This is a genomic window from Dokdonia sp. Asnod1-B02 (genome assembly GCF_045063955.1).
GTDB lineage: Bacteria > Bacteroidota > Bacteroidia > Flavobacteriales > Flavobacteriaceae > Dokdonia.
In genome coordinates, this window is record NZ_JBEFNW010000002.1 from 2,589,603 (window position 1) to 2,820,288 (window position 230,686).

195 protein-coding genes and 1 other RNA gene (2 of these 196 only partly in view) are annotated in these 230,686 nt (G+C 36.7%); 107 read left to right on the forward strand and 89 right to left on the reverse strand.

The window, feature by feature from the left end:
- The 8 genes from ACJJVU_RS11750 to ACJJVU_RS11785 all read left to right on the forward strand — a co-directional run.
- A protein-coding gene (locus ACJJVU_RS11750) for a M23 family metallopeptidase (protein WP_405225632.1) crosses the window boundary here: on the forward strand, nucleotides 1-665 show its 3' portion. The gene continues 13 nt to the left of window position 1, outside the view; the window shows 665 of its 678 coding nt (coding positions 14-678); the start codon falls outside the window, past its left edge; it ends in the stop codon at nucleotides 663-665.
- A gap of 80 nt (nucleotides 666-745) precedes the next feature.
- A complete protein-coding gene (locus ACJJVU_RS11755; protein WP_405225635.1) occupies nucleotides 746-2,407 on the forward strand; it encodes a S41 family peptidase in 1,662 nt (553 codons plus the stop codon).
- Between the two features lie 66 nt (nucleotides 2,408-2,473).
- Nucleotides 2,474-3,265 (forward strand): hypothetical protein, encoded by a 792-nt coding sequence (locus ACJJVU_RS11760; RefSeq protein ID WP_405225638.1) that lies wholly within the window; start codon nucleotides 2,474-2,476, stop codon nucleotides 3,263-3,265.
- Nucleotides 3,266-3,348: 83 nt separating this feature from the next.
- Nucleotides 3,349-3,858 carry a DMP19 family protein gene (locus ACJJVU_RS11765; RefSeq protein WP_405225641.1) on the forward strand — a complete coding sequence of 170 codons (510 nt, stop codon included), beginning with the start codon at nucleotides 3,349-3,351 and terminating at the stop codon, nucleotides 3,856-3,858.
- A 117-nt stretch (nucleotides 3,859-3,975) separates the two neighbouring features.
- Nucleotides 3,976-4,305 carry a DUF1963 domain-containing protein gene (locus ACJJVU_RS11770; RefSeq protein ID WP_405225644.1) on the forward strand — a complete coding sequence of 110 codons (330 nt, stop codon included), beginning with the start codon at nucleotides 3,976-3,978 and terminating at the stop codon, nucleotides 4,303-4,305.
- Between the two features lie 33 nt (nucleotides 4,306-4,338).
- Complete coding sequence (locus tag ACJJVU_RS11775; protein WP_405225647.1) at nucleotides 4,339-4,755, forward strand: DUF1963 domain-containing protein; 417 nt, start codon at nucleotides 4,339-4,341, stop codon at nucleotides 4,753-4,755.
- Nucleotides 4,756-4,994: 239 nt separating this feature from the next.
- Complete coding sequence (locus tag ACJJVU_RS11780; protein ID WP_405225650.1) at nucleotides 4,995-6,836, forward strand: CocE/NonD family hydrolase; 1,842 nt, start codon at nucleotides 4,995-4,997, stop codon at nucleotides 6,834-6,836.
- A gap of 357 nt (nucleotides 6,837-7,193) precedes the next feature.
- Nucleotides 7,194-9,023, forward strand: a complete 1,830-nt coding sequence (locus ACJJVU_RS11785; RefSeq protein ID WP_405225653.1) for a cystathionine beta-synthase — start codon at nucleotides 7,194-7,196, stop codon at nucleotides 9,021-9,023.
- Nucleotides 9,024-9,107: 84 nt separating this feature from the next.
- Here ACJJVU_RS11785 and ACJJVU_RS11790 read toward each other — a convergent pair whose 3' ends face one another.
- From ACJJVU_RS11790 to ACJJVU_RS11825, 8 genes are all read right to left on the reverse strand, one after another.
- Nucleotides 9,108-9,560, reverse strand: a complete 453-nt coding sequence (locus ACJJVU_RS11790) for a peroxiredoxin (protein ID WP_405225656.1) — start codon at nucleotides 9,558-9,560, stop codon at nucleotides 9,108-9,110.
- 2 nt (nucleotides 9,561-9,562) lie between these two features.
- Nucleotides 9,563-9,973, reverse strand: a complete 411-nt coding sequence (locus ACJJVU_RS11795) for a 6-carboxytetrahydropterin synthase (protein ID WP_013749607.1) — start codon at nucleotides 9,971-9,973, stop codon at nucleotides 9,563-9,565.
- Nucleotides 9,970-10,488: an isopentenyl-diphosphate Delta-isomerase gene (idi, locus tag ACJJVU_RS11800; RefSeq protein ID WP_013749608.1), complete on the reverse strand. Its 519-nt coding sequence runs from the start codon at nucleotides 10,486-10,488 to the stop codon at nucleotides 9,970-9,972. The genes ACJJVU_RS11795 and idi overlap by 4 nt, the downstream gene beginning before the upstream one ends.
- An 82-nt stretch (nucleotides 10,489-10,570) precedes the next feature.
- Nucleotides 10,571-12,517, reverse strand: a complete 1,947-nt coding sequence (locus ACJJVU_RS11805; RefSeq protein ID WP_405225661.1) for an OmpA family protein — start codon at nucleotides 12,515-12,517, stop codon at nucleotides 10,571-10,573.
- 12 nt (nucleotides 12,518-12,529) lie between these two features.
- Entirely contained in the window at nucleotides 12,530-13,474 is a 945-nt protein-coding gene (locus ACJJVU_RS11810) for a type IX secretion system membrane protein PorP/SprF (RefSeq protein ID WP_405225663.1), read from the reverse strand.
- Nucleotides 13,475-13,683: 209 nt separating this feature from the next.
- On the reverse strand, nucleotides 13,684-20,898 hold the full coding sequence (locus ACJJVU_RS11815) for a gliding motility-associated C-terminal domain-containing protein (protein WP_405225666.1): 7,215 nt from the start codon (nucleotides 20,896-20,898) through the stop codon (nucleotides 13,684-13,686).
- Between the two features lie 42 nt (nucleotides 20,899-20,940).
- Nucleotides 20,941-24,357, reverse strand: coding sequence for a beta strand repeat-containing protein (locus ACJJVU_RS11820; protein ID WP_405225669.1), 3,417 nt, complete (start codon nucleotides 24,355-24,357; stop codon nucleotides 20,941-20,943).
- A gap of 49 nt (nucleotides 24,358-24,406) precedes the next feature.
- Nucleotides 24,407-32,731, reverse strand: a complete 8,325-nt coding sequence (locus tag ACJJVU_RS11825) for an Ig-like domain-containing protein (protein WP_405225671.1) — start codon at nucleotides 32,729-32,731, stop codon at nucleotides 24,407-24,409.
- Nucleotides 32,732-33,289: 558 nt separating this feature from the next.
- On the opposite strand from ACJJVU_RS11825, the gene ACJJVU_RS11830 reads away from it, so the two are divergent.
- Nucleotides 33,290-34,882 carry a peptide chain release factor 3 gene (locus tag ACJJVU_RS11830; protein WP_298325510.1) on the forward strand — a complete coding sequence of 531 codons (1,593 nt, stop codon included), beginning with the start codon at nucleotides 33,290-33,292 and terminating at the stop codon, nucleotides 34,880-34,882.
- A gap of 272 nt (nucleotides 34,883-35,154) precedes the next feature.
- On the opposite strand, the gene ACJJVU_RS11835 is transcribed toward ACJJVU_RS11830, so the two are convergent.
- Together ACJJVU_RS11835 and ACJJVU_RS11840 are read right to left on the reverse strand one after the other, a co-directional pair.
- Nucleotides 35,155-36,429, reverse strand: a complete 1,275-nt coding sequence (locus ACJJVU_RS11835; protein WP_405225675.1) for a DUF2851 family protein — start codon at nucleotides 36,427-36,429, stop codon at nucleotides 35,155-35,157.
- Between the two features lie 141 nt (nucleotides 36,430-36,570).
- Nucleotides 36,571-37,935 carry a pyridoxal-phosphate dependent enzyme gene (locus tag ACJJVU_RS11840; RefSeq protein WP_405225678.1) on the reverse strand — a complete coding sequence of 455 codons (1,365 nt, stop codon included), beginning with the start codon at nucleotides 37,933-37,935 and terminating at the stop codon, nucleotides 36,571-36,573.
- 714 nt (nucleotides 37,936-38,649) lie between these two features.
- Here ACJJVU_RS11840 and ACJJVU_RS11845 point away from each other — a divergent pair.
- The 6 genes from ACJJVU_RS11845 to ACJJVU_RS11870 all read left to right on the forward strand — a co-directional run bounded on the left by ACJJVU_RS11845 (nucleotide 38,650) and on the right by ACJJVU_RS11870 (nucleotide 45,035).
- On the forward strand, nucleotides 38,650-39,849 hold the full coding sequence (locus ACJJVU_RS11845) for an alanine dehydrogenase (RefSeq protein ID WP_013749615.1): 1,200 nt from the start codon (nucleotides 38,650-38,652) through the stop codon (nucleotides 39,847-39,849).
- Between the two features lie 7 nt (nucleotides 39,850-39,856).
- Complete coding sequence (locus tag ACJJVU_RS11850) at nucleotides 39,857-40,237, forward strand: hypothetical protein (RefSeq protein ID WP_405225681.1); 381 nt, start codon at nucleotides 39,857-39,859, stop codon at nucleotides 40,235-40,237.
- A gap of 712 nt (nucleotides 40,238-40,949) precedes the next feature.
- Nucleotides 40,950-41,537: a hypothetical protein gene (locus ACJJVU_RS11855; RefSeq protein WP_405225684.1), complete on the forward strand. Its 588-nt coding sequence runs from the start codon at nucleotides 40,950-40,952 to the stop codon at nucleotides 41,535-41,537.
- A gap of 1 nt (nucleotide 41,538) precedes the next feature.
- A complete protein-coding gene (locus ACJJVU_RS11860) occupies nucleotides 41,539-42,234 on the forward strand; it encodes a class I SAM-dependent methyltransferase (RefSeq protein WP_405225687.1) in 696 nt (231 codons plus the stop codon).
- Nucleotides 42,235-42,857: 623 nt separating this feature from the next.
- On the forward strand, nucleotides 42,858-43,676 hold the full coding sequence (locus ACJJVU_RS11865; protein WP_405225690.1) for a tetratricopeptide repeat protein: 819 nt from the start codon (nucleotides 42,858-42,860) through the stop codon (nucleotides 43,674-43,676).
- 591 nt (nucleotides 43,677-44,267) lie between these two features.
- Complete coding sequence (locus tag ACJJVU_RS11870; RefSeq protein ID WP_405225693.1) at nucleotides 44,268-45,035, forward strand: hypothetical protein; 768 nt, start codon at nucleotides 44,268-44,270, stop codon at nucleotides 45,033-45,035.
- Between the two features lie 655 nt (nucleotides 45,036-45,690).
- Here ACJJVU_RS11870 and ACJJVU_RS11875 read toward each other — a convergent pair.
- Nucleotides 45,691-46,146, reverse strand: a complete 456-nt coding sequence (locus ACJJVU_RS11875; protein ID WP_405225696.1) for a winged helix-turn-helix transcriptional regulator — start codon at nucleotides 46,144-46,146, stop codon at nucleotides 45,691-45,693.
- Nucleotides 46,147-46,272: 126 nt separating this feature from the next.
- On the opposite strand from ACJJVU_RS11875, the gene ACJJVU_RS11880 reads away from it, so the two are divergent.
- The 17 genes from ACJJVU_RS11880 (at nucleotide 46,273) to ACJJVU_RS11960 (ending at nucleotide 61,724) form a co-directional block, all read left to right on the forward strand.
- Nucleotides 46,273-47,142, forward strand: a complete 870-nt coding sequence (locus ACJJVU_RS11880; RefSeq protein WP_405225699.1) for an SDR family oxidoreductase — start codon at nucleotides 46,273-46,275, stop codon at nucleotides 47,140-47,142.
- A 1-nt stretch (nucleotide 47,143) separates the two neighbouring features.
- Nucleotides 47,144-47,884: an SDR family oxidoreductase gene (locus tag ACJJVU_RS11885; protein ID WP_405225702.1), complete on the forward strand. Its 741-nt coding sequence runs from the start codon at nucleotides 47,144-47,146 to the stop codon at nucleotides 47,882-47,884.
- Nucleotides 47,885-47,895: 11 nt separating this feature from the next.
- On the forward strand, nucleotides 47,896-48,261 hold the full coding sequence (locus tag ACJJVU_RS11890) for a nuclear transport factor 2 family protein (RefSeq protein ID WP_405225705.1): 366 nt from the start codon (nucleotides 47,896-47,898) through the stop codon (nucleotides 48,259-48,261).
- A gap of 761 nt (nucleotides 48,262-49,022) precedes the next feature.
- Complete coding sequence (locus tag ACJJVU_RS11895; protein WP_405225708.1) at nucleotides 49,023-49,454, forward strand: hypothetical protein; 432 nt, start codon at nucleotides 49,023-49,025, stop codon at nucleotides 49,452-49,454.
- A 573-nt stretch (nucleotides 49,455-50,027) separates the two neighbouring features.
- Nucleotides 50,028-50,795, forward strand: a complete 768-nt coding sequence (locus ACJJVU_RS11900) for a hypothetical protein (protein WP_405225711.1) — start codon at nucleotides 50,028-50,030, stop codon at nucleotides 50,793-50,795.
- Between the two features lie 426 nt (nucleotides 50,796-51,221).
- Nucleotides 51,222-51,614 carry a hypothetical protein gene (locus tag ACJJVU_RS11905; RefSeq protein ID WP_405225714.1) on the forward strand — a complete coding sequence of 131 codons (393 nt, stop codon included), beginning with the start codon at nucleotides 51,222-51,224 and terminating at the stop codon, nucleotides 51,612-51,614.
- Nucleotides 51,615-52,285: 671 nt separating this feature from the next.
- Nucleotides 52,286-52,630, forward strand: a complete 345-nt coding sequence (locus ACJJVU_RS11910) for a hypothetical protein (RefSeq protein ID WP_405225717.1) — start codon at nucleotides 52,286-52,288, stop codon at nucleotides 52,628-52,630.
- A 42-nt stretch (nucleotides 52,631-52,672) separates the two neighbouring features.
- Nucleotides 52,673-52,858, forward strand: coding sequence for a hypothetical protein (locus tag ACJJVU_RS11915; protein WP_405225720.1), 186 nt, complete (start codon nucleotides 52,673-52,675; stop codon nucleotides 52,856-52,858).
- A gap of 150 nt (nucleotides 52,859-53,008) precedes the next feature.
- On the forward strand, nucleotides 53,009-53,845 hold the full coding sequence (locus tag ACJJVU_RS11920; RefSeq protein WP_405225722.1) for a LytR/AlgR family response regulator transcription factor: 837 nt from the start codon (nucleotides 53,009-53,011) through the stop codon (nucleotides 53,843-53,845).
- A 122-nt stretch (nucleotides 53,846-53,967) separates the two neighbouring features.
- Nucleotides 53,968-54,630: a CPBP family intramembrane glutamic endopeptidase gene (locus tag ACJJVU_RS11925; RefSeq protein WP_405225728.1), complete on the forward strand. Its 663-nt coding sequence runs from the start codon at nucleotides 53,968-53,970 to the stop codon at nucleotides 54,628-54,630.
- A gap of 130 nt (nucleotides 54,631-54,760) precedes the next feature.
- Nucleotides 54,761-55,057 carry a hypothetical protein gene (locus ACJJVU_RS11930; protein WP_405225731.1) on the forward strand — a complete coding sequence of 99 codons (297 nt, stop codon included), beginning with the start codon at nucleotides 54,761-54,763 and terminating at the stop codon, nucleotides 55,055-55,057.
- A 506-nt stretch (nucleotides 55,058-55,563) separates the two neighbouring features.
- Nucleotides 55,564-55,926 carry a hypothetical protein gene (locus ACJJVU_RS11935; protein WP_298325559.1) on the forward strand — a complete coding sequence of 121 codons (363 nt, stop codon included), beginning with the start codon at nucleotides 55,564-55,566 and terminating at the stop codon, nucleotides 55,924-55,926.
- A gap of 406 nt (nucleotides 55,927-56,332) precedes the next feature.
- Entirely contained in the window at nucleotides 56,333-57,352 is a 1,020-nt protein-coding gene (locus tag ACJJVU_RS11940; protein ID WP_405225734.1) for a hypothetical protein, read from the forward strand.
- 617 nt (nucleotides 57,353-57,969) lie between these two features.
- A complete protein-coding gene (locus ACJJVU_RS11945; RefSeq protein ID WP_405225737.1) occupies nucleotides 57,970-59,103 on the forward strand; it encodes an aspartyl protease family protein in 1,134 nt (377 codons plus the stop codon).
- Between the two features lie 388 nt (nucleotides 59,104-59,491).
- Nucleotides 59,492-60,130 carry a hypothetical protein gene (locus tag ACJJVU_RS11950; RefSeq protein WP_405225740.1) on the forward strand — a complete coding sequence of 213 codons (639 nt, stop codon included), beginning with the start codon at nucleotides 59,492-59,494 and terminating at the stop codon, nucleotides 60,128-60,130.
- Between the two features lie 142 nt (nucleotides 60,131-60,272).
- Entirely contained in the window at nucleotides 60,273-60,470 is a 198-nt protein-coding gene (locus ACJJVU_RS11955; protein WP_339848520.1) for a hypothetical protein, read from the forward strand.
- Nucleotides 60,471-60,617: 147 nt separating this feature from the next.
- Nucleotides 60,618-61,724 (forward strand): two-component regulator propeller domain-containing protein, encoded by a 1,107-nt coding sequence (locus ACJJVU_RS11960; protein WP_405225743.1) that lies wholly within the window; start codon nucleotides 60,618-60,620, stop codon nucleotides 61,722-61,724.
- A gap of 65 nt (nucleotides 61,725-61,789) precedes the next feature.
- Here ACJJVU_RS11960 and ACJJVU_RS11965 read toward each other — a convergent pair whose 3' ends face one another.
- On the reverse strand, nucleotides 61,790-65,215 hold the full coding sequence (locus ACJJVU_RS11965) for a methylmalonyl-CoA mutase family protein (RefSeq protein ID WP_405225746.1): 3,426 nt from the start codon (nucleotides 65,213-65,215) through the stop codon (nucleotides 61,790-61,792).
- Between the two features lie 144 nt (nucleotides 65,216-65,359).
- Between ACJJVU_RS11965 and purU the strand changes: the two genes are divergently transcribed.
- The 3 genes from purU (at nucleotide 65,360) to ACJJVU_RS11980 (ending at nucleotide 67,293) form a co-directional block, all read left to right on the forward strand.
- Entirely contained in the window at nucleotides 65,360-66,214 is an 855-nt protein-coding gene (gene purU / locus ACJJVU_RS11970; RefSeq protein WP_339848514.1) for a formyltetrahydrofolate deformylase, read from the forward strand.
- Nucleotides 66,215-66,294: 80 nt separating this feature from the next.
- Nucleotides 66,295-67,005, forward strand: a complete 711-nt coding sequence (locus ACJJVU_RS11975; RefSeq protein WP_405225750.1) for a DUF4197 domain-containing protein — start codon at nucleotides 66,295-66,297, stop codon at nucleotides 67,003-67,005.
- Between the two features lie 120 nt (nucleotides 67,006-67,125).
- Nucleotides 67,126-67,293, forward strand: a complete 168-nt coding sequence (locus tag ACJJVU_RS11980) for a Lacal_2735 family protein (protein ID WP_013749631.1) — start codon at nucleotides 67,126-67,128, stop codon at nucleotides 67,291-67,293.
- On the opposite strand, the gene ACJJVU_RS11985 is transcribed toward ACJJVU_RS11980, so the two are convergent.
- The 6 genes from ACJJVU_RS11985 to ACJJVU_RS12010 all read right to left on the reverse strand — a co-directional run bounded on the left by ACJJVU_RS11985 (nucleotide 67,273) and on the right by ACJJVU_RS12010 (nucleotide 73,272).
- Nucleotides 67,273-68,070: an ABC transporter substrate-binding protein gene (locus tag ACJJVU_RS11985; protein ID WP_405225753.1), complete on the reverse strand. Its 798-nt coding sequence runs from the start codon at nucleotides 68,068-68,070 to the stop codon at nucleotides 67,273-67,275. The two genes, ACJJVU_RS11980 and ACJJVU_RS11985, sit on opposite strands and share 21 nt — an antisense overlap.
- 1 nt (nucleotide 68,071) lies before the next feature.
- Nucleotides 68,072-68,893, reverse strand: a complete 822-nt coding sequence (gene pyrF / locus ACJJVU_RS11990; protein ID WP_405225756.1) for an orotidine-5'-phosphate decarboxylase — start codon at nucleotides 68,891-68,893, stop codon at nucleotides 68,072-68,074.
- 42 nt (nucleotides 68,894-68,935) lie between these two features.
- Nucleotides 68,936-70,015 carry a peptide chain release factor 1 gene (gene prfA / locus ACJJVU_RS11995; RefSeq protein WP_298325592.1) on the reverse strand — a complete coding sequence of 360 codons (1,080 nt, stop codon included), beginning with the start codon at nucleotides 70,013-70,015 and terminating at the stop codon, nucleotides 68,936-68,938.
- A gap of 104 nt (nucleotides 70,016-70,119) precedes the next feature.
- Entirely contained in the window at nucleotides 70,120-70,662 is a 543-nt protein-coding gene (locus ACJJVU_RS12000) for a hypothetical protein (protein WP_405225760.1), read from the reverse strand.
- A gap of 434 nt (nucleotides 70,663-71,096) precedes the next feature.
- Nucleotides 71,097-71,822, reverse strand: coding sequence for a hypothetical protein (locus ACJJVU_RS12005; RefSeq protein WP_339848506.1), 726 nt, complete (start codon nucleotides 71,820-71,822; stop codon nucleotides 71,097-71,099).
- 268 nt (nucleotides 71,823-72,090) lie between these two features.
- The gene (locus ACJJVU_RS12010) at nucleotides 72,091-73,272 is read right to left on the reverse strand and encodes an AIR synthase related protein (protein ID WP_405225763.1); all 1,182 of its coding nucleotides are present in this window, start codon (nucleotides 73,270-73,272) and stop codon (nucleotides 72,091-72,093) included.
- Nucleotides 73,273-73,597: 325 nt separating this feature from the next.
- Here ACJJVU_RS12010 and ACJJVU_RS12015 point away from each other — a divergent pair, with 325 nt between their 5' ends.
- Entirely contained in the window at nucleotides 73,598-76,933 is a 3,336-nt protein-coding gene (locus tag ACJJVU_RS12015; protein WP_405225766.1) for an ankyrin repeat domain-containing protein, read from the forward strand.
- Between the two features lie 121 nt (nucleotides 76,934-77,054).
- Here ACJJVU_RS12015 and ACJJVU_RS12020 read toward each other — a convergent pair whose 3' ends face one another.
- The 7 genes from ACJJVU_RS12020 to ACJJVU_RS12050 form a co-directional block, all read right to left on the reverse strand.
- Nucleotides 77,055-78,569, reverse strand: coding sequence for a carboxypeptidase regulatory-like domain-containing protein (locus tag ACJJVU_RS12020; RefSeq protein WP_405225769.1), 1,515 nt, complete (start codon nucleotides 78,567-78,569; stop codon nucleotides 77,055-77,057).
- Between the two features lie 20 nt (nucleotides 78,570-78,589).
- A complete protein-coding gene (locus tag ACJJVU_RS12025) occupies nucleotides 78,590-80,014 on the reverse strand; it encodes a CsgG/HfaB family protein (RefSeq protein WP_405225772.1) in 1,425 nt (474 codons plus the stop codon).
- Between the two features lie 16 nt (nucleotides 80,015-80,030).
- Nucleotides 80,031-80,435, reverse strand: a complete 405-nt coding sequence (locus ACJJVU_RS12030; RefSeq protein ID WP_298325611.1) for a curli assembly protein CsgF — start codon at nucleotides 80,433-80,435, stop codon at nucleotides 80,031-80,033.
- Between the two features lies 1 nt (nucleotide 80,436).
- Entirely contained in the window at nucleotides 80,437-81,180 is a 744-nt protein-coding gene (locus ACJJVU_RS12035; protein WP_405225775.1) for a CsgE family curli-type amyloid fiber assembly protein, read from the reverse strand.
- A 43-nt stretch (nucleotides 81,181-81,223) separates the two neighbouring features.
- On the reverse strand, nucleotides 81,224-81,775 hold the full coding sequence (locus tag ACJJVU_RS12040; RefSeq protein ID WP_405225778.1) for a hypothetical protein: 552 nt from the start codon (nucleotides 81,773-81,775) through the stop codon (nucleotides 81,224-81,226).
- 148 nt (nucleotides 81,776-81,923) lie between these two features.
- Nucleotides 81,924-83,453 (reverse strand): hypothetical protein, encoded by a 1,530-nt coding sequence (locus ACJJVU_RS12045; RefSeq protein ID WP_298325619.1) that lies wholly within the window; start codon nucleotides 83,451-83,453, stop codon nucleotides 81,924-81,926.
- 410 nt (nucleotides 83,454-83,863) lie between these two features.
- Complete coding sequence (locus ACJJVU_RS12050) at nucleotides 83,864-86,047, reverse strand: glutamine synthetase III (RefSeq protein ID WP_405225781.1); 2,184 nt, start codon at nucleotides 86,045-86,047, stop codon at nucleotides 83,864-83,866.
- 309 nt (nucleotides 86,048-86,356) lie between these two features.
- Between ACJJVU_RS12050 and ACJJVU_RS12055 the strand changes: the two genes are divergently transcribed.
- Nucleotides 86,357-87,367 carry a glutamine synthetase beta-grasp domain-containing protein gene (locus ACJJVU_RS12055; RefSeq protein WP_405225784.1) on the forward strand — a complete coding sequence of 337 codons (1,011 nt, stop codon included), beginning with the start codon at nucleotides 86,357-86,359 and terminating at the stop codon, nucleotides 87,365-87,367.
- A 154-nt stretch (nucleotides 87,368-87,521) separates the two neighbouring features.
- Here ACJJVU_RS12055 and ACJJVU_RS12060 read toward each other — a convergent pair whose 3' ends face one another.
- Complete coding sequence (locus ACJJVU_RS12060; RefSeq protein ID WP_405225787.1) at nucleotides 87,522-88,472, reverse strand: calcium/sodium antiporter; 951 nt, start codon at nucleotides 88,470-88,472, stop codon at nucleotides 87,522-87,524.
- Nucleotides 88,473-88,686: 214 nt separating this feature from the next.
- On the opposite strand from ACJJVU_RS12060, the gene ACJJVU_RS12065 reads away from it, so the two are divergent.
- The 5 genes from ACJJVU_RS12065 to ACJJVU_RS12085 all read left to right on the forward strand — a co-directional run bounded on the left by ACJJVU_RS12065 (nucleotide 88,687) and on the right by ACJJVU_RS12085 (nucleotide 95,574).
- Nucleotides 88,687-90,897 carry a RelA/SpoT family protein gene (locus ACJJVU_RS12065; RefSeq protein ID WP_405225790.1) on the forward strand — a complete coding sequence of 737 codons (2,211 nt, stop codon included), beginning with the start codon at nucleotides 88,687-88,689 and terminating at the stop codon, nucleotides 90,895-90,897.
- A 29-nt stretch (nucleotides 90,898-90,926) separates the two neighbouring features.
- On the forward strand, nucleotides 90,927-91,382 hold the full coding sequence (locus ACJJVU_RS12070; protein WP_035333992.1) for a Fur family transcriptional regulator: 456 nt from the start codon (nucleotides 90,927-90,929) through the stop codon (nucleotides 91,380-91,382).
- Nucleotides 91,383-91,389: 7 nt separating this feature from the next.
- On the forward strand, nucleotides 91,390-92,664 hold the full coding sequence (locus ACJJVU_RS12075) for an adenylosuccinate synthase (protein ID WP_013749650.1): 1,275 nt from the start codon (nucleotides 91,390-91,392) through the stop codon (nucleotides 92,662-92,664).
- A gap of 180 nt (nucleotides 92,665-92,844) precedes the next feature.
- A complete protein-coding gene (locus ACJJVU_RS12080; RefSeq protein ID WP_298325634.1) occupies nucleotides 92,845-94,671 on the forward strand; it encodes an OstA-like protein in 1,827 nt (608 codons plus the stop codon).
- Nucleotides 94,672-94,881: 210 nt separating this feature from the next.
- On the forward strand, nucleotides 94,882-95,574 hold the full coding sequence (locus ACJJVU_RS12085) for a redoxin domain-containing protein (protein ID WP_405225795.1): 693 nt from the start codon (nucleotides 94,882-94,884) through the stop codon (nucleotides 95,572-95,574).
- A gap of 3 nt (nucleotides 95,575-95,577) precedes the next feature.
- Here ACJJVU_RS12085 and ACJJVU_RS12090 read toward each other — a convergent pair whose 3' ends face one another.
- From ACJJVU_RS12090 to ACJJVU_RS12100, 3 genes are all read right to left on the reverse strand, one after another.
- Nucleotides 95,578-95,946: a sulfite exporter TauE/SafE family protein gene (locus ACJJVU_RS12090; RefSeq protein ID WP_298325638.1), complete on the reverse strand. Its 369-nt coding sequence runs from the start codon at nucleotides 95,944-95,946 to the stop codon at nucleotides 95,578-95,580.
- Nucleotides 95,947-96,059: 113 nt separating this feature from the next.
- Nucleotides 96,060-97,022, reverse strand: a complete 963-nt coding sequence (locus tag ACJJVU_RS12095) for a lytic transglycosylase domain-containing protein (RefSeq protein ID WP_405227514.1) — start codon at nucleotides 97,020-97,022, stop codon at nucleotides 96,060-96,062.
- An 8-nt stretch (nucleotides 97,023-97,030) separates the two neighbouring features.
- Nucleotides 97,031-97,699, reverse strand: a complete 669-nt coding sequence (locus ACJJVU_RS12100; protein ID WP_405225799.1) for an alpha/beta fold hydrolase — start codon at nucleotides 97,697-97,699, stop codon at nucleotides 97,031-97,033.
- Nucleotides 97,700-97,900: 201 nt separating this feature from the next.
- Here ACJJVU_RS12100 and ACJJVU_RS12105 point away from each other — a divergent pair, with 201 nt between their 5' ends.
- Both ACJJVU_RS12105 and ACJJVU_RS12110 read left to right on the forward strand, forming a co-directional pair.
- Nucleotides 97,901-98,200, forward strand: a complete 300-nt coding sequence (locus tag ACJJVU_RS12105; RefSeq protein ID WP_013749656.1) for a hypothetical protein — start codon at nucleotides 97,901-97,903, stop codon at nucleotides 98,198-98,200.
- Between the two features lie 102 nt (nucleotides 98,201-98,302).
- The gene (locus tag ACJJVU_RS12110; RefSeq protein WP_405225802.1) at nucleotides 98,303-98,962 is read left to right on the forward strand and encodes an alpha/beta hydrolase; all 660 of its coding nucleotides are present in this window, start codon (nucleotides 98,303-98,305) and stop codon (nucleotides 98,960-98,962) included.
- A 96-nt stretch (nucleotides 98,963-99,058) separates the two neighbouring features.
- Here the strand turns inward: ACJJVU_RS12110 and ACJJVU_RS12115 are convergent, their stop codons facing one another.
- The 4 genes from ACJJVU_RS12115 to dnaK form a co-directional block, all read right to left on the reverse strand.
- The gene (locus tag ACJJVU_RS12115; RefSeq protein ID WP_405225805.1) at nucleotides 99,059-101,083 is read right to left on the reverse strand and encodes an OmpA family protein; all 2,025 of its coding nucleotides are present in this window, start codon (nucleotides 101,081-101,083) and stop codon (nucleotides 99,059-99,061) included.
- 1 nt (nucleotide 101,084) lies between these two features.
- A complete protein-coding gene (locus tag ACJJVU_RS12120) occupies nucleotides 101,085-102,005 on the reverse strand; it encodes a type IX secretion system membrane protein PorP/SprF (protein ID WP_405225808.1) in 921 nt (306 codons plus the stop codon).
- 15 nt (nucleotides 102,006-102,020) lie between these two features.
- Nucleotides 102,021-105,824 carry a gliding motility-associated C-terminal domain-containing protein gene (locus tag ACJJVU_RS12125; RefSeq protein ID WP_405225811.1) on the reverse strand — a complete coding sequence of 1,268 codons (3,804 nt, stop codon included), beginning with the start codon at nucleotides 105,822-105,824 and terminating at the stop codon, nucleotides 102,021-102,023.
- A 419-nt stretch (nucleotides 105,825-106,243) separates the two neighbouring features.
- Nucleotides 106,244-108,148 carry a molecular chaperone DnaK gene (gene dnaK, locus ACJJVU_RS12130; RefSeq protein ID WP_405225814.1) on the reverse strand — a complete coding sequence of 635 codons (1,905 nt, stop codon included), beginning with the start codon at nucleotides 108,146-108,148 and terminating at the stop codon, nucleotides 106,244-106,246.
- Between the two features lie 315 nt (nucleotides 108,149-108,463).
- On the opposite strand from dnaK, the gene ACJJVU_RS12135 reads away from it, so the two are divergent.
- The 3 genes from ACJJVU_RS12135 (at nucleotide 108,464) to ACJJVU_RS12145 (ending at nucleotide 111,794) form a co-directional block, all read left to right on the forward strand.
- Nucleotides 108,464-109,156 (forward strand): TetR family transcriptional regulator C-terminal domain-containing protein, encoded by a 693-nt coding sequence (locus ACJJVU_RS12135; RefSeq protein ID WP_379953042.1) that lies wholly within the window; start codon nucleotides 108,464-108,466, stop codon nucleotides 109,154-109,156.
- 55 nt (nucleotides 109,157-109,211) lie between these two features.
- A complete protein-coding gene (locus ACJJVU_RS12140; RefSeq protein WP_405225817.1) occupies nucleotides 109,212-110,537 on the forward strand; it encodes an ABC1 kinase family protein in 1,326 nt (441 codons plus the stop codon).
- A 249-nt stretch (nucleotides 110,538-110,786) separates the two neighbouring features.
- The gene (locus tag ACJJVU_RS12145; RefSeq protein ID WP_405225820.1) at nucleotides 110,787-111,794 is read left to right on the forward strand and encodes a 3-oxoacyl-ACP synthase III family protein; all 1,008 of its coding nucleotides are present in this window, start codon (nucleotides 110,787-110,789) and stop codon (nucleotides 111,792-111,794) included.
- Nucleotides 111,795-111,876: 82 nt separating this feature from the next.
- Here the strand turns inward: ACJJVU_RS12145 and ACJJVU_RS12150 are convergent, their stop codons facing one another.
- The 3 genes from ACJJVU_RS12150 to ACJJVU_RS12160 form a co-directional block, all read right to left on the reverse strand.
- The gene (locus ACJJVU_RS12150; RefSeq protein ID WP_405225823.1) at nucleotides 111,877-112,404 is read right to left on the reverse strand and encodes a YfiT family bacillithiol transferase; all 528 of its coding nucleotides are present in this window, start codon (nucleotides 112,402-112,404) and stop codon (nucleotides 111,877-111,879) included.
- Nucleotides 112,405-112,509: 105 nt separating this feature from the next.
- Complete coding sequence (locus ACJJVU_RS12155; protein ID WP_405225826.1) at nucleotides 112,510-113,442, reverse strand: peptidylprolyl isomerase; 933 nt, start codon at nucleotides 113,440-113,442, stop codon at nucleotides 112,510-112,512.
- A 159-nt stretch (nucleotides 113,443-113,601) separates the two neighbouring features.
- Nucleotides 113,602-114,093 (reverse strand): metallophosphoesterase family protein, encoded by a 492-nt coding sequence (locus tag ACJJVU_RS12160; RefSeq protein WP_405225829.1) that lies wholly within the window; start codon nucleotides 114,091-114,093, stop codon nucleotides 113,602-113,604.
- Between the two features lie 49 nt (nucleotides 114,094-114,142).
- On the opposite strand from ACJJVU_RS12160, the gene truA reads away from it, so the two are divergent.
- Nucleotides 114,143-114,916 (forward strand): tRNA pseudouridine(38-40) synthase TruA, encoded by a 774-nt coding sequence (gene truA / locus ACJJVU_RS12165; RefSeq protein WP_405225832.1) that lies wholly within the window; start codon nucleotides 114,143-114,145, stop codon nucleotides 114,914-114,916.
- Complete coding sequence (locus ACJJVU_RS12170) at nucleotides 114,903-116,669, forward strand: ABC transporter ATP-binding protein (protein WP_405225835.1); 1,767 nt, start codon at nucleotides 114,903-114,905, stop codon at nucleotides 116,667-116,669. The genes truA and ACJJVU_RS12170 overlap by 14 nt, the downstream gene beginning before the upstream one ends.
- Before the next feature lie 57 nt (nucleotides 116,670-116,726).
- Here the strand turns inward: ACJJVU_RS12170 and ACJJVU_RS12175 are convergent, their stop codons facing one another.
- The 11 genes from ACJJVU_RS12175 to dapF all read right to left on the reverse strand — a co-directional run bounded on the left by ACJJVU_RS12175 (nucleotide 116,727) and on the right by dapF (nucleotide 128,187).
- On the reverse strand, nucleotides 116,727-117,845 hold the full coding sequence (locus ACJJVU_RS12175) for an adenylate/guanylate cyclase domain-containing protein (RefSeq protein WP_405225838.1): 1,119 nt from the start codon (nucleotides 117,843-117,845) through the stop codon (nucleotides 116,727-116,729).
- Between the two features lie 115 nt (nucleotides 117,846-117,960).
- Complete coding sequence (locus ACJJVU_RS12180) at nucleotides 117,961-118,974, reverse strand: DUF3667 domain-containing protein (RefSeq protein WP_405225841.1); 1,014 nt, start codon at nucleotides 118,972-118,974, stop codon at nucleotides 117,961-117,963.
- Nucleotides 118,975-118,998: 24 nt separating this feature from the next.
- Nucleotides 118,999-119,994: a DUF3667 domain-containing protein gene (locus ACJJVU_RS12185; RefSeq protein WP_405225843.1), complete on the reverse strand. Its 996-nt coding sequence runs from the start codon at nucleotides 119,992-119,994 to the stop codon at nucleotides 118,999-119,001.
- A 4-nt stretch (nucleotides 119,995-119,998) separates the two neighbouring features.
- On the reverse strand, nucleotides 119,999-120,772 hold the full coding sequence (locus ACJJVU_RS12190; protein WP_298325686.1) for a diadenylate cyclase: 774 nt from the start codon (nucleotides 120,770-120,772) through the stop codon (nucleotides 119,999-120,001).
- Nucleotides 120,773-120,986: 214 nt separating this feature from the next.
- The gene (locus ACJJVU_RS12195; RefSeq protein ID WP_339848456.1) at nucleotides 120,987-121,544 is read right to left on the reverse strand and encodes a thioredoxin family protein; all 558 of its coding nucleotides are present in this window, start codon (nucleotides 121,542-121,544) and stop codon (nucleotides 120,987-120,989) included.
- A gap of 187 nt (nucleotides 121,545-121,731) precedes the next feature.
- A complete protein-coding gene (htpG, locus tag ACJJVU_RS12200; protein ID WP_405225847.1) occupies nucleotides 121,732-123,621 on the reverse strand; it encodes a molecular chaperone HtpG in 1,890 nt (629 codons plus the stop codon).
- 249 nt (nucleotides 123,622-123,870) lie between these two features.
- Nucleotides 123,871-124,530, reverse strand: coding sequence for a peptidoglycan-binding protein LysM (locus ACJJVU_RS12205; protein WP_405225850.1), 660 nt, complete (start codon nucleotides 124,528-124,530; stop codon nucleotides 123,871-123,873).
- A 399-nt stretch (nucleotides 124,531-124,929) separates the two neighbouring features.
- Nucleotides 124,930-125,580: a peptidoglycan-binding protein LysM gene (locus ACJJVU_RS12210; protein WP_405225852.1), complete on the reverse strand. Its 651-nt coding sequence runs from the start codon at nucleotides 125,578-125,580 to the stop codon at nucleotides 124,930-124,932.
- A gap of 247 nt (nucleotides 125,581-125,827) precedes the next feature.
- The gene (mltG, locus tag ACJJVU_RS12215) at nucleotides 125,828-126,871 is read right to left on the reverse strand and encodes an endolytic transglycosylase MltG (protein WP_405225855.1); all 1,044 of its coding nucleotides are present in this window, start codon (nucleotides 126,869-126,871) and stop codon (nucleotides 125,828-125,830) included.
- Nucleotides 126,872-127,414 carry a GNAT family N-acetyltransferase gene (locus tag ACJJVU_RS12220; protein ID WP_013749679.1) on the reverse strand — a complete coding sequence of 181 codons (543 nt, stop codon included), beginning with the start codon at nucleotides 127,412-127,414 and terminating at the stop codon, nucleotides 126,872-126,874.
- Nucleotides 127,411-128,187: a diaminopimelate epimerase gene (dapF, locus tag ACJJVU_RS12225; protein WP_405225859.1), complete on the reverse strand. Its 777-nt coding sequence runs from the start codon at nucleotides 128,185-128,187 to the stop codon at nucleotides 127,411-127,413. Before dapF ends, ACJJVU_RS12220 begins: the two co-directional genes overlap by 4 nt.
- Nucleotides 128,188-128,316: 129 nt before the next feature.
- Between dapF and ACJJVU_RS12230 the strand changes: the two genes are divergently transcribed.
- The 7 genes from ACJJVU_RS12230 to prfB all read left to right on the forward strand — a co-directional run bounded on the left by ACJJVU_RS12230 (nucleotide 128,317) and on the right by prfB (nucleotide 135,874).
- A complete protein-coding gene (locus ACJJVU_RS12230; protein ID WP_405225862.1) occupies nucleotides 128,317-129,723 on the forward strand; it encodes a trypsin-like peptidase domain-containing protein in 1,407 nt (468 codons plus the stop codon).
- A 170-nt stretch (nucleotides 129,724-129,893) separates the two neighbouring features.
- Complete coding sequence (locus ACJJVU_RS12235) at nucleotides 129,894-131,336, forward strand: glyceraldehyde-3-phosphate dehydrogenase (protein ID WP_405225865.1); 1,443 nt, start codon at nucleotides 129,894-129,896, stop codon at nucleotides 131,334-131,336.
- 166 nt (nucleotides 131,337-131,502) lie between these two features.
- Nucleotides 131,503-132,735, forward strand: a complete 1,233-nt coding sequence (locus ACJJVU_RS12240; protein ID WP_405225868.1) for a DUF748 domain-containing protein — start codon at nucleotides 131,503-131,505, stop codon at nucleotides 132,733-132,735.
- A 125-nt stretch (nucleotides 132,736-132,860) separates the two neighbouring features.
- A complete protein-coding gene (locus ACJJVU_RS12245) occupies nucleotides 132,861-133,448 on the forward strand; it encodes a hypothetical protein (RefSeq protein WP_298325716.1) in 588 nt (195 codons plus the stop codon).
- A gap of 56 nt (nucleotides 133,449-133,504) precedes the next feature.
- Nucleotides 133,505-133,948 (forward strand): GNAT family N-acetyltransferase, encoded by a 444-nt coding sequence (locus ACJJVU_RS12250; protein WP_405225872.1) that lies wholly within the window; start codon nucleotides 133,505-133,507, stop codon nucleotides 133,946-133,948.
- A gap of 40 nt (nucleotides 133,949-133,988) precedes the next feature.
- Nucleotides 133,989-134,666, forward strand: a complete 678-nt coding sequence (trmD, locus tag ACJJVU_RS12255; protein ID WP_298325723.1) for a tRNA (guanosine(37)-N1)-methyltransferase TrmD — start codon at nucleotides 133,989-133,991, stop codon at nucleotides 134,664-134,666.
- A 100-nt stretch (nucleotides 134,667-134,766) separates the two neighbouring features.
- Nucleotides 134,767-135,874, forward strand: a protein-coding gene (gene prfB / locus ACJJVU_RS12260; protein WP_405225875.1) for a peptide chain release factor 2 whose coding sequence is annotated in 2 segments (ribosomal slippage) — nucleotides 134,767-134,829 and nucleotides 134,831-135,874 — 1,107 coding nt in all. Because the reading frame shifts where the segments join, the coding sequence is not laid out codon by codon here.
- A 69-nt stretch (nucleotides 135,875-135,943) separates the two neighbouring features.
- Here the strand turns inward: prfB and ACJJVU_RS12265 are convergent.
- The gene (locus ACJJVU_RS12265) at nucleotides 135,944-136,582 is read right to left on the reverse strand and encodes a CPBP family intramembrane glutamic endopeptidase (protein WP_405225878.1); all 639 of its coding nucleotides are present in this window, start codon (nucleotides 136,580-136,582) and stop codon (nucleotides 135,944-135,946) included.
- A complete protein-coding gene (locus ACJJVU_RS12270) occupies nucleotides 136,582-137,040 on the reverse strand; it encodes an Lrp/AsnC family transcriptional regulator (RefSeq protein WP_298325732.1) in 459 nt (152 codons plus the stop codon). Before ACJJVU_RS12270 ends, ACJJVU_RS12265 begins: the two co-directional genes overlap by 1 nt.
- A gap of 259 nt (nucleotides 137,041-137,299) precedes the next feature.
- Between ACJJVU_RS12270 and ACJJVU_RS12275 the strand changes: the two genes are divergently transcribed.
- From ACJJVU_RS12275 to ACJJVU_RS12350, 16 genes are all read left to right on the forward strand, one after another.
- Nucleotides 137,300-138,514, forward strand: coding sequence for an aminotransferase class I/II-fold pyridoxal phosphate-dependent enzyme (locus ACJJVU_RS12275; protein ID WP_405225881.1), 1,215 nt, complete (start codon nucleotides 137,300-137,302; stop codon nucleotides 138,512-138,514).
- Between the two features lie 239 nt (nucleotides 138,515-138,753).
- Nucleotides 138,754-140,220, forward strand: a complete 1,467-nt coding sequence (locus tag ACJJVU_RS12280; protein ID WP_405225884.1) for a Na+/H+ antiporter NhaC family protein — start codon at nucleotides 138,754-138,756, stop codon at nucleotides 140,218-140,220.
- A 240-nt stretch (nucleotides 140,221-140,460) separates the two neighbouring features.
- Nucleotides 140,461-140,676 carry a hypothetical protein gene (locus ACJJVU_RS12285; protein WP_405225887.1) on the forward strand — a complete coding sequence of 72 codons (216 nt, stop codon included), beginning with the start codon at nucleotides 140,461-140,463 and terminating at the stop codon, nucleotides 140,674-140,676.
- 158 nt (nucleotides 140,677-140,834) lie between these two features.
- Entirely contained in the window at nucleotides 140,835-141,479 is a 645-nt protein-coding gene (locus ACJJVU_RS12290) for a peroxiredoxin (protein ID WP_339848432.1), read from the forward strand.
- Between the two features lie 14 nt (nucleotides 141,480-141,493).
- Nucleotides 141,494-141,808 (forward strand): co-chaperone YbbN, encoded by a 315-nt coding sequence (locus ACJJVU_RS12295; protein WP_108878340.1) that lies wholly within the window; start codon nucleotides 141,494-141,496, stop codon nucleotides 141,806-141,808.
- Complete coding sequence (locus ACJJVU_RS12300) at nucleotides 141,789-142,046, forward strand: DUF6952 family protein (RefSeq protein ID WP_405225891.1); 258 nt, start codon at nucleotides 141,789-141,791, stop codon at nucleotides 142,044-142,046. The genes ACJJVU_RS12295 and ACJJVU_RS12300 overlap by 20 nt, the downstream gene beginning before the upstream one ends.
- Nucleotides 142,047-142,138: 92 nt before the next feature.
- The gene (locus tag ACJJVU_RS12305) at nucleotides 142,139-142,693 is read left to right on the forward strand and encodes a DUF427 domain-containing protein (protein WP_405225894.1); all 555 of its coding nucleotides are present in this window, start codon (nucleotides 142,139-142,141) and stop codon (nucleotides 142,691-142,693) included.
- A 90-nt stretch (nucleotides 142,694-142,783) separates the two neighbouring features.
- Nucleotides 142,784-143,284, forward strand: coding sequence for a thiol peroxidase (gene tpx, locus ACJJVU_RS12310; protein ID WP_405225897.1), 501 nt, complete (start codon nucleotides 142,784-142,786; stop codon nucleotides 143,282-143,284).
- A gap of 112 nt (nucleotides 143,285-143,396) precedes the next feature.
- Entirely contained in the window at nucleotides 143,397-143,723 is a 327-nt protein-coding gene (locus ACJJVU_RS12315) for a diacylglycerol kinase (protein ID WP_051583939.1), read from the forward strand.
- Between the two features lie 271 nt (nucleotides 143,724-143,994).
- A complete protein-coding gene (locus tag ACJJVU_RS12320; RefSeq protein WP_405225900.1) occupies nucleotides 143,995-144,489 on the forward strand; it encodes a hypothetical protein in 495 nt (164 codons plus the stop codon).
- 13 nt (nucleotides 144,490-144,502) lie between these two features.
- Nucleotides 144,503-145,237 carry a hypothetical protein gene (locus ACJJVU_RS12325; RefSeq protein WP_405225903.1) on the forward strand — a complete coding sequence of 245 codons (735 nt, stop codon included), beginning with the start codon at nucleotides 144,503-144,505 and terminating at the stop codon, nucleotides 145,235-145,237.
- A gap of 209 nt (nucleotides 145,238-145,446) precedes the next feature.
- Nucleotides 145,447-147,897 carry a DNA translocase FtsK 4TM domain-containing protein gene (locus ACJJVU_RS12330; RefSeq protein ID WP_405225906.1) on the forward strand — a complete coding sequence of 817 codons (2,451 nt, stop codon included), beginning with the start codon at nucleotides 145,447-145,449 and terminating at the stop codon, nucleotides 147,895-147,897.
- 6 nt (nucleotides 147,898-147,903) lie between these two features.
- Nucleotides 147,904-148,623, forward strand: coding sequence for an outer membrane lipoprotein carrier protein LolA (locus ACJJVU_RS12335; protein ID WP_013749707.1), 720 nt, complete (start codon nucleotides 147,904-147,906; stop codon nucleotides 148,621-148,623).
- Between the two features lie 63 nt (nucleotides 148,624-148,686).
- Complete coding sequence (locus ACJJVU_RS12340) at nucleotides 148,687-150,342, forward strand: LptF/LptG family permease (protein ID WP_405225909.1); 1,656 nt, start codon at nucleotides 148,687-148,689, stop codon at nucleotides 150,340-150,342.
- A 66-nt stretch (nucleotides 150,343-150,408) separates the two neighbouring features.
- Entirely contained in the window at nucleotides 150,409-151,551 is a 1,143-nt protein-coding gene (gene ribB / locus ACJJVU_RS12345; protein ID WP_013749709.1) for a 3,4-dihydroxy-2-butanone-4-phosphate synthase, read from the forward strand.
- 11 nt (nucleotides 151,552-151,562) lie between these two features.
- Complete coding sequence (locus tag ACJJVU_RS12350; RefSeq protein WP_405225913.1) at nucleotides 151,563-152,147, forward strand: hypothetical protein; 585 nt, start codon at nucleotides 151,563-151,565, stop codon at nucleotides 152,145-152,147.
- Between the two features lie 184 nt (nucleotides 152,148-152,331).
- On the opposite strand, the gene ffs is transcribed toward ACJJVU_RS12350, so the two are convergent.
- An RNA gene (gene ffs, locus ACJJVU_RS12355) (signal recognition particle sRNA small type) lies at nucleotides 152,332-152,430 on the reverse strand.
- 84 nt (nucleotides 152,431-152,514) lie between these two features.
- Here ffs and ACJJVU_RS12360 point away from each other — a divergent pair.
- The 3 genes from ACJJVU_RS12360 to ACJJVU_RS12370 all read left to right on the forward strand — a co-directional run bounded on the left by ACJJVU_RS12360 (nucleotide 152,515) and on the right by ACJJVU_RS12370 (nucleotide 156,016).
- Nucleotides 152,515-153,576, forward strand: a complete 1,062-nt coding sequence (locus tag ACJJVU_RS12360; RefSeq protein WP_405225916.1) for a glutaminyl-peptide cyclotransferase — start codon at nucleotides 152,515-152,517, stop codon at nucleotides 153,574-153,576.
- A gap of 91 nt (nucleotides 153,577-153,667) precedes the next feature.
- Nucleotides 153,668-154,414 (forward strand): carboxypeptidase-like regulatory domain-containing protein, encoded by a 747-nt coding sequence (locus tag ACJJVU_RS12365; protein WP_405225919.1) that lies wholly within the window; start codon nucleotides 153,668-153,670, stop codon nucleotides 154,412-154,414.
- Nucleotides 154,415-154,459: 45 nt separating this feature from the next.
- Nucleotides 154,460-156,016, forward strand: coding sequence for a hypothetical protein (locus ACJJVU_RS12370; protein WP_405225922.1), 1,557 nt, complete (start codon nucleotides 154,460-154,462; stop codon nucleotides 156,014-156,016).
- A gap of 4 nt (nucleotides 156,017-156,020) precedes the next feature.
- Here ACJJVU_RS12370 and ACJJVU_RS12375 read toward each other — a convergent pair whose 3' ends face one another.
- The 3 genes from ACJJVU_RS12375 to smpB form a co-directional block, all read right to left on the reverse strand.
- Nucleotides 156,021-158,498: a DUF5686 and carboxypeptidase regulatory-like domain-containing protein gene (locus tag ACJJVU_RS12375; RefSeq protein ID WP_405225925.1), complete on the reverse strand. Its 2,478-nt coding sequence runs from the start codon at nucleotides 158,496-158,498 to the stop codon at nucleotides 156,021-156,023.
- A 22-nt stretch (nucleotides 158,499-158,520) separates the two neighbouring features.
- Nucleotides 158,521-159,255, reverse strand: a complete 735-nt coding sequence (locus tag ACJJVU_RS12380; protein WP_405225928.1) for a hypothetical protein — start codon at nucleotides 159,253-159,255, stop codon at nucleotides 158,521-158,523.
- Nucleotides 159,256-159,333: 78 nt separating this feature from the next.
- Nucleotides 159,334-159,795 (reverse strand): SsrA-binding protein SmpB, encoded by a 462-nt coding sequence (gene smpB / locus ACJJVU_RS12385; RefSeq protein ID WP_405225931.1) that lies wholly within the window; start codon nucleotides 159,793-159,795, stop codon nucleotides 159,334-159,336.
- Nucleotides 159,796-159,978: 183 nt separating this feature from the next.
- Between smpB and ACJJVU_RS12390 the strand changes: the two genes are divergently transcribed.
- Entirely contained in the window at nucleotides 159,979-160,731 is a 753-nt protein-coding gene (locus tag ACJJVU_RS12390; RefSeq protein WP_405225934.1) for a DUF6503 family protein, read from the forward strand.
- Here ACJJVU_RS12390 and ACJJVU_RS12395 read toward each other — a convergent pair.
- The 7 genes from ACJJVU_RS12395 to ACJJVU_RS12425 form a co-directional block, all read right to left on the reverse strand.
- Nucleotides 160,728-161,273 (reverse strand): SixA phosphatase family protein, encoded by a 546-nt coding sequence (locus ACJJVU_RS12395; RefSeq protein WP_405225937.1) that lies wholly within the window; start codon nucleotides 161,271-161,273, stop codon nucleotides 160,728-160,730. The two genes, ACJJVU_RS12390 and ACJJVU_RS12395, sit on opposite strands and share 4 nt — an antisense overlap.
- A 227-nt stretch (nucleotides 161,274-161,500) precedes the next feature.
- Nucleotides 161,501-161,632, reverse strand: coding sequence for a hypothetical protein (locus ACJJVU_RS12400; RefSeq protein WP_405225940.1), 132 nt, complete (start codon nucleotides 161,630-161,632; stop codon nucleotides 161,501-161,503).
- 62 nt (nucleotides 161,633-161,694) lie between these two features.
- Nucleotides 161,695-163,713, reverse strand: a complete 2,019-nt coding sequence (locus tag ACJJVU_RS12405) for a DUF349 domain-containing protein (protein ID WP_405227517.1) — start codon at nucleotides 163,711-163,713, stop codon at nucleotides 161,695-161,697.
- Between the two features lie 78 nt (nucleotides 163,714-163,791).
- Nucleotides 163,792-164,580, reverse strand: a complete 789-nt coding sequence (locus tag ACJJVU_RS12410) for a shikimate dehydrogenase family protein (RefSeq protein ID WP_379953037.1) — start codon at nucleotides 164,578-164,580, stop codon at nucleotides 163,792-163,794.
- Nucleotides 164,552-165,574, reverse strand: a complete 1,023-nt coding sequence (locus tag ACJJVU_RS12415) for a DUF368 domain-containing protein (RefSeq protein ID WP_405225943.1) — start codon at nucleotides 165,572-165,574, stop codon at nucleotides 164,552-164,554. Before ACJJVU_RS12415 ends, ACJJVU_RS12410 begins: the two co-directional genes overlap by 29 nt.
- On the reverse strand, nucleotides 165,564-166,538 hold the full coding sequence (locus ACJJVU_RS12420; protein ID WP_405225946.1) for a DUF368 domain-containing protein: 975 nt from the start codon (nucleotides 166,536-166,538) through the stop codon (nucleotides 165,564-165,566). Before ACJJVU_RS12420 ends, ACJJVU_RS12415 begins: the two co-directional genes overlap by 11 nt.
- A gap of 79 nt (nucleotides 166,539-166,617) precedes the next feature.
- A complete protein-coding gene (locus tag ACJJVU_RS12425; protein ID WP_013749724.1) occupies nucleotides 166,618-168,006 on the reverse strand; it encodes a tetratricopeptide repeat protein in 1,389 nt (462 codons plus the stop codon).
- Nucleotides 168,007-168,257: 251 nt separating this feature from the next.
- Between ACJJVU_RS12425 and ACJJVU_RS12430 the strand changes: the two genes are divergently transcribed.
- A complete protein-coding gene (locus ACJJVU_RS12430) occupies nucleotides 168,258-168,731 on the forward strand; it encodes a hypothetical protein (RefSeq protein ID WP_405225951.1) in 474 nt (157 codons plus the stop codon).
- Here ACJJVU_RS12430 and ACJJVU_RS12435 read toward each other — a convergent pair.
- Nucleotides 168,718-170,085: a hypothetical protein gene (locus ACJJVU_RS12435; protein ID WP_405225954.1), complete on the reverse strand. Its 1,368-nt coding sequence runs from the start codon at nucleotides 170,083-170,085 to the stop codon at nucleotides 168,718-168,720. The two genes, ACJJVU_RS12430 and ACJJVU_RS12435, sit on opposite strands and share 14 nt — an antisense overlap.
- A 130-nt stretch (nucleotides 170,086-170,215) precedes the next feature.
- Between ACJJVU_RS12435 and ACJJVU_RS12440 the strand changes: the two genes are divergently transcribed.
- On the forward strand, nucleotides 170,216-172,753 hold the full coding sequence (locus ACJJVU_RS12440) for a M14 family zinc carboxypeptidase (RefSeq protein ID WP_405225957.1): 2,538 nt from the start codon (nucleotides 170,216-170,218) through the stop codon (nucleotides 172,751-172,753).
- A 357-nt stretch (nucleotides 172,754-173,110) separates the two neighbouring features.
- Here the strand turns inward: ACJJVU_RS12440 and ettA are convergent, their stop codons facing one another.
- From ettA to pabB, 3 genes are all read right to left on the reverse strand, one after another.
- Entirely contained in the window at nucleotides 173,111-174,805 is a 1,695-nt protein-coding gene (gene ettA, locus ACJJVU_RS12445; RefSeq protein WP_108878318.1) for an energy-dependent translational throttle protein EttA, read from the reverse strand.
- A 119-nt stretch (nucleotides 174,806-174,924) separates the two neighbouring features.
- Nucleotides 174,925-175,341 (reverse strand): hypothetical protein, encoded by a 417-nt coding sequence (locus tag ACJJVU_RS12450; RefSeq protein ID WP_405225960.1) that lies wholly within the window; start codon nucleotides 175,339-175,341, stop codon nucleotides 174,925-174,927.
- A 20-nt stretch (nucleotides 175,342-175,361) separates the two neighbouring features.
- Complete coding sequence (gene pabB, locus ACJJVU_RS12455) at nucleotides 175,362-176,663, reverse strand: aminodeoxychorismate synthase component I (RefSeq protein WP_405225963.1); 1,302 nt, start codon at nucleotides 176,661-176,663, stop codon at nucleotides 175,362-175,364.
- 128 nt (nucleotides 176,664-176,791) lie between these two features.
- Here pabB and ACJJVU_RS12460 point away from each other — a divergent pair, with 128 nt between their 5' ends.
- Both ACJJVU_RS12460 and ACJJVU_RS12465 read left to right on the forward strand, forming a co-directional pair.
- Nucleotides 176,792-178,402 (forward strand): class I SAM-dependent methyltransferase, encoded by a 1,611-nt coding sequence (locus tag ACJJVU_RS12460; RefSeq protein WP_405225966.1) that lies wholly within the window; start codon nucleotides 176,792-176,794, stop codon nucleotides 178,400-178,402.
- 21 nt (nucleotides 178,403-178,423) lie between these two features.
- Entirely contained in the window at nucleotides 178,424-178,645 is a 222-nt protein-coding gene (locus tag ACJJVU_RS12465) for a VF530 family DNA-binding protein (protein WP_013749732.1), read from the forward strand.
- 57 nt (nucleotides 178,646-178,702) lie between these two features.
- Here the strand turns inward: ACJJVU_RS12465 and ACJJVU_RS12470 are convergent, their stop codons facing one another.
- The 5 genes from ACJJVU_RS12470 to ruvX form a co-directional block, all read right to left on the reverse strand.
- The gene (locus tag ACJJVU_RS12470) at nucleotides 178,703-180,157 is read right to left on the reverse strand and encodes a carboxypeptidase-like regulatory domain-containing protein (protein ID WP_405225970.1); all 1,455 of its coding nucleotides are present in this window, start codon (nucleotides 180,155-180,157) and stop codon (nucleotides 178,703-178,705) included.
- A 223-nt stretch (nucleotides 180,158-180,380) separates the two neighbouring features.
- The gene (mazG, locus tag ACJJVU_RS12475) at nucleotides 180,381-181,154 is read right to left on the reverse strand and encodes a nucleoside triphosphate pyrophosphohydrolase (RefSeq protein WP_405225973.1); all 774 of its coding nucleotides are present in this window, start codon (nucleotides 181,152-181,154) and stop codon (nucleotides 180,381-180,383) included.
- A gap of 170 nt (nucleotides 181,155-181,324) precedes the next feature.
- Nucleotides 181,325-181,741, reverse strand: a complete 417-nt coding sequence (locus ACJJVU_RS12480; RefSeq protein WP_405225976.1) for a DUF5606 domain-containing protein — start codon at nucleotides 181,739-181,741, stop codon at nucleotides 181,325-181,327.
- Between the two features lie 97 nt (nucleotides 181,742-181,838).
- Nucleotides 181,839-182,429, reverse strand: a complete 591-nt coding sequence (def, locus tag ACJJVU_RS12485; protein WP_405225979.1) for a peptide deformylase — start codon at nucleotides 182,427-182,429, stop codon at nucleotides 181,839-181,841.
- A 2-nt stretch (nucleotides 182,430-182,431) separates the two neighbouring features.
- Nucleotides 182,432-182,842: a Holliday junction resolvase RuvX gene (ruvX, locus tag ACJJVU_RS12490; RefSeq protein ID WP_013749737.1), complete on the reverse strand. Its 411-nt coding sequence runs from the start codon at nucleotides 182,840-182,842 to the stop codon at nucleotides 182,432-182,434.
- A 322-nt stretch (nucleotides 182,843-183,164) separates the two neighbouring features.
- On the opposite strand from ruvX, the gene ACJJVU_RS12495 reads away from it, so the two are divergent.
- From ACJJVU_RS12495 to ACJJVU_RS12505, 3 genes are read left to right on the forward strand one after another with little or no spacing between them, the layout of a single operon-like run.
- Nucleotides 183,165-183,980, forward strand: a complete 816-nt coding sequence (locus ACJJVU_RS12495; RefSeq protein ID WP_013749738.1) for a 2,3,4,5-tetrahydropyridine-2,6-dicarboxylate N-succinyltransferase — start codon at nucleotides 183,165-183,167, stop codon at nucleotides 183,978-183,980.
- Nucleotide 183,981: 1 nt separating this feature from the next.
- On the forward strand, nucleotides 183,982-184,974 hold the full coding sequence (locus ACJJVU_RS12500) for a Stealth CR1 domain-containing protein (RefSeq protein WP_405225984.1): 993 nt from the start codon (nucleotides 183,982-183,984) through the stop codon (nucleotides 184,972-184,974).
- Between the two features lies 1 nt (nucleotide 184,975).
- Nucleotides 184,976-186,049 (forward strand): CDP-glycerol glycerophosphotransferase family protein, encoded by a 1,074-nt coding sequence (locus ACJJVU_RS12505; protein WP_405225987.1) that lies wholly within the window; start codon nucleotides 184,976-184,978, stop codon nucleotides 186,047-186,049.
- 263 nt (nucleotides 186,050-186,312) lie between these two features.
- On the opposite strand, the gene rpsA is transcribed toward ACJJVU_RS12505, so the two are convergent.
- Nucleotides 186,313-188,145, reverse strand: a complete 1,833-nt coding sequence (gene rpsA, locus ACJJVU_RS12510; RefSeq protein ID WP_108878307.1) for a 30S ribosomal protein S1 — start codon at nucleotides 188,143-188,145, stop codon at nucleotides 186,313-186,315.
- 586 nt (nucleotides 188,146-188,731) lie between these two features.
- On the opposite strand from rpsA, the gene ACJJVU_RS12515 reads away from it, so the two are divergent.
- The 6 genes from ACJJVU_RS12515 to ACJJVU_RS12540 all read left to right on the forward strand — a co-directional run bounded on the left by ACJJVU_RS12515 (nucleotide 188,732) and on the right by ACJJVU_RS12540 (nucleotide 193,335).
- Complete coding sequence (locus tag ACJJVU_RS12515; protein WP_405225990.1) at nucleotides 188,732-189,295, forward strand: hypothetical protein; 564 nt, start codon at nucleotides 188,732-188,734, stop codon at nucleotides 189,293-189,295.
- Nucleotides 189,296-189,527: 232 nt separating this feature from the next.
- Nucleotides 189,528-189,863 carry a hypothetical protein gene (locus ACJJVU_RS12520; RefSeq protein WP_405225993.1) on the forward strand — a complete coding sequence of 112 codons (336 nt, stop codon included), beginning with the start codon at nucleotides 189,528-189,530 and terminating at the stop codon, nucleotides 189,861-189,863.
- Between the two features lie 345 nt (nucleotides 189,864-190,208).
- A complete protein-coding gene (locus ACJJVU_RS12525; RefSeq protein ID WP_405225996.1) occupies nucleotides 190,209-190,859 on the forward strand; it encodes a peroxiredoxin-like family protein in 651 nt (216 codons plus the stop codon).
- A gap of 46 nt (nucleotides 190,860-190,905) precedes the next feature.
- Nucleotides 190,906-191,442, forward strand: a complete 537-nt coding sequence (locus tag ACJJVU_RS12530; RefSeq protein WP_405225999.1) for a hypothetical protein — start codon at nucleotides 190,906-190,908, stop codon at nucleotides 191,440-191,442.
- Between the two features lie 63 nt (nucleotides 191,443-191,505).
- On the forward strand, nucleotides 191,506-192,495 hold the full coding sequence (locus ACJJVU_RS12535) for a hypothetical protein (protein ID WP_405226002.1): 990 nt from the start codon (nucleotides 191,506-191,508) through the stop codon (nucleotides 192,493-192,495).
- A gap of 243 nt (nucleotides 192,496-192,738) precedes the next feature.
- Complete coding sequence (locus ACJJVU_RS12540; protein WP_405226005.1) at nucleotides 192,739-193,335, forward strand: hypothetical protein; 597 nt, start codon at nucleotides 192,739-192,741, stop codon at nucleotides 193,333-193,335.
- Nucleotides 193,336-193,618: 283 nt separating this feature from the next.
- On the opposite strand, the gene ACJJVU_RS12545 is transcribed toward ACJJVU_RS12540, so the two are convergent.
- The 7 genes from ACJJVU_RS12545 to ACJJVU_RS12575 form a co-directional block, all read right to left on the reverse strand.
- On the reverse strand, nucleotides 193,619-195,112 hold the full coding sequence (locus ACJJVU_RS12545) for a M48 family metalloprotease (RefSeq protein ID WP_405226008.1): 1,494 nt from the start codon (nucleotides 195,110-195,112) through the stop codon (nucleotides 193,619-193,621).
- Nucleotides 195,113-195,116: 4 nt separating this feature from the next.
- The gene (locus ACJJVU_RS12550) at nucleotides 195,117-196,286 is read right to left on the reverse strand and encodes a DUF6882 domain-containing protein (protein ID WP_405226011.1); all 1,170 of its coding nucleotides are present in this window, start codon (nucleotides 196,284-196,286) and stop codon (nucleotides 195,117-195,119) included.
- A 33-nt stretch (nucleotides 196,287-196,319) separates the two neighbouring features.
- Nucleotides 196,320-196,976, reverse strand: coding sequence for a hypothetical protein (locus tag ACJJVU_RS12555; protein ID WP_405226014.1), 657 nt, complete (start codon nucleotides 196,974-196,976; stop codon nucleotides 196,320-196,322).
- Between the two features lie 13 nt (nucleotides 196,977-196,989).
- Nucleotides 196,990-197,961, reverse strand: a complete 972-nt coding sequence (locus ACJJVU_RS12560; protein WP_405226017.1) for a hypothetical protein — start codon at nucleotides 197,959-197,961, stop codon at nucleotides 196,990-196,992.
- Nucleotides 197,962-198,002: 41 nt separating this feature from the next.
- Entirely contained in the window at nucleotides 198,003-198,413 is a 411-nt protein-coding gene (locus ACJJVU_RS12565; protein WP_405226020.1) for a hypothetical protein, read from the reverse strand.
- A gap of 103 nt (nucleotides 198,414-198,516) precedes the next feature.
- Entirely contained in the window at nucleotides 198,517-199,254 is a 738-nt protein-coding gene (locus tag ACJJVU_RS12570) for a LytTR family DNA-binding domain-containing protein (protein WP_298325893.1), read from the reverse strand.
- Nucleotides 199,254-200,984, reverse strand: a complete 1,731-nt coding sequence (locus ACJJVU_RS12575; RefSeq protein ID WP_405226024.1) for a histidine kinase — start codon at nucleotides 200,982-200,984, stop codon at nucleotides 199,254-199,256. The genes ACJJVU_RS12570 and ACJJVU_RS12575 overlap by 1 nt, the downstream gene beginning before the upstream one ends.
- A gap of 389 nt (nucleotides 200,985-201,373) precedes the next feature.
- On the opposite strand from ACJJVU_RS12575, the gene ACJJVU_RS12580 reads away from it, so the two are divergent.
- The 6 genes from ACJJVU_RS12580 (at nucleotide 201,374) to ACJJVU_RS12605 (ending at nucleotide 205,488) form a co-directional block, all read left to right on the forward strand.
- Nucleotides 201,374-201,937, forward strand: coding sequence for a TetR/AcrR family transcriptional regulator (locus ACJJVU_RS12580; protein WP_405226027.1), 564 nt, complete (start codon nucleotides 201,374-201,376; stop codon nucleotides 201,935-201,937).
- A 69-nt stretch (nucleotides 201,938-202,006) separates the two neighbouring features.
- Nucleotides 202,007-202,753 carry an SDR family NAD(P)-dependent oxidoreductase gene (locus ACJJVU_RS12585; RefSeq protein ID WP_405226030.1) on the forward strand — a complete coding sequence of 249 codons (747 nt, stop codon included), beginning with the start codon at nucleotides 202,007-202,009 and terminating at the stop codon, nucleotides 202,751-202,753.
- Between the two features lie 257 nt (nucleotides 202,754-203,010).
- Nucleotides 203,011-203,658, forward strand: a complete 648-nt coding sequence (locus ACJJVU_RS12590) for a hypothetical protein (RefSeq protein WP_405226032.1) — start codon at nucleotides 203,011-203,013, stop codon at nucleotides 203,656-203,658.
- An 89-nt stretch (nucleotides 203,659-203,747) separates the two neighbouring features.
- A complete protein-coding gene (locus ACJJVU_RS12595) occupies nucleotides 203,748-204,245 on the forward strand; it encodes a hypothetical protein (protein ID WP_405226035.1) in 498 nt (165 codons plus the stop codon).
- 92 nt (nucleotides 204,246-204,337) lie between these two features.
- The gene (locus tag ACJJVU_RS12600; protein WP_013749750.1) at nucleotides 204,338-204,619 is read left to right on the forward strand and encodes a 4a-hydroxytetrahydrobiopterin dehydratase; all 282 of its coding nucleotides are present in this window, start codon (nucleotides 204,338-204,340) and stop codon (nucleotides 204,617-204,619) included.
- 140 nt (nucleotides 204,620-204,759) lie between these two features.
- Nucleotides 204,760-205,488 carry a YebC/PmpR family DNA-binding transcriptional regulator gene (locus ACJJVU_RS12605; protein WP_013749751.1) on the forward strand — a complete coding sequence of 243 codons (729 nt, stop codon included), beginning with the start codon at nucleotides 204,760-204,762 and terminating at the stop codon, nucleotides 205,486-205,488.
- 68 nt (nucleotides 205,489-205,556) lie between these two features.
- Here ACJJVU_RS12605 and ACJJVU_RS12610 read toward each other — a convergent pair whose 3' ends face one another.
- Nucleotides 205,557-206,582 carry a hypothetical protein gene (locus ACJJVU_RS12610; RefSeq protein WP_405226039.1) on the reverse strand — a complete coding sequence of 342 codons (1,026 nt, stop codon included), beginning with the start codon at nucleotides 206,580-206,582 and terminating at the stop codon, nucleotides 205,557-205,559.
- 600 nt (nucleotides 206,583-207,182) lie between these two features.
- Here ACJJVU_RS12610 and ACJJVU_RS12615 point away from each other — a divergent pair.
- From ACJJVU_RS12615 to ACJJVU_RS12650, 8 genes are all read left to right on the forward strand, one after another.
- Nucleotides 207,183-208,574: an arginine decarboxylase gene (locus ACJJVU_RS12615; RefSeq protein ID WP_339847290.1), complete on the forward strand. Its 1,392-nt coding sequence runs from the start codon at nucleotides 207,183-207,185 to the stop codon at nucleotides 208,572-208,574.
- 113 nt (nucleotides 208,575-208,687) lie between these two features.
- Nucleotides 208,688-209,617, forward strand: coding sequence for an agmatinase (speB, locus tag ACJJVU_RS12620; protein ID WP_405226042.1), 930 nt, complete (start codon nucleotides 208,688-208,690; stop codon nucleotides 209,615-209,617).
- Nucleotides 209,610-210,584 (forward strand): deoxyhypusine synthase family protein, encoded by a 975-nt coding sequence (locus tag ACJJVU_RS12625; RefSeq protein ID WP_013749755.1) that lies wholly within the window; start codon nucleotides 209,610-209,612, stop codon nucleotides 210,582-210,584. Before speB ends, ACJJVU_RS12625 begins: the two co-directional genes overlap by 8 nt.
- A gap of 38 nt (nucleotides 210,585-210,622) precedes the next feature.
- A complete protein-coding gene (locus ACJJVU_RS12630; RefSeq protein WP_013749756.1) occupies nucleotides 210,623-210,940 on the forward strand; it encodes a hypothetical protein in 318 nt (105 codons plus the stop codon).
- A gap of 162 nt (nucleotides 210,941-211,102) precedes the next feature.
- Complete coding sequence (locus ACJJVU_RS12635) at nucleotides 211,103-211,405, forward strand: hypothetical protein (protein ID WP_405226046.1); 303 nt, start codon at nucleotides 211,103-211,105, stop codon at nucleotides 211,403-211,405.
- 133 nt (nucleotides 211,406-211,538) lie between these two features.
- Nucleotides 211,539-212,600, forward strand: coding sequence for a pyridoxal-phosphate dependent enzyme (locus ACJJVU_RS12640; protein WP_405226049.1), 1,062 nt, complete (start codon nucleotides 211,539-211,541; stop codon nucleotides 212,598-212,600).
- Nucleotides 212,601-212,660: 60 nt separating this feature from the next.
- Nucleotides 212,661-213,734, forward strand: a complete 1,074-nt coding sequence (locus ACJJVU_RS12645; protein WP_405226052.1) for a DUF1611 domain-containing protein — start codon at nucleotides 212,661-212,663, stop codon at nucleotides 213,732-213,734.
- Nucleotides 213,735-213,737: 3 nt separating this feature from the next.
- Nucleotides 213,738-214,799, forward strand: coding sequence for a mandelate racemase/muconate lactonizing enzyme family protein (locus tag ACJJVU_RS12650; RefSeq protein WP_405226055.1), 1,062 nt, complete (start codon nucleotides 213,738-213,740; stop codon nucleotides 214,797-214,799).
- 424 nt (nucleotides 214,800-215,223) lie between these two features.
- Here ACJJVU_RS12650 and ACJJVU_RS12655 read toward each other — a convergent pair whose 3' ends face one another.
- The 5 genes from ACJJVU_RS12655 to lon all read right to left on the reverse strand — a co-directional run bounded on the left by ACJJVU_RS12655 (nucleotide 215,224) and on the right by lon (nucleotide 220,790).
- Nucleotides 215,224-215,835, reverse strand: coding sequence for a hypothetical protein (locus ACJJVU_RS12655; protein ID WP_405226058.1), 612 nt, complete (start codon nucleotides 215,833-215,835; stop codon nucleotides 215,224-215,226).
- On the reverse strand, nucleotides 215,819-216,208 hold the full coding sequence (locus tag ACJJVU_RS12660) for a DUF4345 domain-containing protein (protein WP_405226061.1): 390 nt from the start codon (nucleotides 216,206-216,208) through the stop codon (nucleotides 215,819-215,821). The genes ACJJVU_RS12655 and ACJJVU_RS12660 overlap by 17 nt, the downstream gene beginning before the upstream one ends.
- A 6-nt stretch (nucleotides 216,209-216,214) precedes the next feature.
- Nucleotides 216,215-216,910 (reverse strand): (d)CMP kinase, encoded by a 696-nt coding sequence (gene cmk / locus ACJJVU_RS12665; RefSeq protein ID WP_405226064.1) that lies wholly within the window; start codon nucleotides 216,908-216,910, stop codon nucleotides 216,215-216,217.
- A 251-nt stretch (nucleotides 216,911-217,161) separates the two neighbouring features.
- Entirely contained in the window at nucleotides 217,162-218,178 is a 1,017-nt protein-coding gene (porQ, locus tag ACJJVU_RS12670) for a type IX secretion system protein PorQ (RefSeq protein WP_405226067.1), read from the reverse strand.
- A gap of 158 nt (nucleotides 218,179-218,336) precedes the next feature.
- Nucleotides 218,337-220,790 (reverse strand): endopeptidase La, encoded by a 2,454-nt coding sequence (lon, locus tag ACJJVU_RS12675; RefSeq protein WP_405226070.1) that lies wholly within the window; start codon nucleotides 220,788-220,790, stop codon nucleotides 218,337-218,339.
- Between the two features lie 383 nt (nucleotides 220,791-221,173).
- Here lon and ACJJVU_RS12680 point away from each other — a divergent pair, with 383 nt between their 5' ends.
- From ACJJVU_RS12680 to ACJJVU_RS12695, 4 genes are read left to right on the forward strand one after another with little or no spacing between them, the layout of a single operon-like run.
- On the forward strand, nucleotides 221,174-221,683 hold the full coding sequence (locus ACJJVU_RS12680) for an RNA polymerase sigma factor (protein ID WP_081804612.1): 510 nt from the start codon (nucleotides 221,174-221,176) through the stop codon (nucleotides 221,681-221,683).
- Nucleotides 221,652-222,212, forward strand: a complete 561-nt coding sequence (locus tag ACJJVU_RS12685) for a hypothetical protein (protein WP_405226073.1) — start codon at nucleotides 221,652-221,654, stop codon at nucleotides 222,210-222,212. Before ACJJVU_RS12680 ends, ACJJVU_RS12685 begins: the two co-directional genes overlap by 32 nt.
- A 19-nt stretch (nucleotides 222,213-222,231) precedes the next feature.
- Entirely contained in the window at nucleotides 222,232-223,320 is a 1,089-nt protein-coding gene (locus tag ACJJVU_RS12690) for a hypothetical protein (RefSeq protein WP_405226076.1), read from the forward strand.
- 26 nt (nucleotides 223,321-223,346) lie between these two features.
- The gene (locus tag ACJJVU_RS12695) at nucleotides 223,347-224,072 is read left to right on the forward strand and encodes a head GIN domain-containing protein (protein ID WP_405226079.1); all 726 of its coding nucleotides are present in this window, start codon (nucleotides 223,347-223,349) and stop codon (nucleotides 224,070-224,072) included.
- Between the two features lie 80 nt (nucleotides 224,073-224,152).
- On the opposite strand, the gene ACJJVU_RS12700 is transcribed toward ACJJVU_RS12695, so the two are convergent.
- The 6 genes from ACJJVU_RS12700 to ACJJVU_RS12725 all read right to left on the reverse strand — a co-directional run.
- A complete protein-coding gene (locus ACJJVU_RS12700; RefSeq protein ID WP_405226082.1) occupies nucleotides 224,153-224,989 on the reverse strand; it encodes a GIN domain-containing protein in 837 nt (278 codons plus the stop codon).
- Between the two features lie 97 nt (nucleotides 224,990-225,086).
- Nucleotides 225,087-226,145 (reverse strand): hypothetical protein, encoded by a 1,059-nt coding sequence (locus ACJJVU_RS12705; RefSeq protein ID WP_405226085.1) that lies wholly within the window; start codon nucleotides 226,143-226,145, stop codon nucleotides 225,087-225,089.
- A gap of 66 nt (nucleotides 226,146-226,211) precedes the next feature.
- Nucleotides 226,212-226,646 (reverse strand): large-conductance mechanosensitive channel protein MscL, encoded by a 435-nt coding sequence (gene mscL, locus ACJJVU_RS12710; RefSeq protein WP_108878271.1) that lies wholly within the window; start codon nucleotides 226,644-226,646, stop codon nucleotides 226,212-226,214.
- A gap of 113 nt (nucleotides 226,647-226,759) precedes the next feature.
- Nucleotides 226,760-228,076: an MFS transporter gene (locus ACJJVU_RS12715; protein WP_405226088.1), complete on the reverse strand. Its 1,317-nt coding sequence runs from the start codon at nucleotides 228,074-228,076 to the stop codon at nucleotides 226,760-226,762.
- A gap of 64 nt (nucleotides 228,077-228,140) precedes the next feature.
- Nucleotides 228,141-228,962 carry a M48 family metallopeptidase gene (locus ACJJVU_RS12720; RefSeq protein ID WP_298325984.1) on the reverse strand — a complete coding sequence of 274 codons (822 nt, stop codon included), beginning with the start codon at nucleotides 228,960-228,962 and terminating at the stop codon, nucleotides 228,141-228,143.
- 39 nt (nucleotides 228,963-229,001) lie between these two features.
- Nucleotides 229,002-230,686, reverse strand: the 3' portion of a protein-coding gene (locus ACJJVU_RS12725) for a glycoside hydrolase family 31 protein (protein ID WP_405226091.1). It continues 718 nt past the right edge of the window; the window shows 1,685 of its 2,403 coding nt (coding positions 719-2,403); the start codon falls outside the window, past its right edge; it ends in the stop codon at nucleotides 229,002-229,004.

Consider the following 230,686-nt stretch of genomic DNA (forward strand, 5'->3'; position numbering starts at 1 on the left):
TTGTTGAAGATCCTGCGAATCCTGACCTAGCAACTCTTTTCGGGCAGGTAACCCTAAGTAAACTGCAAGACACCATCATTAAGATTCATTATCCAGATGTACAATCTACTGTAACACCAAAATACAGCATTAAATATGGAGATTTACAGCGTAAAATCAATAAAAGCAGCATAGGATTACCATTTCCAAAAGGCAAACAATACAAAATCATACAGGGATTTAAAGCAAGGTTTTCTCATAACACAGTCTATAGTAGATATGCAATTGATTTTGATCTCAGCATAGGAGATACCATCGTAAGTGTAGATGATGGATATGTGGTAGGCTTGATTGAGGAATACAAAGATCATGGCACAAGCCAGCAATGGAGGGACAATGATAGAAGTAATTTCCTAACCGTTTACCATCCTGACAGCGGTTTGTACGCTCAATATGTACACTTAAATTATGATGGAGCCATAGTTGAGCTTGGTGATTATGTGGAGAAAGGGCAACCCATCGCGATTAGCGGAATGACGGGTTTTACCACCGTTGAGCATCTGCATTTTAACGTTAAAATTCCATCTGCAACTAATGGCCTCATATCTACCGAGTATACATTTGACAATGCAATAGATGCAAGTACATTAAAAAAAGGTGATGTAGTGAGAAATTACAATGAATAGAAAAATGTCTACCCATTTACTTAATACGGTTTGAGTAATTACGCTTTCGCGAAAGCGTGCCTGAAACAATTAATACCTTCATGAAACAAATTTTAGTACTCCTACTCTGCTTACATCTTACCAGTTCATTTAGTCAAATAGAGGAACATGAAAAAGAGGAGCATTTTATTAAAATCTGGGGCTTACTAAAATATTACCACCCAGATATAAGTAACGGCGCCCATAATATCAATGAAGAATTTATTAAAGAGTATCAAAAACTAGCGTCCATAGACACAAGGGAAGCTTTTGAAAAGGAAATGATTACTTGGATAGAAAGTTATGGGACCTCTAGTTTTGACATAAAAGAGGACTTTAAACAAGAGCTTTTTGCCAAAAATCAGAATTTCAAGTGGATTCTTGAGTCTGGATATAGTGTGCAGCTATCGCAACTACTAAGCGACTTAAAAAATAATGCCAACTATAAAAATCATTATGCTGACATCAAAAAACTAAGCAGTTCTATTGATTTAAGTAATGACGCTGCTCTAGCAGATTTTGATTACACTAATGATGCACATAGATTGCTCTTTCTTGCTTCGTTCTGGAATACGATGAATTACTGGAATGTGAATTTATACCTAGCCGATACACCGTGGGAACAAACTCTTAGCAAACTAATACCAGCTTTTAGCGCTGAAGGAAAGGAGAGTTTTGAAAAAGCTAAGGAGTATTTATTTAGTAAGCTCAACGATTCACATTCCAATTATCAATATAGCTACACGCTAGATTCATTAGACAAGTTCCCGAACTTTGGCGGGAGAATCATTAATGATTCCTTAGTGATTACATCTGTGTACAATACAAAGATATTTCAAGAGGACTCATTAACTAAAGGCGACGTAATTTATGCCGTGGAGGGCGTTAAGCTTGAAACCTATTATAACGCCAAGTTTTCTAAGGTAATAAGCGCTTCAAATAAGAATTATCTAAGACGCGCTATTGAAAAAACCTATTTACTAGCCTCGACTAAAGATTCGGTTCTTGTCAGTATTTTAAAAACAAATGGTCAGAACAAAGAGCAGTATATCCAACTAAGCCCTTTAGCATATCCCTACCAAAAGTATGAACGCTTAAAGCCTACTGAAAGCAAGGACTGGAAAGAAATAACTGATAAGATTGGATATATAAATCTAAATAAGATTGATAAAAACCAACTGAAAGAAGCTTTTCGCGATTTTGAGCATTTTAAAGGTGTCATCATAGATCTACGTAACTATCCGAGGAATATAAGTACTGCAGATATAGCAAAGTATCTGTATCCAGAGAGAACAACATTTTTAAAAACGTTAACCACTGTAAAACCTGCTTATGCCAACTATGGAGTAAATGCCGCGACAAGTTTTATCATGGATCCATTTAAAGCGGGAAAGAAAAACAAGAACTACTTTAAAGGAAAAGTGATTTTACTAGTAGACAGAACAACAGCAAGCATGGCAGAATGGATGGGAATGGCTATCCAAGCATCACCTAACTGCATTACCATAGGCGAGCAAACCTTTGGCGCCGTTATGAATAGAAATGAAGTACCACTCATAGACGGTACTAAAATTGACTTTACAGCAGTGGGTGCTTTCTATCCAAATGATGAAGGTGTGCAACGTAAAGGCTTACGACTAGATCATGACATAAAAGAGAGTGCGCTACACTATGATAGTGAACTATTTATTAAGAAAGCAATAGGATTAATTAGGGAGGAGTAAGAAATTTGAATGAAGTAATTTTAATAATTGAGCTTCCTATTCAAGATAAGATTGATATCAATAATTATGGAAAACGCATTCGACAGAAATAAGCTTTGTTATATATATGATGTTGAAGGTGCAGATGACGAGCAATTATCATGTCAAGAGATTCCTGACAATATTCATGATTATAAAAATCTACATATTTCGACTTTGGCAATGGATTTTCCAGCTACGATATCAAAAAAGCATAGAGCGGAACTAGAGAAGAATTGGATTCAAATACTTCCCACATTAGATAACATAACTACCTTGTCCATTAGACATAAAGTGAATCAAGAATATTTTGAGGCAATTTGCGAAATGAAAAATCTCAAAACACTCTTTTTTTGGTCATCTACTGTAGAGGACATACGTTGTATTTCGAATCTTAAAAATCTATCCTCTTTATCTCTCAATTCTTTTAGTAAACTCAAAGATGTAACGCCTCTAAAATCATTAAAAAAACTGAGAAGGCTGAGTGTTGAAAATTATTTTAGTATTGAAAATTATGATGTTATTGGTGATTTAACTTCATTGACGGGATTATGCATTGGAGGAAATTTTAGTGCACCAAAAAACTTGATCCTTGAAAGTTTAATACCGTTTAGTAATCTCAAATCTTTGAAACATCTTGACATGTCTACAGCTTCCATAAGAGACAAATCATATCATGTGATTTTAAAAATGGATAATTTAGAAAGACTAGATGCTCACTGGAGAATGCCAGATGATAAACGAACGGCTCTCAAGAAAAATCATCCAAATCTAAAAGCTGGCTTTTTTGTAGATTATGACTTCGTAAAAAATGAATTTTATGAAGGGAAAGAATGGTAAAAAGCCTTCACAATTAAATGCATGACTTAAGAATGAAGTCTAATTTAAAATAGCTAGTCAGAAAAAATTGTAGCGATAAAACTATGGGTATTTTCAATTTCTTTAAGAAAAAGAACAAAACAATAATTGTTCAAAATGAGATTCAAATCAAAGAACCGTTTGAAATTATCATGGAAATTGATGAGCACCTCAATAAAATCTCCAACTATGGCAGAGATTTATCCAAATTGAATTCTTCTCAACAACTTGTCTTAATAATTGGGAATCTAGTTCGAGAAATTAACAATGGTGGTTTCAACCAATTCTACTTTAACTCGAGTGGTGCATATGCTCAAATCACTTCTGATTATTTAAGAAAAATCAAAGCAATCAAGACTGCATGTTTAGTAAAAAAAGCCAATCTTGAATGGCCAGAAAACAAGGTGCCATTTGAGCAAAAAGAAAGGCAGGCAATATTATCTATTATAGAAAATAAAGCAGAACATATCTGGGAAGATTGCGACCAGCAATTTTACAAATGTGAAGATGACTTAGAACGTTTATTAGTCGATTTTGTAAATGATAACCGGGCAGATTTTGATACTCATCGATGATTAATTCTCATTATTCATTTAACTATCTGATTTTATTATACACACTTTCTACATTGAGAAGACATTATGAATTTCTGGAAAAAACTATTTAAAAGCAAAGAGAACAAACCCAAAGCTATGTCACATTTTGATACGTATCGCGAGGATCTAAATGATCTTGACTTAAAAACATTTACTGATTTAGAAAACCTTGTAAAGCCTTTAATAGAAAAGGCTACAAAACTAGAGATATTGCCAGCTTCTAGACCACCAGAAAACTCTCAAATGCTCTCACATTTTGGGGGACACCCATATTTTGAAAAGGGAGAATCATGGCCAAAAACTAACAAAGGAGATCATCTAGCCTTTATCTTCCAAATTTTCAACACTCCAGAATTGGAACTTCCAGAAAATATTGCATTAATTCAATTCTATTACGATTGGGAAGAGTTTCCTTGGGAAACATAAAGTGACGGATGGTTAGTCAAAATCTATAAAAAAGTGAACCAAGATAAACTAGAATTTATTGTGACACCCAGCACCTTAGAAACGTCTAGGTATTGCTTGATAAATTGTAGCGCTACAAATTCTCTCCCTGATTGGGAAGGTATAGATCTACACAGTCCAACGGCTTCTAAACTATCTTGTGTTCTTGACGAAAATGAGCCTTGGGATAGTTATGATCAAGTTGTTGAAAAGCTGATAGGAGAACAAGATTATTTGAGTCAGCTGGGAGGTTATCCAAAATGGGTACAAGGTGAAGAAACACCTACTGACGGCGATGGAAACCCAATGAAGCTTCTATTCCAGATAGACTCCGAAGATAATGCCGGATTGATGTGGGGAGATGTAGGGCTGATTTATGTTTTTTATGATGAATCTTCTGAAAAGATAGAGTTCACCTTGCAGTGCCACTAGACTTTGCACTAAATCCCAAAGTTGTTTGATGTCATTATATACATAATTGCAATTAACTCCCAACACCTATACATCTCAAAACTAAACACTTGTTACCACAAAAATTATAAGTACTAGTAAATTCATTGTATATTTAGAATCATATTTATTGATTAATTATTGTAATACATATTACAATCTAATATCCCTATACGATGAAGAAAATTACGTTTCTTTTGTTTCTATCGCTTCTGATGTCTATGATATCGATCAACACTCTTTACGCACAAAACGATGTACTCGCCGAACTTGAGCAAATAGCTATTGTAGATCAAAAGGTCATGATGCCTATGCGTGATGGCATACGCCTCGCTACAGATATTTATAGACCAAAGACGAGTGGTAAGGTTCCTATTATATTCTCGCGAACTCCTTATAATTTTAATTCTTGGGGAGATGGGAAACAAAGAACAAGAACAGCCGAAAGAGCGCTAGAAGCTGTAAAAAGAGGATATGCCTACGTAGTGCAAAACGAAAGAGGAAGATACTACTCTGAAGGTGAATGGGATATTCTAGGCGTACCGCTCACAGATGGATATGACGCATTTACATGGATGAAAAATCAATCCTGGTCTAATGGTAAAATAGGCACTTTAGGGTGCTCCTCTACTGCAGAGTGGCAGATGGCAGTTGCAGCTTTAGATCATCCTTCTCATGCAGCTATGGTGCCGCAAGGCTATGGAGCTGGCGTAGGAAGAATAGGTGATATTCAAGAACAAGGAAACTGGTATCGTGGTGGTGTTGAGCAAATGCTCTTTTTCTCCTGGTTGTATGGCGTAGAGCATGATAAATTTAAACCTCGTATTCCTGCAGGAGCGACACAAGAGGATTTAATAAGAATTTCACGATTTTATGATTTAGCACCAGAAAATCCGCCAGTTGATATGGCAGAGGCTTTGAAGCACTTGCCTATTCAAGATATTTTGAAAAACATCAACGGTAAGAACGAGATTTTTGACAAAATGATACGTCGTAAACCTAACGACAAGGCATGGTTTGAAGGAGGAATCTATCATGACAACAAAGATATTGGTGTCCCTAGTTTCTGGTTTGCCTCTTGGTATGATGTTTCTATCACTCCTAACCTAGCCTTATTTAACCACGTAAGAAATAATACTAAGGATGAGAGCATAAGGGATAATCAATATCTCGTAATCGCTCCTACCCTACACTGTGCATACACAAGAGCAACTGAAATTACTATTGTGGGTGAGCGCAGCGTAGGTGATGCAACACTCAATTATGAAGAGCAGATTTATGGTTGGTTTGATTTATGGCTCAAGGGCGAAAAGAATGACTTTAAGGAAAAAACACCTAGGGTTCAGTACTATACCATGGGTAGTAATAAGTGGCAAGCTGCCGAAACCTGGCCACCTAAAAAAGCAGAACCTACCACCTATTATTTAAATAGTAATGGAAATGCCAATAGCCGTTTTGGAGACGGAACGTTATCCACCAGCAAAGCTACTGCAGATAATGCAGACGGTTTTACCTATGATCCAATGCAACCGGTTCCTTCTTATGGTGGTAATGTATGTTGTACAGGTAACGCCGTTCAAGGTGGCGCTTTTGATCAACAACAAATGGAAACCAGAAACGATATCTTAGTGTATACCACAGATCCGTTAGAAGAAGGTGTAGAAGTGTCTGGTTTTATAAATAGCACCTTATACGTATCATCTGATGTGAAAGACACCGACTTTACTATCAAGCTGATTGATGTGTACCCTGACGGTACAGCTTACAACCTGGATGAAACGATACAGCGTGCAAGATACCGAGAAGGATATGACAAAGAGGTATTTATGAAGGAGGGCGAAGTTTACAAACTAGACCTCACACCGATGTCTACTAGTAATTATTTCAAAAAAGGACATCGCATTCGTGTAGAAATCTCAAGTAGTAACTTCCCACGTTTTGCTCGCAATCTAAATACTGGGGGAAATAATTATGATGAAAAAGAAGGTATTGTAGCGCATAATAGCGTGCATCATTCGGCGGTGCATGCTTCATCTATCGAACTCCCTATGATTAAAGATTAGATTACAACCATCATTGTAAGTTTTCAATGTATGAAAGCTTGTCTATTTACTAGCTGAGTCGTTTCATTGTTAAACCTTCATTAAAAAAGAATAATTCACAGTGCGAGTCTTTGCTATTGCAAATGACTCGCATACTTTTGTAATATCGTTTTATCTGCTCATACTTTCCTTGAATTTTTAAGTAAATTAATGGTTTACATTACTTGTAATTAGCCACATTTAAACTAATTGAAATAAGTACTATTTGAGAGTATTTACTGTTAGGAATAGCCGAAAAAAGCGTCTAAAAATCACCTTTAAAAAAATTAATATTCAAGGTGTCTTTATGTGATGAAGACACACTTTTAAAACTTATAAATGTTACACTACATCAAAGAAGTAATCGATAATATGCCCAACGACTGGATAGGTCTCACCACCCACCGATTGGATATTTATAATGAACAGCTTGCAAAATCTGAGTTTTTAGATGAATTTGAAGCTTTATACAACGAGAAAAATGCAACTACTACTGCTCTAGCAAATCTCCCTACAGCTTATGATTACATAAGGTTAGGCCACCCACTTTCTAGTATTCTAGAATGGAGCGTTGCGAGATTGCTGGACCTAGAATCAGATAGCGTTATTAGCTTTGACTCTATTACCGTTCCAGTACTTGCCGTACTGAGAAAAAATTTACTAGACGGTAAAAAAACACAAATCAACTACACAGGGCAACTTCCTGCTATTTTTGATGCAGAAGCCTTGAAAAACGTTTACGGATACCACTTCGAACTTAATCAAGTGGACAGCCCAGAAGATATTTCGGCTTTTGACGGGAGTACTGTTTATCTCTCGCAAGAGAACCAAATAAAAGCGGAACCTATTGCAAACAACGTTGATTTTCACGTAAGTGTATATGAAAATATAGGTAGTCTACTCGTTATAAATGGTGAGAAGAACGCACACTATGTTTCAGATATCCAACATGTGCGCAGAAGGGAGACTATCGCCATGACACCTTCAAATTCTTTAGTAGCATTAAAATCATTGGTAAACAATGCTCCTATAGATTACACGGCTGGTGATGTTGCAAAAGATAAAGCGCGTGTACACGAACTAATTAAAGAAGTAAATGGAACCGATACAGAGCCTCTAGTAGCTTCTAGCGGACTTTCTATACAATATGCTATCATGATGGGGTTAGTAGACGATGCTATCAATAAACACCCTGGAAAGGCGATTAAATTTATTGTTCCTCCTAACTGTTATGGAGGTACAAATGATCAGGCTAGACGTGTTGCTGCTTGCCTTGATAATGTAGAAGTTGTAGATCTACCGGTAGATGGTGATAATGATATGGTGCAAAGCGTTGACACTGTGCTTACCAAAATAGCCGCAGAGGACGCAGTACCCTATATTATTGCAGAAATACCAACGAACCCAAGAGTAGAAGTTCCAGATCTTTTACAACTAAAAGAGGCGCTTAGTAAAAAGCGCACTACGCCTACTGGAGCAACGGCAATAGACCCTGTTTTTATTCTTGACCAAACATTTTGCCCTAATGTTCATTTCTTAGGAGAAGATAAAATACTATCTACGGTACGCACCATTTCTTATGCCAGCGGATCAAAATTTCCAAGTGGTGGTAAATGTACTGCAGGCTATTGTGTAGTAAATAATAAAGCAGAAGACCTTATTAAGAGCATTTCTTTTCACCTTGAGCTTTGTGATAACGAGGCTACAGATTTACAATATGAGATACTAGCCGCACAGTTACCTTCTATGAACGAGCGTATTGCAGCAGCTTATATAAACACGCGTGAGTTTGTGACCTTTATAGAAAAAGAACTTCCCGGTGCTAAAATTAATTTTGTCTCAGAAGAGCTAGCAGCACAAGGATTTACTCCTTCAGTATTTTCTCTAGATTTACCAACTAAAGGAGCTAATGATGTAGAAAGAGAGCAATACAAAAGAGCTCTCAATCTTAAGCTCATTAATTTAATGATTACAGAGATTCCTAATGAAAGTAAATTTTGTGTGAGCTACGGCCAGCTTAAAGGCTGTTACTGGACTATTCCTGCTACCTCCACACAAGGAACTACAAAGGAAGGTGATAAAGACTATATCGTGAGAGCTTCTCTCTCACCAGATTTAGATCTGGATTTACATAAAAAGGTATTTCTAGATTTTGTAAAATCTATATAATATAAAAAGGGAGATGCTAAGCATCTCCCTTTTATTTTTGTGGTAATAATTAATAGTTACGCTTTCGCGAAAATGTACTTTGCTTTACAATCCTTTAATGACTGAAAGTGCTTTAGGAATATGCTTTGCAGCCATCATACTGTTGAAACGCATCTTTATAATTCCGCTCGCGTCTACTACGAAAGTTTCTCTACCAGGTAGTATTCCCAAAAGTTCATTCTTAACACCATATTTTTTACGCACCTTATTACTTGCATCTGAAAGTGTGTCAAATGGCAAATTATGCTTTGCTCTAAAACGTTTGTGGCTTTCTACAGTATCTGCGCTTATACCAAATACTTTTGCTCCTGCATCTGTAAAATCTTGGTATTGATCTCTAAAACTGCAAGCCTGAGCTGTACATCCAGGTGTGAAGTTTTTAGGGTAGAAATAAATTACCACAGGCACTTTCCCTATCAATTCATCTACTAATACTGCTACGTTATCCTGATTATTAAGTGTAAAACCAGGTGCTTTATCTCCTATTTTTAATGCCATAACTACTCGCCTTTATAGGTTACAAAGTTACGAGGCGTCTCATATAAGGTGATCTCTAGATCAAATTTAGGATCTAAAACCGCTTTAATCTTTTTATGAATAACAACAGCAATATTTTCTGCAGTAGGATTAAGCGTTTTAAACTCAGGAACCTCAAGATTAAGGTTTTTGTGGTCTAAATAATCCTCTACCTCTGCCTTTATAATATCTTTTAAAATCTTAAGGTCAATGAGAAATCCTGTTTCTGGATCAATTTCTCCACTTACACTAACCGTAAGGTCATAATTATGACCATGAAAATTAGGGTTACTACACTTCCCAAAGATTTGCATATTCTTTGCATCATCCCAGTCTGCTCTATAAAGTCTGTGAGCAGCATTAAAATGCGCTTTTCTATGTGCAGTTATTCTCATCTTTTAATGTGGGTATAAAATTTATCAAAAATGATTTTAAACCACTCTGTATATAGTTCTGGATGATTTGCGATATCAGTTTTCACATTTTCTAGATCCATCCATTTCCAAGCCGCAACTTCGTCTTCATTGATAGCCGGAGATTGTTCAGAATGACCTATTAGAATATGATCAAGCTCATGTTCTGTAAGACCATTATCAAAAGGAGCTTTGTAAATAAATGAAATCGTCTCTTCTAAAGGTACCGAGAAACCCATTTCTTCTTGTAGACGTCGCATACCAGCTTCTATATTACTTTCACCTTCACGCTGGTGACTGCAGCAAGTATTAGTCCAGAGTCCTGGACTATGGTATTTGTGTAATGCTCGTTGCTGTAACATAAGTTCATTCTTACTGTTAAAAACAAACACTGAAAAAGCTCTGTGTAACACAGCTTTTTCATGAGCTTCCATTTTGGGCATAAGCCCTATTTGATTGTCATTTTCATCCACAAGGATGACTAATTCTTCTTTCATAAGCTTTGTAAAAATACAAATAACTCATAAAAAAAGCGCCTCAATTGAGGCGCTCTTATTATTAATATATGAGATTCTAGTACTAATTGCTTACCACTATAAATTCACTACGTCTATTTAATTGATGTTGCTCCTTACTACAACGTACACCATTACCACAGTCGTTAACAAGCTGTGTCTCTCCATATCCCTTTCCGGTTAGTCTTGATGCACTTATTCCTTTTGAAATAAGCCAGTCTCTAGTAGAAACATTTCTGTTTTGTGATAAATTAAGGTTATACGCATCTCTACCTCTACTATCTGTGTGAGATCTTACGTCTATGCGCACAGAAGGGTAAGTTTCCATATATACTAATACCTTAGCAAGCTCTACTTCTGCATCAGGGCGTATATCATACTTATCAAAATTGAAGTATATAGGATTAAGATCTAATATTTTTGCAATATCATCTCCAGGAACCACTGGTTTTAATGTTTTTTCAAGTTGTAATATCTCTTCAATTTCAGAGGAAACATTAGGGGTAGTTACCATTTTCTCCGAAGTATTGTATCCTTCCTTCTCTGCTCTGATGAGGAAAATCTTATCACAATCAGGAATAAAAGCAAAAGCTGCAGACGCTCCAGTAACAACAGATTTAAACAAATTATTATTGGTGTCATACAAACTTACTGTAGCACCCTCAAGATAAGCTCCTGTATTTTTATCTGTAACAATACCTGATAATAAAATATCACAAGGTGCAGAAGGTTTCTTTATTTGCTTAAGCATATAAATATCATCATCTATTCCTCTGTTACCACGATTAGATGATAAAAACCCTGTATTAGACTCACTATTTATTACAAAGGCAAAATCATCCTTTGAGGTATTTGCAGGCTCTCCTAAGTTAAGTATTTCTGCAGTTTCTCCATTTTTACCCAATGCAGTAACAAATAAATCTAAACCTCCCAATCCAGGGTGACCGTCTGATGCAAAGTAAATATCATTTTCCGAACTTATAAAAGGAAATGACTCTCTACCTTCCGTGTTAATATCGCTACCTAAATTTACAGGCGTTCCATAAGTCTCATCATCATTTATAGATACATACCATAAATCAGAAAGTCCAAAAGTTCCGGGCATATCTGATGAAAAATATAAACGTTTACCGTCCACGCTTAAAGCTGGATGAGCCACTGTGTATTCATCACTATTGAATGGAAGCTCTTGAGAATCTGTCCATTTACCATTTACTAATGATGCTTTGTAAAGTTTAAGTTTATTTGTTCCATCGTTATCTTCTCTATACTTCCCGTTATTATAATTATTACGAGTAAAGTACACAGTTTTGCCATCTTCTGTAAATACAGGAGTACTCTCATGGTACTGTGTATTTAAATAGGCACTAAACTTTTCAACATATCTATTACCAGCATCTTGATCAACTTTATTCAAACTCACTTGGTATAAGTTCAAAAATGGTTGTCCATTCCACTTATGTATACGCTTTGTAAAAGATCCTGTATCTCTGTTTGAAGCAAAAATAAGTTTGTCCTTATATAGCATAGGACCAAAATCTGAATAACCAGAATTAATCTTTGTTTTTGAAACTTCGTAAGAACCTTTTTGGTAATCTATTTCCCTTAAGTAATCTGGAGTTTCCTTGAATAAAACTGCTCTTTTATCATCTTCCTTGATGTCAAAGAATCTAGACATCATTCTGTCTGATAATGCATAATCTTTTGTTGCTCTTAAAGAAAGTGCATATCTAAAGTAAGCTTCTGCTTCTGCTGCTTCAGGGAATTGCTCTATCAGCTTACCGAAGTAAATAGAAGCCTTGTCATAACGTGCATTTAGATAATAAGAATCTCCTAACCTTTTGAACAAATCTGCAGACTCATATCCTTTATCTGCTACTTTTTGGTAGATTACTTGTGCATCTACAAAATCATATTGATTGAAATTCTTTGTACCTCTCTCTATTTTTCCTTCTTGTGCGTTTCCTACAATTGTAGTCAACAAAAGGAGTGCAATAGTAATATATTTCATAGTAGACTTTTATTAAAAGAATCTCGGGGTTAACATTCTGTCATACTCATTGAAAAGTTCAAAACGTAAGAACACTTCAAAACTTCCATCATTATAAACTGTATTTCCTAAATCAGTGCTTTCTCTATCGTAAGCAAGACCTATAAGCATACTATCTGAAACTTGGAAACCAACTAGACCACTCAAGGCTGCACTCCATCTATATGCTGCTCCCAAGTGCAGTTTTTCCATTACTAGAAAATTTGCGGTAAGGTCAACTTGCAACGGTGCTCCAGATACAAGCTTCACTAAAGTACTAGGCTTAAATTTAAGCTGATCACTAATATCAAAAGTATATCCCATGATACCATAGTAATTAATACGTTCTTCGGCTATAAAACTAGCCGAGTTGCTATTATTACTTTCGTCAAAATGCTCTGTTTGAATAAGGTTAGGCGCACTTAATCCAGCATAGAATCTGTCAGTATGATAATAAAGTCCTGCTCCAATAACCGGTGAAATTTTATTATCTATATTTTGAGAAAAGCGAGGATCAGAAACATCAAAGAGCGTAAGCTTTGAGAAATCAACATCAAGGACGTGTCCTCCTGCTTTTAATCCAAAACTAAGTTTACCACTATTTGAGGTATTAATCGTATAACTAAAATCTGCACCTATATACGTTTCTTGTGCAGGTCCTAATGCGTCGTTAACAATTGATAAACCAAGTCCAACTTTACCTTCACCTATAGGAGAATGTATACTTAAACTTTGTGTGCGAGGCGCTCCTTCAAGCCCTACCCATTGACTTCTATGTAATCCCACGATGCTAGTAACACCTCTGTTACCTGCATATGCCGGATTTATAGCTACAGTATTATACATGTATTGTGTATACTGTGGGTCTTGCTGCGCACTTACTTCTGTAAGACTCAAACCCGTAATAACTAATAGGACTATAAGATGTAGTTGTTTCATTCTAACTTTATTTGTTGCACTTGTAATAAGTGACTTTTTGGTAAAAATAGTTTAATTTGAATAATTTGTAATTTCAGAGTTGGCGCACATGCTCTAAGTGTACTTCATCTAGAAATTTGATTATTTTATCCTAATCTCATTAAAATTTCAAAAAGTCAAATATTATTTATGATAGTTGTTATAACGCTTTCGCGAAAGCGTGATTCATATTAACGATTAATGTATAAATATCCACTCTTTCTCTTCAGACCATCTGGTGTCTGATATGTAATAAGATAGAAATATGTTCCAGCTGGTAATCCATCATCTGTTCCTATGGTCGCTCTACCTTCAGAGATACCTTTAAAACCAGTACTTGGATCATTTGTATAGCCATCTTGTTCAAAAACTTGAACACCCCATCTATTAAATATCTGAACATTATTATCTGGGAATGCATCTATTCCTTCTATAATAAAGAAGTCATTCACTCCATCACCATCTGGTGAGATTCCGTTGAACACTTCAACATCAAAGATATTAAGAACACCTTCAAAAGTAGTAAGTGTTGGATCATCCGGGTTACCATCCATATTAGGGTCAACATTTTCATCGTTGTTAGGGTCATCAGATAAATCTGTTACACTTTCACCGTTTGAGTTTGTTGCATCTACTATAGCTTGATTTAGTACAAATCCATTTGCTATATCAAAAGGAGTAACAATGTAAGTTGCCGTAAATGTTGTACTATCTGATTCACCTGGTAATAATGATATAGGTCCTCCATCAACTGTTACTAGTGGGTCAGTTATCATAATGTTATCCAGTGGAAGTGATCCTGTATTAGTCACAGTAAATGTGTACTGAATTACTTCTCCATCTTGAATTAAACCATCACCATCAATATCGAGAGTTGTTCCTACTTTCTCTAAAGCTATTGAACTTTCGATTGGAAGATTAGTAACTGTTTCATCATCTTCGACACTGTTATTATCGTCTGAAATATCAACAACATCATTACCATCAGGATCTTGCCCTGTTGCAATCGCTTGATTAGTTACAAAACCTTCATCTATATCACTTTGAACTATAGTATAAACGGCAATAAATGTAGTACTATCTGTTTCACCTGGTTCTAAATCTATCGGTCCGCCAGTTACAGCTACTAATGGATCTTCAATGATAATGTTTGTAACCGTTACATTTCCAGTGTTTGTTACTGTAAAGTTATATGTAATGGTTTCACCTACTTGTGCAAATCCGTCACCATCTACATCATTAAATACAGCTGTTTTGATCAAACTTATGCTAGCTCCTTGCGGTAAGTCTGTTACAGTAATGTCATCTTCAAGGTTACTATCATCATCAGAAGTATCCGTTACAGTATCACCATCAGGATTCTGTCCTGTAGCAAGTGCTTGGTTTGTTACTCCACCTGCATCCACATCTGCTTGAGTTAAGGTATAAACAGCAGTAAAAGTATCAGTATCAATTTCTCCAGCTGATAAATCTATTGGTCCACCAGTTACAGTTACCATTGGATCTGTGATTACAATATTTGTAATTGTTACGTTTCCAGTGTTTGTTACTGTGAAGTTATATGTTACCGTCTCTCCTACTTGCGCAAATCCATCTCCACTTTCATCATTAAAGAATCCAGTCTTTATCAATGCAATTGTTCCTTCGTCTGTTGGAAAAGTAGTAACTGTTTCATCATCCTCAAGGTTACTGTCATCATCAGAAGTATCCGTTACAGTATCACCATCAGGATTCTGTCCTGTAGCAAGTGCTTGGTTTGTTACTCCACCTGCATCAACGTCTGCTTGAGTAATAGTGTAAACAGCACTGAAGGTCGTAGCATCTGAAGCGCCAGCAACTAAATCAATAGGTCCGCCAGTTACAGTTACCATTGGATCCGTGATTACAATATTCGTAATCGTTACGTTTCCAGTGTTCGTTACTGTGAAGTTATATGTTACCGTCTCTCCCGCTTGAGCGAAACCATCTCCGTTTACATCATTAAATGTTCCTGTCTTGATTAATGCAATCGCTCCTTCGTCTGTTGGGAAAGTAGTAACTGTTTCATCATCCTCAAGGTTACTATCATCATCAGAAGTATCTGTTACAGTATCACCATCAGGATTCTGTCCTGTAGCAAGTGCTTGGTTTGTTACACCTCCGTTATCGATATCTGCTTGTGTGATAGTATAAATAGCACTGAAGGTCGTAGCATCTGAAGCGCCAGCAACTAAATCAATAGGTCCGCCAGTTACAGTTACCATTGGATCCGTGATTACAATATTCGTAATCGTTACGTTTCCAGTGTTCGTTACTGTGAAGTTATATGTTACCGTCTCTCCCGCTTGAGCGAAACCATCTCCGTTTACATCATTAAATGTTCCTGTCTTGATTAATGCAATCGCTCCTTCGTCTGTTGGGAAAGTAGTAACTGTTTCATCATCCTCAAGGTTACTATCATCATCAGAAGTATCTGTTACAGTATCACCATCAGGATTCTGTCCTGTAGCAAGTGCTTGGTTTGTTACACCTCCGTTATCGATATCTGCTTGTGTGATAGTATAAATAGCACTGAAGGTCGTAGCATCTGAAGCGCCAGCAACTAAATCAATAGGTCCGCCAGTTACAGTTACCATTGGATCCGTGATTACAATATTTGTAATCGTTACGTTTCCAGTGTTCGTTACTGTGAAATTATACGTTACAGTCTCTCCCGCTTGAGCGAAACCATCCCCGTTTACATCATTAAATGTTCCTATCTTGATTAATGCAATCGCTCCTTCGTCTGTTGGGAAAGTCGTGATTGTTTCATCATCCTCAAGGTTACTATCATCATCAGAAGTATCCGTTACAGTATCACCATCAGGATTCTGTCCTGTAGCAAGTGCTTGGTTTGTTACTCCACCTGCATCAACGTCTGTCTGTGTAATAGTATAAACAGCACTGAAGGTCGTAGCATCTGAAGCGCCAGCAACTAAATCAATAGGTCCGCCAGTTACAGTTACCATTGGATCCGTGATTACAATATTTGTAATCGTTACGTTTCCAGTGTTCGTTACTGTGAAATTATACGTTACAGTCTCTCCCGCTTGAGCGAAACCATCCCCGTTTACATCATTAAATGTTCCTATCTTGATTAATGCAATCGCTCCTTCGTCTGTTGGGAAAGTCGTGATTGTTTCATCATCCTCAAGGTTACTATCATCATCAGAAGTATCCGTTACAGTATCACCATCAGGATTCTGTCCTGTAGCAAGTGCTTGGTTTGTTACTCCACCTGCATCAACGTCTGTCTGTGTAATAGTATAAATAGCACTGAAGGTTGAAGCATCTGAAGCGCCAGCAACTAAATCAATAGGTCCGCCAGTTACAGTTACCATTGGATCCGTGATTACAATATTCGTAATCGTTACGTTTCCAGTGTTTGTTACTGTGAAGTTATACGTTACAGTCTCTCCCGCTTGAGCGAAGCCATCTCCGTTCACATCATTAAATGTTCCTGTCTTGATTAATGCAATCGCTCCTTCGTCTGTTGGGAAAGTCGTGATTGTTTCATCATCCTCAAGATTACTGTCATCATCAGAAGTATCTGTTACATCATCGCCATCAGGATTCTGTCCTGTAGCAAGTGCTTGGTTTGTTACACCTCCGTTATCGATATCTGCTTGTGTAATAGTGTAAACAGCACTGAAGGTTGAAGCATCTGAAGCGCCAGCAACTAAATCAATAGGTCCGCCAATTACAGTTACCATTGGATCTGTAATTACAATATTTGTAATTGTTACGTTTCCAGTGTTTGTTACTGTGAAGTTATATGTTACCGTCTCTCCCGCTTGCGCGAAACCATCTCCGTTTACATCATTAAATGTTCCAGTCTTGATTAATGCAATCGCTCCTTCCTCTGTTGGGAAAGTTGTGATAGTATCATCATCCTCAAGATTACTGTCATCATCAGAAGTATCTGTTATATCATCGCCATCAGGATTCTGTCCTGTAGCAAGTGCTTGGTTTGTTACTCCACCTGCATCAACGTCTGCTTGTGTTATTGTGTACACCGCACTGAATGTATCTGTGTCAACGCCACCAACTATTAAATCAATTGGTCCACCAGTTACAGTTACTAATTCATCAGTGATAACAATATTTGTAATTGTTACGTTTCCAGTGTTCGTTACTGTAAAGTTATACGTTACAGTCTCTCCCGCTTGAGCGAAACCATCTCCGTTTACATCATTAAATGTTCCTGTCTTGATTAATGCAATCGCTCCTTCGTCTGTTGGGAAAGTAGTAACTGTTTCATCATCCTCAAGATTACTGTCATCATCAGAAGTATCTGTTACATCATCGCCATCAGGATTCTGTCCTGTTGCTAGTGCTTGGTTTGTCACTCCACCTGCATCAACGTCTGCTTGTGTGATTGTGTACACCGCACTGAATGTATCTGTGTCAACGCCACCAACTATTAAATCAATTGGTCCACCAGTTACAGTTACTAATTCATCAGTGATAACAATATTTGTAATCGTTACGTTTCCAGTATTTGTTACGGTGAAGTTATACGTTACAGTCTCTCCCGCTTGTGCAAAACCATCACCATTTACATCATTAAATGTTCCGGTCTTGATTAATGCAATCGCTCCTTCATCTGTTGGGAAGGTTGTGATAGTATCATCATCCTCAAGATTACTGTCATCATCAGAAGTATCTGTTACATCATCGCCATCAGGATTCTGTCCTGTAGCAAGTGCTTGGTTTGTTACACCTCCGTTATCGATATCTGCTTGTGTAATAGTGTAAACAGCACTGAAGGTTGAAGCATCTGAAGCGCCAGCAACTAAATCAATAGGTCCGCCAATTACAGTTACCATTGGATCTGTAATTACAATATTTGTAATTGTTACGTTTCCAGTGTTTGTTACTGTGAAGTTATATGTTACCGTCTCTCCCGCTTGCGCGAAACCATCTCCGTTTACATCATTAAATGTTCCAGTCTTGATTAATGCAATCGCTCCTTCCTCTGTTGGGAAAGTTGTGATAGTATCATCATCCTCAAGATTACTGTCATCATCAGAAGTATCTGTTATATCATCGCCATCAGGATTCTGTCCTGTAGCAAGTGCTTGGTTTGTTACTCCACCTGCATCAACGTCTGCTTGTGTTATTGTGTACACCGCACTGAATGTATCTGTGTCAACGCCACCAACTATTAAATCAATTGGTCCACCAGTTACAGTTACTAATTCATCAGTGATAACAATATTTGTAATTGTTACGTTTCCAGTGTTCGTTACTGTAAAGTTATACGTTACAGTCTCTCCCGCTTGAGCGAAACCATCTCCGTTTACATCATTAAATGTTCCTGTCTTGATTAATGCAATCGCTCCTTCGTCTGTTGGGAAAGTAGTAACTGTTTCATCATCCTCAAGATTACTGTCATCATCAGAAGTATCTGTTACATCATCGCCATCAGGATTCTGTCCTGTTGCTAGTGCTTGGTTTGTCACTCCACCTGCATCAACGTCTGCTTGTGTGATTGTGTACACCGCACTGAATGTATCTGTGTCAACGCCACCAACTATTAAATCAATTGGTCCACCAGTTACCGTTACTAATTCATCAGTGATAACAATATTCGTAATCGTTACGTTTCCAGTGTTTGTTACTGTGAAGTTATATGTTACCGTTTCTCCTGCTTGCGCGAAACCGTCTCCGTTCACATCATTAAAATTACCTTCCTTTATTAATGCAATCGCTCCTTCGTCTGTTGGGAAGGTTGTGATAGTATCATCATCCTCAAGATTACTGTCATCATCAGAAGTATCTGTTACATCATCTCCATCAGGATTCTGTCCTGTAGCAAGTGCTTGATTTGTTACTCCGCCAGCATCAATATCTGCTTGTGTTATTGTATAGACTGCACTGAATGTATCTGTGTCAACGCCACCGACTGTCAAATCAATTGGTCCGCCAGTTACAGTTACTAACTCATCTGTGATAACAATATTTGTAATCGTTACGTTTCCAATATTTGTTACGGTGAAGTTATACGTTACTGTTTCTCCTGCTTGCGCGAAACCATCACCATTTACATCATTAAATGTTCCAGTCTTGATTAATGCAATCGCTCCTTCATCTGTTGGGAATTCTGTGATTGTTTCATCATCCTCAAGATTACTGTCATCATCCGAAGTATCTGTTACGTCGTCACCGTCAGGATTCTGTCCTATTGCTAATGCTTGGTTAGTGACACCTCCAGCATCAATATCCGCTTGGGTTATTGTATAAACAGCACTAAATGTGTCTGTATCAACAACACCGACTGCTAAATCGATTGGTCCACCAGTTACAGTTACTAATTCATCTGTAACTAAAATATTAGTAAGAGTGCTTGTTCCCGTATTCGTTACTGTAAAATTATATGTTACTGTTTCTCCCGCTTGAGCGAAACCATCTCCATTAACGTCATTAAATGTTCCTTCTTTAATTAGTGCAATCAAATCAGATCTTTCTATGTCAGTAACTGTAGGATCATCAGTCAAATCACTATTAATAGAGCCATCTCCATTTGGAGTTTCAATTGTTTCAGGATTTAGGATTTCTAGCCCGTTTACATCTGTTCCAGCATCTGAAATATCTGTCACATCGTTAACACCAATTGGACTACTTCCAATGGCAGATGCACTGTTTTCTAAATAGCCTAAATCAACGTCGGCCTGAGTAATCTGATGTTCTGCTACCACAGTTACACTATCACCTGGTGCCAATTCAGCAATAGGATTTCCAGAAATAATAGTGGCATTATCATCTGTGACAATAATATCAGTAAGGTTTGTATTACCTGAATTTGTTACTACAATATCATAAGTAATAATGTCATTTAAAATACCTGAAGCACTTGTCTGACTTTTTATAAGGCTCAAATTATTATCTGCTGTATACGTGAATATACTTGAACTTCCTCCAGCAAATGTGTTTTTATCTGATGCAGATAAAACAGTTTGAAAGCCATTATTAGCATCTTCTTGACTCGAGTTTTCAATAACTGTTATTGGAAATGTTAAAGATCCAAAATCGTCACCCGCAATTATAGCATATTGGCTTAAAGTCAGCACATTACTGACAGCATCATAAGATGGAGTAAAATAATTCAAAAGCGTACCAGTTATTGCACTAGTATCGCCATCTGTTAATTCCACCAATTGAAATATAACTTCAATCTTAACATTAGGCAAACCTGTATCTGGATCCATAGCAGGAACCTCTAAACCAGACGACTCTGCCAATATAAAGCTCCCGGTACCTGTACCATTCAGTTCAAGAGTCTCTAGTGGAGCAGGGTTTATGTTTGCTTCCGGAATTGAAACAGATTGACCAAAGCTCGTTAGGCTCAAAATAAAAATGATTACTATTATTAAAATTTTCTTCATCTTATGAATTTTCTACGTAAATAATAAGGATACTTTTAACTACTAGTTATTGTTATACTCTATGTAATCAAAATCATCATTATTTGAATTATTAACCTCTCCGCCAGAAAAATAGCGAACAGTTGCCTGAATCGGGAATATACCGTTCGTATTTGGTGATGGATTATAAACAGCATTAATACCAACTATAGATGCCGTCAGACCTTCAAAAACACCTCCATTACCTACATAAATAAATTTATATAATACTGGACTAGAGTCATCAAATATCCAATCAGCATTACTAACTGGTGCTCCATTTAGTGTTGTAAGGCTTGAATCATAGGTAAGAATAAATGCAGAGTTTTTAGGTATTCTCAACTCGACAGCATCAGTACCATTAGATTGTCTATCATTATATTCAGCTACAAAAACTCTAAAGTCAACATTACCAGAATCACCTGCAACAGTTGTTGTACCTGTGAAAATCACTGGACCAAAATCTGGTAAATTACCTACCGTATTTGTATCTGTTATAGCATCCGGATCAGCACCTATTGCATCAAACTCATCATCATATGTTACAGTAACTGTATCGCCAGACTGGGTATTGAATATACCATCATTGTCAGTACCAGCTATTACGCCGTACTCCGTATCTACAGTACCCGTAAAAATTCCGGTATCAGGACCAGTTTCTGTTAATGTTATAGTTTCAGATTCACCAGTAATATCATTTTCAACAACTACATCTATAACTTCTACTACTGAAGGGTCTTGATTTAAATCATTGTCCGTAACAATAATATCTAAAGTATCTCCTGGAATTGAAAGATCTGTAATATCGACAGTTCCAGTCACACCACCAAGTACTGTATCCACATCTGAAACAGGAGTAGGATTACTTCCTGTCACGTCTAATACATCATCATAAGTTACCGTTACAGTATCACCAGCTTGTGTATTAAACATTCCGTCATTGTCTGTGCCAGCAATTATACCTGACACTGTTTCTACAGTACCTTCAAATACACCTGTGTCAGCACCTGTTTCAGTTAAAGTAATTATTTCCGACTCTCCAGTATTATCATTAATAACAATAACTTCTATAGTTTCGATTGCAGTAATATCTTCATTCAAATCATTATCAGTAACAGATATATCTAATGTATCTCCTGGAACTGATGTATCAGTAATATCTACAACTCCAGTAACCCCTCCTAGTACATTATCGGTATCAGTAATTGGATCTGGATTATTACCATTGCTATCTAATTCATCATCATAAGTTACAGTTACAGTATCACCAGCTTGAGTGTTGAAAATTCCGTCGTTATCTGTACCGGCTATATCACCAAATACGGTATCAACAGTTCCTTCAAACACACCTGTATCCACTCCTGTCTCTGTCAAAGTGATTGTTTCTGTTTCACCAGTTTGATTGTTTATAACAACAACATCAATTGTGTCAACACTAGTAATGTCTAGATTCAAATCATTATCAGTTACAATAATATTCAATGTATCTCCTGGTATTGACGTTTCTGTTATTTCAACCTTACCTGTTACTCCTCCGATTACGGTGTCTGTATCTGAAACAGCTGTTGGATCATTACCTAAAGTATCTAACTCATCATCATAAGTTACCGTTACAGTATCTCCAGCTTGAGTGTTGAAAATCCCATCGTTATCTGTACCAGCGTTATCACCAAATACGGTATCAACAGTTCCTTCAAACACACCTGTATCAACTCCTGTCTCTGTCAAAGTGATTGTTTCTGTTTCACCAGTTTGATCGTTAATAACAACGACATCGATTGTGTCAACACTAGTAATGTCTAGATTTAAATCGTTATCAGTTACAAAGATGTCCAGCGTGTCTCCTGGTATTGAAGTTTCAGTAATAGTTACTTCACCAGTTACTCCACCAATAACATTATCAGTATCTGTTACAGGAGCAGGATTATCACCTGTATTATCAAGCTCGTCGTCGTATGTTACGGTTACAGTATTTCCAGCTTGAGTGTTCAATGTTCCATCATCATTTGTACCAGCCATCTCACCAAATACAGTATCAACTGTACCAGCAAAAACACCTGTGTCAGGTCCGGTTTCCGTTAAAGTCACAACTTCAGATTCACCAGTCTGATCGTTTACAACAACCACATCAATTGTATCTATAATATTGACATCTAGATTCAAATCATTATCAGTCACAACAACATCTAAAGTGTCCCCTGGAATTGAAGTATCTGTTATAGTAACTTCACCAGTAACTCCACCAAGAACTAGATCTGTATCTGTGATTGGTCCTGGATTGCTCCCAACTTCATCAAGCTCATCGTCATAAGTAACAGTTACCGAATCACCTGCTTGTGTATTAAATACACCGTCATTATCTACTCCAGCAACTACACCATAAATAGTATCAACTGTACCTGCAAAAATACCTGTGTCAGGTCCGGTTTCAGTTAAAGTCACAACTTCAGATTCACCAGTCTCTTCGTTTACAACAACAACATTCAAAGTTTCAGCTACTGAAGGGTTTTCATTGAGATCTCCATCTGTAACAACCACATCTAAAGTATCACCAGGAATTGATGTATCAGTTATATCTACTATTCCAGTTATTCCACCCAATACATTATCAATATCTGTCAGTACCGTTAGTGTTCCGTTCTCATCTAATTGATCATTATAGAAAATAGTAACTGTATCACCAACTTGGGTGTTAATTAGTCCATCATTATTAGCACCCGCAGATACTCCATATATAGTATCGACAGTTCCTGTAAATACACCTGTATTTGGACCTGTCTCTGTTAGTATAATCACCTCTGATTCACCTGTAATATCATTTTTCACAATCACGTTGACAGTTTCTGCAACTGAAGGATCTTCATTCAAATCAGCATCTGACACAGATAGATCCAAAGTGTCCCCAGGAAAAGAGGTATCAGTTATATCTACATCTGCTAAAACACCTCTAGTATGTGTAAAGAATGCTGTACTTCCAGGAGCATCAGTTGGACCATCAATTGCTGCTATATTCACGTTAAATCCATTAAAACTCTGATTCTCAGTTGAGTTTTGAGTGACAGTTAAAGGCATAGAAATATTTCCTGAAAAATTAGCAGGAATTTCAGATGATTGTTGAAAAACTAGAACATTATTCCCAGCGTCATAACTAACTGTAAAATAAGAAAGCACAGTTCCTGTTATCCCCGCCACATCAGCATCAGTTAATTCTACATATTGTAAACTAATACTAATTGTAACATTGGGCATTCCAAATGCTGAAGCAGGAGCAGCTACACCATCATTTTCTGTAAAAGTAAATGTACCTATACCCTCTCCATTTAAGGATATACCATCAAGAGGATCTGGAGTAATATTTGCTCCAGTAACTGTAACGGTCTGACCATATGCTACTAGCGAACATAGGAAGGTAAAAATAAGTGGAAGTAGAATTTTTTTCATTGCAGGTATTTAAGGTTGTTGAGATTGTAAATTCTTTAAAGTAAATATATTAATCATCATCATCGTCATCATCATCGTCATCATCATCGTCATCATCATCATCATCAAGTATGTCGTTATCGAATTCAACATAATCCACATCATTATTATTAGAATTATTAGTTTCACCTCCAGAGTTGAATTTGACTGTAACTTGTAAAGGAAACTCTCCTTCTGTACTAATAAGTGGTAAATAAACAGCATTTAAACCAATCATTGACGCGCTATTTGCTGGAAAGATACCGTTATTCCCAATATATATGAATTTATAAAGCGTAGGACTAGAATTATCAAACAACCAATCGGTGTTTGACACAGGAAAGCCGTTAACCAACACAGCTGTAGGGTCAAATGTTATTAATAAATCATCACTTTTGACTATCCTAAGTTCAACTGGTGTAATACCATTAGAATTTTGACCTGCAAATTCAGCCACTAGCACTCTAAAATCAATAACTCCAGTATTACCTACAATAGTAGTAACTCCAGTAAACAATGTTGGCCCGTAATCTGGAATTAATTGCATGCCTACTGTAAGATATACAGTTGCAGTATCAGTTGCACCTTGAGTATCCGTCACCTGATATATAAAGGAATCTGGACCTATATAGTCCAAATTAGGCGTATATGTAAAAGTACCATCATCATCTAAAATTACTGTTCCATTTGTAGGATCAGATACTAACAATGTTGTCTGAGCATCTCCCTCAGGATCTGTATCATTATCTAAAACATCTCCTAGAATATCAGTATTTGAAACCCCATTATAAGCATCATCATTTGCTACTGTAATGTTTTTAGTATCAGGAATTACTTGAATAGTAACTGTTGCTGTATCACATTCAGCTGGAGTAGCATTATCACATATAGTATATGTAAATGTATCCTCACCAACAAAATCAGTATTAGGTGTATAAACAAATGATCCGTTAGGCACTACTAATACCAATCCGTTAGCTGGCTCTGTATTTCCAGTAACAGTAAGTGGATCTCCATCTGGATCATAATCATTAGGCAAAACATTTCCTGTCAACGGTGTATTAACCTCTGTAATACCTGAATCCGCATTAGCAATAGGTGCCTCATTATCAGGTCCGCTTATTGGTAACACTTCTAAGTAAACAATAGCAGTATCACAAGCTTGTGGATTACCATCATCACACACTGTGTATGTAAAGGTATCCTCTCCTACGAAATCAGTATTTGGCGTGTACTCATAAGTGCCATCAGGATTAATCACGAGTGTTCCACTAGCAGGCTCTGTATTTGAACTTACTGTTTGTGTATCTCCTTCTGCATCATCATCATTCGTTAATACATTACCAGTTACAGCGGTATTTATAAACGTATCATTGATATCATCTATAGCTGTTGTTGTATTACTAATAGGCGCTATTACTAATGAAACCGTAGCAGTGTCTGTCGCTCCTTGAGCGTCAGTTACTGTGTAAGTAAACTCATCTGGTCCAGTATAACCAGAATCAGGTGTGTAAGTGAAAGTTCCATCTGAATTTAAAACAACACTTCCGTTTGATGGAGCAGTTGCTAAAGATGCTGTTTGAGCATCTCCTTCTGGATCCGTATCGTTATCCAATACATTTCCTAATACATCGGTATCAATTGAACCAAGGTAAGCATCATCATTTGCCACTGTGATGTTTGCAGTATCAGGAATCACTTGAATAGTCACAGTTGCAGTATCACATTCAGCTGGAGTAGCATTATCACATATAGTATATGTAAATGTATCCTCTCCTACGAAATCAGTGTTTGGCGTGTACTCGAACGTTCCATCAGGATTCATTACTAATACTCCATTAGATGGATCTGAATTTGCAGTCACCGTTATTGGATCTCCGTCTGGATCAAAGTCATTAGAAAGTACACTTCCTTCAATAGGTGTGTTGATTTCTGTTACTCCAGTATCAGCATTTGCTACTGGCGGATCATTCTTACTTGTAGGTTCTGGCAATACTTCTAAGTAAACAATAGCAGTATCACAAGCTTGTGGATTACCATTATCACACACTGTGTACGTAAAAGTATCCTCTCCAACAAAATCAGTATTTGGTGTATACTCGTAAGTTCCATCAGGATTCATTACTAATACTCCATTAGATGGATCTGAATTTGAACTTACTGTTTGTGTATCTCCTTCTGCATCATCATCATTCGTTAATACGTTACCAGTTACAGCAGTATTTACAAACGTATCATTGATATCATCTATAGCTGTTGTTGTATTACTAACAGGCGCTATTACTAATGAAACCGTAGCAGTATCTGTCGCTCCTTGAGCGTCAGTTACTGTGTAAGTAAACTCATCTGGTCCAGTATAACCAGAATCAGGTGTGTAAGTGAAAGTTCCATCTGAATTTAAAACAACACTTCCGTTTGATGGAGCAGTTGCTAAAGATGCTGTTTGAGCATCTCCTTCTGGATCCGTATCGTTATCCAATACATTTCCTAATACATCGGTATCAATTGAACCAAGGTAAGCATCATCATTTGCCACTGTGATGTTTGCAGTATCAGGAATCACTTGAATAGTCACTGTTGCAGTATCACATTCAGCTGGAGTAGCATTATCACATATAGTATATGTAAATGTATCCTCTCCTACGAAATCAGTATTTGGTGTGTACTCGAACGTTCCATCAGGATTGATTACTAATACTCCATTAGATGGATCTGTATTTGCAGTCACTGTTATTGGATCTCCGTCTGGATCAAAGTCATTAGAAAGTACACTTCCTTCAATAGGTGTGTTGATTTCTGTTACTCCAGTATCAGCATTTGCTACTGGCGGATCATTTTTACTTGTAGGCTCTGGCAATACTTCTAAGTAAACAACAGCAGTATCACAAGCTTGTGGATTACCATCATCACACACTGTGTATGTAAAGATATCCTCTCCTACAAAATCAGTGTTTGGTGTGTATTCGTAAGTGCCATCAGGATTAATCACGAGTGTTCCACTAGCAGGTTCTGTATTTGAACTTACTGTTTGTGTATCTCCTTCTGCATCATCATCATTCGTTAATACATTACCAGTTACAGCGGTATTTATAAACGTATCATTAATATCATCTATAGCTGTTGTTGTATTACTAATAGGCGCTATTACTAATGAAACCGTAGCAGTGTCTGTCGCTCCTTGAGCGTCAGTTACTGTGTAAGTAAACTCATCTGGTCCAGTATAACCAGAATCAGGTGTGTAAGTGAAAGTTCCATCTGAATTTAAAACAACACTTCCGTTTGATGGAGCAGTTGCTAAAGATGCTGTTTGAGCATCTCCTTCTGGATCCGTATCGTTATCCAATACATTTCCTAAGATATCTGTATCAATTGAACCAAGGTAAGCATCATCATTTGCTACTGTAATGTTTGCAGTATCAGGGATCACTTGAATAGTCACTGTTGCAGTATCACATTCAGCTGGAGTAGCATTATCACATATAGTATATGTAAATGTATCCTCTCCTACGAAATCAGTGTTTGGTGTGTACTCGAACGTTCCATCAGGATTGATTACTAATACTCCATTAGATGGATCTGTATTTGCAGTCACCGTTATTGGATCTCCGTCTGGATCAAAGTCATTAGAAAGTACACTTCCTTCAATAGGTGTGTTGATTTCTGTTACTCCAGTATCAGCATTTGCCACTGGTGGATCATTCTTACTTGTAGGTTCTGGCAATACTTCTAAGTAAACAATAGCAGTATCACAAGCTTGTGGATTACCATCATCACAAACTGTGTACGTAAAAGTATCCTCTCCTACAAAATCAGTATTTGGTGTGTATTCGTAAGTTCCATCAGGATTAATCACGAGTGTTCCACTAGCAGGTTCTGTATTTGAACTTACTGTTTGTGTATCTCCTTCTGCATCATCATCATTCGTTAATACGTTACCAGTTACAGCAGTATTTACAAACGTATCATTGATATCATCTATAGCTGTTGTTGTATTACTAACAGGTGCTATTACTAATGAAACCGTAGCAGTGTCTGTAGCTCCTTGAGCGTCAGTTACTGTGTAAGTAAACTCATCTGGTCCAGTATAACCTGAATCAGGTGTGTAAGTGAAAGTTCCATCTGAATTTAAAACAACACTTCCGTTTGATGGAGCAGTTGCTAAAGATGCTGTTTGAGCATCTCCTTCTGGATCCGTATCGTTATCCAATACATTTCCTAATACATCGGTATCAATTGAACCAAGGTAAGCATCATCATTTGCTACTGTAATGTTTGCAAAATCAGGAATCACTTGAATAATCACCGTTGCTGTATCACATTCAGCTGGAGTAGCATTATCACATATAGTATATGTAAATGTATCCTCTCCTACGAAATCAGTATTTGGCGTGTATTCAAAAGTTCCATCAGGATTGATTACTAATACTCCATTAGATGGATTTGTATTTGCAGTTACCGTTATTGGATCTCCGTCCGGATCAAAGTCATTAGAAAGTACACTTCCTTCAATAGGCGTGTTGATTTCTGTTACTCCAGTATCAGCATTTGCTACTGGCGGATCATTCTTACTTGTTGTAGGAACCACTTCAACGTATACAGTTGCAGTATCACACGCTTGTGGATTACCATTATCACAAACTGTATAAGTAAAGGCATCTGAACCTACATAGTCAGCTGGAGGGTTATATGAATAAGAACCATCTGGTGCTATATTCACAACAACACCTTGAGTAGATGTCACATTAGACGAAGTAACTGTTTGAGCATCTCCTTGAGCATCAAAATCATTAGTTAATACATTACCATCTACAGGTGTATTTACAAAAGTATTCTCAATATCATCAACCGCAGTTGTATTGATAAGAGCCCCAATATTTACTGAAACAATAGCACTATCACAATCGTTATCGCTATCACAAATTTGATATTCAAATTGTATAACAGAAGTGTTTACTAGTGGCGCAGTAAACTCTATAAAATCATCAGTTGGATCATTTGTTGTTCCGTTTGTATTAACAACAGCAGTTCCTAAAGTAGGCTGAGTAATAATTGTAATTGGTCCACTAGCAGCTAGATCCGGACCAAAAATATCATTAACTAATACACTAACATTAATTGTTTCCAAAGGTAAAGCTACTGTTTCATCATTTACAGCATTAGGCCTACCATCATCTACAAAATTATTTCCACATGTAGACATCAAGTTTATAACACGAGTTATTCTGTTGTCATTTGCTCCATCTACATCAGATATTGAAACATATCCTGAGTTATCATTCTCAATAACTGTATAGGTTACATCAACTAAAGCAGAAGGAATCGAAGTTGCATATCTATAGTTACCATTTATATCTGTTGCTACCGTTTTATTACTTCCGTCAGAACCAATAATATCAACTTCCACATTAGAAAGTGGATCCCCACCTTCATCAGATACGTTACCACAGATAACTGGAGCTGAAAGAATTGTAGATCTAGGATTTAAATATTCTGCATTATCAAACACAAACGCATAAAATCTATCAAAATTACCGTTTTGCTTACCTATAGTATATGATAACTTACTCTTCCCTTCCCAATAGTTACTAAAAGTAAACCTAGGATCTTCAGAAATATCTCCACCAGGAGCAGTTAAAGGGTTCACAGCAGTTCCTCTAATTCCATCCCCTGTATCAATAATCTCAATGAGCGTATCTCCTGAGGTGTAGTATGAATCTGGAAGACTCAACTCCGCATATTCCCTTGTAATTACACTATCTCCATCAATATCAAAAGGACTACCGAAGAAAGAAATATTTACAGGCGTCATTGTACCAGAGGCAACAAATGATATATCAAACTTCACACTCTGATCACCATTGTTTGTACTGTTTATTTTAGGTTGGAATGCTCTAGGAAGACCTTGATTTGCAACATCAATATCAAGAAGTGTCGCTCCATTGTTAAAAGCTACAATTTCTACAATCGCATCAAGAACTACTCCATTTGCATTATTTGGAAAAATGTTTGAAAATCTATATTTGGCCCCTTCAGATAACGCAACACCCGAAATCAGTACAGGATTTGCAAAATTTGAATTTTCATAAAAAGGCGCACAATCACAACCTCTTTCCCCTGGAGGGACTATAAATACATCTGATACAGAAAGAAAAACAGTTGCTTCACTTTCATTACCATTTACATCTACAATTTTATATTTGAACTCATCAAATCCTGAGTAATCTTGATTTGGTGTATATATGATTGTATCATCAGATAAGTCACCTGGCGTATTATTATCGTTAATTTCAACAACTCCGTGTGCAGGATTTACAGTAACTATTATAGGCTCCGTTAAAGAAGCTCCATTATCACCATAGTCATCATTTGCAACGACATCTATATTCAAAGGAAGATTAAAGAACACGGTTCTTGTATCATCATCTGCAAGGATAGTCGCACACTGGTTTTGTGTTTTATCTTGACTAAAACCTTTTAATTGACCAGCATTAGCCACTAAAGGAACACCATAAGTAGCACTATTCGCATTCTCGTCAACTATAACACCTAAGTTATTTGTTACACTATCATTATTACCGTCTGATAAAGTTCCACTTGCTGCTAAACCATCACTACTCAAGAAAGAACCATTACCCTCTACAAAGTCGGGACATCCATCATTATCACTATCTAGATCTAGAGCGTTAATAATACCATCATTGTCAATATCATTATTACAACCTGAGGCTGGAGCGGTTACAGGTACTAATGCAGCAGCACTAGTTAAAGGCTCAACATCAAAGTTGTAACCTGGAGTTCCTAAACGTTTTCTTAATTCAAAATTAATGCTTGATGTTGTTAAGAATCTAGTTCTCCACCATGCATCTTGTGTATTTGCATCAGTATTCTCTGTATTAACCTCTACCCCTCTAGCTCTAATTTTTCCGCCAGAATTAGTTATTGAGAGACCAGAAGATGTTGATAATTGATAAAACTGTACATCTGTAGTATTCAATATAACCTCCTCACTAGAAGTTGGAATACCGTCCACATCCATCCAAGTCACATCTAAAGGCATTGGCAGCAACGTGTTAGTTCCAGATTGATAAAAATTCATCTGTAAACCAGCAAGAGCGCCAACATTTGCTCCTGTCAGATATATTGTAGAAATAGGATTATTAATAGCTATATCCAGGGTAAGCGGATTAGGGTTAGAAACAACTACTAGTTCTAAATCAAAAGGTGTACCCTCGAAAGTCCCAGCGTTTACATACCTCATTTTATCACCTACCTCACTACTAGCACCACTATCTGTAAACACTCCATTGCTAAAGTCTAAATTCAAAGGCGATATTGCAGATGCAGCATTTACACACTCATCTGTATCTAATATACCGTCGTTATCATCATCTAGATCACAAAGATCACTTATACCATCACCATCACTATCTAAGTTACCAGACACCTGCGCATTACAAGGATCTATTGATGGAGTACAATCTGCATCCACATTCACCCCTCCTGCGATAATCCACGATTGACCATTTACATTTTGACCATTTTGATTATGCCTTGAATCAACAGTAATGGTAACTTGAGTAACATTACCAGGGACATCTAATAATGTCAATGTTGGCATTATTAAACAACAAGTCCCTCCAGGTAATGAACTATCTGGACCAGTAATTATAATTTCTTCAGAAACTCCGCCAGCTTCAGCTCTTAGTAATAAATACCTTCCATCTGTAGTAATTTCTGAAATTGGAGTTTCAACAAATAAATCTCTAGGTTCTGAAAAAGAAGGAATATCAATTGTAAACTGCACCTTATTGTTATATCCACTTAAATTTGTAAACACCCCAGAATTTGCAAATGCGTCTACCGTATTTCTAAAAGCGTAAACAACAATAGATTGTAAATTATTTCTATTTAAAGTATTTGTATAATTGATACTCGATGCACTACCTGTCACAGTTGCTCTGTAAACCCAAATATTACTACTTGAACCAGAAACAGCAAACCTATTTAATGTGTGCGCAACGTTATTATTATCTTTAATCTGAATTGTATTCCCTGGATTACCACCCTTGTAAACAATCTCAACTACGTATTGATAAATATTTCCCGAATTAGGAAGTACAACATCTGTAGATGTTTTTCCATTTGCATTTGCACCGTACTCATCAACAGTCTTGTTTTCTCCACAAGCAAAGTTCCAACCTGTTAAGGTATCGGCATCATCTACAAGTGTCTCAACAGTTGAAGCTGTGGAAGCAAACATTTGATTAGACAAGAGTATAAATACAAATAAAACAACCACTCTAAACATAGAGTCGCTATTTAATCTATTTAAATCTCCTAAGTAATTTAGTTTCATATATTACTATTTTATAAAAACCTTATAATTTATTTTAATCTATACCAGATGAGTATGTATTAGAACTCACAAGATATAGTCACTCATCATTCACTTTAGAAGTAGCACATTGCTACTTTTATTTTAAAATGAATAATTCAAAATATTCATTTTTGATTCTCTGGCAATGCATCTTCAAAAAATAGTCAGACACAAAAAAACCCAATATATCAAAACCACTAATCCACACATCGTTGTTAAAATGTGATAAATTAGGTAAAATCAATTAGTTGGGTGCTCAAATATAAAGCGATTATTACATCTGTAGATTACCTTTTTGAACTATTAGTTATGCTACTTATTATCATCGACAAACTACACAATATCTAACATTTTAGACAAAATGTCTTAACGAAAGTAGCTAAATAATTAGGTTTTTCAAAAATGAGTCCGCTTTCGCGAAAGCGCACAATTCCAACCTAAATATTAGCAAAATAGCTATCTAAATAGCTTTAAAATTCACCTCTTTTTCTTTAACACTATATAGTATCTTTACATTCTAAAATATTAGTGAATTCTATGAGTTTTAAAAAAGAAATAGCCCGTCGCCGAACGTTTGGAATTGTATCTCACCCAGATGCAGGAAAGACAACACTTACTGAAAAATTACTCCTTTTTGGTGGAGCAATTCAAGAAGCTGGGGCTGTAAAATCTAATAAAATTAAAAAAGGAGCGACGAGTGACTTTATGGAAATAGAACGCCAGCGTGGTATTTCTGTAGCCACTTCTGTTCTTGCTTTTGAATATAATGGGATTAAAATAAACATCCTTGATACTCCTGGTCACAAGGATTTTGCCGAAGATACGTTTAGAACATTAACTGCTGTAGATAGTGTTATCGTGGTAGTAGATGTTGCAAAAGGCGTGGAGCCACAGACAGAAAAACTCGTGGAAGTATGTAGAATGCGCAACATCCCAATGATTGTTTTTGTAAACAAACTGGATCGTGAGGGTAAAGACGCTTTTGAATTACTAGATGAAATTGAAGAAAAATTACACCTATCTGTTACTCCTTTAAGTTTCCCTATTGGTATGGGATATGACTTTAAAGGAATTTACAACCTTTGGGAGAAAAATGTTAACCTCTTTAGTGGAGATAGTAGAAAAAATATCGAGGAAACTATCAAAATCTCAAACCTTCAAGATGAAGTACTTGATAAGCTCGTAGGCCCTAAAGCTGCCGATAATCTTAGAGAAGAGATAGAGCTAGTACAAGGAGTGTATCCAGCTTTTAATCAGCAGGATTATCTTGATGGAAAGCAACAACCTGTATTTTTTGGTTCTGCTTTAAATAATTTTGGAGTAAGAGAATTATTAGATTGTTTTGTAAAAATAGCTCCACCACCACGTCCAAAAAAGAGTGAAGAACGTCTAGTACAACCTGACGAAAAAGACTTTTCTGGTTTTGTATTTAAGATTCACGCAAACATGGATCCTAAGCACAGAGACAGGCTTGCATTCATAAAAATAGTCTCTGGTGTTTTTGAGCGTAACAAGCCATATTTACACGTAAGACACAAAAAAAACCTTAAGTTTTCTAGTCCTAACGCATTTTTTGCAGAGCGCAAGGAGATTGTAGATATCTCATATCCAGGTGATATTGTGGGACTACACGATACAGGTAACTTTAAAATAGGTGACACACTTACTTCTGGTGAAGAGCTTCATTACAAAGGAATACCTGCGTTCTCTCCTGAGCACTTTAGGTATATCAATAATGCAGACCCAATGAAGTCTAAACAGCTTGCAAAAGGTATTGACCAACTTATGGATGAAGGAGTGGCACAATTATTCACGCTAGAGCTTAACGGTCGTAAAGTAATAGGTACGGTGGGAGCATTACAATATGAAGTAATACAATACCGTCTTGAGCATGAATATGGAGCTAAGTGTACCTACGAACCTTTGAGTGTATCAAAAGCTTGCTGGGTAGATCCTGAAGATCCAAAAAGCGAAGAGTTCAAAGAATTCTTACGAGTAAAGCAACGTTTTATGGCAAAAGACAAAAGAGGCCAACTCGTTTTTCTAGCAGATTCTCCTTTTACATTACAGATGACGCAACAGAAGTATCCATCTGTAAAAATGCACTATGTAAGTGAATTTAAAGACTAAGGGTTTTAAAACTGGATTTTTAGCGAAAACTAATTTAAAGACGTTTAAGAGCATCTTTCAACAGAAGACAATTAGTTGCATCGCAAAATTCGAATAATGGCTTAAAACAAGTTTATTTTTGCCCAATAACAATTAATTAAACTTATAGTAAATAAATTTTGTATAGACATTACAAATACTCATAATTTCTAGTAGAGTATAGTTATTTTAAAAAAAGGTGTATTCATTTTAATGAGCACACCTTTTTAGGTTTCTTAAACGAAATTTATATGTTAATGCTTAATCAAATAATTACCTACAGCACATGACAGGCATTTATTGAGATCACAGTAGTTGGCTTTTAATTCTAATAACGCTTGGGTTTCTTGAGCATTCTTTGCTCGATCTCTTATGCTGTTATATTTTTTGATAATACTATTGCTTTCGGGTTTGATGGCGTGCATCATAGACAGCAACACCTCACTCTCATCTTTCCCTAGGTATTGATTATAAGAAAATCGTAGTGGTATAATTGCATTTATGATGATAATATCTATAAATGAAGACGATAGCTTCTTAGCACGTTTTTTCTGGTCTTTCCCAAAAGAATAGTGTGTATCCCAATACGGAGAAGCTTTAACATCAAGCAGGGCGTATAACTCAGCGATAGTACATGCAGACATCAGTTTTTGGAACAAATTCAGGTGTTTATGATAGAGCTGCGCCACTTGTGACAGTCGTATTGTTGGAAAATTATCTGGCCTTAGTTTATAAAATTGTACCGGCAATAAACCATCGCTAACTATCTGAAATTTATGAGAAATAAACTCAAACTCTCCTTGTAATTGCATCGGGTATGAGTCTATGGTGTTTTCTGGTAATAACCCGCCCATGCCTAATAATAATGCTTCTAGCCTAAAGGGTTCTTGAGCGCATTTACGCACGATGGAAAAGTCAAGTTTTTCGGCGATGGACTGAAAGGCATTTGCATTTACTTTAGTGCCAAAACTCCGCATTAGCAACACAAAAAGCGCCGCTTCCCAGTCACCGTTTACCTTATTAAGAATAGGTGTGATGTGCTCCGTTTTTCGCGTTAAGCGTTCAAAATAGAGAAGTTCCAGCCAGTTGCTTTGTATCATCTCTGGCACCTCTCTTATGCTATTCTCACAATTAATCCATTGTTGTGACTGATTATTAAAGAGCTCCTTATAATTATGCAATGATTTTTCAGCAACTAGATTTTTGAGGACTAAGGTTGGGATGGCAGTGTTGTCTTTTCTGTAAATCTCTACGTCATGCTCCCACACTACATGTAGAATCACATTGTCATAAGCAGCATCTATCTCATGATTATGCGCATACCAATCTGAAGATTTTAAGTGTATTTCTACGTTTCCAGCCCACTTTTGATCACCTATCACAAGTGTAGTATTAAAAAAGTCTGGCCCGGCTAGATGATTATGTTGTCCTACGTTGATTAATGTAATGGGTAATCCTGTGGTTGTTTCTGCTTTCGCGAAAGCGTACTTCTTAAATTTCCATAAGTAATGTAAAAAGTCTTCTTGCATATAAGCTTATTTCTCAAAGCTAAAATACATCTTTCTGATTACTAACAAAATACGCTGCTTACAAATGAAAATAACATTACAATAGCGCACAAAAAAACGCGAGACTACGTCCCGCGTTTTTTTGTGAAAAGTACTATTTAATTACATCGCATTAATAATATCATGCTTTGTAATAATATGATGTTTACCCTCTCCTAGATCTACTAAGACGGCATTATTCTCTTTTGAGATAAGCTTTGACACCTCTGCTACGGTTGCATTTTTCTGCACAATAGGATATGCTGCTCCCATTACCTCCTTGATAGGTAAATCTGCCACCTCGTTGTTCTCCATATATGCTCTAAAAAGGTCACCCTCATCTACAGAACCTACAATACCTGTCACATCTTCTACAGGGATTTGTGAGATTTTATAATCACGCATGCGTTCTATAGCGTGTGACACAAGCTCCTCTGTCTTTACAGTCACAAGTGGTTTATCTATATGATTCTGGATTAAATCGCTTGCTACTTTATATTCTTGGTCTAAGAAACCACGCTCACGCATCCAGTCGTCATTAAACATCTTACCTACGTAACGGCTTCCATGATCGTGGAAGAGTACTACAACGACATCATCTGGACCAAATTTTCCTTCCTCATTGAGTTGTAACAACCCCTTAATTGCAGATCCAGCCGAATTTCCTAAGAACATCCCTTCCTCTTTGGCAAGGCGTCTTGTGTATACTGCAGCATCCTTATCTGTCACCTTTGTAAATCCATCGATGATGCTAAAGTTTACATTAAGTGGTAATATATCTTCCCCTATTCCCTCAGTGATGTATGGGTAAATCTCATTCTCGTCAAAAATACCTGTCTCTTTATATTTTTTAAATACAGATCCATACGTATCAATTCCCCATACTTTTACATTTGGGTTTTTCATTTTAAGATAGCTTCCTACCCCAGAGATGGTACCTCCTGTTCCTACTCCTACCACAAAGTGCGTTACCTTTCCATCTGTTTGATCCCAGATTTCTGGTCCTGTACTATTAAAGTGTGCCTTACAGTTAGAAGGATTATCATACTGGTTTACGTACCAGCTATTTGGTGTTTCTTCGGCAAGTCTTTTTGATGTAGAGTAATAAGATCTTGGATCATCTGGCTCTACGTTTGTAGGACACACTACCACCTCACTACCTACGGCACGCAAGATATCCATTTTCTCTTTAGACTGCTTGTCTGATATTACACAGATCATTTTATACCCTTTAATAATAGCAGCAAGGGCAAGACCCATTCCCGTATTACCAGAGGTACCTTCTATAATAGTCCCTCCAGGTTTAAGAATCCCTGCAGCCTCTGCATCTTCTACCATCTGTAATGCCATACGGTCTTTTACAGAATTTCCAGGATTAAAAGTTTCATATTTTGCTAGCACAAGACAAGGAAGGTCTTTTACAAGTGCGTTCATTTTTACCATAGGAGTGTCCCCTATCGTTCCTAATATATTTTCAGCGTATTTCATAATCTTCTTTTGTGGGTGCAAAGATACTTTTTACAAGACAGATGCGAGAATGCCTTTACAGATTATTGGCAATGCGGTTTTTTACGCTTTCGCGAAAGCTGTCTCCCATTTACTTTAAGAAGCATAACTGCATTATTATTTATCTACTATTAAAACTTGGGAGATTAGAGAACTACAGCGCATTAAATCAACGAAATTATAATCTACCAAATTTTATAAAAATTGTTCATTTTTTTCATCGCTAAAAAAAACGTGTGTATTCCTCTCAATCGTACCTCACTCGTCGGATACAAGAAAAAGCTAGGCTTAATCAAACTTTACTAAAAATTTCCCTCGCTTAAGCACAAATTAAAAGCATCATCTTATTAAATAAATATTTTCTTTATCGATATGAACTTATAGTTTAAACCATATACTCAGCTGTAGCTAATTTGCTTGACCTCAAGCTCACATCATTTTTGTGCATTCCTCTCATTCGTACCTCACTCGTCGGATGCAAGAAACTTGCTTAGGCCAATTAAAATGATGAATCGAATTTTAAAAAAATAGTTTTATTAGACACATAGCTATAGCGTAGGGTTAACAAATTCACTAATAATTATACCACGCTGTACTACTTCAATACTGTAATCCACACTACAGCTGTGTCTTGATTTATATCTAGTCTATATTTTAAATTATTCCTTACTTTTGGGTAATCGCATACAAACACACATGGAAACCAATAGCTCACCTTTTACTAGAGAAATGTTGCTTCCTCAAGAGGAATGTCTTGAGGTCGAAAAGAAACGAGGAGAGCTCTTTATTGGGATTCCGCGTGAGACACACTTTCAAGAACGCAGGGTGTGCTTAACGCCCGATGCTGTGGGAGCACTTACTGCAAATGGACACCGCGTGATGGTGGAGTCTAAAGCTGGAAAAGGCGCTCGCTACACAGATAAGGACTACTCAGAAAACGGCGCAGAAATCACGCAAGACACTGCCAAAGTGTTTTCTTGCCCTATGATTCTTAAGGTAGAACCGCCTTCCCTAGAAGAAATAGAGATGATGAACCCGCAAACGGTGCTCATCTCTGCCTTACAGATCAAAACCCAGAAGAAACAATATTTTGAAAAACTCGCTAGCAAGCGCATCACTGCACTCGCTTTTGAATTTATAAAAGACGAGGACGGCACCTACCCTGCCGTGCGCACACTTTCTGAAATTGCAGGTACCGCAGCCGTACAAATGGCGGCAGAGATTATGTCTAGCCCAGAAACGGGCACAGGTATGCTGCTAGGCAACATAAGCGGCGTACCACCAGCAGAAATTGTGATTATAGGAGCAGGCACCGTAGGCGAGTTTGCCGCGCGATCTGCTATCGGACTAGGAGCAAATGTGAAGATTTTTGATAACTCTATCACAAAACTACGCTGCATACAGACTAATGTAGGTAGACCATTATATACCTCTACCCTTCAGCCTAAGAATCTTGTAAAAGCCCTCAAACGTTGTGACGTTGTGATAGGAGCTGTGCGAGGTGCAAACCGCGCACCGGTCATAGTGAGCGAGCGCATGGTAGAAGGGATGAAAAACGGCGCTGTCATTATAGATGTAAGTATCGATATGGGAGGTTGTTTTGAAACCTCAGAAGTTACTACGCATGATAAACCAACGTATAAAAAACATGGCGTAACTCACTATTGCGTACCTAATATTCCTGCAAGATTTGCCCGCACGGCATCTGTATCTCTCAGTAATATTTTTACTCCTTACCTACTTGACATTGCAGAGGAAGGTGGTATAGAAAATAAGCTACGCTACGACCGCGGATTAAAAAATGGATTGTATTTTTACCACGGTATTTTAACCAAAAAATCGGTAGCAGATTGGTTTGACCTTTCTTACCGAGACATCAACCTTTTGATCTTCTAGTAACGCAATGCACATTCTTAAACGTATAGGATATTACCTCGGTGGCTTTTCCATTGGGCTTATTTTACTTGCTTTCTTTTTTAGCGGTAAAAAAACCAGTTGTGCTTACTTCCCGCAAGAGCGTGTGCTTAAAAACCTGCGTGTAAAACCTTACAAGCTCACCCCAGAAGCAACACAGTCACTTGCCGCTATGCAACTAGATACGGTCACTATAAACCGTTTATTAAAACTAGGGGATGTAGATTTTGGAGAGAGTGTACCTCGCCGCGAGCCATGTGGTTATTTTGTAATCACAGGACAAGACGAAGCAGGAAACGATCTCATGATGGAACTAGATAACTGTAAAGAAGCAGTGAGCATCAAGTCCCTTACCAAAATAACCAACTAGTTTCTTCATTACGCTTTCGCGAAAATGTGATATCACACAACCAAGTCTCGTGGTAGATTATTACGACCTATTACAAATCCTTTAATAGTTGTTTACAAACGTGTACAATTGAAAAACATGCGTTTATACGCTGAAAATCGAGATTGCTAGGATTAAGTAAAAACATTCGTTTATACACCTAGTATGGGTATGATATATGACTAATATGTAATAACTTGCGTTTATACAAACGTGGACGGCTGATTGCCAAAGGACATGTTTTTCATCTCAAGATAAGCCACATCCCAGGCAGTAGTATGCTTGGAAATTCCCGCCATCGTATGGCTCCACTTCAAAATCAGAACACCTCAAAAGTCGTTGAAATATCGAAGGGTTGAGTATGAATCGAATCAGGAGGAAATCCGCTAGGATTTTAAAGCTCCCACCCTACCAATCAGCCGTCCACAGGCCACTACTCAAAAATGTCTAGAGAATACATCTAAAGCATAGAAAGAGCGAAACGTTGTTGCAACCAGCCACAACTACAGCATAAAGCGAATGAGACATTTTTGAAAGCTCCACGCGCGGCGACAGAACCACAAATAACTGTATATTTAGACAATCAATTAATAAACAAATAAATACAGGCTATCCAGCAAAATGCCGCACTCGCTTTATGCAGTGGCCTGTTGTGTGCAATTTAAGAGAAATCGTAATAAATTAAAAATGAGAAATGAATAAAACACTTAGAATTACAGGAAACTTAGCCGCTCTATTAGGTATATTAGTTTTCCTATATCCTTTTATTGAACTTGAGAATTTTGAGACTACTTTAACCCAAAAAATATTTATTTCTCTAAGCGTTCTAATTTGTTCAATCTATTTTTTTATCGAATTATTCTCTGGCCCAAAAAAATATAAGACTGAAAAGGAAATTAATGATTATATGGGAAGTTGGATAAAGAAAAGAGGTCGAATTGTAATCTTCACAAGAGATATGAGTTGGGTTGATAATCCTACAATGAAGAATCAACTTATTAAAAAAGCACAATCAAATGACTTAATTATTTGTCAGCCTAAGATTAATGAACTTTCAACCTTATTAAAAAATGAAGGTGCAGAAATATACACTTATGAAAATTTAAATTTCATACCGAAATCTAGGTTCACTTTTATTAATTATTCAACTAATAGTTCTAAGGTAGCTATTGGAAGAAAAGATGATAATCATAATCACATTATTACAGAATTTACAACAAAAGATACAATCGAATATTATTTAGCTGAAGATTTAGTTAATATTATAAAGTCCTTAAATTAGAATGAATACAACTGACGAATGGAACAATATTGCAAAAGAAAGGTTATTAGACCGTATTGCAGGAAATGATATAAGCTATAACACGGTTCTTCTACCTATTATAATTAACAACATCAAATCTAACATTAAACATATTTCATCAATTCTAGATTTTGGATGTGGTACTGGAGAACTTACTTATGAAATTTCAAAACTTAATATCCATACAACAGGTCTTGATATAAGTAAATACTCTATTGAATTAGCTAAAAAATATTTTAAAAATAACTTTTTAAACTTTATTGACAAATCTATAGATAAAGCTGAATTTGAAAAGCCTTTTGATTTAATTGTTGCTAATATGTCGTTAATGGACACTGAGAATATATTAGTGAATTTTACTGAAATTTGTAAAAACCTGAGAATTGGTGGAAAAATTTTAATTACCATTACCCATCCTAGTTTTTGGCCTATATACTGGGATTATGCTAATGAATCCGATTTTAATTATTTAAAAGAACAAAAAATAACGAAAACTTATAAAACAACGAACACAACATTTTCAGGTTTTAAAACAACTCATTTTCATAGACCAATAAATTTTTACTTAAATTTATTTTCACAAAACAATATGAAAGTAAATGATATGCAAGAATTAAAAAGTCCAATTGATAAAATGTGGTATCCTCGTTTTATGTTTTTTGAGTTAGAGAAATAAAAAACTGCACACAACACCGTATATAATTTATTGCTGGCTTCTCGCCTACTTACGAAAGTCCTCGCGGACTTTCTTGGTCGGTAATTATTTACTAAATTAGTTGCTTAAACCACGCAACAAACCATATACAAACACGTGGCGGCTGATTGCCAAAGGACATGTTTTTCATCTCAAGATAAGCCACATCCAAGGCAGTAGCATACTTGCAAATTCCCGCCGTCGTATGGCTCCACTTCAAAATCAGAATACATCTAAAGTCGTTGAAATATCGAAGAGTTGGGTATAGATCAAGTTAGAGTAAATCCGCTAGGATTTTAAAGCTCCCACCCTACCAATCAGCCGCCACAGGCCACTACTCAAAAATGCCTAGGGCTTGCATCTAAATTATAGAAAGCTCGAGACGTGGTTGCAACCAGCCACAACTATTACATAACGCGAATACGACATTTTTGAAAGCTCTATGCGCGGCGCACAACTCCAAAATTCATTGTATATTTAGATCAAACAAACAAGACCACAAACTAAAGCAAATCAGCAAAATGCCGCACTCGCTTTATGCAGTGGCCTGTTAGGCCTCATTAAAACCAATCATATTGCTAATAAACAATTCCATATTCAAAAAGTTGGCAAATCAAGTTTTAGAAAACAGCTTAATTAAAGAAGATATAAGAGCATATTGCTTTGACCAAACTGAAAAAGCTTTTAAAAGCTGGGAATCTGACAAACCAAATCAAGCAACAAAAGAAATTGACAAAGCCATTCAATTCTTACCTGATGTTTCTTTCCTTTTGATTATGAAAGCATTGTTTTATTGTTCGGCTAAAAAGACGGAGGAATCAAATTCAATAATTAAATCATTAAACGAAAACGAACTCTCTGAATTAGAATTGAACTTGACTCACTATATTTTAAGCTGTAATTATTTTCACAAAAAAAAGTTTTATGAATCCATTTGGTTTGCTGACGAAATAATTAAAAGAGATAAAAATGCATACTATGCGTATTTCCCTAAAGCAATTTCTCACCAAGAATTAAATGAGCATAATTTAGCAATTAAAAACTTCAAAATTGCATTGAAAGAAAAACTGCAGATTAATGAAATTAAAGCTTGTTTGGCCTTTAGTTACTTAAAAAAGAAAAAAAATATAAAAGCCTTAATCCTTCATTTAAAAGTCAAAAGTTATTTTAAGGATAACTTTCGAGTTAATCATCATATCGGAATGAATTTCTTAATGATAAACTCTCTGAACAAAGCTCTTAAGTATGTCAATAAATCAATTGAGTTAAAATATAATTTCGCGGAAGCATATAGAACTAGAGGGTTGATTTACTTAACGAAAGGAAATAGAATAAAGGCAAAAGAGGATATGGATACAGCTAGAAAATATGGTGCGATTGATATAGACAAAACGATTAACAGATTTAAGTTGAACGAAAAATAACGAGGCCTAACACCGTGTATAATTCATTGCTAGTTTTAGCCTACTTACGAAAGTCCTCGCGGACTTTCTATCTGTGATTTATTTGCTAACTTTAGTGCTTAAACACGCAACGAAATCATACACTAGACCGTGGCGGCTGATTGCCAAAGGACATGTTTTTCATCTCAAGATAAGCCACATCCAAGGCAGTAGCATACTTGCAAATTCCCGCCGTCGTATGGCTCCACTTCAAAATCAGAATACATCTAAAGTCGTTGAAATATCGAAGAGTTGGGTATAGATCAAGTTAGAGTAAATCCGCTAGGATTTTAAAGCTCCCACCCTACCAATCAGCCGCCACAGGCCACTACTCAAAAATGCCTAGGGCTTGCATCTAAATTATAGAAAGCTCGAGACGTGGTTGCAACCAGCCACAACTATTACATAACGCGAATACGACATTTTTGAAAGCTCTATGCGCGGCGCACAACTCCAAAATTCATTGTATATTTAGATCAAACAAACAAGACCACAAACTAAAGCAAATCAGCAAAATGCCGCACTCGCTTTATGCAGTGGCCTGTTGTACACAATTTACGAAATCAATCATAAATGAATAAAAATCAAGGAAATAGAGTTTTAGGAGCAATATTAATTCCTGAAAAAGAAATTGAACGTTATCATAACGAACTTGGTTTTTTCAAAATAAAATTCTCTAAAGAAACTATAAAAGAATACAAAGATGATTTTGATAAAAAACTGAATATTCCTTTAACAAAAAGCCATAGTGAGGAATCGTTTAAAAGTTATAAATTATCTAATTCTTTTCTAATTTCTGAAAACAATAAGAGTTCAATCCCTGAATCTTATAAAAATTACCCAATTGGAACTTGGTTGGTCGAATACACATTCAATGACGAAGAGGAATTTTTGAATTTGATTTCTTCCGACTTAAAAGGATTTAGTATCGAATTAGAATATTCTATTACAGATGAAAATGGAAAAACTTATCATCTGAAAGATAACTTTGAGAGGATGAATAAATTATCTGAATTACTCTCAATAAATATTTTCATACGTGGAGGAAGTACTGGTGGAGCTGGTAGAAATGAACACGGAGAAGCACATTTTGAAATTCATAAAAAAAATAGTCTTAAGAATATTGGCAAAATATTTATGCCAAAATTAAGTCATTGGAACGAACTGAATTTTAAAGAAAAACTATCCATTATAACAATTGAAAAAGGCGAAGATTTACCTAAAAGAGAAAAAAAAGCATTTGTCAAATGGTTGGAAAAAAATGAAAATGAAAACCTTAAACGTTGCTTCAATGAATGGAACAGAATAAATAAGGACAATAATCAAGCTATACTAATATAAAAAAACTGTGTACAACACCGTATAAACTTTATTGCTGTATTTTGCTTATTTTGGAAAATTCTCGCACACTTTTAATTTGGTAAATATTTATTAACTTTACGCTAAATCAACGCAACAAAACTTTATACATCCACGTGGCGGCTGATTGCCAAAGGACATGTTTTTCATCTCAAGATAAGCCACATCCAAGGCAGTAGCATACTTGCAAATTCCCGCCGTCGTATGGCTCCACTTCAAAATCAGAATACATCTAAAGTCGTTGAAATATCGAAGAGTTGGGTATAGATCAAGTTAGAGTAAATCCGCTAGGATTTTAAAGCTCCCACCCTACCAATCAGCCGCCACAGGCCACTACTCAAAAATGCCTAGGGCTTGCATCTAAATTATAGAAAGCTCGAGACGTGGTTGCAACCAGCCACAACTATTACATAACGCGAATACGACATTTTTGAAAGCTCTATGCGCGGCGAAGGAACCACAAATAACTGTATATTTAGACAATCAATTAATAAACAAATAAATACAGGCTACCCAGCAATCCCGATAGCTATCGGGAGCCGCACTCGCTTTATGCAGTGGCCTGTTGGCAAAAAGCTAAAATATTTCACCGTTAAAAATTAAATTAACTAGTTGGAACGGTAGCACAAACTTCACTCTATTTCCAATTTTCTAACTTATAGTCTTCAATTTTTTTATTAATAAAACCCTCTTTATTGTTTTTTATAATTTGAAGTGTTTCACCAGAATATAATTCTGGATAAAACTCTCTAACGTGCTTATCGCTCCAAAGAGATAATTCTGCTATTATTGGCATTAGGTCTACACCTTTTTCAGTTAAAGCATAAATATTGGTTTTCTTATTATCTGGCAGTTTATCTTTTGTGATAATCTTAAACTCTTCAAGCATTTTTAATCTTGAAGACAATATGTTAGTAGCAATAGCTTCTTCACTCTCAATAAAATCTTTAAATGTTTTTTTTCCTTCAGTCAGCATTTGTTTAACAATAACCAAAGCCCATTTATCGCCAATAACATCGAGAGCAACAGTTATAGGGCAATTACATCTGAATTTATGTTCCATTATACCTAATGTATTAATAATTGATTGCAAAGGTACAATTTTTATTTTTTTACTTGCAAAATGAAACTAATTTGATTTTTACTTGCATAGTAAAAGTAATGCATATATTTTTGCTTGCGATTTAAAAGTAAAAAATAATATATAGAACAAATAAAAATGAAAAATGTAATTATCACAGGAAGCAGTAACGGATTTGGATACCTCTCTGCAAAACTATTTGCAGACAACGGTTATAAGGTTTATGCAACAATGAGAAATCCTGACGGAAGCAATTCTGAAAAGAAACAAGAACTGGAAAATTATTCTTCAAACGTTAAGGTTGTAGCTATGGATGTTGCTAATGACGACTCCGTTACAAAAGCAATGGACAGCATAATTAAAGAAGAAGGTACCATAGATGTTTTAATAAACAACGCTGGTATTATGCATTTAGGAATTGCAGAGGCGTTTAGTGTAGCCCAAGCAGATGACTTAATGAACATAAACTATTATGGTATTATTAGAACCTCTCAGGCAGTATTACCAACTATGCGTAAAGCAGGAAAAGGGTTAATAATTAACACAACATCTGCTTATGGTAGAGTACCTGCACCGTTTGCAGCCACTTATAGCGCATCTAAAGCAGCTGTAGAAGCATATACACAAAGTTCAAAATATGAATTGGCACCTACTGGAGTAGAATCTATTTTAGTAGAACCAGGACCATTTGCTACTAATTTAGGAAATTCATTTGTTCCAGAAGCTAGAGCAGAAATTGTAGCAGAGAACCCAGAATTACAAAAGATTCTTGGCAGTATGGTTGAAGGATTTGGTGAGTTAATGCAGTCAGAAGATATTCCACAACCTAGTATAGTTGCAGAAGTTTATTTAAAACTGGCAGAAATGTCTCAAGGCTCAAGACCAACCCGTACAACAGTTGGATTACCATTTGGTGCAGACAAGGTTAATGAACTAACGCAGTCTATACAAGATGAGTCTTTAAACAATTACAAATTAGAGTATTTATTAGAAACAAAAATCAAATAAAATGAACAATAGCATAACAGGTAAAGTAGTAGTCATTACAGGAGGAAGTAGCGGATTAGGAGAAGCTACAGCGCATTATTTGGCAGAAAAAGGAGCAAAAGTAGTATTAGGTGCTCGTAGAGTAGAAAAATTAGAAAAAGTTGCATCGGAAATTAAACAAAATGGAGGTGCTGTTGAAATTTTAAGAACAGATGTTACCAATGCGAGTGATGTAAAAGCCTTGGTAAAAAAAGCCATTGACAGTTTTGGTAAAATTGATGTTATGGTCAATAATGCCGGTATTATGCCATTAGCTCCATTGAGTGCTTTAAAAGTTAACGAATGGGATAGTATGATCGATGTTAACATAAAAGGTGTGTTATACGGTATTGCTGCAGCCTTGCCAGAATTTGAAAAACAAAAATCGGGTCACTTTATCAATTTAGCATCTGTTGCTGGATTAAAAGTAAGTCCAGGCGGAGCAGTGTATAGCGGAACTAAATACGCAGTGCGTGCCATAAGTGAAGGATTAAGGCAAGAGGTTGGTAAAGATATTAGAACCACTATTCTTTCACCGGGTTTAATAGATTCTGAACTACAATTAGGAAGTTCAGATGAGGGCACTTCACAATTTATACAGCAAGTTTACAAAGATGCCATTCCTGCAATTTCCATTGCAAGAGCTGTGGCTTACGCTATTGAACAACCTGCAGATGTAGATATTAACGAACTCGTAATTCGCCCTACTATTCAAGAATTTTAAAAGATAAAAAAATGAAAAATTTTAAAGAAGTATTTGATATTTGGAGTGAAAGTTGGGCTATAACCGAACGAACAAAAAGAGATGAATTATTGAAAACAATTTTAGCTGATGACTTCCGTTACACAGACCCTTTAATAGAATTAAGCGGACTCAATGAGGTTTCTGACTATATTGCTGAATTTCATAAGCAATCTCCAGGTATAACTTTTGCCCAAGCAAATGTGGTTTCTCATCACAACAAAAATCTAGTAAAATGGAACACTCTTAATGAAAACCAAGAAGTAATTGATGGTGGGTCTAGTTTTGTGCTAGTTGAAAACAATAAATTAAAAGATATAACAGGTTTCTTTGAAGTAGATAATTATCCAAATTTATAATTCAGTCTTTTAACAAATTAATTTTATTTCGAAAATCACAGTAGTATGTTTCATTATTACTGTGATTTTTTATTGACGCAATGATTAAAAGCCAGTTGCCAACACCGTATATAATTTATTGCTAGTTCTAGCCTACTTACGAAAATCCTTGCGAATTTTCTATTCGGTTTTTATTTGCTAAATTACGTGCTAAACCACGCAACAAACCATATACAACAACGTGGCGGCTGATTGCCAAAGGACATGTTTTTCATCTCAAGATAAGCCACATCCAAGGCAGTAGCATACTGGAAATTCCCGCCGTCGTATGGCTCCACTTCAAAATCAAAACACCTCAAAAGTCGTTGAAATATCGAAGGGTTGAGTATAGATCGAGTTAGAGCAAATCCGCTAGGATTTTAAAGCTCTTTGTGTCTTATTATTGATTATTCGTTATGTGCTGACTAAGCGGTTCTTTGATGCCTTCCTCTCGCTATGCTCGTCGGAGGCAGGGCTCAAAAACGTCTTTATTTGTACATCATAATTATAGAAAGCTCAAACGTTGTTGCAACCAGCCACAACTACAGCATAAAGCGTCCCGAAGTACATCGGGATTTGAAAGCTCCACGCGCGGCGACAGAACCACAAATAACTGTATATTTAGACAATCAATTAATAAACAAATAAATACAGGATATCCAGCAAAATGCCGCACTCGCTTTATGCAGTGGCCTGTTGTACCCAATTTAAAAAAATATATATTCTAAAACTTGCGGGATTAAATGAATAGTTCAAAAGAAATGAAAAAACTAAATTTCGATGCGTGGGTGGACCTGATTGACGAAAGGATTTTGGATTGGAGAAATGGCTTAAATACCGAATTAAAATGCAATTTGGATTTTTCAATTGATTCATTGGATTTAATTGAAAAGTATCTTTTCGAAAACTTTACTCTAGAATCAATAAAAAGTACCGAAAATAAATTACAAATAGATGGTGCTGCCAGTTATGCAATTAAAGTCTTTGAAAAACATTGGACTAATTCTCAATACGTAATTGAGTTAGATGATAAAAAAAATGTTCTATACAATCGCCCTGCTATAATCACAAACCCGCCAAAAGGAGCTGCATTTAGCCCTTATATGTTTATTCCTGCTATTATAAATTTAAAAAAAACTGGAATCTTTAGAAAGAATCTTGAATCACGGTTATAAGATTGCGCACAAAACTGGGTACAACAAAACCTAAACGTAATGCGGACTTTAGGGCAAAACCGAAAGGTCTGTGTATATTTATGAAGTCGCAAAATCTTATGGATTTAGCTTTGGACAAGAAAAAATAAAACTAAACAATAAGCTTTAGCTTAGTGCTAATACGGAAACGAAAGGTTTCCTTGCCACCGCACTACGCTTAGCTCAGTCGTGGACGGCTGATTGCCAAGGGACATGTTTTTCATCTCAAGATAAGCCACATCCAAGGCAGTAGCATACTTGTAAATTCCCGCCGTCGTATGGCTCCACTTCAAAATCAGAACACCTCAAAAGTCGTTGAAATATCGAAGATTTGGGTATAGATCAAGTTAAAGTTAATCTGCTAGGATTTTAAAGCTCTTGCTGTCTTTCAATTAACTATCAGTTATGGCATGACTAAGCGATTCTTTAATGCCTTCCTCTCGCTATGCTCGTCGGAGGCAGGGCTCAAAAATGTCTTAGGTACACATCATAATTATAGAAAGCTCAAATGTTGTTGCGCCTGTGCATTCCTCTCGTTCGTACCTCACTCGTCGGATGCAAGAACTACAGCATAAAGCGAATGAGACATTTTTGAAAGCTCTACGCGCGGCGCACAACTCCAAAATTCATTGTATATTTAGTCCAAACAAACCAGACCATAAATTAAAGCAAATCAGCAAGGCTTGTACTGAGCTTGTCGAAGTATGCCGCACTCGCTTTATGCAGTGGCCTGTTGTACCACATTTGAGAAAAACATTTTACATACCGACAATTATTAGTTTGATTCTAATTTCTTGCGCTACGAATAAAGAAATATTCCAAGCAGAAAGATTTGCGGATTTTAATAAATTGACTGCCCCCAAAGCGGATAAAATTGAACTTGAATTTGGTTCGATTGACAAAACCCCAAAACATAAAATAAGTATTGGAGAAAGCATTTATCCGAACGAAAAGAATTATAAACTTGAAACGCCAAAAACATACAACCGAATAGAAAATGGAAAATTTGAATTAGAAACAGAATATTTCTATACGGAATCGGATAGTATTGTTAGAGTTGTTATGTACGAGTGGACTGAATTGAGAAAAACAAATAAATCTGACACTCAGAAGTTCAGCAAAAAATATAATGGACTAAAAAAACAGCTGACTTCCAAGCTTGGAGAACCAAGTTTTATCGAAATTGCTTCAGATACTGCAAAATCAAATTTTCGAGACGGAATTAAATGGCTAAATGGAAAAAAGAATAAAGCATATCTATTTATGTTGGGCAGTAATTCGAGTGATTATAGGAAAATAAGATTAGCTATTTATAGTGAATAAAAAACGTGGTACAACAAAGAACTGAGTTAAAAAACAAGCCTACTTCGACTACGCTCAGTACATGCTTTTAAACTAATATCCATCTGTAACTGACGTCATAGTATCTTCCTGATTTTATGATAGCAAAGACTTGCTTTAAGTGCTTATTTGCTACTGTGATAAGAACTAGTTTTATTTTTAATCAAATCTCATTACGTTTTCGCAAAAGCGCAATTCTTACAATCAACTTTGAAAATACTACGTACAGCAGCAACTCCAAAATTCATTGTATATTTTAGATCAAACAACAAGATCACAAACTAAAGCAAACTAGCAATCCCGATAGCTATCGGGAGATGCACTCGCTTTATGTAGTGAGCTGTATGGAATAATTTGTAACAATTTTAATGTAGAGCGTCTAACATACATTATCACTAAATCAAAAAAATGATCACTAAAATAGTAATGACCTCAAGCGCCTTATTTTTGGCAATTACTGGAATCCTTCTTTCTTTTTTACCCAATGAAATAGCAGATTATCTGAATATAGAGCCAAACATTATTACAATACTCTTTTTGAAAATAATGAGTGCGTTTTACATGGGTTTTGGAATTTTAAATTGGATGGGAAGAGGAACGCTAATCGGAGGGATTTATAATAAACCAATTGCTATTGGAAATCTCATGCATTTTGGAGTTGGGGCAATTGCGCTTGTTAAAGTCGTTTCCCATATCCAAGAGCATTCAGAAATTTTTATTTCGCTCACAATAATGTATGTACTTTTTGCAATACTTTTTACTTATATTTTTAGAACTAATCCGATTAAAACAGAAAAATAGCATAAAACTATTGCCGCCCAAAAACTGAGTTAAAAAACAAGCCTACTTCGACTACACTCAATACATGCTTTTAAGCTAATCTTGATCTATAATATTCGTCAAAGGGTATTCCTGATTTAATAATGGCAAAGTCTTGTTTTAAAAGCTTGTTTGCCGCTATTAGAAGTATTAGTTTTTCTCTTTACTCATACTTAATATGCTTTCGCGAAAGCGTACTTCTTGCTATCAACTTTGAAACCGCTAAGAGCGGCGCACAACTCCAAAATTCATTGTATATTTATATCAAACAAACAAGACCGCAAAGTAAAGCAAACCAGCAATCCCGATAGCTATCGGGAGCCCCTCTCGCTTTATGCAGTGGCGTGTTACCAGACATTGAAAAAAATAATCTTCATAACATTAACAACCCTTCTTATTTTAGCATTTATAGTGCTTTCAATGGGTAGTGGACACGGTTTTTATTGGCCAGCGAAAGTCGTTTATCCGTATTCAATGATAATAAGTGTGCTGAATAATAAAATCGGAATTGTGCCAATAATCATTGCCATTCTTCAAATTCCTGTTTACGGATTTTTGATAGTTAAAAAAGGGAAATGGACTATCCTAATATTTGGAATACATATCGTTTCTACAATCATTTGTCTGAATTTACCAACTGAAACTTTTAACGGATGAATCTGACCGAATTTTTAAACGTTAAAACAAATTATCTCGGAATTGGAATTCGGACAATTCTATTTACTGGACTGATTATACTTCTATTTCTAATTGAGATTATTGCTTTCTTTCTTTTATATGGTTCAGGGGAAGGCTCAAGTAGAATAGCTCAATTGTGGTATGTTGATTTAATAATAAATTATTTCCCAATGTTAATCGTTGGTGGAATTTCAATCTATTCAATAATTCAGCAATACCGCAAACAAGAACACTTGAAATTCAAAACTAACTTGATTGCACTTTCAATTGTGTTATTTTTATTTTTAACTAGGAATCAATTAGAACATCTGATATTTTAATCTTGTTAAACGTTTACTAACAAAGAACCGACTTAAAAACCTATGAAAAACCTACTCAAAAACGACACCCTTACAAACCTCCTATGGACTGCCTTTGGAGTCGTTGGTGCATTAAGTTATTACGCAGAAGAGAAGTATTTAATTTGTATCCTCTTAACCTTAATTGCAGTCTTGTATGCTTATAAATTATTTAAAAGTATTACCCAAAATAGAGAAATTAAAGAGTAACGAGATTCAGAATAATTAATAATTCAGCCTTTGTAATTCTTAAAGCTAGTATCTTTCTCCAAGCTATCTTATTTAAACATATACGACTAGCTACCTAAACACAAATCGCATCTACTAGCAACAGACTTACTAAAACGGAGCTTCTTATTCATGAGTACTAAACAACCAGCCAAGAATACTCCCAACACGCGTGACCACTCAACTACCCGTAGAGCTGCATGGAATTTGTTTAAAAAAGTAATGCTATTCATGATTTTCTCTTTAGTGGTTAATCATCTGGCAACGCGAGAGAGTTTCCCAGACGGTGAGTCATATCGATTTCCAATGGAAGGTTTTCTATCGTCTCTTGCCTTGTGTACATTCATTGGGATTATAGCGTATCTTAATTTTAAATTTTACGAGAGAAAGTATTTCTCAAAAAAGGTAGAAATCAAGTCTATCTCATGGTATATGGTCACTACGCTTGGATATATTACCATCATGTATATCCCGTTAGGTATACTTTTAAATAAAATTGCGGGAGGAGAAACTGAATTCTATTACTTACTAACTGGACTGCTAGTTACCTTGTTGGTAAGTTTCATTCTCATAGGGTTTGCATATTCCCTAGATATCTATAATTTATATAAGCTGTCCATAAAAGATGCCGAAATCACTATTGAAAGTGGCGCAACAATAACGAAGCTTTCGTATGATAATATTGCTTGCTTTTACAGCGAAAATAAAATTGTTTATGCTGTTCAAATAGATGGTAAAACAATTACCTCAGATTTCACATTAAATGCGCTTGAAGAAAAGATAAACGATCAATTATTTTTTAGAGCCAACAGGCAAATCATCCTCCACAAAGATGCAGTAGACCACATTGAAAAGATTGAAAATGGCAAGTTGCGCGTCCAGTTAAAGACTGCTATTGAAAACAAAGCAATCCATAATATCACCATTAGCCGTTATAAGCGAGAAGCATTTATGAATTGGTTTCAGTAACATGCAACGACACAGTCTGCTATTCAGTTATCAATTTGCGACCATTCAGTAAAAACATCAGCGTTTAAAGGGTTTTTCAGAGTTTAAGTTCATTATTTCGTATTGAATTTAAAATCAAGAAAATGAACAAACTTACCGTACGACAAATAGTAATTCCATTAGTTACCCTTGCCATTATTTGTTTCATGTACTTTGGACCAATTACCAGAACACCTTTTGAAAATATAATTATCTCTATGATCATCATTATAGCAAATTATATAGAATACAAAGGAAAACCATTTACGGCACTTGGGTTTAAACGTGATAATTTCAATGCAAAAAATCTCCTTGTGCATGCTCCGTTAGTTGCACTGGCACTCTTTATTTTTTATGTCTTTGCTGTGGTTCCGGGAATCGAGATGCTCACAGGAGTTCCTATTGATTATTCCAGCATGAGCCAGTTAGAAGGAGATCTTCAAATCACAATCGTCTGGTTATTGATAGTTTGGGTTACTGCGGGATTTGGAGAAGAAATTATTTTTCGAGGTTATCTTATGCGACAGTTCGTCAAGTTCTTTGGAGATAGCAACATCAGTCTTGCTATTAATATTCTAGTCATTTGTGGCTTTTTCGGATATATGCACATGCAGCAAGGAATCACGGGGCAACTTGTTGTAGTAATTATAGGAGCACTCTTATCTATCATATTCTACAAGCGCAAATACGACTTGTGGTTTATGATTATGACACATGGCATTTTCAACACACTAGGTATTTTAAGTTTTTACTTTGGCCTAGCATAGCGATCTCAATTTATTCATTACTTTTAATGAAAACCACAAGAGCAATTACGCCAAAATGCCGCAACAGCTTATTATTTTTATAAGGTATCAGAACGACAAACCTGATGTGCTAATTCAAAAAATCGTCCAATTGTTTGACACCTCAAAGGAGGTAGACCTCAATAGTGATGATTATACTACTCAGTTTCCCGAAGCTAATGGTACAAAGTCTTTTGCAATCAATCTTTCATATAAAGCTAGAGACTATAAAACTGCGGTCTATGAAATACTATTAAAAGCTAATAAATTAGGCCAATTCTGGACAGTACAAGGACCTGTGAGAGCAAAAAGTAATTACTTTATGATGCATATAGAAAATGATGATCGTAATGACTTACCAAAAGACATTATAGGCTATCGCATTATTTTAAATTCTGATTTAAATTAGTTCTAGCATAAAAAGAAAATAAAGGAACCATCATACTTCTGGTCTAAGTTTCAAATAGATTTCGCACAAAAATATTTCAACAGTTTTCTTTTCACATAGAGGAAATTATCATTGTTGGTTTTTACGCTTTCGCGAAAATGTGATTGTCATTTACAGATGTGAAGTCTATATGTAAATCAGGTAACATTATAATTCATTGTATATTTAGTCCAAACAAACAAGACCGAAATTAAAGCAAACCAGCAAAGCTTGTACTGAGCTTGTCCAAGTATGCCGCACTCGCTTTATGCAGTGGCCTGCTAGCAATAATATTAAGCGAACATCGAGGAAATATACCGCAAAGCCGAAAGTACTAATTTAAACGGCGCAACTGTAAATGAAAGATTATACATTTCTGGACTTTTAAGTGAGTTTGATAAAGCAATGAAAAAGGATAAAATCAAAGCAAGAGAAATTTTGAAAGCTCTAAAAGTGGACGAAAAATCGATTGACCAAATAGTTGCGAAGTGAAATACAGTATTCCAGAAAAACGCGAATTGACAAAATATGAAATTGAGTTTTTAACATATTTGTGCGAAAAAGAAAAAAAAGAATGGTTAACCCAAATTAAAGGTTTGAAAGTCATCGCAAGATGTGGTTGCGGAATTTGTCCGACAATACTATTGGGAAATTCAATAAATTTAGAAGTTCAATCCAATAAAAAATTATGGATTGATTATTACGCTGAAGATGATAATGGAAATCCGATTGGAATATCAATTTTCGGAACTGAAGAAATGCCAACTGAACTTGAATTTTTCTCTCTTGATGGTAATGCCGATGTTAAAAAAATACCGAAAATAGAAACGCTGAAAAGCAATGGTAACTAACTGAGCGAAAAAAACTATTGCCAACAAAGAACTGAGGTAAAAAACAAGTCTACTTCGACTACGATCAGCACAAGCTTTTAAACTAGTTTTAATCTATAGTTTTCATCGTAGGTTTTCCTGATTTTATGATGGCTAAGACTTGCTTTAAGTCCTTGTTTGCTACTATAACAAATGCTCTTCACTTCCCATACTTGGGTTACGCTTTCGCGAAAGCGTAATAGCCAACTTTGAAAGTGCTACGTACAGCAGCAACTCCAAAATTCATTGTATATTTAGATCAAACAAACAGGATTGCAAATCAAAATAAATCAGCAATCCTGATAGCTATGGAAAATCGTGTGTGACTTATGCAGTGGCCTGATGGCAGGACAAAATTAGAAGAATAATATAATTTTAATATATCTCTATGGATATTAGAAACATCGATTTTAAGAATCAAGTTATACCTTTCTTAATTCCGCTTGCACTTATAAGCGTATTAATCCTTTTTTCAAAATCAACTCAGTTTTTAGCAAATCCTAGTTTGATTTCTGTGGGGATAACTATAGACTTAATGCTAACCGTTCCATTGATTTATTTCTTTTTAATTAGAAAAAAGGAAATTCCAAAGCAAACAGTTATTCTAGTTGTAATTATTGGTCTTTTTATCTGTTACAAAATAATACCCACAGAAAATCAAACCGTATTGCCATTTTTAGGCGCCTGGCTATTGCCTATTTTAGAAGTTGGAATTATCGCTTATATTCTAATAAACCTTCGAAAGGCACGATTAAACTACAACCTAAATAGGGGCAATTATATAGATTTTTATACTGTTGTAAAAACAATTTCTCGAGACCTTCTCCCTAATTTTATGGCGAGAATAATTGCGACAGAAATTACAGTAGTGTACTATGGTATTATAAAGTGGAAACGCCGTTCGTTAAAAAATGGAGAATTTTCAATCCATAAAAAAAGTACTTCTATTTCAATATTCTTGGGCATTATGCTAATCATCGGCGTAGAAACTACGGTCTTTCATTATATCTTAGAGCAAGAGGGCAATCCAAAGGCATGGCTAATCACCTTTTTAAGTATCTATTCATTACTACAAATTCTAGGTTTCCTGAAATCTATCATTAAAAGACCAATCTCTTTTGAAGAAGATATTCTTCATTTAAGATATGGCATAATAAAAGAAACTTCTATTGAGTTAAGCAACATTAAAAGTATTGTGCTTTCTTCAAAAAATAAATACCAAAAAGGGAGTAGACTTTCCATTTTTGGTAAACATGAGAATCATAATGTGACCCTAACTCTAAAAAAGACTGGAATTCTTTATAGTCTATATGGCATAAAAAATAATTTTACAACAATCTCATTTCATGTAGACGAACCACAAAAGTTTTTCAATAAAATGTGTGAATCTATTAAGGAACTTGAATAAAAGTAAACTGTTACCTAGTTTAATTTTATTATTGAGCTTTTACATTATTTGTTTAGACGGATATAGCTAGCAAGGAGAAATGCTCTTATTGTTGTGTGCCAATTCTAAAGACAACAAAACCTAAACATAATGGTGACTTTAGGGCTACATCGAAAGGTCTGAGTATATCTGTGATGTTGCAAAATCTTATGGTTTAGCTTTGGAATAACTCAAAACAATAAGCCTTAGGCAAGTCGCAGATAAAAACAAAAAAATTGCTTGCCCCTCCACTACCCTTAACTTAACCGTGGAGGCTAATTTCCAAAGGACCTATTTTTCATCTCAAGATAAGCCACATCCAACGCAGTTGCGTTCTAGGAAATTCCCAAAATAGTTAATTTCTCACTCGTCGGAGGCAAGTTTAAAGCTCTACGCGCGGCACACAACTCCAAAATTCATTGTATATTTAGATCAAACAAACAAGACCATAAACTAAAGCAAATCAGCAATCCCGATAGCTATCGGGAGCTGCATTCTCTTTATGTAGTGGCTGTTACCTAGAATTTATGAAAAGTCATTATATTTTAATATTTGCAATCCTACTCACAAGTTGTAATTCACTTAAACAATTACAATTAATGAAATCTGGAAAAACTGAACAGAAAGATTTTTTTATAACAACTCCATTTGAATTTCGTGCAGGATTACCAGTTCTAGAGGTGCAAATAAACGGAATGAAAGGAAATTTTTTATTTGACACAGGAGCTCCAAATATTATTTCATTAGAGTTTGCAAAAAAATTGAGCTTAACGACAAAAGCAAAAGGAAATGTTAGAGATTCAGGGGGGAATACGTCAGCAGACCAGAAATATGTTTCTCTTTCTAATGTTAAAATTGGTTTAGTTAATTTTCTAAATACTGGAGCAATAGTACAAGATTTGAGTTCTTCAGATGTAATGGAATGTATCAAACTTGATGGTATCATTGGTGCTAACCTTATGAAAGAAGCTTTTTGGAAAATTGATTATAAAAATCAAACAATTACTTTAACAGATAACATTTCAAAACTAGATATATCTAGTGATTATGAAGTATTAAAATTCAACCCAAAAATATCAAGTACTCCTTTAATTAGTTTATTAGTGAATGGTACTGAAATTAATAATATAACTTTTGATACTGGTTCAAATGGAGAAATAACTTTACCAAAAAATTTTTATCACCAATTAAAGAAAGAGGATGTAAACCTAAATAGTACTTTCACAAAAGGTTCAAATACATATGGTGTAAGTGGTATCGCAAAATCTGATACAACTTATTATGCAAAAAGTAAAAGCTTAAGAATTGGAGATACTTCTTTTAATGGCAAAATCATCCAATTTAGGGAGTATTCAAATATTGTAGGAACAGGTTTTTTGAAGAATTTTAACATCATATTAGATTGGAGAAATAACCAGATATTCCTAAAAAAAATCGAAAATTATGATTACGATTCTATTGAAGATTTTGGATTTAAGCCAAATTTAAAAGACAATAAATTAGTTGTTGGAGTCATATTTAACAATTCTAGTTCTTATGGAAAATTAGAAATTGGAGACGAAATATTAGAAATAAATAAAACTGATTTTACAAAGTTTTCAAAATTCGATTTTTGTGAATTGATAAATAATGGAAATTGGGAGTACGAAAAAAGCGGAAAAATAAAAATTAAGGTTAAAAGAGATAAGGAAATTTTCATTTACGACATCAGGAAATTAGAGCTACTAAAATAAGCACTATTGCAAACTACGAAATAAGCTAAAAAAACAATCCTACTTTGGCTGCGCTCAGCACAAGCTTTTAAGCTAACCTTGATTTATAGTTTTCATGGTATGGTCTTCCTGATTTTATGATGGCAAAGGCTTGTTTTAAGAGCTTATTTGCTACTGTTAAGAAACTAGTTTTTCTCTTTACTTATACTCAAGTTACGCTTTCGCGAAAGCACACTCATTACAAGCAAGTTTGAAAACTCTACGCGCGGCGCACAACTCTAAAATTCATTGTATATTTAGTCCAAACAAACAAAACCATAAACTAAAGCAAACCAGCAGTTTAAATTTGAACTGCTTTTGTGCAAAGAGCTGTTATTCATAATTATCCAATTGAAATTTAAATCTCAAAATGAAAAAAATATTATTTGCATGTATCGTTCTGGTAAGTTTCAATACTGTATTCTCTCAAAACACTGAAATTGAAAGATTAGAAAAAATCAAACATGAATTTATTATCATAAAGGCGGAGATAAATGATTCAATAAGAAAAATTGATGTTCAAATAAATTCTTTAAAATATAAAAATGAAGATTTAAATGTTCAAAATATCAGTTTAACTCAAACAACAACTCGTTCAGAAGCAAAAGTCAGCAACAAACCTTATGTATATGGTGATATTATTGGGTATATACCTAAAGGTCAACCCATAATAATCTATGACTATTTTGAAGGTTATTGGTTGATTGAAAAAGATTCAATTAAAGGATATATCCACGACATGTATTTAGTTGATAATGAAACTATGACCAAAATAAAAGAGGGTCATGATAAAAATCGAATTAAAAAAAAATATGGTGAAAAAGTAGCTGACAAAATTTTTAATCACAGAATTTGGATAGGGATGACTAAGGACATGACAAAATTAAGTATTGGCAGACCACTTGATATTAACCGAACAACTGGGAGTTGGGGTGTGCATGAACAATGGGTATATAAAAACAGGTATTTGTACTTTGAAAATGGCGAACTCAAAAGTTGGCAGGACTAAAGAAAACTCGATAAATTAATCACCACATATTTAGCCTAAACAAACAAGACCACAAACTAAAACCAATTAGCTATTATGCAAGTCTTAAGGAGCTTAATTTTCTCCATGTTCAGCTTGTTCTAGAAGACCCAACAAAAATAATATGATAAAAAAAGCTTTTGAATACTTGTTAATAATATTGATCATAACTGTAGTAACAGGTTGCTCAAGTGATGACAATTGTCCTGACCAATTAATGATTAACATCAATGATCCAGAAAGTATAGAAAGAGCTGAAGAGTGTGGCCTAAGCCCAGCAGAGCCTTTAGGTGAATCACTTTGGATTTATAAAATCCAATAAGCCAAAAATTGATTAAAGCCATAGATAATATGCTCATTGTGTGTGAGACTTTTGAGACTATCTGGACAAAAGACAATCAGTAATCATCTCACTTACTAATTGATTTGAATAGTTTACTTTTAAGTATCCACACTTAAAAATATTGCTATGACCTTCGGCAGAATTACTTTGATTGTATTTTCTATAGTGCTACTGCTTAGCATTTCTTGTAAAGAATCGATACCAACGCCTATTACAGATGAAGCTTCTCATTTCGCCTTGAGCGATACGACCTCAGCTACCAAAACAACAATGGGACCTACTGTAATTGATTTGGCTCCTCCTCCATTAAGCCAATTCATACGAAGAATCTTTCAAGATTCGCAAGGAACGATGTGGATGGGAACTAATGGTGACGGTGTGATACGATATGATGGAACGAGCGTAGACTACTTTTCTATAGACGAAGGTTTTAATGGAGAAGCGGTGCGAGCGATTTTGGAAGATAAAAATGGTAAGATATGGTTTGGGACCAATAGAGGAATTACATCGCTTGACTTGACTACATCTACAACAACAGGAAAACCTTCTTTTATAAACTACACAGAAGCGCAAGGACTTAAAGAAAGTAATGTATGGAGTATGTTGCTGGACGCTGAAGGAACGTTGTGGATAGGGGATTTAAATGGCGTCTATAGCTTTGATGGGACTACTTTTAAACCTTTCCCTCTTCCAGAAACTGTAGTAGATAATTCTAGAGGTGTTTCAAGTACTAAAATTGTACATAGTGTCATGGAAGATTCCAAGGGGCGCTTATGGTTTGCTTCAAACGCTGGTGCCTTTATCTGGGATGGGACTTCTCTAGATTCCTTATCTACAAAAGATGGACTTGCGGGAAATAATGTAAATGATATGCTAGAAGATCGCACAGGAGATATCTGGTTTGCAACACACCATAAAGGCGTGAGTCGCTATGACGGATCTAAGTTTACCAACTTTACCACAGATGGTATCATTACAGGTGAAGAAGTTTGGTCGCTCTTTCAAGACTCTAAAGGGAACATCTGGTTTCCTGCCGAGAATGCGGGTGTGTATCGTTATGATGGAAAGAAATTCACAAACTTTACAGAGGCAGATGGCGTGCAGAGCAATGCTATACAAAGCATTTATGAGGATGCATCTGGAACCATATGGCTAGGAGGATATCTTGGCCTCTCAAGATTAAAAGATAATCGCTTTATACATGTTACCGAGAGCGGACCTTGGAAGGATTAATCTTGAAAAAAATCAATAAAAAAGGCGACCCAAGGGTCGCCTTTTTTGTAGTAATGATATGCTTTTTACATATTTCTACGGTACTGTCCTCCTACTTCAAAGAGAGCACTTGTGATTTGCCCTAGAGAACAAACTTTAGTCGCCTCCATAAGTTCTTCAAAAATGTTGCGGTTATTAATCGCTGCATCTTGTATGGTCTCAAGTTGTGCTTCTATCTTATCTGCTTTCTCCTTATGAAGATGATTAAGCATATCGATTTGATATTGCTTCTCCTCTTCGGTAGCTCTAATAACTTCTGCTGGACGTACTGTCGGACTTCCTTTTGAACTCAAGAAAGTATTTACTCCTATTATTGGGAACTCACCGTTATGCTTAAGTGTTTCATAATACAAGCTTTCTTCTTGAATTTTTGAACGCTGGTACATAGTCTCCATGGCTCCTAATACTCCGCCACGCTCTGTGATTCTGTCAAATTCTAGTAAGACTGCTTCTTCTACAAGCTCTGTAAGTTCTTCTATAATGAATGATCCCTGTATTGGGTTTTCGTTTTTAGTAAGTCCTAGCTCTTTATTGATAATAAGCTGTATTGCCATTGCACGACGTACACTCTCTTCTGTAGGCGTTGTAATCGCCTCGTCATATGCATTTGTGTGTAACGAGTTACAGTTGTCATAAATCGCATATAACGCTTGTAATGTAGTACGGATGTCGTTAAAGTCAATCTCCTGTGCGTGTAAGCTACGCCCAGATGTCTGGATGTGGTACTTAAGCATCTGTGCACGAGGATTTGCTTTGTACTTTTCCTTCATTGCCTTTGCCCAGATCTTACGAGCAACACGACCTATAACCGCATATTCTGGATCGATTCCGTTTGAGAAAAAGAACGATAAGTTAGGACCAAATTTATTGATATCCATCCCACGGCTTAGGTAGTACTCTACATACGTAAATCCGTTAGACAATGTAAGTGCTAGTTGTGTGATAGGGTTTGCTCCTGCCTCTGCAATGTGATATCCAGAAATAGACACACTATAGAAGTTACGCACCTTTTGCTCGATAAAATACTCTTGTACATCTCCCATTAAGCGCAGTGCAAACTCTGTAGAAAAGATACATGTATTTTGCGCCTGATCTTCTTTAAGGATATCTGCTTGTACTGTACCACGCACTTGTGTGAGTGTCTCTACTTTTATGCGGCTGTATACATCTGCTGGTAATACTTGATCACCCGTTACTCCCAGCAGCATTAAACCTAGACCGTCGTTTCCTTCTGGAAGATCGCCTTGGTATGCTGGACGTGTTTTTCCTTTATAGATAGCTGCAATCTTTGCTTCTACCTCTGCTTCTAGTTCGTTTTCTTTAATGTACTTCTCACAGTTTTGATCGATAGCGGCATTCATAAAGAAACCAAGTAACATAGGTGCTGGCCCGTTTATGGTCATACTTACCGATGTCATGGCATGACTTAAGTCGAAACCAGAATAGAGCTTCTTTGCATCATCAAGACAGCAAATACTTACTCCTGCATTTCCTATTTTCCCATAGATATCTGGACGCATTCCTGGATCATTACCATACAAAGTCACAGAGTCAAAAGCCGTACTCAAACGCTTAGCCGGTAATCCAGCACTCACATAGTGAAAACGTCTGTTTGTACGTTCCGGTCCTCCTTCTCCTGCAAACATTCGTGTAGGATCTTCTCCTGTACGTTTAAAAGGATAGAGTCCTGCCGTATATGGGAATTCTCCCGGTACGTTTTCTTGTAAACACCAGATTAAGATGTCTCCCCAAGCTTGGTACTTAGGTAATGCTATCTTAGGAATTTCTGTATGTGATAGCGATGCGCTGTGCGTAGGGATTTTAATCTCCTTATCTCTAACCTTAAAGGTATACACAGGTGCTTTATATCTATTTACTTTTTCTTCCCACCCAGTAATAACTTCCCAGTTATACGGGTCAAGATCCATTTTTACTCGGTCAAACTGTGCTAGCAACAATTTGATAAGGTCTTTATCTTCATCTGTATTTTCAGTAGTGAAATCGGCTAACTGTACTCCTGCTTTGTCTAGTGCTGGAGCTGTACCGGCAATAGTTTCTATGGTCTTATAAATTCCGTAGAGACGTTGTGCTGTTTCTTGTTGCGCTTTCGCGAAAGCGTCATATGCACGGTTGCTCTCTGCAATCTCACTTAGGTAGCGCGTACGAGATGGAGGAATCACAAAGATTTTCTCACTCATCTCTTGGCTGATCTCAAAAGTACTAGTAAGATCAGACTCGTTTACTGCGTTTACTTTCTCCATGATACGCTTATAAAGCGTGTTCATTCCTGGATCATTAAACTGGCTCGCAATGGTACCAAATACTGGCAAATCATCTTGATGTACATCCCACAAGTTATTATTGCGCATGTATTGCTTCTTTACATCGCGCAATGCATCTAGTGATCCACGCTTATCAAACTTATTGATAGCAACAAGATCTGCAAAATCAAGCATATCGATTTTCTCTAGCTGTGTTGCTGCACCAAATTCTGGTGTCATCACATATAAAGAAACATCACTGTGTTCTATAATCTCCGTATCAGACTGTCCTATTCCCGAAGTCTCAAGGATAATTAGGTCATACTCGGCTGCTTTTAATACTTCTATCGCTTCTCCTACATACTTAGAAAGTGCAAGGTTACTCTGGCGAGTTGCTAGTGAGCGCATGTATACACGGTCACTATTAATCGCATTCATGCGGATACGATCTCCTAGTAATGCTCCTCCAGTTTTTCGCTTAGAAGGATCTACAGATATCAATCCTATTTGCTTCTCTGGGAAGTCAATTAAAAACCTTCGTACTAATTCGTCTACAAGTGATGACTTTCCTGCTCCTCCTGTACCTGTAATACCAAGTACGGGTGTAAGCGAGTTTTCATTCTTTTTATGAATTGCGTCAAGCGTATCCTTTGCAACCTCTGGAAAGTTTTCGGCAGCAGAAATTACTCTAGCGATTGCCGTAGGCACTTTTTCGCGTAAGCTATCTACAGTTACATCAAGTTTATCTCCTATGGCATAGTCAGATTGTTGTACAAGGTCATTAATCATCCCTTGTAATCCCATGGCACGACCATCATCTGGAGCGTAGATACGGGTAATCCCGTAGTCCATGAGTTCTTGTATCTCTTCTGGCAAGATCACACCACCTCCACCACCGAAGATTTTAATATGCGATGCTCCCTTCTCTTTAAGAAGGTCATACATATATTTAAAATACTCATTGTGACCACCTTGATAAGAGGTTATCGCAATTGCATTTGCATCTTCTTGTATTGCGGTATTTACCACTTCTTCTACAGAGCGATCATGACCCAAATGGATCACCTCAACGCCTGTGCTCTGAATGATACGACGCATTATATTTATAGCGGCATCATGACCATCAAAGAGTGCAGCTGCAGTAACTATTCTAACTTTATATTTTGGTGTGTAAGGAGTAGCTTGTTCCATCTGTAATTATTGGTGTGTTTAATGATGTAAATTTACGTAATAATCAGTAAAAACGACGCTTGAATATGAATAACACAAAAAGGATTGTTTATAGCTGAATTGCGTTATAATAATTGCAATTTAGAGGTGATAAAAATCTGATTTATGGCACATCTTACACTGCTTATACATTGCAAAGATCAAAAGGGAATCATCGCTTCTGTGACTAATTTCATACTTGATCATGGCGGAAACACCACCTACATAGATCAACATGTAGATGCGCAAGAAAATGTGTTCTTCATGCGACTAGAGTGCTTTTTTGAACAAGCAGATTTTAATGTGGAGCTTTTTACAAAAACTTTCGCTCAAGACATAGGAGATCCATTTGAGATGCAATGGCAGTTATATCCTGCCACACAAAAATTGCAAATGGCAATTTTTGTTTCAAAATACGACCACTGCCTCTATGATATTCTGGGTCGTTATAACGCTGGAGAACTCCAAGTACACATCCCGTTTATTGTGAGCAATCACAAGGACCTGGCTCATATCGCAGCAAATTTTGGTATCCCATTTTACCATATTCCCGTTACAAAAGATACGAAGGCACTCGCAGAGCAACGACAGCTAGACTTACTGCGAGAATTTAAGGTTGATTTTATCGTTCTTGCTCGCTATATGCAGATTGTGACGCCTACTATTATAAGTGAATACACGCATCGCATTATAAACATACACCACTCCTTTTTACCTGCCTTTGTAGGCGCAAAGCCTTATCATGCGGCATTTGCTCGTGGTGTAAAAATTATAGGTACAACTAGTCACTATGTGACAGAAGAACTAGACGCTGGCCCTATTATCGAGCAAGATACCATACGTGTAACCCACAGCCATACCATTCCAGATCTTATTGCAAAAGGTAGAGACCTAGAGAAAATTGTACTCTCAAGAGCTATAAAATTACACGCACAGCACAAGTGTTTTGTTTACGGTAATAAGACGGTGATTTTTACTTAACATATGAATAAGCTGAGTTACGCTTTCGCGAAAGCGCAATTAAAAACTATCTTTACCACACATTAAAAACCCATAGTATCATGAAAAAGATTATCGCTGTATTTGCTTTATTTTCACTAATCTCTTGTGCCGAATTACAAGGCGTAATAGATAGTTTACCTACAGAAACTGGAACTTCTGGAATTAGTAACCAAATGATAGGTAACGGTCTCAAGCAAGCGTTAGACTTTGGAATTGATAAACAGGTAACAAAACTTACGTCTACAGATGGGTTTTATAAAAACGAATTGGTAAAAATCTTACTTCCAGAAGAGTTACAAAAAGTAGATAACACACTTAGAGCAATAGGCTTAGGAAGTCTTGCAGATGAAGGTATCAAAGCCCTAAACCGCGCTGCCGAAGATGCAGTGAGTGAAGCAACGCCTATTTTTGTAAATGCTGTAAAAGAAATCACTTTTACAGATGTGCGTAACATTTTATTAGGATCTGATAATGCTGCTACCTCATACTTAGAGGGAAAAACACAAACAGCACTTTATGGAAAGTTTAATCCTGTGATAAAAAATAGCTTTGCAAAAGTAGGTGCAGATCAAATATGGACTAACCTAATTACAAAGTATAACGAGTTACCACTTACTAATGATGTAAACCCTGACCTTACAGATTATGTAACACAACAAGCTCTTGAAGGAGTTTATAAAATGATTGCGGTAGAAGAAAAGGAAATCCGTACAAAAACACAAAGTAGAACTACAGATCTTTTACAACGCGTATTTGCACTTCAAGATTAACAAGATTATTCTTACATTAATTACTTGATTTTTATGTAGTTATAGTATTTCAAATTAGTTTTTTTTTAATACATTTAAGTAGAGAAAATAAGTTTAACCCCAAATTAACCTACTTGTATTATGAATTCCCAGTATAAACACCAGCGCATCAAGACCTACATGGAGCGCAAGCACAAAAAACTTGTAGAAGAGGCCTACAATTTAAAGTACACAGATCATGAGCAAAGTGATGTACTCACCTTTGAAGCGCTACAACTCGATTCAAAATTAAAGTTCTTGCAATTCTAGTTGAGATCGTAAATTTCTAAAGTATGAGTATGCCTTAAGAAGCCTACTCCCATACCATGAGAAATACTCACCGTCTACTAATACCACTCTAGCAGTGGTATTTTTTTTAAATAATGCGATATGTTCTTCCTTAAACGGAAAAGGCTCTGATGATAAGAAGATGTAATCAAGATTGACTAACTGCTCTGCTTGGACCTCAGGGTATCTACCTTTTAAAGAGGTAAAAGCATTTTTAAAACCTGCTTCTTCTAATAGTGTGTTTATAAAAGTATGTGCACCGGCAACCATTATTGGTTCTTTCCAGATAAAGTAGCCTACATGACCTTGAGTAGATGTCTTTAGCTCCTTTAAAAATTGATTGCGCTCTTCTGTAATAGCTGTAACTAGTTGTTGAGCTTCTTCCTCTTTTTTAAAAATTGCTCCGTATTGAAGTATGAGATCTAAAGACTCTTGTACGCTTATAATATCTGATGTGTGTACCGGAGCAATAGCTCGCAAACTTTCTACAATCTCTTTTGTGTTTTCTTCTTTATTGCAAAGTATAATATCTGGCTGTAGCGCGGTTATTTTTACAATATCTACTTGCTTTGTACCTCCTACTACTTCTCTATCACCACGCAGATGCAATGGATGAACACAAAATTTTGTAACACCTACGATGTGCTCTTCTAATCCCAGGTGAACTAGAAGTTCTGTCTGGCTAGGTACTAAAGAAACAATGCGCAGTGGTGTATGATCAAACTCAAGACGAGTGCCTATTTGATCTGTAATGTTCATATTAGATATGTTCTATAATGAGCTCTCTCATTTCTTCTTGCATTTGCTGTGCAACATTGCGCGCAGCGATTGCAAAGTCTTCTCCTTGAGAATTGTAAATAATACCTCGAGAAGAGTTAACAAGAAGCCCTATATCTTTAGTCATTCCGTATTTACAAACTTCACGCAGGCTGCCTCCCTGCGCTCCTACACCTGGTACGAGTAAGAATGCCTCAGGAATAATAGCACGTATATCTGTGAGGTACTCAGCTTTTGTAGCACCTACTACATACATAAGCTGCTCACTATTGGTATATGACTTTGAGGTTTCAAGTACGTGCTTGTACACTTCTTTACCCTCAATCTCCTTTGTTTGAAAATCGAAGGCTCCCTTATTTGAAGTAAGCGCAAGCAATATAGTGTGCTTGTCTTTAAATGCCAGAAATGGCTCTACAGAATCTTTACCCATGTATGGAGCAACCGTTACAGAATCAAAGCTCAAGTCCTCAAAAAATGCCTTAGCATATCGAGTAGATGTATTCCCTATATCTCCACGTTTTGCATCTGCAATCGTGAATTGCTCTGGATACTTTTCGTTGATATAGTTAATTGTTTTCTCTAGCGCTTGCCATCCTTTGATACCATAAGCTTCATAAAATGCAGTATTAGGTTTATAACCTACACATAAATCGTGTGTGGCATCTATAATCGCTTTGTTAAAAGCAAAAATAGGATCTTCCTCTTTCAATAAATGCGTAGGAATCTTATCAAGATCTGTATCTAGACCAACTATTAAAAAAGATTGCTTCTTTTTAATCTGGGTAATTAAATCAGCTGTTTTCATTGTCGTTTATTTCAGGTCTAGATAATAGTCAGCTTTATTATGCTATAATTCTCCTTCAGTAAATTTGAGTTTCTCTGTATTCTCAACAAGCCTCAACTCTTCAAGAATTTTTTGAATATCACCATTTACGATGTTTTGTAAATCGTATAATGTTAATCCAATACGGTGATCCGTTACACGTCCTTGAGGATAGTTATACGTACGAATTTTTGCACTACGGTCACCACTACTTACTTGTGAGTTACGTTTTGCCGCATCTTCTTCTTGCTTCTTAGCAAGTTCCATATCATATAAACGTGAGCGTAGTACTTTAAAAGCCTTCTCCTTATTTTTATGTTGAGATTTTTGGTCTTGACACTGCGCTACAAGTCCTGTAGGGATGTGTGTTAATCGTACTGCAGAGTATGTTGTGTTTACAGACTGCCCACCTGGTCCAGAAGAACAGAAAAAATCTACACGTACATCTTTAGGCTCTATTTGAACATCAAACTCCTCTGCTTCTGGAAGTACCATTACTGTTGCAGCACTGGTATGCACACGACCTTGAGTTTCTGTTTGCGGTACTCGCTGTACACGGTGTACTCCAGCTTCAAACTTCATAGTACCATATACATCTTGCCCTGTAATTTCAAATTGGATTTCTTTAAATCCTCCAGAAGTACCTTCAGAATAATCTACCGTACTGTGTTTCCATCCTGGGACAGAATCTACATACTTAGTATACATTCTGTATAAGTCTCCAGCAAAAATACTTGCTTCATCACCACCAGTTCCAGCGCGTATTTCTACAACGACGTTCTTTGCATCTTCTGGATCCTTAGGGATAAGCATCATTCTAATTTTTTCCTCTAGTTCAGGAATACCAGTTTTTGCCTCATCGTATTGCATCTTGGCCATTTCAACCATTTCTGCATCACTACCATCGGCTATGATTTCTTCGGCCTCTTTGAGGTTTTCACTAAGCTCTATATATACTTCTCGCACTTCCATGAGTGCCTTAAGGTCGCTATATTCCTTATTGAGCTGTACATAGCGCTTTTGATCTGTTATAATATCTGGTTGTATAATGAGATCACTTATCTCATCAAAACGTTGCTTTACAATCTGTAATTTTTCTAACATCTACTTTCTATAATAAGTAGCGAATTTACGATAATTTAAACAAGGAATGAAAGGTAAATGGAGGTCTATATACGCTTTCGCGAAAGCAAAAAAAGAAATAGTGATTAATACGATTGAGTAAGTTGATTCTTCTCTTCTTCTTTATTATCTACATCCAAAACCGTGTATATAAAAAAGGCTAACCCTAACGCAGCACTAACAAAATCAATATAATAGAAGAAACTAATTCCAAAATAGTACCCAAGAAGAGATGCCACGTCCGAAAAGATAAAACAAAACACAAAAAACAGAAAAGCTAATGACCTATCACTATTAACAACCTGGTTATATAGCACTGCTATTGCTCCTAATAAACTTATGATAACTCCAAAAAGAAACACAAGACCAGACTGAAAAGACCCTTCGTAACCTTCCTTTACCTGAGATATTAGTTCATTAAGTATAAGCATATTGAGACCAATAAAGACTAAAGTAAGTAGTATCGCAGCTCTATCTTTTAAAAATGCAGTAAACATATCTAGCCGCTTTATAATAATAAGGCTATAAGTCACACAGCCAAGAAGGATATAAGCTATCTGCCCAAAGTTTTTATAGTAGTAGAAAACCGAAAATTCTCGCAGCGATAGCATTACTAAAATTGCAATCACTATAAATTTAATACAAGGGGCTTTGATTATGTAATAGACTAGAAAGAATAGTACAGTTAAAAGCGGTATATATCTGAAGGGGTAAAACTCACGTCTCAAAAACCAAGACAGTATGTTTAGTGCTACTAAACCTAGAGTTATTATCGGTAAATATCTACCTGCTTTACGTAATAAAAATTGCATTAGTCAATTATTGGTTGGGGGAATACTAAAGGCATTTTACTTATCAATAAAAGTAGGTAAAAGTAAAAATATAAATACCGCTTCAAATAGACTTTAACAAAATTAAATAATGATAAACAGCTTAAATAAAGATATTTACAAGCCAGCATAATACAATCACACCTCTCGTACATTGCGTTAATAAAGCAATGCGGTTACAGTAAAGAAATAATTATAGAGAAGTTCGTAATTTAAAAAAACATCCCAGCTCATTAAGATAGCATATCATATTGCTCTGCTTCTTCAAGCTGACTACTAGTTTCAATAACTGTATAAGAAAAAAGACCTAATCCTACTGCATAAGCAACACGATCTACGTAAAAAAGCATCTCATATCCAAAGTAATATGCAAATAACGAGGTGACATCACTGGTAAGAAAACTAATCATAAATAAAATGTAAGCAAGAGATCTATTACTATTATACACTTGATTATAAATGATTGCTGTTGCTCCAAAAACAATCATAAATACACCATACACATAAAATAGAAAAGGGTCAAATGGACCTTGGAACCCTACATTAATAAAACTAGCAATTTCACTTAGGGCAAACGTATTGAGCACAACAAATACAAGTGTAAAAATCAAAGCACTTTTATCTCTACTTATCACTTTAAGTATATCTCCTCTTTCTAAACAGATAGTTGCATATGCCGCAATACCTAATATAAGGTATAATGTATGTCCTACATTAGTCTCATAAAATAGCACCGCTATATCTCGAGCCAGCAAACTAAATAATATTACAAGGACTATAAGACTTCTTTGAGATACGCTTAAAAGATAGTAGGCTACATATACTCCAATTGTAAGTAAGCGTATTATCCTCATAATCTCTAAATCTGAGGTAAATACAGCTACTATATTAATCAAGATTACAAAACCGATGATTAATGGTAATCTCCTACATTTTATAGCTGATGTAATTTTCTCCATACGGATAGTTATTTGACTAATTAGGGGTAGTTAAATAATCGTTTGACTTGGGATAGAAAATATACGAAAAAATGATAGTCAGCAGATTTCTGAAATCATAAAAAAATCCTAAAACAAACAGCTAACTTTCCTAAAAGCAAATTATTACCATGTGTGAAACAAAACTTAACACCCTATTTCTTGTGCATAAAAAAAGGCCTGCAAAGAATACAGGCCTTCTGTGTTATAACAACATCCCTCTTTTAAAAGGTGCTTTATAGACTATATATTAATAAGTAAAAGTTCCTTTATCGCTAGTTATAGTAAGCCTCTTTCCACTTTGAGAAGCCTCTACTCTACCTACTATTTGTGCATCAACATTATAAGATGTTGAGATCTTTATAAGCTCTTGAGCTACCTCTTGTGGGCAGTAGATCTCCATACGATGTCCCATATTAAACACTTGGTACATCTCTTTCCAGTCTGTACCACTCTCTTCTTGTATAAGTTTAAAAAGTGGCGGAGTTTCAAATAGATTATCCTTGATAATATGTAAGTCCTCTACAAAATGTAAAATTTTTGTTTGAGCACCACCACTACAGTGTACCATACCGTGTATACTGTCTGAGTTATATTTAGATAAAATATCTTTGATAATGGGCGCATAGGTTCTCGTAGGAGAAAGCACTAGCTTACCAGCGTCTAGAGGACTCCCAGTTACTGCATCTGTAAGTTTTTTTGAACCGCTATACACCAAGTCTTCTGGTACTGCTGCGTCAAAACTCTCTGGATATTTTTGTGCAAGGTACTTATCAAACACATCGTGACGTGCAGAAGTAAGTCCGTTACTTCCCATACCTCCATTATATTCTTTTTCGTAAGTCGCTTGACCGCTTGATGAAAGACCTACAATAACATCTCCAGGACGTATGTTTGCATTATCAATAACATCGCTGCGCTTCATACGTGCCGTAACAGTAGAGTCTACTATGATTGTGCGCACAAGGTCACCTACATCTGCTGTTTCTCCACCTGTAGAGTGAATGGTAACACCGTAAGATTTTAACTCTGCCAAAAGTTCTTCAGATCCATTAATAATGGCCGAAATAACTTCACCTGGAATTACATTTTTGTTACGCCCTATTGTTGATGATAGCATGATATGGTCTGTTGCACCCACACATAATAGATCATCTATATTCATGATAAGAGCATCTTGAGCGATGCCTTTCCATACAGAGATATCACCAGTTTCTTTCCAGTACATGTATGCAAGAGCAGATTTTGTTCCTGCCCCATCTGCATGCATTACAAGACAGTAATACTCATCTCCCGTAAGTGCGTCTGGTACAATCTTACAAAATGCTTTAGGAAATAATCCCTTGTCTACATTTTTAATGGCATTGTGCACATCTTCCTTACCTGCAGAGACTCCGCGTTGTGCGTATCGTTTAGAAATTTCTTGGCTCATCTATAAATTTTACATCGCAAAAATAGGGATTATATAATGGGCTTAAAAATTGATTTGCAAACAGTTTGACCAAGTTTAAAAATAATTGCTCCTATGTTATATTTTATAATTAAGCTTTCGCGAAAGCGTGATAAAAACCATTAAAAATCAGTCGTTTCTTACAAACATTTTACCTCAAACCCTCTTTAATCCAGTTATTTACACCTTAATCTAATTGAATTTTTTCTTAGCTTTTTTATAAGTATTTTAGATACTTATTGACCATTTTATTTAACTAACACCTTTGCCTTTGGAGACTACACGCTTTTTCCGAAAGGAATACTTTATGCTCCCCCTATTCCTATTAATTTTAAATAACCCTTTATTCTGCCAGCAACCACAAAATCCTAATCTCATTGGGCAGGGTTTTGACATACGTTATGTTGATGCCTTAGACTGGCTAGGATCTTCAAAAGGAAAGCAACTTATCCATGGATCCATACATAGTACTTCTCTTGATACTAGCCCAGTGGAGAGTTTTCATTTTATAACGTCTCCCTACGATTTTGAAAAACAAATTTTAAATGCCGATACGCTTTCAAAACCCTATCATGCGTTACATAGTGAAGCACATTACAATGGCTTTAATAACGATGAGTCAAATAAAACCCTCTTAGTTTATACTAAAAAACAAATACCATTATCAAAAGATATACTTGTAGCTGTTTCTTCTAACGTGCTAGATAGTGCAATGGTTGAAGATTTTAAAAGACTAGGACGCGATATCACTCCAGAAGGATTTATATACCGTTACGGTACACATTATGCTCATGAAGTCATTTATGGAGGTCTTTTCTTAAAGAGAAACTTAATAAAAAATGACGATTTCATATACTCTCCGTATGATCGTGACTTATTTAAGGAAAAAGTAATAGAAGACATTAGTGCATCACATCAAAATAAAGAGGATACAGACCTATACATTACCGCTGGATCTAGCAGCTCATTTACAAAGGGAGGTGATATCGATGCACCCTGGTTTACAGACTGGCAAACTACTTTAAAAAATAATGCTGCAGCCATAGATGTCACTTTACAACCCTGGACCAAGGCATTAAGAAACCTCACTACAGCAGATATACAGGATAAAGAAAGGAAAATACAATTACTAGATAGTGTTATTGAAATAGCTGTACGCACTTCTAAAGATCAATTATATGCCCCGCAACATTCTGCTTATTTCACTAAATACTCTTTGCGATTTAAACAGTCTATTGACAAATTAGTTAAAAAAAGTGCTGGTGTTACCTCAAGCGATGTGGATGCCTATACGGGTGATTTATTTTTTGGAGGATTTTCAAAAGATGAAGCCATGTTACGCACAGCACCACTTATAGACCGTGGTGGCGTACGGCTAGAAACCTTAATCACTGACGAAGAAATAAAACTCAATAAGCAAGTCATCATTACAGCAAAACCTGAGGACTTAGAAAGAGGATATGTAAGTGTATGGGATGATACAAAAAAACTAGTCAAAAGCAGAGAACGCAAGCGCTTACGAGTTTCTGGTCCGGAAGAAGCAAAAACTTTTTATAAAGAAGCACTCGTAAGGGATATTCATAAAGATGTGGAGATAACGACTATAGACGGCGATATTTATGAAGTGGCTTACGTATTGTCTCTAGAAAAGGAAAAAAAATTATTAGAAAATAGCGCACAACATTACAACACTGCATTACAAACAGAAATTGTAAGAGCTGCAAACATAGGCGATCTAGCTCGCATGAAAACTTTATTGGCACAAAATGCAACTAGGAGAATCCCGGGTTTAATCGCTGCTATTATTACTTCAAAACAATCTTCACAAATACTAAATTTTATACTAGATAAAGGAGTAATACCAAATAGTGAGGATCTCGACTTGCTGTTCCTCAAAGAGTATTTTGATGAACAAAAAGTATTAATCCTTTTAGAAAGAGGTGCTCCTTTTAAAAATAATATGATTTATAAAGCAGTTGCTTTTCAAAGCGAACCTATTATTTATGCGCTACTGAGGGAAGGAGCTACTCCTGTAAACAATGATTTATCATTTGCACTAGACACCTATCACTATCCATCTGTCAAGGCTTTAATGAGTGTGGAGTTTGATGCATTTGAAGCAGGCAAAAAAGAACTATCTCTAGCCGTAGAAAACAATGATGCTGAGCTCGCTGAAAAATTTACAATACTCGGTGCAACCGCAGATGCATCTCTTTTAGATAGCGCTCTGAGAAATGGTAATGAAGCGCTTAAAAACATAATCATACCTGTAACTGAAGCAAATGAAAACACCCTCGAAGTGACATCAATGCTTGATAACACAGAGTTATTCAATTACTTTATCAATAAGAATGCACGTATAAACAGTAATAAAATCTCCAATATAGCAACAGACAACAATAATTATGAAATTCTAGATATTTCACTTAAAAATGGCGGAAATGCCTCTGAGTCATTAGAGTATGCCATCACAAAAGATAATGTCAAAGCTATCAATATTGCGCTTCAAAATAAGGCTGCTCCAGACAGCGCCCTATTTTATGCTGCTCAAAAAGATGATGCTCAATTATTTAATGATGTACTTCACCTTTATGAAGGAAATCTAGATGTAGCTATGACAGCAGCAATTAAGGAAAATAATCTCCCATTTGCAGAGTCTGTGATTGCTACAAAAAAAGAAGGATTGAATGTTGATAATTTATTACCGCTTGCCGTAGCTGGTGAGAATGTTGACATGGTAAAACTCTTGGTTTCTAATAATAGTAATCCTAGTAGAGGAATTAATAAAGCAATAACTATAGAAAACCAAACAATAAGTCAGTACTTAATCTCTATGGGAGCAGACACCACAGACCCACTTCTTATTGAGTCGGCAATTACAAATGAAAACCTAGGTCTTGTTGAGTTACTTGTAAATCAAGGAGAAGTTAACCTCAACCAAGCATTAGTTGACGCAACAGAAACAGAAAATATAGAAATTGTAACCTCCTTACTAAATAGTGGTGCTAAAGCTGATGAGTCACTAGCTAATGCAATGGAAACTAAAAATGAACCTCTTATTTTATTACTGATGGATCATGTTTCTAGTTTAGAAGGCAACGAATTCATTCGCAGCGCAGCCCGCAAAGGAAATTTATCAGTTCTAAAAAGATTACTATCTCATGGAGCAAATCCTTTCCTAGCTGTTGAAGATGCAATTCGCTATAAAATGATAGGTTCGCTTAAAGAGCTTATTAAAAATGGAGCCACATGCAGTCAAGAGCATTTAAGAATAGCTATAGATTATCATTTTACTGAAGGAGTTTTACTACTTGTGCAGCAGCCAGAAATACATTTAAATACTGCTTTTGATAATGGTAATTACCCAATACATACCCTAAGTAGATCATTAACTGAAGACAGTAAATTAATTATGCAGATGCTTATTGAACTTGGCACTCGCATAAACATTCAAGATCCATCTGGTAATACAGCATTACATATTCTAGCTAGTCAAAAGGAATATGCGCTACCTGTAATTGAACTTTTGATAACTAATGGTGCAGACTTAAATCAAATGAATCACAAAGGCAAGAAACCACTTGATTATGCATTAAGTAAGACTACAAGAAGCGTTTTTAAGAAAGCAATGCGAGCGAAATAGATAGAAAGAATATTAAGTAAATAAGAAGAGCGCATTTATATAAATGCGCTCTTTCGTATAAAATTCCTGTGAGTTTATTTATAAACTACATTAATTAATGACCTGTTATTGCTATTCTTTTCTACTCCCAATCTGGCATAAGAGAGTTTGTAAATAGTTCATCATTGTCATCAGAATCATTCAGAAAGGCGAGATATATTGAAGGTATTGCTCCTTGGTTATTTAAAACTCTTGTCAATATAATTCTCCCTTCGTCAGGAGAGTAACTAGGAAAAAGATCATTCTCCCCTGCTATTACCTCTGTCTCTACCACTGAGGTCTCTTGAGTATTTACATTATATTCAAAAATTCGACTTGTGAAAATTCTATAATCTCCATTTTCTGAGCCTGAAACATCACGCGCATAGAGGACTTTATCCATATTTGCAGTTACATCTATTCCCGAAACTGCACCGAGTTGATTTTCTAAAACTGTGTATAATAGTTGACCTGAGCTCTGAGAAATAGCAAATACTCTAACATTGTAACCGTCAACATCATTGGTTTTTAAAATAATAGTATCGGGATTGAATGACGAAACAGCTACATCAGATATTAATGACCCATCATTCGTTTGATATATTTGAGATAACCCACTACCATCATTATTAATGGCGTATAGTTTATCAAAGTTTGGATAATAAAATTTTTGTCCATTTTCAGCCCAAGTAAATTGTATACTTTCCTGTCTAAATCCAGCAACAGGAACCGTGGAAGTGATTTGTTGTTCATTTGCTCCAGCAAGACTCATTGTAAAAATTTGATTTTCTCCTCCTATAGTTCTTAGAAATGCAATTTTACCGACGTTGTTATTTCGCTTAGGTCGAAAACTATTTTTAGATTCATCTGTAAGCTGTAGAACATTTGCATCAGTGGTTTCATTAGCCTCATCAGAATTTGCTCCAGAAAATACAACACTATTTCCGTCTATCCTTTTTATGAATAAGAAAGGGTTATTTTGCGCAGAAAATGTAGTGAAAGAACTTATTTCTGAACTTACTGATTCATTAAGTTCATCTTTTGCAGAGACTTGCCAGAAATAATTGGTCTCAAGACTCAAATTATTTACTGTATACGTAGTATCTCCTACTAATTGAAATTCTTCCATCTCATTTGTAGATCCATTTCTTAATTGAATTGTATAAGTGATTTCATCGTCCTCAGGATCTATTGAATTCCATGCAAACTCAATTTCTAGTAACTCATTTATAGCCCCATCAAGAGGACTTAGAAGAATAGGTGTACTAGGAGCTCCATTTCCTGTATTTGAGAGTACTAATTCCATAGCAACTTCAGAATTTAGTCCTTCTAAAACTTCTACCCCCTCAAACTCCGTATTATAGTTATCTAATTCGGCTTCCACTGAATATGAATTAACAAGTACATTAGAAATACTAAATTTCCCTTCCTCATTTGTGAAAACGGTATTACTAGCAGGACTAGTAGAAACCTTTACATTATTTAATGGCTCGTTTGTGTCTTCTGCTGTAACAACTCCTGAGATTGATCCGAATACATCTGCCTCTATGGTATCTTCAGAACAACCTAAGAATAATAAAACTGCAAATGCGACTATTACTAAAAAGTACTTATTCATTATTGACATCTTTAAATTCTTCAATTTTCAATTACTATTGACTCATTATCTTTCTTCTTATGGCTTTTAAAGTTTAGCCCATATCTCAAACCAAAACCAAAATTATAGTAGAAATCATTGCGCTTACCTTGATCAATAAAATCAATGTCATCGTTAAGTAATACATTATGTTCGGCAAAAGCAGTGAAGCTCAATCTAGGTGAAAATTTATATTGCAAACCTGCTCCGTATTGTAATTTTGGAAAAGTTTTACCAAGACCTAATCCATCTTGTGAAGAGTCTATTAAATCAACTGCGAGACCAGGGCCTCCAAATATATATGGACCAAAATCATCTTTCGGTAATAAAAATATTCTTGCATTTAAATCTACACTACCCATAATATTTGAGTATGCGTCACCATTATTTAATTCAAAAACACTCCCAGAAAGACCAACACTAAATTTATCTGTAACATCTTGCTCTATGGTGAGTTTTGACATAAAACCAGGTTTATTTGGAGTTAAATCGCCATCTATTAGATTCACACCCCCTTGAAGTGTAACATGAGTATCATACTCATCATTTACAAACATTCTATCATAAAGACCTGAACTTTCTTCAAGCTCCTTTTCCTTTAAATAATTTGAAATGAGTTCCTCATTTACTTCACGACCATCTTTTGCACTCCAATATTGATCAATGAGCCCCTCCATTATTAAATCGTGTACTGCCCGCTCTATTGCATCTTTTACAGCAATCTGAACAGGTTCATTTTGAGTGATTCCCGTTTCTGCCTCTAGCAATCGTTGAAACTTAACAAATCTAAAAAAGCTTGCGTCTAATGCCTGTGATAAGATTGTTTTTGAAACATAAATTGTTTTTAAAATCTCACCATTACTTGTTGATACAGCTCTTAGATAAACAGTAATTCTATCTTGTCTGTATTTAGCAGATCCACCCAACCCAAAATATCTAACGCCAAGACCTCCTGTAACTATATTAGTATCATAAGAAACAATACCCCCTTCCAGAAGCAATCCTGCATACAGTAATGGTGGTAGTGGAGGTTCATTGGGGTCTGAGTTTTTTATATATTCTTGTTTCGTGTTACGTATAATATTACGTTCTGTAGATAGATTACTTAAGTTCTCTCTTTCAATAGGTCTAAACCATCCAGAATCTTCAAGTGCTTTTATCAAAATAGTTGTTCCACCTTGAGTAACGGCCGTACTAAAAGTGCTTCCGGTTTCAATAGCTTTGAACTGGCCTGTTTGATCACTGAAATTATAAACTGCTACTTCTACAGGCAATGATGCTTCTGGAAGATCTAACAACTTTTTTGTAGTTTTAGAAAACTCCCCCACTCGAGCAGGCTGCTGGTCAAATTTCTGATTAAAATAAGCTCCACACGAAGACAATAAAAAGAAGCCAGTCACAAGTGTCAACTTTTGTAAAATTCTCATAAACATTCAGTTAATTCTAGTTAGGTACTACTATTTGCGTTTCTTCACCATTATTGGTGTCCAAAATATTTATAACTAATCCCTCAAAGGTTTCAAACACCTCTACATTGAGCGATCCAAATGTAAAAGTTCCCTCTTCAGTAATATTTAAAGCGTTTAGTTGTGCCTGGCTTAGCTGACTCTCAATAGCATTTAATAAATTCCTATTAAGCTCTCTACCAAATTGTTGTAACTCTGACAACTCCTCTTGCTCATCAACAGGTTCCGAAAGGCTATTTTGTAATGTTACAGAAGTTATAATCTGCTGATAATTAAAAGTATCTCCTCCAAAAAAAGGGCTTATAGGTTTATAAGAAAATTGTTGTGCTTTAGCGAAAGCAGAAACTCCTACTGCCATGAATAAAAAAAGTAGTATTCTCATATCAATATTGTATTTTTTGATCCTTTTGTTGTTCTAAAACTTGCAATAACTTACCTACTCTACTAATTGTAATCTGTGCCTGCTCTTCCAAAAATTTACGCTGAGGTTGAGAGAAAAATTTCCATACAATCTGATTGTTAATCTTAACTGTTATTAATGTTGTTCTTGATCTACCAGGCACTTCTTCGATGATAATATCTTTAGGTGACTTGATAGATTTATTAAAGTATAACGAGTAGAAATATTTAAAAAAATCTCTCCCCGCTTTTGTAATTGTTTTTTGGATTACTAACCCCGCTATGACAAAGCCATCTTGCGGTTTTGCTTGATCATTCGATCTAAAAAGATCCATCTTAGGTAGTTGGATATCAATTTCCGAAAGACTCCCATTTTCTAGAACTATTCGATCTTTACCTAAAGGTTTACCATCTTTATCAAAAATGAGTAATGCGAGTACTGTTTTATTTGTAACCGCATTTCCCAAAACCAACGTTTGCAATACCTTTTTCTCATACGGCTTTAAAACAAAACGTTGTTTATCACTATCCTTTTGTATAGTACCATCATCTTGTGTTTTGAAAATCAAAAATTCATATTCAAGAGGTAACTCGACAGGTGTTTTATTTTCTGCTAATGCAAAAAACTTCAAAAACTCGCTATTTCTTTCTATTCTTACTGATGCAGCTACTTCTTTATTATAATATTGCGCCTGCATCCCTAAGGATGAAAAGAAAAACAGTAACATAAGCTTCTTAAACAACTTCAAAATTATCTCTGTATTTAAACTTTTAATTATCTGGTGTTCCGTTAGTACTACTTCTAATTATTAATGATGGTGATGCTTCTGTTTGAATAAATTGTAATGATTCTGTAAGGCTATTAGAACCTAACCTTTGAAAATTGAGATTATTTCCTTGTTGCTCTAGATCTAATGAAATATTTGCTGTTCTGTCTTGAACAATATCAAATACTACATTTCTATTACCCTCCTGTTTAATATCTGTGATTACAGTTTCAACATTATAATTCAAACCCGTAAAGTTAAAGTCTCCATTTTGCTCTATATTTACTTCACTTGCTCTACTTTTTACATTTAATAACGCAGCATTAAAGTCTCCTATTTGCGTAATAAAAACACTATTTCCCTGAATTGTAGCATTCCTAGTATTCTTTGCAGTACCTATTCCAAAATCACCAAGAGCAGCTTTTGTTACAATATCTTTCTCTACAAGTTCTACGTTTGTGAGTTTAGTAGTTCCTTCAATATCCTCATTATAGGTTTGTGCATTTACAGAAATCGTCGTAAAAAAAAACACAAAACACATTATATATAATTTCATAATACTATCATATTAAGTTAATTCAGATAAAATATTTAAAAAAACAGTGGACATACTTGATATCAAGTATGTCCAAGTTTTTATTAATTTAGATGTAAATCATTATTTTGTAATAAAAATGACCCAATCTAAAATTCAATCAATTGATTTATAGACCTGAACCAGATCTAGCTCTTGCTGGAGCAGCCATAGCAGCTCTTGTAACCATATTAGCAGTTTGAGAAGTTCCTATAGCAGGTAAGATTCCTGAGAAACCTGTAGTTTGGAAAACATCAAGTGTATTTCCTCCATCAGGAAGTCCTCCTGGTACATTTTGCTCAGCTTTCCAGCTTTGTCCTATGTCTCCATCTTGACGAACAACGATAGTGTTCATATCTCCTCTTTGTGCAGTTTCTAAAGCGTTAAAATCTCCTGTTTGAAGTGCATCAACAACGTGATCTTTTCCTCTTTGAGTAGAAATAGCGTAGTTGTTTGTTCCTTGCTGATCGATTGTGATATCGTTACGACGGCCATTTTGACCAGTCGCTACATAGTTATCGTCTCCAGTTTGGTTTTGAACTACAGAGTTACCACGACCTGTTGGTGATCCAAAAATGTTTTGAAATACATAAGCTTCGTTCCCTACTCCGTCTTGATTTTGCTCAGAATAATCTCCGTTAGTATCACTAGTACCATCCCCAAATTGATGAGTCTCAGCTAAATTGCTATTTCCTTCTTGTACTTGGATAGCTTTACTCCAACTTGAAACTTGACTTTCAATACCGTTAGAGATATCGTCTACACCGTTTACAGCAGTAAACTGAGCTGCAGTGTTAGCATCATCTAAAAGGATATTACTACCTTGATTAACTAATGCCTCATTTCCTAAAACGTTATCATCCGTAGTCTGAGTTTGATTTGACATGTTGTTATTACCTTCTTGGAAAAGTCTTGCATAATTACGTCCAGAAGTACCGTCAGAAAGTTGATTAATAGTTCCTTGATTATCCACACCTACTTGCTCAGAGAGCGCTTCTTGACCTAAGCTGTTTTCTGGATCTGCTTGTTGCTTAATTTCAACCGCATTGTTTGTACCACTTTGTAGCGCTAATGCATCACTGTTATCCCAAGTTTGTAAAATTCTAGCAGAGTTATCATTACCTCTTTGATCTACACCTGCATAATTGTTTTCTGCATTTTGAGCAGTACCTTGTTGAATATCTGCAGAGTTTCCTGTTGTTCCTGCTACCGAGTTTTCTTGATATACTTGAGCATCATTAAAATCTCCTTGTTGCTCAATGCGGGTATCATTCTGATCACCCACTTGATTTGCTTGTGCATCATTATCAATGGCGCTTATGAAGAAACCTCCGTTGTTAGTGTTACCTGTTTGACGCATAGAAACAAGGTTTCCATCACCGTCTTGAGTTGCATACATAGAGTTTAAATCACCAGCCTGACGAGCTCGTACCAAGTTATTATTGCCGTTTTGTGTAGAATAACCAGTATTAGGTCCTATTCCAAAAGCTTGTGGTAATGCGTCGGCAGTTTCAATAGTTGCCGAACTAGTTAATGGAAAACCTGCCGTTACTAGTACTGGAGTGTCCTGGAAATTTGCCTCAGTCGCCTCTGTGGTTGTCTGCCCCAAAGCAACTGCTCCGATCATAAGTGCCGCGGCACTAAAAATTACTTTTTTCATAATAATTGAGTTTAAGTTAATAATATATAAATGGTTAATAAATACATATTTATAAGACACAACAAATCATCGTCATTGTCATCGCAATTGCGTCTTTTAATCTATTATTACGGGGGAGTAAGTATTACAAAGGGGGAAGATAGTGGCTGTAATACGAGTACTAAATTAGGGAAATCTATCTCTCTTCCAAGAAGTTACCAGCTGTTTTCGATGAAACGTTATGGTATTTTTAACATTTTTCGGTTAGCACTAGTGTTTACAGTGGCTAAGCACGCAGGGGTAAACACCCCTTTATAGGTGCGGCTATATTAGAATCAGATTTTTCTTACGAGTACGCTGACTATAAGAAACTTACAGTCGTCTTTTACTTGTACATTATAAAGCCTTGTGGCTTAAATCAAAAACATAACTTAATTTACAAAGAGTAATTCTCTATATTTTGGTAACGGCCATAACTCATCTTCTACTAAAAGTTCTAATTTATCACAATCTCTTCTTATCTGCTCAAAAAATGGCTTCACTTTCGCGGCATAATTACCTGCCTTGTCTTTAAGGTCAAGTGCATTTGCTTCCTTACGAGCATTTATCATTTCTGTTATGAGACTATTAATACTAGCGGTATATTCTGAGATTGATTTTATAATGGTTGTTTGCGCTTTCGCGAAAGCGGTAAAATCTTCACCATATATTTCTTTCAAGCCTCTTACATTGTCTATCAATACATTTTGATATCTCAAAGCTGTTGGGATAATATGATTACGAGCCACATCACCTAACACACGGCTTTCTATCTGTATGCGTTTTACATACTCCTCTAGTTCGATCTCGTAACGCGCTTGAATCTCAACATTGTTCATAATACCTAAAGACTCAAATAATGCTACCGTACTTTTACTTATACGAGCTTCAAGAGCAGAAACTGTGGTCTTATTATTACTAAGTTTGCGCTTTTTTGCTTCTTTTTCCCAAGAAGCTCCATAGCCATCTCCTTCAAATCTTATTTTCTTGCTGTCCTTTATATACTCTCTAAGGATATTAAAGATAGCATCGTCCTTTTTCATGTCCTTATTATCTATAAGAGCATCTACCTCCTTCTTAAAAGCAATAAGCTGCTGCGCCACGATTGCGTTAAGAACCGTCATAGGGTTTGCACAGTTTGCAGTAGCACCTACGGCTCTAAACTCAAATTTATTACCTGTAAATGCAAAAGGTGAGGTACGATTGCGATCTGTATTATCAAGTAAAATCTCTGGAATCTTACCTATTACATTGAGTTTAAGATCGGTTTTTTCTTGTGGAGATAATTTTCCATCTGTTACTTTTTCTAATTCGTCCAGTACCTGAGTAAGCTGCGAACCTATAAAGACAGAGATAATCGCTGGTGGTGCTTCATTTGCACCAAGGCGGTAATCATTACCCGCACTAGCAATAGAAGCTCTAAGCAAAGCTTCATGTTCATGAACCGCTTTAATAGTATTTACAAAAAAGGTGAGGAATTGTAAATTTTTCATCGGAGTACTTCCTGGGCTTAGTAGGTTTACTCCAGTATCTGTAGCTAGTGACCAGTTATTATGTTTTCCGCTACCGTTTATATTCTCAAATGGTTTCTCATGAAAGAGTACCTTAAATTGATGACGTTGCGCTACTTTTTGCATTACATCCATGAGTAATGCATTATGATCTACCGCTAGATTTGCTTCTTCAAAAATAGGAGCCATCTCAAACTGATTAGGCGCTACTTCATTGTGTCTTGTCTTTAAAGGGATACCTAGTAACAAGCATTCTTGCTCTAACTCCTTTAAATATGCCAGCACTCTGATAGGAATAGATCCAAAGTAATGGTCATCTAATTGCTGTCCTTTTGCAGCTGCATGACCTAGAAGCGTTCTTCCTGTAAGCATCAAGTCCGGTCTCGCAGCTGCTAGCGATGCATCTATGAGGAAAAATTCTTGCTCCCACCCTAAGGTAGCTGTTACTTTATTTACATTTTTATTAAAATACTGAGCTACTGCTGTGGCAGCTTGATCAATAGTATTAAGGGCTTTTAATAAAGGCGTCTTATAATCAAGTGCTTCTCCTGTGTATGCCACAAATACTGTGGGTATACAAAGTGTATTATCGTAAATAAATGCTGGAGAAGTAGGATCCCAAGCGGTATATCCTCTTGCTTCAAAAGTGTTGCGTATTCCTCCATTAGGAAAACTACTTGCATCTGGCTCTTGCTGTGCTAGCTGCCCACCGTCAAATTTATCAATAACATGACCATCTGTTGTAATTTCGAAAAAAGCATCATGCTTCTCTGCCGTGGCACCTGTGAGCGGTTGAAACCAATGCGTGTAATGAGTAGCTCCTTTATCAAGTGCCCAAGATTTCATTCCTGTAGCAATGGCATCTGCGGTGATGCGATCTATATTATCTCCTTTTCGTATCGCTGTCTGCACACTGTCTATGGTAGATTTAGACAAGAATTGACGCATAGCTTGCTCTCCAAATACGTTAGACTTAAATAATGAAGACGGTCTTCCTAAGGATTCAAAAGTTACGGCTGGTCTATGCTGCACATCATGCAAAGCTTTAAAACGAATTTTTGACATAATTGATCTTACATTATTACGGTAACAATATTTTCTACCAAACTAGAGACGAACTATTGTAACGCAATGATTATTAATATTTTATAAGATGTTCATTCATAGCTCTTGCTAAAAACCCAATAACACCCCTAAACTAGGGCACAAATATAAGGGAAATATAAAAATTATAGCCAAATATTACATACCCCCTAAAATTTGAGGGGTTGTTCATAAAAATCAATATTTTTTAATAACTAAGCCCTAAAATACCAATTGCCTTTTAAAATTATTTTATATTTGTCTTCGTTAACTAAAACATTAAATGCTATTATGAGTAAGTCAAAACTAGAATACATTTGGTTAGACGGGTACACACCCACACAAAATATGAGAAGCAAGACTAAAGTTGTAAACGACTTTAGCGGAAAATTAGAAGACTGCCCTATATGGTCTTTTGATGGGTCTTCTACTAAGCAAGCATCTGGAGGAGCTTCAGACTGTCTTCTAAAGCCAGTAGCTATCTACCCAGATCCACAACGTACTGATGGATTCTTAGTAATGACAGAAGTGCTAAGTGCAGATGGTACACCACATGCATCAAACCACAGAGCAAAAATAGATGATGATGATAATGATTTCTGGTTCGGTTTTGAGCAAGAATACTTTATCATGGACAGAGAAACTCAACTGCCTTTAGGTTTCCCAATAGGTGGATACCCAGGACCACAAGGAATGTATTACTGTTCTGTAGGAGGTCGCCATACACACGGTCGTGATTTTGTAGAAGAGCACGCAGATCTTTGTATCGAGGCTGGTCTTAACTTTGAAGGAATTAACCAAGAGGTTGCTTCTGGACAATGGGAATACCAACTATTTGCAAAAGGTGCAAAAAAAGCTGGAGATGAGATCTGGGTATCACGTTACCTTCTAGATCGTCTTACTGAGCAGTACGGATGGTACATTGAGTATCACCCTAAACCAGTAAAAGGAGATTGGAATGGATCTGGTATGCACGCAAACTTCTCAAACACAATATTGAGAACTTGTGGGTCTGAGGAAACTTACAATAAAATTTGTGAAGCGTTCCGTCCAGTGACTAAAGAGCACATTAAAGCATATGGAGCTCACAATGAAGAGCGCCTTACAGGAGATCACGAGACTGCTTCTATTACAGATTTCTCTTATGGAGTATCAGATCGCGGAGCATCATTACGTATTCCTATTATCACTGTAGAGCAAGGATGGAAAGGATGGTTAGAAGATCGTCGTCCAGCTTCAAACGCAGATCCATATCGCGTAGCAGGTCGTATTATCGAGACTGTAAAAACTGCAAAGGTTTAATTCTGATTTATATATAAATGTAAAAATGCTCAACTTAGGTTGAGCATTTTTTTTGTGTTACGCTTTCGCGAAAGCGTACTTAAAATCATATATAAACATCCAGATAGACGACTAGAATATTGAGAACCTAATCATATTCTAAAAAAGGCATTAACTATGCTGCAAATGCAAGCGCTATAAACAATATGTAAGCTCCTACAAGCACTAAACCTTTAATTCTCCCTATCTGTAGTTTTGCAGGTATAAATGCAAGTGGCAATAAGATGGCTGCAAAACCTATCATCCAGTAAATATTAGTGCCTAAAATAGCATCATCTACAACGTTAATATCCTTAATAAGCGATGTTATCCCAAGTACTGAGGCAATATTAAAAATATTAGACCCTATCAAGTTTCCTAAAGAAATAGCTTTTTCTTTCTTTAATGCCGCAATTACAGATGCCGCAAGTTCTGGAACACTAGTACCTATTGCGATAACGGTAACAGAAATAGCATACTCGCTTATACCAACAGCCGTTGCAAGCTCTTTTGCTCCAGAGACAAGCCACTCAGAACCAAAATATAATGCCGCACCACCTATAAGAAGCCAGAGGATTATTTTAAAATAAGATGCTTGCCCTAAACCCTCGTCTACGCCATCACTTTCTTCTAGGGCTGCACTTTTTCTAGCTCTACGCAATAAGAAATATAAATAAACACCAAGTGCTGCAAGTAGTCCTCCACCTTCGGTAGCGGTGAGTTTTCCATCATTTGAGAGTAAGAAAAACAAGGCTACAGAAAAGAACATCATAACTGGCCAGTTAAAACGGTAAAAATCACGATCTATCGCAAGTGCCGAAATCACTGCAGTGATACCTAAAACGAGACCTATGTTTGCAATATTAGACCCAATTACATTACCTAGCGCAATATCAGAACTACCGTCTAATGCTGCTTGAACACTCACCAACAATTCCGGTGCAGAGGTTGCAAATGATACAACTGTGAGACCTATCACCATCTTAGAAAGATTAAGTTTAAATGACAATCCTACAGATGCCCTTACTAAGAACTCACCTCCTACTACTAGTAATACTAAGCCCGCTAGGATATAAAAAATACTCATAAATTCTAATTTTAAAGGCGAAGATAAGAATTAACAATCATGTGTACTGAGAATAAACAAGAGGCGATAGTGGTAATGTTAGTACGCTTTCGCGAAAGCGTTATAAAAAAATAAACTCCATATATCTTAAAAAGACATCGTTACATAAATCCTCACAAGATGTTGTTATTATATATTGTTCATTTATGAGAAAATGGTACATTTAAGATATCATATGGAATTAACGACAGAATTTATAGAGGCAGAGAATAAGGAGCTGACAAGACAGTACAAAAAACTGCTGCGCATAAGCTATCAAACCTTATCAGAGGATGATAAAAAAATGATTCGTAAAGCATTTGACGTAGCTGTAGATGCTCACAAATCACAACGTCGAAAATCTGGTGAAGCATACATCTTTCATCCAGTTGCCGTGGCACAGATTGTTGCTAGCGAGATAGGCCTTGACGCTACATCAATTGCTAGTGCATTGCTTCATGATGTGGTAGAGGATACAGATTACACTTTATCTGATCTTGAGCAAATGTTTGGAGAGACTGTCGCTCGTATTGTAGATGGCCTTACTAAAATATCCAGCTTAAAAAAGGATAGGGATGTGTCTTTACAAGCAGAGAATTTTAGAAAAATGCTGCTTACTATTAATGATGATCCACGGGTAATCATAATAAAAATAGCAGACCGCCTCCATAATATGCAGACCATGGATTCCATGCGTCCAGATAAGCAATCAAAAATCGCAAGTGAGACTCTTTATATATATGCACCTCTGGCTCATAGAATGGGGTTATATAATATAAAGACAGAACTTGAAGATTTAAGTTTAAAATATACCGAACCAGAAGTTTACAAAGATCTTTCTGGTAAAATCACAGAGAGCAAAGCACAACAAGACGACTACATTAAGGAATTTAAAAAAGTTATAGAAGACTCTCTAGACGAAGAAGGACTAAATTATCAAATCAAAGGACGCCCAAAATCGATATACAGTATAAGGCGTAAGATTCTTGCGCAAGGAGTCACTTTTGAAGAGGTGTATGACAAGTTTGCGATACGTATCATCTATAAGAGTGATAAGGCTAATGAAAAATTCTTAGCCTGGAAAATATATTCTATCGTTACAGACCACTTTAGACCTAACCCTACTCGACTTAGAGACTGGATTTCCTCTCCTAAAACCACGGGATACGAGGCACTTCACATTACCGTAATGGGGCTTAAAGGACGATGGGTAGAAGTACAGATTCGTTCTGAACGAATGAACGAAATAGCTGAAAAGGGATATGCAGCGCACTTCAAGTATAAACAAGGTAACGACGGAGATTCTACACTAGACGACTGGATTAATAAACTGCAAGAAGCGCTAGAAAATCCTGATCAAAACGCTGTGGATTTTGTTGAGAATTTCAAACTCAATCTATACAATAAGGAAATCTTTGTATTTACCCCTCAAGGAGAACTCAAGTCTCTTCCTAAAGGGGCAACTCCGCTAGATTTTGCCTTTAGTGTGCATACAGAAATAGGGCTTCACACTCGCGGGTCAAGAGTAAATGGTAGACTTGTGCCGCTAAGTCATGAACTTAAAAGTGGTGATCAGGTAGAAATCATCACATCAGAATCTGCGCATCCTACAAATAACTGGCTTGACTATGCCACAACAGCAAGAGCGCGAGCAAAGATAAAATCATCTCTCAAAGATGAAAAGAAAGAACTTGCAGATGATGGAAAGGCTATCTTGAATCGTAAACTTAAATCTCAAAAAATACCTCTTAACGAGAAAACTATAAACGAACTAGTCTCGTACTTCAAGTTAAACACTAGTCTTGATTTATTTTATCGCATAGGTAACGGAACCATAGACAACAAAATGATAAAAGAGTTTGCCGCACAACGCAGTAATGCTTTAATGTCATTTATAAAAAGTAAAATACGCAAGCCTAATAGTCCGCCAGATGTTCATAAAGATGAGATCACCAATAATTATGACTCATTAGTTTTTGGCCCAGAAGATCAAAAACTCGATTATTCATTTGCAAAGTGTTGTAGCCCTATACCTGGCGATCCAGTTTTTGGGTTTACCACTATAAACGACGGCATTAAGGTGCATAAAAATAATTGCCCTAATGCAATCTCGATGAGAAGTAATTATGCCTATAGAATTATTAAGGCGAAGTGGGTAGACTCATCAGACACTGGTTATCAAACAGACATTATACTTACAGGTATTGATAACTTAGGACTTGTAAATACAGTAACGGCAGAGATTTCAAAGCACCAGCACGTAGAAATAAAGGGTATAAATTTCACCACCCAAGGAGGTGTTTTTAAAGGAAAAATAACGGTACTAGTGAGAAACAATGAATTGTTGAAAACCTTGATAGAAAATCTTAAAAAAATAGACGGTATCGACCAAGTGACTCGAGTATAAATCCGTAAATTCGTCCTTTACTAAAAACGATGCCACTAAAAGCTACTATTAATAAGGATCAAGACGTTGTAAAAGGCGTTTTTACAGCCTATCTAGAAGAAAAAGGTCACCGCAAAACACCTGAACGTTTTGCAATCTTGCAAGAGATATACAGCAATGAAGAGCACTTTGATATCGAGACGCTCTACATTAGTATGAAAAACAAGAACTATAGGGTGAGCCGTGCGACATTATACAACACCATAGAACTTTTACTAGAATGCGGGCTCGTACGCAAACATCAGTTTGGCAATAATCAAGCGCAGTATGAAAAGTCATACTTTGATAAGCAACACGATCACGTTATACTTACAGATACAGGAGAAGTAATAGAATTTTGCGATCCTCGTATACAGTCTATTAAAAAAACCATAGAAGAGGTTTTTGATATCACTATAGACAAGCATTCACTTTATTTTTACGGAAAGAAAAACACGACTAATTAACATAACAATGGCTGTAGATTTACTACTGGGCCTCCAATGGGGCGACGAAGGAAAAGGAAAAATTGTAGACGTTCTTACGAAGGACTACGATATTATTGCACGTTTTCAAGGAGGACCTAATGCAGGTCACACTCTTGAATTTGACGGTATAAAGCACGTATTACATACGATTCCTTCTGGAATTTTTCATGACAATGCTATGAATGTCATAGGTAATGGCGTTGTGATAGATCCTGTGATTTTTAAGAAAGAACTTCAAAATCTTGATAAGTTTGAAGGACTAGATTATAAAGCAAAAATGGTGATCTCTCGTAAAGCACACCTTATACTTCCTACACACCGCTTACTAGATGCAGCTTCTGAAGCTTCAAAAGGAAAGGCAAAAATAGGTTCTACTCTTAAGGGAATAGGTCCTACTTATATGGATAAAACTGGTCGTAACGGTATACGTGTAGGAGACCTAGAACTTGCAGACTGGAAAGAGCGTTATGCTACGTTAAGAGACAAGCATATCTCAATGATTGATTTTTATGATGCAAAAATTGATTACGATCTAGACGAACTAGAAACGGAATTCTTTGCTGCTATAAAAACACTTAAGACGCTCAAGTTTATAGACTCAGAAGAGTATTTATACCAAGCACAAAAATCTGGCAAGTCTATACTTGCAGAGGGTGCTCAAGGGTCACTACTTGATATTGACTTTGGTACTTATCCTTATGTGACTTCTTCAAACACGACAGCAGCAGGAGCTTGTACAGGTCTTGGTGTTGCTCCTAATCAAATAGGCGAAGTATTTGGAATCTTTAAGGCTTACACCACTCGTGTAGGTTCTGGACCATTCCCTACAGAGCTTTTTGACGAAGATGGTGAGACTATGGGACGCGTAGGTAATGAATTTGGCGCTACTACTGGCCGTGCACGTCGTTGTGGATGGTTAGATCTTGTAGCTCTTAAATATGCCGTGCGTGTAAACGGAGTTACTCAACTTATGATGATGAAAGGTGATGTACTTTCTGGATTTAAAACCTTGAAAGTATGTACTGCATATAAATATAAAGGAGAGACTATCGAGCACCTTCCTTACAATATCGAACCAGAAAATGTTGAAGTAGTCTATAAAGAAATGGCTGGATGGTCTGAAGATCTAACAGGCATGACTACTGCAGACCAACTTCCTAAGGCTCTTAATGATTACATAGATTATCTTGAGAAAGAACTTGAGACACCTATTAAAATAGTTTCTGTAGGACCAGATCGTACACAAACGATACTTAGATAAGCTTACAAAAATTCAAATTATAAAAAAGCCTTCAGATTCATATCTGGAGGCTTTTTATGTACACTTATCTCAAATAAACTACGTTAAAAGAATACCCTAATGTAGATACAAGGCGGTATCACCTCCTTTTTGATAAACTGTTATCGATTTCGGCAGGCAATTTGATTATTTTTGACACTGATGAAAAATTACTTTTACATTTTACTTACTGGGATGTTTTTATGTTCTGCTTTCGCGAAAGCGCAACAAAACCAACCTAAAGAAATCCTCATAGAATCTGACATTGAACGCATCAATGAAGAAGAATTTCCTGGCGCAATTATTTTTCAGAAATCAAATAAGCAAGTATACATACAACACGAAGGTGCCGAAATGTGGTGCGATCTTGCTTTTTATTATAAAGATGAGAACTTTGTAAAAGCATACAGAAACGTACGCCTAAAGCAAGGTGACTCTATCTCGATGCGTGGTAGATATATAGAATATAATGGTGATACTAAGTTTGCTTATGCAGCAGGTGATGTCTTCTTAAAGAAAGATACTACAACAGTAACCACAGACACCATGTACTTTAATCGCATAAGCCAGCAAGCGTACTATCGCACAGGAGGAGTTGTCACATCACCTAATAGCAAAATAACTAGCCGCGTAGGTCGCTACTATATAGAGCAGGATAAAATCTCTTTCATTAATGATGTTGTGGTTACAAATACTGAGTACGTAATTAACAGTGAGCAACTAGACTTTTATAGCGTCCCAGAACATGCTTATTTGTATGGACCTACTACAATCACGAGTTCAACATCTAAGGTATATTGTGAGCGCGGGTTTTATGATACTGCAAATGATTATGGTTATTTTGTAAAGAACTCGAGAATAGATTACGACAATAGGCAAGTATATGGAGATAGCCTCTATTTTGACAGAAATAGAAACTTTGCAAGCGCGACTAACAATATCAAAGTTCTTGACACCTTAAACAGAAGCCTTGTAAAAGGACATTATGCAGAAGTGTACAGAGCAAAGGATTCTGTTTTAATCACACAACGAGCAGTTGCTATCACAGTAGAAGATAATGACTCTGTGTACGTACATGGCGACAGACTTTTACTTACTGGAAAGCCGGAGAACCGAATTATAAGAGCTTTTAAGAACGTAAAACTTTATAAGAGTAATATGAGTGGTAAAAGCGACTCCCTGCATAGTAACCAGCGCACAGGACTTACTCAAATGATAGGAAAGCCTATATTATGGAGTGAGAAAAGCCAAATTACAGGAGATAGCATTCACCTTCTCAATAATCTAGAAACAGAAAAAATAGATTCTCTAAAGGTTTTTGATAATGCGTTTATCGCTCAGAAAGACACGATTTCTGGATTTAACCAAGTCAAAGGACAAAAACTATATGGCTTTTTTGATGATGAAAATCAGCTTAAGCAGGTAGATATTATAAACAACGCAGAGACAATAATGTATATGCGTGAAGAAAACGGTGACCTTACAGGCATAGATAGAGGAACCTCTGCTCGTATAGAAATTACTTTTTTTGAAAATACGATAGACGAGATTAATAAACTTAAAAGCCCGGGAGGAACCATTTTTCCCGAATCACAATTTAAGAATGAACCACAAACTTTTGAGGGCTTTAACTGGAGAGGTGATGAAGAGTTGTTGAGCAAGGAGGATATTTTTAAAGGAGAAGCTCCGTTTGAGCTTACTAAAATTCAAGGAATACCCCTACCCGAAATTGATGCTGGTTTCTTTTCAACTACTGATGACCCAACAATCAAACCGCTATCTGAAAGCTCAGATATAAAAGAAGGAACTCTAGAAAATCGAGAAGAAAATAAGCCAAAATATGGACAAGAAAATCTAGATGAAAAGAGCAAACTTGAGAAAGAAGCTTTATTAGAGCGTAACCAAAACACCTCTACACAACGCACTCAAAATCCAACCTTGATGAACACACCAAGACTATTAAAATCCGTTAAAAAAGACGGGAATTAACAGGCAATATTTGAAGTGAAATTCTCCTAAGGGAAACTAACAAGAATATGACATTCTTACAAAAAGTACTAAATATCAAGTTTTTACGCATCTAAAAGAATCAATATAGTACAGATTATTGCGTTTTAACCCAATTTATAAGTCAGTTAACGAAAATATTTTTCTACACCTTTCTTCCCTCCTATCTTTATAGTCCCAAATCATTAGACTATGAGAAAATTATTATTTTTACTCGTATTTACAGCAATTTCTAACCTAACAGCACAGAACTCTCAGATGTTCTTTTCTGAAGCGCTAGACGCTCACCTTCCTTCTTATTTATTACAAGCCGAAGAAGCCATTAGAAATCTTGAACAAGACAAAGTCAAAGTGCTTTTTGATAATCTTGTAGAGGACAAACTTGTAGGATCTTTGATGAATAATTTTAAGGTTAAAACCACTTCAAAGAAAAGTAAATCTTTAGCAGATTATAATAAACCTGTAATGTTACTCACCTATTCTAGCTGGAGAATAAGCAGCAAAGGAGAGCAAGCTGCTCTTAACGAGCTGGCAAATCAATATGGTGATGATGTAGCGATTGTACTCCTATTTTGGGGAGATGTTAAGCAAGTAAAAAAATTAAGCAAAGACTATGATCGCAATATTGACATACTTTATGTTGATGATTCTGAGAATAATTACTCTTTGGTTATAAAGAACCTTAAGCATTCTTTAGGGCTTCCTCTTGCTTATACCATTACTTCAGATAAGGAAATTATAGATATTAAAAGACGTTTGTCTAACAAGCTGTCTCAAGATGAGGCATTATCTAATACCAATAATTTTGAACTATATAAAGGGATGCTTACAGAGCTACTGTATAACCAGCAATTGCTCAGTGATGACCCTATAGTTATCAATTAGCAGTTATTTACCCCACAGCATTTTTATAGAAAGAACGAGAAGCACCGCTCCAAAGATTCTTTTAAGCGTTTTTTGATCAAGATTTACAGCTAGTTTTGATCCTAGAAACCCGCCTACCACAAAAAACACAGCGATAACCGCAGCATATTTCCAGTTTACATAGCCTTCGTTATAGTAATTATAAGCAGCAAGGAATGTTACCGGAACTGCAAGCACAGCAAGACTCGTACCTTGAGCTTCATGCTGATTAAAGTGCAGTAACATAATCATAAGAGGTATCATAATAACACCTCCACCTACTCCCATAACACCACTCAACACTCCGGCAATAAGACCTATGGCTATAAGCGCTATAATAACTGATGCATTCATTTTATTAAATTTTGTTTCAATAAAAATACCATATTAGAGAGTGTTATAAATAAAAATAGGCATCTCATTTTATAAAATGAGATGCCTATTTATTAATTGATTATTTATGAGTATTATCTACCTAGTGTGTAAGCACCTTTTTCTGGTATCTCTATATAATATTTCTTTCCTGAACTATTATTGAGTTTAGTCTCACGTAACCAAGGGTTGTGAAGTTTAAGAAGCTTATAGTTAATGTCAAAACGCTCTGCAAATTTTACAAAATCTGTCACTGCTGTGTCTACTTCAACCTTATATGTAGGTACCTCTGCATATAAATCTTCTGCTCTAAAGTTGAAACCATACTTCTTTGGATTGCTTAAAATCTCCTTAAGAGCAATAATTCTAAATACGTAACGACCAGTTTCCTCTCCTAAAAGCAAATCATAATAGTCTTGTACATTTTGCTCTTTAAAACGACGAGAAACTCCATAGTTACCGGCATTATAAGCAGCTGCTGCAGCTGTCCAGCTTCCAAATTTCTCCTTAGACTGCTTTAAATATTTACAAGCAGCACGTGTAGATTTTTCTACATGATATCTCTCATCTACATTATCGTTTACTTCTAGACCGTATTCCCTTCCAGTTTCTTTTAGAATTTGCCAGAAACCAGTTGCTCTAGCAGGAGAAACTGCTTGTGTCAGTCCGCTTTCTATTACTGCCAGATATTTAAGATCATCTGGCACACCTTCTTCTGCTAGAATCTTTTCTATCGTTGGAAAATACTTATTTGCTCTTTTAAAAATAAGTAACGCATTAGACTGCCAGTACGTGTTCACAAGGAGCTCACGATCCATACGTTCCAGTATATCCGGATTTTCAACAGGAACTGCCTCACCTGCAAAGTTTAATCCATCTGGCATTGGGATGGCATACACGTTATAGTCATTAAGTAACCTCTTTGATGTCATTTTTTCATTCTGCACCTCTCCTTTTTCTTCTGCCACTTCTTCTTGTGGTGCTTGTGCAGAGTTTATAACTAGGCCTGCAATAGCTACTACTGCAATACCTGCAACAACTTTCTTTATCATTATCATCATCTTTTCTATTTTAAATCAATGTAATCATTTTCAATCAGTTCGATTAAGTTTTTATTAAACCATTTTGCTCGAGTTATCACCATAATGTGAGTCCCTCCTTCTATATTAATACAGTTATCTATATACTTCAATGGGAAGACCTTATCTGCACTTCCGTGTATGTGAATAATTCCTGACGGCGCAGTTTCTTGATCCCAACAGACCATTTCTTTTACTGCCCAACTCAAGTACCTTCTATCATTCATAGATAGGTACTTTTTATATAGTGCCACTCTATTTTTTATAGTCTCGCCAAAGGCATATTTTGCAAGTGTATCTATATCTTCTACTAATCTCGTAGGCAATATGTTGTATAACTTTAGCTTTCGCGAAAGCTTCATTCTACGTGGTAACTCATGCTTAGTCTTAACACTACTCGCAATGATAAGCTTTGCCACCTTAATATGCTTTGCCATTTCTTGTACGAGTATCCCGCCAAAACTAACGCCTAGCAATACGACATTGTCATGCTTAATATGAGTTGTCATTCTCAAGGCATAGTCTTGTAGCGACTCATCTACCTCTGGAATGAACCATTCTAGCAAATGAATTTGATAAGAATCCTCGGGTAACTTTATATTCTCAAAAATAGAAGGATTGGCCGCCATACCTGGCATTAAATACACGTGCGTCATCTAACTTATAAGTAAGGGTTTAACATAAGAGAAGCGCTCTATTTCGGGAATTTTTTATACATTTGCAAGACTTTCTCAAAAAGAAATTATTAAGATTTGATTATCTTATTATTTCTTGCCTCTTAGGGGTCAAAATTAAGGAGAGATTTCTAATAACCCCGTTAATAATTTTACAAATACTTTAAATATTTTTCAAAATTTATGGAAGCGACGACAGCAGTTGAATTGACAGATAATGAGTTCCAAAGACAGTTTGAAGCAACATTTGCAGGGAAAATGGCAAAAATGGAATACTCGTTACAAGAGCGTAAAATCTTCCTGACAAAAATCTTCATGCCAGAAGGCACAGAGGAGCACATGAATGAATTTATTATAGCAGTATTTAATGAAGTTGCAGAGAGAGAAATAAGCCTCGTACCTACGAGTCCTGAAATTGCAAAATTCATGCGTTCTAACAGACGTAAATACAAAAAATTACTACCTGTAGGAATTAACATATAGGTGATCCTATTCTATTTAAAAACCACTCCATGAGTGGTTTTTTTTTATGCAATATTGCGAGATTACCTTGAAACATATATCCTATAAAATTTTTCACTATTCATGATAGAAAAAAATATACCCTACACACATACTAATACGTACTCCACCCTTAACGAGCTATCAGAAAAAACTAAGAATATTTGGTTCGTTTTTCACGGCATGGGCTACTTGTCAAGGTATTTTATCAATTACTTCAAGGAGCTTCCACCAGAAGAGAATTACATCATAGCCCCACAGGCACCTAGTAAATATTACCAAGACAAACGTTTTAAATATGTAGGTGCTAGCTGGCTTACTAAAGAAAACACAGAAACAGAGAAGGACAATGTTTTTAATTACCTTGATGAGCTATGGTATACGGAACTAGCAACTATCGACAAAAGTGCTGTAAACGTGATCATGATGGGGTATTCTCAAGGTGTATCTATCGTCACCAGATGGATTGCTTCTAGAAAAATAGATTGTTCCTATCTTTTACTACATTCTGGCGCCATACCAGCCGAGTTAAATCCGACGGATTTTGAGCATCTTTCTACCACAACTCCAGTCACATATATTTATGGAGATAAAGACGAATATATCACAGAAGCTCGTGTTACAGAACAGCATCTCAACGGTTCTGCTCTTTTTGGCAATCGTCTAGAAGTCGTTGTGTTTTCTGGCATTCATGAGGTTCACACAGCATTCTTCCCAAAGATATTAACTGCACTGGAAGAGTAAATTAATGGTGTAGGTTACGCTTTCGCGAAAGCGTAAAACAAAAAAAAATCGGCAACTCTATTGAATTGCCGATTTTGTTATTTAATGAAATGCTTATTAATAACCAGTGATTTCAAATTCACTACGCCTGTTAAGCTGATGATCATCTTCTGTACATTTACCTACAGGACAGTTAATCACAGGCTGTGTATCGCCATATCCTTGGTATTGTATTCTAGAAGCATCAATTCCTTTACTAACTAGATAGTCAAAAGTACTTTTTGCTCTTTTTTCTGATAGCGGCATATTATATGCTGCTGGACCACGACTATCTGTGTGAGAACTTACTTTTATTTTAATACGCTCGTATTTGACAAGCTTAGCTGCCAGTCTATCAAGTACAGCTCTTGAGTCTTCACGTACTACATATAAATCAAAATCAAAATAAATAGGAGCGACATCCATATATAGTTTGCCTTCCTTCTCTACTACTTGTGGTGCATTCACATCTGTAAGCAACTCAAAACGACTTGGATCTTTCTCTTTAAGGTCTTTAGAAAGATTCTTTTCTTTCATAAGGGCGAGCTCGCTATCTGTAAATATTCTCTTTACTTTGATTACATAAGGCGCTGTCTGTATGCCTCGTATTTGAATATCCATACGTCCTTCTTCATGATTATCTCCAGAAGCTATAAACGTATAATCATCTACAGTAAGTGGCACTTGGAAAGGTGCGGCATCTTCTTTACGGTCTGCATAAACTTCTTTACCTTGATATCCTAGGATCTGTATTGCTGCATCTGAGATAAGCTCATCTGTATCTGCGTCACGTACCTCAAACTGAGTTTTAAACTCGCGAGTTATGATTTCTCCAGTTTGCACAAAACTATAAATATCATCATCTGTTCCGTTACGATTAGTGGCATACAATCCGTTATTATCAGAATAGTAGCTTAAACTAAAATCGTCGTATCTAGAATTTATAGGTGCCCCTAGATTAATAGGCTCAGTAAAACCTTTTACGGTAAGTGGTGCTACAAAAATATCAAGTAGACCTAAACCTAAACGTCCATCTGTAGCAAAATATAAATCTCCTGTGTTTGAAACAAACGGGAACTGCTCCCTATGAATAGTATTAATTGTAGGCCCTAAATTTACTGGAATACTATACGTCCCATCTAGCTGTACGGTTACGTAATAGATATCAAAACCGCCAAGACCTCCTTCCATATCTGAGGCAAAGTACAAGCGTTTTCCATCTCTAGTAAGTGTAGGATGCATGTAAGAGTAATTTTCATTTACAAATGACAGACGCTCTGCTTCTCTCCATATTCCATCTATGCGAACACTTTTATAAAGATGAACTCTATTAGTCCCTTCCTCATCAAAGATCTTCCCGCTGTCACCGTTTTCATAAGCACTACGAGATAAGTACATCTCATCTCCAGCCGTATTAAAACATAAGTTACCATCATGCAATGGTGAGTTTACACCTTGCTCAAGCCTAACTGCTTCGCCAGCGAGTTCATTCTTATCATTTACTCTTACTCCATAAATATCTAAGAATGGTCTTTGCGTTGTCTTAAAACGCTTTGCAAATAAGGTTCTAAGTACATCGTCATTTAATCTATCTGATGTAAAGAAAACACTATCTCCTACTCTTACAGGTCCAAAATCGTCTGCTTCTGAGCTTATATTACTCTTGGTTGCGTCAAATTTTGGGTTTCTCTTCCTTAATTCCTTTATAAGATCAAGGGCCGCTACTTTATCAAAGTCTTCACCTCTATTTTTATAATAAAGATCAAGGTAATCCACCACCTTATCTGAACTTACAGTAGCATTAAGAACATGAAACATTTTAAAGTTAAACTCATTATCGTACGTTCTATCTGCATCATTAAATCGCTGTCCCACTAGTTGATTAAGATATATAGATGCATTTCTATAATCTTGATCTAGGTAATAAGCGTCAATAACCTTTCCTAATATTTCTTTAGAGTTATTTTTTCTTAAAGCCACTTCATAATACTTTGCAGCACCGGCGTAGTCTCCTTTATTAAAAAAACGATCTCCCTTTTGTACTTGCCCAAATGCACTTGCACTTACACAGAGTAAAATAAGTAATGTGTATATATTTTTCATCTTAGTAAAATCTTGGTGAGATGTAACGTTTTTGTAAGCCTAGCAAATCAAATGTGTATAAGAGTACTACCTCGTGACTTCCATTATTAAAACGATTAAGATCGCTCACATTAAAGTCATAACTGTATCCTATTTTTAAATCATTTGTAATATTAAATCCTGCTAGTGCCGCGATAGCATCTTGATGTCTGTATGAAACCCCGAGTTCAAATTTCTCGTCATACAAGGCGTTTAGAGAAAGGTCGTAGGTTAATGGAGCTCCGCTTATCCACTTTGCTACAGCAGAAGGCTTTATTTTAAGCACATCACTCACATCATACACATAACCTGCCATTAAATATGCAGTAGGATCTTTCTTATATAGAATAGAGGAATCACCATTGCCAAAATTATTTTCAATTTTGTACGGTATCACGCTTGGCGAACTCAATCCAACGTAGTAATTATCTTTAAATAAGAAAGCACCAACTCCAACATCTAGTGAGGTAGTTTCCCCATTTTGAAAAGCTAAATCTCCTCCTACATTTTGATCTGTAAAATCAAGACTCTGATTATCTACCCCTAACTTTAGTCCAAAAGATAGGTTTGTACTTTCTGCTACATTAATTCTGTAAGCAAAATTTACATTAAAATTATTTGTAGTGAGTACGTCTCCTATTTGATCATTTACATAGTTTACGCCTATTTCTACTCGCTCGTTAAGAGGAATATTTGCAAAAACATTTGCAGTTTTTGGCGCACCATCTAGACCTACCCATTGAGAGCGGTACAAACTACCTACTCTTATAAGTCCTGGTTCATTAATCATATAGGCTGGATTTACCACACCTTGATTGTACATATACTGCGTGTACTGTGGTTCTTGTTGAGCAAACGTAGATAAACTACAAAATGCCGCTAGTATGAATATTTTAAATTTCATCTTGAGGTTGTTTTTTTATCTACTTAAGTAAAATGATCCGTCTATCGGTTCTGAGTTTGAATCATTAGGATAGAAGATGTAAAAATATACACCTGTAGGTAGTTGATCACCTAATCCAGATCCTGTATTAGAACTTCCATCAAAAAGTGGCGTATTTCTATTTCCTCTGTAAACGATAGTTCCGTATCTATTGAAAATTTGAATATCAAAATTCGGGAAGATATTTGGTAAAGTTCCTAATTCTAAGAAGTCATTCTGACCATCATCATTGTCTGACACTCCATCAGAGATTTGAATCTGACATCTTCCATCGCTTAGTGGTAAAACATCTGCTAGATATGGTACTCTAGGTGATTCACATCCGTTGTCATCTACCGCACTCACATAGTAAGTCGTCGCATCTACTAATAAAGTAGATAATGGTAATGGATCTCCACCTTCCGCGGAAGCGTACCAAACAAAGTCTTCTACACTAACAACAAGATTCCCTAAGGTAACTCCGTCATTAATACAGATAAAAGGCTCATTTAATACTACTGTAGGTGCCATAACCGGTGTTATAGTAAATGTAATAGTTGCATCATCTTGACCACATGCATCTGTAAAAACTATGTATAGATATGAGAAAGTGCCTTCACCTAAGGCTCCCACATCAATTAATCCATCTACTACAGTTTCTGATGTATCGATATTTATAAACTCTCCTGTAAGTTGAGCATCGTTAGATAATAATCCAAATAGAGAAGTCGTATAATCTCCTGCACAAACAAAAGTATCTATATCATTTCCTGCATTTGAGACAGGCACAATAGTTACTGATAATGTTGCACTCACCTCATCACATGCTCCGTTTGCTGCAATGGTATACACGTAGTCACCGCTCACTGCAGTCATAGGATCAATAGAACCATCATTATCTGCTGTAGCATATCCTTCTGGACCAGACCAACTACCGTTACTATCAGGACTTCCTCCTAAAATTGTAAATAAATCTACAATAGCGCCATCCTCACAAGCCTGAAAAGTACCTCCAGTTCCAGCATTACTACTTTCAAAAACAGTAAATGATAATGTTGCTGCATCTCCACAACCATCATCTGTAGTTGTTGTATACGTATAGTTAAATACTTGCTGCCCATCTACAGCAGGAACTGTAAATGGATTACTAACTACATCGCCAGTGACAGTATCTGTCCAAACTCCTTGTGTTCCAACGTAAACTACATCTGTCCCGTTAGTTTCTAATAGTGAAATTAGATCAAGAGGATTTGTAAAACTATCATCACAAAGCTCCACTCCCGTAGTATCTTCTCCGGCATAATTTGTTGCAAAGAATGAAACCATCACTGTAGCAGTTACCGCTTCACAAGCACCATTTGCGGCTATAGTGTAAACATAAGCGCCTTCTGCATTTACAGATGGGTCAAAGTTAGCTTCATTATCCGTAGTGGTATATCCATTAGGGCCAGACCAAGTTCCATTTATATCTGGTGTACCTCCTAATAATGTAAAGAGATTTATAGTGGTTCCATCTTCACAAGTTTCATAAGCTGCATCTATACCAGCATCACCTTGCTCAAAAACTGTAAAAGATAAAGTCGCTGTATCTTCACAACCACCACCTCCAGTAGTGTAAATAAACTCAAAAGTTTGAGAATCTGTAATTGATGGTATTGTAAATGGATTTACTATAACTGCTCCAGAGCTATCAGTCCAATCACCATTAGTATCTATAGTGTCTGTGCCGTTATCTTCTAGAAGTGTAATTAAATCTACAGTTGTCGTTGTATTACATAACTCAACACCCGTAGTATCTTCCCCTGCATATATTGCATCTCCTAAAGTCACATCTACCGTTGCAGATGCTTCTAGACACGTTCCATTTGCTGGTACGGTATAAATATATGCACCCTCAACACTTGTTCCAGGTGTAAATAGAGCAACGTTATCTGTGGTTGTAAAACCATCAGGGCCAGACCAAGTACCGTTAGTATCTGGAGTTCCCCCTAAGAGAGTAAAAAGATCAACCTCAGCTGCATCACTACAAACTGCGAGCGGTCCACTTTCTCCTGGATCGTATTGCTCATATACAGTAAAGCTTAGTGTAGCACTGTCTTCACATCCGTTTTCTGTTACCGTATTATATTCAAAGTTGAATAATTGAGAGTCTGTAATAGTAGGTATTTCAAAGTTATTATCAACTACGTCTCCATTTGCAGTATTAGTCCATACTCCGTTTGGACCTACATAAATAGGAGCTTCATCAATATTTACTTCTAATAAGTCCGTAAGTACTAGTGGACTCTCTGTTTCACAAATCTCAAGATCTGCAGTGTCTTCTCCTGCGTAGTTTGCTGGGTTAACTATTAAGGTAACTAGTGTAGATTGAGATTCACACGGCTGATCTCCAGACACGACTACTTCGCAGCCATCTGGACCTATATATGTTTGCGTGATACCTGGACCACAATGGTAACTTTCATTTACAATGAATTCAAACACATAGGTTCCTGCAGAAGTATTGTCTGTAAGTGTTGATACATCAATTGTACCGGCACTCGTATAATCAACATCTCCTACAAGCGAACATATTTCATCTAAATTAGATACAAGTCCTAGGTTAGAAGGCCCAGAGACCAACCTCCAATTTGTACAACTATTGTTTGGGTAATCAAATAATGTAGCTCCTTCTTGCGCAAAGTCTATATAATCGTATAAATTTAACGTAGTCAGAGTTTCATCTCCTACACATAATTCTGGAATATCATTTTGTTCAAAAGGTCGTATATATTCATAAAATGTAAATCTGATTGTACTTTGTTGATCAGAACAAATTGATGATCTACTTTCTACAAAATAGGTGAAGTCATATGTCATACATCCAAATTCTGGAGTAGTAGCTACAAGGTCGTCATAAATTTCTCTAAGATTGATTATAGAATCACCAGGTCCAGATATTTGCCCTGTAGGATCCGTTAACCAAATACCTTCAATATTTTCATTTACTAGATATTCATCATCACGTAAATTAATATCCATATCAAAGTTACCTGCTAACAACTCTGTCTCACATATCACAAATGAATTTGCAAATCCTGCAAATGGCTCTTTAGTAACAGATACCAAAACAGAAGTAATTTCTTCTGCTGAACAAGGAGTAATTCCAGGTACACGATATTCTAACTCAAAAGTCTCTTCGTCTACAAGTGGTGGACCAGCTTGATACGGTATATTTACGTTAAGAAATCTATTTCCTGAGATTCCAACGTAATTAGGACTTGAACCTACATAAAACCACTCTCCATTTCCATGCGGACTAGGGTTAGATAATAAAGTTTGAAATAAATCAATATTTGTAGTACTGTCACACTCAAAAGGCGGAGCTCCTTGACACACTTGAAGGTTTATACCACCTGCAGTAGTACTTGCTGCGGTTCCAGAGTACGGTCCTAATACCACATTGAATAAAAATTGCACATCATCTGGACAACCTGTAGCTCCATTGAGGAACTCAAACTGGTAGTCTGTTATATTCTCAGATGAGTTATCAAGATCCCATAAAAACAAGTCTCCTGTTACAACATCAAGTGCAAAATTAAAGTTAGGATCAAACCACATCCCATCTGCAGGAGTGATTGTTGTTCCGGTAATTGCAGAAAACTCTTCATAGAGATTTATGATTCCATCTGGAATTGAATCACCGTTACCATCTACAACAGTCATGTCGCACACAGTAAATGTCTCTACCTGGGCACACTGACTAAAAGCCGTTACCGTAGAGCATAACAATAAAGTAAGAAAAAGGTATAATTTCCCCATAGTTAAGTTGGATTAAGGTGCAACGAAGATAAATCAGACCGCTTATACAAACCTAATTTTATGTTAATTAATATCGACGAAATACACATTACTCTCGTTATAATACTTCGGTATTACTGATTATCAGTTAATTACAAAATAACACATCTTCGTCTCATTTCATAAAAACAGAATAATTTGACAGTAATTCGCTGTAAATATGGACATTACCATATGGGAAACACCTAAAATATCACTTCAAATTTAATTGTAAGGACATAAGAATTAGATAAACTCCAAGCTATTGTATAAATACAATTAGAAAAAAAGACATAAAAAAAGTCTCACAACATACGTTGTGAGACTTTTCTATTATTGATTTGAAGATGTATGGGATATTAAATCATACGTCTCAAATAATTCCGCTTTCGCGAAAATGATTACTTCACTTCCTCAAAATCTACGTCTTCCACATCACTAGCGGTATCTGCTCCTGCATCTCCTCCAGCTTGTGCATCAGGTCCTGGTTGTCCAGCTCCATCTGCTTGTGCTTTGTACATTTCTTCAGAGGCTACTTTCCAAGCTTCGTTGATTTTATCAAGTGCTGGAGTAATAGCATCTACAGATTTAGTTTCATAAGCTGCTTTCAATTCTGCAAGTGCATCCTCGATAGGCTTCTTCTTATCATCAGATAATTTATCACCAAATTCAGTTAGTTGCTTTTCCGTTTGGAAAATCATACCATCTGCTTCGTTGATTTTGTCTGCAGTTTCTTTTGCTTTTGCATCAGACTCTGCATTTGCTTCTGCTTCTGCTTTCATCTTTGCAATTTCTTCTTCAGAAAGTCCAGAAGATGCCTCGATACGAATATCTTGAGATTTTCCAGTAGCCTTATCTATTGCAGAAACTTTAATGATTCCGTTTGCATCAATATCAAAAACAACTTCAATTTGAGGTACTCCACGCTGTGCTGGTGGAATATCCGTAAGTTGGAAGCGTCCTATTGTATTATTATCTGCAGCCATTGGTCTTTCTCCTTGTAGTACGTGGATATCAACACTTGGTTGGTTATCTGCCGCTGTAGAGAATACTTGTGACTTTTTAGTAGGGATTGTAGTGTTAGACTCAATAAGCTTTGTAAATACATTACCCATTGTTTCAATACCTAATGAAAGTGGAGTTACATCAAGAAGTAAAACATCTTTTACATCTCCAGTAAGTACACCTCCTTGGATAGCAGCTCCTACAGCTACAACCTCATCAGGATTTACTCCTTTTGATGGTGCTTTACCAAAGAATTTTTCTACCGCTGCCTGTACTGCAGGAATACGAGTAGATCCTCCTACTAATATAATTTCATCTATATCGCCTGTACTTAATCCAGCAGCCTTAAGTGCTGTTTGACATGGCTCGATAGTTCTTTTTACTAAATCATCAATAAGTGCCTCAAACTTTGCACGACTTAATGTACGTACTAAGTGCTTAGGTCCAGATGCTGTTGCAGTAACATAAGGTAAGTTTACCTCTGTAGATGTAGATGATGAAAGCTCAATTTTTGCTTTCTCAGCTGCTTCCTTAAGTCTCTGTAGTGCCATAGGATCTTTACGAAGGTCCATGTCTTCCTCAGCTTTAAACTCATCTGCAAGCCAATCGATAATTTTTTGATCTACGTCATCTCCACCTAAGTGTGTATCACCATCTGTTGATAATACTTCAAAAACTCCGTCACCTAACTCAAGGATAGAAACATCATGCGTTCCTCCTCCAAAGTCAAATACAACGATTTTTTGATCTGTATCTTTCTTATCAAGTCCGTAAGCTAGTGCTGCTGCAGTAGGCTCGTTAATGATACGCTCTACTTTAAGACCCGCGATTTCTCCAGCTTCTTTAGTAGCTTGACGCTGACTATCATTAAAATAAGCAGGTACAGTAATTACCGCACGAGTTACATCTTGTCCTAAATAATCTTCGGCAGTTTTCTTCATTTTTTGAAGAACCATTGCACTAAGCTCTTGTGGCGTGTATAAACGTCCATCAATATCAACACGTGGAGTGTCATTATCACCTTTTACAACATTGTAAGCACTACGATCTGCTTCTTTAGTACTATCGCTGTACTTGTTTCCCATAAAACGCTTGATAGAAGCAACCGTCTTTGTAGGGTTTGTTACAGCTTGTCTTTTTGCAGGGTCTCCCACCTTAATCTCACCGCCTTCTACAAAAGCGATTACAGATGGTGTAGTTCTCTTACCTTCTGCATTAGGGATTACCGTTGGTTCGTTACCTTCCATTACAGCAACGCACGAGTTGGTAGTACCCAAGTCAATTCCTATTATTTTACTCATTATATATGTATTTAAGTGTTATTAATTTTCAACAAACACAAATAGACAAGGAGTATGCCACTAGAGAAAGTATGACAAGGTGTCACAGCTAGGCATATGCAGCTAGCTATTATAAGACAGATGCGCGTATAATGTTGTTACGCTTTCGCGAAAGCGTACTTCTAACACTCTCCTATATATCTATAGCGTCAAATATGCATCTCTGTTGCAGTCATAGAGTTTCATATAATTTGAAATAATTTTAACTTAACTTTTGTTTAATCAAATCGCAACAACGATAAACATAATGTATCTTTACATCAAACAACAAGTATTATGGCGACTACAAAGACACCGACTAAAAAAACAACTGCCAAAAAGAAAGCAGTTACTTCTACCATGATTATCTCTGCATACATGGATTATGTATTAGAACATGGAGAGGAGCCAAAAACTATATATAAATTTTGCAAAGACCTAAAAATTGAAGAATCAGAATTCTATCAATTCTTTGGATCTTTTGATAACCTTAAAGCTGGTATTTGGAATGCTTTTCACACCAATACTGTAGCTGTGCTACATATGGACAGTGATTATGACAGCTATCCAAATAAGGAAAAGATGCTTTCTTACTTCTTTACGATGTTTGAATTGCTCACAGCAAATAGAAGTTATGTGTTATTTTCTCTAGACAAGCATAAAAATATGCTTAAGAATATGAGTCAGCTCAAGGAGTTGAGAGGACATCTGACTTCATATGCATCAAACCTTATTGAAGCTGGCAATGACGATAAGAACTATAAGATTACAAAAAATCCTGTTCGTTTATTTAGCGAAGGAGCATGGGTACAATTCTTATTCTTATTAAAATATTGGATGAGTGATAACTCTCCAGGATTTGAGAAAACAGATGTAGCAATTGAAAAATCTGTCAATGCAATTTTTGACATTTTTGAGACTACACCTTTAGAAAGTATTATTGATTTTGGCAAGTTCTTGTTCAAAGAAAACTTTGGCTCAAAATCATAAAGACTAAGTTCTTAAATAATAAATTTTAATACACATCCCTCATGGGATTCTATATATGAAAACAATAGACCACATACCTACTAATAAACTCCAGAGAGCTTCTAAGCTCGTTACCACTGGCGTAAAAGTAGGCGCTAATTATGCCAAGTATTACGGCAAGAAAGTGGTTAATCCTTCCTTAACAAAGGATCAACTCAATGAAGATAATGCTGAGGATATTTATGACGGCTTAAAGAGTTTAAAAGGTAGTGCACTTAAAGTAGCACAAATGCTTAGTATGGAGAAAAACATTATGCCTAAAGCGTATGTAGAAAAATTCTCTCTATCACAATTTTCAGTTCCCCCACTTTCTGCACCCTTAGTGCGTAAGACATTTAAAAAATATTTAGGTAAATATCCAGAAGAACTATTTGATACGTTTGCGGCTCAAAGTGTGAACGCGGCCAGTATAGGCCAAGTTCACCAAGCGACATTAAATGGGAAAAAACTTGCTGTGAAAATCCAATATCCAGGAGTCGCAGACAGTATCAGTAGTGATCTGGCATTAGTAAAACCTATTGCAAAGAAAATGTTTAACCTTCAAGGTGAAGGAAAAGAAAAGTTCTTTAAAGAGATAGAAGACAAGCTTCTCGAGGAAACAGATTATAACCTTGAGCTTGCTCAAAGTATTGCCATGACAGAAGACTGTGCAGCAATACCTAATCTTACTTTTCCTAAGTATTACGAAAAGTTATCAAGCGAGCGCATCCTTACTATGGACTGGATGGATGGCGAGCACTTAAGCGAGTTTGTAGCACATAACACAAATCAAGAAGCTGCAAATAAGTTAGGACAGGCTTTATGGGATTTTTATATGTATCAAATGCACGTGCTCAAACGCATACATGCAGATCCGCATCCTGGAAATTTCATGGTAGATAAGGATAATAATCTTATCGCAATAGACTTTGGATGTATTAAACATGTTCCAGAGGACTTTTATATTCCTTATTTCGAACTAGCAGAGCCTGCAAATATTAATAATCCTGCTGTTTTTGAAGAGAAACTATATCAGCTAGAAATACTGAGAAAAGATGATGATGCAGATACTGTAACATTCTTTTCGGCACTCTTTCACGAGATGTTAAGTTTGTTTACACAACCCATGCAACAAGAAGATTTTGATTTTAGAGACAGTACCTTCTTTGATCAAATAGCAGTGCTAAGTGAGAAGTACAGTAAGGATACAGAAATACGCAAAATGAATGGAAATAGAGGAAGTAAGCACTTCTTGTATATAAACAGAACATTCTTTGGACTTTATAATTTGATGCATGACTTAAAGGCACAAATTAAGGTCAATAATTTTAAAAATTATATCGCTACAGATTCTGTAGCATAAACGGTAATAAGTGTGCCGTAATCTTTTACGGTACTTTATTGGTTAGGTTGTTTTTTAAAAGAGCGCTTTTAGTCGGGCGCTCTTTTTTATGTCTTCATGTCATTAAACTATGCGTGCATAGCAATTGACACATTTACGCTTTATCTCCGCCGTGTAAAAAAGTATCTTTACACCCGAGAAAATGATTAGTACGCTTTCGCGAAAGCGTATCTACTCACAAAACCCTCTTTCAAACACACATCACACACTATGTATAATTCTAAAATTACCGGTCTTGGTAAATACGTTCCCGAAAACGTCGTAACAAATGATGATCTATCAAAACTGATGGATACTAATGATGAATGGATACAAGAACGTACAGGTATAAAAGAAAGAAGACATATAAAAAAGGGTGATGGCAACTCTACTGCCAAAATGGGTGTAAAAGCTGCCGAAATCGCAATAGAACGTGCAGGCTTGACAAACAAGGATATCGACATGATTGTTTTTGCAACGCTTAGTCCAGACTATTACTTCCCTGGATGTGGTGTTCAAGTACAACACTTGATGGGTATGGAGACGGTTCCTGCACTAGATGTGCGTAACCAGTGTTCTGGTTTTATATATGCCCTTGCAACAGCAGATCAGTTTATAAAATCTGGCATGTATAAAAATGTACTTGTCATAGGTTCAGAAAATCATAGTGGAGGATTAGACTTTACTACTCGAGGCCGTAGTGTGTCTGTCATATTTGGTGACGGTGCAGGTGCAGCGGTACTTTCTCGTGAAGAGGACAACAGTAAAGGTATTCTCTCTTCACATTTACATAGTGAAGGTGAGCATGCACTTGAGCTTTCTCTTAAAGGGCCAAGCACAGAGCAATGGGTTCCTGAGCTTATCGCAATAAATCCGCAAGAAGACATTCCTTATTACCCACACATGAACGGGCAATTTGTATTTAAAAACGCCGTAGTACGCTTCTCTGAAGTTATTATGGAGGGATTACAAAAAAACAACTTACAGGTAGAAGATATTGACATGCTTATCCCTCATCAAGCCAACTTACGCATCTCACAATTTGTGCAGAAAAAGTTTAAGTTAAGCGATGATAAAGTTTACAACAACATCCAGAAATACGGTAACACTACCGCAGCTTCTATCCCAATTGCACTTACCGAAGCCTGGGAAAATGGAAAAATTAAAGAAGGTGACACTGTTGTCCTTGCTGCTTTTGGTAGTGGATTCACTTGGGCCAGCTCTATTATAAAATGGTAATTACTTGTAACTAGTACATTGCTGTCAAATAAAAATCCCACATAGTAAACTATGTGGGATTTTTTATGTGTTAAACATATCACTACCAATTGCTCCTTTTAACTAAATTTTCAATATGCGCATAGTGATGGTTACTATGCCATGCGTAGTGTCCTAGGTTTTCTTTTAGAGTAACTATCTTATTTCCGTTTGGATGACTGAAGGTTCTTTGATACTGTGCTTCTGTCATTACCTTAAGTAGTCTCACAAGTTTATGATGGATCACCTCAAGATGTCGCAATGACCACTCTATAGGTGATGCTTCTAGATCTGGCAGCAATGTCCATGCCTTCTCGTCATACGCCTTAATCACAGGATTATCTTCTGTAAGTGCCCATTTAAAACGTATGTAACTATTGTGATGACTATCTGCTAGGTGATGCACCACTTGTCTTACCGTCCATCCTTCTGGTCGGTATGGAGTATCTAGCTGCTGGTCACTTAAATCCTTTGTAAGTGCTCGTAGTCTAGCTGGTAATTGGTCTAAAGTATCAATCCACGCTGTGAGATGCTCTTGAGTAATTTGCGCAGGTGCTTGAAATTTTCCTATAGGATATTGTAGTGTTTCCATATCATCAAAAATAGCAAAGCTTTGCGATACAAAACATTATTGACTCAATTCCATAAAAAAAGGTCTGACGCAAGTCAGACCTTTTAAATATGTATCAAAAACTAATTACTTTACAGCAACAAGCTCTACGTCAAACACCAATGTTGCATTTGGAGGAATTACTCCACCTGCACCAGCGCTTCCGTATCCTAAATCTGAAGGAATTACTAAGCGTGCTTTATCTCCTACGTTTAATAAAGAAATACCTTCATCCCATCCTGGAATTACTTGCCCTACTCCTAATTGAAAGTCAATAGGTTGGTTTCTTTTAAATGAGCTATCAAACACAGTCCCATCAGGAAGTGCTCCTTTATAGTGTACAGAAACTGTTTTACCTTTTTCTGCTTTTGCACCAGTACCTTTTTGTATAATCTGGTAGCGTAGTCCACTAGCTGTAGTTTCAAAACCAGTTGCTAGCGCTTCAATTTCTGCAGCTTGTGCAGCTCTTTCTTCTTCAACACGTTTTGTTCTTGAACCTTCGAAAGTTCTAAAAGCTTCAACTGCGTTCCATGCTTCTGCCTCTGCCCCTACTCTAATGATTTCGATTTTTGTCATCTCATCACCTTGAGCCACAGCATTTACAACTTCTTGTCCTTCTACAACGTTTCCAAAAACAGTGTGCTTACCGTCTAACCAATCTGTAGGAATGTGTGTAATAAAAAACTGAGTTCCGTTTGTTCCAGGACCTGCATTTGCCATAGAAAGTTTTCCTGGAGCATCATGCTTTAAGTCTGGGTGAATCTCATCATCAAATTTGTATCCTCCATCACCAGTTCCTGTTCCTAGTGGGCAACCACCTTGAACCATAAAATCAGGAATTACACGGTGAAATTTTAATCCGTCATAATATGGAGTTCCTTGAGGCTTTTGTGAGTTCTCAAGATTTCCTTCTGCTAGCGCCACAAAGTTTCCTACCGTCCCTGGTGTCTTCTCGTGCTCTAATTTTAAAATGATTTCGCCTTTTGGCGTATGTATCTTTGCGTAAATTCCGTCTTTCATTATCCTTATTTTTAATGAGCTGCAAAGATACTATTTACTAGTGGGAAGGCAAATATGCTTGCGCGAAAATGTTACAAACCTCCACATTGTCAGCTTCACGCAATACAAAGCTTAACTTGCAAGTCTTACAAATTGATTATCAACAGCTAAGAGCGACAGCTACCGCGCTACCTCAATCACCTCAAGATTCTCAATCTTGCCTGCATGAACCGTAAATCTGAGCATGGTGCGCACTTTATGAAAACCATGTTTTCCTATTGCTCCTGGGTTCATATGTAGGAGGCCTCTTTTTTTATCTGGCATCACTTTTAAGATGTGACTATGCCCGCAAATAAACAGCTTAGGTGGGTTACTATATATCTCATCGCGTATTGCTGGCGAATATCTTCCTGGATAACCGCCTATGTGAGTGATCAAAACATCTACCCCTTCACAAGTAAACCTATTATTGAGCGGGAATTCTTGTCGTGCTTCTGTATCATCTATATTTCCAAAAACAGCTCGTAGCGGTTTCCGTTTTGCTATAGCGTCTGTTACTTCTAAGTCACCTATGTCACCCGCATGCCAGACCTCATCTGCCCAGTCTACGTGACCCAAGATATGATCATCTATGTAACTATGTGTATCGCTTAGTAGGAGTATCTTTTTCATTTGAGTGCGCTTTCGCGAAAGCGTATATTTGCCACAAAAATACAACACAGTGCGTTATTTTATCGAGCTTTCTTACTTTGGAAAACACTACCATGGCTGGCAGCGTCAACCTAATGCCGTTACCGTGCAAGAAACGATAGAGAAATCACTATCTATGATTTTAAGAAAACCAGTCCAAATTATGGGCGCTGGACGCACTGACGCGGGTGTACATGCCACACAGATGTATGCTCATTTCGATTGGGATGGCGACCATTTTACTACTCAAGAAAGCATAGAAAAACTTACCCATAAATTCAATCGCCTTTTACCAAAAGATATAGCCTTTAAACGCATTTTTCAAGTGGCAGATAAAGCACATACCCGTTTTGACGCCACTAGTAGATCTTATGTGTATCGCATAGGGAAAGAAAAAAACCCTTTCACATCAGATCACGCCCCAACAGTACGGAATGAAGTGCATATTGAAGCTATGAATAAAGCGGCAGCGATACTGCTTGACTATAATGATTTTGAGTGTTTTTCTAAATCAAATACTGACGTGAACACCTATCTTTGTGATATTACACGTGCAACGTGGATAGAGACAGAAGATGAGTATCATTTTCACATTACGGCAAATAGATTTTTACGTAATATGGTACGAGCCATTGTAGGTACTTTACTAGAAATAGGCGAAGGAAAGAGAGACATCGCATGGATGCACGAGGTAATAACTGGCAAGAGTAGATCACAGGCTGGAAAATCAGTTCCCGGACGCGGTTTGTACTTGACAGAGATTTTATACCCAGAAACAATTTATAAAGATCATGGCAGAGACTAAAGGAAAAGCTTTTGATACGCAATTATTTAAACGTTTACTCGCTTTTACGACACCGTATCGCAGTAGATTATATATAGCTGCTATAGCTGCCGTAGTACTTTCTCTTTGTGCTGCGCTCCGCCCATATTTCCTTAAAAACGCCATAGATTTAGGAATCTCACAACGATCTAGTGATGACTTATTCCATTATCTAGGGCTCATGGCCGCTGTACTTTTTGGTGAGGTTTTATTTCAGCTGCTATTTATTTATTTTTCTAACTGGATAGGGCAGCAAGTAATTAAGGATATAAGAGTAAAACTCTTTGATCACATGCTTACGTTCAAGATGCAATATTTTGACAAGTCGGCAGTGGGGAGATTAGTTACTAGAGCCGTAGGTGACATTGAGACCATCTCAAGTATCTTCTCTCAAGGTCTCTTTATGATTATTGCAGATTTATTGAAGATGAGTGTCGTTCTTGCATTTATGTTTTATGAGAGCTGGAGACTTACGCTCATTGTTCTTGCTGTTTTCCCGGTGATTTTATATGCAACTCGTGTATTCCAAAAAGCGATGAAAGTAGCTTTTGAGGAAGTACGCACGCAAGTAGCAAACCTTAACACCTTTGTACAAGAACGTGTAACTGGGATGAAAATCGTACAGATTTTTAACCGTGAAGCTATCGAGCATAAAAAATTCCAAGCGATTAATAAAAAGCACATGGACGCGTGGAACAAGACGGTGTGGTATAACTCTATCTTCTTCCCTATTGCAGAGATATGTACTTCTGTTACCATAGGTCTTATTGTATGGTATGGTGGTCTTAAAGCTGCCCAGAGTGATATTATCACCATAGGATTAATCACTGCGTTTATAAGCTACATACAGATGCTTTTTACACCACTTAGACAAATAGCAGATAAATTTAACACTCTGCAAATGGGAATGGTTGCAGCAAATCGTGTTTTTGGGATTTTAGACACGCAATCTTCTATACAAGATATAGGAACCTTAGCACTTGACAACGTACAAGGTAACATAGAATTTGAAGATGTTAGATTTTCTTACGTAGAGAATGAAGAGGTACTCAAAGGAATATCACTTACTGCAGCACCAGGGCAAACTATTGCTATTGTAGGATCTACTGGCGCAGGAAAATCAACTATCATTAACTTGCTTAGTAGGTTTTACGAGATAGATAGCGGTAAGATATTACTAGACGGGACAGACATTAAAGACATAAAACTGAACAATCTAAGAAATGAGATTGCTGTCGTGTTACAAGACGTATTCCTATTTGCCGACACCATCTTAAACAATATCACGCTTAACAATCCTGACATTTCTGAGGAAACAGTGATAGAAAGTGCAAAAACTATTGGCGTTCATAAATTTATTTCTAGCCTTCCTGATGGATATCACTATAATGTAAAAGAGCGTGGCTCAATGCTTTCTAGCGGCCAGCGCCAGCTTATTGCTTTTTTAAGAGCTTATGTAAGTAATCCATCGATTCTTGTACTAGATGAAGCTACTTCATCTGTAGACTCACACAGTGAGCAACTCATCCAAAAAGCGATTAATAAAATCACTAAAGGAAGAACCTCTATTGTGATTGCTCACCGTCTTGCTACTATTAAAAAAGCAGATCAAATTATTGTAATGGAAAAAGGTAAAATCATCGAGCAAGGAACACACAAAGAACTTCTCGCTAAGGAAGATGGACATTATCGTAATCTTTATGAAGTACAGTTTACACAAGCAGAGGCTAGCTAGTTCTCACTATTAATCTATTGAGCACATTTTCGCGAAAGCGTATATAGTTTGTAAAGATTAGTTAATATTACCTTGCTCAAAAGTCACTAGCGATACTTCCTCCTTTTTACCTTTAAGAAGCTCCTCACCCATGGATACTACTCGTGTAGTGCCTGGCAACTTAGGTAGTATACTTGCAAATGCTTTTGACGCGAGTATATCAACACCCTTCTCATTACACATGCTCTGGATACGTGCCGTAGTATTAAGTACGTCTCCAGAAAAGGCAATATCTCTCTTTATTTTACCCAGCTCCCCTACTGTAACTTGGCCATAATGAAAGCCAACTTTAAAATCTGGTAAGGCATTATAGCGCTTGTAATATTTTATAGATTTCTTGTAAATGATATTCTTCATGCGGTAATAACAGCGCAAGGCATTTGCATTTTTTACGCCGTTCTTCATCTTCCAAGTGATAACAACCTCGTCACCTACGTATTGATATACCTCGCCCTTAGTTTGCATAATAGCTGGAGCGATATCATTAAAGAAATCCTTTAAAAAGTTGAAGTATTCTTGTTCGCCCAGTTTTTCGGCAATTCTAGTGGCGTCTCTAATATCTGCAAACATGAAAATGCGCGTCTCAGTTTTAGGATGAAAATAACGCCCCATCAAATAATCTGGAAAAACGCCTGGACCATACTTATCATTAATCATAAGGATGATAAGCGTTAGAATGACAATAAACAGCCACACCACAAAATTCTTGATGAATATGTGCTCGGTATAAAAGGAAATCACGCGGTCATAAAGTAAGTCACTGGTAAGATGTAATCCAAGATAATCTGCATAGTAGTAATATGCTCCTACAGTACCTACAATAAACGCAATAATGACATAGAGCAACGTGATGTAAATAAGCGCTCTCCAAAAAGCATATTTACGTAACCACAGCTCCATAATATTAACGGTAAAAATACCTCCTATTAAACCTGCCATGATAGACACCAGTAAGTTTGCCTTAAAGGAAACTTCAAAATCAAAATCTGATGTAAGTGCATCTGCAGATACGAGTGTTGCGTAGTCATAAAGAAAAATAATATTTGCAACCAGCATCCACGCAAAGAGAATCCACAAGGCACGCCTTACATAGAATAGAATCTCATTATTGGTAAATTCTTTTTTAAATAGTTTCATATATCATCTTATGCTGCGTCTATCAAAGTACCTTATATATACTAACAATCACTACTCGTTTAAGAGATATTTGTGAGAAAATTTATTGTTGTTACGCTTTCGCGAAAGCGTATATCTACTGAGGTCTATTTTTAATCATATCTGGAGTGATCTCTAGCTCATACTCTAGACGTTTGAGGCTGTCTTGTTTTATGGAGTCTTTGATTTTTCTACGTTCTGCTTGCTCAAGAGCTGGCTTCATCATATTGCCCATAAATGAATTTTCATCAATGTTTAACTTCTCCCCTTTGGCAATCTTGACACCTTGCGCTGCTCCATATATCATAAGAGGAATAATTGAAAAGCAAGAGAACGCGAGTATAATGACTAAAAACAAGGAGCTCTTCAAAATCACACTGGCGCTATCTAATTGATATAGTCGTTTCAACACATAAACGGTAAATACAAATAATAGGAATATAGTTACAAAACTAAATGCAAAAAGTAGTGTCGTATTCCAAATAACCAATAGGTTAAGAGTAACGGATATTATTGATATATGAGAATATGTATACAAGTATATTACAAAGTGTTCAACTAGATTGTAATTCTTATAGTTCCAAAATACGAGTTTAGATATAAGCGCCATAATAGGAATACTAAGAAACATATATATGGACTGATATTCCATCATGGTATTTGTAACGGTCTCAGTCATTTCCACTTGAGCACTTGCCATATCTACTCCATAGAAGCTAGATTGAGCAGATATAAATTCCTCAAGAAACCAACCTTTTAATATAAATGAATAAAATCCACTCAAGGTTATCGCTATAGCAAAGTAACTAAAAGCCGGAAGGTACTTCTTGCGCATCCCATTAATGTAACCACCTATCACATCTTCTGGCTGGCGAAACATTGCTACAAATGTTTTTATAAAGGAATTTTCTAGATTAAAAAATCGATCTACAAAGTCTTCTAGTAAGTTACGCCACGTGAGTTTATTATAAATACGCTTACCACCACAGTGTGAGCAAAACCTTTGATCTAGTGCTATAAATTGCTCGCAGTTTACACAGGTATCCTTTACTTCTAGTTGGTTCTGTTTCTTTTTTAAAGCTTTTTTCTCAGCGCGAGATAACTTAGACATAGGTTGGTTTTAATATTCAATAGATTAGTTGAGCGTATCTTTTACGATTTGCACAGCTGCTTTGACACTATCTACACGTATAGAGTCCTTTGCTTTTACAGCAGCTTCTCTAGCTGTTTTGGCTAATTCAGATTGCTGTTTTACATTTGCTACAAATTCGTCAAGCATACCTGTAGCATACATAATCCCGCCCACAGCACTCATAAAAAGGCATGATAGTGGTAATAGTATGGCAAGAAACAATATAGTTTTAAGTATAGCCTTTTCTATTGTTAAGTCAAATATTCTATAGAGTACATAAATCGTATAAAATATAGGAAATACAGTAGTCACCACTCCTAGTATCACCTGTGCCATATTTGACCAGATGAAGAGCATACCAAGCACAGACATCAAAATCTGAACCTGAGAATAGGTGTATAAATAGATGACAATATGCTCTATAAAATTATATTGTTTATAGTTCCAAAAAACCAGTTTTGAAATCACAGCATACAGCGGAATACATAGAAAACTAAAGAGGCTTTGATAATCAAAAACAAAGTCCATGTAATCATTCAATACTGTAGTATCAGGGGATTTGAATCCGCTAGCAAATCCATTTGAAAACTCAGAGAAACTCTCAGAATCAATAAACCAATTTCTAAAGAAAAAGGTATAGACACTCGTTATGGTAAGTGCTACAGCAAAATATCCAAAGGCAGACATGTATCTTTTTCTAAGACCTTCTACATAGCCATGGATTACATCTTCTGGTGCGGTAAATAATACGATAAACGTTTTTAAAAATACATTCTCAATATTGAGAAAACGCTCTGTGAAGTCCTCTAGAAGATTACGGGTGTTGAGCCTATTATACATGCGCTTTGCTCCACAATGAGAACAGAATCGCTGGTCTAGTTGTACTGGGGTTCCGCAGTTTTTACAGTGGTCAGAAACTACGAGGACATCTCTGCTTTTTTTAGCAAGCTTACTACTCTTTTTATCTAGCTTACTATTATCTGATGGTTTCTTAGACATGGCGTTACATTAATTCTTGTTCTAATAAAACACGCAGCTCATCTATGGTATCAAAAAGCACAAATTCACCATCCTTTATATAGTTTATAGCACCACTTTCTTCACTTACCACTAGAGCAAGTGCGTCTGTCTTTTCTGTGATTCCAACTGCAGCACGATGCCTAAGTCCAAAGCGTAATGGAATATTGCGTTCTTGAGTTACAGGCAAAATAACACGTGTTGCTGTTATCTTATTATCCTCAATAATCATTGCACCATCGTGTAACGTAGAGTTCTTATAAAAAACACTCTCTATAATAGGTCTGTTTACCTCAATCTCCATACGGTCTCCGGTGTCTTTTACAAATTCTAGACTCGTTGCCCTTCTTATTATGATAAGTGCACCTGTCTTGGTGTTACTCATATTCTCACAAGCTCCTAGAATTGCATGAATATCTAGATTGAGAACACCTTCTTTTTTTGAAAAATTAAAATTCTTAAATAGTCCGCCCTTCGTGAGGTTTGTGCTTCCTATGAGTAATAAAAATTTCCTGATTTCTTGCTGGAAGACTACAATGAGCGCAAACATACCAACTCCTATAAACTGCCCTAGTATAGTACTAAGCATTTCCATTTTGAGAAGTACTGTGAGTTGCCAGATAAGATAAATCACCACAATACCTATAAAGATATTTATAGCTACCGTTCCCTTAACGAGCCTGTATAAGTAAAACATCAAGGTAGCAACGAGCAAAATGTCGATACCGTCTAAGATGCGTAGATTTTCTAAAATTTCCAATAGTCTAGGATTTACGTAAAAATAGCAGAAAAAGGGAGAGCAAAAAATCTAGCACCTAAAAACTTAATTTTAAGTGGCACCACTTTGATTTTGCGGTCTTTACTTTCGGCTTACTTCTAGACTGCGACCCTAACGCTTACTGATATTTAAGAATTTAAAAGATATATTTATTGAGTCACGCTTTCGCGAAAGCGTAATAATCCTACTACACTATTTATGATTTCCACTTGATGTTACAACCCATACTTGGCTTTTGGAGGGTAGATTGGGGCTTACTATTGAAAATGTTATCTAGCGCCTCTCTGAGGTCACGTCCATTTACAGGAATTCCATTACCCGGACGACTATTATCTAGCTGACCGCGATACACGAGCTTGTCATTAGGTCCAAAGACATAGAGATCTGGAGTACATGCCGCCTTATAGTTTTTTGCTACCTCTTGCGTTTCATCAAGCAAGTATGGAAAGGTGAAATTGTTCTTACGAGCGTTTTGCCACATCATCTCTGGCCCATCTTGCGGATACTTAACAATATCATTACTGCTTATGGCAACAAACCCAAAACCAAGCACGCGGTAATCATTTGCAATACGTACAATCTCGTCTATCACATGAACAACAAAAGGACAGTGATTACATATAAACATCACCACGGTACCGCGTTCTCCTTTTATGTCGTGGTAACTACACAGCTGATTTGTAACTGTATCTATAAGTTGGAATTCTGGAGCTTTTGTACCCAGATCGAGCATGGTAGAAGGAGTAAGTGACATGATATTTTTATTTATTAAATGTAGTCGTTTGCAAAATAACAAGTGAAGTTATTGCGCTACTATCTCATAGGACGGTAAGCTACTTAAAAAGTTACGCTTTTATAAAATCAAAAAGCCACTTTCCATAAATGAAAAGTGGCTTTTATAAAATTTACTTCTTACTAGATATAAATAATATCGAGTAAAATTATTTAATCATCTCGTAAGAACGTTTGATAAAGCTAGTAAGCTCCTCTCCTTTAAGAAGGTTTTGAGAAAGCTTTGCTAGATCAAATGATTGCGTAATTAAACGCTTCTTAGTGTCTTCTGAGTCTGCATTGAGAATTTCTGACACAAGTGCATGGTTACCATTTACTACAAGGTTGTACATCTCTGGCATATTACCAAACATGTTCATACCACCGCCACCGCCAGTTTGCTGCATCTCTTTCATACGACGCATAAACTCAGGTTGTGTAATGATAAATGGTGCAGCGTTACTGTCCATCGCTTCTACTTGAACCGTATAAGAAGTAGTCCCTATCGCTTCTGTAATGGTAGTTTTTACAGTTTCCATCTCCTCGTCAGAAAGTTTAGAAATCTCTTCTTCGTCTTTCTTGATAAGATTATTGATGTGATCTCCATCTACACGTACAAAGCTCACGTTCTCTTTACTTGTCTCCAGTTTTTGGATTAAGTGCGGTACAATAGGAGTATCTAATAATAATACTTCATATCCTTTTGCTTTTGCACTTTCAATGTATGAGTGTTGTGCATCTTTATCACTTGCATAAAGCACTACCATTTTACCATCCTTATCCGTCTGGTTGTCTTTTATTTTTGCTTCAAGCTCTTCCCATGTAAAGTAAGAATCATCTACTGTAGGGTATAAAGCAAACTTATCTGCTTTTTCAAAGAATTTATCTTCAGATAACATTCCGTACTCGATAACGAGTTTAATGTCATTCCATTTCTTCTCAAAGTCTGCTCTATCGCTGTTGAATAATGACTTAAGCTTATCTGCTACTTTACGTGAGATGTAACCAGAGATTTTCTTTACGGCACCATCTGCTTGTAAATAGCTACGTGATACGTTAAGTGGAATATCTGGAGAGTCTATCACTCCGTGTAACATTGTCAAGAAATCTGGTACAATACCTTCTACATTATCAGTTACAAAAACTTGGTTTTGATATAACTGTATGCGATCCTTTTGCATGTTCATATCCTGTCCTAACTTAGGGAAGTATAAAATTCCTGTTAGGTTAAAAGGATAATCTACATTTAAGTGAATGTTGAATAATGGCTCATCAAATTGTGATGGATATAATTCTTGGTAGAAATTCTTGTAATCTTCATCCTCTAGATCTGCAGGTTGCTTAGTCCATGCTGGTTCTGGGTTGTTGATGATATTATCTACCTCTTGTGTAGGTGCAGGATCTTCTTCTTTGGCGTCTTCTGGCTTAGGAAGTGTTTCTGTTTTCATACCAAACTTAATTGGCACTGGCATAAACTTGTTATACTTTGCTAGTAATCCAGAGATACGGTTTTCTTCAAGAAACTCTAAGCTATCATCTGCAATGTGTAGTATGATTTCTGTTCCTCTGTCAGTTTTATCTGCCGCTTCAAGTGTGAAGTTAGGGCTACCGTCACACGTCCAGTGTGCTGCAGGCTCATCTTTGTAAGATTTTGTGATAATCTCTACAGTAGAAGCTACCATAAAAGCAGAGTAGAAACCTAGACCAAAATGACCTATAATTCCAGTATCCTTTGCTCCTTCTTCATACTTATTTAAAAACTCCTCTGCTCCAGAAAATGCTAGTTGGTTGATGTACTTTTCAACCTCATCTTGTGTCATACCAAGACCTTGATCGATGATGTGAAGTTTCTTTCCTTCTTTATCTATCTTAATCTCAATTTTAGGATTTCCGTAATCTACACTAGCCTCTCCTATTGAAGTTAAGTGCTTTAGTTTTAGTGTTGCATCTGTTGCATTTGAAACGAGCTCACGAAGAAAGATCTCGTGATCACTATATAAGAACTTTTTAATAAGCGGAAAGATATTCTCTACCGATACATTAATTTTTCCTGTTGACATGTTATATGTGTTTTGATTTGTAATAATTCTTTCTCGCTTAAAGCGAAAAAAGTACCACAACGACATAAGTGACAAACTGACATTTTACAACCTTTTAAAGATAGTAGCTACTTGTTTCTATCTAGTAATACACCTACAATGACAGAGTTTTAAGTGTGAGTAATTACGCTTTCGCGAAAGCGTATAAAAAAACATCCAGCATCTATATGATACTGGATGTCTTATATATTCTTACACTAGCTATATACTTTATAGACTAGCCGTTAATTTGTCAATAGATGGATATTTTACTGCTTTTACATTAGACACATCATAACCAGAAAATCGCTTCATATAGCTACGTATGTTGGTGCCAAAGGCATCTGCAAAACCAATTTCTCCACCAGATCTTAAAAATTTCTTTACACTACCAGGTCCAGCAAGGTGAGCTGCGGCAAGTATACCGGACTCCGTCACTCGTACTCCTGCAATCCATCGTCCTTCAAAACGCTTAATATCACGTCTAAGAACCCATTTATTACGGGAAGCATTTAATAAAAAAGCCTGTTCTTGAAGTAGCGGATCTTCTAAAAACTCAGATCCATCTGTAATACCTAGAAGGTCAAGGGTGGATGCACCAAACTGGTATTTCCCGAGGTAACCAAAACTATTTATCGTTAAGTAATCACCTCTCGATTCTTTAAAAGCAAGTGCTTCTTTAAAACCTGTATAATTTTTTCCGGTAAGTGGTGTGGGGTTAAAAACAAATGGAACTTCTTCAGTTTCATTAGGAAGGGCAACACTGTAATCTAGAGATGTTCCATCTGTAGCGTAGTGAGTAAAATCATATGTTTCGTCAGATGTTGGGGAAATCATCAGAATACCTAACATAAAAGGTAATACAGTAACTTTAGTCAAGTTTCTTAGCATAGGGTTGCTTTTCGATCGCCAAAAGGTCATAATTAAAACCTTTCTTAAAGTGCTCTCTATTTCGGCGCGCAAAAATACAACTATCTTGAGTAATGGACAAGCCTAATCGGCAAATCACTCAAAAGCACTGTTCTGCGCTCATTTACTTGCATTTACGAGGTTATTTACACCTCTTACGACACCTAACAGACTTAAAAACGCTCTCCTCTCTACAATCAATCCCACTTCAAAACGTCAATTTACACTACTAGACGATACAATAACAGTGCAAAAGTAGACCAGAAAACTTCCTTAATAGCAAGACATAACACTACTTTAACATAAGGCATTCAACTATATAGATCCTTAAATAATGCGCAATAAAAAACCCAGACCTATTAGTGTCTGGGTTTTTAGTAATTATAAAGTAGCTTTTGCCGACGCATTTGCGGGGATAATTGATGTATCAAAGTTGCCAAAGCGACTTAGATAAGATGTGAGAGGTACATTATTTGCATCTGCAAATACATCCTCACCACCAGAGTCAAGAAATTTCTTAACGTTTCCTGCTCCGCATAAATGTGCCGCAGCTATGAGACCACTTTCGGTAACTTTATGACCTCCTATTGTTTTACCATCAAAGGCGTTGATATACTCACGTAAAACATATTTGTTCCTTGCTACAAGCGCATCAAATGCACTTTCTTGCATGGCTGGAGAATTCATAAAATCTCTTGCACTGTCTACACCTACCCACTTAAGAGTAGATTGACCAAACTGGTATCTGCCTTTATAACCAAGTCTGTTTACTGCAAAATAATTACCACTGGACTCACTAAAAGCCAAAGCTTCCTTAAAGCCTATATACGATGTTCCCAAAACAGGACTATTAAATCCTCCTGGAAAATCGGGTACAAATGATTCAAGCGTAGGAGTTACAAAAGTATCTGCCTGGTTTTTGAACCACATTGCGGCTATCGCATTGCCATTATCATCTTTTACAATGAAACCTGTAGATATTATAAATAACACAGGTAGCAATACTACTAATAGTAAATAACGTCTCTTCATATAATGAATCGAATTAAAGTTTACAATTACCGACCACTTAGTGTGATCTAATCTTTAGTAATTCTCATAAGAGCTTGCAAGCGCGGCTTGCCATTATTCTATTGTAATTAAAAGAACATATCCCTAATAATAGGAATTTTCTGTTAACCGCGTCTCTATGAGAATCACGGTAACAACTTCAATATAAGGAGCTTTAGTGTGTTAGAAATATCATTTAATACCTGTTAACATGAAAGTTAACAAGGACTTAACGATTGATACCCTTATTGTTGATCCAGCGTCTGTATGCAGCGCTATTTGCATTGTGTTGTGACAATGTCTTAGCAAACTTGTGATATCCAAAGTTTTCTACATCTGCTACAAAGTAATAGTAGTTATGCTTTTCAGGATTGAGCACGGCCTGGATAGCCGTTACATCTGGCATGAATATAGGCCCTGGAGGAATACCTCTATTTCTATAAGTGTTATATGGAGAGTCTACTTCTAGATCTTTATAAAGCACACGTTTTATTACCATGCCCCAATCATTCTTTTCTCTCTTTACGGCATAAATAACAGTAGGATCTGCATCGAGTTTTATACCATCTCTAAGTCTGTTTAAATACACACCGGCCACTCTAGGTCTTTCGTCAGTTTTGGCAGTTTCCTTTTGCACAATGGCTGCTATCGAGTATACTTCTTGCGGAGTTAGATTAAGCGCTTCAGCTTTGGCTAATCTCGTGGCATTCCAGAATTTTTTATACTCACTAAGCATTCTTGCTCTAAAATCTTCTGCACTCGTGTTCCAGAAAAACTCGTAGCTATTTGGGATATACATAGTAAGTGCAGTGTCATTATTAAAGTCATGTTCTCTCAAGAAGTTTGTATCGAGCATCGCTGTTATAAGCGATGTACTGTCTGCTTCTATTTGGGTTGCTACTCTACCCGCCATATCTTGTAAACGCTCTTGGTTATTAAAAGCCACTTTTACAGGTGTATTTTTAATACGGATGGTATTGATAATCTCATTATTACTCATCCCCTTTTTTATAATGTAATGACCAGGTCTTACATTATCATTATATCCTTTCTTTTCGGCTACAGTAATAAAAGAATCTTCGTCTTTTAAGAGTGGTGAGAGATCTGCAACCACATCATTAAAAGCTGATCCTGTTGCAATGTATAAGTGCGCGCGATCATTGTTAAAGGCAGTATTGTCAGAAAAAATAGAAGTGTATACTGTGTAAGCAAATACGCCTCCTATAACAATGCCTATGGCAACTATAAGTAGTAAAATCTTTTTAATGTACATCTAGAATATGTGTTGGTATAGTAATTCGTTTATATATGATTCTTTTCCTGTAGTGAGACTGCGTTTGCGTCTCCACTGTTTTTTAATACCTATTAACTCAAAACCTGCTTTTTCAAATAGTGAGATACTTGCCTTATTATCCTCTTCTATATTAGCATATAGTTGGTGTAAATTGAGATGTGTATTGCAGTAATTTTTGAGAAGGTTAATACTCTCTGTGGCATAACCTTTTCTCTTATGTTCCTCACCAGCAATTACAATACCTATACCTGCTCTTAAATTATGTGGATCAAAGTCAAATACATCAATAAGACCTACAAAACTATGTGAAGTACTATCACATATTACTAAGCGCAATTGACGTACGTCAAAGATATCACGGTGACTGTTTGCTAAGTATTCTTTGAGCACATATTTAGAAAACGGAACAAGTGTCTCTCCCACACTCCATAAACCTTCATCATTTTCTACACGATATACGTGATCAATATCTTCTGGTTCTAGTGCTCTTAAATAGCAATGGGTGCCTTGCAATGTCTTCATTGCCATTCTCCTTTAAAAACAAATGTTGCAGGACCTATTAAATAGATATTAGAATACCCATCATTAGTTTTCTCAAACTGTACAGACAGTTTCCCACCTTGTACATCTAGCGCTACTTTATTGCTAGTGGTTAAGCCATTTGTATGTGCTGCGATTGCAACAGCTGTCACTCCTGTCCCACAGCTCAACGTTTCATCCTCTACTCCACGCTCATAGGTGCGCACTGCAAAATGAGCATTATCTAATTGCTGTACAAAGTTGATATTACTTCCCGCCTCACCATATAAACTACCGTAACGTAATGCTGCTCCTTCGGCTTTTACGTTTACTTTTTCTACATCATCTACCATTGCAATATGATGTGGAGAGCCTGTGTCTAGAAATGTGTAAGCAGCATCTTTCTTAATTTCAGATACATCCTGCATTTTCAGCTGCACGATATCACCTTCTATGGTTGCCTCGTGTAAACCATCTATCGCTTCAAAGGTTGCCTTGTTTTCTATAATAGATAACGCTTTCGCAAAAGCTACCAAACAACGTCCACCATTACCACACATACTACTTTCATTACCATCTGCATTATAGTACACCATTCTAAAATCTGCCGAAGGATGGTTTTCTAACAGCATTAATCCATCTGCTCCTATGCCAAACTTTCTGTCACAGAGCTTTGAGATGAGTTTGGTATCATCTTTGGGAAAGTATTGAGTACGGTTATCTATGATTACAAAATCATTGCCAGTACCTTGATATTTTGAAAATGGGATTGTCATTTTTAATGCTTTATTACGACAAAAATAGCAAATCTCGATTTCGTTTCTCGTGTTAAATGGCAGTTAAATAGAAACCGTAGATATACTAAATTTTTAATTTTAACGATTATTGATTAAATGCAACGGACTATGAAAAAAATCGCAGGAACACTTTTAATCGCCGTACTAGCAGGCGCAATAACGCTAGGGTCATATAAACTCTTCATTGAGCAGCCTATACAAGTAGCTTCTTACCCTACTCAAATAGATAACACACCTACCTATAAACCGGTCAATTATGAAGCACTCACTGCTGCTGCAAGTGGTGTAGATTTTACAGAAGCTGCCGAAAGAACGGTAAACGGAGTTGTACACGTTAAAAACGTACAAGAATATAGACAGCCTCGTAATATGATGGAATATCTGAGAGGAGGCGGCCAGGCAAACAAAGGCATTGTAGGTGCAGGAAGTGGAGTTATCATCTCTGGCGACGGCTTTATAATCACAAACAATCACGTGATAGATGGCGCTACAGAAGTTGAAGTCACTTTAAACAACAACAAAACCTTCATGGCAGAAGTGGTAGGTAAAGACGCAAAGGCAGACATCGCAATATTAAAAATAGATGCTGGTGAGGAACTTCCTTATATCCCATTTGGCGATAGTGACGGCACAAAAGTAGGAGAATGGGTACTTGCCGTAGGTAATCCATTCAATTTAACCTCTACAGTAACCGCAGGGATTGTATCTGCAAAAGCTCGTGATATAGATGAGCGCGATGCAAACTACCAGTCTTTTATACAAACAGATGCAGCTATCAACCCTGGGAACAGCGGTGGAGCTTTGGTGAATATCTTTGGTGAGTTAATTGGTATTAATACTGCCATCACCTCACAAACTGGATCTTACGTAGGATACGCATTTGCCGTACCTTCAAATAATGCTCGTAAGATCATGGAAGACATCATGCAGTTTGGTTCGGTACAAAAAGGAATCTTGGGAGTAAGTGGTGGTACACTTACAGCCGAAATTGCAAAAGCCGAAAACCTAAAAACTGCCGAAGGCTTTTATGTAGCTGGTGTAGAGTTTGAAAGTGGCGCAGAACAAGCAGGATTAAAGACTGGAGATATCATTAAGAAATTAGACAATATTAATATCACAAAATTTTCTGATCTCACTGGATACATTAATTCAAAACGACCTGATGATGTTGTTCAAGTTGAAATCTTAAGAGACGATACTAAAATGACACTACCTGTCAAGTTAATAAAGTCAATCACTTTTGACATTGAGCGATTAGGGATACAAGTTAAAAATGCATCGCCAAAAGACCTTGCAAAATACAAAGCCAAAAATGGCGTAGTAATAAGCCAGACGCTCACAGAAGCTATGAAACGTTATAGAATCGAGGGTCTTGTAATCTCAGAGATAGATGACGTAATGGTAAACTCAATTGAAGACGTAAAAAACATCTTTAAAAACAAGAGTGTAAACGAGCCAGTAAGCATCGTTTTTGTAGACCAAAAAGGAGAACGCAACCGCTTTATCTTCGATTAAACATAACACACGTAAAGCAAATAACCCTTCCATACCGGAGGGGTTATTTTTTTACATCAAATTCAACAACGAAATCGTTTGCGTACCCACTTAAAATATATACTTTTGCCGAAAATTTAAGTGAATTTACATTTTCGTAAAACCAAAACAAACCTTTTAACTACATCGTAATGAGTCAATCAGAAACGTACGAAAAAGAACTATCCTTTCAAGCAGATCGCCGTAGAGCAACTGTAGAATTTATTAAAATTGCTAGTGATTTATGGTACGACAGCGCCATAGAACTTGTAGTATTTAGAAATCAAGTAATGGATCGCAACGTGAGCCAGATTCTAGATTTACACGAGTATGCAGGTGCCTTTGTAGGAAAGCCTATCTCAATTTTTGATAGTGTAGAAATCGCAGAAGCAATCAAGCAACTTAACCTTCCTCCTTCTAAGCTAGACATAGGTAAACTTACTTATGAGTATCACCTAGAGGATAATGCAAATGCAACTAGTTTTGTAGCGCAGCGCTTAAAGCCTGCCGAAAATGTAACTCCTATTGAGCCTAAGGATGTTGTTCTTTACGGTTTTGGACGTATAGGTCGTCTTGTTGCAAGAGAGTTAATGACTCGCACTGGCAAAGGAAGCCAGCTACGTCTTAGAGCAGTAGTGACTCGTGGTGTAGTAGATCAAACGGTTCTTGAAAAAAGAGCTAGCCTTCTTAAAAGTGATTCTGTACACGGTGACTTTACAGGAACTGTAACTATAGATGCAGAAAATAAAGCACTTATTATTAATGGTACTACGGTAAACTTCATCAGTGCAAACGCACCAGAAGATATCGATTATACTGCATACGGAATCAGCGATGCGCTGGTTATTGATAATACTGGAGCCTTCCGTGATAAAGAACAGTTAAGTAGACATTTAGTAAGCAAAGGAGCTGCTAAAGTACTTCTTACTGCTCCTGGAAAAGGGATTCCTAATATTGTACACGGTGTAAACCATACAGAGCACAATCCAGATGAGGTAAATATCTTCTCTGCAGCTTCTTGTACTACTAATGCTATTACTCCTATTCTTAAAGCGATAGACGATACATTAGGCGTACAAACAGGACACCTAGAAACGATACACGCTTATACTAACGATCAAAACCTAGTTGATAACATGCACAGCAAGTACCGTAGAGGTCGTGCTGCTGCACTTAACATGGTAATTACAGAAACTGGTGCTGGAGCTGCAGTGAGTAAAGCGCTTCCTCATTTTGAAGGAAAACTTACTTCAAATGCGATACGTGTTCCTGTACCTAACGGTTCACTTGCGATACTTAATCTAGAACTCAATAAGAAAACAAGCATAAAGGGAATCAACACGCTTCTTAAAAAATATGCGCTTGAAGGAGCTCTTGTAGAGCAAATCAAGTATTCTATTGATAACGAACTCGTATCTAGCGACATCATAGGATCATCTGCTCCTAGTATTTATGATAGTAATGCTACGATAGTACGTAAGGACGGTAAAAACGTTGTGCTCTACGTTTGGTATGATAACGAGTATGGATATAGCCATCAAGTTATACGCCTTGCTAAGTACATAGCAAAGGTGCGCAGATTTACATATTACTAGGATTATACTTGTAGTTGTTACGCTTTCGCGAAAGCGTGATGTAAACACAAGGTAGATTGCTTCACAGTAATCTTAAGCATACACATAAAGCCACCTCACCAGGTGGCTTTTTATATTTGTGAGATTGTTAACGCAAGTAATTTTAACATTTACAGACATTTGCGCTATGAATAATATTGAGCAAAAGACTAAGCGCAAAGCGGTAAAGAAAAAAAGATACTGGATTCCGGTTACTATTATTTTACTGCTCATAATTGCAAGATTACTTCTCCCTTATATTGTAAAGAAGTATGTAAATAAAACTCTTGCAAACATCCCTGGTTATTATGGCCAAGTGGAAGACATTGACATAGCACTTTACAGAGGAGCTTATGTGATAAAAGGACTCTACTTGAACAAGGTTGACGCACAAACGCAGGTGCCATTTCTCAATTTTCCGCAAACAGATATTTCTGTAGAGTGGAAGTCTATTTTTGATGGAAAAATTGTTGCCGAGATAAAGATGTACAGTCCGCAGGTAACATACATTTTTGAAGATCAAAATACTCCAACAGAAGGACAAGAGGCAGATGTAGATGATTGGACTGCTGTACTTACAGATCTTGTACCCTTAGAAATAAACCATTTTGAAGTACATGATGGAAAACTAGGATTTGCACAAATAACCACTGAGCCACAAATAGATTTATACATGGATCAAGTTGAACTCACTGCAGATAACCTGCGCAATGTAAAAGAAACAGAGCGCAATTTACCCTCACCTATAAAAGCTACGGGCGTGACTATTGGTCAGGGCTTATTTGACCTAGATGGTAAAATCAACCTTATCAAAGAGATTCCAGATATAGACATTGATTTTGCGCTAGAAAACGCAAATATCACTGCTATTAATGATCTTACAAGACACTACGGAGGGATTGACTTTAAAAGTGGCACCGTAGAAGTTTTTGGAGAGATTGCAATAGCAGATGGATATCTTAAAGGTTATGTAAAACCACTTATAGAAGATAGTAAACTGATAAGCAAGGAAGACGGTATCTTAGGAGTAATATGGGAAGGGTTTGTAGGAGTTTTTAAGTTTATTCTCAAAAACCAAGGAACAAATACCCTTGCGCTTAAGGTTCCGCTAGAAGGCGATCTTAATAATGTAGAAGCAGGAGTTTTTCCTACGATATTTAGCATTTTTGAAAATGGATGGATTAATGCTTTTAAAACGAATGTAGATGAAGAGATTAATTTTTCTGACGCAGAGGCAGAAGCAGATAGAATATCTGAGGAAGAACTAGAAGCAATGAGTGGAAAAGAAAGAAGAGCTTACAAAAAAGAACAACGTATAAAAAGGAGAGAACAAAGACGCAAGGAACGACAATCAGAAAATGACGCGAAAGAATCAATATAATTGCTACAGAACGGAAGAAATAATGATATTTTTGAATATCGAGACGTCCAGCATTAAGACTTTACACGTATTTTTGTAAACCGTAGGATTTAACAATCCGCAATTATATTTAAACAACAACCTATATGAGATTTTTTACTAGAGCAATTGCTTTTATATTCCTCCTGTCATTTTCTGTGACACATGCTCAAGATGCTACTAAAACAATAGACGAACAATTTACCGAAGTCATCGAGGGTTCTAATAACTATCAGCAATTTAAGGTTATTGATAAAGTAAAAATGACGCGCTTGCAACAAAATGCAAAAGCACGTATTGATGTATTGCAGTCAGAAATAGAAAATCTTAAGTCTGAAATGAATAAGCAGCAAACAGCTGCCTCAAAAGTAAGCGCCGACTTAGAAAAAATACAATTAACGCTTACAGAAACTGAAGAGGAAAAAGACTCTATAAACTTCTTTGGCATCCAGATGAGCAAAGGAAGTTACCAGACCATGATGTGGAGTATTATTGGACTTCTATTACTTGGACTTGTGTTTTTTATTTTCAAGTTTAGAAGCAGCAACGTACTTACTAAAGAAGCACAACACAAACTTGATGAAACAGAAGTTGAGTTTGATGAGTACCGTCGCAAAGCACTAGAAAAAGAACAAAAATTAGGACGCCAGCTTCAAGACGAGCGTAATAAAGCACTTAAGTCTGCAAAAGGATAGTCTGCTTATTTTTAAGAAAATCAAAAAATCTGTACTTTGTAGTACAGATTTTTTTTATGCATATACGCAAAGCCACATTACAAGACCTAGACATAGTAACACCACTGTTTGACGGGTATAGACAGTTTTATAGACAAGCATCAGACCTTGAAGGGGCAGGCGCATTTCTAACGGAAAGGCTTACCCATAATGAGAGTACTATTCTTATAGCCTTTCATGACAGAGAAGAAACGGAAGCTGTAGGATTTACTCAGCTTTACCCACTTTTCTCATCTGTGAGCATGGAGCGCATGCTGCTGCTTAATGATTTATATATAACCCCAATTCACCGTGGAAAAGGTATAGGTACATTACTCATAAACAGCGCAAAAGAACTATGCGTATCGTTACAGCAAAAAGGCATCGTTTTACAAACTGAGACTACAAACCCTGCTCAACAACTTTATGAGCGCCTAGGATTTAATAAAGACCCCGATTTACATTACTTTTGGGCTCGCTAGTATAATACCCCAATTACAATAGCTCAACCTTATCAAGATTATGAGAATAGATATCATTACCGTTGTACCAGATTTACTTAAAAGCCCTTTTGAAGCTTCTATCATGCAGCGATCAATTGCAAAGGGATTAGTAGATGTGCAGTTTCATAATCTACGTGATTACACAGATACAAATTATAAGCAAGTAGACGACTACCAGTTTGGTGGTGGTGCGGGAATGGTAATGCAGATTGAGCCTATAGACAAATGTATCTCTAAGCTCAAATCTGAGCGTGATTATGATGAGGTGATCTATATGACACCAGATGGCGAGACCCTTGATCAAGGAATGGCTAACACTATCTCTCTTAAAGGCAATATTATCATTTTGTGTGGTCATTATAAAGGAGTAGATCAGCGAGTGAGAGATCATTTTATAACCAAAGAAATATCCATAGGAGACTACGTTTTGAGTGGTGGAGAGCTTGGCGCTCTTATACTCTGCGATGCGGTGATACGATTAATTCCTGGCGTGCTAGGTAATGAGACTTCGGCGCTTACAGATAGTTTTCAAGATGGATTACTCGCTCCACCTATTTACACACGCCCAGCAGAATATAAAGGCTGGAAAGTCCCTGAGATTTTAACAAGTGGTAACACTCCTAAAATTGAAGAATGGCGAGAAGAACAAGCATACCAAAGAACAAAAGAAAGAAGACCGGATTTACTAGATGAGTAATGAGTACGCTTTCGCGAAAGCGTAACCTCAACAATTAACATCACTTGGTTTTTTAGAACATACATTATCAATTTAAATACACCCACTTTCTGGGAAACATATGATTACAACAGATCACATAAAATCACTCCAAGAGCGCGTAGACGGCTTAAGGAGATATCTTTGACGTAGATCGTAAGCGCATCGAGATACAAAACGAGGAAGAAAAAACCTTTGACCCAAATTTCTGGAATGACCCTATGGAAGCTGAAGCTTTTATGAAGGCTTTGCGTTCTAAAAAGAAATGGGTGACAGATTATGAGGATGCTCAAACTTTTATAGAGGACCTTGAAGTCTTGTATGAATTTGCAAAAGAAGGAGAAGCTCCCGAAGAGAATGTGCAAGATCGTTACGATAAGGCAGCTGCTTTTATAGAAGATATCGAGTTTAGAAACATGCTTTCTGAGGAAGGTGATGAGCTTAGCTGTGTCTTACAAATAACCGCTGGTGCTGGTGGCACAGAGAGTTGCGACTGGGCTGCAATGCTTATGCGCATGTACTTAATGTATGCAGAAAAGCAAGGCTGGAAGGTGAAAGAACTTAATTTTCAAGAAGGTGATGTTGCGGGTATAAAAACCGTATCGCTAGAGATAGAAGGAGACTTTGCTTTTGGCTGGTTAAAAGGTGAAAACGGTGTACACAGACTGGTGCGCATCTCCCCTTTTGACAGTAATGCAAAACGCCATACTTCATTTGCCTCTGTATACGTGTATCCACTTGTAGATGATAGTATCGAGATAGAAATTAACCCAGCAGACTATGATATTGTAACCGCTAGATCTTCTGGTGCTGGAGGGCAAAATGTAAACAAGGTTGAGACTAAGGTCCAACTTACCCACCACCCTACTGGTATACAAATCTCTTGTTCTGACTCGCGCTCACAACACGACAACCGAGCAAAAGCATTACAGATGCTACGTTCTCAGCTATATGAACTTGAACTACGTAAACAAATGGAAGCCCGTAATGCGATAGAAGCAGATAAGAAAGCCATTGAGTGGGGATCACAAATACGCAATTACGTATTACATCCTTACAAGCTCATAAAAGATGTACGTAGCGGCGTAGAGACGGGTAATACAGATGCTGTACTAGATGGTAACATAGACCTCTTCTTAAAAGGTTACCTAATGATGATGGGACAAGAAGAAGCGAGTGATGAGCTATAAAAAGGATCAATTTTAAATAAAAAAAAGCCAATCGAGAGATTGGCTTTTTTTATATCTAATAAGTATTTTTTAACACGCCTCCATGCCTGGGAATGCAAGCATTTGCCCCATCCCAACTGTAAAAAGCCAGTTACCATACAGTGCATGTTCTATAGACACCAGCGTGGTAGATCTTGTTTTCTTAAAGGTATAAGCAAATAATAGTCCTCCTAAAAATGTAAGCACAATCACTAAGGTGTTGCGTAAAAACAAGTGCGCCATTGCAAACACAATAGCATTTACTACAATAAGCAATCGCTTGTCTTTAAAAAAAGTTCCGTAACGATTAAAGAAGAAGGTTCTATAAATAACCTCTTGTGGCCATACTGACAGAAAAGTATAAAACAATAATATCATCACCCACAATCCTGGATTGCTTAATGGCACGCAGAACAAACTTGAAGGCTGCACCATATAAACATAAATGGTGGTAACAATGGCTATAGCAATAAGCTTCACGGTAGTCTCCTTAAAAAAAGAAGGCCAATTTATAGAGCGTTCCACTTTTAAGCTTACAGAACCACTCTTAAAAAGCATTATAAGTAAATAGGTGAAGCCTATGAGTACACTAGCTACTTTTATCTTGAAATCATAAGGTAGCAAGAGGCTTAATGGCAATAACACAAAGAGTACAAAAAACTCCGAAAGCACGTAGTATTTACCGTTCATTATACGGAGATTGTTGTAGTATTCTTCACCTCACTTATCGTAAAGGAACTCTGCGTACTCCCTATATATTTAAGCGTAGTAAGCTTTGTTACCATAAAATTACGAAAGTGCTCCATATCTCTCACAAGCACCTTTAATAGATAATCATAGTCACCACTTACGTGAAAACACTCTAGCACCTCATCAAGTGCGGTCACCTCTTTCTCAAAAGAATCTATAGCATCCTTCGCATGTTTTTCTAGTTTAACATGACAAAACACTTGAAAACCAAGTCCCACTATCTCCTTATTAATGAGTGTAATATATTGTGAGATAACACCAGAGCGCTCCATCTTTTTTACACGCTCATAAATAGCAGTTACAGAAAGGTTCAACTTTGCAGAGAGCTCTTTATTTGTGATTTTGGCATCATGTTGAAGGTAACCTAGTATCTTTTTGTCTATCTCGTCTAGTTTCATGGTAGAAAAATTATCAGTGAGGATTATTATTTTACGCTTTCGCGAAAGCTAAATTCTATTTTTTATCAAAAATACAGTTTTAAAATCTATAATTAACCCCTTACGTTGACTATAAATCTACAATCACATACATTTACTAAACACAATCACAAGCTCCCCAGCTTAATAATTAAAAGACAATTACTTTGATCCTGTAACACTAACAACCAATGTACTAGAACACCTCAACAGGTCTCTATTACAAAAACCGATATCAACCATGAAATTTAAACCAGCAAACGAGATTCAAGATTTACAATATTTTGGAGAATTCGGAGGAGTAAACCCTTCTATCTCAGACAGCTCTACTTATACATTCCTTTCGGCAAAAACAATGTTTGACACCTTTGAAGGTAATGCAGATGGATGTTATTTATACTCGAGACACAGCACTCCATCAAACTTATATCTAGGTGCAGCACTTGCTGCTATGGAAGGAACAGAAACGGCAAACGTTGCCGCCAGTGGCATGGGAGCTATTACACCTGTATTACTACAACTCTGTGAAGCTGGAGATCACATCGTCTCTAGCCGTACTATTTACGGAGGAACGTATGCTTTCTTAAAGAATTTTGCACCAAGACTTAATATTACAACGAGCTTTGTAGATATCACAAACCTTGAGGTAGTTGAGGCTGCAATTACAAAAGATTCAAAAGTTTTATACTGTGAGTCTGTTAGTAATCCACTTTTAGAAATTGCAGATATTGCAGCACTTTCGGCAATTGCCAAAAGGCATAACTTGAAACTTGTGGTGGATAACACATTCTCTCCACTTTCTATTTCTCCCGTGCAACACGGAGCAGATGTGGTGATACACAGTCTTACTAAATTTATAAACGGTTCTTCAGACACGGTAGGTGGTGTAGTGTGCGGTACACAAGAATTTATAGATGCGTTACGCAATGTAAATGACGGAGCAAGTATGTTACTAGGACCTACAATGGATAGCTTGAGAGCTTCTTCTGTTCTTAAAAACCTACGAACCTTGCACATACGCATGATGCAACACAGCTACAATGCAATGTTTCTTGCAGAGCGTTTTGAAAAATTAGGGTTAAGAACTGTATATCCAGGTCTAACTTCACACCCAAGTCATGAGGTGTTTAATAGACATATGAATGATAAGTATGGTTATGGTGGCATGCTTACTGTAGATGTGGGCTCTCTAGATAAGGCAAATGCTTTGATGGAATTAATGCAAGAAAAGAATCTTGGATACCTAGCGGTGAGCTTAGGTTTTTATAAAACACTTTTTAGCGCACCAGGAACTTCAACCTCATCAGAAATCCCAGAAGACGAGCAAGCTGCAATGGGACTTACGGATGGTCTTATACGCTTCTCAATAGGTCTTGATGCAGATATAGAACGTACCTATGAGATGATGAAGTCTTGTATGGAAGAGATAGGTGTTTTACAATCTGTAGTGGCATAACTTTTTTCAATTTTGTTGATATGCGAGGATGAAGCATAACCGCTTTGTGCTCGCTTTTTTTTGAACCGATCTATTTTAGGCACTTTAAAGACAAGTAATTTGTGAAAACTCAATAAGATAGCGCTTTGAGTTATTTTTATTTAAAATACTATATGATGTTACATCGCTGGTTTTTGAGCATACACCTTGCAGAATACCTCCTATTATTGTAACATTACGGATAGAAACTGCACACTCTCATGAATAAAGAACTGGAAGATCAAAAAAACCATCATATTGTTAACAATCGTGAATTAAATTTATGGGAAGCACTTATTCCAGTGGTGATTCTTATGTGCTTATTAGCCTATAATATTTTCTTTAAGGATGGTGAGTGGCTTGGCGAATATTCAAATCAATATATCCTTTTAATGGGTGGAGCGGTAGCAGCTATTGTAGGCTTCTTAAATAAATCTACACTGAGCACAATGCTTGCCGAAGTATGGGAAAACCTCAAAAGTGTTTTTGTACCCATCATGATTTTGTTTCTCGTAGGAGCGCTAGCTGGTAGTTGGCTTGTGAGTGGTATCATACCAGCAATGGTGTATTATGGACTTCAAGTACTTAACCCTACTATATTTTTACCAGCCTCAGTAATTATCGCTGCCATTATCTCAATTGCAACTGGAAGCTCATGGACCACCTCTGCAACCGTAGGTATTGCACTTATAGGTATAGGTCAAGCACTGGGTATCGACACGGGAATGATAGCGGGAGCTGTGATTTCTGGCGCATATTTTGGCGATAAAATGTCACCACTTAGTGATACGACTAACCTAGCCCCAGCTATGGCGGGAACAGATTTGTTTACACACATAAAATACATGACACTCACAACGGTACCTACTATTGTGATTACACTCATTGTTTTTATCATCATCAGCTTGAGCATAGACACTACTGGTACTGCAGATATCACTGCGCTTCTAAGTGTGATAGATGATACATTTAATATCACTCCACTCCTGTTTATTGTTCCAGGAGTTGTGATTGCACTCATTGTAACGAAGACAAAACCATTAATTGCCCTAGGAGTAGGAGTTATTCTTGCTGCAGTGTTTGCTTACATTTTCCAGCCAGACATTTTAAACATACTATCTACTTCAAAAACAGATGCTATTCTCACAGCTATCTGGACAGATACCGCTATCGAAACGCCTAACGAAACACTCAACGAACTTTTCAGTTCTGGAGGGATACTTGGTATGTTATGGACAATATTACTTATATGTTGCGCTATGGTTTTTGGAGGAATTATGGATGGTATAGGAGCATTAGCTCGTATTACTAAAGCATTGCTAAGCGTTGCAGACACTGTTTTTGGACTCTTTGCAAGTACTGTAATTTCTTGTCTTGGTCTTAATGCTATTGCATCAGATCAATATCTTGCCTTGGTTATCCCTGGTAAGATGTTTAAAAAAGCATATGAAGACAAAGGTCTTGCTCCAGAAAACCTATCTCGTACGCTAGAAGATTCGGGAACTGTCACCTCTGTACTTATCCCTTGGAATACTTGTGGTGCTTATCAAAGTAGTGTGTTAGGTGTAGGTGTGGGAGAATACTTCTTATACGCCATCTTTAACTGGCTTTCTCCATTTATGACTTTACTATTTGCTGCTTTTAATATTAAAATCAGACAACTTAAAGATGCTCGTTCGGCGGCTTAATGCTTGAATTTCTTTTAACAATACTGATTGATTTTGGGCTTATTTCTGCAGACCATAAGCATAAGAAATGTGTAGAAAATGAAGAAAAAGAGGAAGGTAGACGTAAGCCGTTTAAAAAATTTTTTTGGTCAACCTACATTTATAGTAATCTTTATTTCAATATTTCTTACCGCAACGATTTCCATAATCTACTTTAGTTATAAAGATCGAGTTTTAAATGTTCGGGATACTGAACATGAAATGGCTAAAATTCTTAACCGTATCCATTCATACGAATCTAAAAACCTGCAAATCGTATCCATAGACACTTTAATTAATGGTAGACCGCTACTCATAACTTGGAAAACTGATTCTTGGGGAACAGCATATCGTTTAGTGAAAAGCAATGGTTTTTCTGTACATTCGGCAGGTAGAGATAGGAAATTTGGAACAAGTGACGACCTCTTTTCAAAATAGGTTTTTACGCTTTCGCGAAAGCGTAACTACTACATTTACAGCCCCTAAAGAGCAGGCATAAGTAAAATCAATACTACTATAACGTTATCCCATTTTACTATATACAATGACAACACTTTTCTAGGTATTTTTGCACTCGAATAAAAAAACCTAGAACAATGACTTTAGTTGGTAAAAAATTCCCAAACCTTGCTGTTGACGCAATGGATGAAATGGGAGATACTTTTAAATTAAACATCTTAGAAAAAGCTAAGGAAGAAGGAAAGAAAATCATTCTTTTCTGGTACCCGAAAGATTTTACATTTGTTTGTCCTACTGAGCTTCATGCTTTTGAGGCAGCTAAGCAAGCATTTGCAGATCGTAATACGCTTGTAATAGGAGCTTCATGTGATACTCCAGAAGTACACTTTGCGTGGTTAAACACTGCAAAAGATAATGGAGGTATAGAAGGTGTAACATATCCTATTCTTGCAGATACTAACCGTAACCTTGCAAACCAACTTGGGATTCTTGACGTGACAAACGAGCGTTTTGATGAAGAGACTGGAACTGTTATGGTAGATGGTGACAATGTTACTTATAGAGCGACTTACCTTATTGATGAGGAAGGAACTGTTTTTCACGAAGGTGTAAACCACATGCCTCTTGGTCGTAATGTAGCAGAGTTCTTGAGACTTGTAGATGCTTACACACACGTACAAGAAAAAGGAGAAGTTTGTCCTGCAAACTGGGAAGATGGAAAAGATGCAATGAGCGCAAACCGTGATGGTGTTGCTAGCTACCTTGCTGCACACGCTAACTAAATAATAAAGAAGCTATGATTCAAGAATTAGATCAAGATAACCTTAACCAGATTGTTGCAGATAATGATACTGTTATTGTACAGTACAGTGCAACATGGTGTGGTAACTGTCGTATTATGAAGCCTAAGTTCAAGAAACTAGCTTCAGAAAATGAAAATGTAAAATTTGTAATAGTAGATGCAGAGAAGAATCCAGAGTCACGTAAAATGGCAACGGTAGATAACCTTCCTACATTTGCAACGTTTACAAAAGGAGCATTTAAAAATCAAGTGCAAACTAACAAGTTTGACGTACTTAAAGATCTCGTAAATGAAGTTACCAGTAATTAAACACCTCGTAAGTTTTATAGAAGAAAATGATCAAGATTTTCTTATTGAGACTGTGGAGACTTTAGAAAACCTTACAGAAGTTCCTTCTCTTAAAGATGAAGAGCTAGACGTTATAGGCGAACTAATCTCAAATATGTATGGTGCGCTTGAAGTGCACAAAGACATACAAAGTGGTACTGCAAAGAAAGAAGCTCTCAACAGCTTCATGCAACGAGTAATGGGATCTATAGACAATTAAGTCTACCTAAGTGCATAAATTTTAAAATGCGATGTCTTACAGACATCGCATTTTTTTTTATACGTTCTTTAAAAGTTATCTTTAGAATAAAAATGAAAGAAGCACCTAGCTGGATACTAGAACACCGCGACTCTTGGAAATATAGAGGTCAAAAAAGACCGTCATTTGCAATCACCCCTTCTGAGGGACAAGAATCTGTATGGGACTACCCAAGACCACCAAAAATTACGATAGATCAAAGGCTGATTATTGTAAAGCACAAAGAAACTGTTATCGCTGCTACTACTAGAGCTTTTAGAATTACTGAAACTGCTAGCCCGCCCACATATTATATTCCGCAAGAGGATATAGATATGGAATTGCTTGAGGAGGTCGTTGGTAGTTCGCACTGCGAGTGGAAAGGAGCTGCGGCTTACTGGGATATCATACTACCAGCAACCACTTTTAAAAATGCTGCATGGAGTTATCCAGATCCTTATGAAGAATTTATAGACATAAGTAATAGTATCTCGTTTTACCCAGCGATTCTAGATTGTTATATAGATGATGAGAAAGTACGCCCACAACCCGGAGGTTTTTATGGAGGGTGGATTACTGATGAGATTGTAGGTCCCGTAAAAGGGGAAATACCAGAAGCATCCTTATAGATACACTCTATTTCTTAAAAATTTCTTTACCATACTTTTAATAAAATTGCTCTCGCATTTCTGTACTTTTACGTAACCAAAAAAAATAATATGGCAAATATAACTTTAGGCGGAAACGCTGCAACAACGATAGGAGAACTTCCAAAAGTAGGAACAACAGCTCCAGATTTTTCACTTTCAAAAAATGACATGTCTACTGCAAGTCTTGCAGACTTTAAAGGGAAGCGTGTGGTATTAAATATATTCCCATCGGTTGATACTGGTGTTTGTGCTCAATCTGTACGCACGTTTAATGAAAAAATATCTGGTGCAGAAAATACAGAAGTACTTTGTATTTCTCGTGACCTACCATTTGCACAAGCTCGTTTTTGTGCAGCCGAAGGTCTAGAAAATGTACACACACTTTCTGACTTTAAATCTGGTGATTTCGGAAAAAACTATGGGGTAACTATAGAAGGTGGAGCCTTTGAAGGTCTTCACTCAAGAGCTGTAGTCGTACTCGATGAAGCTAGAAAAGTAATCTACACAGAGCAAGTACCAGAAGTAGGTCAGGAACCTAACTATGAAGGTGCAATGAGCGCTCTTAAATAATATACATACCTTTAATGCTGAGTGTATCACAAACTGATATACTCAGCATTTTTTTTAACTATACACCTCCACTCCATTGCCTATTAAATTTATTACTGGAAGACTTAAGGGAATGAAATACTCTCTTCAAGGAGGTATACAACTTATACGCTCTGAGGCTAGTATCCAAGTACAATTTGGCGTTGCTATCTTGATTACTATTGCTGGATTATACTATAACATCTCACGCACAGAGTGGATTGCCCAAATATTATGCATAGGCCTCGTAATGACCGCCGAAGGTCTCAATACCGCCATAGAAGGAATTGCAGATTTTATACATCCAGACTTTCATGAGAAGATAGGTCGCATTAAAGATATTGCTGCAGGTGCGGTAGGTATCGCAGCACTAGCGTCTGTGATTGTGGCTGGGATTATCTATATACCTCGCATTTTTTAGATAATAGTTGCTCTAATTCTAGTTTTTTTCTGAAAGTACGTCGCTTTGACCGCTGTCTCTCGTCTAATTAATAACCCCTATTCCATCAAGGTTATTCACCCCACCTAAATTAATATCATCATTAGATTAGAAAGATTTTAACCTAGAAAATTTATTTTGTAAGTATCAAGAAATGTACATTTTACCTATATTGAAGCTCGTAATCCAGAAATAGACATACGTCTAGATTATTTTAAGTTGTAAAATAAATTACAATCAAGGCCCATAATAAATGAGATTTCTACTATTACTATTTTTAACGACCTCTTATTTAAATGCTCAGAATAAATTTACCCAATCAGGTAAATTAAGTAATCTATATCAAGTACAACTTATCAACTATCTAAATGAGTATGGACTGAATGTCATTCCAAAAGACACACTATTAATTGATTTGGGCACTATCAGTTCTAATATTCGAAATATGACTAGTGGGCATTATGAAAATTACAAAGCCTTAATAGCTTCAAAAAGCTCCATTAAACACATTGAATTTATTGATAAAATTCCAAAAAGAAAAAGAGATCTAAAAAAATTTAAAAATCAGATTATAGATCAAAAATCAATATTGAAAAAAATCTTCTTCTCATCTCATGATTCAACTCAAGAAGGCAATAAAACAATCAATGCTAATACAGTTATTGTTTATCCAGATAGGACATTCTTAATAATGCCCACTGACGACATTGCAACTACCCAAAGTTTTTTAGAAAAATTTACTAATTAATAATTTAACAATTTTGAAATTATCTTTAAACATACGTACGCTTATTGTTTTTATAATTAGCTTATCTATTTCTTCTATAATACATGCACAAGAAACGTATATATTTGACTATCAAATTGAATATGACGTCTCATATAGTAATGATTCTTTGTATTATGCCAAAGGAATTACCAAAAACCCTGACAGGAGGCCAAAAATTATTTACTTAACAAATTCTAAAGACAACTCCTATTATTTGAAAGTTGTTAAAAAAAATGAATTCGTAGTACAGCTTTTTTTTCGCAACAATGAAAAATTTTACACCTATGATGTTATGGGCAAGGAAAATTTTAATGTTGCCGATGTTATTGAAATGAATTGTGAGATAAGTCAGCGGTATAGAAAATTTTGGAATTCATATAATAATCCAGAATACTATGACTTAAAAAATATCCCTGACACAGTTAGCAACGATTATAATTTCAAACGATATGATTTCTCTATAGTAAAACATAAACTAGATAGAATGCAAAGCAGAGAGCGATATATTGTAGATACATCAGGGGTGAATCACCTTCCTTTACTTACATCAAGAACTCAATATTCTCTGTGGAAAGAATCACAAAAATTACCAAATAAAATTTTTCTGGAGAAACACTCAATTAATGAAAAAGGAGAAATCTGGAGAACTGCAAGATTATCAAGTATAAAATCTAGAATACTAAAAATTTCTTTCAAGAATTCATGTTTAAAAAAACGGAGATTTTAAATAAAACTTTACAGAAGCTTCTTAGAAATAGAGTCATGTTAATAAAGCATACCATATAATCCTGTTCTTAAGAATCTATTATCGTGCTTAATATGTCTCACTTACTTTCCTCGACATAAATATCACTTCTACAACGCACCAAACCACCTATTTTTCCGTTTCAATATTGTACTTTTATCTCCCACCAAAAAACAACCTTGAACGCTTCTATGGCAAAAAAGAAATCCACGGCTAAAAAAACAAATACTAAGACTCCTAGAAAATCTATCTCCTTTAAATTGACGCGCCAGCAGCAAATCATTTTGGGATGCTTTTTATTCTTACTCGGTCTTGGCTTGCTGTTCTCTTTTATCTCATACTTATTTACCTGGAAGGTAGATCAAAGTCTTATTGCTACAGGAACGAGAGAAGACGAAGCCTCAAACTGGCTTTCTCTTGTGGGTGCACGCATAAGCCATTTCTTTATTTACAAAGGTTTTGGTGTTCCAGCGCTCGCACTTTGCATTCTTACTTCGCTCACTGGAGTACATTACATTTTTGATTATGCAAAGACGTCATTAAAAAGATTTTGGTTTTGGGGAATATTGCTCATGCTTTGGCTAGCTGTATTTCTTGGATTTTTCCATAAAAAGAATGATATCCTTGGAGGTACCGTTGGTTATGAAATCAATGACTTCTTGCAAGATTATTTGGGTCTTGCGGGAGCAATCATCGTAATGGCTTTTCTAGCTATTGTCTATCTAGTTGTGCGTTTAAAACTTACACCAGAACGTATATCCACTTTTATAAACAAACAACGTAGTGATCTCGCTGGTGAGTTTTCAGAAGATGGAAAAGAACCTATTATTGTAGATAACTCCTCTACTTACGAAGCCGAAGAGTTTTTAAAAGGAACTAAGGTTGAGGATGAGACCGCTTTCGCGAAAGCGGAAACCACCACCCCTACTAAGCCATCTACATTTGAACAAAACGTTCAAGATTTACAACCTACACTCACCAAAAAAGAAGCGGAACCTACAAGTAGCTTCCAAGTAACGAAAGCTCCAGAGGAAGAAGTTGTCGTACCTATGGAAGAAGTTGCTGTAGAGGTAGAAAAACCAATTGAAGAGGAAGAACTCACAGATAACTTAAGCTCAAAACTAGTTGCAGATTTTGGCGAATTTGACCCTACCTTAGAACTTGCAAAATTTAAGTTCCCTCCTATTGATCTATTAAAAGATTATACAAACGGACAAGGTATCACCATTAACCAAGCAGAGCTTGAAGAAAATAAAAATCGAATTGTTGAGACGCTTAACAACTATAAAATAGGCATCTCAAACATTAAAGCAACCGTAGGACCTACGGTGACATTATATGAGATTGTACCTGAGGCTGGGGTTCGTATTTCAAAAATCAAGAATCTAGAAGACGATATTGCACTATCGCTAAGTGCACTGGGTATACGTATTATTGCTCCTATCCCTGGACGTGGTACGATAGGTATTGAGGTGCCTAATAAGAATCCGCGTATTGTGAGTATGCGCTCTGCAGTGGCGAGTAAGAAATTTCAAGAAGCAGAAATGGAGCTACCACTTACACTAGGTAAAACCATTTCAAACGAAACTTTTGTAGTTGACCTTGCCAAAATGCCTCACCTACTCATGGCAGGTGCAACGGGACAAGGTAAATCTGTTGGTCTTAACGCAATCCTGACTTCGCTACTGTACAAAAAACACCCTGCCGAAGTGAAATTTGTACTGGTAGATCCTAAAAAAGTGGAGCTTACTTTATTTAACAAGATAGAACGTCACTATCTCGCAAAACTTCCAGATACAGACGAAGCCATTATCACAGATAATTCTAAGGTAATTAACACGCTTAACTCTCTATGTATAGAGATGGATAACCGTTATGACCTGCTTAAGGATGCAATGTGTCGTAACATTAAGGAATACAACGTCAAGTTTAAGGCACGTAAGCTCAATCCAGAAAATGGACATAAGTTCTTACCTTATATTATACTAGTAGTAGACGAGTTTGCAGATCTTATTATGACTTCTGGAAAGGAAGTAGAAACACCAATAGCAAGGCTTGCACAGCTTGCTCGTGCCATTGGTATTCACTTAATCATTGCAACACAACGTCCTTCTGTAAACGTGATTACGGGTATTATTAAAGCCAACTTCCCAGCTCGTATCGCTTTTAGAGTAACTTCAAAAATAGATAGCCGCACGATTCTTGACACCTCTGGTGCAGACCAACTTATAGGTCGTGGTGACATGTTGTACACTCAAGGTAATGACGTGGTGCGTATACAGTGTGCCTTTGTGGATACTCCAGAAGTAGAACGTATTGTAGATTATATAGGAAATCAAAAAGCATATCCAGACGCTCATTTGTTGCCAGAATATGTAGGTGAAGAGAGTGGCACAAGTCTTGATATAGATGCTTCAGATAGGGATGCCCTCTTTCGCGATGCTGCCGAAGTATTGGTCATTGCACAGCAAGGAAGTGCTTCTCTATTACAACGTAAATTAAAACTAGGATACAATAGAGCTGGAAGAATCATAGATCAACTAGAAGCTGCAGGTGTGGTAGGTCCTTTTGAAGGAAGTAAAGCACGTCAAGTACTAGTTCAAGATATGGCTGGACTAGATCAACTCCTAAATAATGACTAAATAGAAATGAAAAAGAAACTTATTTTTTGGCTGGCTCCTATCCTTTTTAAGAAAGTATTAGTTCCTGTCGCAGTAAAAGGTTACCGCAAATTTGCAAAACGTGCAATGCCTGTGGTATTGTTATTATTTATGACCGCTTTCGCGAAAGCGCAAACAGCACAAACCCTTCTTAAAGAGGTAGACACCAAGGTAAAAAGCTATGACAACATCGCTATTGATTTTAAATATGCCTTAAGTAATGAAGCCGAAGGTGTAAATCAAGAGACTAAAGGAAATGTAGTAATGGCTGGTAACAACTACAAGCTATCTCTTATGGGGACTACGCAATTATTTGATGGAAAAAACGTTTATACTATTGTTCCTGAAGATGAGGAAATCACCATTAGTGCAATGAGTGATCAAGATGAAAATGCAATCACACCTTCAAAAATGTTATCCTTCTTTAATGAAGGTTACACTCAGAAGATGGACATTGTACAAAAAGTAAACGGTAGAGAAATACAGTTTGTAAAGCTTACTCCTATGGACTCTAATAGTGACGTAAAATATACGTTACTTGGTGTAGATGCACAGACTAAGCATATTCACAAGCTTATTATTACACAAAAGAATGGTACTAAAGTGACTATTACTGTAAATTCATTTAAGCCTAATCAACCTTTGGCAAAGAATGTATTTGTTTTTGATAAGACAAAGTACGCAGATTATTACATCAATAAATTATAATAGTATAATACTAGTAGCAAGGGCGCAGACTTCTTATTTTTGTTTGCGCCCTCAGCTTTTTACATGAAAATACTAGACCGATATATTCTTTTTACGTTCGTAAGAACATTCCTGAGCATCTTCACTATTTTGATGTTCATTTTTGTTTTACAAAGTGTCTGGTTATATATACAAGAACTAGCAGGTAGAGACCTTGACTTTGATGTCATTATAAAGTTCTTACTTTTTGCGATGCCTAGTCTTGTAACCCTAGTACTTCCACTATCGGTTCTTCTTACAAGTATCATGACCTTCGGTAACTTTGCCGAAAACTATGAGTTTGCAGCAATGAAATCTACTGGAATCTCACTACAACGCGCGATGAAGAGCGTCATTTATTTTGTGATTTTTCTTGCGATATCTTCCTTTCTATTTGCAAATCATGTAATCCCTGCTTCTCAAATTGAGTTCAGAAATTTACGTAGAAATATAGGTAAACTTAAACCTGCCATGCTTATACGTAGCGGACAGTTTAACGAGATTACAGAAGATTTTAATATGCGTGTGGCTGAGAAATATGGCGATAGAGATCAATACCTCAGAGACATTGTAATTCATCAAGCCGAAAAAGGAAGACTAGGAAACTATACCGTTATTATCGCTTCTGAAGGCGAACTCATAAGTTCTATAGACTCCCCTACGCTTTCCTTAAAACTTACGGACGGTAATTACTATACCGAAGTTCAAAAGAAAGATTATAAGGAGCGCAAGAAAGAACCTTTTGCAAAGAGTTATTTTGAGACATACACACTTAATATTGACTTGAGTGAGCTAGATGCTGTTGACCTAGACGATAAGGATATCAATAACAGCTACCAGATGATGAATATCGTCTTACTAGACTCTAGCATCATAGAGCTATCAAAGCGTTATGTGGAAGATAGAACTACCTTTAGCGATAAGTATATACACAAGGCAAACTTAACATCACTAGACTCTCTATATTCTGGAGTTACTGCTCAAGATAAGGTGGTTAAAGACACGCTGCTAGAAAATTATGAAGTAAAAGATCGTGTGCGTATATTAGAAATTGCAAAGTCTAATTTAAACAACACTGTCGCAGATCTTGAGAATCGAAAGAACAAACTCAAAGTAGATGTAAAGCGCCTGAGTAAATTTGAAATCTCTCTGCACGAAAAGTACGTGTTAGGGTTTAGCTGTATTCTACTCTTCTTTGTAGGTGCCCCTCTAGGTGCAATCATTCGTAAAGGAGGATTAGGACTTCCTATTGTAATTGGCGTAGTTCTATTTCTCACATTCCATTTTATAGGAATCTTTGCAAAAAACAGTTCAGAAAACAACTCTATAAGCCCATTTTTTGCTAGTTGGCTCAGTACATTTATATTGTTACCACTAGGTGTTTACCTTACTTATAGAGCAACTACAGACCAAGGAATCTTTGACGTAGATATTATTCCTAAGCCTATTAAAAGATTATTTGCTAAAAAGAAGGAAGAGACCATCATCACTCCTACAGTAGATAAATCATACGTTCTCACGGAAGACGAGATACAATTATTAGACTCCTTTTCTTCTAATCAACTTAAGGACGTAGTAAAAAATTACAAAGATCTAGGGTACTCTAACGATATGCGTTTAGCCGCCATAGACAGACTTGATCAATTAGGCATCACTATAGAACACCTAAGAGTTCAAGGATATTATCAAGACAGCAAATAACTTTTTGCGCTTAAAACTTACATACAAAACAAAGGTGTTCCCGTATCTTTGTACAAAATATTACCTATGCAAAAGACAGCATCTACAAGCATCCAACTACATACTATTGAAGAAGCCATTGAAGATATTAAAAATGGTAAAGTAATCATTGTAGTAGATGATGAGGATCGTGAGAATGAAGGAGATTTTCTAGCTGCTGCAGAAGCAGTGACACCAGAAATGATCAATTTTATGGCTACTCATGGTCGCGGTCTTATATGCACGCCTATTACAGAAGATCGTTGTGAAGAGTTACATCTCAACATGATGGTGACGAGTAATACAGATCCTATGGAGACTGCTTTTACCGTATCAGTAGATCTTAAAGGCAATGGAGTTACAACTGGAATATCTGCCTCAGATAGATCAAAAACAGTACAGGCACTAATAAACCCAAATACAAAACCTTACGATTTAAGTAGACCAGGACATATCTTCCCGCTTAAAGCGAAAGAAGGAGGTGTACTACGTCGTACTGGACATACTGAAGCTGCGATTGATTTTGCAAGACTCGCTGGTTTCAAACCTGCAGGAGTTATTGTGGAGATCATGAATGCAGACGGAACAATGGCTAGATTACCACAGCTTCTAGAAGTTGCCAAAACATTTGATCTAAAGATAGTCTCTATTGAAGACCTCGTGGCTTATCGTATGAATCACGATAGCCTTATTGATAAAAAAGAGGACTTTGAGATTAAAACACGTTTTGGAGATTTTAGACTAAGAGCGTACGAGCAAACTACTAATGACACCGTTCACATAGCTCTTACTAAAGGTGGCTGGGAAGATGATGAGCCCGTACTTGTAAGAGTAAACTCAACTCAAATTAATAATGACCTGTTAGGCACACTTACAAACAATCCAGATGCAAAACTAGACGATATGTTTCGTGCGGTAAATGAAGCTGGAAAAGGTGCAATTGTCTTTATAAATCAAGAGAATGCAAGTGCAAATCTTTTAGGAAGATTAAGTGAACTAAAAACATTACAAAAGGAAGGAGAAATGAAAGCTCCTAACGTAGTGATGGACTCAAAAGATTTTGGCATAGGCGCACAAATCTTACATGACCTGCGCATATCAAAAGTAAAACTAATGACTAATAGTGAAGGCCTTAAACGTATAGGCATCGTAGGCTACGGTCTTGAGATTGTAGAACGTGTAGGGTATTAAAAAAGTATACCATGAAAATTTTTAATTTTTTTATATTCACTTTATTTATCTTTTTTACGACTACTTCGACCGGTCAACAAAGGGGACTATTAAACGTTACCTTAAAAGATGGCAGTGAAAACATAGATTTTTTTATACAGAAAAAGGACATATTCTATGGAAAACAAACCAAGAAAAATATAAAAGCTACAGATATTGAATATTTCACTCTTTTATCTGACTCTCTTCAAGAAAAGCATTCGATACTTCGCACTCCTACTGATAAAATTAAAACAACATGGTTTGGAATAAAGTATTATGACAGAGGAGATTTTGAAATTTACGAAAGCTATAATCCTTTTAAAAAAAACTATTCCGACTCTTTAAGACGGGAAAAGTTCAACAAAGGTATTAGTGTTCGCATAAAAAGAAAAAACGAAGAGTATCTTCATGAATTAATTTTCATGCATGGGTTTGGTTATAAAGGCTGGAGAAAAAGGTTTAAAAACTTTTACGAAAATTGCCCAGAGCTTTTAAAAATAATGAGACAAAATAAAATTTCTAAAATGAATTTATCGGCTATTACAAACTTATATATTGAGCATTGTAACAATTAACTCTGAACAATATTCTAATCATTATATAAATGAAAGCTTTCATATCTCACATTGAGATGGCTTTTTTTTGAGGTACAATTACGCTTTCGCAAAAGCGTAAAAAACAAAATCCCAAATTTCAATAGCTTATGAAATTTGGGATTCTTTATATATAGTGTCAAATTGCTTGACTTGTGCGCACAAAAAATGGCAAGCTACCTACATCACACCGCTACGACCATCTACCCTTGCTGCGTTCCCACCCTGGGGGATTCGACAGGAGCTGGTTGTGTAGGACTTGCCGCTGCAAAGATATAGCTTCTTTGAGAAGTCGCAAGGTTTTTTTGCCCGATTTTTTGTTTTAAATTGCCTTAAAATTCAACATCACATGACAGCATACGCTAAGCACCTCATTCTATTACTTTTACCACTTCTCATCATAGGCTGTGGTGATAAAGGATCACTAAATGGAAACTTCACAATCGAGACTAGTGCCATTAAAAATTCTATAAAAAATGGTGGAGAGATTGCTATTTCGCTTAAAGCGAAAAAAAATATCGCAATAGACTCTGTCGTTTATGATCTTGACGGACAGCGCTTAGGTAGTAATAAAGACAGCGGTAAATATATCACTACGCTTACTTCGCCAAAATTAGGCGGCAGAACTTTAACCGCAACCATCTCTACTCCAGATGGAACTACAACTGCTACTCAAAAAATAAATATACTGCACACTAAAGCTCCTAAAGTATATGGTTATAAAATCATAAATAGATATCCACACCAAACAGATGCTTACACACAAGGATTAGAATTTGTAGGAGATACTCTTTATGAAAGTAATGGAAGCTATGGCGAGTCTACACTGCGAAAACTTGACTATAAAACTGGCGAAGTACTTAAAGAAGTAAAGCTAGACAACTCTTATTTTGCAGAAGGAATGACGATTATAGGAGACAATATCTACCAACTCACATGGCAGGAAAATACAGGCTTTATCTACAATAAAGATACCTTCGAGAGGACTGGTACATTTGCTTACAATCAAAGTAAAGAAGGCTGGGGACTTACAAATGATGGTACGGTTATTTATAAGTCTGACGGAACTAGTAAAATCTGGACGCTAGACCCTGCTAACCTTTCTGAGCAATCATATATTGAGCCTACGCACAACAATGGAGTTATGTCTCAATTAAATGAACTTGAATTTATTGATGGAAAAATTTACGCAAACACCTACCAGCGAGAGTCGATAGCTATTATTGATCCAAAAACTGGCGCATTAGAGGCTCTTATAAATTTGAAAGGACTTAATAAAGAAGTTCAATCGGGACTAGACCCAGCAAACGAAGTTCTTAATGGAATCGCTTATAAAGCAAATGAAGGTCGTCTATTTGTAACTGGAAAACACTGGAACACCTTATTTGAAATAGAGATTGTAGAAAAGTAAGAAGTTCCCTCATTCACAAAGGCAGTTCACTCATTATGACTATTGGCAAGATGCTTGATTAACTAGATTTACATCAGTTAATCAAGACATTATGAAAAAGCCTATCGCCATTACAATCCCAAAGCCATGTCATGAAGACTGGACTTCAATGACTCCTACAGAGCAAGGAAAACACTGTGCTGTATGTAGTAAAGAGGTCATTGATTTTACATCACACACTACAACACAATTACGTGATCATATAGTGAGTGGAGATTCCATTTGTGGTCGTTTTAGAAAAGACCAGCTAGGTACTCCCCTATCATTAACTCGTCATAAAGGCCGCAGTTTTGCCCAATATGCAGCTTCTTTGTTAGTGCCTATCGCGACATTTTCGGCTGCAGAAGCAGTATCTCAAACCACAGAAGAGATTTTTATTACTGGAGACATAGCACCCGTTGAATTACCTATTACTGCGTATGACAGTTTAGGAATTGGTTCGCTTTCGCGAAAGCATAAAACTCCACAAAAACTAGTAACAATAACAGGTAAAGTGACCGACATGACTGACCCGCTTCCTGGAGTGAACATAACCGTTCATGGAACTTCAAGAGCTTATCAAACAGATTTTGAAGGAAATTATAGTCTCAAAGTGTATCCTGGAGAAACGATTAAGTATAGCTTCTTAGGTTACGAACCACGTACAATACTCGTAGGCTCACAACTTGAAATAAATGTGAATTTTAAAGATGAGGATCAAAACATGCTTTTAGGAGAAGTTCTCATACTCGATTACAAACAAATTAAGAAAGAAGAGAGAAGAGAAAAAAGGCGTCTCAAGAAAGAAAAAGGACACTAAAAACACTACACTTAATGCGTTATATTTGTTACAAACTACATTTACATGCGCAGTATATACCTACTCATCGTCCTTGCTGGAATTATAACCTTTAGCTCTTGTCGTAATGATTTTGAAACAACAGCAAGCACGGGTAATCTTGAGTTCTCTAGAGATACTATTTTTTTAGATACTGTTTTTACAAACATAGGCTCGAGCACCTATAATCTTAAAGTATATAACCGCAGTGATGAGAATATTTCAATTCCTAGTGTGCGTTTAGGACTAGGTGAATCTTCAAATTATAGACTCAACGTAGATGGAGTGCCTGGTAGAACTTTTGAAAACGTAGAGATTCTTGCAAATGATAGCATCTTTGTTTTTGTAGAAACTACTCTTGATATAAATAGTGTAGGCGATGGTTCTAATGAGTTTTTATATACAGATATTATAGAGTTTAATAGCACAGGAACAACGCAACAAGTAGATCTTGTAACCTTGGTTAAAGATGCTATATTTCTTTTTCCAGAACGTGATGGAGCTACTGGAATACTAGAAACACTTACCGTAAATAATGTAGAAACTTCGCTAGAAGGACGCTATCTCATGGATGATGAGCTTACTTTTACAAATGATAAGCCTTATGTCATTTATGGATATATGGCTGTAGGAGATCCTAATGGAATTGACGCTAAAACGCTCAATATAGAAGCTGGCGCACGCATACACTTTCACGCAGATAGCGGCTTACTCATTGCAGACAACGCGTCGCTACAAGTAAACGGATTATTAAGTACAGATAGCGAGCTTCTTGAAAATGAAGTCATTTTTGAAAGCGATAGACTAGAACCCGTTTTTTCTAATGTTCCAGGACAATGGGGAACTATCTTACTTACAGATGGTAGTATAAACAATACCATCAATCATGCGACTATTAAAAATGCCACGGTAGGGATTCTCAATGAGTCTAGCGCAAACAACTCAGCTACTCCAGGTTTAACACTTAGCAACACTCAGATTTACAATGCATCTGCTGTTGGGTTACTCAATAGATTTTCGGTAGTGGAGGCTTCTAATACTGTGATTAATAACTGTGGCCAGTTTGCTATGCTTATACAACTAGGCGGTAGCTACAATTTCACGCATAGCACCTTTGCAAATTACTGGACGCAAAGTTTTAGAAATACGCCCGCAGTATTTATAGACAACACACTTCTAAGTGGGGACACTCTTTTAGTAGGCGAACTTGCTCAAGCTAATTTTACAAATTGTATTATCTACGGTAATCAGGATGAGGAGCTAGGTTTTAATAAAGATGACGGCGCTCCGTTTAACTTCAAGTTTACAAATACTCAGATTCGTTTTGATGATGATTTTGGAGATTTTAATGAAAATCCGTTATTTGATTTTACAAACGTAAGCCTCTATCAAGACATTATAAAAGGTGGAGATCCAGATTTCTTTGAGCCTACAGAAAACATGCTTCAAGTAGGAGAAAACACTGCAAGCAACGGTCTCGGACTTCAAAGTGCTTCAAACCAATTCCCAATAGATATTATAGGCACGAGCCGCACAAGTAATTCAGACTTTGGGGCCTATGAAAGTGTTGTGTTTCCTGAGTAACTTGTTACAAACTCAACCCTATTAAAAACGCACCATCACTCCCTCCTAGTGCTCCTTGTCCATACACATAGTCAAAACGTAATAGCCTAAATTTACCCCAACCTACATTTCCTATTCCTACGGTAAATTCTCTATAAAACGAGCTTTCATTTGTGCTAAGCACGTGTGCACCTGCAATAAGATTAAAATTAAGTTTATTTACTAGCGGTATCTTTCCTAGTACCCAACCTCTAAAATTATGCTCAACATGTCCTTCTACATACCCTTGGTTCGTACTACGTTCATAATAAGGTAAGGCATTAAATCGATTGAGGCGTGATGGCTCAAAAAAGAGCGAGCGATTACCATTAAAATGCTGTCTATCTATAAAGCTCACACCTTTTGCAGTGCCTAGGAAGGTCCCAGCACGCACATCATAAGACATTCTACCCTTATTACTCACATTAAACTCCTGCTGAGCGACAACACGAAATTGGTCAAAGTTATAATCTGCTATAGAAGCTCCAAATCCTTTTTCATACACTAAGGTAAGTGATGGATATTTTTCTGAAGTAACATTGAATTTCCCACTAGGATAGCTGTAATATTTCTGACCAAAATTTGCCGTTGCACTTAGAAGCAACTTCCCGATGGAGTGCGCTTCAAAAGCTCCGTTCTCAGTATCAAAAGAATTGAGCGGATTATTACTGGTATACTCACGATCTTCTTTCGGGAAGAATGTTTGGTCTGTAGTATTAAAAACAGGCTTACGCTGCTCGTAAGCAATAATGGCGTTTGCCCGCAAGCCATTCACTATTTCTTGTCCATAGTATAGTTGTGCAAATTCCTTTTCGTAATATTTTGCTAAGTTCTCTTCTTGGGTTAATGTGAGGTATGAATTTATAATAGGGCGTATAGGGTCTGCATTATTTACTTGTAAAATATCAACTCCTCCCGTAGCGCTTATAGTGGCTCTATTAGTTCGATTAAAACGCCTAGTAAATCCTAATGTGTAACGCAAACGATCTTCTGAGAATCCATAGTTCGCTTTCGCGAAAGCGGAAAGAGATTTACTATAATCTTCATCACTCCAACTAGAATAAGTTGCCTGCATGGTTCCGTTCCAACCTTGAACGGTATTAAACTGAATATTCTGGATAGGTGGCGTGATTCCAAATCGCCATTTATTATAAGTATCTGTATAAGAATATCCAAAGATGGGCGAAGTAATCTTAAATCGATTGCCTCGGTCATCTATAGAATCTAGGTACTTCTTTGATTTTCTTATAACCTGTATGCTATCTTTCTTTACATAATCATTTATTTCAAGTGACGTTAAAGGCACGGGACGACTGCGCTCCCAGAACACACTATCTTTTTTATTTGCCTGATCTGCAAAAGACAAAATCTCTGCCGAAAAAGAATCCTTCGTAAACTGAGGAGCAAACTCATAATCAGAATAAGCTGCTGTAAATCTACCATCACCTTTAAGTCCTAAAAAACCAAAGCTAAAATCAATGACTTGTGAGATTTTTACCCACTGACTAAGAGATTCCTCATATTTAAAATTCTGCTTAAAGTTGAGATTTTCAATAAATGGCACTTGAATCGCACTACCATCCGTTTGTAAATCTACGCCATAAAGTTGCCATGAATCTTCTACAATATAGATAGTTCCAGTAAATACGCGGTCGTTTTCTCTGCGTGGTGCAACTGTTATTTTATTAATGAGTTGGTCGTTTTCAAAGAATGTTCCTTCAAGAGTATACTTATAATAAGAAAATGCATTGCTGGCGATAGGAGAAATTATCTGCGTATTGAGATCTAGGGTATTTTCATAAAAAGAGAAATTTGCATCGCTCGCAGTATTAAAGCTAAAACCATTATCATCACCACTCACTTTGCTAGCTACAATCACCTCACTAAAATTATCTGGACGCTGATATTTAATATTTGAAATAGTCTCACTTAAATATATTATACCTGTGCGTGTAGAATCTAAGCCTCCTCCCAGATCACCTACTTCTTGACCTAAAATTTTATCTGGAGCATCTTTTACCTGCCACAGTCCTCTAGAGTAAAAGGAGGCCGTATACGCTCCTATCTTCTGTAAATTCTTTTTTCTTGAGGCTATTGCTCCTTGTATAATGCGATCTGCGGGATTTACACCAGCTTGCACGATTACTTCATCTAGGGATGTAGAAGATTCATCCATTACAACAGAAACTGTCATTTCTCCAGAATTTACCTCCACTTCCTTTATAACCGTTGCGTAGCCTAGAAACTGAAAGGTGACATTTAATGTTTCTCCTTGATCTATTGCCAGTAATTCTAGAGCGTATTGCCCATCACCATTTGTGGTAGTACCTCGGTTAGTATTTTCTATAAACACATTTACAAAAGGAAGCGCCTCACCTTCTTTACTTACTACAGTACCTGTAATCTGTGCAGCTGTAACAAAGGAAAAGAGTAGTATAATAACTAATGTAAAGTATGTGCGCATGTGATTGTATTAGAAAGTAAAATTATGAATTACTAAAGATAAGGTACTGAGCACAAAGCCATATACGAATCTGGTCTTCATTATCTTTCTTAAGTAATGCTGTGATGTTTGGGTGGTCCACCAACTCGTTAAAAAATCGCTTAACCTCGGTATCGTCTATCTCAAACCTATCTTTTATAAAATAGGCGTGATATTCATACAGACTCTCATAGACGGCGATTTGCTTATCTATCTCCACATAATGTTTGAGCTTTTTAGTTCGGCCCGTGATGGCATTAATTATAGGGTCTACTTGTAGACTGCCACCTAATAAACTAAGTAGATGAATAGGCTTAAAATCTCCAGCTGTATGTAACCTACGCTCATTTGCAGTTGGGATTTTTTGTTCTCCCTGTACAATTCCTACGCTCTGTACTGTTATATCCGGCTGTTCCTTTATAATCACTTCATCTAGCTCATTTCTTTGTTCTTCTAATGATATAGACAGCAAAGGTTCATTTGCAAGCTGCTTGTGTATGATAACAAATTTCTCTTTGGCCGAAACATGGGATACAAGTAATACATCACCCACATCCACTTGTAGCCAGAATATTCCGTTATTATCTGTAGTGGTACTCCCCTGTGAGTTGAGATTAGTTACGTGAGCAGACTCTAGAACTTTATCTTCAAGAGTAACCTTTCCTTGCATAGACATAGGAAACTGTGCAACAACTTGGAAGGTGATAAATAATAAGAGTAGAAGTAATCTTAAACGCATAGAGTAAAGTACTCTATAAAAGACGTTATAAAATTATAAATAGTTGCCTAACAAAATGTTAAACTGAAAAAATGAGTTTTAATTATTAAAAGACTTCTTGATGCGATCTAAGTTTTTCTTGTTATCTCGATCTTTTATAGTTTCTCGTTTGTCGTAGGTTTTCTTTCCTTTTGCAAGTGCAATTTCAAGCTTTGCAAATCCTTTTTCGTTTGTAAATAAACGTAGTGGTACAATAGTAAGACCTGATTTATTTAGCTCACGTTCCCATTTTTTGAGTTCGCGTTTGTTGAGTAATAATTTACGTTGATTCTTAGGCTGATGATTAAAATACGTCGCATGAGAATATTCTTGCACCGTCATATTAATCACAAACATTTCTCCATGATCATTAAACTCACAAAAACTCTCTGCGATGGAGGCTTTACCTTCTCGTATTGCTTTAATCTCTGTACCCGCAAGTACGATTCCAGCAACGAGCTTATCGAGTAATTCATACTCAAAGCGCGCCCTTCTATTCTTTATGTTAACCGTATTTGACATTATAACAAATGTACAAAGTTGAAAAGAAATCTAACCTGAAATTAATCTTCAAATCAAAAAAATCATCTCTTGACTCCTAGTCTTATTTTTAACAACAAAGAGATTGTATTTTTGTAGCCTTAACGCAAGCCATTGTAAGAAGTAATTATTTCTAACGACCACACCACTCAGAAAACCCTTTATATGTTTCGATTTCTTTCGGCGATTATCTTATTATTCATTATCACAAGTTGTTCTCAAAAAACACCTACTGCACAAGCGATTGTAGATAAGGCCATAGCAGCTTCTGGAGGTGCTCAAATTGAACATGCTAGTATTCATTTCAAGTTTAGAGATTTCTACTATAGAGCCACTCGCAATGAAGGTTTACGCACTTTAGAACGTTGTACGGATGCTGAATGCCAAGTACAACAAGACGTTATAAAAGATAATGGAGAATTTGTACGCTTTCGCGAAAGCGCACCTATCCCAGTAGCAGATAGCATGAAAAATCGTTATGCAAATAGCGTTAACTCTGTTCATTACTTTTCTGTACTTCCATATGGGTTAAATGATCCAGCAGTAAGAAAAAATCTAGTGGATGAAGTTACCGTAAAAGGCGAGTCTTATTACCGTATTAAAGTAGCATTTGCACAAGAAGGTGGTGGTGAGGATTTTCAAGATGAGTACATGTACTGGATTCATAAAGAAAATTACAACGTAAATTATCTTGCTTATAATTATCAAACTTCTGAAGGTGGCACTCGTTTTAGAGAAGCTTACAATGAACGTATCATAGAAGGAATACGCTTTGTAGATTATCGCAATTACAAACCAGAAGAGCAATTTCCTGCGCTTACCACGCTTGATAATCTCTTTGAAAACAACAAACTCAATCTTTTAAGTAAGATTGAGCTTGAGAATATCACTGTAACTATCTGTCCTGATAATTGCTAGTCTACTACCGTTGAAATATTTTTTCTATCGATTATCTCTCCCGTTTCATCATTTACAACAAGTTGTACGTGGTAAAGATGGAAATACTCAGACTCATCAATATCTTTAAAAGAGTTTTCACCTAATGCAGCATTTGCAAAATTAGGAGTGGTATTGCTATGACCTACCACTACGATATTTTTACCTGCAGTATCCATTTTAAAATCTTCTGAATATAAATCTGCTGGGTTATAGGATTGTATCTCAACATTATTTGCCACAGCAGTAGGTGCTGCAGTGTGCATTGTACGTATATAGTCTGTTGAGTACACAGCATCAATATCCTTATCTGTAAAATAAGCCTTCCATCGCTCTGCTCTTTCTTCTCCTTCTATTGTCAAGTCTGGATTACGATTACTAGGATCACTCAAATCTTTTTCTGCGTGACGAATAAAGTAATAGTTTGTTGTAATCGTGTTAGAAGGTGATTCCTTCTTTTTCTGACCATCACAGCTTAAGGTTGTTGCAGTAACAACAAAGAGAAATAATAGAATGCGCATCATAATAATTTATTTTATACTCAAAGATACATTTTTGTAAGGTCTCTTATAAACAACCGACATATATAGTGTCTTGATACTTAGTTTAAGTAACATAGATAAAATCTGCTATGAAAAAGCAAAATCCGCTTCCATAATTGGAAGCGGATTTTGTGATTTATAGGTATGGCAAGACGTAGAGTTATGCGCAAAAAAAAACACAACTTACGTTGTGTTTTTTTTCATTTTCTCTACATAGAGAAATACTGTACTAGCGTATAGGAAGCTATTAAGAATGTGGAGAATATTACATATACTCCTAAAATTAAATTTCTTCCTTGCCTTGGATCTTGTAATTGTGTTGTGTGTACTTGAGTTTTCATAATGTCGATTTTTAAAGATTGATTGATACTATAAAGACGACACTATACACAAAATGTTACAATTATGAATCTGATGTATCTTCTGTATCCTCAGTCGTAGCGGTTTCTTCCTCCTCTACTTTCTGGCTTTCTGTAATTGCCATTCTGAGTTTACGTAACTTAGATTTCCACATATTTAAATCTTCCTTATGACGTGCAATGTTCTTATGAACCTCTGCTACCATAGGGTTATCATCTGCCACGTGCTGGAAAAAGCCTAGGTTATTCTCTAGCTGATTAATCTCTGCTTTTACCTCATCAATCTTCTTACGGATAAAGAAACGCTCTCTCTCAATAGCTGCTTCATCGTCAACCATAATACTCATACGGTTTTCATACTTGATAAGCTCTGCTTCTTTCTTATCTATATCCAGTTGCTTGAAAAGACCATCAAGAACTTTATTAAAGTCTTGATCTATATTCTTCTTTGCATAAGGAACGCGACCTATAGCTTTCCAATCTTCTATAAAAGCCTTAATTGCTGCAAGATCTGCGGTGCGATCACCTGTCATCTTTGCATCCTTAATAGTCTTCATTAAAGCTTGCTTCTTTTCTAGGTTTTCTTGCTCACCAGCATTTGCTTGCTTCTTAGAATCCTTCATTCTATCAAAGAAGTGATTACACGCTTCTTTAAATTCTTTCCAGATCTTATCGCTATCCTTACGTGGTACGTGACCTACTTTTTTCCAGTCTGCTTGGATGCGTTTCATCACATCTAATGTTCCAGGAATGTCATCACTATCCTTGTGCTCTTGTGCTATTTTCACAAGTGCTTGTTTCTTTGCAAGGTTATCGTATTGCTCTTTCTTTTGAGATTTATAAAAATCATTCTTCTTGTGGTTGAATAATTTTGTTGCTTCTTTAAAAGAGGCCCATGTTTCCTCGTTATTCTCTTTAGGGACTTTACCAGCCTTAAAGAATTCATCACGTAAGGCTTCTACTTTTTTGATTTTGTCTTGCACCGTTTTGTGCGCCTTAATATCATCTTGAGCTACCTCTTTTATTTTTGCAATGATTTCATTTTTCTGTTCAAGATTTTGAACCCATACAGCCTCTACTTCTTTCTGTTTCTCATCACGTGCATCATGAATTTTCTTTGTTGCCACGCTAAATTTGTCCCAGATCTCATCACTATACTCACGTGCAACAGGACCTATCTCCTCTTTCCACATGCGGTGTAGTAATTGTAATTCTTTAAAGGCTTTATTGATATTAGGCTCTGCTCCTAGCTCTTCTGCTCTTTCTATAAGAAGTAATTTCTTATCAAGATTTTCTTTAAAGTGCTTATCGCGGAAATCACGATTTAAGTGCAACAACTCATAAAATGCATCAATATGGAAGTAGTAATCGTTCCACACGAGATTGTAACGATCTCTTGGGATGTTACCTGCATTATTCCAACGTTCTTGGATATCCTTAAATTTATTGAACGTAGTGTTTACACTCTCTGCACCTCCTAGTTCATTACGCAATGCTTTTACCTCTTCTATTAAGTCCTGACGTTCTCTAAGGTTTGCATTTTGATCTTTACGTTTGCGCTCATAAAACTCCTGACGCTTATTACGGTACTCGTAATACACCTCATTAAACTCCTTTTTAAGCGGTGAGAAAAATCTAAAATCAATAATATTTCCACCTTCGGCAAGAAATGCTTGTTTAGCCTCCTCTTGCGCTGCGTCAAACTGAGCATTAATCAAAGTATTAATTTCTTCTACCTGATCTTTAATATCTGTAACTCTTTCATTTTTGATCAGTAATTGCAGCTCTGCAATTAACTCCTCTTTTGAAAGAACGGTATAATCTTTTTTTGGTACTTCCTTTTTTTCTACAGGCGCCTCCTCAGTAACTGCTGTAGTTTCTGCAGGTGCAGCTTCTGTTGTGGCAGCAGCGTTTTCACTTACTTCCTCTGTAGATAGCTCAGTATCGTTAGCCTCGGCAGCGAGCGCTTCTATTTCTGCATTCATCGTGCGATCTGCGGCAGGAGCCGTTTCTTCTAGATGCTCTTCAATACTTGGATCTTGGGGTTTCTTCTCTTCAGACATTTCTTTCAATGTTAGGGTTCTATTTGAATATAGGTAAATATACTATTTAGCTGGCACATATGGGCATAATGCAGCTTTCTAGCTGTTCCATATTGACCATGAGGCCTCTGCTTGCAATTCTAGCATGCGCAAACCATTAATTATGGTCGCTCCTTGCTCGCCTGCATATCGTAAAAAAGAAGACTCTGCCGGATTATAAATCAAGTCAAATGCAACATGTGTTTCATTTAAAAATAAATATGGAATATCTGGAGATTCCTCTACATCCGGATAGGTGCCTAGCGGAGTTGTATTCACTATAAAAGTCTGGCTCTCGATGAGTTCTCTATCTAAATCTTCGTAGGTTATTGTTGATTCTTTACGCTTTCGCGAAACAAAAACACATTGAACACCTAGCTGTTTCATTGCATAGTGTACCGCCTTTGATGCTCCTCCTGTTCCTAAAATAAGGCATTTTAAATCTCTACTTTTAAAGCTTGGCGTGCCAAAATCTACAAAAAGAGAGTCTCCAAAGTGCTCTAATAATGTATCTCTAAAACCGATAAAGTCAGTATTGTAGCCAGTTAACGTTCCGTCGCTTTCAACTTTTATGGTGTTTACAGCTCCAATAGCTTCGGCATCTACATTAAGATTATCCACGAGTGGTATTACATCCTGTTTGTATGGGATGGTTACATTATATCCTTTCGCGTAAGCGGGAGAAAAAAGATCTTTTAAAGCCTCTTTCTCAGGAACATCAAAATTCACATATGTTGCCGCTATCTCGAGCTTATCAAACTTATTTTTAAAATACCCTCTAGAAAATGAGTATCCTATATCTTTTCCTATTAGTCCGTATTTATCCACGAGCTCTTGTTCTTGTTCCATATTTACCTAATGCCACGACCATAAAAATGCCGGTGAGAATAAAAAATACCGCGAGTACATTTTCCATATTAATATCTGTAGGCATGTAGCGATCGTAATTATCTAATATGGGGCTGCCGTTTCTATCTATCGCTATCTCTCCTATTTCATTTCTTTTGAAAACTTCTAGTTTCCAGGGCCAAACAACGCCAAGAGAACCTATAATAAAGCCTAGAATTGCAGCATTAGTCGCCCATCTAAATTTCTTAAGCAAGTAACTTAAAAAGTGAGATAAAGTTACTAAACCGGTAAGTGAGCCTAGCGAAAAAACGACAAGTACCGTAAGTAAGCGCATGTGCTCTGGATCATCAATGAATGAAAAATCACCTCCAAAAACACTCGTCATCGTCACAAAAAGTGCATTTACGGCATCTACAAGAAGTAGCACATAATTACCTAGAAGTATAAGAATAAATGAGCCTGAGAGTCCTGGCAATGTCATACCAGAAACGCCAATAATCCCACATATAAATACAAAAAACAGGTTGTCATTTTCTTGAGCTGGCTCCATAAGACTTATAGCAACTCCAAATATAATTCCCGCAACAAGCATCATGATGTTACGTCTAGTCCACTCTTCAAAATCCTTTGCGATATAATAAATGGAACCTATAATCATCCCAAAAAAAGCGCTCCAAACGAGTAAAGGATAATTGCGAATGGCGATATCTAATAATAGCGATACGCTAAAATAGCTGATAAGCATACCAAGTATAAGTAGCCCTAAAAACTTCCCATTTATATACCTCCAGAAACTATTGAACCTACCACTAAATAGCAATTTCAATGCTTTACCATTAACTTTTTGAAGTGAGTAAATAAACTCTTCATAAAAACCTGCTACATATGCGACTACACCTCCAGAAACTCCAGGCACCTTATTTGCGGCACCCATAGCCAGCCCTTTAAGGACTAGCCAGACTTTATCAGAAAGTGATCTAGTCTCAGTCTGCATATACATTTTTTTTAACCGCAGCTCTTTCTAGTAGTAAGATTAGTGCAAAACCAATTACGGCAAATACAACCGCATACAGCACCTGAGGATTACCATCAAAAGAAGATGGTAAAATACTTACAGCCTCTACAGGAACCTCTTCTCCGTGTCTATCTATTCGAGTAGATAGCACTTCCTTCCAAGGCCATATTTTATTGAGCGAACCAATCATAAAGCCAGTAAGTACAGCTAGCGTGATTTGCTTTTTATGTTCAAACATCCATTTAAGCACTTTTGAAAATAACTTGAGCCCAACAATACAACCCATTCCAAAAAGAAAAATTTTAAATATTGCAGCTCGTAGTAGTGCCCAATCCTTTGCTAACAAAGCATCTTGAGCATCTGTAATGGTTCCTAGCACCATTCCATACGAACCTAACAGCACTAATATAAATGAACCAGAAACTCCAGGAAGTATCATTGCTATAATAGCAATACAGCCAGAAAGGAAATAAAACCACCATACGTTTGGCGCTTCAGAAGGTGCGGCAATGGTTATGAAGTAAGCTACAGCTACTCCTAGAATTAGTGCTACAATTACTGTGGGATTCCACTTAGTGATTTGTTTACCTATGTACAAAATACTAGCGAGTACTAAGCCAAAAAAGAATGACCATACTATTATAGGGTACACTTCTAGTAAATATTTAAAAACGCGTGCTAGTGATAAGATACTGATGGCAACACCAAGAAAAAGGCTTCCTAGAAATTTAAGATTATACTGCTCGATAGCTGCTTTGATTCCTTCTTTCTTCCACACTTTAAGAACACCAAAATCTAACTTATCAATCGTTTCAATAAGTTCTTGATAGATTCCAGATATAAATGCGATAGTTCCTCCAGATACTCCTGGAACAACATCTGCCGCTCCCATGGCCATACCTTTTAGTATTACAAATAAATAGGAAGCTGATGGTTTCGGCATAGGGTTCGTTTTTCGAGTCAAGCTAAAATACTAGCTTTCACAATAAGCACCTACATTTAATCAAGATTTTAGAATAGTATTAACCTAAGTACTGCTGTACTAGCTCAAGCACTTCTTTTTTACTTGCAGCATAAGGGAATAGTTCGCCTAAGATAATAGAGAATTCCGGTTCTATCTTTAAACCGTTAATTAAAAAATAACGTCCTTGGATATCATTACCATTACTATAGTTAAGACCTGCAAGTCTAAAAGCAATCTCTGCGCTTTCTGGATAAAACTCCATTGCTTGGGTGAGATTTGTAATGGAGGCATCTGGCTCTCCTAATTGCACAAGAATATCACTTCTCTGTAACCATGTCTCAAGCTCGTAGTTACCAAGTTCTAAGGTGCGACGATATCCTTCTTCTGCGGCTTCAAGAAACTTAAGCTTATGATTAATGGTAGCATAGCGTTTCCAGTACAACACATTATCGCTATCAATATTTATTGCCTTATTTATAAAAAACAATGCCTTTTGATAATCTAGTCTCTTTTGATAAAAATCTGTAATTGCCATCCACCCATTATCTAGTAATGGATCTTCATGTACACAACGTTCAAAGTGCTTTATCGCAAGCTCATCGCTTCCTAGCTTATCATAACATTTACCCATACGTAGTAACGCAAATGAAGTAGGATCTTCTAGTTCTAGTGTGATTTGATAATTTTCGAGCGCTTCATTATAACGCCCTAGCTTTTCTAATACTTTTCCTTTTTCAAGATAAGCACCTACAAAACGATCATCACTAATGATTGCAAACTCATAAGACGACAATGCCTTCTCATAATTCTTAAGTCCAAAGTATTGCTTCCCTATTTGATGCCACGCTACTTCACAATACGGATTATTATCTAAAAACATATTTAGATAATCTATCGCCCCCTCATGCTCTTCTAGAAAATCAAAACAATAAATCACATTATATAATGCGCTGTAATCTTGATCATCAACCTCAAGGCACTTCATGAAGTTAAGCTTTGCATTCTGGAAGTCTTCTAAAAATAAATATTCCATCCCTATCAGAGAGTATACATCTGCAGGGTCGTCAGTAAGGTCTATAGCTTGTTCAAGCAGATGGATTGCCTTTTCATGGTCGTCCTGCTTACTGTAAATATTTGCTTTTTGAATATAAACTTCTTCGTTATGAGGGTCTAGCAAGTGCAGCTCTGTAAGAATAGCATCTGCTTTATCAAATTTATTTTCAAAAATGAACAGTTCGGCTTTAAAGAGTCTCAAATTTGAAGACGTAGGATGCTGGTCTAGACCTAACTTGACAGCTTTTCGCGCAAGCGCAATCTTACCACTTTCAATATAATGATTTGCAATATCCTCAAATTCCTCAGCATCAAAGAATATCACATCATTAGTCTTTAACATAGACTCAAAGCGCGTAAGCGATATACTATTTCCTTCTTGTCCAAAATCCATAAACGACATTTTTGAATTACACTTTATATAAATGTAATAATACTTATGAGTACTGTTGAAAAACTAAGACTTAGTTGTCAACATAGTAATGAACAGCCAATAACCGAGCCAAATACAATATGTGACAAAATGTATGTCACAACGCTGAAAATCAATTATTAATACAGAATACTACTACTAGCTAACCATATTATGGTTAATGTTTTAAAATCAGTAATTTTCAATATTACAAATAACGAGCATTATCAATCATGAGAAAATTACGTTACAAAGAGACGCAGCCATTTTATCTAATTGCGATTATATGCGCGATTTCTATCGCTCTTATAGCCTTTTTCATCATCGAACAATGGATTGATAATGATACCGTTCCCTATATGCTAATTGCTTGCTGTTTTCTTTTTATTGTCATTCTCATATTATTTTACAAGCTAGAAATCATCATTACAAGTCAGTATGCTATTGCTAGTTTTGGGGTAGGGCTGCTTTATAAAAAGATTGCTATTAATGACCTAGATATCACCACAGCGAGAGGTGTCAAGATACCTTGGTATTGGGGCATAGGTATCAGGTTTACTCCTGAGGGAACTTTATATAACACTCATACTGGAGGCAATCTCCATATTAAAACTAAAAATAAAAAGAATGAGTTTTTTGTAAGCACTAGCAATGCTCCATCAATAATAACCGCTCTAAGAGAAGCTCAAAACTCTAGTAGTACTTAGACTTTCCTAAGTAAGCTTTTATAATTTCGTTCCACTCTTTACTTATGCGAGCTGCGGTTGTGTATGGAATTTTATACAACGCCTCATAATCTGTATATCCAGTTTTGAGAAGTTCTTCGAGATAAAACCATGTAGCATTTACGTCACCTTCCCTTGCACTTAAGGATATTGATTGAATAAATGCATCCTGATTATTTGGATTTACAAGTGATCTCAATACGTTTGCAAATAGCAATTGCTCAATCTTAGTATCCTTACGCTGTAAAATTTTATACTGTAATTCAACCTCAGATTGTACAAATCTCTTTAAACGCATAGCCGACTTGCGTTTTATCATTGCATTATCTGTACTGTCTATTTGTATATCAAGTTCGTCCATCTGGTAACTCCACCATCCTAGATTATTAAAGTAGCTATTACTCATATCCTCTCGGATATTATATTGAAACTCCTCTGCCATGAGATCTTCTCCATAGCTGAACATAGCATATATATCGCGATCTGATCTATAATTCTTAAGTCGCTTGATGTTATCCAAAAGCTCTTTTTGCTCGTCGATGTCAAGGCGCTTTTTATATTTATCTTTAAGCGTGGATACAAAATCATAAGCATCTAGACCTTCTTGCTTTCGGTACATTGTTTTACCGAAAGCAATATCACTATTATAATATGATTGAAGTTTCTCATCACTCGTAGTTTCATCTATCAAAATAGCAGTCAGCGCTTCTGCGATGTAGCCTGCACTAGGCCAGACTATACCATCATAAGTGTGATAACTTACGAGATTCTTTCTCAGCCCATAATTACGGCTGTAAGACCTCAACTTGTAATACTGCCTACCTTCATCTGGAGATAGCAATGCTATTTTAAGATTCTCATTACTACGAAGACTTTTTTTATCTAAAAATGCATTTCCTATTGCGATGACTCCATAAATAGATGTATCCGCTTGTGCTTGTGCTGTAACAATAAGACCATCTCTTCCATATCCAGATAAGATAATTTTATCCTTATTAACAGCATACGTTTGAGATAGCTTTTCTATAAATTCTTTACTTTGATCAATGGCTACAGAAAGGGTATCATTTAACCTGTAGTTTGGACTAGCCACAATACTCTCAGTTAATCCCGCACCTATAGAAAACTGCTGTACCGCACTAGCTCCTCGCCCTAGTTCATCATAAATCACAACTACAGGATACGTAGCTGTATCCGTATAATTTGCTGGTAAAAACAAAGAATAATCATTTGTTGCATTATCAAAAGTTACCTGTGGGATAACTACCCCTTTTATAGGTGTAGATTGTGCAACTGCAAGTGATGAAATAAACAAGAATATGTAAAAGTACCGCATAGCGTTTTTTTGATGAGTCTAGCAGGTATCAAAAACCGTGCACAAATAAAGGTAGCACAAAAACAATATTTTTGAGGCACCGATTGTGCAAAATTTATTTCTGTATTTTTAAGGAATTAAACCAATCCAAATGAAATACAAAATTCTAGTTGTAAGTGTTTTAGTACTCGCTTTCGCGAAAGCGTTATCGCCTCAACTACACGCACAAGAGTACTTTATAGGAAAGTACGCACCTTTTGACGCGGCAATCCCGTCTCCGGCACAATATCTTGGTTATGAAATAGGTGAGCAACACACGCGCCACGATCAGATAGTCTCCTATTTTGAAAAACTAGCCGAATTATCACCTAGAGTAACCATAAGCGAGTACGGAAGAACACACGAAAACCGCAAACTTGTGATGCTTACCGTCTCAAACATCAAAAATCAAGAGAACTTACCTGCCCTAAAAAAACAACACCTCGCCTTTGTAGATACCAAGCAACGTGCGACCAATTATGATGATATTCCCGTTTTTATACAGCTAGGTTATAATGTACATGGTAATGAGCCATCCAGCTCTGAGGCGGCGTTACTTACCGCATACACGCTCGTTGCATCACAGCATCCAGAAATAGAAAAATATAGAAATAACAGTATCATATTTATAGATCCTACCATAAATCCAGATGGTCGTGATCGCCATACACAGTGGGCAAATAGCTATAAAGGCACTCCGCTGGTTTCTGACAATATAGACGCAGAGCATACAGAAATGTGGCCACGAGGACGTACTAACCACTACTGGTTTGACCTAAACCGTGACTGGCTCCTTGCGATAAATCCAGAAAGTCGTGGTAAATTAGATTGGTATCACGAGTGGTACCCAAATGTAGTTACAGATTTCCACGAGATGGGAACAAACAGCAGTCACTTTTTTGAGCCTATGTTACCTATTGGGAGTATGGATCCTATTATGCCCAAGGAAAACTATGAAGACCTCAACAACCTTTTTGCTCCTTACTTTTCAAGTGCGCTTGATGAGATAGGTAGTTTTTATTTTACAAAGGAATCTTTTGACGGCACCTACCCTGGTTATGGATCGTCATATCCGGATCTTCAGGGAGCACTGGCACTTCTTTTTGAACAAGCAAGTAGTCGCGGGCATCTTCAAGACACAGATTTCGGAACTATAAGTTTCCCTTTTACCATTAGAAATCAGTACACCTCTGGGATGGCTACTGTAAAGGCCGCAGTAGAGAATAAAGGGACTTTGCGCAAATACCAGCAAGATTTTTTTAAGTCCGCTTTCGCGAAAGCAAAAACAGATCAAGCCGCCGCTTATGAGTTTGGAGATCCTTATGACGCAAATAGAACCAAGGCTTTTATAGATAAGCTACTTAAGCATCGCATTAAGTTATATGATAAAGGTGATGGACGTTATGTAGTACCTACACAACAAGCACAAAAAAGAATGGTGCAGTCTTTCTTTGAAACTTATAAAACATACAGAGACAGTGTCTATTATGATGCAAGCGCATGGTCTGTGGGTAATTTTTACAATATGCGTTACAAAGGATTGTCTAGCACGCCGAACTTAGGCAGCGAAGTTACGTCTATAGATAATCTCACTAAAGTTCAAGCGGTAACACAAACAAATTACGCATACCTCATCGATTATGATGATTATAATGCGCCTGCTTTGCTTGCCTATTTGCAACGTGAAGGTCTAACGGTGGCGACAGCGTTTAAACCTTTTACTGCAAAAACAACAAGCGGTAATCATGACTTCAACTACGGAACACTAATGCTGCCTGTAAGTCGTCAAGAAAAAACTTCAGAAGAAGTGTATCGTATTATTACATCTGGACAACAGCAATTCCAAGTTCCTATCTATGCGGCAAATACTGGCTTTAGCATCAAAGGAATTGACTTAGGTAGTCAGAATTTTCAAAAAGTGGATACTCCTAAAGCGCTTATGATTATAGGAGATGGGACAAGCTCGTACGAAGCTGGTGAGATATGGCATTTACTTGATACACGTGTCCACATGCCTATTACAAAGGTGATGAGTAATAACCTTAACAGAGTAGATTTAAGCAAGTACAACACAGTAGTAATGGTTTCTGGAAGCTACGGGGATTTATCAAAGCGATTTCAGGAAAATCTAACTTCATGGGTTTCACAAGGAAACACATTGATTACTTCTGGAACTGCTAGCAGCTGGGCTATCAAATCAAAAATAGCTACAGGAAAACTTACTAAAGAAGCCAAGAAAGATTCTACAAAAACTATTGAGCGAGAGCCCTATGTAAATCAAAGACCTAATCGCGGGAAAGAGCGCCTAGGTGGAGCTATTTTTGAAGTAGACCTAGACCTCACCCACCCACTAGCTTTTGGATACAGATATGACAAGCTACCTGTATATAAAAACAACAATGTCTGGTTACAACCTAGCAAGAACGAGTATAACACTGTTGCACAATATTCGGCAACGCCACATATTGATGGTTATATTTCTGACAAAAACCTCAATGATTTTATGAAAAAGAGCGCATCTATTGTGGTCTCTCCTAAAGGACGAGGACGCATAGTGATGTTTGCAGATAATCCTAACTTTAGAGGAAGCTGTTATGGAACAAATAAGCTATTCTTAAACGCAATCTTTTTTGGGAGTCTCATTGATTAATTGCTAGCGCAAGGTTTATTAATGAGATGTGTTTTTTATGCTTTCGCGAAAGCGGGATGTTAAAAATCACAATAAGCTGCTACAAGAAACGTTTAGTTAAGATTACTCTTACAGAAAATTAATATTCTCAAACGCAACCTTTTACATAGATTTGCATCTATAGTTTATAACTAACATTATCCCAAGATGCAAGTAGAAATAAAAAACAAACCTATTCTCATTGTTTCAGTAATCGTTCTCTCATTATGTGCGTTATTTTTCTTCTTTCTATAAGAACTTAAAGTAACCACCTAATTAAAATAAAAAAGCCCAATACTCATTCGAGTATTGGGCTTTTTTGTTGCTAACTGTGAGTACTTATGATCTCACTAGTTTTTTATACTTGATACGCTTAGGCATTAGATCTCCACCTAATCTCTTCTTCTTATTCTCTTCATATTCAGAGAATCCTCCTTCAAAGAAATACACTTGGCTATCTCCCTCAAAAGCAAGAATGTGTGTACAGATACGATCTAAGAACCAACGGTCGTGACTAATTACTACGGCACATCCTGCAAAGTTCTCTAGTCCTTCTTCTAGCGCTCGTAATGTGTTTACATCAAGGTCGTTTGTAGGCTCATCCAGTAACAGTACATTTCCTTCTTCTCTTAGTGTCATAGCAAGGTGTAAACGGTTGCGCTCACCACCAGATAGTGTTGCCACTTTCTTATTTTGCTCACTTCCTGAGAAGTTAAATCTACTTAAATACGCTCTAGAATTTACTTCCTTCCCTCCCATCATGACAAGCTCTTGCTCGTCTGAGAAGTTTTGCCAGATGGTTTTATCTGGATCTATGTTACTGTGACTCTGATCTACATATGCAATTTGAGCAGTCTCTCCTACCGTAAAGTTTCCTTTATCTGGAGCTTCCTCACCCATGATCATTTTAAAGATAGTAGTCTTACCAGCTCCGTTAGGTCCTATCACCCCTACAATACCAGCTTGTGGTAAATTGAAGTTTAAATCTTCATACAGTAATTTATCACCAAAGGCTTTACTCACTCCCGATGCCTCAATTACATTCGTACCAAGACGTGGCCCGTTAGGGATGTAGATTTCTACTTTTTCATCTACTTGCTTCTGGTCTTGACTCATCATTTTGTCATAGTTCTGTAGACGCGCTTTTTGTTTAGTCTGGCGACCTTTTGCTCCTTGACGTACCCAGTCAAGCTCACGCTCTAAAGTTTTTTGACGTTTTGAAGCTGTTTTACTTTCTTGTGCCATACGCTTAGACTTCTGATCTAACCAAGAAGAGTAATTCCCTTTCCAAGGAATTCCTTCTCCTCTATCTAGCTCAAGAATCCATCCTGCTACGTTATCAAGGAAGTAACGGTCGTGCGTTACAGCAATTACCGTTCCTTTGTATTGCGCTAAGTGATGCTCTAACCAGTGCACAGACTCTGCATCAAGGTGGTTAGTAGGCTCATCCAGCAACAATACATCTGGTTCTTGTAATAACAATCTACATAAAGCAACGCGACGCTTCTCTCCACCAGAAAGTACACCCACTTTTTGATCTGCTGGAGGCGTACGTAGTGCATCCATTGCGATCTCTAGTTTAGTGTCTAGTTCCCATGCTCCACGTGCATCAATCTCATCTTGTAAGACAGCCTGGCGTGCCATAAGCTTATCCATCTTATCGGCATCAGAATATACTTCTTCTAGGCCAAAAGAGTCGTTAATCTTATTGTACTCATCAAGAATAGCAACCGTTTCGGCAGCTCCTTCTTTTACAATCTCAAGTACTGTTTTTTCTGGATCAAGTTGAGGCTCTTGCTCAAGGTATCCTACAGAAAATTCTTTGTCTGAAGTTACGTCTCCTTGAAAGTTGGTATCTAATCCTGCGATGATTTTCATCAAGGTAGATTTACCCGAACCGTTAAGACCTAAAATTCCAATTTTAGCTCCATAAAAAAAGCTTAAATATATCTTCTTAAGTACTGGTGTTTGTGCGCCTGGAAAGGTTTTTGTAACCCCAGACATTGTAAATATTATTTTTTTATCGTCGCTCATAGTTTGGCTTTAGGCTAGTTGTTTTTGAATATGGTTACGCTTTCGCTAAAACGGATTGCTTATCATATTCTTCATTATTATAATAACACGCTATTATGCAAAGGTAATTAGTTACTTAATTATCCCTTAGCATTAATTGGAATATTATGCTGTGTTAATTGTCTGAGCATTTCTGGGATATCAGCAGGCTCTAAGTACAAGTTCTTTATTTCCTTATTCTTCAATCTTAAAATCAGAGATCTATGTCCCGTAAAAGCTGTTTTATCTTGAACGTAAACAATTTCTGAAAGGCTGATCTCTTTCTGCCATGAATTGCGAAAAATACTTGAAACACTAAGCACTAAAAGTAGGCCACCTAACAATCCTGTTATAATAGTGAGAATATCAACATCAGTATTATTGAAGCTTTTGTAAGCAATTATTAAAAAAAACAGCGAAGTAGATAAAGTACTAAAGAGCAATAATTTATCCATGTGCTTATCGTTAATGGATATGCTTTCTTCTTTGAGTTTTATATTTTCTAATGTATTTGCCATAAGTCGTTTAAAGCACTAATTTACAAATCTCCTTCTAAAACTGCACGCATCGCTTTTGCTTTAAGCAAGCATTCTTCGTACTCACTATCTGGATCTGATCCTGCGGTGATGGCTCCACCTACGGAGTATGAGATATATTCATTTTCTGCATTGTATAGAATACTACGTATTACCACATTAAAATCAAAATCGCCATCTGGCGTAAAGTAACCTACAGCGCCGCTATACAAGCCACGTTTTGACTCCTCTAGTGACTCAATAATTTGCATCGCTCTCAACTTTGGAGCGCCTGTCATGCTTCCCATTGGGAAGGTACTTCTAATCGCATCTACCGGAGAAATACCAAGACTAAGCGTCGAGGTTACCGTAGAAATCATTTGGTGCACTTGTTTAAAAGGATAAACTTCGCATAGCTCTTCTACAATTACAGATCCTTTTTGGGCGGTTTTTGATAGGTCATTTCTTACCAAATCTACAATCATGATATTTTCAGAACGCTCTTTTGAGTTTTCTTGTAACGCTTTCGCGAAAGCGGTATCCTCCTTTTCATCCACCCCACGCTTTGCAGTTCCTTTAATGGGTTGTGTGACAATCTTACTCCCTATTTTCTTAATATATCGCTCCGGAGAAGCCGAAAGCAGGAACTGATCCTCAAGCTTGACATAGGTGCCAAAAGGTGGCGAACTAATAGCATTAAGGCGTTTATATATTTCTAATGGGTTTATAGTTCCCAGCGCATAAAATTCTTGGCACAGATTTGCCTCATAAATATCACCGCGATAAATATGCTGCAACATGCTGCGCACTTTTTCCTTGTATGCTTCCTTATGGATCTTAAGTTTTATGGATAATGGTTGCGCTTTAAATTCGATTTCTGCAGATTGAGTTGCCAGTATCTCCTCATAATCCTCCTCCATCTCATCATCTACCATCCCGAGATATAACATCTCAAGTGTGTTTCCTTTGAGTAAGAACAATTTTTTAGGTTGGAAAAAATGAAGATCTGCAAAGTCTAGCTTATCATCATTTTTTGAGGTTAAGCGTTCTGTGTCATTCTTAAGGTCATAACTTAAATAGCCAAATATCCAATCCTTTATCGTACTTTGATACTCCTCCAGCTGGTCAAAAGCGCCTTGATAATCTGTCTTTAAACTAGTAAAAGCATCTACTGCTAAGATGGCTTCATACTCAGGATAATTCTGACGTTCATAGCTATTACTGTCAAGCCAGACAACCTCTTCATATTGTTGAGACCACGATAACAACTGCTCCTTAAGCGTTGCTATATCACTAATAGAAATAATTTTTGAAGTCCGATTCATTACTGTAAAAATACATAAGAATCTGCCGCTATTAAATTGATGTTAAAAAACAATTATTAAGTAATTTGCGCATAATCCTATCGACCTACTAGGCTTATAACAAATCTAACTACTAACACACTGATATTATGGTGTCAAAAACACTACAGACCACTTATAGAGAACGCCTTTTTAGACATCTAGATGGTATTGTGACAGCGCCATCTGCGTTTTCACTATATAAAAATGGAGTAACCGACTTTATTTTGCAAGAAAAAGAAGTGAGCCTAACTGCTTTGAGTAACACATTTACCGTAAACGAAGGCTATTTAAATGTGGCATTGCGTGTACTTGCATCACAGGGATGGATTGAGCAAATTGTAAATAATGAGCACAATGAAGTGGTTTATAAGGTAAACGAATTATCGCCTATTGCATTTGCACTATTTCCTCTTTATGAGGATGTGACAGCATTGCAACAGCTATCTGAGAATTATCATTTTAGAAAATTTGAAGCAGCTCCATTTAAGAAACTTCAAGATATTTTTGAGAAATACAAAGAAGCCTATGGTCTCACCTTGTCTTCAAATACGGAGGAGCGCGAAGTGCAAGAACAAATACTTGCACATATAGAAGGAAATATTCTAGGTCCTACTCTTGTGCACTTATCAATGAATGGTGCCTTTCATAAATACTTTATGCAAGCCAGCTTTAAGCCTGAAGAGTTTCACGCAGACGGGGAAAATTTTAAAAAGCTTCTTGACATACTCTCGTATTTTGAGCTTTTTAATAAAAAAGGACAGACGTATCAATTTACAGACAAAGGACTATTCTTTGCAAAAAGAGCAAGCTCTTACGGAGTGACTGTATCGTACATACCAACATTACGCAAACTTGATAATCTTATTTTTGGCGATGCACTTAGTGCAAAAAACCATGGCGATGGCGAACAAGAAGGCCATGTAGATAGAGCTATGAACGTCTGGGGAAGTGGTGGAGCACATGCTACCTATTTTAAAGTGGTAGATACCATCATCTTAGACATATTTAATAAACCACTAGATGAACAACCTAAAGGTATTCTCGATATGGGCTGTGGTAATGGTGCATTTTTAATTCACTTATATAACCTCATTGAGCGTCATACTTTGCGAGGCAAGCATCTAGATGAGTATCCACTCATCCTTGTAGGTGCAGATTATAACCAAGCTGCCATAGATATTACTAAGCAAAACGTCATACAGTCTGAAATCTGGGCAAAAGTAATGTGGGGAGATATAGGTGATCCAGAAAGACTAGCGACAGATTTACAAGAGGAGTATGATATAACACTAGGAGATCTTCTAAATGTACGTTCCTTCTTAGACCACAATCGTGTATGGAAAGCACCAGAGAAAAAGCTTGAGCATGCGAGTACCTCAACGGGAGCATTTTCTTATGAAGGGAAACGATTATCTAACAATGACGTGGAGGCATCTCTTGCGGCTCACTTTAGTAAGTGGTCGCCTTATGTAGGTAAACATGGTTTATTACTTATAGAATTACACAGTATCCCACCAGCAGTAGCTGCTCGTAATATAGGGCGTACTGCGGTTACGGCTTATGATGCTACACACGGATATTCTGATCAATATATTGTAGAAGTGCCAGTATTTCATGATACACTTGCCGCTATTGGAATGAAAAGAGATGAAACCTTAAGTGCTAAGTTTCCAAATACAGAAGCAGCTACGGTAACGGTAAATCTTTTTAGACAATAGTTTCTTTTATCTTTGCAGCTTATGGAAGAGAAAAAAGCACAACCTAACAATCCGCTGCACGGTGTGAAGCTTGCAGATATACTTGAATTTCTAGTTGAAAAATATGGCTGGAAGGAGATGAGTTTGCAGGTAGATATTAATTGCTTTAAAAAAGATCCTACCATAAAATCTAGCTTAAAGTTTTTAAGAAGAACTCCATGGGCAAGGGAGAAAGTGGAGTATTTATACTTACAATCTATATAAAGAAATAGCGCACTGCTTTACACAGTGCGCTATTAATCATCCACAAAAACACTACTCTTAAACAGTAGTTTGCACACCTGCATACTGTTCTATCAATCGCACCATTAGATCATTAAGTTTTTCTACTTTAAAACTTTCAGTAGTGGCTTCTATGTGATCATTTCCTATCCCGCTGTCATCAGTTAAGAACACATATGTTCCTTTAGTTGACACACTAAAAGACCTCATTAAAAACTCTACTTCTTTATTTGCTCCACTGGCAACTACTGGAATAATTTTTATACCCTGCTCTCTTGCTTTTGCAATTTGACTTTTAATCATGACAACGTTTTCTTGGTTAAAATGAGGTGGAGCATCAAGCATCAAAAAGAGTATTCTTGCTTTTGCTTTCTCGTTCCATGACTGTGATAATGACACTTTAAGTGCCTCCTCTACTGCTTCTTCATAATCTCCACCACCTGCTGCGTGCTGCACCGAAAGGAAGTCTTTTACTTCATTTACATCACTACTAAAATCTATTGCACGAGTTACATAATCATCACCATGGTCTCTGTACACCGTAAGCGCCACTCTCTTCTGCTCAACACTCGTATCTATTCTACTCATTATATTCTTGAGTTCTGACTTGAGATATGCAATCTCATCACCCATGGAACCTGTAGCATCTACTGCAAATAATATGTCGATAGCATTACTAGCTTGATGCTCATTAATTGTAAAAGAGACTTGTTTCTGATTTCTAGAAATTTTCTTTCCTTCTATTTTTCCACTATAATACAGTTGTACTAAATAAGTATCTGTTGGGTTATTCTTTCCTTTAAATAGCATACTCATTCCCGAAGCATCTGTCATTCCTTTCATCAAGAGGTTATTATTTTTATAAAGAGCAACATCAACGTTTGCTATTGGCAGTCCGCTATTATCTGCTACTTGGATATCAGTTCTACCATCATGATTAAACTCCCACTTCTTTGCGATTTCCTTTGCTTCTCCGGAGTTGTAGATTTTTACAAACTCAGCGTATTTCTCTATATCATTTATTTCACCAGCTGTTAGTTGGCCATACGCAGGATCATTCTGAGAAATTCCAGATAAAGGTTTGTCATCCGTAATATGTATTCCAGCAACTTTCCCTTCAAGTTTTGAAGAAACGGTAGAAACAGCATATCCTAATGCTTTCTTCTCTCTTCTTACACCCATGGCTGTAATCACGACTTCATCTAACTCACTACTGTATTCTAAAATGACATTTATAGTAGTCTGAGAATTAACAGGAACCTCTTTTGAATTATAACCAACGTATGTGAAGACTAATGTATCTGTAGCAGCAGCTTTAACCTCGTAGTTCCCATTAAAATCGGACACAACTCCTATCTCACTGTTTTTTATAAGAACATTAGCTCCTGGAAGAGGTTCGCCATCATCTGATACATTTCCTGAAATTATTATTTCTTGTGCTTGTACTCCTAGTATAAAAAGGAGCAGCATTATGAATGTGCTAAGTGTTTTCATATCCTTTGGTTTTTAATTATGAGGTGAAATTAGAGTAGACACCACCTTTTAAAAACCTAGATTGAGGGAACAGGATGTTTGAGTGAGGGAAGTAACCCTTAAGTTGAAGTTGAAGTTGAAGTTGAAGTTGAAGTTGAAGTTGAAGTTGAAGTTGAAGTTGAAGTTGAAGTTGAAGTTGAAGTTGAATATTAATTACTTCTCAAAATATTTCATTAGAAACCGATTACAACTTCTTAGCCTCTTCCCAGAAAGCATCCATTTCGGCAAGTGTCATGTCTGAAAGATCTTTTCCAAGTTCCTTTGCTTTGCCTTCTAAGTATTGAAAGCGTTTTATAAATTTCTTATTGGTGCGCTCTAGTGCGCTTTCTGGATCTACTTTCAAGAAGCGTGCGTAGTTAATCATTGAGAAGAGCACATCACCAAACTCAGCTTCAATCTTCTCTTGATTGTTTTCATTTACTTCGTGCTGTAGCTCCTCAAGTTCTTCTTGTACCTTTTCAAACACTTGCTGTGGTTCTTCCCAGTCAAATCCTACGCCAGCTACTTTATCTTGAATTCGGCTGGCTTTTACTAGTGCGGGTAATCCTTTTGGCACACCTTCTAGTACAGACTTCTTACCTTCTTTGAGCTTAAGTTTTTCCCAGTTGCGCTCCACCTCTTTTGCATCTGCAACATCTATATCTCCATAAATGTGAGGATGGCGAGAAACAAGTTTATCTGAAATACTGTTTGCAACATCTGCGATATCAAAGTCCTTGGTCTCGCTTCCTATTTTCGCATAAAAAACAATATGCAATAAGAGATCTCCTAGTTCCTTCTTTACTTCTTCTAGGTCATTATCTAGTATGGCATCGCCTAGTTCATAAGTCTCCTCTATGGTAAGATGGCGCAGGCTCTCCATCGTTTGTTTTTTATCCCAAGGACAACCTACGCGTAGCTCATCCATTATGGTAAGTAATCTATCAAAGGCTTGTAATTGCGTTTCTCTTGTATTCATCTTCCCTTGTGTAAGTGTAGCGGCAACTATTTGCTGTTGTCACCTCTATTTAGTGTTATTTACAGTATTCTGGTTTGGCACATTTTCGCGAAAGCGTAACTATCATTAAAACTAAAAAAGCCTTTACAAATAAACTGTAAAGGCTTTTTAATATTATAAAAAGTTATGCACTATTCCTCTTCTTCGCTTGCTGCTGCTGGCGCTTCAAAGTTAAGCATATCTTTTGCTTGTAAAATGTTGTACCACTGTACTACCTTTTTGATATCACTAGCATACACACGATCCTCATCATAATCTGGAATCACGTTAAAGAAAAACTCTTCAAGCTCGTCTTTTGACACTTTATGATTAATAGTAGGCGCTCCATTTTCCTTGTCTTTTATGGCTTGTAACACCTCTCTAAGTGGCTTCTCCTCACTTAAGGTGTAAATAGCAATTTCAGAAAGTACACTTACGTTATGGCGTATACCTACGGTAATTCTCTTACCATCTACTAGAGATTCTGCCACAAAACCACTGCGTGTTTGTTGCTTTAACTCATATATTCCAGGCTTTCCAGCGATTGCAATTACTTTATCTAAACTCATATGTTATTCAAATTGGGTGGCAAAGATGCACTTTGCCATACATATTTACAAATTTTGTTTGCAAGGATTCGTTAATCTTTACAACACTTTAACGCTACTAGCGCTTTTTTGATGCCGCCGGAAAACGCATGCGATACTCTGCATTACACTTACCTTTTGAAATATTTACAAGCTTTCCTTTGATTAAACGCTTTTTAAGGCTCGATAGTTTATCTGTAAAAAGCACTCCTTCAATGTGGTCATACTCATGCTGGATTACTCTAGCAATAAGTCCGTCGTAAGTCTCTGTGTACTCTTTAAAGTTCTCATCTTGGTACCTGATAGTTACCTTAGGTTTTCTAAAAACGTCTTCGTTTATCCCTGGGATACTCAAGCAACCTTCAGAAAATGCCCACTCCTCGCCTTCTTCTTCAAGAATCTCTGCATTTACAAAGGTTTTCTTGAAGTTTGCAAGCTGTTCTTGCTCTTCTGGAGTATAGCTTTCATCTTCTGCAAAAGGTGTTGTATCTACTAGAAACACACGTATAGGTAAACCTATTTGAGGTGCTGCAAGCCCTACGCCGTGAGCTTCATACATCGTATAATACATATTCTCAATGAGCTCGCTAAATTTAGGATACTCCGGAGTAATATCTTTTGCTTTTTTCTTAAGTACGGGATCTCCGTACGCCACAATTGGTATAATCATATCTACTTATTATACAGGTAATCCTGAAGGATAATCGTTGCACTTATTTGATCTACAAGTGCTTTATTTTGTCTTTTCTTTTTACCGATACCACTGTCTAACATGGTCTGGAAAGCCATCTTTGAAGTAAACCTTTCATCTTGTCTAATGATGGTTAGCTCTGGATGTTTTTTTTCTACGCTTTCGCGAAAGCGTACAATATCTACCTCCACATCACTCGCCTCATTATTCATGCGCTTAGGCTCACCTATCACCATAGCCTCCACCTTCTCTTCTGAAAGATACTTCTTTAAAAAAGTAAAAATATCTTTAGTTTCAACCGTTGTAAGACCTGAAGCGATCATCTGCAACTCGTCTGTCACTGCGATACCAGTGCGCTTTGTTCCGTAATCTATTGCAATGATGCGTGCCATCTGTAAAATTTGTGCAAAAATAAGGAAAAACAAGCTATAAGGTCGTGCATCGCAATAGCTTTCATAATAGTAAGGTCTTGTAATCACAAAAAGCAGCTATTTATAGCGTAGCCTATCTTTTACCAGCTAAGTGCTGACATAGCTTCACAATGCACATTACAACCAAGGACCACTTGTTTTATATATAACAAGAAAGCCTTAACTTGTTTGAGTTTTGCCCCACTAGAAACCATCAAAAAGCATTTGAAACTTTATCTTTGAACATCCATTAACGATTACTGAGAAGAGTTAACATACCTTACTCAGCGCTTAAAAATATCAAATGACACAACTTAGAAACATCATCGAAGAGGCTTGGGAGGATCGCTCGCTCCTTACTAATCCAGTAACAATAAATGCTATACGTGAGGTAGTAGACATGCTAGACCGTGGTACGCTACGGGTTGCAGAACCTACAGAAGACGGATGGCAAGTAAATGAGTGGGTAAAAAAGGCGGTTGTACTTTATTTCCCTATCCAAAAAATGGAAACTCTGGAAGCTGGAATCTTTGAATATCATGATAAAATTCCATTAAAGAGAGACTTTGCAAATCGCGGTATTCGTGTAGTGCCTAACGCAGTAGCACGTCACGGAGCTTATATTTCTAAAGGAGTAATCTTAATGCCTAGTTATGTAAACATAGGAGCTTATGTAGATGAGGGAACTATGGTAGACACATGGGCAACCGTAGGAAGCTGCGCACAAATAGGTAAAAACGTACACCTAAGTGGTGGTGTAGGTATAGGTGGTGTTCTAGAACCACTACAAGCATCTCCAGTAATTATAGAAGATGGTGCTTTTATAGGATCTAGATGTATTGTTGTAGAAGGTGTACACGTTGAGAAAGAAGCTGTTTTAGGTGCAAACGTAGTACTTACTATGAGCACAAAAATTATTGACGTTACTGGTGATGAGCCTGTAGAAATGAAAGGACGCGTACCTGCCAGATCTGTAGTAATCCCTGGAAGTTATACTAAGAAATTTGCTGCAGGAGAGTACCAAGTTCCTTGTGCACTAATTATAGGTAAACGTAAAGAGAGCACTAACAAAAAGACATCTCTTAATGATGCCTTAAGAGAGTACGACGTAGCAGTATAATATGACAACGGAGCAAACTAATGACATTAACATAGATGCGGTTATCACATGGGTAAATGGTGATGACTTAACATGGCAACATAAAATCAATACGTATCTAGATACTAAAATTGATTTCTCTAAAAAAGCAGAGAGTACTCGCTACAATGCAATAGGCGAAGTGCAGATTGCAATAGCATCCATCATCAAGTTTGCTCCGTTTATTAAAAATATATACCTAGTTACTGACAACCAGGTACCACAAGATTTTGATGTCTTATCTACAAAGGCTCAAGAACAAGGGGTCAACCTAGAAATTATAGATCACACAGTGATTTTTAAGGATTATGAGGAGGCCTTACCTAGCTTCAACTCTATCTCTATCGAAGTAATGCTCTACAGAATCCCAAACTTATCTGAGCATTTTGTGGTTTTTAATGATGATTTCTTCTTAATGAGGGCTACGTCTCCAGAAGATTTTTTTATCAATGGCATGCCCATACTACGCGGCTCTTGGGAGAAGTTTAATGAAGATAGAACACTTAGAGTATACTATCAAAAGCTACTCAAGCTTATAGGAAAGGAACCAGACCCTAACAGAACAAGTTTCAAAAGGCTACAGCAGCAAAGCGCTATGCTTGCTGGTACTAAAAAATATGTGAGAAGATATCACACTCCTATGAGTGTAAGAAAATCTACGCTAGTAGATTATTTTCACGAGCATGAGGACTTGCTCAAAAAAAATATTTCATTTAGGTTTCGGGATAAGAGTCAGTTTTTACTTTCTTCCTTATCTGAGCATCTAGAAATTAAAAAAGGAACCTTTCACTACACAAAAGACACGCAATTAACTTATTTTCGATCTTACAAGAAACCCTCGAGTGTAAAAAAGAAGTTGGCTCAATTTATAGATGATCCTTCTAAGATATTTGTCACATTCCAGAGTTTAGAAAAAGCAGATGCTGCTTTACTTATATATATTAAAGACTGGATATCTGCCAGACTAACATCTTAACATGGACTACAAATTTCTCATTTACATCTCATATAGCTACTCTATTCCTATAGGTAAACCACTAGAACAGGAACTACTAAGATTAGGTCACAGCGTACGCTGGTTTGCAGATCAAGATGAGGGAAAAGAAAAACTGCTTGTTGAGCAAGGTGCACTGCATACTATAGATGAAGCGGCTGCATACAGACCACATATTGTGCTCACTGCTACAGACAGTGTAGCACATTTTTTATCAGGTATTAAAGTGCAGATTTTTCATGGTTTTCCTGCCAATAAACGCAAAGGAACAGACCAGTTTAGAATACGAGGTTTTTTTGATTTATACTGTACACAAGGACCGTCGAGCACAGTCCCTTTTAAAAAGCAGCAAAAAAAATATCCTCATTTTGAAGTAGTAGAAACTGGCTGGTCAAAGGTTGACCCACTGTTTCCTATTGAAAATAATGAGACAGAAAAGCCTACTATATTAATTGCCTCTACATTTACAAAAGATTATAGTATTGCCTTAAAAGACGAGGTAATAGAAGAACTGGTACGTCTATCTAAGCTAGATAAGTGGAAGTTTAATATTGTACTCCACCCTAAGTTGGACCCGGCTGTACACGCAAAAATCAAAGCATTACAAAATGAGAATTTTGTGTATCATGACACCACAGATTTAATACCGTTATTTAAAAAGGCAAACATACTTTTTGCTGATACTACTTCTGCGATTATAGAGTTTTTATTACAACACAAACCGGTCGTTACTTTTAGGAATAATATGCCTGGACCATACCTTGTAGATGTAACAGAAGTAAGTGACATTGAGAAAGAAATTACTCGCGCACTAACGAATCCTCCTGAGTTAATCAAGCACATAGAGGAGTTTGCTGCATTTTCTCACCCATATCATGATGGACAATCTAGCCGCAGAGTTATAGATGCCACTATCGCATTTTTACACAGTGATAAATCTCACTTAAAAAAGAAGCCTTATAACTTCATAAGGAAATACAAGATGCGCAAGCGATTACAATATCACGGCCCAGTATTTCAACACGATACTATTATCGATTCTTTAGATCAAAAGTAAATTAAGCAACACACTTAAGCAGATTTAAATAGTAGTAAGCCTGTTAATAAGAGTAAAGTAAATTCGTACCAATAGCGTCATGAGCAGTTAGTAGTAAAGTCATAGGTTTACTTATAAGGTTTTTAAAGTACGCTTTCGCGAAAGCGTAACTACTCACTCACCACTTTTAACGAAACATATTTACTACTTACTACAAGTGTAAACAACAAAAAGCCTCTCAGTTTCCTGAGAGGCTTTTATTATAAAAAACTAGATGGTGAGAATTACTCTCCTCCTTCCATTTTCTTTTTAAGAGCTGCAAGAGCATCGTTTGCATCACCTAAAGTAGGCTTAGACTCATCTGATTGAGTTTTAGCTTTCTTAGCTTGTTGCTTAACGATTTTAGCTTCTTCTTCTTTATGGATAACCATATGTGAAGCAACTACACGCTTGAAGTCTTTGTTGAATTCAATAATTTGGAATTCTGCTTCTTCTCCTTTTCCTAATTTAGTTCCGTCTTCTTTTTCAAGGTGACGTGTAGGAACAAATGCAGTAATATCCTCGTTAAAATCGATAGTAGCTCCTTTGTCTACAATCTCTGTGATTGCAGCTTTGTGAGTAGTACCCATTTTGAACTCATCCTCGTACTTATCCCAAGGATTTGCTTCGATTTGTTTGTGACCTAAAGATAATTTACGTCCATCTACGTCAAGCTCAAGAACCACTACTTCTAGTTTATCTCCTACCTCACAGAATTCTGATGGATGCTTCACTTTCTTAGTCCAAGAAAGATCTGAGATGTAAATTAATCCATCAATACCTTCTTCTAGCTCTAAGAACACACCGAAGTTTGTAAAGTTACGTACGATACCTTCGTGACGTGAACCTACAGGGTATTTTGAAGTAATATCTGTCCATGGATCTTGCGTTAATTGCTTGATACCAAGGCTCATCTTGCGATCTTCACGATCTAAAGTAAGGATTTGAGCATCTACTACGTCTCCTACTTTTACAAAGTCTTGAGCGCTACGTAAGTGCGTAGACCATGACATTTCTGATACGTGGATAAGACCTTCTACTCCTTCTTCTACTTCGATAAATGCACCGTAATCTGCGATTACAACTACTTTACCTTTTACGTTATCACCTACTTTGAGCTCTTCTCCTAAAGCTTCCCATGGATGCTTAGAAAGTTGCTTAAGACCTAACTGGATACGTGTTTTATCCTCATCAAAGTCAAGGATTACAACATTCAGTTTCTGATCAAGCTCAACGATTTCATTCGGGTGGTTGATACGTGACCAAGAAAGGTCTGTAATGTGTACCAATCCATCAACACCTCCAAGATCAACAAATACACCGTAAGAAGTAATGTTTTTAACAACACCTTCAAGTACTTGTCCTTTTTCAAGCTGCCCGATGATCTCCTTCTTCTGCTCTTCGATATCTGCTTCGATAAGCGCTTTGTGAGATACTACAACGTTTTTAAACTCGTGGTTGATTTTTACAACCTTGAATTCCATTGTTTTATTTACATACTGATCGTAATCACGGATAGGCTTCACATCAATTTGTGATCCTGGTAAGAATGCTTCGATACCGAATACATCTACGATCATACCTCCTTTAGTACGAGCTTTTACAAATCCGTTTACGATAGTTCCCTCATCGTGTGCTGCGTTAACGCGATCCCAAGCCTTGATAACACGTGCCTTACGGTGTGATAATATCAATTGACCAGTTGCATCTTCACGTACGTCAATAAGTACTTCTACTTTATCACCTACTTTAAGATCTGGATTGTAACGGAACTCATTAAGAGAAATCACCCCTTCAGACTTAGCGTTAATGTCAATGATTGCATCACGATCAGTAATTGTAATTACTGTTCCTTCTACTACATCGTCATCAAGTGTATCTACAAAGTTTTGAGCTACTAGCGCTTCAAACTCTTCAAGTTGCTTGTCATCTACAGTGTCGATTCCTTCTTCGTACTTTTCCCAGTTAAAATCTTCAAGAAATTTCTTTGGGTTCTCTTGAGCTGGAGATAGCTCAACTTTTGGTGCTACTACTGCAGCGTCTTCCTGAACTTCAGGATTTTTTGTTTCTTCAGCCATTTGCTAAAATTTGCATCCATCTCAAAACAAGCGTTTTATAGATAGATGGGTTTTGTATTTTACGTTTCTGCGAAAGCTTAATAAACCAAGAAACCGTAAAAGGGTTTGTTTTGTTTTTTAAATACCTCTCTGGCAGCTTTCTAAAGGTGGCCAAAAAGGAGTGCAAAAATACATCCTTTATCTTGATTTACAAAGGGGTTGTGAGATAAAAAAGCGTCTCCATAGTTATCCTACATTTTCAGAACAATTAACTTACTCTTCTAAGGCTGTTACACCCTCTAATCACAAGAACTAAACCCATGTGCCTAAGCTTATTGCATACAACATCATAACGTAAATTTTACATAAAAATAACAAGCCCAAAGGAAAACCGTAAACAAGTGTAAAAATCTATTTGTAGATTAGCCAACATAAATAAGCACATCAACTACTAGGTGTTGTTTATGTGCTTGTACGCTTTCGCGAAAGCGTAAGTATTTTATATATAATATAGTCGCGTGTAGTAACTCCGAAGGAAAAATTGAGCCTACTGAGAAGCATGAGAGATTCAAAATAAATCATCAATAATCATTCAAAAAACATAACTATGAAACTTTTTCTAAACCTCCTTTTAGCTTGTACACTCTTACTTACCTCTTGTGATAGTGATGATGATACTACGAGTATCGATAACCTATCAACACTTACAGACTTGAATGGTGAAACTGGTTTATCATATGACGAAAGTTTGAGCAAGTGGACAGGTTTAAAAACTGACAATGGAAGATCATACATCTATCAAACAGACATTATCTCCTTTACAGGTGATGGAAGCACTACAGAAATCAAAGTTCTAGATAACAGTGTGGTCTCTAGAGTATACCAATCCTTTACTATAAATGGTGAGACTGGAGAAAGAACAATTACAGACACCTATTCTGAAAACGAAGCTGCTTTAGGAACTAACCAAGAAGGAGCTGCACCGCTTACAATAGACGAGTTATACAATTCTTGCGCAAGCGAATACCTCGTAGTAGATCAAGAGAACAATACGATATACTTACAAACTGAAGTAAATGGCTTACTTACATTATGCGGTTTTACACCTAATAATTGTGCCGATGATTGTTTTACCGGAATTTCTATAAAAGCATTTGACTGGATTAACTAGTCATACTTTACAGTACAGTATGTTTTCGTGAAGCAGGTCAATGTCGTAAAAAAAACAGATTTCCTATTCTATTTGTGAGTAAAAAGCAACGGTTTCTACTACGACTTACAGTTATCAAAACCTCTAAAACCTTGTTGTATAATATTTTACAAGTAGATTGCACGCAACCAAATGAAAGTTTTTGCATCTTCTTTTCAAATAATCAATTTAATACATAATGAATAAAACATTTTTGCTGCTCGCATTTATTGGAACTCTAATTTCATGTTCAACAGACGATGATAAGGATATAGATAATACCTGTAATGTTTCAGACCCTACCGAAGAGCTAGTTTGGCTCAAAGAAGAAATTGACACTATTAAGGATGATGAGTTTTCATTTTACGCTATGGCAACTCTTGATGGTGAAACAGTATTCTATTATGGTAATTGTAATCCTGCTGTCAATTATATATCAACCTTACGAAACTGTAGCGGTGAGGTTTTAGGTAATACCAATGACTTCTCTGACGAATTAACAGATATTACTATTATTTACAAGCATGAAAATACTCAGTGTGATTTTTAAGAATACAGTCAATTAAAATCTAAAAACATAAGTACCGTAAAATACCATACTTATTAAACTCAATCAAAAGGTGGAATTTGTATACCTGCAAATTCTACCTTTTTTTATGCTTCATCTTAACATCAGATGTACTTTAAGTTTTAAAACATCTATGAATTAACTCGCTTGGTAATTTTATTTATCTCTATCACTATTTTTGCGATGTACTTATTTTCACAGTTTGAGACTTAAGCTCTTAACTTCCTACTTATACATTGTATATTTATGCTATAGAACAATGGTAAGATCAGCCGCTACAATCCATTTATTTGTATCAAATCTTATTTGAAAATCCCTATAGCAATAATGAAAACATTAAAAGAACAAACAGACGCCAAAATTGAAGCTGGAAGACAGGCAAAACCTGACTTTATGAAAGGTGTAGATAAAGTTATCGAGGAGGCTAAAGCTTTTTTAACTGGAAAGGATGCGCTTCAAATAGGTGACAAAGCTCCAGAGTTTGAACTTCCTAATCCTAAAAAGCAGAAGATATCTCTCACCACTTTATTGAGTCAAGGTCCTGTTGTGGTTACATTTTATCGCGGTGATTGGTGTCCTTATTGCAACTTACAACTACGAGCATTACAGTCAAAACTAGAGGAAATTCGCACGCTAGGCGCAACACTTGTTGCCATAAGTCCACAGGTGCCAGATGGATCTATGACAGAAAGTGAGATTAGCAATATGGAATTTACGGTACTATCTGATCAAGATGCAAAGGTTGCTTCTCTATATGGCGTATCCTGGGAGGTGCCAGCATTTTTAATGGACCACATGAAGGTAGATAGAGGACTAGATTTGGATAAAATCAACAATGGCAAAGGAAGCATATTACCTATTCCTGCCACTTTTGTGCTCAATAATGAAGGCATAGTTACATGGAGCTATGTAAATGTGGACTATAGAACACGAGCAGAACCTAGTGACATTATTGAGGCTCTTAAAGCAATTTCTTAAAATAGAACTAGTGATAGTGCAAACCGTTGTTCAAACTCTTTTATCAATGTTACGGAAAATCTATATAATCGCAATTATGCTAGCCTTTACTAGCTGCGACTCTAGCAAACACATACAAGGCCATAAGAGTAGTGAGAACACAACTGCAGTAATAGAAAAATTAAATAGTAGTAGTTTTGTAAATGACTTCCTTTCTTTCTCTTATCCCGCATCATTCAAGACCTCTTATGAAGCACACGAGACTTTAAAAGTAAACACGCTAAAGGGTGATAGCACAACTATTGTGATTTATGAAATGGATCAAGAATTAAAACTTGAAGATTTTGCAAGAGCATTTATAAATAATATGAATACATCTACTCAAGAGATAAATAGTCTAGATTTTCAATTAGGTAATGACACACTGCCTGCAAAGAAAGCAACCATAAACAATAGTAAAGAGGTACTAATCCTAGAGGTGAAAAACTCAACCAAAAAAACATTTTTCGTGAGTTTTGAAAAACTCATGACAAAAGACGGAGATTTTACAGAAGAAACCAAGTCAACAATGCAACTGATTAACTCAACAATTAATTATAAATAATCCAGCAATCTTAAGTGCATATATTTATAGCCCGCCACAAACAATGATTAGTATTAGAAGAGTATGGATTGGAGCACCTTTGAGATAGACAATAAACCATTTAAATGGGGACAAACATTTAATGACGTTTTTGAAATCTTTGGGCGTGAAAACCTCAACAAGAGCACTAGTTCTTGGAAACTTCACAAAATACCTTCAAACGGGTTTTTAGGCTTAGATGGTGTTTCATGTGAATTCTACGGGCCTTCTTATGACAGACCTATTTCCTCCATTTCATTTGGATTAAAACCTATCAAAAAGGGATGGTTTCAACACCACCACTCGCCTTATATGAAGCAGCTCATATCTATACTAGGCGAACCTCATAACGTTCATGAGAATCTGCTGCCCAAGGACAAAAAGTATAACGAGGGATATAGCAGCGGCAGTGTTATTTATGCTGCACACTGGTGGTTTGGCGATATTAGGATTGGCCTCTCTGTCTATGGAGGTATTAGAAATGAGTCATTAGGAAAAACAGCGGCACTTCTCTATATAGGTTGGTATAATGAGATAGCAATGGCTAAGCCATACATCAATGACTTTTATGCTAGAGAAGCTCGCATAAGCAAGCAGCTCACTCTAGTAGAAACCTTTACACTCAGCTATGGCCAATTAAAAACACTCCGTAGATCTTATGAGCTACCTAGTGATTTACTGGCAGATAAGGAAGATGAAGTTCACGCAGCACAACTCGCTTTATATCACGCTAAGGTTTATAGAACCCCAAAGGAGCTAGCACAACAAATGGAACCCAACCAGCTACGGCTTTTATCTCTAGACACTACCCAGCAATACGCACTAGCCACTATGCACGACTTCACGGTATTTGACTATGATAGCGAGCTCGTCTTTACTAATGTACTACCAGCAAAAGGAGCCGGAGCTACAGAGATCACTGTAAATAACATAACATATAGAGACAGTCCTAATAGTGTCCCGTTATCTCAACTCAAAACCAAACTCAAAGCGTTAGGCTTTACTATTAAAACCAATAAGTTTTACGATGCTTGATGATTGCAAAAGGTGTTCATAACAACTTTATCAAACTAGCAGCTTACAGCATATTCTGATTAAAATGAGTGGTGCTACGCTTTCGCGAAAATATGCTCACAATCACTATTTCTAGTAACAATGTAGACTGCGCTAGAATTATAAATAAGTGTATATTTATGCAATCAATTAAAAAACAATCAGCTATAGGCAAAATGCTTTCCATAATTTATTTAATAGCCTATTAGACTTAAGACGCAATAATTGAGATTAGAACAAAAACACAGCGGAGAAAATAGAACATTTCTCATTCAAGAAAGTGGATTAAAGATATCTGAGAATAGCTCCTTTGGAAATATTAGCCGAATTATCCCTTTTGAAAACATCACTAATGAATTTGTGTCATTAAAATTCAATCCAATACACTACTTATTACTCATTGTTCTGTTTGTCCTACTAGTATTCTCTTTTCTAGTTCTAAAGATGTACGAGATTGAAAGTTTAGAGAAAATTTATGGAGCAATAATGGTATTTCTTATTGGTGGTACATTTGGAGTTTTAAACTTTAAAATAGCGTCAACAGTCCTCAGATGTATAGATTACGAAGGGATTGAATTTTATAAGGACCTAACATCAAAAAAAGAGATGAACTTATTTCTTAATGAATTATTTAAACGAAGAAATAAATACTTGCAAAAGAGGTTTGAAAAAGTAAATCCGAATTTGAATTATGAGTATCAATATGAAATGTTTTATCATTTACACTCATTAGAAGTAATTAACGCTGGAAAACTAGAGGAGCTCATTTCAGATTTAGATAAGATATTCAGTGAAAGAATCATAACCTTTAGTGAAAATTAGAGACAAACATCATCATGGCTTTGAGTAAGATACAAACAAGTCTTTCAACCCCATCTTAAACCATTATTTTCCTATTGACTTCATTCATTTTCTTAAATGGTATCAAATCACTTCACATTTTCGCGAAAGCGTACTTATTTTTTTACCACGCATCGTAGCCTAACAAATTCTTACAACAATAAAAAGGCAGCAATATAGTATTGCTGCCTTTCCCTTCTTTGGAGCCCCCTAAACCCCATTCTAGCTTTGCTTTCGCGAAAGCGTAGAAATCTTCAAACCGTTGTTAATCTACTCCTTGTGCGTCGCTTATGACACGGTCTATAAAGTCTGTATTGATATGTAGCAATCTTGCTAGGTTGTATAGCACGATAATCTCACTGTCATCTATCTCGCCATCTGCATAGGAAATGATAGATAGGTCACGTAGTAAATTGAGTTTTTGCATGACCGAGAGCACTATGTGTAAATCACGTGTGAGCTCTTGCACCTCGCTTATCATCTCATCTTCTGTGAGTCCTTTTATGGTCATCATACAATTTGCAAAAACCTTAGGCGCTACAATACTGCTCAATGCTTGGATCTCTGAGTCGTCTACCACGCCATCTGCATTTGATATGAGGTAACCACCTAAGAACATTAAACGCTGTATTTTTTCTGAATGCTCGCTTTCGTCCTCTAGGTTTTCTGGCTCCATTAATGACATAATGCGCTTGATTTCTAGCTCCATCGCCTCTTCTGTAATCTCACCCTTGATGGTATCGTTAAAGGCTGCATAGGTCTCACTCTTATTAAAAAGCTCGAGTGCCTTAATCCTAAGCGGACTAAAAGGATGCGTGCTATACCAGTCTGAAGGGTCGTGATTTGAGTCGTTAAGAACTTCCTCAAGATCACTAAATTGCTCTATGTATGCATTAAGCTGGAAGTCTAATGAATCTGTTGTTACACCAGAAGATAGTTTGAAAAAGGTGCGACCTACGGCTTCAAAATCTTGACAACACAGCAGTCCTGCTCTATCTGCGCTTATCTCTGCATTTCTGTTCCACGCAAATAATTTCATCGCGTGTATAGGTGCGAGATCATTCTCACCGTGATCAAGAATCTGTCTCACTGGGTAGTCAAAGTGTTCAAATAACACATGCCCTATCTCATGCCCTACTACAAAGGTGAGCTCATCTTTTGAGAATCGCTCCAGTATTCCTGATGAGAGAATAATGTATAACTTATTATCATCTGGTGGATAGCATGAGGCATTAAACATATCACTTTGATATACAAAAAACTCAATATCTGCCTTAAGTCTCAAGGTTTGCTTGCAGTGTTCTCCTATCTCATGGAGCATGGGCGCAAGTGTCTTTGTAAGTCTTAAACTAGATTTTAATAGGTGTTTTCTAGACTTAAACTTGCTATTACCTTTATTTACTTTTTCTAGCGTCTTTTGAATCAACTCGTCTTTTTGGAAAGCGATTACATAATCTCTATCTCCATCATATACAAGTAGGTTTAAATCTACATCTGCCCTTTTATTTGTATAAATTTCTGGTTCTTGCTCTACAGTGGCTTTGTGATTGAGTGCATTTATTTCTTCTATACGTTTTGCATATGCAGTCGCTAGCTCAGAGGTTACATTTTGAAAATCTACACTTGCTTCTTGCAGTTTTGCATGATTTCCAGATGCTTGCGCATCGCTTAGCTCGCTTAACATTTTATCTTGTGCAGTAGCTAGCGCTGTTTGATGTTCTTTTTCTAGTGCTGAAAGTGTTTCTGATGTGTATGACATATTGTTAAGCTTGAACGGTTATTTTTGAATTAGATAGTTTCATGAGTCTTCCCTTGAGGTCAAAAATTCCTAGAATTTGATCTTCGCCTTTTTGAGCGATGATGTTATTGCCTGGTAGCTCTACCTCATAACCTTTCTTTTTAAGGTAGAAATACAGACTGTATTTGTGAGGGAAGGAATAGTTTGCAGCAATAAATGTGAAGTGAGAGCATAACAAAGCCGGTGCAGTTCTCACCTTACTCTCTACTTCTTCTGAAGTAATGGTCACATACACAGTGATGCCTTTAAAAGGTAGCGCGAGGTAACAGCTTTCCTTTGCCATTACTGAGGCAATGGTCGCAAAATAAATTCCTGGGTCTGAATCGATCTCTAATTTTGGCGCTATAAAATCCTCAATATTACACGCCTTTCCTAATGCTTGTACTGCCTGTGATGTTTGTAAAAACTTTTCTGGGATACCGCTTTGATTATTTGCCCATGCCCATAACCAGCTTTTCTCATTTTCTGAATAGGTTCCTAGTACTTGAATGTCAAAGACCTTATCATCACCAAAGGTTACTTTACCCTCAAGCATGTCACAACTCCATCCTAAATCTTTTACCAACTCATCAAATATTTCTTGCTTTTCAAGTGATAATGCAATAGACTGGTTATACAATTCTTCTATAGTCACTGTAGATTCACCAGTCTCCTTCTGACCACCAGTAGCAGCTGTGTCTGATGTATTTGCTGTGGCAGCTTCTGTAGTTCCCTCTGCAAACTCTTCTAGTTTTTCTTCAAGAAGTGAAGTAATACGTTCAGCTCTTTCTTCTACTTTATCTGCGTTAACCACTGGGCCGTGATTTATTTTCAAAATGCCTTCTTCAAAGGTGATAGCGCGTTCTAGATTATGCTCATCATTTTCATTTACAATCACTACACTTTTTAAGCCTGCTTTTAAAAGCTCTACTCCCATAGCGTCCTCGCAAATCACCTTAAAGGCTTCTATTAACGGTAAAAAGTAAATTTTAGGGAATGTATCATTATACAGGTGAGAGAAACGATCTTCCATTAACGTGTTCCACTCTATTTGTAAAGGCACTGTATAACCAGCTGCTCGGTTGATTTCGGTTTCTAATTGTGGAAATACTTCTTTTTGAAATGCTTGAATGATTCTTTTTTCTTTAAGTCCCATAATGTTGTGTTTTTATAATTGATAAAATTGTTTTTATAATAATTGAAGTAATTTTTCTTCTAATAATGAAGAAAGGTTTTGAGGCAAGGCTTTGTGTATTGCAATTGATATAGTTAGTGTGCTTGCCTCAATAGTAAGTTGTAATTTTTCTGCTTGCTGAATGACGATGTTGTCAACACCTAGCCAAGCTTCTTTTCCTAAGCTGTCTTTTGTAATCGACTCTATACATTTTTTAAATGCTACAAATAGGTCTTGGACATTAAGTCTATTGTTTTCCTCTTTGAGATCTAGTGCTTCTACATTGATATGTTTAATCTGACTTCCTAACTGTAATTTTTCATTTTTTAACCAAATTTTGAGTTGTAATACTGTTAACTCATTTGAAGTGGATGGTAATGGTCTACTTATCGCTCCTTGTGACAACTCTACAACCATTTTTTTAGGTTGCTTTACTGTAACCATTGCAATGCTATGCATGTGTACATAGGATATTTCTTCGTTTTGAGTGCGTAAACAGATAGCTGTAGTGTGATTATCATCTTTTTTTAGATCAATGAGTAACCCCTCTAGGTAGATTCCGTTAGTCAGTGAAATCATTATTAAAACATCTTCTTCTTTTTTGAAAATAGACTGTAGGACTCCCTCTAACGTCTGGGCTACAAACGCTTTATAGTATGGTGATGTATTCATGATGTAAACTGGTTTATGAGTCCTCTATGAGGTATTTATAATCATCTGGCAATTGCTCCATGAGATCAAGGAATATGTTATCTCGGGAAATCGTTTTATAATCGTAGTATGACATGATTTTTAAATCCAGATCATCATAATCCATTTTTACTAAGAACATACCAGCACCCTCTGTTAAGTTATTAGGATTTTGAACTCCTCCACGAGGCTTGTGCTTCTCGATAGCCAAGTACATCGAACTTAAATCTGATTGATGCACCCATATTCGGTTTAAAAAAACTGGCGCATTAGGTTTTGAAAATTCTTGTTGCACCATTTGATCAATAGCATCTGCTTTTGTTGATCCGTAATTATTGATGATTATGGAGTTAGGATGATATCTATACGACTCCCTACTATCATCATAATTATTAGGCTTTACGATTAGTTCATAAAAACCTTTTCGCTCGGCTTTCAGCCTGAAATCAACACGTGCCTCTCTCGTCCAGGTATTGGGATATTTATCTAATACACTGCAAATTTTATTTGAGAAGAATTGAAAATCATCAAAGGAAGGATCCTTATCTAGTGTGATGTTAATTTCATGATTAAAGACATTTACCTCCATGGCTACTACATCATCATCTAAGACTTGATACATCTCTTCTCTTAACAGAATTTCTTCTTTTTGATATTGTGTTAACGCCTCAATACTTCTGTCTTCTTCATAAAAATCGGGAACATACACATCATTATTTTTTGCATCCCATCTAAAATTGATAACAATCTCTGGATTTTCTTTAAGGCTCAATTCTACCCAGTAGAGGTTAGGATTCATTGTTGCTGTATTAAAATTCCTTTTAAAAGTTAGGATATCATATTTGTTATGATGATGCGTGTTTAAATATGTGTCAAATCCTTTTTTTGCGTTAGCATTAGAAACTCCGCAACTTCCTAAGAGCAGTAATACTGCTATAAAAATTAATGAAACAATAAATCTATACATACCAATACTTCTTACTAGTTCTACTTAAATGACACCTTCAACTACAAGTTGTTTTCTAATATAGTAGTGAGCACTTTTGTTCTGCTCTCCACGTTATCTGCGTTTATTATTGGACTGTGATCCAAGGTTAACACACCATTAGAAAATGTAAATCCGTTTGCAGGATTGTGGTGATCTTTTGTATTAGTAATATGTATTTCTTTTAAGCTCTCGGCTAGGGCTTCCTTACCCATCTCATCTGCGGTGATTGCCTTAAAAGCTTCTATAAGTGGTAAGAAGTAAATTTTTGGGTAAGAATCGCTATAAAGATGTAAGAAGCGATCTTCAAATAATGTATCCCATGCTATGTTAAAAGTAACATCAAAACCTGCTGCTTCAATGATCGCTTTTTGTAGTTGTGGAAACTGCTCTTCTTGAAATGTTTTAGTAAATCTTTTTTCTTTTAATCCCATGATATTTTGTTTTTAAAGTTGTTATCTACTTCAAAACTAAGACAGGGATAAGGGTATTCTAGCAAGCGTTTTACATTCGCTATTTTTGGTTTTATAAGTGCGTTTAAAGTGTATCTAGCACTTGTTTTAAGTACGACTTTTTGCGTGTAGCTACTGGTATTTCCTCACCGTTTGTAAGATGTACTGTATTATTAGCATTAATAGTCTTAATGTACTTTATGTTTACTAAGTGTGACTGATGCACGCGTACAAAGGTGTGCTCGCTTAGTATATTTTCATAGTACTTAAGATTACGAGCGCTCATTATGGTTCTATCTACTGTATGAAAGACCGTATACGCTCCATCAGACTGGCATCGTACGATATCTTTAGTTTGTAAAAAATATTGTGCCTCTGCTGTTTTAATTAATAGGGTTTTCTCAATCTCTTTTTGATTAATCTCTGAGACTTTATCTACCGCATTTTTATAGACTTGCTCTTTTTTATAAGCGACTCTAAATCTATCTATACATTCTGAAAGCTCATCAGAATCAATAGGCTTCAACAAATAATCTATGGTGTCAAATTTTATAGCTTTTATTGCAAATTCATCATAAGCCGTTGTAAAGATTATTTTAAAATCAATACTATCAAGTGCTTCTAGTATTTGAAAAGCATTTCCTCCTATTAGTTCTATATCTAGAAAAACAAGATCAGGACTTTCTGCTTTTAAAAATGAGATTGCTTCTGGGACATTATCAATTTTGGCTATCACATCAATGTCCTTTTGCGTGTACCGTATGAGTTTATCTAATGTGTTTAAGGCGTTAAACTCATCTTCTATAATAACTGCTTTGATCATTACTGCTTTAATTTAAATGAGACCTTAGTACCTGTGGGGTTCTTCTGTTCATCAAAGAGATCTTCAATTATAAATGATTTCTCCTCCCCCATTTTTCTCATTTTTAAACGTTCTTTAAAAATAGCGGTTGCGTGTAACTCTTCGGTCACTTTCTCTTGCTTTGCTTTTGCAGATCTTCCTACTCCATTGTCTACAATAACAAATAATAGCTGCTTTGCCTCCTTTTCTATCTTAATCTCTAGCGCTCCTCCTTCTTTTCTTTCTTTAAGCCCGTATTCGATAGCATTTTCAACAAAAGGTTGCAACATCATAGGTGGCACTTTAACCTCTTTAGGATTGATGTCTGGATCATGATGAATTACATAGGTAAATGCATTATTAAAACGCAGTTGCTGGGTTTCTATATAATTAGAAATCATGGCTATCTCTTTATCTAAAGTGATAGACTCCTTCCTTACGTAATCAAAATTTTGCCTGATGAGCTTTGAGAATTTTGCAATATAATTAGATGACTTTATAGCATTCCCTTCTAGTGTAATATTTTGAATTGCTGCTAGCGTATTAAAAATAAAATGCGGATTCATTTGCGCACGCAGTAAGCTTTGCTCTAGTGTCGTGGCTTTATTTGCTGCTCTCAATTTTGCACTATACACATAAAAACCTATAGCAACTAAGAGTGCAAGAAATAACAAAACGATACTTATTAATAGCCATTTGTTTCTAGCATTAATCTCCTTTTGATGCTCGATTTCTGTTTCCTTTTTCTTTACTTCATAATTGACATTTGCAAACTCTAAAAGATTGTCCTGCTCTAACCTACTTACATCTAGCTGCAGGCTATCTCTAATTATTTGATTATTTAAAGCTTGTGCATAATCACCATAAAAAAGCGAAACCGCCACCAGCCTGTCTCTCACATTAATCTCTTCCTTTGCATTCTTATTAGATTGATAAATATGAAGCGCCTTATCGTAATTAACGCGAGCAGAATCAATCTCTGAGGTCAATAAAAACAAATTACCCAGCCCTTTATATGGTGCTGCATTTATGACATTAATATTCTTATTTAACCTGATAGCTCCTCTCAGAAATTGTTCGGCATTCTCATATTTTCCAGCCTCTATATATGTGTATCCTATATTATTGAGCACACTTACTAATATCTTGGGATCGCCCTTAGACTGACTCAGATTCATAGCCTCGGAGTAGCTATTTAATGCCTTGTTATATTCTTTTAACTCTAAGTATATACTCGCTTTATTATTCTTTATTGCTATAATAGAAAGCGTGTCTGCTTGCTTGGAGTATAAACTATCTGTTGCCTCTATGTAAGACAGCGCCTTCTCATAATCTTTTAACTGGTAATGCAATTTAAATAATTGATTGTACGCCTTACCTTCTATACGAGTATTATCAATGAGTTTGGCTAGGTGCAACGCTTTCAAAGCATAAGCCTGCGATCCTTCTACATCTCCCATATGTAAAGAAGCGCCACTTAGCGTGATTAAGGCGCGACCTTCATTATAACTGTCATTTAAAGCTGTAAATAGCTCATAGCTTTGCAACTGCGTATTAAATGCTTCCTCATAATGATAACTCACATATTGAGCTTCTCCTTTTTGAAACAAAAGTAATGCTCGTTCTCGCACACTAAGATATTCGTGGTCGTTCAGCACGCTATCTAGTATCACAATAGATTGCTCAGGTTGTAATTGTACCAGACTATCCATAGCAGCCAGTTTTTTCTCAACACTTGGACTAATCGTATTTTCCTGTGTACAGGCAGCCAGAAGTAACAGTAAGCACACACTAAAACCACATAGCTTTAGTATTCTATAAATTGTCATCATAAACAAAAATCTGGATATTGATTTCATGAGTTAGCACAAGTGAGTACTCATCGTGAATAAATGTGATTGTTATTATTTTCAAACACAATCAAGAGCTCAACAAATATAACCTTATGATGTAATCTATTAAAGATTATTAGAATGTCATCTGATAAATTATAGCCTTCAAAAAATGGATGCTGCCATTGTTACGCTTTCGCGAAAGCGTGACTCAAAACTAAAATAGACAGACCTGTCTGTTTTTGAATATTTTGTACTACATTTGCTCAATGAAACACGCCGAAGTAAAAAGTAGAATTATAAAAACCGCCTCAAACTTATTTTATAAGAACGGTTATAATACTACTGGTATCAATCAGATTATTGCTGAAGCTGGTATTGCAAAGGCGACCCTCTACAATCATTTTAAATCTAAGGAAGAGATTTGCTTAGCATATCTCAAACATAAAAACGTAAGCTTTCTTGAAGATTTTGAAGCGTTCACTACTTCAAAAACACAAGGAAAAGAACAACTCCTTGCTATTTTTGACTTCTTGACACTCTTCTATCAGCAGAAGGATTTTAATGGTTGCTGGTGCATTAAGACCGTGTCAGAAATACCAAAAGATAACAAGATCATAAGAGACGAAATCCAGTTACAGAAAAACACTTTCATTGCTCTTATCACAAAACTTGTAGCGGCTAATGTCGAAGGAATAAGTGAAACTCAAACAGCCTCTCTCGCTAGACAAATCTATTTACTTTATGAAAGCGCTGTAGGAGAAAGTCACCTACACCAAGAAGACTGGCCTATTCTTGAGTCAAAAAATATTTGTGAACGACTCATCACTTAAAAAAATTTGCAACTAAAAGGACAGACTTGTCTGTCTTTAATTCAAAATAATTAATTAAATAATTAAACTATGAAAGAATTTGAAAACAAAGTAGCCTTAGTAATTGGTGGAACAAGCGGTATCGGTAATGCGACTACAAATACATTGCTTGAAGGTGGTGCAACGGTACACGTAGTGGGTAGAAACACAGATAAAATAAGTGATGCTCCTAACCTAATTAAGCACGCCGTTAATATCTCAAACACACAAGAAGTTGATGGTTTAGTTGCTAAAATCAGCGAGCTAGAAAACTTAGATTATCTTGTAAATGCTTCTGGAATCTTTGGCCCTAAGCCATTTTTAGATCACACGATGGAAGATTACAACTCATACCAAGATCTTAATAGAGGTTTCTTTTTTATCACACAGAGTGCTGCTAAGAAAATGAAAGCTACTCAAGGTGGTTCTATCGTAAATGTAGGATCTATGTGGGCTAAGCAAGCAGTAAAGGCAACTCCATCTTCTGCATATTCTATGCAAAAAGCAGGATTACACTCCCTCACGCAACACCTAGCAATGGAACTTGCCGAAGATAATATACGTGTAAATGCAGTATCGCCTGCTCTTGTAAATACTCCGGTATACAACAGCGTTTTTGGCGGTGAAGAAGAAGCTCAAAAAGCATTGGTAGGTTTTAATGCTTTTCACCCAATAGGACGTTTTGGTGAGGCTCAAGACATCGCAAACAGTATTACATTCTTACTTTCTGATAAAGCAGCATGGGTAACAGGTGCCATATGGGACACTGATGGTGGAGTAATGGCTGGAAGAAATTAAAAAGCATACGCATTCACTTAAAGCCATGGCTCGTATTGTATGAGCTATGGCTTTTTTGTTTATAATCATTATCTATTTTAAATGAATATTTCTCTTTTTCCACCTCTTTGCGGAAATCCGCAGTGAGATTATAAAAAGTGTTTGTAGTTTCGTCTTGAGAAGCTATGACAGTACATTAGACATAATGACAACTGTGTTGTTTTACGCTTTCGCGAAAGTTTAAATTAAGACATTACTAAACATCAACTAATCAATAAATGGACAGAAGAAAACTCAAATCAGTAATAGATCAAAAAAGAGAAAGAAATAAACATTTAAATGTTCAAATCAATTACTTACAAATAGTCGAAGAAGAGCTGTCATATAATAAATTCATACGCTTTTTTAGCACCACATACCTCATTATCAAACGATTTATATTAATTACAGTATCATTATTTTTAATAATTGCTGGACTTGTTACTTATATCAATCCAGATTGGGTGTATGAAGACACAAAAATTGATGAGTTTTTAATAGCCGATACAGAGAAATATTATAAGGATGTAGCTGGTGAAACATTTAAAGATTCCTTAATTAAGATGTCTACTAGTAATTCAGAAATAACACCCAATTCTATATTTGAAAGTTTAGAATACGGATTCAATAAAGCTATTGAAAATGAAGTGCATGAGATAATTATTAGTTTTGGAATTCTTTCAATCTTTATAGGATTTCTCTTGCTATATATCTCTAGGTTGACTAGAAAACTACGCGCACGAAACAAACAAATCGCAATAGCCGAGGAGAAAACATCAACAGTTTTAAAAGAATTTAAAAATATTTTCAATTCTGAAGAATGTGAATTACAAAATCTCGAAGATATTTATGACTATAACATAGTGGGTGAACAACAACGGAACTAGAAAAACATTCCATTATCATCAACCCCAAACCCCCTATTTTCGCGAAAGCATAACTAATTATCAAATCAATAAATCACTTCATCTCATCAATGAAAAACTCCCTAAAAACAGTACTTCTTGTACTAACCTTATTTGTATATAACACTGCTGTTGCACAAGAAAATTTCCAAAAAACAACACTAGTCAAGAACATCTTCTCTGCGCTGAAAAGCCAAGATGAAACAAAGATCATTGAAAGTCTGCCTACCAAAGATGACATCTTATACCTCATCCCTATTATACAAGCAAATTCTAGCGAAAACATACTTGAAGTAGCAACCATAATAGCCAACTTTAAAACAGAAACAGCCAAGGATTTTAAAGAAGTACTGAGAAAGGGATCGGCCTTTAACGTGCAATGGAAAGACATTAATTTACAGACGGTTCGCTATGAACCTCAACCAGATGATAAGATTGCTATTGAGAAGGGACATATCATTCTAGTATGCAGCAGTAATGACGTTAACTTTGAAGTGATTTTAAGAAAATCTATCAAAATAAAAGACAACTGGCGATTAATGGATAGAATGAAGTTTAGACTGCTGTAATTACATAAATGCCTTAACAAAGATTTAATCGAAATCCCATTTTCGCGAAAGCGTAATTATCTATCTTTATCTAGCACTTTAAAAACAAGCATATGAAACTTACAGACGATCAAATCAACAATAGACTAGAAGATTTTCCAGACTGGGAGTATGACGATAACGCGATACACACCACGATTGAGTTTGAGAACTTCCGCGAGGTGTTTGCAACCATGACGCGCATTGCCTTTGAGTGTGAGAAAATGGATCACCACCCTACATGGACAAACACGTATAATGAGCTAGAAATCTCTCTTAACACACACGATGCAGATGGTGTTACAGAAAAGGATTTTGACCTTGCAGCGGCTATAGATGATATTTTAGGCGCATAAAGGACTATAAATTTTAAAGAAATCAACCGATTTCATATTTTTACCGCGGTCAATACTTTTTGTATTGATCGCGTTTTTAATTACACTATTATTAAAAAGGAGATTTTTGCTTACGCAAAAATAGCTATTACTTTATATACATGGGAAGAGCATTTGAGTTTAGAAAAGCACGTAAAATGAAGCGCTGGAGCGCAATGTCTAAAGCGTTTACACGTATAGGAAAGGATATTGTAATGGCCGTTAAGGAAGGTGGTCCAGATCCAGACTCAAACTCGAGACTACGTGCTGTTATACAGAATGCTAAGGCGGTAAACATGCCTAAGGATAACGTAGAACGTGCCATTAAAAGGGCGTCAGATAAGAGCCAAGGCGATTATAAAGAGGTAATCTTTGAGGGATATGCACAACACGGTATCGCAATACTTGTAGAAACCGCTACAGATAACAATACACGTACGGTGGCAAATGTGAGAGCTGCTTTTAATAAATGTGACGGTAACCTAGGTACTTCTGGTTCTGTGGTATTTATGTTTGACCACACTTGTACTTTCCGCGTGAATGCAGAGGGACAAGATGTAGAAGAGATAGAACTTGAGTTTATAGACTTTGGTGCCGAAGAAGTGTTTGAAGACGAAGACGGGATACATATCTACGCGCCTTTTGAAAGCTATGGAGCGATACAAAGCGCCCTTGAAGAAAAAGGAATTGAGATCTTAGAATCTGGTTTTGACCGTATACCACAAGTAACTAAGCAACTTACTCCAGAGGAAGAGGCAGATGTAAACAAACTTATCGATAAGCTTGATGAAGATGATGACGTACAGAATGTGTTCTCTACTATGCAAGCAAACGCAGAGGAAGAAGAGTAAAAATTATGATACATAAAAAAAACCCTCAAGAAATATCTTGAGGGTTTTTTTATGGATTTAAGTGACTACTACTCTTGGTATAAATACAAAGATGAAGCTCCAGCTAATTCATTGTTTACTGCTGGTGCAAGGTCTCCTCCTGCTTGTACGCTTGCAAATGCTAGTACTCTTCCTCCTCCATTTGCTCTCTCTGCAATATATACGATATCGTTTACTGCGTCATACTCTGCACTAATTGGATTTCCTAAGAACGTAGCTGCTCCTGCAACTCTTACTTGGTTTCCAGCTACAGCTAGTGTTTCACCATTTTCAACAGCGTCAAATTTTGAAGCAAAGTTTGAAATAACGTGGAAACCACCATCTGAATCAACACCTGCATCTCCAATATCTGTAAGAATCATTGTACCATCAGTTTCTGCAATACCGTGTGTTCTTACAATTCCTTCTATAGTAATTCTTTTACTAGCTGAAACAGTTGCATCTGCACTGTTATCTAAAAAGTCTTCAAATTCTGCTACATCAGATGTTTTATCAACTACTGCATATAGAGAAGATCCTACAAACTCAATTCCCCATAAAGCAAATTCAGTTGTTACTGTGTTTCTCAATGTAAAGTTTCCTCCAGATTTTTGGAAGATAAAGATTCTACCATCTGCTGTTGCTGGATCTCCATCGACATCTGCATTGTCTGAAACTACGTAGAAATCACCACTTACGGCAAGATCACGTGGGCTTACTAATACTGCACTACTACTTACTGTTGCAGTAAGATCAATTCCAGCTGTAGAAAGAAGTACGTTTCCGTAAGCATTTAATTTTAATCCTGATCTTGATGCTTGAGTTACCTCATCACTAGAACCATCATAATAGATACCTTCTGCATCTGTAGAAACTGTTCCAAAGCTAGCAGCTGTAATATTTGATGTGTCTCTCACGTCATATACTGTTACATCACCATCACTATTACTTGATGCATAAAGTTCTGCACGTGAATCTGCAGTTACAACAGTTGATCCTCCTTCATCATCAGATGAACAGCTAGCAGCTACTAATGCCGCTCCTAAAAGTAATCCACAAATTTTTATTGATTTCATAAACGTAATTTTAAAAGTTAAATTGATTATTGTTTTGCATATGTACGTTGAAAAAGGATTGCATGGTTTCATAAAAATTTGAGATTAACACAGTTTAACGATTGGCACACCTATTTGGCTGTCATTTAACGAGCGTAAAATTTATTTATTAACAGTAATTTTGTGAAAATGACTCGCTCATAATCAAAAAATTACATGCCGATTTTAAATCTGAATAAATAGCGTCCAAATTTTAAAAAGTTAAATATTTGTTAATTACTTGACAAGCTATTTCACCAATTGAAATTTGAGTTTATGTTTGCCGCGCAAAATAAGTTTGTTCAATCGAGCTTATTGCCTACTCTTAATGAAAAACAATTTCATATTCGGGCTTAGGATGATTACAAAGTCTAATCCAACAGCTGCCCAAAGATTTGGGAACCGAATGTTATGGCCGGCTTGTACCATCAATATCGCTATTAAGCGTTTAGAGGAATTTGCATTCTCTCCATTTACTGTTTTTATTTTCCGCATCTGAGGTTCATAGACTTAACCTTTTCTTAAAGGGGATATCTCCCCTATTTCTATACCTTTTATACCTTACACTTTTAAAACTAATTAATGAAGACCAAGTACATTGATCTCATCGAGCAGACGTATTATTTCCCACAAGAGGAATTTAACCTTAATAAAAACCACTTAGAGTTTCATGGCATAGACCTTATGAAACTTGTAGAGCAATACGGTGCACCACTTAAGTTTACTTATCTACCTAAAATCTCTGATAACATACAGCGAGCAAAAAAATGGTTTGCAGATGCTATCGAGGCAAATGGTTATGAAGGAAGCTATAACTACTGCTACTGTACAAAAAGCTCACACTTTAAGCATGTACTCAATGAGGCATTGTCTAATAACATACACATCGAGACTTCGTCTGCATTTGACATAGATATCGTAGAGAGCTTAAAGGCTGCTGGAAAAATAACAGACGACACCTATGTAATAAGCAATGGTTTTAAACGTGATAGATACGTAGAAAACATCGCTCGTCTAATTAACAATGGTCATAAAAATGCAATTCCAGTAATTGACAATTACGAGGAGATAGAATTACTAAGCAACCAGATTAATGGTAAATTTAAAGTAGGAATTCGTATCGCATCTGAGGAGGAGCCTAAGTTTGAATTCTACACCTCAAGACTTGGAATAGGATATAAAAACATTGTTCCATTCTTTAATAACCAGATCAAAAATAACGAGAAGGTTGAGCTTAAAATGCTTCACTTCTTTATAAACACAGGTATACGCGACACCGCATATTACTGGAACGAGCTCATGAAGTGTATTAAAGTGTACATTAATCTTAAAAAGATTTGTCCGTCACTTGATAGCTTAAACATAGGTGGAGGTTTCCCTATAAAAAACTCGCTTGCCTTTGAGTATGATTATGCATACATGATTAATGAGATCATCGCACAAATCAAACAAGCTTGTGATGATGCAGATGTAAAGGTGCCTAACATTTTTACTGAGTTTGGCAGCTTTACTGTTGGTGAAAGCGGCGGAGCTATTTATGAAGTACTTTACCAGAAGCAACAAAACGACCGTGAGAAGTGGAACATGATCAACTCTTCATTTATCACAACATTACCAGACACCTGGGCTATAAATAAACGTTTTATCATGCTAGCCGTAAACCGCTGGAATGAGGAATATGAGCGCGTATTATTAGGTGGTCTTACCTGCGATAGTGATGACTACTATAACAGCGAGCAGCACATGAACGCGATTTATATGCCTAAATACAAGAAAGACAAACCACTTTACATAGGTTTCTTTAATACAGGAGCATACCAAGAGTCTATAGGAGGTTTTGGCGGATTGCAACACTGCCTCGTGCCTTCTCCTAAGCACATCCTTATTGACCGCAATGAAGATGGAGAGATTACCACAGAAGTATTTGCAGAGCAGCAAACGAGTGAGCAATTATTAGGTATCTTAGGGTATTAAATATGCTTTCGCGAAAGCAAAACAAAAAAACATTAAATCAATTATATAACCACTAACAGTAACAACACCGAGAAAACAACATTCTCACTTTACATCTAACATCTAGTATCACCATGAAAACGTACGCAGGCATACCACAAGAATATGCAGGAGCTGAAAAAGCTAAAATTGTTTTACTTCCAGTTCCTTATGACGGAACTAGTACTTGGGGCAAAGGAGCAGACAAGGGTCCTGAAGCATTTTTACATGCTTCTGAAAATATGGAGCTTTACGACATTGAAACAGGAAGCGAAGTTTACAAACAAGGGATACACCTTGCAGATCCTATCACAGAAAACGCATCACCAGAAGCAATGGTAGAGGCTGTACACAAGATTGTAAAGAAAAACATTAAACGTAACAAGTTTGTTACCATGTTTGGTGGAGAGCATTCTGTATCCATAGGTGCCATTCGTGCATTTAATGAGACTTTTGATAACCTCACAGTATTACAACTAGATGCACATGCAGATTTACGTGAGTCTTATGAAGGCTCTAAATGCAATCACGCATGCGCTGTGTATGAAGCAAACCAAACTACAAATCTTGTACAAGTAGGAATACGTAGTATGGATGCCATAGAAAAAACAGTGATGAATGAAGAGAATGTTTTCTTTGCTCACGAGATGGCAACAGACGATTACTGGATGGACAATGCAATTGAGGCAATGACAGAAAATGTATATGTAACATTTGATCTAGATGCCTTTGATCCATCTGTACTTTCTGCTACAGGGACTCCAGAACCTGGAGGATTATTCTGGTATGAAACGTTAGACTTCTTACGTCGCGTGTTTGCAGAGAAGAATGTTGTAGGTTTTGATATTGTAGAGCTCTGTCCTAACGGAAATAGCAAACCTTCTGAGTTTGCAGCGGCAAAATTATACTACAAAATGCTCAGCTATAAATTTGAGCAAGAAGATGCTGGAGAAGAGTACGAAGTAAGCGGATTACAAGAAAAAAGCAAAAAAGTTAATCAAGAAGAAGACGATTATAATGACTAATAAAGGAGCAATATCACAATTTATTGAGAAGTACTATCTACACTTTAACTCAGCTGCGTTAGTAGATGCTGCCAAAGGGTATGAAGCACAACTAGAAAAAGGATCAAAAATGCTTGTTTCTCTTGCAGGAGCAATGAGTACTGCAGAGATAGGAAAAATCTTTGCAGAGATGATACGCCAGAAAAAAGTACATATCATTTCTTGTACAGGTGCAAACCTTGAAGAGGATATCATGAATCTTGTGGCTCACAGTCACTACAAGCGTGTGCCTAACTATAGAGATCTTACTCCTCAAGATGAGTGGGATTTACTAGAAAAAGGACTTAACCGTGTTACAGATACGTGTATTCCAGAAGAAGAAGCTTTTCGTCGTATTCAAGAGCATATCGTAAAGATATGGCAAGATGCGGAGGCTGCTGGTGAGCGTTATTTACCGCATGAGTATATGTACAAATTATTACTTTCTGGAGTATTAGAGCAGTACTACGAGATAGACATTAAGGATAGCTGGATGTATGCAGCTGCAGAGGCAAACTTACCTATTATCTGCCCAGGTTGGGAAGATAGTACTATGGGTAACATCTTTGCGAGCTACGTGATGAAAGGAGAACTTAAAGCTACGACTATGAAGTCTGGAATTGAGTACATGACATTCCTTGCAGACTGGTATACAGCAAACTCAGAAAAAGGAATAGGTTTCTTCCAGATAGGTGGAGGTATTGCTGGTGATTTCCCTATTTGTGTAGTGCCTATGCTTTATCAAGATATGGAGCGCACAGAAACTCCTTTCTGGAGCTATTTCTGCCAGATAAGTGACTCAACTACAAGTTATGGATCTTATTCTGGAGCTGTACCTAATGAAAAAATCACTTGGGGAAAACTAGATATGGATACTCCTAAGTTTATCATTGAGAGTGATGCGACTATCGTAGCGCCATTAATCTTTGCTTACCTCTTAGATATGTAAATAAGGTGTCTCAACACATCTTTAATAATAAACGCATAATGAAAAAACCGAGTAACCTAAGACGCGTCATTGTAGACTATGCAAAGCTCAATGATGATATATTAAATTTACTAGTAGCAAAGTATCCAGATGGATACGAGTCTCATCATATTATTTCTTTTAAAAATGCTCAAGGTGAGATGGTAGATTGTGTAGAAGTAACTACAGAAGACACCTTATACCTTGTCAAAGTAAGTAAGCGCCTAGTTGTAGCGATGGAGGACTTTGACCAAGATGAGTATGACGATGATGATACGGATGATGACGATCTAGATCTCGATATAGAGGATGAAGATCAAGAAGAACGAGAGGATTAAAATTAATTGCAATTATTTTAAAAAATTATAACACCTTTTGTAACATTCTTATCTCCCACTACGTATAAGGTATAGGGTAAAATCCTAGATTGGGAAATCTATTTGATAGTGGTCGCACACGCGGCAATTTTAAATTAACAACACTTTTTAATTTACACTATTATGAAAACAATGTTTATTGCCCTTTTTACAGTGGTTACACTAGCTCTGAATGTACAGACTACAGATAGCGTTACCGCTACTTTTACTGGCTATGCAGAAGGTACTTTCTATTTTGAAGATGCAGATGAGCTTACACATTCTTTTGATGCAATGAGTGATGCTGCTGCAAAGCAATTTGATCTTACTACTGAGGCATTTCAAGGGAAAATGTTTAAAGTAACTTACACTACAGCTTCAGAGATTAATGAAGATGATGAGGAGTATGAAGTACTTTCTATTACTGCTCTTGAGTTAATCAAATAAGCTCAATAACTTTATAACCATAGGGCAGTTGGTAATACCTTCTGCCCTATTTTTATGGATTTGATTCACGCTTTCGTGAAAGCGGTATTCCCTCCACACCAAGTAGTACTCCACAAGTTTAAGTTTTAAAATTATGAATCTTAAAGACGGTGTAAAATCATCAGATAATAAAGTATCCTCAGAAGCGATGGCACTTAGTCTGTTTGTAAAAGGCACCACAAAATCACTTACAGACCGTTTAGAATCTTACGAAGACATTATTAACCTAGAAGTAGGTGACACAGGTCTTACAAGAGCAAAATCTCTTGAACGTGAGTTTGACATTAGACAGTTATACATCAAATATGAAGGTGATAACCCTACGGGAACACAAAAGGATAGAATTGCCTTTGCACAAGTATATGATGCCCTGCGTAGAGATTTTCATACCATGTCACTCGCCACTTGCGGTAACTACGGTGTCGCAGTTGCACTTGCTGCAAAGTTAGGCGGAATTGCTTGTAACATATACATTCCAGAGTCCTATCACACAGATCGTGTTGTAGAGATGGAACGTCTGGGAGCTACGATTTTTAGACTACAAGGTAGTTATGAGGATGTAGTAACTGCTAGTAGTAAACTAGCACAAGAACATGAATGGTATGATGCAAACCCTGGAGGTGCAAACACACCGTTGCAGATATCTGCATACTCACAAATTGCTGTAGAGATTGTAGATGAGCTGGGTGATGCGCCACAGTATTGTGCTGCTCCAGTATCTAATGGAACCTTATTTGCTGGGATTTATAGAGGCTTTGTGAGTTTATACAAACGAGGTAAAACCTCTCGCATTCCTAAAATGATTGCAGCTTCTTCTACAGGTAAAAATCCTATTATTCAATCTCATAAAGAAGGACTAGACCACTGTCGTGATCTTGATCCAGATAAGATTAAAGAAACTAAGTACAATGAGCCACTTATAAACTGGCACAGCTTTGATGGAGAGGAAGCTCTGTATGCTATCCAGCAATCTGATGGAAAAGCATTTAACATTAGTGATAAAAAAATGAGAGAGATGAGTACGCTCCTACTTAAAAAAGAGGGACTACGCATTCTTCCTGCTTCTACTGCTGGACTTATTGCACTCTTAGAACTTGATGAAAAGGAGAACCTCGCTCCAGATCGTTTTGTAGCAGTACTTACTGCAAAAAATTAACTACCACCAGCAGTCGCTGGATATAACATTAACACATACCTGTTTAGTCAGGACACATATATGAAAAAATCAATAGACGGAAATGCGCTTGTATACTGTCAAGGCGCTTTTAATACTGCAAACGGAAAAACGGCTCACGGCTTAGTGCGCTTTACAGAACGTTATAATGTAGTAGGTGTTATAGACAGCACGTATGCAGGTAAAGATGCTGGCGAAGTGCTGGACGGGAAACCAAATGGAATACGAATTTTTGAAAACATCGAGACTGCTATTAAAGCGTTACAAGGTGAAAAAGAGTTTCCAAAATCACTTGTTATCGGTCTTGCACCAGATGGTGGGCGTCTTCCTAAGGAGGCAAGAGAAACTATTGCAACAGCGATTAAACAGGGCTGGAATGTTGATAGTGGTTTACATGATTTCCTTACTAATGATGAGCATCTTGTAGCGCTAAGTAAGGACCACAACATTCAAATACGTGACGTACGTAAAACTCCGGACCGCGATACCCTGCATTTTTTCTCTGGCGAAATAGAAAAAGTGAATTGTCTTAAGATTGCTGTTTTAGGTACAGATAGCGCTATTGGTAAACGCACAACCTCATGGTTAATCGTACACGGACTACGCAACGACGGTAAAAAAGCGGAGATGATTGGTACCGGTCAAACTGCGTGGATGCAAGGAGCAAAATACAGCATGGTAATGGATAGCTGCATTAACGACTTTGTGTCTGGTGAAATAGAACACGCAGTAGTGAGTGCATACAATAATGAGCAACCTGATGTAATCGTGATAGAAGGCCAAGGAAGTCTTATGAACCCAGCATATCCTGGAGGTTTTGAAATCCTTGCAGCTGGAAGACCAGATTATGTAATCTTACAACACGCTCCTACACGTCTGGAATATGATGGATTCCCTGGCTATAAATTGCACTCATTACAAGAGCAGATTAATGCCATCGAGGTAATCTCTGGTAAAAAGGTCATTGCGGTGACAGTAAACCACGAGAATATGACACCAGAACAAATTGAACCAGCTTGTAAAGCGATTACGAACGAGACAGGCCTTCCTGCTTTTGATGTACTTGCTCATGGCGTAGAAGGCTTAATAAAGGTTCTTGAACAACACATTAAATAATCAATGAAAATCACAAACGTTAGTTACGAGCGTCTAGAACTTACACTCACTGCACCCTATACGATTGCTTATGAGACTGTATCGCAGGCAACTAATTTTATTCTCAAAATAGAGACAGACAGCAACATCATAGGTTTAGGTTGTGCTGCTCCAGATCTTGAGGTAACAAAGGAAACTGGTGATGATGTAGCTAGAGCGCTAGACCTTGTGATCATTCCATATCTTAAAGGTAAAAATGCACTCAACTATGCACGCATTCTTGATGAGTTAAAACCACTGCTCAGCGTTATCTCCTCTGCGCTAGCGATGGTGGACATGGCGTTGCTAGACATTGCTTCAAAAAAGATGGATGTACCGCTTTATCAATTTTTAGGCGGTTATCGTGATAGTATTGCAACGAGTATTACCATAGGTATTTTAAGTATTGAGGAAACATTAAAGCAGGCTCAAGAATATGTAGACCAAGGATTTACAATTATTAAGCTCAAAGGAGGATTATCGCTGGAGGAGGATGTAGAAAAAATACACCGCTTGCGCGAAAATCATCCACACCTCACCCTACGCTTTGATGGAAACCAAGGCTACACCGTAGCGCAGGCTGTACAATTTGTTGAACAAACTAGAGCGGCACGCATAGAAATACTTGAACAACCAACCCTAGTTGCAGATGAAGAAAAACTAGGAGAAGTAACGAGAAAAGTTCACATCCCGGTAATGGCAGATGAGAGTTTAAAATCACTGAAAGATGCTTTTAGACTTGCTCAAAACAGCCGTATGAATATGGTAAATATCAAGATTCAAAAAGTAGGCGGCATTATGGAAGCAATGCATATCAACTCTGTAGCGAGAGCTGCAGGACTAGAAGCAATGATAGGCTGTATTGATGAGTGTAGACTTGGCATATCCTCAGGATTGCACTTTGCATTATCTCGTCCTAATACAGTGTATGCAGATCTTGATGGACATCTAGATTTTGAGAATGATCCTTTTAAAGGATTGTTTAGTCTAGAGAAAGGAATCTTAAGACCTAATGGAAAAGCTGGTTTGGGATTGAGTGATTTATAAGGAATAAAATGATAATAAGGCAAGTTAAATCAACTTGTCTTATTGTCTTTAATTAAAATAATAACTCCAATAAAAATAAATAGAGACGCAAAAACGAATTGCATAGGATCGTACTCTCCTTCAAAAATAAAATAGTCTTCATCTTTATTAGATAGCATTCCAACCTGATTATTACCAGAAACAAGATGACAAAATTTATTACCTGCCTTCTTTCCATAGGTTTCACCTTTAAATAGAAGTTTACAATAGCCTCGTACTCAAATTACGACAAGATAATGGAGCCTCTATGACATCCATAATAACTATCATATTAGCATCGACCATCTCCTTCTTTTCAAAAGTATTGTAGATCAAAAGAAAGGCAACAGTAATCATCAGTCCCGCTACTATTTTGAGGCCTTTACTGATAATAAAATAGAGAAACTTATTCTTCAACAACTTCAATTAGTCCAGAGTTTTCAAACATAAATCCAAAATCTCCATTACTTTCAATACTATTAACTTCATCAATTATTTTAAGTAATAAAATTTTTGTGTCATCAATCTTTTTTGACTCATCAACGTTGATACTTATCCACTTTCTTTCTGTACCTAGAGGGTAATTATTATCACCATTAAAATTTAGCAAGTGATAACGCAATACCGAGTTTAGACTATCTATTGGATATTTTAGATCATTATTTACAGTAATACTATCTGTATTAATATAAACTACTTCTTTCATTTTATAATGAAATATATCTCCGCAAAATTGTAGTGGTTGTATTTTAAAGATTTTACTATTAGTTTCTAGCTTAAATAGCGCATAATTTTTTTCGCAATCAATCTCTTCTAAAATTTTAGTTATTTCACTAAAGCTCGCTAATGTGTCGATATCATACTCAATAAATCCATTCGCCAGATTTCTAATTGTAAGAAAATTTTGCTGCTCTTTCTTAAATGGATTTTTGCCATTATTATGATTACAGCTAGTTGTGAAATACATCAAAGCTGAAACAATTATTATGTTTCTAAAGCTTTTAAAAAATTTCATCATAAAACCTAAGATTCCATAAACCCCACCACATCATGACAGCTTCGGCTATCATTCCTGCGCCGTATTGTGGTGACCAGCCGTCTAGAATGGTGCTGACTAACCTACCTCCTGCGAGACCACCCATAAATAGTACATTTACTATGGTTGCAGATTTCCAGTGGTTTTTATTAATAATACCATATATCCAATAACCACCAAAGGCGATGTAGATTCCCATAATCGCTCTAAAGATATTCTTGAGCTCTAAGTCTTGAACTTCAAAACCAAATATATAAGGCAGTATAACACTGGGATGCACTCCATAAACAAATGACATGGCTATCACAATACATGCAAATAGTGCTAGTTGTAAATTTTTAGGGAGCCTAGACATTATCGATTAAACGAGACGTTTTGCAATACGATCTTTTGCCAGTTGTAATATAGTATGAAACTGATCTTCAATATTAGTTTCTGTATTGTCTATCTCAATAGCATCGGCTGCTTTTACGAGTGGAGAATCTTCACGAGTAGTATCTATATGATCTCGCTCTACTACGTTAGAAAGTACTGCTTCATAACTCACATTATCACCTCTTTCTACAAGCTCATTGTAACGACGTTTTGCACGCTCCTCTGCACTAGCAGTCATAAATATTTTAAGCTCAGCTTTAGGAAATACTACGGTACCTATATCACGACCGTCCATCACGATTCCTTTTTCTTCTCCCATGCGCTGCTGCTGCTCTACAAGTTTAGCGCGCACTTCTGAGATAGTAGCTATAGGGCTCACAAAGGAAGAAACCTCTAGGGTTCTGATGTACTTCTCTACACTCTTACCATTAAGACAAACCTCTGCTTTTCCAGAAGCGGTATCTCTTGTAAATGAAATCTCGATATCATCAAGCCTTTTTACTAAAGATTCTTTGTCAAAAAAACCATCAGAGATAAGGCTGTTTTCCATTGCATATAAGGTTACTGCGCGATACATTGCACCCGTATCTACATAAATATATTCTAGCCAGTCTGCAAGTTGTTTGGCTACTGTACTTTTTCCTGTGGATGAATATCCGTCTATGGCAATGGTAATTTTCAAGAGTCTGTGTTTTACACAAAAATAGGAAAACGTATGCTAGTGCTTACCATATAGATTTAAAGATTATTTCTACTAGTATAGATGATTACGCAAGCTTCTTTAATAAGGAGAAAGCGACACCATGACTCACTAGCCCCGATTGCAATGAAAATCCCGCAGTGCAGCGATAGCGCAACGAGGAATTGTAATGAAAAGCGGGAAACCACCTTGCAAATATGCCCAAAATGGACTGCTCCTTAAATTGAAAAGAATTATTGTAAATCGATACCTAAACCAAAGAAACTGCTTGCCGCAGCGCTGTTATAACGGGCATATGCATAATTGAAACGCATCTTGTTAATCTTAATCCCAAAGCCTGCACTGATACCCGCAAAACTACGCTGATTGATAATACGAAGCTCCTCACTCCTACGGAAGTTGTAGCCCAGTCGCACGTTGAAACCTCCTTTAGGAAACAACTCTACGCCCACAATCGCGTGACGTATTACGTTATCGAGAAGTCCTATTTTTTCTGTAGTGGTATTGCCATCAAGATCTGTGGTACCTCTAGCTTCATTTTCGAAGGCGATGTTCCACAGTTGTAAATTTTCTAGCGTCACGTGCCAGCGTATAGGCACGTTAGGTAATATCTGAGAAATACCAGCGTCTATCTCTAGCGGAAGCTTCTCAAAAGTATCTACATAGGGTGTAAACTGGGTTCCAATATTACGTACCACTAATGCTGCGTTGAGATCCCAATCTTCGTAATTATAGGTGAGTCCAAGATCTATCGCTCCTCCCGCCGAAGAATATTCGGCTAGTGTGGAGGTGATTAATTTTACATTTGCCCCCACATGAAAATCCGTGTACGGAATATTAAGCGCGTAGCCCAATGAAAGCGACGCCTCACTACCACCAAAATCTCCAGTAGAATTCCCATTCTCATCCCTACCATCAAAGGTTCCATAATTTACGTAAGTGATTCCCGCATGTAAGACCTGCGTGCGTCTATCCCATAAATAGGCATAAGATGCCGTCCCATAATTAATATCTGCCAGGTAGTTTACATAATTTACAGAAAGCTGATTATCCATCCTATAATTAATGTTGGCTGGATTATAAAGCGCAGAGTCTGGGTCGTAGTCGTAGTTTGTAATGATTTTTCCTCCTAAAGCAGCTTGCCTAGGAGATGACATCAAGTTGAGAAACTGATAGGTAGCACGTCCTCCTAACTGGCTATAAGCCGTTAGTGAACACGCAAACAACAATAAAAAGAGACTCTTTTTCATTAATCAGTACTGCATCATGATACATAACGATTGCAATGATAGTATATTTTGAGAGGGATGGGAAATAATTAGAACTATAGGATAAAGAAAAAGGGAAACTCGTGATGAGTTTCCCTTTTATGATTTTTACGCTTTCGCGAAAAATTGATAACCTAACCTTAAGCTAGTGTTTTAGCATTCTTTACTTTTTGCTTAGTAAGTGCTAGTTCTAACACCTCGCTCATGTCACTTACGTAGTGGAATGTTAAGCCTTTTAAGTAGTCTTGCTTGATCTCTTCTATATCACGACGGTTTTGCTCACATAAGAGTATTTCCTTGATTCTAGCACGTTTGGCAGCAAGAATCTTTTCTTTAATACCACCTACAGGCAGTACTTTTCCCCTCAAGGTAATCTCACCCGTCATCGCTAGATTTTTCTTCACTTTACGTTGTGTAAATAAAGAAACTAAAGATGTAAGCATGGTAATACCTGCACTAGGACCATCCTTAGGAGTTGCTCCCTCTGGTACGTGAATGTGCACATTATAATTATCAAAAATGGTAGGCTCTAGTCCTAAAATCTCTGCATTTGCTTTAATGTACTCCATCGCTATGGTAGCACTTTCTTTCATCACTTTACCTAAGTTTCCTGTGATAGATAGTGTTCCTTTACCTTTTGATAAAGCAGATTCTATAAATAAGATATCTCCTCCTACTCGTGTCCACGCAAGCCCTGTAACTACTCCGGCAACTTCGTTATTTTCATATTTGTTACGTTCCATTTTTGGAGAGCCTAGTATCTCGATAACATCTTCATTAGATATTTTCACATTATACTCCTCTTCCATCGCGAGGTTTTTTGCCCCGTAACGCACCATTTTTGCAACTTGTTTTTCTAGTCCGCGCACTCCAGATTCTCTTGTATATCCTTCTACAATTTTTTCTAGTTGTGGCTTTGCTATTTTAAGCTGGTCATCTGTCATACCATGCTCTTTAAGCTGCTTAGGTAGTAGGTGACGCTTTGCAATCTCTGTCTTCTCCTCTATCGTGTATCCAGTAACGTTTATAATCTCCATACGATCTAGCAGCGCTGGCTGTATGGTATTTAAACTATTTGAAGTTGCAATAAACATCACTTTAGAAAGGTCGTAACCCATCTCAAGGAAGTTATCGTGAAACTCACTATTCTGCTCTGGATCTAGAACTTCAAGTAATGCAGAAGAAGGGTCTCCCTGACTTCCTGTACTTAGTTTATCAATCTCATCAAGTACAAAAACTGGATTACTAGTTCCTGCCTTACGCAAGCTCTGGATAATACGTCCAGGCATTGCTCCTATGTATGTCTTTCTATGTCCGCGTATTTCAGATTCGTCACGCATTCCACCTAGACTTACTCGCACGTACTCACGACCTAATGCTTCTGCTACCGACTTTCCTAAGGAAGTTTTACCTACTCCTGGAGGTCCGTATAAACATAAAATAGGCGACTTCATGTCGTTACGTAATTTCAATACCGCTAGGTATTCTATAATACGCTTCTTCACATCATCAAGACCGTAATGATCGCGGTCTAGAATCTTCATGGCACGTTTTAAATCAAATTTGTCTTTAGAAAACTCATTCCAAGGAAGGTCTAAAAATAAATCAAGGTAATTGCGCTGTATGCTATACTCAGCTACCTGAGGATTCATGCGTTGCATTTTTGAAAGCTCCTTATTAAAGTGCTTGTCTACTTTTGCATCCCACTTCTTTTTCTTTGCACGTACACGCATTTCTTCTAGATCATCCTCAGAGCTAGCTCCACCCAGTTCTTCTTGGATAGTCTTCATCTGCTGGTGTAAGAAATACTCACGCTGCTGCTGGCTCATGTCATTTTGAACCTTGTTCTGGATATCATTTTTGAGCTCCAACTTCTGGCGCTCCATATCCATAAACTTAAGCGTCTCAAGTGCTCGCATATGCAAGTCGTTTATGTTAAGAAGCTCTTGCTTCTCTGCAACAGAGAGGTTCATGTTTGAACTCACAAAGTTGATTAAGAAAGAATCACTCTGGATATTCTTAATTGCAAAGGAGGCCTCCGAAGGAATATTTGGAGAATCTTGGATAATCTTAAGCGACAATTCCTTTATAGAATCGATAACTGCTTTAAAACCTTGATCACCTGCTTCTGGGCGAACTTCTACATATTCCTTAATAGTAGCCTTCATATAAGGCTCTACTTGCGTTACTTGATCTACCTCAAAACGTTTTTTACCTTGGATAATAACTGTTACGTTACCATCTGGCATTTTAAGCACACGTAAAATACGTGCTACTACGCCTACCTTATGAATATCATCTTCACCTGGATTTTCTACCTCTTCATCTTTCTGAGCTACTACTCCTATTACTTTCCCTCCTTTATTTGCTTCATCTATAAGCTTTATAGAAGTGTCTCTTCCTGCCGAAATAGGGATGACTACTCCTGGAAAAAGTACGGTGTTACGCAAAGGTAAAATAGGCAAGCTTTCTGGAAGCTCCTCGTTATTAATTGCCTCCTCGTCTTCTGGAGTCATTAAGGGGATTAATTCTGCATCTCCATCTATCTCTTGCAGTGACAATCTGTCTAATGTTGTAAATTTTGGTTTTGCCATATATAATGTGTGCCACAATGTCGTGTACTGCTACGCGCCTTGTGGATGTATAACTATTAGTATTCTCTTTAAATATAGTGAGTTTAGCCCATCATAAGATAATGAATGCCCTCACTGTGGGCTTTAATTCAATTGTTGTGCCAAGGGAGTATTTTGCTTTCGCGAAAATTTGAAGAACCAACACAAATGCGCGTTCTTTATCTATGAAGTAAACACCTCCTTATATTCAAAGGATTCAAAATAATGTTGTCAAATTTTCACGAAAGTGTAACAAAGAAATAAAACCCGCATCTTTACTATAGAATGAACCAAAAGTGAATTTTACCAACCATCAAATAACCGAATTAATAACACTGTGCCAGCAAGGTGATCAGGGTGCTCAAATGGAGGTGTATAACCGCTACTACAAAGCGATGTACAATACTTCACTACGCATCGTAAAACACGAGGCAGAGGCAGAAGATATTATGCAAGAGTCCTTTTTGAGTGCTTTTACAAAGCTCGATAGTTATAAGGGTGAGGCATCCTTTGGAAGTTGGTTAAAACGTATTGTAGTAAATAATAGCCTTAATGCTTATAACAAAGGAAAGAAACTCGATGAAACACCGCTAGAAGATCATTTATATAAGATAGAAGATGATGCAGAAGGTGTGAGTGAGGTAGACCTCACAAGTGTGAGAGCACAAGAAGTCGTTCATGCTATGAGTATGCTTAAAGATAATTATAGACAATCACTGTCTTTACATCTTATAGAAGGCTACGACTACGAGGAAATGAGTGAGATTATGAATGTAAGCTATGCAAACTGCAGAACCATGGTGTCAAGAGCAAAAGACAGCTTACGAAAACTATTAAATAACAATGAAAAAGGAACCTATAGATCAAGTATTTAAACGACTGAAAGGACGTCTGGATACAGCTGCACCTAGTGCAGATCACAAAGCTAATTTTCTAGCAAAATTACAGGCGCAGGCTACAGAAGATATTCCTGCAAAGGAAACAAAAACAATACAATGGATGCGACCGCTGTTTATTGCAGCAAGTGTGATTCTTCTTGCAGGATTAATGCTCACACAGTTTAACGCTACGCCTAAAGCTAAGGAACTTGCAGATGTTTCTCTAGAAATGGAAAACACGCAAGATTTCTTTACAAAAACAATAGAACGTGAGCTCTTTGATATTAAAGAGAACATGAATCCTGAGAACCAAGCCATGGTAATGGATGCCATAAAACAACTTGAAATCTTAGAGAAGAATTATGATAATTTAAAGAAAGACCTTTCTGAAAGTGGAGAAGACAAGCGTGTGATCTACGCAATGATAGACAACTTCCAGAATAGAATTGACCTCCTACAGCATGTAGTAGAACAAATGGATGCCATCAAAGAATTAAATGCTATTGAAAAAGCCGTAACGCTCTAGTTACTTAAATAATAATCTTATGAAAAAGAAAATAACGCAACTCTTACTTATAGCGCTCATAATCCCTTCTATGGTGATGGCTGCAAGTGTAGATCCTCAGGGTAAATACACTAAGGAAAAGAGAATCAAAAAAGAATATACTGTAAATCCAGATGTAAAACTGGTGATTGACAATAGCTATGGAAATGTCAATATGGTGAGCTGGAACGAAAACAGAATCGTCATTGAAGTTCTAGTAAAAACTAATGGTAACGACGAGGAGCGCGTAAAAGAAAAACTAGACGAGATTGATGTCAATTTTGAAGGATCAAGTAGTTATGTAAGCGCAAAAACAAACTTCGAAAAAAGCAGTAGCAGATCATGGTGGAACAGCTGGAAAAACAGTAATGTAAATATGGAAATCAACTATACCATTAAACTTCCAGCAACTAGTATGGTAGATGTAAGCAATGATTATGGAGGAATCAATATTGACCGACTAGAGGGTAATGCAAAAATTAATTGTGACTACGGGAAAATCACGATAGGCGAACTACTAGCAGAAAATAACTACCTCAACTTTGACTACACTAAAAATAGTACCATAAGCTATATGAAGAGCGGACGCATTAATGCAGACTACTCAAGCTTTTTCTTAGAAAGAGGTGGAGATATTGAACTTAATGCAGATTATAGTAAGTCTGAATTTGGACGTATTGAAAACTTAAACTACAACTGTGACTATGGCTCTGTAATTACTGGAGATACTAAAGACATTATAGGTCGAGGAGATTACATCTCTGCAAAGATTGGCGTGGTTCACGGAGACCTTAACATCAATGCAGATTATGGGAGCATACGTATAGAAGAACTGGCTAGCGATGCTGGAGACATCTCTATACAGAGTGACTACACCGGTATTAAAGTAGGCTATAACCCTCAATACAACTTTACGTTTGCAATAAAACTAGAGTATGCTGGATTGAGCGGTAAAGAAGATCTCAGTTTTAATAAGGAGCGCATAGAATCTTCAGACAAATACTACGAAGGATATAGAGGAAATTCTAATACTAATAATCACGTAAACATCAACTCAGAATACGGTGGTGTAACTTTATTCAAAAACTAATAATCAATCATCAAAAAACAACACTCATGAAAAAATTAATCACACTCAGTATTATTCTTTTAGCAAGTACACAAATCCACGCACAATGGTGGGGAAAGAGTATAAAAGGTAATGGACAGCTAGAAACCGAGACACGCAACGTAGGAGAATATGATGAGATAAGCATCGCTGGATTCTTTGACGTAACACTCGTTGCCGGAGAGGAAGGAGAAATCACATTACAAGGAGAAAGCAACCTACTAGATTATGTTGAAACAGAAGTAAACGGCGATAGACTTACTATCAAAGTTCAAAACAAACAAAACCTCAAAACTAGCTACGGAAAGGATATTAAAATTAAAATTCCTTTTAGAGATTTAGATCGAGTGTCACTATCAGGATCTGGGGAGATTATGAGTGATGATGTGATAAAAGCAAATACTTTTGAAGTTTCTGTCTCTGGATCTGGAGATGTTGCTCTTATTGTGGAAGCAAACCGTACCGAGAGTCGTGTTACAGGGTCTGGTGACCTTATTCTTAAAGGCTACACAAAAGACCACACTGTAAAAGTTACAGGCTCTGGTGATATAGAAGCTGGGCGTTTTAAAGCAGAGACGGTAGATGCTCAGGTTACAGGTTCTGGTGACATACGCGTAGCTTGTGAAAAAAGCATCAAAGCCCGTGTAACTGGTTCTGGTGACATAGAGTACGTCGGAAACCCAACAAAACAAGACACTAAGGTTTCTGGTTCTGGAGATATTACAAGGGGATAATCCTTAAAAACATTTCTTTACAAGAATAAAAAATGCCCTCATAAGAGGGCATTTTTTTATAGAACTCCATGTTGTGATTTTTATTCCTTCTTTAAGATTTTTGAGGTTCCTGTAAAACGTTCTATCGTTAATTTAGGTTCACCATATACTTGAAGTTGTGCTTTATCTGCAAGATCTACAACAATCTCCTGATCTGCAGTTACAATTGTTGTCGAATTTCCTGCTCCGATTACGTTGATCACATCTGCATTAAATGTTTGAGCTTTGCACTCAGCATTGTCTTTTAAATCCAGCGTTACAGTTTGAGCATTTCCTATTAATTCTAGGTCTGATCTTTCAGATGCAGATAGCGTGAATTTTTTTGTATTGATATCCGCTTTCGCGAAAGCGTTATCTGTAACATTCATGGTCAAATCATCACCCATATAATCCATCTCAATTTTTGAATTTGAATTTGCAGTTATGGTAGCTTGTGTTGCTTTTACCTCTCCTTCAAACTGACTATCATCTAAAAAACTTCCTCTAAAAAAATCTGATTTAAGAACAGATTGTGCTTTCACTTTACTCTTTGCATCTAAGCTTACAGAATTAAGAGTCACAAAACGCACCGTGATATCAAGACGTTTTGCACTTCTGATATCCTTTCTCGCAGAAACTAGCAATACACTATCACGCACATCAAAGCTTATTAATTCAATAAGGTTATCATCCATCTCAAGCTCATAGCCTGGTTGAGAATCTGCAATAAGTGTTACTTCTAAACCATCTGTTACTTTAATATCTGTAAATGGACGTAATACCTCAGATAAATCTTTCACATTTCTACTTCCTTTTACACGTTCTCTTTGAGCGCTTACAGCCGTAGTCACAAACATAAGCACAGCAATAGCTATACCTTTCATATATATTTTTTTCATAGAATTAAATGTACAATAAATGAGCCATCCTTTTATAATTGCCATAAAAAAAGCATCTGGTTACAGATGCTCTTTTAAAATATGTCGTTTATGGATATTAATAGATAATATTAATCATTCCATCTGCCGTGAGTACTTCTTCGTTATCTGGATTTGTAAATGTTCCAGAAAAAGTTCCTACGATTGTAGTACCATCGTTTGCAGTGATATTATTTACAAATGGAGTCGTCGCTTCTATAGATGGTGTGTGCACAACACCTCCTACTGTTAGAATCGTATTTTGCATCACATTATCTCCTGTTTGCTGTAATACGATATCAAAAGTAAACGTATCTCCTGTATCTATATCTGTTGCAACCACGCTTAGTAAAGATCCGCTTATGGAAACAGTAGCTGTATTAAAATTTGTAAACACATCTCCTACGGTTACTTGTACGGGCCCATCTTGCTCTGGTGGAGAGCAATCTCCTAGATCTTGTACAATAGCAGTAAGACTTCCATCTGTATCTCCACAAGCGGCTATTTGTGCTTGTAAAGCCATTGAGTAGTCTGCACATGCAGCAGTATATGCATCTTCATCAAGAGGATCAACTGCATTAAATATTTCTTGAGCTTCTAAAGAAGCTACCTGTGCTGCAGCACAATCACCACCACAGTTCAGGGCATCGATTGTAGCCTGTATATTCCCGTTAGAATCTCCACAAGCAACGATTTGAGCTGCTAGTGCATTACTATACGCTAGACATAATTGTTCTTCGTTATCACTAGTTGCATTATTAAAAGCTCCCAAGGCTGCATTTGCAGCAGTCTCCGCTTGAAAACAAGGATCTGGCGTAGAGCAATCTCCTAAGCTTGTAAGAGTAGCTTGTAATGTTCCGGATGCATCACCACAAAGTTGAATTGTTGCTTGAATTGCGGTCGCATATGCACCACAAACTTGTGAGTAATTTGCCTCCGTTGCACTACTAAAAGCCGCCTGTGCTGCTACGAGAGTATCAAAAGCTAATTGGCAAGTTTCACTATCTGGATCCGGTTCACTTGGATCAGATCCATCACCTGTAACGCTAAAAACCCCTTCTAGTGGTTCGTCATCACAAGAGACGACCGTCACTGCTGCCATCAATATAAATAAAAATAAAACGTGTAGTTTTTTCATTGTAGTAGTAATTTCTAAATCTGAAACACAAACATAATCAATTTATTGCACTGTTTTGCTCTTAGACTATGAGTCCTTTCGAGCCTTTAACAGGTTGTTCTGCTCTTGCATAAGATGCTCAATGTTTGCAAGCAATTCTATATTTTTCGGAGTTTTTTCTTCTGTATTTTTAGGATCTTCTGCTTTATCCTTAAATCTATTTATTCCTTTAATCACTACAAAAATGGTAATTGCGATTACCAAAAAATCTATTGAAACCTCAATAAGTTCTCCATAACCAATTGCTATTTCCTTTTCTTCACCTTCGGCTGCACGCAAGAGGTACTTTCTATCTGCGAGATTAATACCATCTGTGAGTAGTGATAACGGTGGCATCACGACTTTTTTTACAATCGTGTTTACCACATTATTGAAAGCAGTACCTATAATAATACCTACTGCCATGTCTATCATGTTACCCTTGATTGCAAAATTTTTGAATTCTTGAATAAATCCAGCCATAACTATCTATTGTATGCCGTAGCAACTTAATTATTGAATAATAAACTTTAGCAACATCCTCTCTACTTATAAGATTGGGAGTTTGAGTATTTACGCTTTCGCGAAAGCGTAACCTACGTAATTACCGTCCTGTCTTTAGGCACTCGAAGTAATAACACGACACCTGCCGCAAAAAATAAAATTAAAAACACAATCGAGTAGCGCATGCTTCCTGTAAGTTCTTCTATGAAACCGTATAAAAACATACCGATGATGATCCCTATTTTCTCAGCTACATCATAAAAGCTGAAATATGAAGTAGTGTCCTCTGTTTCTGGTAAAAACTTAGCATACGTAGATCTTGATAGCGACTGAATTCCTCCCATTACTAACCCTACAAATGCTGCCGTAATGTAAAACTGAACAGGAGTGTACACGAAGTAGGCCCAAGCACAGATAAAAATCCAAACAATATTAATGATAATAAGGGCTTTAAGATTCCCTATTCTAGCCGATAATTTTGAGGTCAAGTAAGCTCCAGCAACGGCGACTAGTTGTATTAATAAAATACTACCTATAAGTCCCGTGGTACGCTCGCTATCACTTCCCCATTCCAGTTCTTGCTCTCCAAAGTATGCTGCTGCGAGCATTACTGTTTGAACTGCCATACTATATACAAAGAATGCAATAAGATATTTTTTGAGTCGTAGCTGTGACTGCATGGATCTCCAGATAGCTCTCAGCTCGTTAAAACCATTTAAGAGCACAGCTCCTGTAAGCTTACCGTCCGCCTTATTACCCTTAGGAAGATACCTGTAAGTGTACTGACTAAAACCTATCCACCAAACTCCAGTGAGCACAAAGGAAAGCCTCGTTGGAAAACCTTCATCTTCAAAGCCAAAAATCTCATACCCCAGAATCATAAACAAACACCAGCCAAGCAATATGACACTCCCTATATATCCCCAAGAATATCCTTTGGCACTTATGGCGTCATGCTGATCTGGAAAAGCAATATCTGGTAAGTAGGAGTTGTAAAATACGAGACTACCCCAGAAACCTATAAGTCCTAATGCATATAGAAGCAGACTTAAATATATATGCTCTAAGCTGAACCAGTATAGTCCTATGGTCGCTAGCGCTCCCATGTAACAGAAAAACTTAAGAAAGTATTTTTTATTACCTAGATAATCTGCCACTCCAGATAGAATAGGAGAAATGATTGCTACTATTAAAAACGCCACCGCCGTGGTATAAAATATAAGCGGACTGCGACGTAGCATCATTCCAAAAACTTCAATCTCCTCTATACCAGCACCTCTAAAGAGGGCACCATAAAACAGTGGAAATATAGCAGATGCTATTACAAGACTGTAGGTGGAGTTTGCCCAATCATAAAATGCCCATGCATTTAATAATTTTTTATCTCCTTTTTGTAGTTCGTTATTCATAGTACTAAAATAGAAAAGCTGTGCGATTGCACAGCTTTTCTTACTATATATTTCGTGTAAAGTTCTATTTAAAAGAAGTCACTCCAAATTTTGCCGCTTCTGCTCTCGCCATTGGCGCTTTGGCAGTAAGATTTGCAATACGACTATCTGATGATGGGTGCGTACTCATAATCTGTGGTGGTGCTTCACCTCCACTAGCAGCTTTCATACGTTTCCATAACTCTGCAGCTTCATCAGGGTTGTATCCAGCTATTGCTGCAATTACGATTCCGATTTCGTCTGCTTGTGTCTCATGGCTACGTGAGAAAGGGAGCATTCCTCCTACTTGTGAACCTATACCATAGAGTTGCATGATTTGTTGTTGCTTTGCTTGATCTTGACCTCCTACCGCAATTGCAGTGGCAACACCACCATATTGTTGTAATTGTGCAGCACTCATACGTTGTGCTCCGTGATCTGCAAGTGCGTGAGCAAGCTCATGCCCCATTACCATTGCTAGTCCAGTTTCAGATTGAGTAATCGGTAAAATTCCAGTGTACACTACAATCTTCCCTCCTGGCATACACCAAGCGTTTACTGCTTCATCTTTAACTAGATTGTACTCCCAGCGATAATCTTGTAAATAACCAGGCTCTCCTAGTGCTGTAAGGTAACGCTCTGCTGCTACGGCTATTTTTTCACCTACGCGCTTTACCATATTAGCATCTGCTGTTCCAGTAATCACATTATTTTCAGATAAGAATGCGTCATACTGTTGGAATGCCATTGGAAATAACTGATCGTTACTTACAAAGTTAAGAGTCTTCTTACCTGTAAACGGGCTTGTCTTACATGCACACACAAGGAGTACGGTCATGATAAGAACAAATGTATTTTTAAGTTTCATAATGATGGTTTTTAATCAGGATATAAAAATACGCAAATGTTAAATACCGCTCAGGTGCAGCTCTGTGAAATCTTTCTTAATGATTAAAGCACAAGCTTTCGGGTCAAACTGCACATCTTCCATAGAAATCACTTCATTATCTAACTCTATGGTCGTAATTTCAAATGGTAGACCTATTAAATGTATTCTAAAAGTGTCATATGTAGTGATAAAGTCACCACGTTTGTGCTGCTGTATAATCCAGTCTTTTTCTCTACCTACCATTTTAAAAGTGCGGTAACTGTAACGATCTTTTTTATAATCGTATCCATCTTGAGCATCTTCATATAATTTTGAAGCATTTTTACCAAGACCGTAGTACACTTCAAGTTCTACTTGCTCTATCTCAAGCTCTCCTACATATTGTTGTATAGGATATTTAGGAAGTATGGTTCCTTCTTTTACAAACAATGGCATCTCATCAATATCTGCATCCACCCATTGCTCTTTACCTCCTTGTACAATTTGCTTAGTCCAGTAGTTGTACCATTGTCCTCTAGGAACATACATGCGACGTCCTTTAGCATTAGGTTCAAGTATTGGACATACTAGAATATGATGTCCAAAGATGAACTCATCTGTACGGTAATGCGTTTGTGCATCATCTTGATCAAAATATACAAGCGGCTTTAATAATGGCGTACCTTTCTTGATATACTCATAAAACATAGTATATAAATAAGGCAATAATCTATAACGCAAGTTGATAAACTTACGAGCAATATCTGTCACACCTTCGTCAAAGGTCCACGGTTCTTGATCTCCATGATGACCAGAAGAGTGCGTACGACAGAAAGGATGAAATACTCCTAGCTGTATCCATCTTGCATAAAGCTCTCCAGTAGGTTGCTCTGCAAACCCACCAATATCTGTACCTGTAAAACTCATACCTGAGATACACATACGTTGCACTTGTATGTTTGCTACCCAAAGATGTTCCCAGCTAGCCACGTTATCACCCGTCCATGAACTTGTATAACGTTGCGCTCCAGAGTATGCAGACCTTGTGATTACAAACGGTCGCTTAGGATACGCAAATTTCTTCACACCTTCATAGGTCGCTCGAGCCATTTGAGTACCGTAAATGTTATGTGCTTTTAGGTGGCTACAAGGATGTCCATCATAATTATGACGCACATCTGGAGGAAATGTTTTTCCTGGAACCTCCATCACTGCAGGCTCATTCATATCATTCCACACTCCTTTTACACCTACATCTTGGATAAGCTCTTTAAAAAGACCAGCCCACCAGTCGCGTACTTCAGGGTTTGTATAATCTGGAAAATTACATTCTCCAGGCCACACTTTACCTTTCATAGCAGGACCATCTGCGCGCTTACAGAAGTAGTCATTTTCTACACCTTCATTATAAACCCAATAATCTTTATCGATTTTGATTCCTGGATCTATGATAACAATGGTTTTAAAACCATCATCTGCTAGTTCCTTTACCATTCTTTTAGGATCAGGGAAATGATCTTTATTCCATGTAAAACATCTCCAGCCATCCATATAATCAATGTCTAGATAAATCCCATCACAAGGAATTTTGAGTTCGCGAAATTTACTTGCAATCTCCTTTACATTACTTTCTGGAAAGTAACTCCATTTACACTGGTGATATCCCAGCGCCCATAATGGCGGAAGCTCAGGAACACCTGTAAGATTCGTATAACTTGCTACAA

What these genes read in the sequence shown, in the direction of transcription:
- ACJJVU_RS11755 (WP_405225635.1), top strand. Translation starts at nt 746, where the DNA reads ATGAAACAAATTTTAGTACTCCTACTCTGCTTACATCTTACCAGTTCA.
- ACJJVU_RS11760 (WP_405225638.1), top strand. Translation starts at nt 2,474, where the DNA reads ATGGAAAACGCATTCGACAGAAATAAGCTTTGTTATATATATGATGTT.
- ACJJVU_RS11765 (WP_405225641.1), top strand. Translation starts at nt 3,349, where the DNA reads ATGGGTATTTTCAATTTCTTTAAGAAAAAGAACAAAACAATAATTGTT.
- ACJJVU_RS11770 (WP_405225644.1), top strand. Translation starts at nt 3,976, where the DNA reads ATGTCACATTTTGATACGTATCGCGAGGATCTAAATGATCTTGACTTA.
- ACJJVU_RS11780 (WP_405225650.1), top strand. Translation starts at nt 4,995, where the DNA reads ATGATATCGATCAACACTCTTTACGCACAAAACGATGTACTCGCCGAA.
- ACJJVU_RS11785 (WP_405225653.1), top strand. Translation starts at nt 7,194, where the DNA reads ATGTTACACTACATCAAAGAAGTAATCGATAATATGCCCAACGACTGG.
- ACJJVU_RS11790 (WP_405225656.1), bottom strand. Translation starts at nt 9,560, where the DNA reads ATGGCATTAAAAATAGGAGATAAAGCACCTGGTTTTACACTTAATAAT.
- ACJJVU_RS11795 (WP_013749607.1), bottom strand. Translation starts at nt 9,973, where the DNA reads ATGAGAATAACTGCACATAGAAAAGCGCATTTTAATGCTGCTCACAGA.
- idi (WP_013749608.1), bottom strand. Translation starts at nt 10,488, where the DNA reads ATGAAAGAAGAATTAGTCATCCTTGTGGATGAAAATGACAATCAAATA.
- ACJJVU_RS11805 (WP_405225661.1), bottom strand. Translation starts at nt 12,517, where the DNA reads ATGAAATATATTACTATTGCACTCCTTTTGTTGACTACAATTGTAGGA.
- ACJJVU_RS11810 (WP_405225663.1), bottom strand. Translation starts at nt 13,474, where the DNA reads ATGAAACAACTACATCTTATAGTCCTATTAGTTATTACGGGTTTGAGT.
- ACJJVU_RS11815 (WP_405225666.1), bottom strand. Translation starts at nt 20,898, where the DNA reads ATGAAGAAAATTTTAATAATAGTAATCATTTTTATTTTGAGCCTAACG.
- ACJJVU_RS11820 (WP_405225669.1), bottom strand. Translation starts at nt 24,357, where the DNA reads ATGAAAAAAATTCTACTTCCACTTATTTTTACCTTCCTATGTTCGCTA.
- ACJJVU_RS11825 (WP_405225671.1), bottom strand. Translation starts at nt 32,731, where the DNA reads ATGAAACTAAATTACTTAGGAGATTTAAATAGATTAAATAGCGACTCT.
- ACJJVU_RS11830 (WP_298325510.1), top strand. Translation starts at nt 33,290, where the DNA reads ATGAGTTTTAAAAAAGAAATAGCCCGTCGCCGAACGTTTGGAATTGTA.
- ACJJVU_RS11835 (WP_405225675.1), bottom strand. Translation starts at nt 36,429, where the DNA reads ATGCAAGAAGACTTTTTACATTACTTATGGAAATTTAAGAAGTACGCT.
- ACJJVU_RS11840 (WP_405225678.1), bottom strand. Translation starts at nt 37,935, where the DNA reads ATGAAATACGCTGAAAATATATTAGGAACGATAGGGGACACTCCTATG.
- ACJJVU_RS11845 (WP_013749615.1), top strand. Translation starts at nt 38,650, where the DNA reads ATGGAAACCAATAGCTCACCTTTTACTAGAGAAATGTTGCTTCCTCAA.
- ACJJVU_RS11850 (WP_405225681.1), top strand. Translation starts at nt 39,857, where the DNA reads ATGCACATTCTTAAACGTATAGGATATTACCTCGGTGGCTTTTCCATT.
- ACJJVU_RS11855 (WP_405225684.1), top strand. Translation starts at nt 40,950, where the DNA reads ATGAATAAAACACTTAGAATTACAGGAAACTTAGCCGCTCTATTAGGT.
- ACJJVU_RS11860 (WP_405225687.1), top strand. Translation starts at nt 41,539, where the DNA reads ATGAATACAACTGACGAATGGAACAATATTGCAAAAGAAAGGTTATTA.
- ACJJVU_RS11870 (WP_405225693.1), top strand. Translation starts at nt 44,268, where the DNA reads ATGAATAAAAATCAAGGAAATAGAGTTTTAGGAGCAATATTAATTCCT.
- ACJJVU_RS11880 (WP_405225699.1), top strand. Translation starts at nt 46,273, where the DNA reads ATGAAAAATGTAATTATCACAGGAAGCAGTAACGGATTTGGATACCTC.
- ACJJVU_RS11885 (WP_405225702.1), top strand. Translation starts at nt 47,144, where the DNA reads ATGAACAATAGCATAACAGGTAAAGTAGTAGTCATTACAGGAGGAAGT.
- ACJJVU_RS11890 (WP_405225705.1), top strand. Translation starts at nt 47,896, where the DNA reads ATGAAAAATTTTAAAGAAGTATTTGATATTTGGAGTGAAAGTTGGGCT.
- ACJJVU_RS11895 (WP_405225708.1), top strand. Translation starts at nt 49,023, where the DNA reads ATGAATAGTTCAAAAGAAATGAAAAAACTAAATTTCGATGCGTGGGTG.
- ACJJVU_RS11900 (WP_405225711.1), top strand. Translation starts at nt 50,028, where the DNA reads ATGCAAGAACTACAGCATAAAGCGAATGAGACATTTTTGAAAGCTCTA.
- ACJJVU_RS11905 (WP_405225714.1), top strand. Translation starts at nt 51,222, where the DNA reads ATGATCACTAAAATAGTAATGACCTCAAGCGCCTTATTTTTGGCAATT.
- ACJJVU_RS11910 (WP_405225717.1), top strand. Translation starts at nt 52,286, where the DNA reads ATGAATCTGACCGAATTTTTAAACGTTAAAACAAATTATCTCGGAATT.
- ACJJVU_RS11915 (WP_405225720.1), top strand. Translation starts at nt 52,673, where the DNA reads ATGAAAAACCTACTCAAAAACGACACCCTTACAAACCTCCTATGGACT.
- ACJJVU_RS11920 (WP_405225722.1), top strand. Translation starts at nt 53,009, where the DNA reads ATGAGTACTAAACAACCAGCCAAGAATACTCCCAACACGCGTGACCAC.
- ACJJVU_RS11925 (WP_405225728.1), top strand. Translation starts at nt 53,968, where the DNA reads ATGAACAAACTTACCGTACGACAAATAGTAATTCCATTAGTTACCCTT.
- ACJJVU_RS11940 (WP_405225734.1), top strand. Translation starts at nt 56,333, where the DNA reads ATGGATATTAGAAACATCGATTTTAAGAATCAAGTTATACCTTTCTTA.
- ACJJVU_RS11945 (WP_405225737.1), top strand. Translation starts at nt 57,970, where the DNA reads ATGAAATCTGGAAAAACTGAACAGAAAGATTTTTTTATAACAACTCCA.
- ACJJVU_RS11950 (WP_405225740.1), top strand. Translation starts at nt 59,492, where the DNA reads ATGAAAAAAATATTATTTGCATGTATCGTTCTGGTAAGTTTCAATACT.
- ACJJVU_RS11955 (WP_339848520.1), top strand. Translation starts at nt 60,273, where the DNA reads ATGATAAAAAAAGCTTTTGAATACTTGTTAATAATATTGATCATAACT.
- ACJJVU_RS11960 (WP_405225743.1), top strand. Translation starts at nt 60,618, where the DNA reads ATGACCTTCGGCAGAATTACTTTGATTGTATTTTCTATAGTGCTACTG.
- ACJJVU_RS11965 (WP_405225746.1), bottom strand. Translation starts at nt 65,215, where the DNA reads ATGGAACAAGCTACTCCTTACACACCAAAATATAAAGTTAGAATAGTT.
- purU (WP_339848514.1), top strand. Translation starts at nt 65,360, where the DNA reads ATGGCACATCTTACACTGCTTATACATTGCAAAGATCAAAAGGGAATC.
- ACJJVU_RS11975 (WP_405225750.1), top strand. Translation starts at nt 66,295, where the DNA reads ATGAAAAAGATTATCGCTGTATTTGCTTTATTTTCACTAATCTCTTGT.
- ACJJVU_RS11980 (WP_013749631.1), top strand. Translation starts at nt 67,126, where the DNA reads ATGAATTCCCAGTATAAACACCAGCGCATCAAGACCTACATGGAGCGC.
- ACJJVU_RS11985 (WP_405225753.1), bottom strand. Translation starts at nt 68,070, where the DNA reads ATGAACATTACAGATCAAATAGGCACTCGTCTTGAGTTTGATCATACA.
- pyrF (WP_405225756.1), bottom strand. Translation starts at nt 68,893, where the DNA reads ATGAAAACAGCTGATTTAATTACCCAGATTAAAAAGAAGCAATCTTTT.
- prfA (WP_298325592.1), bottom strand. Translation starts at nt 70,015, where the DNA reads ATGTTAGAAAAATTACAGATTGTAAAGCAACGTTTTGATGAGATAAGT.
- ACJJVU_RS12005 (WP_339848506.1), bottom strand. Translation starts at nt 71,822, where the DNA reads ATGGAGAAAATTACATCAGCTATAAAATGTAGGAGATTACCATTAATC.
- ACJJVU_RS12010 (WP_405225763.1), bottom strand. Translation starts at nt 73,272, where the DNA reads ATGAGCCAAGAAATTTCTAAACGATACGCACAACGCGGAGTCTCTGCA.
- ACJJVU_RS12015 (WP_405225766.1), top strand. Translation starts at nt 73,598, where the DNA reads ATGCTCCCCCTATTCCTATTAATTTTAAATAACCCTTTATTCTGCCAG.
- ACJJVU_RS12020 (WP_405225769.1), bottom strand. Translation starts at nt 78,569, where the DNA reads ATGAATAAGTACTTTTTAGTAATAGTCGCATTTGCAGTTTTATTATTC.
- ACJJVU_RS12025 (WP_405225772.1), bottom strand. Translation starts at nt 80,014, where the DNA reads ATGAGAATTTTACAAAAGTTGACACTTGTGACTGGCTTCTTTTTATTG.
- ACJJVU_RS12030 (WP_298325611.1), bottom strand. Translation starts at nt 80,435, where the DNA reads ATGAGAATACTACTTTTTTTATTCATGGCAGTAGGAGTTTCTGCTTTC.
- ACJJVU_RS12035 (WP_405225775.1), bottom strand. Translation starts at nt 81,180, where the DNA reads ATGTTACTGTTTTTCTTTTCATCCTTAGGGATGCAGGCGCAATATTAT.
- ACJJVU_RS12040 (WP_405225778.1), bottom strand. Translation starts at nt 81,775, where the DNA reads ATGAAATTATATATAATGTGTTTTGTGTTTTTTTTTACGACGATTTCT.
- ACJJVU_RS12045 (WP_298325619.1), bottom strand. Translation starts at nt 83,453, where the DNA reads ATGAAAAAAGTAATTTTTAGTGCCGCGGCACTTATGATCGGAGCAGTT.
- ACJJVU_RS12050 (WP_405225781.1), bottom strand. Translation starts at nt 86,047, where the DNA reads ATGTCAAAAATTCGTTTTAAAGCTTTGCATGATGTGCAGCATAGACCA.
- ACJJVU_RS12055 (WP_405225784.1), top strand. Translation starts at nt 86,357, where the DNA reads ATGAGTAAGTCAAAACTAGAATACATTTGGTTAGACGGGTACACACCC.
- ACJJVU_RS12060 (WP_405225787.1), bottom strand. Translation starts at nt 88,472, where the DNA reads ATGAGTATTTTTTATATCCTAGCGGGCTTAGTATTACTAGTAGTAGGA.
- ACJJVU_RS12065 (WP_405225790.1), top strand. Translation starts at nt 88,687, where the DNA reads ATGGAATTAACGACAGAATTTATAGAGGCAGAGAATAAGGAGCTGACA.
- ACJJVU_RS12070 (WP_035333992.1), top strand. Translation starts at nt 90,927, where the DNA reads ATGCCACTAAAAGCTACTATTAATAAGGATCAAGACGTTGTAAAAGGC.
- ACJJVU_RS12075 (WP_013749650.1), top strand. Translation starts at nt 91,390, where the DNA reads ATGGCTGTAGATTTACTACTGGGCCTCCAATGGGGCGACGAAGGAAAA.
- ACJJVU_RS12080 (WP_298325634.1), top strand. Translation starts at nt 92,845, where the DNA reads ATGAAAAATTACTTTTACATTTTACTTACTGGGATGTTTTTATGTTCT.
- ACJJVU_RS12085 (WP_405225795.1), top strand. Translation starts at nt 94,882, where the DNA reads ATGAGAAAATTATTATTTTTACTCGTATTTACAGCAATTTCTAACCTA.
- ACJJVU_RS12090 (WP_298325638.1), bottom strand. Translation starts at nt 95,946, where the DNA reads ATGAATGCATCAGTTATTATAGCGCTTATAGCCATAGGTCTTATTGCC.
- ACJJVU_RS12095 (WP_405227514.1), bottom strand. Translation starts at nt 97,022, where the DNA reads ATGATAATGATAAAGAAAGTTGTTGCAGGTATTGCAGTAGTAGCTATT.
- ACJJVU_RS12100 (WP_405225799.1), bottom strand. Translation starts at nt 97,699, where the DNA reads ATGACGCACGTGTATTTAATGCCAGGTATGGCGGCCAATCCTTCTATT.
- ACJJVU_RS12105 (WP_013749656.1), top strand. Translation starts at nt 97,901, where the DNA reads ATGGAAGCGACGACAGCAGTTGAATTGACAGATAATGAGTTCCAAAGA.
- ACJJVU_RS12110 (WP_405225802.1), top strand. Translation starts at nt 98,303, where the DNA reads ATGATAGAAAAAAATATACCCTACACACATACTAATACGTACTCCACC.
- ACJJVU_RS12115 (WP_405225805.1), bottom strand. Translation starts at nt 101,083, where the DNA reads ATGAAAAATATATACACATTACTTATTTTACTCTGTGTAAGTGCAAGT.
- ACJJVU_RS12120 (WP_405225808.1), bottom strand. Translation starts at nt 102,005, where the DNA reads ATGAAATTTAAAATATTCATACTAGCGGCATTTTGTAGTTTATCTACG.
- ACJJVU_RS12125 (WP_405225811.1), bottom strand. Translation starts at nt 105,824, where the DNA reads ATGGGGAAATTATACCTTTTTCTTACTTTATTGTTATGCTCTACGGTA.
- dnaK (WP_405225814.1), bottom strand. Translation starts at nt 108,148, where the DNA reads ATGAGTAAAATAATAGGAATTGACTTGGGTACTACCAACTCGTGCGTT.
- ACJJVU_RS12135 (WP_379953042.1), top strand. Translation starts at nt 108,464, where the DNA reads ATGGCGACTACAAAGACACCGACTAAAAAAACAACTGCCAAAAAGAAA.
- ACJJVU_RS12140 (WP_405225817.1), top strand. Translation starts at nt 109,212, where the DNA reads ATGAAAACAATAGACCACATACCTACTAATAAACTCCAGAGAGCTTCT.
- ACJJVU_RS12145 (WP_405225820.1), top strand. Translation starts at nt 110,787, where the DNA reads ATGTATAATTCTAAAATTACCGGTCTTGGTAAATACGTTCCCGAAAAC.
- ACJJVU_RS12150 (WP_405225823.1), bottom strand. Translation starts at nt 112,404, where the DNA reads ATGGAAACACTACAATATCCTATAGGAAAATTTCAAGCACCTGCGCAA.
- ACJJVU_RS12155 (WP_405225826.1), bottom strand. Translation starts at nt 113,442, where the DNA reads ATGAAAGACGGAATTTACGCAAAGATACATACGCCAAAAGGCGAAATC.
- ACJJVU_RS12160 (WP_405225829.1), bottom strand. Translation starts at nt 114,093, where the DNA reads ATGAAAAAGATACTCCTACTAAGCGATACACATAGTTACATAGATGAT.
- ACJJVU_RS12170 (WP_405225835.1), top strand. Translation starts at nt 114,903, where the DNA reads ATGGCAGAGACTAAAGGAAAAGCTTTTGATACGCAATTATTTAAACGT.
- ACJJVU_RS12175 (WP_405225838.1), bottom strand. Translation starts at nt 117,845, where the DNA reads ATGAAACTATTTAAAAAAGAATTTACCAATAATGAGATTCTATTCTAT.
- ACJJVU_RS12180 (WP_405225841.1), bottom strand. Translation starts at nt 118,974, where the DNA reads ATGTCTAAGTTATCTCGCGCTGAGAAAAAAGCTTTAAAAAAGAAACAG.
- ACJJVU_RS12185 (WP_405225843.1), bottom strand. Translation starts at nt 119,994, where the DNA reads ATGTCTAAGAAACCATCAGATAATAGTAAGCTAGATAAAAAGAGTAGT.
- ACJJVU_RS12195 (WP_339848456.1), bottom strand. Translation starts at nt 121,544, where the DNA reads ATGTCACTTACTCCTTCTACCATGCTCGATCTGGGTACAAAAGCTCCA.
- htpG (WP_405225847.1), bottom strand. Translation starts at nt 123,621, where the DNA reads ATGTCAACAGGAAAAATTAATGTATCGGTAGAGAATATCTTTCCGCTT.
- ACJJVU_RS12205 (WP_405225850.1), bottom strand. Translation starts at nt 124,530, where the DNA reads ATGCTAAGAAACTTGACTAAAGTTACTGTATTACCTTTTATGTTAGGT.
- ACJJVU_RS12210 (WP_405225852.1), bottom strand. Translation starts at nt 125,580, where the DNA reads ATGAAGAGACGTTATTTACTATTAGTAGTATTGCTACCTGTGTTATTT.
- mltG (WP_405225855.1), bottom strand. Translation starts at nt 126,871, where the DNA reads ATGTACATTAAAAAGATTTTACTACTTATAGTTGCCATAGGCATTGTT.
- ACJJVU_RS12220 (WP_013749679.1), bottom strand. Translation starts at nt 127,414, where the DNA reads ATGAAGACATTGCAAGGCACCCATTGCTATTTAAGAGCACTAGAACCA.
- dapF (WP_405225859.1), bottom strand. Translation starts at nt 128,187, where the DNA reads ATGACAATCCCATTTTCAAAATATCAAGGTACTGGCAATGATTTTGTA.
- ACJJVU_RS12230 (WP_405225862.1), top strand. Translation starts at nt 128,317, where the DNA reads ATGAAAAAAATCGCAGGAACACTTTTAATCGCCGTACTAGCAGGCGCA.
- ACJJVU_RS12235 (WP_405225865.1), top strand. Translation starts at nt 129,894, where the DNA reads ATGAGTCAATCAGAAACGTACGAAAAAGAACTATCCTTTCAAGCAGAT.
- ACJJVU_RS12240 (WP_405225868.1), top strand. Translation starts at nt 131,503, where the DNA reads ATGAATAATATTGAGCAAAAGACTAAGCGCAAAGCGGTAAAGAAAAAA.
- ACJJVU_RS12245 (WP_298325716.1), top strand. Translation starts at nt 132,861, where the DNA reads ATGAGATTTTTTACTAGAGCAATTGCTTTTATATTCCTCCTGTCATTT.
- ACJJVU_RS12250 (WP_405225872.1), top strand. Translation starts at nt 133,505, where the DNA reads ATGCATATACGCAAAGCCACATTACAAGACCTAGACATAGTAACACCA.
- trmD (WP_298325723.1), top strand. Translation starts at nt 133,989, where the DNA reads ATGAGAATAGATATCATTACCGTTGTACCAGATTTACTTAAAAGCCCT.
- ACJJVU_RS12265 (WP_405225878.1), bottom strand. Translation starts at nt 136,582, where the DNA reads ATGAACGGTAAATACTACGTGCTTTCGGAGTTTTTTGTACTCTTTGTG.
- ACJJVU_RS12270 (WP_298325732.1), bottom strand. Translation starts at nt 137,040, where the DNA reads ATGAAACTAGACGAGATAGACAAAAAGATACTAGGTTACCTTCAACAT.
- ACJJVU_RS12275 (WP_405225881.1), top strand. Translation starts at nt 137,300, where the DNA reads ATGAAATTTAAACCAGCAAACGAGATTCAAGATTTACAATATTTTGGA.
- ACJJVU_RS12280 (WP_405225884.1), top strand. Translation starts at nt 138,754, where the DNA reads ATGAATAAAGAACTGGAAGATCAAAAAAACCATCATATTGTTAACAAT.
- ACJJVU_RS12285 (WP_405225887.1), top strand. Translation starts at nt 140,461, where the DNA reads ATGGCTAAAATTCTTAACCGTATCCATTCATACGAATCTAAAAACCTG.
- ACJJVU_RS12290 (WP_339848432.1), top strand. Translation starts at nt 140,835, where the DNA reads ATGACTTTAGTTGGTAAAAAATTCCCAAACCTTGCTGTTGACGCAATG.
- ACJJVU_RS12295 (WP_108878340.1), top strand. Translation starts at nt 141,494, where the DNA reads ATGATTCAAGAATTAGATCAAGATAACCTTAACCAGATTGTTGCAGAT.
- ACJJVU_RS12300 (WP_405225891.1), top strand. Translation starts at nt 141,789, where the DNA reads ATGAAGTTACCAGTAATTAAACACCTCGTAAGTTTTATAGAAGAAAAT.
- ACJJVU_RS12305 (WP_405225894.1), top strand. Translation starts at nt 142,139, where the DNA reads ATGAAAGAAGCACCTAGCTGGATACTAGAACACCGCGACTCTTGGAAA.
- tpx (WP_405225897.1), top strand. Translation starts at nt 142,784, where the DNA reads ATGGCAAATATAACTTTAGGCGGAAACGCTGCAACAACGATAGGAGAA.
- ACJJVU_RS12315 (WP_051583939.1), top strand. Translation starts at nt 143,397, where the DNA reads ATGAAATACTCTCTTCAAGGAGGTATACAACTTATACGCTCTGAGGCT.
- ACJJVU_RS12320 (WP_405225900.1), top strand. Translation starts at nt 143,995, where the DNA reads ATGAGATTTCTACTATTACTATTTTTAACGACCTCTTATTTAAATGCT.
- ACJJVU_RS12330 (WP_405225906.1), top strand. Translation starts at nt 145,447, where the DNA reads ATGGCAAAAAAGAAATCCACGGCTAAAAAAACAAATACTAAGACTCCT.
- ACJJVU_RS12335 (WP_013749707.1), top strand. Translation starts at nt 147,904, where the DNA reads ATGAAAAAGAAACTTATTTTTTGGCTGGCTCCTATCCTTTTTAAGAAA.
- ACJJVU_RS12340 (WP_405225909.1), top strand. Translation starts at nt 148,687, where the DNA reads ATGAAAATACTAGACCGATATATTCTTTTTACGTTCGTAAGAACATTC.
- ribB (WP_013749709.1), top strand. Translation starts at nt 150,409, where the DNA reads ATGCAAAAGACAGCATCTACAAGCATCCAACTACATACTATTGAAGAA.
- ACJJVU_RS12350 (WP_405225913.1), top strand. Translation starts at nt 151,563, where the DNA reads ATGAAAATTTTTAATTTTTTTATATTCACTTTATTTATCTTTTTTACG.
- ACJJVU_RS12360 (WP_405225916.1), top strand. Translation starts at nt 152,515, where the DNA reads ATGACAGCATACGCTAAGCACCTCATTCTATTACTTTTACCACTTCTC.
- ACJJVU_RS12365 (WP_405225919.1), top strand. Translation starts at nt 153,668, where the DNA reads ATGAAAAAGCCTATCGCCATTACAATCCCAAAGCCATGTCATGAAGAC.
- ACJJVU_RS12370 (WP_405225922.1), top strand. Translation starts at nt 154,460, where the DNA reads ATGCGCAGTATATACCTACTCATCGTCCTTGCTGGAATTATAACCTTT.
- ACJJVU_RS12375 (WP_405225925.1), bottom strand. Translation starts at nt 158,498, where the DNA reads ATGCGCACATACTTTACATTAGTTATTATACTACTCTTTTCCTTTGTT.
- ACJJVU_RS12380 (WP_405225928.1), bottom strand. Translation starts at nt 159,255, where the DNA reads ATGCGTTTAAGATTACTTCTACTCTTATTATTTATCACCTTCCAAGTT.
- smpB (WP_405225931.1), bottom strand. Translation starts at nt 159,795, where the DNA reads ATGTCAAATACGGTTAACATAAAGAATAGAAGGGCGCGCTTTGAGTAT.
- ACJJVU_RS12390 (WP_405225934.1), top strand. Translation starts at nt 159,979, where the DNA reads ATGTTTCGATTTCTTTCGGCGATTATCTTATTATTCATTATCACAAGT.
- ACJJVU_RS12395 (WP_405225937.1), bottom strand. Translation starts at nt 161,273, where the DNA reads ATGATGCGCATTCTATTATTTCTCTTTGTTGTTACTGCAACAACCTTA.
- ACJJVU_RS12400 (WP_405225940.1), bottom strand. Translation starts at nt 161,632, where the DNA reads ATGAAAACTCAAGTACACACAACACAATTACAAGATCCAAGGCAAGGA.
- ACJJVU_RS12405 (WP_405227517.1), bottom strand. Translation starts at nt 163,713, where the DNA reads ATGTCTGAAGAGAAGAAACCCCAAGATCCAAGTATTGAAGAGCATCTA.
- ACJJVU_RS12410 (WP_379953037.1), bottom strand. Translation starts at nt 164,580, where the DNA reads ATGGAACAAGAACAAGAGCTCGTGGATAAATACGGACTAATAGGAAAA.
- ACJJVU_RS12415 (WP_405225943.1), bottom strand. Translation starts at nt 165,574, where the DNA reads ATGCAGACTGAGACTAGATCACTTTCTGATAAAGTCTGGCTAGTCCTT.
- ACJJVU_RS12420 (WP_405225946.1), bottom strand. Translation starts at nt 166,538, where the DNA reads ATGCCGAAACCATCAGCTTCCTATTTATTTGTAATACTAAAAGGTATG.
- ACJJVU_RS12425 (WP_013749724.1), bottom strand. Translation starts at nt 168,006, where the DNA reads ATGGATTTTGGACAAGAAGGAAATAGTATATCGCTTACGCGCTTTGAG.
- ACJJVU_RS12430 (WP_405225951.1), top strand. Translation starts at nt 168,258, where the DNA reads ATGAGAAAATTACGTTACAAAGAGACGCAGCCATTTTATCTAATTGCG.
- ACJJVU_RS12435 (WP_405225954.1), bottom strand. Translation starts at nt 170,085, where the DNA reads ATGCGGTACTTTTACATATTCTTGTTTATTTCATCACTTGCAGTTGCA.
- ACJJVU_RS12440 (WP_405225957.1), top strand. Translation starts at nt 170,216, where the DNA reads ATGAAATACAAAATTCTAGTTGTAAGTGTTTTAGTACTCGCTTTCGCG.
- ettA (WP_108878318.1), bottom strand. Translation starts at nt 174,805, where the DNA reads ATGAGCGACGATAAAAAAATAATATTTACAATGTCTGGGGTTACAAAA.
- ACJJVU_RS12450 (WP_405225960.1), bottom strand. Translation starts at nt 175,341, where the DNA reads ATGGCAAATACATTAGAAAATATAAAACTCAAAGAAGAAAGCATATCC.
- pabB (WP_405225963.1), bottom strand. Translation starts at nt 176,663, where the DNA reads ATGAATCGGACTTCAAAAATTATTTCTATTAGTGATATAGCAACGCTT.
- ACJJVU_RS12460 (WP_405225966.1), top strand. Translation starts at nt 176,792, where the DNA reads ATGGTGTCAAAAACACTACAGACCACTTATAGAGAACGCCTTTTTAGA.
- ACJJVU_RS12465 (WP_013749732.1), top strand. Translation starts at nt 178,424, where the DNA reads ATGGAAGAGAAAAAAGCACAACCTAACAATCCGCTGCACGGTGTGAAG.
- ACJJVU_RS12470 (WP_405225970.1), bottom strand. Translation starts at nt 180,157, where the DNA reads ATGAAAACACTTAGCACATTCATAATGCTGCTCCTTTTTATACTAGGA.
- mazG (WP_405225973.1), bottom strand. Translation starts at nt 181,154, where the DNA reads ATGAATACAAGAGAAACGCAATTACAAGCCTTTGATAGATTACTTACC.
- ACJJVU_RS12480 (WP_405225976.1), bottom strand. Translation starts at nt 181,741, where the DNA reads ATGAGTTTAGATAAAGTAATTGCAATCGCTGGAAAGCCTGGAATATAT.
- def (WP_405225979.1), bottom strand. Translation starts at nt 182,429, where the DNA reads ATGATTATACCAATTGTGGCGTACGGAGATCCCGTACTTAAGAAAAAA.
- ruvX (WP_013749737.1), bottom strand. Translation starts at nt 182,842, where the DNA reads ATGGCACGCATCATTGCAATAGATTACGGAACAAAGCGCACTGGTATC.
- ACJJVU_RS12495 (WP_013749738.1), top strand. Translation starts at nt 183,165, where the DNA reads ATGACACAACTTAGAAACATCATCGAAGAGGCTTGGGAGGATCGCTCG.
- ACJJVU_RS12500 (WP_405225984.1), top strand. Translation starts at nt 183,982, where the DNA reads ATGACAACGGAGCAAACTAATGACATTAACATAGATGCGGTTATCACA.
- ACJJVU_RS12505 (WP_405225987.1), top strand. Translation starts at nt 184,976, where the DNA reads ATGGACTACAAATTTCTCATTTACATCTCATATAGCTACTCTATTCCT.
- rpsA (WP_108878307.1), bottom strand. Translation starts at nt 188,145, where the DNA reads ATGGCTGAAGAAACAAAAAATCCTGAAGTTCAGGAAGACGCTGCAGTA.
- ACJJVU_RS12515 (WP_405225990.1), top strand. Translation starts at nt 188,732, where the DNA reads ATGAAACTTTTTCTAAACCTCCTTTTAGCTTGTACACTCTTACTTACC.
- ACJJVU_RS12525 (WP_405225996.1), top strand. Translation starts at nt 190,209, where the DNA reads ATGAAAACATTAAAAGAACAAACAGACGCCAAAATTGAAGCTGGAAGA.
- ACJJVU_RS12530 (WP_405225999.1), top strand. Translation starts at nt 190,906, where the DNA reads ATGTTACGGAAAATCTATATAATCGCAATTATGCTAGCCTTTACTAGC.
- ACJJVU_RS12535 (WP_405226002.1), top strand. Translation starts at nt 191,506, where the DNA reads ATGGATTGGAGCACCTTTGAGATAGACAATAAACCATTTAAATGGGGA.
- ACJJVU_RS12545 (WP_405226008.1), bottom strand. Translation starts at nt 195,112, where the DNA reads ATGTCATACACATCAGAAACACTTTCAGCACTAGAAAAAGAACATCAA.
- ACJJVU_RS12550 (WP_405226011.1), bottom strand. Translation starts at nt 196,286, where the DNA reads ATGGGACTTAAAGAAAAAAGAATCATTCAAGCATTTCAAAAAGAAGTA.
- ACJJVU_RS12555 (WP_405226014.1), bottom strand. Translation starts at nt 196,976, where the DNA reads ATGAATACATCACCATACTATAAAGCGTTTGTAGCCCAGACGTTAGAG.
- ACJJVU_RS12560 (WP_405226017.1), bottom strand. Translation starts at nt 197,961, where the DNA reads ATGTATAGATTTATTGTTTCATTAATTTTTATAGCAGTATTACTGCTC.
- ACJJVU_RS12565 (WP_405226020.1), bottom strand. Translation starts at nt 198,413, where the DNA reads ATGGGATTAAAAGAAAAAAGATTTACTAAAACATTTCAAGAAGAGCAG.
- ACJJVU_RS12570 (WP_298325893.1), bottom strand. Translation starts at nt 199,254, where the DNA reads ATGATCAAAGCAGTTATTATAGAAGATGAGTTTAACGCCTTAAACACA.
- ACJJVU_RS12575 (WP_405226024.1), bottom strand. Translation starts at nt 200,984, where the DNA reads ATGGATAGTCTGGTACAATTACAACCTGAGCAATCTATTGTGATACTA.
- ACJJVU_RS12580 (WP_405226027.1), top strand. Translation starts at nt 201,374, where the DNA reads ATGAAACACGCCGAAGTAAAAAGTAGAATTATAAAAACCGCCTCAAAC.
- ACJJVU_RS12585 (WP_405226030.1), top strand. Translation starts at nt 202,007, where the DNA reads ATGAAAGAATTTGAAAACAAAGTAGCCTTAGTAATTGGTGGAACAAGC.
- ACJJVU_RS12590 (WP_405226032.1), top strand. Translation starts at nt 203,011, where the DNA reads ATGGACAGAAGAAAACTCAAATCAGTAATAGATCAAAAAAGAGAAAGA.
- ACJJVU_RS12595 (WP_405226035.1), top strand. Translation starts at nt 203,748, where the DNA reads ATGAAAAACTCCCTAAAAACAGTACTTCTTGTACTAACCTTATTTGTA.
- ACJJVU_RS12600 (WP_013749750.1), top strand. Translation starts at nt 204,338, where the DNA reads ATGAAACTTACAGACGATCAAATCAACAATAGACTAGAAGATTTTCCA.
- ACJJVU_RS12605 (WP_013749751.1), top strand. Translation starts at nt 204,760, where the DNA reads ATGGGAAGAGCATTTGAGTTTAGAAAAGCACGTAAAATGAAGCGCTGG.
- ACJJVU_RS12610 (WP_405226039.1), bottom strand. Translation starts at nt 206,582, where the DNA reads ATGAAATCAATAAAAATTTGTGGATTACTTTTAGGAGCGGCATTAGTA.
- ACJJVU_RS12615 (WP_339847290.1), top strand. Translation starts at nt 207,183, where the DNA reads ATGAAGACCAAGTACATTGATCTCATCGAGCAGACGTATTATTTCCCA.
- speB (WP_405226042.1), top strand. Translation starts at nt 208,688, where the DNA reads ATGAAAACGTACGCAGGCATACCACAAGAATATGCAGGAGCTGAAAAA.
- ACJJVU_RS12625 (WP_013749755.1), top strand. Translation starts at nt 209,610, where the DNA reads ATGACTAATAAAGGAGCAATATCACAATTTATTGAGAAGTACTATCTA.
- ACJJVU_RS12630 (WP_013749756.1), top strand. Translation starts at nt 210,623, where the DNA reads ATGAAAAAACCGAGTAACCTAAGACGCGTCATTGTAGACTATGCAAAG.
- ACJJVU_RS12635 (WP_405226046.1), top strand. Translation starts at nt 211,103, where the DNA reads ATGAAAACAATGTTTATTGCCCTTTTTACAGTGGTTACACTAGCTCTG.
- ACJJVU_RS12640 (WP_405226049.1), top strand. Translation starts at nt 211,539, where the DNA reads ATGAATCTTAAAGACGGTGTAAAATCATCAGATAATAAAGTATCCTCA.
- ACJJVU_RS12645 (WP_405226052.1), top strand. Translation starts at nt 212,661, where the DNA reads ATGAAAAAATCAATAGACGGAAATGCGCTTGTATACTGTCAAGGCGCT.
- ACJJVU_RS12650 (WP_405226055.1), top strand. Translation starts at nt 213,738, where the DNA reads ATGAAAATCACAAACGTTAGTTACGAGCGTCTAGAACTTACACTCACT.
- ACJJVU_RS12655 (WP_405226058.1), bottom strand. Translation starts at nt 215,835, where the DNA reads ATGATGAAATTTTTTAAAAGCTTTAGAAACATAATAATTGTTTCAGCT.
- ACJJVU_RS12660 (WP_405226061.1), bottom strand. Translation starts at nt 216,208, where the DNA reads ATGTCTAGGCTCCCTAAAAATTTACAACTAGCACTATTTGCATGTATT.
- porQ (WP_405226067.1), bottom strand. Translation starts at nt 218,178, where the DNA reads ATGAAAAAGAGTCTCTTTTTATTGTTGTTTGCGTGTTCACTAACGGCT.
- lon (WP_405226070.1), bottom strand. Translation starts at nt 220,790, where the DNA reads ATGGCAAAACCAAAATTTACAACATTAGACAGATTGTCACTGCAAGAG.
- ACJJVU_RS12680 (WP_081804612.1), top strand. Translation starts at nt 221,174, where the DNA reads ATGGAGGTGTATAACCGCTACTACAAAGCGATGTACAATACTTCACTA.
- ACJJVU_RS12685 (WP_405226073.1), top strand. Translation starts at nt 221,652, where the DNA reads ATGAAAAAGGAACCTATAGATCAAGTATTTAAACGACTGAAAGGACGT.
- ACJJVU_RS12690 (WP_405226076.1), top strand. Translation starts at nt 222,232, where the DNA reads ATGAAAAAGAAAATAACGCAACTCTTACTTATAGCGCTCATAATCCCT.
- ACJJVU_RS12695 (WP_405226079.1), top strand. Translation starts at nt 223,347, where the DNA reads ATGAAAAAATTAATCACACTCAGTATTATTCTTTTAGCAAGTACACAA.
- ACJJVU_RS12700 (WP_405226082.1), bottom strand. Translation starts at nt 224,989, where the DNA reads ATGAAAAAAATATATATGAAAGGTATAGCTATTGCTGTGCTTATGTTT.
- ACJJVU_RS12705 (WP_405226085.1), bottom strand. Translation starts at nt 226,145, where the DNA reads ATGAAAAAACTACACGTTTTATTTTTATTTATATTGATGGCAGCAGTG.
- mscL (WP_108878271.1), bottom strand. Translation starts at nt 226,646, where the DNA reads ATGGCTGGATTTATTCAAGAATTCAAAAATTTTGCAATCAAGGGTAAC.
- ACJJVU_RS12715 (WP_405226088.1), bottom strand. Translation starts at nt 228,076, where the DNA reads ATGAATAACGAACTACAAAAAGGAGATAAAAAATTATTAAATGCATGG.
- ACJJVU_RS12720 (WP_298325984.1), bottom strand. Translation starts at nt 228,962, where the DNA reads ATGAAACTTAAAAATACATTTGTTCTTATCATGACCGTACTCCTTGTG.